Consider the following 230686-nt stretch of genomic DNA (forward strand, 5'->3'; position numbering starts at 1 on the left):
CTGGGGGCGACCGGCAAGATCCTCAAGCGGGAACTGCGGGAGCAGTACGCGCAGCAACTGTCGACGCCGTAGCCACCCGCACCGCCGAGCCGCAAAAGGTCAGGCACGTGCTGAATGTGCCTTCCGCGGCTTAGCGGCTGCGGAGACAAACCCGACGGTCGTCAAGGCAATCTCCACATACTTGCGCGCCACGAGCTCAGGGGTCAGCTTTCCCTCGGCGTGATACCAGCGCGGGATCGACTGACACATCGCCAACACCGCACGGGTCGACTCCGCAGGATCCGATGTGTAGAATAGACCCCGCCGGTTGCCGTCCTCGATGATCTCGAGAACAAGGTCTTCGATCCCCTTCCGGACAACCCGGTAGCGCAATCGAATGTCCGGGCTGAGATACCTGACCTCACCCTCGAGAGCCGCCAGCCGCGCGCGGGTGGTCATACGCAGGACGATCGCCTCGATGACGTTGGACAACCGTTGCACCGGGTCATCCCCGCCGTCCGCGCTGGCCGAATGAGCACGAGCCAACACGTCGCTAGTGGAGTATTCGAGGAGAGCCAGCAGAATGCCCTCCTTGTTTCCATGGTGGTAATACAAGGACGGGATTGTCACCCCCACCCGTTGGGCGATATCTCGCACCGAGGTTCCGTGAAACCCGTTCTCGTAGAACGCGTCGAGTGCATGCGTCAAAATCGGCGACAGTTCCGGCGGGTCCATGCGCCGCCACCCGAGATTGCCGACGACGGGCGACCCTGTCGCATTCTTCGCAGAACGAGCCATCAGCACGCCCCTAACTATCGATAACTACAACGGTCGGATCTCAGTCTAGGACCTCCGGTACACGCAAATCCATCGTGACCGCGTTCGACGTCCCGTTGAGCTTGACATTCAATCTGCATGACTGGCTCCTGCGCTTCGGTTCTGGAGTGCTTTCCCACGTGGTGGTTCGGTGCGGGGCGGGCATTCTTCGACTGCCGGGGACAATCGTTGCGAGGTGAGCGTTCTCCCACGGACGGCGTAGATCCTCAGGCAGAGCCGAGCGAGCTGAGGCTAGGGCGTGTTTCAAAAGGTCTCTGCCTCATAGCCACTGACGATCGCGGCGATCTGGACGGTGGCCAGATACCGCACCGCGAGTTTGTCGTAGCGGGTCGCCACCGCCCGGAACTGCTCGAGTTGGTTGATGCCGAATTCGACCGCGTGCCGCTGTCCCCGTGCTGACCGGCGGTCAACAGCAACGCGAGCGGGCGCCGATGCTGCTCGCACGCCAGATGCAACTTCGTCGTCCACCCACCCCGCGAGCGACCCATTGCGTGGGCGCGATCACGACGCCACCAGGTGGTTCGACTTGCTCGTGCCCGTGGTGACCGGCGCCGGCCGCGTGCTGATGCGCCCGCATGATCGTCGAGTCGACGCTGACGTGCCAGGCGATCCCGCCGACGGCGTCGGCCATCGTCTGCAACCGGGTCAGCACCTGTGCCCAGGTTCCGTCACCCTGCCAGCGACGGAACAACCCGTACACCGTTTGCCAGGGGCCGTAGCGGTCCGGCACATCCCGCCCCGGGGCGCCGACGCGGATGCGCCAGCGGATACCGTCGATGAGCTGACGTTTCGGCCACTTCGGTGGACGGCCGGTCTTCTTGACGCCGGGCAGCAGCGGAGCCAGACGCGCCCACTACGCGTCGGTGAGGTCCGCTCGCCCCGCTACCGCTACGCTGGGCACGAGGTCTCCGAGATATCCAGGTTTGCTTGGTCGCTAAACCCAGATACCGGAGGCCTCACTCATTCGACGACTGCGACACTCCTTCTGACGGAACGCGGTTCAAAATCACTCTTGAAACATGCCCTAGATGCGCGACAAGCACAAGCCACGTCCACCGCCGACGATGCACACGACCAGCGCGCTCATCTAATTGTGGGAGCCAGACAGTGCCGCAATCAATCCGACGGGAAGCCTGCGCCGCCCACCGGTTGCTGGGCGAGGATGTCCCGCATCGGGTCGACGAGCGCGGTCATCGGTTGATTCCCGGCGAACCATCGCACCGGTGCGGCATCGTCTCGGTGGGTACGAACGCAGAGCTGACGAACAGCAGGAAGATCGGCGCCTGAATTGGCTGTCCTGTAGGGACCGGGCGACCGATGAGCAGCCTCCCGACCGACGCCGATGTCGACACCGATCGCACACCTGCCTCATCTATTGTTCATCGATCCACTTCTGCAGATTCCGCCCCAGCGATACCAGCGACGTGTCGAGCACGGACAGCAGATCGCCGCCGAACGCGGGAACCTCCACACTGTCGCGCAGAGCAGCAAGCACAGCGCCCTGCACCGCACCCCCGATACTGGCCGGCACCACCGCCGTCGGACGAACACCGATACGGGACGCAACGAACCTCGCCACGACCTCGGCCCACGCCAACCACCGTTGCGCACCCTCGGCCTGCAACTCCGGCGAGGTATCCAGGATCCGAAACTGGGCCCTCCACAGACCCTCGTCGTCGAGTCGGGGCACCACCGAATCGAACACCCCGGCCCGGATCGCCTCCATCACCGGCACATCATCATCGACCGTGTCCAACGCGGATTGCAGATCGCGGGTGCCCTCCTCGAAAGGAGACCACACCAGCGCCGCCTTGTTGGGGAAGTACCGGAAGAAGGTGGTCCTGCTGATCCCCGCGGCCGCAACGATATCCATGATCGACGTCTCGGTATAGCCCCGTTCGAGGAACAACTCGAACGCAGCCGCCTCGACCTGTGCGCGAGAAGACACCTGCGGACGTCCGCGCCTGCCGACGACCATCCTGTTCCCCCTTTTTTCTACCCAACTCTTGATTTTAGGTACCGAGTACCGTAAACATAGACGAGAAGCGCCGCGACCGACAATGCGACCTCCCATCCGATGCCACGACCCGTCATCCCCCCTGTAGGCGGATCGTGGATCCCGGGTCGACGACTCGACCCCGCCCGGATGCCCTGCCTCCTCCATCCCCCCTGCAGGCAGGGCATCCGGGCCTCCCACCCCGGCAGGCGCAGGGTGTCAGCTGTCCTACCCGCTCGATCGAAAGCCCCGCCATGGTCCACCGACACCGATCGCCGCTACCGCGTACCGGCGGCCACCTTCCCGCACTGCCTCCGTCCCGTGGTCACGCCCACAAGCCGACCATCCGGTTCGGAAAGCTCGTCATCTGGAAATGCCGAGGCTGCGCCACGGTGCTGGCACCGTCGACGACCACCTGCCACGGGTGCGGCTCCGACATTCTCGAGCCGATCGATTCGGCCGGCGCGGGGGTGATCGTCTCGTGCCGGGTCGTCGACGGCGCCCCCGACCCCCTGCGGGGTACACCCTGTCCGTCGGTCCTGGCCATCATCGAACTCGACGAGGGCCCCTGGGTCTATTCCTGGATCGACGGTGAGATTCCGTTCCGGCCCGATTGCCCGGTGCGGGTGTCGTACCGATCCACGCAGCCAGGCCAGCGTTTCCCGAGCTTCGAACTACGCGACTGACGACACAGTCCGCTCCCGCTCGATCGGAAGAACAGCGCCGGTATACCAGCACCCGAGACCGACGCCGACAGGTCCTCCGCGTCCCCATCGACACCGTGAACGCTACGCAGGCGGCATGGCGGAACGAGAACCGAAAAGCTCGAGTAAGCAGGAGAACCCCGGAATTCGTTGAATCTGGACGGACCGGATCCGGCCGTCCCCTTTCACCCGTGTTCGTTGTTACCGAGCAGAACGCCCCTGCCCGGTAATTCCGCGTCAGCTCGCAACACTGCACAGCCGCCCAGTTTCGCTCCGCGTCCAAAGACGCGGCACTTTGCAGCGGTCGATCCGACCGCCGATGAGCACAGCAGAAACGGACTGCAATAATCCGAAAGGCACTGCCGCAGAAGACCTCGGACAATCAGTCTGCAGCTTTCATTTCGACACGGCGACGCCGCACGTGAGCGACAGCAAGATCTTCAGGTTGGCGGCCACGAAGCCGGCACCGCTCACCCGGGACGCCTCGAGATAGGTGTCGCCGAGCGCAAACATCGACGATAACTGCATGCGGGTCGCGAACGGCAACATGAGCGTCACGTATACCAAGATGATCACCGCCACACGGAGTGGCATCGAGACGAGCACGTCGACGACGACCCGCAGCATCGGATATCTCGTGCCGTCACGAAGCATCGACGAGCAGCACGGCAACAACTCGCCACGGCTGTCGCGGCGAACATGGCAGCTACGGGGGTGTCCCCCCCGACTCCATGCGCGCCCTCGGGCCGAATCCAAGGTGCATGCATCATCGTCTTTCACCAATCGGACGACGTCACATACGTCCGCTCACCGAGTCCCAAGGTGAATCATTGTTCACCCCGTGGTAGACCAAGAAGACAAAGACTCGACTCGATACTCGTTGATGAGGAACTCTATGAATCCCGTAGTCACACAATGCGAATTTCGCGGCAACGGCCTGACCCTGGCCGCCGACCGATGGGACCCCCCGACCGACGCGCCCCGCGGAGCGGGCGACATGAGCAAGGGCGTGGTGCTGTTACTCCACGGCGGCGGGCAGACCCGCCACTCCTGGCGCCACACCGGAGCCCGCCTCGCCGCCGACGGCTGGACCACCCTCGCCCTCGACGCACGCGGCCACGGCGACAGCCACTGGGCCCCCGACGGCAACTACGGCATCGACGCCCTCGTCGCCGACCTGACCTGCGTCATCGACGCCCTCGGTGAGAAACCGGTCCTCGTCGGCGCTTCCATGGGCGGAATGACCTCGCTGATCGGGCAGGGCGAAAATCCCGACCTCGCACGCGCGGTGGTGCTGGTCGATATCGCCCCCAAGGTCGAAACCGCCGGCACCGCGCAGATCGGTGCATTCATGCGCAGCGGCCTCGACGGATTCGTCAGTCTCGACGACGCGGCCGCCGCGATCGCCGCCTACACCCCCAATCGGGTCCGCACCCCCAACCCCGACGGGCTGCGCAAGAATCTTCGCCTGCGGGAGGGTCGCTGGTACTGGCATTGGGATCCGGCGTTCCTGCGCGCCGGCGACGAACCCACCCGCCAAACCGACGCGATCGTGCAATACCAGCGTGCCCGGGCCGCCGCGGCCGCGATCACCGTGCCGACGATGCTCGTGCGTGGTGCGCAATCGAATGTGGTCAGCGCAGATGGTGTCAAGGAACTTCTCGAACTGATCCCGCACGCCAGCGTCATCGATGTCGCCGGGGCCGGCCACATGGTCGCCGGCGACGACAACGACGTGTTCAGCGGCGGGTTGAAGAACTTCCTCGACGACCACGTCGCCACACGAGACTGAGCAAACCTTTCGAGATCCACCGAACGTACCGATGTTGCTCGGTGCGGAGGGGCTTCCACTCGGACCATCGTCACACCGATGCGCGCACCCTCCCTCAACGCCCATCGCGGTAGCGCGCCGACGTCCCCACCGGTTCGACGTGCTTGGGACTGATGTAGGAACAGGTGACGTTGATGATGGAAGGGCCTTCGTCGTCGATCACGTGAGTCAAGAAGCTCGTTATCGCTGCCGAAATGCAGAACGACCAGTTCCAGGAGTCGGCCTTTCGGATCAGATCGAGTCGGAATTCTCGCGCGGGATGGTCGTCACCGAGGGCGGCTGCACGAGAATCGACATCGGGGCAGGAGCCCAGCCCAGCGGAGACACTGCTTCACACCGACCACCGGTGCACTCCCGGTGCCGGAGGTCGAACACGTCTACGGAGCGGAACCCTGGGTCGGCGGAGAATGAAACCGGACGCAGGTGGCGCGGCGAAGAATCAGGTACACGCAATGAGCCAGCCGAACGGAATAAGCCGCGCAGAGACCGTGGTGCGCCGCATCGACCGTTTCCAGCAACGGCACGCCGTGCTCGGACTGCCGTTCGCCGTCGTCCAGAAGTTCGGCAACGACCAGGCCGGCGGCAAAGCCACCATCATCGCCTTCTACGGACTGTTCGCGGTGTTCCCTCTGCTGCTGTTGTTCTCGACGATCCTCGGGTTCGTCCTCGGCAGCCATCCCGACCTCGAGCAACAAATGATCAACTCCGCGCTTGCCGACTTTCCAATCCTCGGCACCCAACTGCGCAGCTCCACCCATCCGCTGCGTGGCAACGGCGTCGCCCTCGTCCTCGGGATACTCGGTGCCTTGTACGGGGCGCAGGGCATCGGGCAGGCCGCACAAAACGCCATGAACACCGTGTGGAACGTACCGTTCAAGGACTGGCCCGGATTCGTCGGCCGCCGGGTCCGCGGATTGACGATCCTGGTGCTGCTCGGCGTCGGGATCCTGGTCTCGACCACCCTGATCGGATTCGCCTCCCGCTTCGGTCCCCTCTCGGGCGCCTGGGCCACGGCCGCCGGCGCGGTGGTCAACTTCGCGGTCTTCCTGGTCAGTTTCACCGTCCTGACGTCGAAAACGGTGCGGGTACGCGATGTCGCTGTGGGCGCGGTCATCGCCACCGTGTTCTGGGAGATCCTGCAACGCATCGGTGACTGGTTCGTCCGCTACACCCTTGCCCACACCACCGATGTGTACGGCTTCTTCGCGATCGTCCTGGGCTTGTTGTCGTGGCTGTATCTCGGTGCCCGCCTCACCCTGCTCGCCGCCGAGATCAACGTCGTCCTGCGTTACCGCCTCTGGCCCCGTTCGTTGACCCAGCCCCCGTTCACCCCACAGGACAAGACCGCCATGACAATGCTGGCGAAGATGGAAGAACGCCGCCCCGAGGAAACCGTCGAGGTCGCCTTCAGCGCGGAGGCCGACCGCCAACCGCTCGACGCCCCTGTCCCACGCCCACGGCCGGACCCGGCCGAACGCACCGACCCGAACTCCCCGTCAGTGTCTGACGACACCGACTGAAGACGCGACGCTCCCTACGCGTCCTCACCGCTCCGCCCCCGCACCACCGCTGGACCCTCAGCCGATCCCACACCCAGCCACACGCGCCACGAACAAGGAACTTCCCGTGAACGGCCGCCCGTGCCGGCAGGCCCCCACTCGGACTCGGGGACCGTCACCACCTCGACAGGGCGTCCGAGCACACACCAGCTGTGAGCCGACGGACGCCCCTACCCCTGCACACCCAACAGCGGGGAACCCACCGTGAACTTCGCACCGAACGGATCGGTAACCTCCGCGGTCCGCCCGTACGGCATGTCCGTCGGATCGTCCGCGATACCCCCGCCGGCCCGAGCCGCGGCGACCGCCACGTCGGCATCGACGACCTGGAAGAGCGTGCCCCACGAGGACGCCGAGGCGGTCGGGTCACCCACGATGCCACCGACCTCGTGCCCATCCGGTCTGCGCAGAAAAGTGAAGTCCACGCCGGGCAGGTCGTCGTTCCCGTCCAGGGTGAAGTCGAACACCGCCGCGTAGAACTCCCGCGCCGGGCCAGGATTCGGGGTCACCAAGTCGTTGCGTAACAAGGTGTTCGGCTCGTTCACCAGCTCGCAACCGACGTGTGCCCACCCCTGCCACAAGCCGAACTGCGCACCGGACGGATCCCGCACCATCGCCAGCCGACCCTGGTCGGCGATGTCCATCGGCCCCATCAGCAACGTGCCACCCGCGTCTGTGGACCGAGCGACGGTCGCGTCGAGATCGTCGGTCGCCAGATAGACGTTCCACCAGAACTTGCCGGCACTCTCGTCGGGATTCGGCATCAACGCGGCGACCTTCTTGCCGCCGAGCAGACACATCGTGTACCTGCCGTACTCCTCGGAACCGACATCGAACTCCCAACCGAAAACCGACCCGTAGAAGGCCATCGCCCGGTCCAGATCCGGAATGCCCAGGTCGATCCAGGTGGGAGTGCCGAGTGGTTGATTCCTCGTGACCACGCTCATCGCTACTCCTCCCTCTGGCGGATATCCACTCGACGCTAACCCCCGGCACCGACATTCGACGGCAGAGCCACCAGATTCGCTGTCGCGCTCCGCGAACCAGCGACACCCCCGTTCCGGTCCGCGTTTCTCCACAAGCGCACCACTGGATGGCACCCTGCGTTCATGACCGCTGCCGGCCGTTCGCGACTGTCTGGGACGTCGAAGCCAACGAATCGCAGATCGTTGCCCGGCCACGGTTCGGCAGACAGATCCGCGGCCTCATCCTCCAGGGCGTCCCACAGGTCCTGGCGAGCGAGCAGGTTCTCTGTACCGAGCACCATGAAGTCGGTGGGCTCGCGCACGGTGCCGGTGCGCTCACCGCTGCCTGCGAACACCGCGATGCACCCACTCCGAACCGGATCGCCTGGTTCGAGGTCGCGTCGGCGGGGTAACAGGTCCCCTCGGGTGGAAAGATCGAAACGGCCCCCACCGTTGCTGCTGAACCACCACGGTCCCCGCTGTGCCATGGCTGCGGTGTCGATGCCGCTCAGGTGCGCGAGGTGCGGATCTCCACCACATGCGCCCATTCGGGCGGCCTGTCCGGAACGAAGTCGGGGTTCGATTCGCTGCGGGCCACAACGCGGGGGAATAGGCCGACGACCGTTCGGCAGCCCGGACGGCTGCTGGGCCAGGGTGTCTGCCCGTCGGTGAGGACAACCACCACATCGGGACGGAGCCGCCCGCGCAACGCCCTGTCGAACCCGGCGCGCAGATCCGTGCCACCGCCACCGACCAGAGGAATGTCCTCGGCCTTGCACAGCGGGTGCACAATCCGCGCGGCCGCGTCGCAGGACAGCACCGTGACCAGGTCACGACGTCCGCCGACAGCCCGACCGATCGCAGCGACCTCGATCAGTGCGCTTCCCAGGTCCGCATCGCTCACCGAACCCGACGTGTCGACGATGACACTGACCCGCGGTGGGGTCCGCCGCAGACTCGGCAGTACCGCTCCGGGCACAGCCGCGGAGCGTCGCGCAGGCCTACGGTACGTGTAGTCGTCGCCGGCGCCGGACGCGGAAGTGGCCGAGCGGATCGCCGCGCCCAACAGGGTTCGCCACGGCTGCGGCGGGTGCAGAGCCTCCTCCGCCCACCGCCGCCACCCGCGAGGTGCACTGCCCGGCTGCCCCATGATGCTGTGCGCCACCCGGAAACGCACAGCGTCCCGTTGCTCGTCGCTGAGGGCGTTCGCCCCCTCCGGTCCCCACTCCCACTCCCTGCTCAGACCGTCGGCACCGCTGCCGCAGTCGAGCCAGGCCAGCCTGTCGGTGCACGGACCGAGGCCGAACTGCTGCAGATAGTCCTCCATGAGCCGACCGGCGGGCAACTGCAGGGTCGACGGCAGAACGGCGTCGTCGGGTAGTGGCAATCCGTCACCGAATGCATCGTCGTTGATCTCCGCATCGGCGGCGATGTTCATGCGTAGTCGATCGGCGCGACCGGCCAGGTCGTGCGCGCGGGCGTAACGGTCGCTGCGCCCGTGGTGGTCGCGCAGCAGATGCGAGACTTCGTGAACAAGGATCGACGCCAGCTCCTCGATCGGCCGCTGGGCGACGAAGACGGGTGAGATGTAGCAGCGCCAGTGCCGGTCGACACCGATGGTCGGTACGCGCGGCGACGCGACGATGTGCAGCGCGTACAAGGCCGTCGCGAGATAAGGCCGGACGCGAACGGCATACAACCGTGCGGCGTAGATCTTGTCCGCGTCGAATACCGGTGACGTCGTCATCGGCCGGCCTGCGCAGCGGCGTCGTCCGCTGACCGAGCGACCGAGACGACACCGGCAAGTTCGTCGATCGATGCGGGCACCTCCCAGTCGTCGCGGCGCAGGGTGGCCAGTGTGGTCGCCGGAACGACCACGAGATCGGGCGGCCCGGATTCTGCGGCGGTGACCAGGAGGGTCCACGCCGCGTCCCAGCGCGACTTCCCCGGCTGTCGGCGGACCGCGGCGACGACCGCATCGAGAACGGCCTGGCGCAGATCGCCGCGCTCGGGGAGGTCGGCAGCCGCCGGGTCGGCGAGCAGCGCCTCCGGATCCGGAAGGTCCATACGCTCGATGGCTGCCAGTAGCTCGAAACCGGGTCCGTCGCCGACACTCCCCCGGACCAACAAGGACAACACGTCCTTCGACGACGAGGTGGCGGTCGCGAACGCGATCAGCCGCACGGTCATGTCCCAGCTCCGCGGCGACGGCCAGGCACTGCCGCGTCGGGTCTGGCTGCTGGGGAGTTGATGCACAAGGGCGGGTCGCGCGCTGAGCAGCTCACAGACCGCGCGGCGGGCGAACGTCACCGCATCGGAGAACTTCTCCGGGTCGAGGCGCGGCAGTGTCGCGCGCGGCCAGGTCCCGCCGAGACCTCGGACGACCACGTCGTGGTCGTAGGTCCAGTGCAGGTGAACGAATCGGTTCGCCAACGGTGGACTCAGTTCCCAGCCGTCCGCTGCCGACGACGGCGGGTTGGCGGCAGCCACGATGCGGACACCGGGTGGGAGTTGCAGTGCCCCGATTCGTCTTTCGAGGACGAGACGGAGGAGGGCCGCCTGCACGGCAGGCGGAGCCGTCGACAGTTCGTCCAGGAACAGCAGTCCCCGCCCGGCCTGCACGAGTCGGACGGCCCAGTCGGGTGGTGCCATCGGGACGCCGTGAGTTGCGGGGTCGTCTCCGAGAACCGGAAGACCCGAGAAGTCCGACGGCTCATGCACACTCGCGATGACAGTGGTCAGTGGTAGGTCGACAGCCTCGGCGAGTTGGGTCAGGGCGGCGGTCTTGCCGATTCCCGGTTCACCCCACAGCAGTACCGGTAGATCGGCGGCGACCGCCAGGGTCAGGGCTTCGAGTCGGTCGTTGGGGCGAGGCTCGGTGGTCACCGCGCCGAGCATCGTCAACAGTGCTGCGGCACTGTCGAGTTCGTTGTTCAGAGAACGGCCGGGAAGGAGTGTGGAAGACATGTGCATCACCTGGGATGTCAGAAGGGACAGCAGGACACGACCGGTTGGTCAGGCTGCGGACAGTGAGTTTCGGTGAGGTAGGAGGTTCAGCGTGATCGGGTGCGGCGCGACCGTCCGAGTGTACGGGGTCGCGCTGGGGGCGGTGGTTCCACTGGTTCGGCAATGTACCGCTCGTAGGTGCTGCGGCGGTCCACGGATGCCCTGAGTTCGTCCAGCAGAGGGCCGTCGCGGAAGACCGCGTCGGGTCCGAGGAGCCCTTCGACGATTGCCAGCGCCCCGGCGGCATCTCCGTGGTCCAAGCGTTCACGAACGCCCGGCAGACAGTCCGGACGGCGATGCACCTGGTCGATGACGTGAAGGCACGACAATGGGGTGCCGCCCAGTTGGGCGAGCAATTTCTCGCGTCGAATCTCGGCGGGATCATGGTCGAGCGCGGTCAGTACGCCGTCGACCAGTCCGAGCCGGTGCCGTCCACCACAGCAGTCGACCAGGTGAATCCGGTTCTCCTTCTTCTGCATCCGGGGTGTTTTCGACGGTGGTCGGCCCGGATCCAAGGCGGCGGCAACCAGCGGGTGCAGTCGGTCGGCGGTAATTGCTCCGGACCGAATCAACTCCAGGTCGGGCGGCACCCAGGTCGCGGCATAGGGCAGCACCGGGAGCGCGGCGAGCCGGCCGCGCGGGTAGTCGTCCACAATCCGTAACGCGGCAGAGTCCGGACCGAAGGTCACCATCTCCACCACCACGTCGCACCGGCGCCCGCATCGCACCCGTACGGGACCGTCGCGCTGACCGTGTGCGCGGAGCAGGATGTCGCATTCGGCCGCCCAGCAGTCGACGGCGCAGTTCTCCGGAATCACTGCGGCCCAGTCGGGTTCGAGGAGGCACCCGTCTGGCACCTGCCCTGTCCCACCGCGTGTCCGCAGCTCGCCGGACCTGCGCGCGTCCCACAGGTGACGGTGGAGGTCGAATCGGAACCGTCTGTTGGGGCGCGGATGCGGATGGTTCGTGGAATCCGAGCCGTCCCACAACGCCAGCACGATCCGCTGTCCGGCGTCCGCCCAGGTCGGAGCGGTGCAGACCACCAGATGCACGGAACCTGTTCCACTGCCACGTTTCACAGGTTCAATGTCCCCGTATCGGGCCAACGTGATGGTCAGCCCGGGGCGCAGAAGTCCGTCGGGGGCCACGCGTGGCAGGTGCCAGCGCAGCAGGTCGGGTGCGAGGTGACGGAGGTCGTCCGAGACCTGCGAGGCGACGTCGACGCCGTATGCGTCGGCCACTACGGACAGATCGATGTCGACATCGAATCCGGCTGCGGCACAGGCACCGCGCCAGTCACCTGCAAGACGCAGGTCGGTTGAGGACTCGATCATGGACTCCGGCACGGCGAACTCGCGCACGCGCAGCCAGAAGGACAGTCGGGGGTCGATCCTGTTCGCGGTCGGAGGGTGCATCAGCACTCACCGTGCACGAACTGGGCCCCCAATCTTTGATCAGAGAAGGTTGTCATCGGCGCAATCGTAGCGTGTTGCGGCGATTGCGGCCAGTGCACGTACTCCCCCGTGCGTGCTATCGGTAGTACGGGCGACCATATTCGCGCACAAGGCGCACCGTGGCCTCTACGACCGGCAGTTGCAGCGGGAGAGGCAGAAGATTCTCGGGTTCATCGACGACCTCGACAGCAACCGCCTCACGATCCTGCGGTCGCTGACACTGCTGCAGCAGATGAGTCTCGATTCGGCGCTGATCGACGCCGCGCACGGCACAGTCGACTCCGCGAAGATCGATGCGCTGCTCGAACAGCTCGACGCTGCCGGAATCGACTACCCGTATCTGGACGGCAGGACCCGTGATCGTGGAAAAGTACTCGAGGACTTCAAGTCCGGGGCGGCGCCGGTGTTTCTCATCAGCCTCGAGTCCGGCGGGTTCGGCGTGAATCCGGTGGAAGCGGACTACTGTTGGCGTAACCGCCCCGTGCGTGGTTGTGGTAACGCCTGCTACCACAACCACGCACGGGCGCGTCAGCGCAACGGCACACCGAGCAGTGCGTCGACGGCGTCCGCGAACAGGCCTGGCGCCGCAGCGTCGTCACCACCGCGCTCGACGGCGAACTTCGCCCACCCGTCGAGGGCATCGAGGGCCTTCGGGGTGTCGAGGTCGTCGGCGAGATGCTGACGCAGGCGCGCGATCGTGTCCTCGACCGACGACGCGGACGACAACGCCGCCGCCTCGCGCCACAGCGCCAGTCGTGCCTGCGCTGTGGAGAGCACCTCATCCGTCCACGGCCGGTCGACACGATAGTGGCCGGACAGCAGACCGAGGCGGATCGCGGCCGGATCGACGCCTTCGCCGCGCAGCTTGGAGACGAACACCAGGTTGCCGCGCGATTTCGACATCTTCTCGCCGTCGAGGCCGATCATGCCCGTGTGCACGTAGTGCCGGGCGAAACGCCGGTCGCCGGTCACGGCTTCGGCATGCGCGGCGGAGTACTCGTGGTGCGGGAAGATCAGGTCGCTGCCACCGCCCTGCACGTCGAAACCCGAGCCGATGCGGTTGAGGGCGATGGCCGCGCACTCGATGTGCCAGCCGGGGCGTCCGTCACCGAAAGGCGACGGCCAGGCGGGTTCGCCGGGACGCTGCGCGCGCCACAACAGGGCGTCGAGCGGGTCGCGCTTGCCGGGACGCTCCGGGTCGCCGCCGCGCTCGGCGAAGAACTGCATCATCGTGTCGTGGTCGTAGCCGGACTCGTAGCCGAACTGCTCGGTGGCATCGGTCCGGAAGTAGACGTCGGGGTACTCGGCATCGTCGACGATGTACGCCGCACCGGAGGCGACGAGCTTCTCGACGAGCTCGACGACCTCGTTCACCGACTCGACCGCGCCGATGTAGTCGCGGGGGGGCAGTACCCGCAGCGCCTCCATATCCTCACGGAACAGGGCGGTCTCGCGCATGCCGAGGACGACCCAGTCCTCACCGTCGCGCTCGGCGCGTTCGAACAGCGGGTCGTCGACGTCGGTGACGTTCTGCACATAGTGCACGTCGAGGCCCGCGTCGCGCCAGATGCGGTTGACCAGATCGAAGGTCAGGTAGGTGGCGGCGTGGCCGAGGTGCGTGGCGTCGTAGGGGGTGATGCCACACACGTACATCGTCGCGGTGCCGCCCGGGGTGACCGGACGCACCGCTCGGTCCGCGGTGTCGAACAACCGCAGCGGAGGCCCCTGGCCGGGGACGGACGGGATCGCGACGTCGGACCAAGATTGCATGACTACGAGCCTAATGGAGTCGCGGGAGCGCTCCGCGCGGGCACCCGGGCGTACGGCAGGCGAACGGCCGAGGCCTCAGAAGGCGGGCCAGGGAATGCGCCGGTCGCCGCGCGGATGCGGCATCACGGGATGCTCGAGCAGGCGGGTGATCCGGCGCTGCAACGCCCGGACCTCGGCGCCGGTGATGTGCTCGTGCAACTCCTCGGCGAACCCGCCGTCGAACCGGCGCAGCAGCTTGTCGAGATCGGCGAGCAGGACCGGATCGACCACCTCGCCGCTCCATCCCCACAGCACGGTGCGCAGCTTGTCGTCCTGGTGCAGGCAGATGCCGTGATCGACGCCGTAGACGTGGCCGTCGAGACCTTCGAGGACGTGACCGCCCTTGCGGTCGGCGTTGTTGAGGACGACGTCGAGCACCGCCATGCGCTGCAGCCGCGGATCGTCGGCGTGCACGAGCACCACCTCGTCGCCGTCCAGATCCCGAGCGCGCAGGATCGGCAGCCAACCCTTCACCACCGCTCCGGCCGGGCACAGATCCACCAGATCCAGTCGTTCCGTGGCGCCCTGCGCCGAGTCGACCGTGTCGATCCAACGCTGCACCATGCCGGGCCCGTACGGCCCGTCGCGCAGCACCGTGAGCGGAACGACGTCCCAGCCGAGCGCCTCGGAGATCACGTACGAGGCGACCTCGCGTCCGGCGAGGGTACCGTCGGGGAAATCCCACAGCGGCCGCTCCCCTCGGACGGGTTTGTAGACGCACCGCACGACGGTGTCGCCGTGCTGCGCGTCGCACACGAGGGTGGCGTTGCTCGCGTGCACGATCTGCCCGACGACGGTGAGGTCGCCGTCGGTCAGCACGGTCCGCACGTCCGGCGTCGTCACGTGGTCAGCTTTCTTCCTCGCCGAACCACGAGGCCGGATCGAATCCGGGGGTGCGCAGATAGCCGTTGGTGCGGATGCAGATGTGCCCGTCGGCGCCGATCGGTTCGCCGCACAGCGGGCACGGGGTGCGACCGGCAGAGACGACGAGTTCGGAGCGGGCCGCGAACTCGCGGGCCTGCACCGGGGTGAGGAACACCCGCACGGCGTCGGGGCCTTCCTCGGTGTCGTCGAGCACCACCGATTCGTCGAGTTCGGTGTCGGTGACCGCGAGCAGTTCGACCACCACCGAGCCGGCATCGGCGTCCCAGCCCAGACCCATCGTGCCGACGCGGAACTCCGCTTCGATCGGTGTCACCAGCGGGCTGACGTCGACTGCGGGGTCGTCGGGGATCACGGTGCCGAACCGGCGCTGCACCTCTTCGAGGAGCAGGCCCATCCGGTCCGCCAGGATCTGCACCTGCTGCTTCTCCAGAAGCACGCTCACGACACGGGACTCGTGCACGGCCTGCAGATAGAACACCCGGTCGCCCGGTTCACCGACGGTGCCGGCGATGAACCGATCCGGGGTTCGAAACACGTGTATTGCGCGGGCCATCACACCTCCTCGAGTCCCCACACTCTGCCATGACGGTCACTGCCATTATCCGCGCGCCGTCTCCTGTCGGTGCCCCTGAGGTGGGTCGCCGGGTTCCTCGACCGCGCCGGGGACTTCCCCACCGGGCACGGACTTGGGTTCGGACGGGCCGGCGAGCCCGGACAGGTCCGAACCGGTGTCGTTCACGCGCAGCACGAACGGCCGGGTGTCGGTGTACCGGACGATGCTGATCGACGCCGGTTCGGCGACGATCCGCTGGAACGCGTCGAGGTGGGTCGCGAGCGCGTCGGCGAGGATCGACTTGATGACGTCGCCGTGACTGCACGCGATCCACACGACGTCCTTGCCGTGCGTCTCGCGCAGGCGCCGGTCGTGCTCGCGGATCGCGGCGACCGCCCGGGACTGCACCTGCGCGAGCCCTTCGCCGTCCGGGAAGACCGCCGCGGACGCGTGCTGCTGCACGACCGCCCACAGCGGTTCCTTCACCAGTTCCTTCAGTTCACGTCCGGTCCACTGCCCGTAGTCGACCTCGGCGAGTCGTTCGTCGACGACCGGTTCGAGTCCGCGATCGGTCGCGAGCGGCTGCACCGTCTGCCGGCAGCGCAGCAGGGGCGACCGCACGATCTCGGTGATCTCGAGCCCGGCGAAGCGGGTGACGAGATTCTTCGCCTGGACGTGGCCGACCTCGTCGAGTTCGACACCGGGCGATCGACCTGCCAACACGTGCGAGGTGTTCGCGGTCGAGCGTCCGTGCCGCAGCAGGATGACCGTCATGCGCCCAGCCTAGAGGCACTGCCTGCCGGCAGCCGGTCAGGTGGCGGAGACCACGCCCGTGGCGAGCAGCGCCAGCACGACCGCACCGAGGATCACCCGGTAACCGACGAACCAGTACATCGAGTGGTTGACGACGAAGCGCAGCAACCACGCGATCGCCGCGTAGCCGACGGCGAACGCGATCAGGGTCGCGACGAGCAGCTGCGCCCCCGAGGCGTTGAGTCCCTCGCCGGCCGGTTCGAAGGCGTCGGGCAGGCTGAACAGACCGGAGGCGACGACAGCGGGGATGGCGAGCAGGAACGAGTACCGGGCCGCGGCCTCGCGGGTGAGCCCGAGGAACAGGCCCGCGGAGATGGTTCCGCCGGAGCGGGACACGCCGGGGATCAGGGCCAGCGCCTGCGCCGAGCCCATGATCAGACCGTCCTTGAGCGTGAGTTCACTCACGTCGCGCCGCTGCTTGCCGAAGTACTCGGCGGCGGCGATGACGATCGAGAACACGATGAGCATCGTCGCCACGAGCCACAGATTGCGAGCGACGGTGCGGATGTCGTCCTTGAACAGCACACCGAGGATGCCGATCGGGATGGTGCCGAGGATGACGTACCAACCCATCTTGTAGTCGTGGTCGGCACGGTGCTCGCGATGGAACAGACCACGGAACCAGGCCTTCAGGATCCGCCCGATGTCGCCGGCGAAGAAGACCAGCACGGCCGCCTCGGTGCCCAGCTGAGTGACCGCGGTGAAGGACGCGCCGGCGTCCTCACCGAAGAAGATCTCCGAGACGATCCGCATGTGGCCGGACGAGGAGATCGGCAGGAACTCTGTGAGCCCCTGCACGATGCCGAGCACGATCGTCTGCAGCCAGGTCATGGATTCGCCGATCATGCGGCGACTCCCGGCACGGAGGCTGCGGTGGGGACGGGTCGACGGTCTCGGATGCAGGGAGCAATTCTCACTCGGCGAAGGGTACGTGGTGCCCGATCGGTCGGCGCGCCGGACGCTGCGCGGCGGGTCGCGCGCATTAGGGTGCAGTACCGGGGTCGTGGCCGAGCGCGGCGACGTCCCGTCGTGTCGGGAGGAAACGCGGACGGTTATGGAATACAGGACAGTCGGTGCGAGCGGCCTGCGGGTTTCACGGCTCGGCCTGGGCACCTTGACATGGGGTCGCGGAACGGACGGCGACGAGGCTGCGGCCCAGCTGTCGGCCTTCGTCGATGTGGGAGGCACGCTCGTCGACACCTCCCCCGCCTACGGAGACGGGGTCGCGCAGCGGATCCTCGCCGAACTGCTCGACGACGTGGTGCCCCGCGACCAGCTCGTGCTCTCGGGCAGCTCCGGCATCGACACCACCACCCTCGGTTCCGGCCGGGTGGACTGCTCCCGATCGGGGCTGCTCAACCAGCTCGACGCGACCCTTCGTGAACTCGGCACCGACCACCTCGACGTGTGGCAGGTCGCGACGTGGGATCCGCACACACCCGTCGACGAGGTGATGGACGCCCTCGAGTTCGCGGTGACCAGCGGACGTGTGCGCTACGTCGGGGTGCGCGGCTATCTCGGCTGGCAACTCGCCACCGCGGCAGCCGCGGCTCGGCGCCCGGCTCCGCTGATCAGCACGCAGGTCGAGTACTCCCTCCTCGCTCGCGGCGTCGAGGAGGAACTGATCCCCGCCGCCGCGCATCACGGAGTGGGCGTCTTCGCAGCGGTCCCGCTCGCAGGCGGTGTGCTCACCGGTAAGTACCGGTCGGGTGTGCCGGCGGATTCGCGGGGCGCCGACGACGTGCACACCGAGGAGGTGCGCCGCTATCTCACCGAATCCGCGGTGCGGGTGGTCGACGCGGTGGCCACGGCCGCCGACGGACTCGGCACATCGCCGCTCGCGGTGGCCCTGGCGTGGGTGCGCGACCGGCCGCACGTAGCGTCGACGCTCGTGGGCGCACGGGATCTCGCACAGCTGACCGGAGTGCTGGTCGCGGAGGAGTTGGCGTTGCCGCCGGCGATCGCCGCGGCGCTCGACGACGTGAGCGCGTGATCTCGGCGACACTGCCCGCACCCCGCTCCGATCCCGAAGGTTAGGCTAGCCTGCCGAGTACATTCGGTACAGGCAACATGAGGGAGGTCGGTCGATGGCCACGACCGAAGTCGTCGGATTCGCCGAACGCATCCGGCTCGAGACCCAGCAGGCGCACAGCGACACCGAGAACTCCGTGTTCGTCTCGGAACTCCTCGGGGGCACGCTGTCGACCGACGCCCACGCCGCGCTCATCGCGCAGACCTGGTTCGTCTACGACAGCCTCGAACGGATCGGCCGCAACTATGCCGACGACCCGATCGCCGGCCCCTTCCTCAGCGACGAACTGCTCCGCACCGCCGCGCTCGAAGCCGATCTCGACTTCCTCATCGGCTCCGACTGGCGCGACCGCATCGCGCCGCTGCCCGCAACCGTCGCCTACGTCGACCGGCTCGAGCAGGTCGCGGCGGTGTCCCCGGAAGCCTTCCTCGCGCACCACTACCTGCGATATCTCGGCGACCTGTCCGGTGGTCAGATCATCCGCCGCATGCTCGGACGCGCGTACGGCTACGAGCGCGACGGGCTTCGCTTCTACATCTTCGACGAGATCCCGAAGATCAAACCGTTCAAGGACACCTACCGCGCGAAGCTCGACGCCGCCCCGCTCGACGGCGACCAGCAGCAGGCCGTGATCGACGAGGCGAACCTGGTGTACGGGCTCAACGGTGCCCTGTTCGCCGACCTCGCGCGCGACATCGACCGCTACCGGGTGCGTGCCTGAGCGATGTTCCGTTCTCCGCTCCGCTTCCCGGTCGCGCTGATCGCGGTACTGGGCGTGTTCTTCGTCGCCGCGTGCAGCGCTCCCACCACCGACGATGCGACCGCCACCGACATCGCCCCCGGTCCGCGCACCGCGGTCGTCGACTCCGAACCCGAGCCGATCACCACCGACCCGGCACCCGTGCTGCCGGCCACGGTGCGCGGCGTCGACGGTGTCGAGACCACGATCACCGACATCTCCCGGATCGTGGTGGCCGATCGCTCCGGCACCCTCGCCCAGACCGTCTACTCCCTCGGTCTCGGCGACAGGCTCGTCGGCCGCTCCACCCCGTCGTTCCCCGCGATCGAGGACGTCCCCAACGTCACGCCCGGCGGGCACGGTCTCAACGCCGAGGCAATCCTCGCGCTGAACCCGACTGTCGTGCTCACCGACACCTCCATCGGACCGCCGGCCGTTCAGGAGCAGATCCGCGCGACCGGTGTGCCCGTGGTGTTCGTCGACCCGGAACGATCCCTCGACACGGTCGCCGGCGACATCGAGGTGGTCGCCGCCGCGCTCGGTGTCGCCGAGGCCGGGGCCGCACTCGCGCAACGGACGCTGGACGAGATCGCCGCGGCGAAGGACTCGATCCCCGCCGACCATCCCGAACCCACCGTCGCCTTCCTCTACCTGCGCGGCTCGGCGATCAAGATGCTCGGCGGTCCCGGCTCCGGTGCCGACACGCTCGTCGCGGCCGCCGGTGGTCGCGACGCCGGCGTCCTCGCCGGCCTGGACGCGCAGTTCGTGCCGATCACCAGCGAGGCGATGATCGCCTCGGCGCCCGACATCATCCTGGTGATGACCCGCAGTCTCGACTCCGTGGGCGGACCGGACGGGCTCGCGCAGCTCCCGGGGGTCGCGCAGACCCCGGCCGGGAAGACGGGCACCATCGTGGACATGGACGATTCGACCCTGCTCAGCTTCGGTCCGCAGACCGGCAAGGTCCTGGCCGCACTCGTCGAGGCGTTCTACCCGTCGGACCGGTCGTGATCGCCGCATGTCCGTGAGCGAAGAAGTCACCGAGGCCACCGGTCTGCCCGATCGAGCACTGCGGAAGGCCGGGTGGGGTCGCACCACCGTCGTCCTCGCCGGACTCGTCGTCGCCCTGCTCGCGCTGGCCGTGGTCTCGGCGTGTCTCGGGCAGGTGCCCACGAGCCCCGCCGAGGTGGTCGGCAGTCTGCTGCACCGGATCGGGCTGGACCTCGGGCCGCTGCCCGCCCACCCGGCCGGGGAGGTGACGCTGTGGGAGGTGCGCTTCCCCCGGGTGGTGCTGGCGATGCTCGTCGGTGCTGCCCTCGGCTGTTCCGGCGCGCTGTTGCAGGGCATCTTCGCCAATCCCCTCGCCGAACCCGGCGTGATCGGTGTGTCCTCCGGTGCCGCCGTCGGCGCGTCCGCGGTGATCGTGCTCGGCGGTGTGTTCACCGCCGGCTGGGCACTGGCCGGCGCCGCCCTCGTCTCCGGCCTGATCACCACCGTGCTGGTCTACGTGCTGTCCCGGTCCAACGGGCGCACCGAGGTCGTCACCGTGATCCTCACGGGCGTCGCCGTCAACGCCGTCGCCGGCGGCCTCATCGCGTTCTTCACCTTCGTGGCCAGTCCTGCCGCCCGCGACCAGATCGTGTTCTGGCAGCTCGGCAGTCTCGGCGGCGCCACCTGGGAGATCGTCGCGGTGGTCGCCCCGCTCACCCTCGCCGGTGTGCTCGTCGCCGGGCTGCTCGCCCCGAAACTCGACCTGCTTGCGCTCGGCGAGAGCGTCGCCCGGCATCTGGGCGTGGACGTCGAACGCATCCGGCAGCTGTCGATCGTGGCGGTCGCCGTGCTGGTCAGCGCCGCCACAGCCTTCACCGGCATCATCATGTTCGTCGGCCTGGTCGTGCCGCATCTGATGCGCCTCGTGCTCGGCCCCGCCCACCGGGTGCTGGTCGCGGCGAGCGTACTCGCCGGGGCGGTCGTCCTGCTCGCCGCCGATCTCGGGGCGCGCACCCTCGTCGAGAACGCCGACCTGCCCCTCGGCATGATCACCGCGCTCATCGGCGGCCCGGTCTTCTTCCTGATGCTGCGCCGCACCCGCGCGAAGCAGGGCGGATGGGCATGAGGCTGCTCCCCCGCTCCTTCGGGTCTCCCGCGACTGCCGTCCCCGCCCGCTCGGCGCCGGGCACCGCGACGATGCGCGCGGTCGACGTGCGACTGCGGCGCGGAGAACGTGAGATCCTGCACGGCGTCGACTTCGAGGTCCGCACCGGGGAGGTCGTCGCGCTCGTCGGGCCGAACGGGGCGGGCAAGTCGACTCTGCTCGCGGCGCTGTCCGGCGACCATCCGATCAGCGGTGGCAGGGTCGAGATCGAGGGCCGTCCCCTCGAGCGGTGGTCGTCGATCGCGCTGGCGCGCCGCCGCGCCGTGCTGCCCCAGCAGCACACCGTCGGCTTCCCGTTCACCGCTCGGCAGGTCGTGCGGATGGGCCGTGCCGCGTGGGCGCGCACACCACGGCAGGACGACGACGATCGCATCGTCGCCGACGCGTTCGCGACCTGCGATGTCACCCACCTGGCCGATCGTCCGTTCCCGGCGCTGTCCGGCGGGGAACGCGCCCGGGTGGCGCTCGCGCGGGTCCTCGCCCAGAACACCGAGACGCTGCTGCTCGACGAACCCACCGCGGCGCTGGATCTCGGCCATCAGGAGGCGGTCATGCAGGTCGTGCGGGCCCGCGCCGACGACGGACACGCCGTCGTGGTGGTGCTGCACGATCTCGGCCTCGCCGCGGCCTATGCCGACCGCGTGTGCGTGCTCGAACAGGGCCGCATCGTCGCCGACGGCGCACCCGACGAGGTCCTCACCGAGGAGTTGCTCGGACGCGTCTACCAGTACCCGGTGGCGATCGGCCGCCACCCCGAGACCGGCACCCCACTCGTGCTGCCCCGCCGTCCGGGCCGCGACCGGTCCGCCTCGACGCAGAGCTGAGCAGCAGGTCACATCCGGCCCGGTGGGCGGTGTCCTGATTTCTTTCCCGCGACCGGCATCAGGAACACTGAGGGTCGGTGCGCCGGTCGCCGGGAAGCGTCCGGCAGGTGCGAGTCGAATCCGAGGACGAGGAGCAGCAACGATGGGCAGAGCGGGCATCCGGGCGGTCACGATGGTGGGTGCGATCGCGCTGGTCGCGCTTGCGGGTTGCTCGTCGGAGAGCACCCCGGACGTACTGCAGACCATCGAACCCGCCACTCCGGCAGCCGCGCCCGAGGTCGGCCCGTCCCCCGCCGGCGACGTCCACCCCCTCGACCTGCAGGTCGACGCCCTGGTCGTCGAACCGTCCACCGGTACCTTCGCCGCACTCGTCGACGACGGTGCTCGGGTGGCGTTGTTCGACGACGCCGAGTCCGAACCGCGTCTGGTGGACCTGCCGTCGTCCGCGGCGACTGTCGTGGCCGGACCGGACGGCAGTGTGCTCGCCCCCGCATCCGGCGCCGTGCTGCGTATCGACGTCGCCGACGGCACGCTCACCGAGGTTCCGGTCGACGGCACCGCAGCGTCGGCGGCCGTACTGTCCGACGGTCGCTGGGTCGTCGGGACCGACAACGGCCGCGTGCTGGTCGTCGACCCCGACTCCGGTGAGGTGGGCACCACCGTCGGTGGCCTCGCGTCGGTCGACGCCCTCGCCGTCACCGGCGACGCCGTCGCGGCGCTCGATCGCCGACAGACCTCGCTCACCGAACTCGACCTCGCCGACGCCCATCTCGGTCCCGCGCTGCGCGCCGGTGAAGGAGCGACACAACTGGCCACCGACCCGTTCGGGCGCGTGATGGTCACCGACACCACCGGCGACGAGCTGCTCGTCTACACCCTCGACGCGATCGTCCTGCGCCAGCGTTATCCCGTCGGTCCCGCCCCGTACGCTGTCACCTACGACGAAACGCGGGATCTGGTCTGGGTAACTCTGACCGGCAGCAACGAGGTCGTGGGCTACGATCTTTCGACCGGGATCCCGCGAGAACGCCACCGCTTCGCAACGGTGCGGCAACCGAACTCGATCGCCGTCGATCCGGTCGACGCGGCTCTGGTGATCGCATCGGCGACCGGTGACGGTCTGCAACGGATCCCGATCGAAGGACAGTGATGGCGAACGAGCGACTCGGCCGGTTCACCCGGTTACCTGTCGGCTGGGACACCAGCAACGACGACTACGAGTACGTGCCGCTGAAGCTCCCCCGGGACGTCTCCCGGGTGAGCGCGTCGATGCGGCTGGCGATTTCCGCGGAGTTCCACGGCTGGGAACTCACCCGGGTGCGTCTGTACCCGGACGGTAGCCGCCGCGTGCTGCTCCGGCGCCGCAAGACGCCTCATCACGTCCCCGAACCCACCGTCCGCTGATCACCACCCCGGGCCATGCCCGGGCCTGCAGGGAGTTGTCCGTGTACCGCTTGCTTCTTCGGCTCATGTTCCTGTTGTCGCCGGAACGAGCCCATCATTTCGCCTTCCTGGCGATGCGCTGGGCGACCAGGTTCGAGCCGTTGCGGACCCTCGTGTCGAAGATCCTCGTCGTCGACGACCCGGTGCTGCGCAACTCGGTGTTCGGCGTCGAGTTCCCCAACCCGGTGGGCCTGGCCGCGGGCTTCGACAAGGACGCCACCGGTGTGAACGTCTGGGGTCCGCTCGGCTTCGGGTTCGCCGAGATCGGCACCGTGACCGCGCAGGCACAGCCGGGTAACCCGCAGCCACGTCTGTTCCGCCTGCCCGAGGATCGGGCGATCGTGAACCGGATGGGGTTCAACAACCACGGGGCCGGCGAGGCCGCCAACCGGCTGCGGCAGCGGCGCCGCACCGTGCCGATCGGCGCGAACATCGGCAAGACGAAGGTCGTGCCGGCCGAGCAGGCCGCCGAGGACTACACCGAGAGCGCTCGGCTCCTCGGCCCGCTCGCCGATTTCGTGGTCGTCAATGTCTCATCCCCCAACACCCCGGGTCTGCGGGATCTGCAGGCCGTCGAGTCGCTGCGCCCGATCCTCGCCGCGGTCCTGGACACCGTCACCGTGCCGGTGCTCGTCAAGATCGCCCCGGATCTGTCCGACGAGGACGTCGACGCGGTGGCCGACCTGGCGCTCGAACTCGGCCTCGCCGGTATCGTCGCCACCAACACCACCATCCGCCGCGACGGATTGAACACCCCGCACAGCCGGATCGAGGAGATCGGCGCGGGTGGTCTGTCGGGTGCGCCGGTGGCCGAGCGATCACTCGAGGTGCTGCGCCGGTTGCGCGGCCGAGTCGGTGACGGGTTCACGCTGGTCTCGGTCGGCGGCATCGAGACACCCGAGCAGGCCTTCGAACGCATCCTCGCGGGTGCGTCCCTGGTCCAGGGCTATACCGGATTCATCTACGGCGGCCCGTTCTGGGCGCGCCGCATCAACAAGGGCATCGCCCGCAAACTCCGCGCGCACGGTTACCGGTCCGTCGCCGACGCGGTGGGTGCCGCCGCACGAGTCTGATCGTCACACGGATCGGGGGCCCGGGACGCAGTGGTCCCGGGCCCCCGATCCGTGGTGTCAGCGCACCTCGTAGGTGCCGGTCAGCAGACCGCGGGCGATGGCGTGCCCGAAGACGTTGAAACCGAGGAAGGCCGGGCTCGACTCGGGCGTGACGCCGTCGAGCGCCTCGACGTCGAGCGCGTGCACCGCGACGATGTAGCGGTGATGGCCGTGACCGGCCGGCGGAGCGGCGCCGATGAAGCCGTGGGCACCGCCGTCGTGGCGCAGTGTCACGGCCTGCTCCGGAAGAGCGTCCGAGTCGGCGCTACCCGCGCCCGCCGGCAACTCCGTGACCGAAGCCGGGATGTTCGCGACGGCCCAGTGCCAGAAACCGGAGCCTGTCGGGGCATCCGGATCGAACACCGTGACGACGAAACTCTTCGTCTCGGCGGGGAAACCCGACCAGGACAGCTGCGGGGAAACGTCGCCGCCCCCGGGGATTCCGAACGCACCGCTGGCCTGCGGGAGTTTCCATTCCTCGCCCTCGGCGAAGTCCGCGCTGGTCACCTCGAAGGTGGGCAGCTCGGGCAGGAACGTGTACGGGTCGTAATCGAAAGCCATTCCGGTCCTTTCGTGACGGTTTCGAGTGTTCTAGGCGTGCATGAGGAAGTGTTCCATGACACGGGTGCCGAAGCGCAGTGCCTCGACGGGGACACGCTCGTCGACACCGTGGAACAGCGCGGCGAAGTCCAGATCGGGCGGCAATTGCAGCGGCGCGAAACCGAAGCAGCGGATGCCGAGCTTGGCGAACGCCTTCGCGTCCGTCCCGCCGGAGAGCATGTAGGGCACGGTGCGCCCGATCGGGTCGTGCGCGAGGATCGCGGCGTTCATCGCATCGACGAGATCGCCGTCGAAGGTGGTTTCGTAGGAGTCCAGGCTGGTGATCCACTCGCGAGTGACGTCCGGGCCGATCAGCTCGTCCACGGTGCGTTCGAACTCGGCGCGACGGCCCGGCAGGATGCGGCAGTCGACGACGGCGTGGGCGGTCTGCGGGATGACATTGGCTTTGTATCCGGCGTCGAGCATGGTGGGGTTCGCGGTGTCGCGCAGTGTGGCCCCGACGATCCGTGCGATCGACCCGAGTTTGGCCAGGGTGCCGTCCAGATCCGGCGACGCGGGATCGAAATCGAGGCCGGTCTCCTCCCCCACCGCGGCGAGGAATTCGGCGACCGAATCGCTCACCACCAGCGGGAAGGTGTGGGTGCCCAGCCGGGCGACGGCCTGGGCAAGGATCGTCACGGCGTTGTCCTCGTGGAGGAACGAGCCGTGCCCGGCGCGGGCCTTGGCGGTCAGCCGCATCCACGCCATCCCCTTCTCGGCGGTCTCGACCATGTACAGGCGCCGCTCGGTGCCGTCCGGTCGCGGAACCGTCAGCGAGAAGCCACCCACCTCCCCCACCGCTTCGGTGACGCCGTCGAACAGATCGGGTCGGTGCTCGACGAGCCACTGCGATCCGAATTTGCCACCGGCCTCCTCGTCGGCGACGAAGGCGAAGACCAGATCGCGCGGCGGCACGATGTTCTCGGCCTTGAAGTAGCGTGCGACCGCGATCATCATGCCGACCATGTCCTTCATGTCGATCGCCCCACGTCCCCACACGTAGCCGTTCTCCACGGCCCCGGAGAAGGGATGCACGCTCCAGTCCGCAGCCTCGGCGGGCACCACGTCGAGATGGCCGTGAAGCATCAGCGCACTGCGGTTCGGGTCTTCGCCCGCCAGACGGGCGAAGACGTTGCCGCGGCCCGCAGCGCCGGATTCGACGTAGGTCGTCTCGTAGCCGACCTCCTCGAGCACGGAGGCCACCCACTCGGCGCACTCACGTTCGCCGCGGGTGGTGGTGGGTTCGCCGGTATTCGAGGTGTCGAACCGGATGAGACGGGAGACGAGGTCGACGACCTCCTCCTCCGCTCGGGACGGCTGGTGGGCACTCGTGTCAATGGCCATGGCCGTATGTCTACCACCGCCTGCCCACCATCACGACAGTTCGAATCAGTGCAGGTGAAGACGGCGATTTGGGACCGTCGGCGCGGTGGGTTACTCTTTCACAGCGCCCACGACGAGCGGGCGCGAGCATCAGGTCCGAGTGGCGGAATGGCAGACGCGCTAGCTTGAGGTGCTAGTGTCCTATTAACGGACGTGGGGGTTCAAGTCCCCCCTCGGACACTCTGAGTCGAGACAGACGACGAAGGCCCCGAACATCACGTTCGGGGCCTTCGTCGTTGCCGGGAGAAGATCGAGCGGGCGACAACCGCTACCGTTCTCGTCATCCGCTGCGGCAACTTGCTGCAGCGGATGACGAACAAGCGAGCGGATACCCGTGAGGCCCCGACCCGTCGAGCACCGCGAGCGCACCTGAAGTGCCGTTTTGGGATTCGACCGCCCCATGCGCTACTGTTTCTTCAGCGCCCGCGGGAGCGGGTTCTACCGACATGCCCCGTGTGGGCGTCGGTCCGAGTGGCGGAATGGCAGACGCGCTAGCTTGAGGTGCTAGTGTCCTATTAACGGACGTGGGGGTTCAAGTCCCCCCTCGGACACTCCGAAACCCGAAGGCCCCGAACCGATATCGGTTCGGGGCCTTCGGCTCGTCCGGGGTCGGGCGGGCGGACCGCTCAGTCCCGCCGGCCCTTGCGGAAGTAGCGGATCGGCCCGAAGAAGTTCACCGCGATCGTCAGCGCCCAACGCAGCTTGCTGCCGTTGACCTTCTCGGCCGGCCGGGTCGCCAGATCGGCCCAGGCCGCGACGGCGAGCGACAACTGCACCGCCGCGAGCAGGATCACCAGCACCTGCTGGGGGCGGCTCAGTTCCGCGAACTTCTTCTTGGACAGGAACGAGTTCGGACTCATCTTTCCTCCGGTACCTCCGTGGGGAATGGGGACACGATCATCCTGCCCGATACGATCGGGACCACAGCAGCACACGGAAAAGGCAGATGAACCTCCACAGCGACACCACGGCCGAACCCGAGACGGACGGCTTCACCCGCATCGACCCCGCCGATCTGGCCACCTGTCTGCGGGTGCTCGACCAGGCGTCCGGTCTCGACGCCGAGCATCCCGACGCGATCACCGTGCAACGCGCCGTGGGGCACATGTTCAAGAAGTTCAAGCGGCTGCGTCGCAACGAGGCCCGCAAGCAACGCGTCGACGCCGACCGTCAGGTGCTGTCCGCGACCGCCACGGCCTCCCCCACCCGCATCGACGACGAGACCGCGGGTCTGCCGTTGGCCTCGGCGACTCCCGGTTCGAGCGCGGGCACCCTGCTGCGTCCGCGGCACTGCTACATCTGCAAGGACAAGTACACCCGGGTGGACGCCTTCTACCACCAGCTGTGCCCGACCTGCGCGGAGGAGAACCACGCCAAGCGGGACGCCCGCACCGATCTGCGGGGCCGACGCGCCCTGCTCACCGGCGGACGGGCCAAGATCGGCATGTACATCGCGCTGCGGTTGCTCCGCGACGGGGCGCACACCACCGTCACCACGCGGTTCCCCAACGACGCCATCCGCCGCTTCAGCGCGATGGAGGACAGCGGCGACTGGCTGCACCGGCTCCGCATCGTCGGCATCGACCTGCGTGATCCCGCCCAGGTGGTCGCCCTCGCCGACGACGTCGCCGCGCAGGGTCCGCTGGACATCCTCATCAACAACGCCGCGCAGACGGTGCGCCGCTCCCCCGGCGCCTACTCGGCGCTGGCCGAGGCGGAGGCCGATCCCCTGCCCGCCGGGCCGCGTCCCGAGGTCCTGACCTTCGGCAAGCCGTCGGACGCCCACCCGGCCGCCCTGGCCGGGTCGCTGCCGGCCGAGCTGTCGGCGCACTCGCTGACCTCGCTGGCGCTGGTGGCCGGTTCGGCGACACCCGAGCGGGTCGCGGCCGGAGTCGCCGTCGACGCCGGTGGGTTGCTGCCGGATCTCGTGCACACCAACAGCTGGGTGCAGACCGTCGGCGAGGTCGAACCGCTGGAACTGCTCGAGGTCCAGCTGTGCAACTCGGTGGCACCGTTCATCCTGGTCAACCGCCTACGTCCCGCACTCGCGGCGTCGTCGGCCCGCCGCAAGTACGTCGTGAACGTCTCCGCGATGGAAGGGCAGTTCGGCGGGCGCCGCTACAAGGGCGCCGGGCACCCGCACACCAACATGGCCAAAGCGGCACTGAACATGCTCACCCGCACCAGCGCCGAGGAGATGCTCGCCGACGGCATCCTCATGACCGCCGTCGACACCGGGTGGATCACCGACGAGCGACCGCACCACACCAAGATGCGCCTCGCCGAGGAGGGTTTCCACGCCCCGCTCGATCTCGTGGACGGCGCGGCACGCGTATACGACCCGATCGTGCAGGGCGAGGCCGGTACGGATCTGTACGGATGCTTCCTCAAGGACTTCCGCCCGGCTCCCTGGTGATCCGGGGAGATCGGCGCGACACGACCGGTGCGGTGGAGACCGGTTCCACACCGGGCCTCGTGGCCCGGCGTCCGCGCCGCGGCGATAATGGAGAGCGTCGCCAGGTGCCCGCACGAGGAGAGTCATGACTGTCGCTGTCGTTCACGCCGATACCCCCGAAGGCCGGATCGCTCTCGAGGCCGCGGTGCGGGAGGCCGCCGACCGGCAGCAGTCGCTGGTGGTACTCCACCCCCTCGACGAACCCGACGAGGTGGAGGACGTACGGGCACAGGTGAGCGAGGTGGCGGGAGCCGACGGCTGGGAGCTGCTCTCGGCCGTCCATGACGGTGATCCCGTCGGCACGACCGTCGAGTTGCTCGCGCGCAGCGGCGCGGAGCGCGTGGTCATCGGCAGCCGCGGGCGCACCGCGACCGGCAAGTTCCTCGTCGAGCGGGCGGTGCAGCGTCTGATCACCGAGTCGTCGGTGCCGGTGCTCGTCATCAAGGCGGGTTAGCGCTCTTCCCCTCGACGTGCAGCGGCCCTGTCCGTTCCACGGCCGATCGTTCTACGCTGGGCACATGGCGTTCCGAGCGGTCGCCGACCTCACGGCCTTCGTGCATCTGCTGTTCGTGCTCTACGTCGCGTTCGGTGGTTTCCTCGCGTGGCGATGGCCCCGCACGATCGTCGCGCACGTCGTCGCGGTGGCGTGGGGGGCCGCGTCGGTGGCGGTGGGCTTCGACTGCCCGCTCACCGCAGTGGAGAACTGGGCACGCCGCAGTGCCGGCGAGGAAGGTCTGCCGCCGAGCGGGTTCATCGATCACTATCTGACCGGGGTGATCTATCCGGAGTCCGCGCTCGGAGCGGTCCGCGTCCTCGCCGCGAGCGCCGTGGTGCTGTCGTGGGCGGTGCTGTGGCGCCGGATTCGTGTGACGAAGGTCGCCTCCGGGACTTACTCCTGAGTAGGGTGGGGGCATGACTGTCTCCCGGGATCTCGACATCGTCGTCTACGGCGCCACCGGCTTCGTCGGGCGCCTCACCGCCGCCTATCTCGCCGAGAACCTCCCCACCGGCGTCGCCGTCGGACTCGCGGGGCGCTCACGCACCAAACTCGAGAAGCTCGCCTCCGACCTCGGAACCGATTGGCGGCTGATCGAGGCGAATGCCGACGATCCCGACTCGTTGACAGCGCTCGCCGAATCCACGCGCGTGGTGATCACCACCGTCGGCCCCTACGCCGTCTACGGCCTGCCGCTCGTGCAGGCGTGCGCCGAGGCGGGCACCGACTACGTCGACCTCACCGGCGAGGTCCTCTTCCACCGCGAGAGCATCGACCGGTTCGACGACGTGGCCCGGCGCACCGGCGCCCGCATCGTCCACTCGTGCGGTTTCGACTCCGTGCCCTCCGACCTCGGAGTGCACGCGCTCTACCGCGCCGCGGAGGCCGACGGCAACCTGCCCCTCACCGACACGACGTTCGTGCTCGGCTCCTTCCGCGGCGGGGTGAGCGGTGGAACCATCGATTCGCTCCGCAGGCAGATCGATGCGGTCCGCAAGGATTCCACCGCCCGGAAGATCGCCGCGCGACCGTACTCGCTGTCCCCCGACCCGACGCGGGAACCCGATCTCGGACGCCAGAACGATTTCGCGTTCGTCGACGGCAAATCCGTCGCCCCCGAGCTCTCGGGCAGGCTGGCCCCGTTCGTCATGGCCTCCTACAACACCCGGATCGTGCGCCGCAGCAACGCACTGCGCGATTGGTCCTACGGGCGCCGGTTCCGTTACCGGGAGGTCATGAGCGTCGGCTCGTCACCGCTGTCCCCCGTCCTCGCCGGGCTCGTCGGGCTCGGTACGGGGGCCCTCGCCGCCGGCCTGTCGTTCCCACCCACGCGGTTCGTCCTCGACAAGCTCCTGCCCGCGCCCGGGGAGGGACCGTCGGAAAAGACACGGGAGAACGGCTACTTCACCGTCGACCTGTACGCCTCGACCGAGTCGGGTGCCCGCTACACCGCTCGTTTCGGAGCGCAGGGAGACCCGGGTTACAAGGCCACGGCGGTGATGCTCGCCGAATCGGCCCTGTCACTCGCGCTCGGCGGTGACGCCCTGCACGCCGGCGGCGGCGTCCTCACCCCTGCGGTGGCGTTCGGGGATGTGCTCGTCGAACGGCTCCGAGCAGCTGGTTTCGAAATCACAGCCCGCCGTCTCGGCTGACACTCGGCCCGCCCGCGCCCCAGGGGTGCGGGCGGCGCGCCGAGTGTGGCCTCGTCGCGGTTACGGGCTATGCTCGACCGGACCGAACGATCCGCGCGCGGAACAGAAGCTGAGGACGAGAACATGGCTGCGACGAGTACCGAGACGGCTCCGGCCGCTCGTCTCGCGCTCATGGCGTTCTGGCCCACCCGTCGCGGCGCCTGCTTCGATTGTCTGTGTTGTACCCGGGAGTGTTGCTGAGCGCTTCGCCGCTCGTCCAGCTATTCGGGTTCTTCCAGCTTTCGGAGCCAACGCATGTTCAATCTGCTCATCTTCACGCTCGTCGGTGTCGGCGCACAGCTCGTCGACGGCGCACTCGGCATGGCCTTCGGCGTCACCGCCACGACTCTTCTGCTGTTCAGCGGTGTTGGTCCGGCGCACGCGAGCGCCGCGGTCCACCTCGCCGAGGTGGGCACCACGCTCGTGTCCGGCGCGTCGCACTGGCGTTTCCGCAACATCGACTGGAAGGTCGTGTTGCGGCTCGGCGTCCCCGGAGCCATCGGCGCCTTCCTCGGCGCAACGGTCCTGTCGGGACTGTCGACCGAGGCCGCCGAACCGGTGACCGCCGGCATTCTGCTGGCCATCGGCGTGTACGTCGCGCTGCGCTTCTCGGTGCGGCCCCCGGCGGTCGCGCATGCCCGCACCTCTCCGCACACCGCGAAGTTCCTGTCGCCGCTGGGTTTCTTCGGCGGGTTCATCGACGCCAGCGGCGGTGGCGGATGGGGACCGATCACCACCAGCACCTTGCTCTCCCGCGGCAAGACGGCACCGCGCACCGTGATCGGATCGGTGAGCGCATCGGAGTTCCTTGTCGCGGTCGCAGCGAGCCTGGGCTTCCTGTTCGGGCTCGGCCGCGACTCGCTCGGCAATCTCGTGATCGTCGCCGGCCTCGCACTCGGCGGTGCCCTCGCGGCGCCGATCGCGGCCTGGCTGGTCAGTCGCGTTCCCGCGACCCTGCTCGGTACCGGCGTCGGCGGTGTCATCGTGCTGACCAACGCGCACAAACTCGCCGGGACGTTCGGACTTTCCGGCGCGGCGTTGGCCGCGCTCTATCTCGTGATCGTCGCCGCGTGGCTCACGCTGCTGATCGTGTCCTGGAAGCGTTCGCGCCTCACTCCTGCGGAGAAGCGCGGATCGCTCGAACCGTTGGCGCAACCGACCCCGGTGGCGCTGCTCGAAGGCGCCGAGGCCACGTCTGTCGCGGGTGACCGTTCGGAGCCTCGGGACGTGCCCGGGCACAACGAATCTCGCTTGAATTCCACCTCGTCACCGCGGTCTCCCGACGGGGCATGATAATCGCTATTATGCCCGCGTGCGACAAAAGCGAATACATACGAGTACCTTGATTCTCCTCACCGTCGGCGTGGCCCTGACGGCCTGTTCCTCCGAGGATTCGACGGTCGGAATCCGCGCTGCAGCCGATATCGGTTCGTCGACGTCCGCCGCCGCCGAATCGCCGTATCTGGTGAGGATCGCACAGAGCTTCCCCAGTTGCGAGGCCATCGGTGCGACCCTCGAGCGCTACATCGAGGGGCTGACCCCCGCCGCCGGCGGCATCGTGAGCACCCGACGGGTGAACTGTGTGTGGGAGGCCGGGGCCGGTGAGCCGCCCTCCGGACTGCGTTCCGTCGAGGTCGTCGTCGAACCCGAGACCGTCACCCCTGCCACCGCCGCGAAGACCGGCCTCGTGGTGCTTCCCGACACCGCGATCGAGGCGGCCGGTGGATTCGCGCACAGCATGCCGATCAACATGGCCGGCACCGCTTTCACCGCGACCGGCGTCGAACTTCCGCAGGCCTCGGTGTCGATCACCGTCGGCGGCCGCGACGCCGCGGCGGTCCTCGATCCCGCGGGCGGCGTGGCAGTCGCCAAGCAGCTTCTCGGGCTGTAGCGCACGGTGTCGCGGCCGTCGGCCGCCCCTGCGGAACCAAGATCACATACAGGTCGTACGGACGCTACGATGCGCCGTGTGAATCCCACCCGTTACGCGGTCGCATCCGCGACCCTGGCCGGCGCCCTGCTCGTCGGCGCCTGTTCCTCCGGCGACGACGTTTCGTCCGACACTGCCTCGGATACTGCAGCCACCGACACCGCGACCTTCGACGGCGACGCCGTCGGCGAACCGACCGGACTCGGCAGCGACATCCTCGCCCGCTTCGGCTCGTGCGACGATGTCGCGCCCGCCGTCGCCCCCTACATCGAGGGCCTGACCCTGCGTTCGTCGAGCGGTGTGGACGAGTACAGCGTCTACTGCTCGTGGGAGACCTCGGACAGCGCGACGAGCCTCGACGAGATCCGATCGGTGGAGATCGTCCTGGCTCCGGGTTCGGGCACCGTCCCGTCGGCGAGCGACCTCGAAACCGGTGGTCTCGAACTGATTCCCGACGCCGATATCGAGGCCGCCGGGGGCATCGCCTACACCATGGGAGAGGCCGTCTCGGTCGCCGCCGTCTCGGTCACCCAGATCCAGCTCCCCGAGGTGGAGGTGTCGATCACCGGCGGCCAGTGGGGCGACTATCCGTCGCTCGACGCCCCGACATCGGTGACCGTCGCCAAGGAACTGCTCGACCTGTAGGCCCATCCGCGCCGATCGTGCGCGGTGAGCACACCGCGCACGATCAGGGCCTGGGCCGCGATGTAGGTGGCCATGATCCACAGGCCGAGACCGGGCAGCTCGAGGCCGTCGACGAAGGCACGGACGGCGATGAGGGCATCGGAGACGACGAACAGCACCGCCCCGACCGCCGCCGGCCGGTTCACCCCGGTGGCGAGCACCGCCATCGCGGCGAGACACGACGCGTAGATCGCCATCGGGACGAGAAGGGCCCCTGCCGCCGACGCGCACACGGCGATCATCGCGAGCACCGCGGCGATGTAGAGACCGACCACCCACGGCCTGGTCCGCAGCACACTCTCCTGCCGGTACGGCAGGAAGGCCGCGATGTAGGTGAGCTGGGCACACAGGAAGAAACCCACGAGGACGAGGAACGACGCGTCGCCGTCGACGACATCGGGTGTGGTGTCCCCCAGCCACGAGAATCCCAGTGCGACAAGCGTTCCCACGACGAGCCGGCTGCGCGGCGAGGACGTGAGCAGGACGAGCCCGAGCGCGAGCAGGGGCATGAGGAACCACTGCGAGACATCGGTGAACGCCGAGTCCGGCGCGACGACCTGGAAGACGAGATGAGCCGCCGCGACGATCGCGAACGCACCGAGGACGGCGACGGCGATCACGCGGCGGCTCATGGGATCAGGAGTCCTCGCCGGAGGTTCCGGGGTCGTCCACCCCGTCGAACGCGTCGAGCAGTTGCCGGGCGGCGAGCGCGGCGGTGAGCGATCCGTCGCGCACCCCGGCCTCGACGACCTTGCGGATCGCCCGCACCCGCGGCGACGTCTCGAGTCGACGCAACAGCTGGTCGTGCACCATCGTCCATGTCCAGTCCACCTGCTGCCGACGGCGGTTCTCGTCGAACATACCCGCCTCGGTGAGCACCTTCTTGTGGTCGAGGACCGTGTTCCAGAAGGTGTCCAGACCGTTGCCGGTCATGCCGCTCATGGTGATCACCGGCGGCTTCCAGATCGCGTCGTGCGGATGCACCATCCGCATCGCGCCGGCGAGTTCGCGGGCGGCGACCCGCGCGTCGCGTTCGAATTCCCCGTCGGCCTTGTTGACGGCCACCAGGTCGGCGAGTTCGAGCACGCCCTTCTTGATGCCCTGCAGCTGGTCGCCGGTGCGGGCCAGGGTCAGGAAACAGAAGGTGTCGACCATGTTCGCCACGGTCACCTCGGACTGCCCGACACCGACGGTCTCGACGAGGATCACGTCGAACCCGGCGGCTTCGAGCAGCACCATCGTCTCGCGGGTGGCCTTCGCGACCCCACCGAGCGTGCCGGCCGAGGGCGACGGCCGGATGTAGGCGTCCCGCTGCACCGCGAGACGCGCCATGCGGGTCTTGTCGCCGAGGATCGAACCACCCGTGCGGGTCGACGACGGGTCGACGGCCAGTACCGCGACGCGATGTCCCTGCTCGAGCAGATGCATGCCCAGAGCGTCGATGAAGGTCGACTTACCGACCCCGGGCACCCCCGTGATACCGACACGAATCGCGTTGCCCGCCTGCGGGAGCAGGCGCAACAGCAGCTGCTGCGCCTGCTCCCGATGGTCGTCGCGGTTCGACTCGATCAAGGTGATCGCCCGGGCGAGGCCGGCCCGCTCGTTGGCGAGCACAGCTTCGGCCAGGGCGTCGACGTCGACCTGCCGTCGGCGGGTCTGCGCGGCGTCGACCGAGGTGTCGCTCATGCCGACGTCAACCCCCGAGGTGGTGGCCGAGCTGTGCGGCGAGCTTGGTCAGCAGACCGCTCGCCGCATCCGCGATCACGGTGCCGGGCGGGAAGATCGCCGCCGCACCCGCCGCGTAGAGCTCGTCGAAGTCACCCGGCGGGATGACACCACCGACGACGATCATGATGTCTTCGCGTCCCACCTCGGCCAGTGCCTGCTTCAGGGCAGGGACCAGCGTCAGGTGACCCGCGGCCAACGACGACACGCCGATGACGTGCACGTCGTTGTCGGCCGCCTGCTGGGCGACCTCTTCGGGGGTCTGGAACAGCGGTCCCACATCGACGTCGAATCCGAGGTCGGCGAAGGCCGTAGCGATCACCTTCTGGCCGCGGTCGTGGCCGTCCTGGCCCATCTTCGCGACGAGGATGCGCGGGCGGCGGCCCTCCTCCTCGGCGAACTTCTCGACCAGCTCGGTCGCGGCGGTGATGTTGGTGGCCTTGCCGGCCTCGTCGCGGTACACGCCGCTGATCGTACGGATCTCGGCCTGGTGGCGGCCGAAGACCTTCTCCAGGGCATCGGAGATCTCGCCGACCGTGGCCTTTGCGCGCGCCGCGTCGATCGCCAGCGCGAGCAGGTTGTTGTCGAGACCCTGGCTCTGCGCACCGGCGGCGCGGGTGAGCGCCTCGAGTGCGGCGCGGGTGGCGTCCTCGTCGCGATCCGCGCGCAGCTGCTCGAGCTTGGCGAGCTGCTCCGCCCGCACACGCGAGTTCTCGACCTTGAGGACCTCGATCTCATGGTCTTCGGTCACCTGGTACTTGTTGACGCCGATGACCGGCTGGCGACCCGAGTCGATGCGCGCCTGGGTGCGCGCGGCCGCCTCCTCGATGCGCAGTTTCGGGATGCCCTCCGAGATGGCCTGTGCCATACCGCCGGCGGCTTCGACCTCGGCGATGTGGGCCCGCGCCTTGTTGGCGAGCTCGTGGGTGAGCCACTCGACGTAGTGCGAGCCACCCCACGGATCGATCGGCCGCGTGGTGCCCGACTCCTGCTGCAGCAGCAGCTGGGTGTTACGGGCGATGCGCGCCGAGAAGTCGGTGGGCAGTGCCAGCGCCTCGTCGAGCGCGTTGGTGTGCAGCGACTGGGTGTGACCCTGGGTCGCGGCCATCGCCTCGACGCACGTACGCGCGACGTTGTTGAAGACGTCCTGCGCGGTGAGCGACCAGCCCGAGGTCTGCGAGTGGGTACGCAGCGACTTCGACTTCGGGTTCTTCGCACCGAACTTCTCGACGAGCTCGCTCCACAGCAACCGGCCCGCGCGGAGCTTCGCGACCTCCATGAAGAAGTTCATGCCGATCGCCCAGAAGAACGACAGGCGCGGCGCGAACTTGTCGACGTCCATACCCGCATCGAGTCCGGCGCGGATGTACTCCATGCCGTCCGCGAGGGTGTAGGCGAGCTCGAGGTCGGCCGTCGCACCGGCTTCCTGGATGTGGTAGCCGGAGATCGAGATCGAGTTGAAGCGCGGCATCTTCGTCGAGGTGTACGCGAAGATGTCGGAGATGATCCGCATCGACGGCTTCGGCGGGTAGATGTAGGTGTTGCGGACCATGAACTCCTTCAGAATGTCGTTCTGAATGGTTCCGGCCAGCTGCTCGGGCTTGACGCCCTGCTCCTCCGCCGCCACGACGTACAGCGCCAGGATCGGCAGCACCGCGCCGTTCATGGTCATCGACACCGACACCTGCGACAGATCGATGCCGTCGAACAGCTGACGCATGTCGAGGATCGAGTCGATCGCGACACCGGCCATACCGACGTCACCCTGCACACGCGGGTGATCGGAGTCGTAGCCGCGGTGCGTGGCCAGGTCGAAGGCCACCGACAGGCCCTTCTGACCGGCCGCGAGGTTACGCCGGTAGAAGGCGTTGGACTCGGCGGCGGTGGAGAAGCCGGCGTACTGGCGGATGGTCCACGGCTGGTTCACGTACATCGTCGGGTACGGCCCCCGCACGAACGGCGCCAGACCCGGGTAGCTGCCGAGCGGATAGCCCTCGGCGACGACGGCGTCACGGTCGGCCTTGGTGTAGACCGGCTTGACGTCGATGCCCTCGGGCGTCGACCACACGACGTCCTCGGTGGTGTAGTTGTTCGCCTCGGCGACGGACTCGACGAGCGCGGCGGCCTGCTCCGCGGTGGGAGCGGCGGGCGCCGGCACGGCCGGGTCCGTCAACGGGACGTCGGCGAAGCTGCCGATTTCGTGTTCGATGCTCACTTACGCTCCCAGGGTGTTCAGCAGGTCGGTGAGGGCGGCGACGGCGTCGATGCGCGCCGTGAGGAAGCCGTCCGGACGATCGTCGCCCTGCGCATCCCCCACGGCCTTCTCCGGTCCGGCCAGCAGCACGGTCGTGATACCCGCCGTACGCAGCGCAGCGGTGGCCGTGCCGGCCTGCTCGCCGTAGCGGGCGTCGGTGCCGCACAGCACGGCGACGGACGTTCCGGTATCGCTCACCAGCGACGACAGATCGGCGTCGAGATCCAGCGGTCCGGGATTGACCGCTTCGATGCCACCGGCGGCGAGCAGGTTCGCCGCGAAGGTCGCACGCACGTTGTGCTCGGCGATCGGTCCGAGCGGGGCGAGCAGCACCCGCGGCCGGGCACCGTGCGAGGCCAGGTAGGTGTCCGAACGATCCCGCAGTGCCTCGAACGGCGCGGCGTAGCGCGCAGCGGACGCGCCGGCCTCGGCGACACCGACCGGCAGCGGCTTCTCGGCCAGGTTCGGGAACTCGTTGACACCGGTCACCGAGAACTTGCGGTGCGCGATGTCGGACTCGCGACGGGCACGCGTCTGCGCGACACGCTCGGCGATCAGCCCGGCGTCGAGAGCGGCACGGTATCCGCCGGCCGCCTCGATCTGCTGGAAGAAACTCCACGCCTTCTCCGCGAGCGTCGTGGTCAGATCCTCGACGTACCAGGAACCGGCAGCGGGATCGAGCACGCGACCGAGGTTGGACTCCTCGAGCAGCAGCAACTGGGTGTTGCGGGCGATCCGGGCGGAGAATGCCTCGGACACCCCGAGCACACCGGCCGGCAGTGCAGCGTCGAACGGCAGGACCGTGACGGCGTCGGCGCCACCGACACCCGCGCCGAAGGCGGCGAGGGTGGTGCGCAGCATGTTCACCCACGGATCGCGCTGGGCCATCATCGCGGCCGAGGTCACCGCGTGCTGCGGGGCGTTGCCGGCTTCGGGGGCACCGGCGACCTGGGCAACCCGCGCCCACACCTGGCGGCCGGCGCGGAACTTGGCGATGGTCTGGAACTGGTCGTCGGTCGCGGCGAGGCGGAATTCGAGCTGTCCGAGCGCGGTCGCGACCGGGATCCCGGCACCGACGAGTTCCCGCACGTAGGCGAGTCCGGCGGCGATCGCGGCACCGATTTCCTCGGCGTCGGACGAACCGGCGTTGTGGAAGGCCGTGCCGTCCACGGTGAGGGCGCGCACCGCCTCGGTGCGGTCGGCGGCGGCCCGGGCCAGCTCGACGGCCTCGGCCAGGGTGACGTCGGGACGCTCGGAGAACGCGCTGGTGAGCGGCGCTGCACCGAGGGAGATGCGCACGGCGGCACGATCCTCGATGTCGGTGCGGTTGTCGAGCACGCCGTATACGGCCGTGCTTGCCGCGACCACGTCGGCACCCGCATCGAGACGGACCGGCGCGAGATCGAGAAGTACACCGTTCAGCGCGGTGTCGAGTGCGTCCACGGGGACGGCGCCGGCGCCGACTCCGAGCCACACCGAGCTGACACCGTTGTTCAGGGCGTCGAGGATGCGCTCGTTGACCGAGGCGGCATCGGTGCCGGTGAACCGGACGTCGACGAGCCATCCGCTGTTGACGTCGCGGGTGGTCGAGCCGCCGCGGACGAACGGGAACTCACCGGGCAGCGGCGCTTCGTCACGCTCGTCGCGGACGCCGTACAGCGGCGCGACGGTGATGTCGTCGTAGGTCGTGGTCTCGAGCAGACGCTGCGGCTCGGGTCCGAGTTCGGCCGGGTCGACGCGTCGGGACTTGGCCAACACCCCCGCCACCGCGTCCTGCCACTGCGCATATGCGCGCGCGGCATCCTCGGCTTCTGCAGCTAATGACACGGGCGATTCCTCCTACTGCGGGTTTGCAGGCTTTGTACGGACGGCGTTGTCGGCCGGAGGTGGACAACCTCGAAAAGGGTAGGTTGCCGTCGGTGTGATGCTATCCCCACACACCGCGCGGTCGTTGTGGGGATCACCACAGTTTTTCTAGCGCTCGATAATGACGTCCGCGAGGGAGACGGTATCGTGCCGTCTTCCCGGCCCTGCTCGGGGGGAGCGGACGCATCACGCGCGGTAGTGTGGACGTCCGTGACGAGGCTTGCCGCAGACCGCAGAGTGCTCGGCATCCTGATCCTGGTGGCGGCCCTCGTCGTTGCAGCTCTCGTGGTGCCGCATCCGTCGATCGCCCAGATCCGGGAGTGGTCCGAATCGGTACATGGCCCCGCACTGGTCCTGGCGTTCTTCGCCGTCCACGCCCTGGTGACGATCGCACCGGTGCCGCGCACGGTGTTCACGCTCAGCGCCGGCGTGCTGTTCGGCAGCGCCGTCGGCATCGGCGTAACGGTCGCTGCGAGCACGGTCAGCGCTGTCCTGGCGTTCCTGCTCGTGCGCGCGGTCGGACGCAAGGTCGTAGAGTCGCGGCTCACGCACTCGGCGGCGAGGGCGATCGATCTACGTCTCGCGCGTCGCGGATGGCTCGCGGTCGGCTCGCTGAGGTTGATCGCCGCCGCCCCGTTCTTCGTCGTGAATTGTTGTTGCGCCGTCTCGGCGGTGCGTCTCGTGCCCTATACGCTCGCGACGGTGGTCGGCATCCTGCCCGGCACCGTGGCGGTCGTGCTCCTCGGCGACGCTCTCACCGGACAGACCGATCCGCGTTTGATGGTCATCACGGGCGTGTGCATCGCGCTCGGTCTCGCCGGGCTGTTGCTGGAGGCCCGACTCCCGGAGCCCGCCGGTTCGGCGCTCGACGCCGTCGTCGATAGGGATCAGGACTCGACATCGAGATAGTCGGCCAGGATCGGGCCGATGACGGTGAGCACCTCCGGGGTCATCATCTCCAGATGGTCGCAGTCGATCGTGTGCTCGGTGACAGTGCCGGACACCCACGGCCGCCACAGGGCCGGTGACGCACCGTCACCCCTGCCGAGTGAGCGTGCCGCAGCGAAGAACAACAGGTCGCCGTCGAAACATTCGAGGTCGAGCGTCGGCGCGGTTCGGTGGACCTGCGCGTAGGCCGTCAGGATCCGCTCCAGGTCGACGGTGGACAATCCCGTCTCGTGGCCGAGGGCGCGAGTCACCGCGTCGAGCAGCTGCTCGGAGGACAACCCACCCGCAGCCCCACCGGGCAGTTCGATACCCAGACCCGCCAGCAGCTCCGAGTGAGTGAGGGCACGCCGTTCTCGTTCGAGCGGGTAGTAATCGAGGACGACCAATTCGACGGTCTCTCCCGCGGCGCGGAGTTCGACACCCATGTGATGGGTGATCAGTCCCCCCTGCGACCAGCCGAGCACGGTGTAAGGACCCTCCGGTTGCACGGTCCGCAACTCCTCGACATAGCGGTGCGCCAGTTCGGTGGGCGTCGCGTCGAGGGATCCGCCCGAGAGGTACGGGAGCTGCAACCCGTACAACGGCCGATCCGGCAGGTAGCGCAGTAATCCCGCGTACACCCAGGACAGTCCGATCGCGGGATGCACGCAGAACACCGGTCGGCGACGACCGTGTGCGCGCAGTGGGATCAGCACATCGAACATCCCGATCGCCGGGGAATCGGGGGCCGAAGACCTATCGAGGGAACCCGCGAGCCCGGCCGGTGTGGGGTCGAGGAAGACCAGGGACGATGGAACCTCCCGGCCCAGCTCGCTGCGCAGCTTCGACGCCACGGCAGTCGCGCCGAGGGAGTTGCCGCCGAGGTCGAAGAAGTTGTCGTCGACACCGACCCGGCCGCGTTCGAGGACGGACGCGAACGCGCGGACGACGACATCTTCGGTCGGTGTGCGCGGCGCTCGGTAGGCGGTCCCTACGGGCGCGGCCGCAGGCAACGCCGACCTGTCCACCTTCCCGCTCGGGGTGACCGGCAGCCCCGGCAGGACGACGATCACGGACGGGACCATGTACCGCGGCAGCCGCATGGCCGCGAAGTGCAGGATCTCGGGGGCCTCGACCGGAACGATCCCGGTGGGCACCACATATCCGACGAGCCGGTCACCGCCGCCGTCGTCACGCACCACCACCACGGCCTGGGCGACGGCCGGATGCCGGAGCAGTGCCGCCTCGACCTCCTCGAGTTCGATGCGCAGACCGCGCAGCTGGATCTGGAAGTCACTGCGCCCGACGTACTCGGGCTCCGCACCCTGCGAGGTGCGTATCCAGCGCATCAGGTCCCCGGTGCGGTACATCCGGCGCCCCGGAGGGCCGAGGGGGTCGGCGACGAATCGTGTCGCGGTCAGGCCGGGTTGTCCCGCATATCCTCGCGCCAGACCCGGTCCCGCAAGGTACAACTCCCCTACCGCACCGACGGCCACGGGCTGCAGGTGCGAGTCCAGCAAGTACTCGTCGAAACCCGGCATCGGGGGCCCGACGGTGAGGCTCTCGCCCGGGACGAGTGGATCGCGCAGGTTCGACATCACCGTGGCCTCGCTCGGGCCGTAACCGTTGACCATGTGACGGCCCCGGGCCCACGTCTCCACCAGGGACGGCGGGCATGACTCCCCGCCGACGCTCACGAAGGTCAGAGCCGGCAGGGCGTCCCGATCCAGCGTCGCCAGTACCGCTGGGGTGGTGTACAGATGCGTGATCGCTCCGTCGGCGAGGAAACGCTCGAGGTCGTCACCGGCGGCGACACCGGGCGGCACCACGACGAGCCGTGCCCCGGCCGCGAACGCCACGATCGTTTCCAGCAGCGAGGCGTCGAAGACCGGCAACATCGACTGCGCGACACGGGAATCGCTGTCGGCGACGGCCGACAGCCGCTCGACGAGCTCGGCGATACCGCGATGCGTCACGGTCACCCCCTTCGGCCTGCCCGTCGATCCGGAGGTGAAGACCACATACGCCGCGTCGTCGGCACGTACGGGCGCGCGGTGGTGGCCGTCCGTCGCCGGAGCCGTAGGGGCGCCGTCGAGGCCGGTGTCCCGTACGGACACGACGGATACGTCGTCGGGCACCGCCGGTTCGGGTCCTTCCGCGAGCACGCAGAGCGGCGCGACCGTCCGGATCATCGCGGTGACACGGTCACGGGGTTGGTCGGGGTCGACCGGCACGTATACGGCACCGGCGCGGACGACGGCGAGCATCGCAACGACCCGCAGGAACGACCGCCGCATCGCCACGACGACGGTGGTTTCCGGTGCGGCTCCGCGGGAGACGAGCAGATGCGCGAGCCGATCCACCCGCTCGTCCAGTTCCGCGTAGGTCCACTGCCTGCCGGCGTCGACCACCGCGACGGCGTCCTGGTCGCGCGCCATCCACGCATCGAGGATCTCCGTCCACGTCCGCGGACCGGCGGAGCCGGGAGCCGAGACCACCGGCACATCACCCCCGAACAGGCGGAGGCGGCCGAGCGGCGCCTCCGGCCGGGTGACGACGACCCCGAGGACCCGCGCCACCTGCGACAGGATCGTGTCTGCGGCCGACCGAGCGAACAGGTCCGGCCGGTAGCTCAGTCGCAGCTTCAGCGCGTCGTCGACATGAGCGATCAGGGTCAGCGGATAGTGGCCGGCGTCGTGTCCGGTGACGTCGCGCACCTGCATACCTGCGATGTCGACTGCATCGGACAGCGCCGCCCGGTCGACGGGATACGACTCGAACACAGTCAGGGTGTCGAATCCGGCAGCGGGCCCGGCGACCTGCTGGATCTCCGTCAGGCCGAGATGGTGCCCGTCGAGAAGTGCGGTCTGTTCGGCACGGATCCGCTCCACCAGCGCGGCGAGAGTCTCGTACGGGTCGAGCCGGACCCGCACGGGAACCGTGTTGACGAACAGGCCGATCATCTCCTCGACACCCTCGACCTGCGCGGGCCGTCCCGAGACGGTCGAGCCGAACACGACATCGCCCTGCGAGGTGAGTTTCGCCAGCACGATGCCCCAGGCGACCTGCACCACCGTGCCGACGGTGAGTCCGTGGTCCCGCACAAAACCCTGCAGACGCCGGGTGTCTGCGGGATCGAGCACCCAGGTGGTCTCCTCGGACAGGACCTGCACGGACGTCTGTTCGGCATCCGGAGCGACCAGTGTGGGGCGATCCAGACCGGTCAGGTACCGCGACCAGGCGTCGCGGGCGGGCGCCGGATCTTGCTGCACGAGCCACCGCACATAGTCCCGGTAGGGGCGTACCGGAGGGAGGACCCCGGTGTCCGCGTCGGTTCCGTACAGCACGAGCAGTTCCTTCAGCAGCAACGGTGCCGACCAGCCGTCGAGCAGGATGTGGTGATTGGTGAACACCAGCCGGTGATCGTCCGGTCCCAGCCTGATCAGACTCAGGCGCACCAGCGGTCCGTGAACGGTGTCGAAACGCTGCGTGCGGTCCTCGGTCTGCAACCGGGCCAGTTCCGCCGCACGGAGTTCGGTGTCCAGATCGCTCAGATCCCGTTCACGGAGCGGCAGTTCGACCGACGCCTGCACGACCTGCACGGGCGGGGACTCCCCGTCGAAGGCGAAGTTCACCCGCAGGTTCGCGTGTCGTGCCGACAGGGCGGCCACCGATCCCCGGAGACGTCGCGGGTCGACGACACCACCGAGGTGCAGGGTCAGTTGCACCGTATACGCGTCGATCGAGTCGTTCCGGAGGGCATGGAACAGGAAACCGGTCTGCAACGGGGTGAGGGGCCACACGTCCTCGAGACCCGGGTAGCGGCGCTCGAGATCGTCGAGACGTTCCTGACTCATCGGGATCAGAGGCAGGTCCGACGGGGTATGCCCTCCCGCTCCGGGCTCTGCGACGTGCCGGGCGAGTCCGCCGAGCATGCGTCGCCACCGTTCCGCCAGGTCCGACACCTCAGGGCGGGAGATCACCCCGGTCGGGTAGGCGAGATCCGCGCGCAGCACCGGCCCGCCGGGAGTGTCGACGACCATGGCGTTGACGGAGATCACCGCCGGTACCGGCTGTGCGGGATCGAGGCCACCGCCGAACTCCATCCCCGTGACGGCTTCCGGCGTCGTGCTCCGCCCGTGGAAGTTGAAGGCGATCCGGGGGGCCGGCAGGTGCTCGAGCGCGGCGCGGCCCTCGTCGTCGAGATAGCGCAGCATGCCGTACCCGATCCCGCGATCGGGAACGGCACGCAGTTGCTCCTTGACGGTCTTGATCGCAGTCCCCGCTGCAGTACCGCCGCGGGCCACGGACTCCATGTCGAGGCCGGTCAGATCCAGCCGCACCGGATAGGTCGCGGTGAACCATCCGATCGTCCGGGACAGATCGGCCCCCGGCACGACCTGCTCTTCCCGTCCGTGCCCTTCCAGCCCCACCAGCACCTGTGTGCTGTCGACACCGCGATCGACGCGCTGGGCGACGACGGCTCCGGCCAAGGCCACGAGAAGACCGTCCACGACGGCTGCGTGGAAGGCCGCCGGGAGAATCGCCAGCAACGCGGAGGTCGTGGGGGCCGGCAACTCGACGGTGACGGTGTCGACGGTGGCCCCGACGTCGACTGCGGGGTCCAACTCTCTGGTGCCGAGGAGTGGATCAGGACCGGACAGCGTCGACACCCAGAACTGCAGTTCGGCGGCGCGCGTGCCGCGGCGGGTCGCATCGACGAGACCGTGCGCCCATCTGCGCATCGAGGTACCCGTGGGTGCAAGATCCGGATCGAGTCCGTCTTCGAGGTGAGCCGCTGCAGCAGCCAGGTCGCCCAGCAGTATCCGCCAGGAGACACCGTCGATCACGGCATGATGTGCCACGAGAAACAGTCGCGAGGCGGGTCCCGCTTCGAAGCGGACCGCCTGCAGCATCACTCCGCTGCCGGGATCCAACCGTCCCGTCGCGGCAGCATGTTCGGCGGTCGCGACCGCGGTGAATTCCGGTCCTGTCAGGTCGTGCACCCGGACGCGGCGCAAGATCGACGATGCCGAGACGGAACCGATCGGCTGCGTCTCGAGACGCAGGCCGTCGGCGGCCCCGCGCCCTGCATCATGCGGGTGCCGATGAGCACCGGTCCCCGCGTGGAGGCGCGCCCGCAGCATGTCGTGCCGATCCACGACCACCTGCAATGCCGCGACAAGGTGATCCTCGCCGAGTCGGTCCGGCAGCGGGACCGACACCGATTGGCAGAAACCGGGGTACGTTCTGCCGCTCTCGACCAGCCACCGCAGTATCGGAGTGAGTGGCACGTCGCCGACGCCGCCGCCCGGCAGTTCCTCGAGCGTCGACACGGCCGGGCCGGACCCGGCGACCGCCGCGGCGAGCGCCGCGACCGTCTTGTGTTCGAACACATCTCGTGGGGAGAACACCAGTCCGGCCGCCTTCGCGCGGGCAACCAACTGGATCGACATGATCGAATCGCCGCCGAGGGCGAAGAACGAATCCTGCGTTCCCACCCGGTCGATGCCGAGCACGTCGGCGAACACCCGGGCCAGGACACCTTCGGTGTCGGTGATCGGTGGGACGTAGCTGTCGCTCCGCGTCGCGACCTCCGGTGCGGGCAACGCGCGGCGGTCGAGTTTCCCGTGCACCGTCACCGGCAGGTCGGCCATGTGGACGAAAGCGGCAGGCACCATGTAGTCGGGCAGCTGTTCCCGGACGAAGCGCCGGACGTCGTCGAGTCGTTCCTCTGCTGCGGGGTCGTTGACGTATCGCGCGAGACCGCCGATCTCGTCGACAGGGCGGAAGACGTCGGTCAGTGCTGCGTCGGTGGTGCTGTCGGCCGGGCCGTCGCGGAGGACGATCACCTCCATCGACCCAGGCTCCGGCGACCAGGTCACCGCGACCCGGTATCCGAGTTCTGCACCGAGCAGATCGAAGTCCGCCGGACCGATGCCGTCGGGTTGCGGACAGGCGTCCGGCTTCGGCACGAGTGCGTGGCCGGGCATCGCGCCGAGGGATGCCGCCGAGACGATCACCGACCGCAGGGCGGTGTGCGGCACGTCCGTCACGCGCAGGGCAGCAGGGTGGTCGGTCCGTAAGTGATCGGCGAGTGCGGTGAGCGTTCCGGACCGCGCCCAGGACCGGCACGGAACATCGGCGAGCGACCTGAGTCCGGTGCCGGTGTGCAGAACGACGCTGTAGCGGTACAGACCGAGCTCGTTGGCCGACCGCATCCGGCCGAGCTCGATGTCGACCCCGGTGATACCTGGCAGACGACCCGGCAGGCCGGCGAAGAACTCGGGGGCGAGCAACAGCTCCCGCTCGGAGAGGGTGGCACGGCGGACGCGTTCACGGACCGTGTCCGCGGTCTCGGTGCCGTCCGCACGGGCCAGTTCCACAGCGGCGGCGAAGTACGGCAGCAGCGCATGGTTCCGGACATCGCCGAGATGGATCGATCCGCCGGGTGCGAGCAGCGGCAGGATCTTCCGGAGAACGTCGAGCAGATATGCCGCGTCCGGGAAGTACTGGATCACCGAATTGAGCACGACGGTGTCGAAATACCGCTGCGGTAACCCGTCGGTCGTGTGCGCCGGCTGCGTCCTCAACCTCACTCGATCCGCCCACGGCTGTGACCGCACCGCGGAGTGGAGCGTCTCGATCGTCGGCGCTGAAAAGTCCGTGGCCCAGTACTCGGCGCAGTCGGGAGCAAGTTCGGTGAGCAGCAGGCCGGAGCCCACCCCGATCTCGAGCAGACGCCGCGGCCTCAGCCGACGGACGGCCCGCACGGCGGCGTCGCGCCAGTCCCGCATCTCGTCGAGCGGAATCGGCTGCCCGGTGTCGGTGGCGTTCCAGCCCGCGAAGTTGCCGGTGCCCGTGGTGGCGGTGTCCGCCGTGCCGATGTCCGGCCTGCCGATGTCCGTCGTGCCGATGTCCTTGCGTGGCGGCGCCGAGTACACGTCGTCGTACAGGGCACGCCACCGATCCACGGTGCCGGTCGCGCGGCTCGGGTCGGCGAGCAAGGCCTGTTCCCGGTCCAGCACCACATACGCGACCAGTTGTCCGGTCTCGTGGTCGCCGGGAGTGTCCCGAACGACCACGGCCGCCCGGGCCACAGCCGGGTGCGTCCCCAGTACCGCTTCGATCTCGCCCGGCTCGACCCGGAAACCACGGACTTTCACCTGCTCGTCGCAGCGGCCCACGAATTCCAGGTGGCCGCCCGGATTCTCGGAGTCGGCGCCGATCTCTCGGCGCATCCACCGCACGATGTCACCGGTTCGGTACATCCGCTCCCCCGGCGCACCGAACGGACATGCCACGAATCGTGCAGCGGTCGTGACCGGACGACCGGGATATCCGCGGGAGACCCCCTCCCCGGCGATGTACAGCTCGCCGGGAACACCGGGTGGAACCGGCAGCAGCCCGGCGTCGAGGACGAAGACCGCAACCCCCGGGATCGGTGTGCCGATCGGAACCGAGCCGCGAGTCCCCCGAGCGAACGCGCCCCCGACGAGATACATCGTGGCGCACACCGTCGTTTCCGTCGGCCCGTACGCGTTGACCAGCAACGTCGAGGGGTGCACCCTCTGGAAGCGGCGTGCCACCTCCGGGGACAGCACGTCGCCCGCCGTGACCACCTGGTCCACACCGTCCCACACCCGCGTGGGCACGACGGCGGGGTCGACCAGTGCATGGAACAACGGTGTCGGGACGAACATCGTCGTCACGCCGTGTTCGGAGATCATCCGTGCGACGGCCGAAGGATCGAGCAGGCCGGGCGGCGCGAGCACGAGTTCGGTACCGCCGATCAGGGCGGGCCAGATCTCGTACACCGACGCATCGAAGCCGGGCGAGGACACCAGCGACATCCGGCGTCGCGGTCGCGAGTCGGTCCATCCGTGCTCGACAAGGTGCACGAGGTTCCGATGAGTGACAGCCACGCCCTTCGGGGTGCCGGTGGAGCCTGAGGTGTAGATCGTGTACGCGGTGTTCGCCGGGTACAGGGGCGCGATCCGGTCGGCGTCGGTGAGCGGTCGGGCGTCGTCGGGCAGGTCGTGGGACGAGGGCAGTCCCGTCTCGTCGAGGACCACCACGACGGCAGTGCCCCCACGGGAGGTGAGTCGACCGTCGGTGACCAGCACTCGGGGCGCAGCATCGGTGAGGATGAAGGCGGTCCGTTCGCTCGGATAGCCGGGATCCAACGGAAGATAGGCACCTCCCGCCGCCGACACCGCAAGGAGGGCGACGATCGACGCCGGGGATCGGTCGAGCGCGACGACCACCACGGACTCGGGCCCGACGCCGAATTCGACGAGCAGACGCGCCAGCCGGTTCGCCCGGGCATCGAGGTCGCGGTAGGTCCACCGGTCGTCGCCGCAGGTCAGAGCCGGTGCATCCGGGGTCGCGCCGATCCGCTCGGCGAACACGGCGGCCACCGTCCGATCCGGAACGGGGGCATCCGGACTGCTCCACGAGTCGAGGAGCAGGTCGCGCTCGGACCGATCGAGCAGGTCGACAGCATCAACCCGTTCGTGCGGCGACCTCACCATGGATTCCAGGACGCGGAGATAACGACCGGCGAATCGTTCGACGGTGTCGCGCTCGAACAGATCGCTCGCGTACTCGATGCTGCCGAGCATCCCGCCATCCCCGGTGGACGTGCGCTCCGACAGGCTGATGTACAGGTCGAATCGAGCGATGCCGGTCGCGACGGGCAGCACCTCGACGTCGATGCCCGGGTGATCCAGGCTCGGCACCGGATTGTTCTGCAACGCGAAGGCGACCTGGAACAGCGGGTGATGGGCGGTCGAGCGCGCCGGGGCGAGCAGTTCCACCAGCCGCTCGAAGGGCGCATCCTGGTTCTCGTACGCGGCCAGCGCCCCGGCCCGTACCCGGTCGAGGACGTCCGCGAGCGTCCAGCGTCCGGCAATGTCGTTCACGCGCAACACCCAGGTGTTGACGAAGAATCCGACGAGATCCGTCAGGGCCTCATCGGTCCGCCCGGCCACCGGACCGCCGAGCGTGATGTCGTCTCCCGCACCGAGCTTGTGCAGGAGCACCACGAGTGCCGACTGGAAGACCATCGATGCGGTGGCCCCGTGCTCTCCGGCCAGCTCGTCCACCGCCGTGCGTAGTTGCGCAGGGACCGTGAAATCCACCCGACCACCTCGGAAGGACTGCACCGCAGGACGGGGGTGGTCGAGCGGAAGCGGTAGGCATTCGGGAATTCCGGCCAGTTCCTCTCGCCAATAGTCGAACTGTCTCTGCAGGATGCTTCCCGTCTCGTCCTCGTCCCCCAGCACTTCCCGTTGCCACAGCGTGTAGTCGGCGTACTGCACCGGCAGCGGATCCCACTCGGGTTCGGTCCCCGCCGCACGGGCCGTGTATGCGAGCAGCATGTCGCGCACCAGCGGCACCATCGATGCGCCGTCACCGGCGATGTGGTGGAGCACCAGCACCAGCACGTGCTCGTCGGAACCGACCCGCAGCAGCGTGGCGCGCACGGGGATATCGGTGGACAAATCGAAGGGACGCCGTGCCTCCGCGCGCACGGCCGCCTGCCCCTCGTCGGCCGTCACCATTCTCACCGGCAACGACGAGGGTGTCCGCTCCACCGGCAGGATTCGTTGGAAGGCGACTCCGTCCGATTCCTCGAACACCGTGCGCAGAGACTCGTGGCGTGCCACGACATCGGCGAACGCCGCCCTCATCGCGCCGATGTCCAACCGTCCGGTCAGTCTCGCCGCCATGGGGATGTTGTAGGTCGGTGAAGGACCTTCGTAGCGGTGGATGAACCACAACCGGGACTGCGCGTACGACAGCGGAATCCGATCCGGCCGACGGCGACGCGTCAGTGGCGCCCGAGCGACACCGCATTCCGCGAGTCGCGGAACCAACTCGGCGACCGTCGGCGCCTCGAAGAGCATCCTGATGGGAGCTTCGACGCGCAGCGCGGACCGGATGCCCGCCACGACACCGGTCGCCGACAGGGAATCACCTCCGAGCTCGAAGAAGTTGTCGTCGATGCCGACACGATCCAGGGGCAGATGCAGCACGTCCGCAAAGACCCCCAGGACGGTTCGCTCCAACCCCGTGCGCGGAGGGCGACGGAGCGCACCCTGTCGGTCGGGGGCCGGCAGCGCGGTGCGGTCCAGTTTGCCGTTGGCCGTGATCGGCATCGCTGCCAGCGGCACCACCACGGCAGGAACCATGAAATCCGGGAGCTCCGCCGCGAGCGAGTCACGAAGTACTCCGGCGTCCGGAACCGTTCCGGTGCGCGGCACCACATACGCCACCACCCGGTCGGATCCCGTCTCGCGCCGGACCACCGCCGCGGCCTGCTCGACGTCGGGGTACCGGAGCAGTGCTGCTTCCACTTCACCGAGTTCGATCCGTCGCCCCCGCACCTTGACCTGCAGGTCGGCGCGCCCCGAATAGATGAGCCGCAGATTCGAGGCGACCTTCGCGGTGCCCGCGTCGCTCGTCGACCAGCGCACGAGATCACCGGAGTGGTACATCCTCGACCCCGGCGGCCCGAAGGGGTTTGCGACGAACCGCGTCGCCGTCGTTCCCGGTCGCCGGTGGTATCCCCGCGCCAGGGCAGGTCCTGCCGCGTACAGCTCGCCGATCACCCCGGGCGGCACCGGATGCAGCCGAGCGTCGAGCACGACGGCCCGGAATCCGGGCCCGAGAACGCCTGCAGTGACCGGTTTGCCGGGCTCGAGGTCTTCCGAGGCCATCTGCACGGTGATCTCACTGGGTCCGTATCCGTTGACCATGCGACGGCCCGGAGCCCATCGCTCCACGAGCCAGGCCGGGCAGTCCTCACCGCCGACGCTCACGAAGGACAGGTTCTCGGGGATCGCCGGATCGACCGTGGCCAGGACCGCAGGAGTGGTGCAGAAGTGGGTGATCCGCTCCGCGCGCAACGCGTGGGCGAGATCGTCCCCGGCGGATGCGTCCGCCGGGCCGATCACCAGATGCGCAGCGGACCCGAACGCGACCAGCAATTCCAGTACCGCCAAGTCGAAGCTCGGGGACGTCCCGTGCCAGACCCGCGCGTCGCTGCCGGCCAGAGTGCGGGTGTGCGCGACGAGGTTCGACAGGCCACGGTGCGTGACGAGCACGCCCTTCGGCCGTCCCGTCGAGCCGGAGGTGTAGATGAGATAGGCGGGTTGATCTACATGCGCGGTCGCGCACCGGTCCGCGTCGGTCACCCGGGACGAGCTGTACCGGTTCGATGCTGCGACCACCTCCTGATCATCGACCACCGTCCACGGCACGGTGTCGGGAAGCAGGGACCGTTCGCCGACTGCGGTAAGTCCGAGCACGGCACCACAGTCGCGCAACATGTACTCGATCCGGGCCGGCGGGTAGGCAGGGTCGATCGGGACGAAGGCCGCACCTGCCTTCGCGACGGCCCAGATCGAGACCACCGAGTCGACGGACCGGGACATGCCGATCGCGACGAACCGTTCCGGTCCTGCACCCGACTCGACGAGCATGCGGGCCAGCCGATTCGACCGTTCGTCGAGTTCTCGGTAGCTCGAGCGGGTGTCGCCGCTGGACACTGCTGTGGCCTCGGGGGCACGGAGTGCGGCGTCGACGAGGATCTCCGGCAGCAGACGCTCGGGGGCCGGCGGCGAGCCGACCGCGGGTACGAGCGCGCTCCTTTCGGTTGCATCGAGCAGATCGATATCGCCGACCCGTATCGTCGGATCCGCTTCGACCGTCGTGAGGATCCGCTCCAGCCGACGGGCGATGTGCTCGATCGCGGGCCCGGTGTGGACGTCCGCGGCGTACCGGATCCGGAGCATGGCGCCGGACGTCGGCGCACCGCCCTCACCGGCGTCGAGCTGTGGAAGGACGAGACCGATGCGAAGGTCGACGTCGCCGAGGGCCGCATGCTCGACCTCTGCGTTCGCGTCGGTGGCCGCGTCGCCGAACTCTTCGACGGTGACGCGGAAGAGTGGGGCATGCGATCCGTTCCGTGTCGGTGCCAGCACGTCGAGCAGTGCCGCCGCAGGTACGTCGGCATGTGCGAGGGCGTCCCGGGTCCCCCGGGAGATGTCCTCGAGGATTTCTCGGAAGCGCATGCCGAGGGACACACGGGTCCGTAAGGGCAGCACCGCGCGAGCAGGGGTGCGATGTGGCCCCGCAGGGCGCAGAGTGCCGGTCCTGTGTCCTCCGGTCCCGGCCGGGACCGGGACCCCGAGGACGACGTCGTCGGTACCACTCGACCTGGCGACGAGGATTGCGGTCGCGGCGTGCAGCATCGTGAATCGATCTGCGGTGCGCTCGGCGCCCACCCGATGCAGGTCGCTCCCGAGGGGGTGAACGAACCGTTCCCACGAGGAGGGAGCGCCTGCGGTGCCGGTTCGAGCCCCGGTGGGCGACAGGGTTGGCGGTGTCGGTGCACCGGCCAGGATGTACCGCCAGTGGTCGAGCACGGTGTTTCTTCGGTAGCGAGGTGCAGCCGCTCCGGCGCTCGGCGGGTGGATCGATCCGACCGGCGTTCGGGGATCCACTGCGACGAACCGCTCGAGGATCTCCATGAAACAGATGCACTGCGCACGTACCTCGTTCTCCGCGTACCGGTTCGGGTTCGCACGGAACTCGATCACGGTACCGGAAGGTGCACTGCGGCGGTGGACGGTGATCAACCGGTCTCCGACGGGCCCCCGGGACAGGACATGCGGTATCCCCACGACCTCTCCCAGCACGGGTTGCTGATCGAACAGCATGACGTTGACCAGTGGTACCGAGAATCGGGATACAGGTTCGGAGGTGGCTCGGTGGATGTCGTCGAGGCCGCACGCCTGGTGTCGGAGCGCGCCGACCAGTTCGATCTGCATTCGGCGGACGAGATCCTCGACGGGTTCGTCCGGATCCACCCGGATCCGCAGCGGAACGACATTGACGAGCATTCCGGCGGACCGTCGCAGCTCCGCCGTTGTTCGCGCGGAGACCGGAATGTTCACGAGTACCTCGTACCGTCCCGACCGCCGCGAGAAGAAACAAGCGGCGGCCGCGAGTACCACTGCGGCCGAGGAAGCGTCCCGCAGCGCCGACGAACCCGACAGGTACGCGTCCGCAGCGTCCGACAGGTCCGTCTCTGCCGTAATGGTCCGTGTTGCAGGGGGAACCTCCGTGGCATCGACGAGAACAGGCATGTCGCGAACTCGGTCGCTCCAGTACTCCCGGTCCGCAACGAACCGGCGCGAGGCGCGATAGTGCAGGTCCTTCTCGTACAGCGTGCGGAGCTCCGAGGGCGGCTTGTCCTGCGCCGTCGTCTCGTCCGAGTCGGCGCTCCGGGAGGCGAGCGCCCGGGAATACAATTCGGCGCCGCGGCGAACGATGATCATCGCGCCGAATCCGTCGAGTACGACGTGATGGGCTTTGACGTATACGAAGTAGTGGGCATCACCGATTCGCAGGACCACGATGCGACACAACCGGTCCGCCATCAGGTCGACCGGCGATTCCACGTCCCGTCGGAGCCACTCCTCTGCCACCCTCCGTGGATCGCGCTCACCACGGAGATCGACCACTTCGGTGGGGACATCGAGATCTCGGTCGACGACCTGGTACGGACGGCCGTCCACATCGACGAGGCGTAGGAGGACGGTCTCGAATTCCCGCCCGGCGGTCGTCGACGCCCACCTCAGCAGATCGAGGTCGAGGTCTCCGCGGAATTCCACGTATTGAGCGATGACGAAAGGGACTTCGGGTACGAGTTGCTGGGCGAGCCAGATGCCGTACTGTGCCGGAGTCAGCGGGAATGCACCCGCGTGCTCGTCGCCGGATTGCTTCTCGAGGCCTACGACGGGAGTGGCCACAGGGGCCCCCTTCACGAGAATGCTGTGGCACGTCACTTCGAAATGTATGCGTCAGCGTAGGAGCCAGGATAGTTGCGCTGCAATGCTGTGCAGCATAACGAGATCGAGATGCGACCAGGTCACGCCGCGGAGAACGGCATCTGTATATCCGCGACATTCGGCACATTCGTTTCATATACCGAAGGTTTGTTTGAAGGGATGGATAGAGACCTTGCGTCCGCGCTATGCTCATTTTAGAAACTTAGAATGCAAAACTTTCGGTAAACTCCGCATGAAGGAGAATTCATATCACTCCGGCGGCCGCGTGAGCGCAAGATGCGCGCGAGCGGACGATACACCGTCCGAATCAGGTGCGCACATTCGGGATCGTCTACCCTGTTGCACTGCAACACTTTCCGCAGTATCTGCACCAGCGCTTCGGAGGGCGTGATCCCACGGGAATCCCGGACGTGCGCACGGGGTCGATCCCTCTCGCTCGCAACGACCTTCCGGCGATCTCGTCCGAGCGGCTTCCGCAATTCCCGCCGAAGCCGCGATATCCATCTCCCGGGAGGGAGGAAGCGCAGATGCCGATCCAGAGACGAGTCGGACCTCGCTCGGGCACGGTCTGGGTGGATCTGTTCGGTGAAACCTCCGAGTACGCAGGCGAAACGAGTGCGCATCTATTGAGGAGCTGGGCGAGCGGGTACCTGACCGAACCCCACCCGGAACTCGGGCGGGACGGACCCGTCTGCCCGTTCGTTCGCCCATCGATCGGCAAGCAACTCTTCGGAGCAGCGTTCGTCCACGGCTCCGGCATCGACCCCGCAACCCTCGGCACCATCGTGGAGGACCAATTCGAGCTGTATACGAAGCTCACCCGCGAGGACGACAGCGATCGAAGCCTGAAGACGCTGGTGACCGTACTGCCCGACCTCACCGGGTTCGAAGTGATCGACGTCGTCCATGCGGACTTCAAGTCGCGGTTCGTCGAACACGGTTTCATGCTCGGCCAGTTCTACCCGGGCTGCACCCAGCCGGGACTGTGGAACCACGACTTCCATCCCCTCGACGCCCCGTTGCCGATGCTCGTCGCCCGCAACATGATGACGACCGATTTCCCGTTCCTCGTCGGACGCCAGGAATGGCTGTGCGCTTACTTCAAGAAGTTCGCCCCTGCCCTACCTTCGCCACTCCGTCTGACCATCGCGAAGCGGATGAGGTACGAGGGCGATGCGGTGGACGCGATCACCGCACACCATGAGCTGACCGGGAACGAGCCGGCCAGATAACGGGGCGCCCTGCCAGGCTGGTTCGTTCTGCAGCAGAGGCTGCAGTCAAGCGCTCAGGCTTGATTATCAAGAATCAAGCCTTCACACTTGACCCATGTTCGTGTTGACGGTCGATCAGCGGGGCAGTCGCCGAGACATCGACCGCGTAGCGGATCTTCTCGCCGAATTGCGGAGCGTTCCCCTGGTCCGTCCTTTCGACCGCACCGCAGGCGACGAGGTTCAGGCCGTCACGGACGATCCCGCCCTCGTTGTCGACCTCGTGCTCGAGCTGCTCCGTCGGGAGCACTGGAGCACCGGGGTAGGGATCGGCCCGGTGGAGACCCCTCTGCCCGAGCAGACCCGAGCGGGTCGCGGGCGCGCCTTCGAACATGCCCGCACCGCCGTCGAGCGTGCCAAGAACGCGTCCGGGCAGGTCGCGGCGGAGGGTGACGACACCGAGGCCGGCGCCGACGTCGACGCCGCGCTCACCCTGCTCGCCACCGTCGTGCTGCGCCGGACCGAACAGGGACATCAGGCGGTCGACCTCGCCCGCGAGGGCCTTTCGCAGGCGCGGATAGCCGAGCGCCTCGGCATCAGCAAGCAAGCGGTATCCCAGCGCCTCGCCACCGCCGGATGGCAGGCCGAACTGGCCGGACGCGAACTCGTGCGGCGACTCCTGGAAAGGGCCGACCGTTGACCGTCCTCTCACTGGTGTGCCTGGCCGTCGCCGTCCTCGCGCCTGCGCTCGCCCTGCGTCCGAGCCTGCCGGTGTGGCCGTCCGCGTCGCTGAGCATCGCGGGTCTTGCCGGTGCCGCCCTCGCCGCCACCGCCACCACACCCGTTCAGGGCGTTGCGCTCGCGGCCACGCTCGTTCTCACAGCGACGGCCGCGATCACCGGAGGCGGGCCCGCGGTCCTCGTCGCATTCCGGATCGCCCGTCGGCAGCCCGACGCCGGGCCCGCTCCCACCCCTGCCCCGGGCCCGCTCCGCGGTGGTCGCGTCATCGGAGTTCTCGAACGCGGAGCCGTCACTGCCTCGATCCTCGCCGGCTGGCCCGAGGGGATCGCCGTCATCATGGCCGTCAAAGGCCTCGCCCGCTATCCCGAACTGCGCGAGCCGAACGCCTCGGAACAGTTCATCATCGGCACGTCCACCTCGGTGCTGTGGGCGGTCGCGGTATGCGGCGTCGGCCAGGCCCTGATCACCTGACCCATCAGATCTTCTTCAGCGCACTCCCCTTGTGCATCGCGACGTGATCCGTCTTGTCGCTCCGGATCTCGTACTGCGGCTCGTCCTCGCTGCAACGTCGCCTGCGTCCCTTGAACTCCACGTCCTCTGTGTGCTTGTCGATGATCACACCTTCGACGTATCCGGCTTCCGAGTTCCATCTGACGTGGTCACCGACGGAGAAATGGGTTGCCATGTCTTCGTCCTTCCGATCGGCCGGCTCCTGTGCCGTACGGATAGCCGTCGCCCGCCGGTCCTACACCGTGGGCCGGTCAGGCGGGTCGATGTTCGGCGGGATCCGCCGATCCCTCCGCGACGGCCCGAAAACGTTCCAGGTCGTCCGGATGGAACTCCGGACGGGCGACGACCGCATCGATGAGCAGACGCAGCTGGTGTCGCAGCGCCGGCACGTACTCCGTGCGCCCCCGTTCCGAGACGTGGTCCATGAGCATGCGCAGCACCCGGGCGATCGCCGTGGCCACATGCAACTGCGCCGAACCTGCCTGTCGGATCTGTTCGAAGGCATGCTCGATGTACTCCTCCGGAGACAGGACCCACGGACGCAACAGGATCCGGCCCTCCGCACCCGTGATCGCCGGTGCCGGACTGTCGGTGACCAGCAATGTGCGCAGGAGACTTCCGAGCCGCAGCACCACTTCGGTCGCAGTCGTCGGATCGTTGATCGCCTGACTCAACGCGCGCAGCGCGATGTCGACGAGTTGCCGCAGCGCGAAATCCACGTCCTGCTGCATGGTGCGCATATTCGAGATCTCCACGGCCGCTTCGAGCCGCCGTAGGATCGCAGCCCGCTCCGGTTTCGGATGGATCCGCAGAAGGGGTTCCCCCCGGTGGATGTACGCGCCGGGACGCGTCTCCATCCGCACCACGGCCCCCGGCGGCGCCACGGCGAGGACGAGTTCGGCCGGCGCCTGGGTCACCCAACCGTCGCGTGGAGCGTACACCGTCGTCCCCTCGGCGAAATCCGGCTCCGGCACCCGGTCGGCGTGGATCTCGCCGTGCGCAGTCCGACTCGTGCTCGAGATGACGTTCTCGGCCTCCGACGCGATGCTGCGCACGACCTCGCCGACCTGAAGACCGTGGGCCAGCCGGTTCAGATAGGCGATGATGAGCACCACGGTGGACACCGCGAGGATCACCGCGAGGGTGGTCGACAATGTGGGGGCAGGGGCAGCCTCGTCCGCGCCGATATGACGTAGCGTCAGTACGCAATAGACGAAGGTCGCCACCAGCATCCCGATGACCGTCTGGCTCCCCCGGTCCCGAATGAAGGACCGCATCACCCGCGGTGAGAATTGACTGCTGGCCAACTGCAGGCTCACGACGGTCAACGAGAAGACGACACCGGCGGTGGTGATGGTGGCACCCGCCACGGTGCTCAGCAGCCAGATCGCCGCGTTGCTGTTCATCTTCATGCCCCACGAGAAGGGACCGACGCTCCGATCGATGTAGCCGCTCACCTCCGCGAGCACAGCTCCCGCGACGACGATCAGGGCGGGCAGGGCGAACAGGCTCTCCCGAAACCGGTATACGCCCGCCGCGATCCGTAGTTGCATCCATGATCTCGGCAGAGCGCTCATGGCGACCAAGCTAGCCATCGGGTACCGGTACTGCACGTACTCACGTGGAATGCCCCTAAGGCTCGGCCGTTGCCGATCCATGAGATACTCGACGGACAACTGAACAGCCACCGAACCGCGGCGGGAGAGTCCCGCATGTGCGGGCGCCGAAGGAGCAACCTCCCCGGGAATCTCTCAGGCACCCCAGACCGCCACGGCGAGGCTCCTCTGGAAAGCAACTCTTCCGGGTTCACCGAAGGTGTAAGCGGCTCCGTCCGCGAAAGCTCTCAGGTCCGATGACAGAGCGGGGAACGACAACACCCGCTGGTGCTCGTTTCGTGCACCCTGGACCCGAGGTAGACGTGTGACCGTTTCCCTGGGCGCGCCTTCGCGCGCCGATGATGCGCTGTCCGATCAGCGCGCCGATGTCGCGCCGACCGAGTCGCGTGGCCTTGTTCTCCCTCCCTCCCCCGCCCCGAAGTCGCCGCCGCGTGCGAACCGGCGACTTGGGATCGCCGCGATCGTGCTGTCCGCGACCGCGATGGGCGCCGCAGGACTGTTCGGCCGGAAGGCCACACCCGACGGCGCAGTTCTCGGTGAGGCGCTCACCCTCGGACGGATGGCGGTCGGCGCGATCGGCATGCTCGTCCTGATCGCGCTGTCCCGCCGCCTCGGGCAGTTGCGCCGGACCCGCCTGTCCTGGTCGGTCGTCGGTGGAGGTGTCTTTCTCGGACTGTCCCTCGCGACCTATCTGTCCGCCACGGTGCTGACCGACCTGTCCCGGGCCGTGGCCCTCCACTATCTCGGTCCCGTGGTCGCGACGATCCTCGCGCGGGTGTTCCTGAAGGAGCGGATCGGTCGCCTCGACGCGTTGTCGATCGGGACCGCGTTCGCCGGGATGCTCCTTGCTGCGGGTCTGGTGGGCAGTGATCGTTCCGGGGGTGAGCACGAGACGCTGGGCACGGTACTGGGCGTCGCCTCGGGTCTCTTCTACGGTGCGGCTCTGCTGTGCTACCGATATCGCACCGACATGCCGTCCGACGTCCGGTGCCTGTGGAACTTCGTCTTCGGTGCCGTCGCGACGGGTGCGATGGTCGTGGTGACCCGACCCGACATGTCGGGGATGACCGTGACGCATTGGTTGTGGGCCGGCGGGTTCTTCGTCGTCTGCGGTCTGTTCGCCCTCGGTCTGCTCGTGGTCGCGGGGAAGCATCTTCGCGCCGCGGAGCTGTCCGGACTGTCCTACCTCGAAGTCGTGGTCGCACTGATGATCGGCATGGCGGTGTTCGGAGAGTCCGTGACGGTGCTCGCCGCGGCAGGCGCCGGGCTGATCATGATGGCCATGGCGCTACCGATGCTCGGACGCCGATGACGAGTTGGGAGGGTGCGCCACTCGGCGCGCCCTCCCACTCGGATCCGTTGCGCTACTGCTGTTGTCGCGGCGGTTCGGCCGTCTCTTCGGCCGCATCGTCCGCAATCCAACGTTGTGCCGGTGGCGGGGTGGGCAAAGCCGACCGGCCGCCGCCGGCGCCCTGCGCATCCTCTGTTGCGAGACCCGTCCGGACCGCGGGATCGACCGGCTTGCGCGCGACCGCCTCGGCTTCGGCGACGGCCTGGGCCACCTCGGGGTCGCGCTTGGTCGCGAACCAGTCCTCGACCTCGGCACTGTCGTCCTCGGGTCGCTGCAACGCCTCTTCGACGGGACTCGGCTCGAACCGGAAGACGCCGTCCTCACCGGGTGCGCCGAGGGTTCGCGCGAAACCTTCGAGCGCCTTACCGAAGTCGCTGGGCACCACCCACATCTTGTTGGCGTCGCCCTGCGCCATCTGCGGCAGCGTCTGCAGGTACTGGTAGGCGAGCAGTTCCGGAGTGGGCTTGCCGGCCTTGATCGCTGCGAACACCTTCTCGATGGACTTCGCCTCGCCCTGGGCCTCGAGGTACCGCGCCGCGCGATCACCCTGGGCGCGCAGGATCCGCGACTGCCGGTCGGCCTCGGCTTCGAGGATCGCGGCCTGCTTGGCGCCTTCGGCGGAGAGGATGCGCGACTGCTTGTCGCCCTCGGCGGTCTTGATCGCCGATTCGCGGTTGCCCTCGGCCGTGAGGATCATGGCGCGCTTCTCACGATCGGCCTTCATCTGCTTCTCCATCGATTCCTGGATCGACGGCGGCGGATCGATGCTCTTGAGTTCGACTCGGGCCACGCGCAGTCCCCACCGCCCGGTGGCCTCGTCGAGCACACCCCGGAGCTGACCGTTGATCGAATCGCGGGAGGTGAGGGTCTCTTCGAGGGTCATTCCTCCCACGACGTTGCGCAGGGTGGTGACGGTGAGCTGCTCGACGGCGGCGATGTAGTTGCTGATCTCGTAGACGGCGGCCTGCGGGTTCGTGACCTGGAAGTACACGACTGTATCGATGCTCAGCGTGAGGTTGTCCTGGGTGATGACCGGCTGCGGCGGGAACGAGACGACACGTTCGCGCAGATCGACCTTCGCCCGGATGCGATCGACGAACGGCACCAGGAAGGTGAGCTGCCCCGACGCGGTCCGGTAGTACCGGCCGAGACGTTCGATGACCGCGGCCTCCGCTTGCGGTACCAGCGATACCGATTTCGCCACGACTACGACGACCAGTGCCACCACCACGGCGAGCACGATCAATGCTTCCATCCTCAGACACCCCTCCACACGACGGCTGTAGCGCCGTCTATCTGCATCACTGTCACTGTCGTGCCCGGCTCGTACACCTCGGTGGCATCCAGCGGTCTGGCGGTCCACACGTCACCGTCGATCTTCACGCGCCCGGAATGCTCCCCCACCTGCTCCAGGACGAGGGCGTGCTTTCCGGGGAGAGCGTCGATACCGGTCGGCAGAGCAGGCGGCAGGGAGTACCTCCGCCTCAGCATCGGCCGGACACCGAGCAGCAGGACCAGCGAGGTCACGGCGAAGATCACCGCGTCGATCCAGACCGGAAAATCGGTCGCCGCGGAGACACCACCGGTGACGAGCGCTGCGCCGCCGAGCATCAGCAGCGCGAAATCGCCCGTGAGCGCTTCGCCGGCCGCCAACGCCACTCCGGCGATCAACCAAATCAATGCGGCCACGGTCACCATCGAACCACAAATCGGACATCCTGGCAGATGCCCTGGTGGAGGAAGCGATCTCGATTCGTCGGCCTTGAGGCTTGCTCCGGAGGGCAGATCCGAAGGTTCGAACTTCTGTATTTCCATTTATTCCGTCCCGACCGGACTCCCAGCCATCCTTCATAAGTGAAGTTAGCCGAAACACATCCTTTTGCCGATGTGAGATCGGTGATACCGTCCCCGAACTATGGGTATCACCCCCGTGCGTTCGCTCCTCGTGGGAGCGTTGATCGGCCAGAGCGCCGACGCCGATCCGACCGACACCGCAATCCTTGCGGCCACCATCCGCTGCCTGAGCCATCACGGACTCGAGCGGACGACGGTGGCCGACGTCGCGGCGGAGGCCGGCGTCGGTCGTGCCACGGTCTTCCGGCGGTTCGACACCAAGGAAGAACTGCTCGGTCGCGCGTTCGCGTGGGAGCTCGATCAGCTCGTCACGCGGTTCCACGCGGCCATCGACGACATCGAGGACCCGTACGAGCGCGCAGTCGAATGGATCGTCGAAGCGGTCCGTACCGTTCGCAACCACCCGGTCGCACGACGATTCGTCGACGACGGAGCCGCTCTCCCGCTCCTGCACGATCCGCAGATCACCGCCGCGCTGCTCACGTCGGTCCGCCACGAACTCGACCTCACCGCACAACGGGCGGGGATCACGTTCGATACGGCCACCGCCGCGGAGATCGTCTCGCGATTCTTCGCGAGTGTTTGGCTCGCACCCGATCTGGGCAGCGCCACCGCGACCGACGACGGGGTACGACGGGTGGCCCGGACCATGCTGTCCTTCCTCGTCGTGCCCTCGACACCCTCCACCGACAGCTGATCTCCGCATCCGTTCCCAGCCATCGAACCCGAGGAGTCCGGCAATGGAAGTCACTCCCGCACAGCGCGTTCGCACAGACATCGAGGACGACGTACCCGTCGCCGACCGTACCTTCGTCCGGCTGCTGGCAGACCGCCGCATCTGGCCCATGTTCCTGTTCCGGGCACTGTCGCTCCAGGGCACCCACCCCACCGTCATGGTTGCGCTCGAACAGCATTCGAAGTCGTTCACCGAGCCGTCGGTACGCGCGGAGAACACCCTCGCGTACACCTACCGCATCTACTTCGGCGAGAACGTCGCCGACTCTGCCCGGGAACTGCGGGAGATGCACCGCCCCATCACCGGACTCGACTACGAGGGCCGCAGATACCACGCGTGGAACCGCGACGTGTGGACGTGGGTCCACCTCACCACCATCGAATCGCTCATCTACGCGATCGAGGTCTGCTTCGGTCCGCAACCCGCACCGGAAGTGGAGGCCTTCTACCAGGAGAGTTGCCGGCTCGGCAGGTTGTTCGGTGTCCGGGAACACGACATGCCCGACGACGTGGCGGGTCTTCGCAGCTACGTCGACCGGGGTGTCGCAGACACGCTCGCGATGTCGCCCGGAACCCGGCGGATGCAGCAACTCGTCGACGAGCAGGACGTCATCGCGACCCTCGAGCCGAGACTCGCCGCACTCCCCCGGCCACTTCCCGTCGTGCTGGAGAAGTTGACGGGCCGGCCGGTGAAGACGCTGATGTTCGGGGCATTTCCCGAGTCCGTCCGGCGGATCTGGGGAGTGCCGTGGAGCGCGGCACGCGAACGTGAGTTCCGAGCGATCCCCGCATTCATGCGCGTCGGCACGCGACTGGTTCCCGAGCGTATGCGCATGATCCCGGAAGCCCGCGCGGCGCTGGGGGTCTGACCCACCGGCCGTCACGCCCGTACCCGCGTCCACTCGCGCGGACGCGAGCCGGCGCCGCAGCCGCCGTCCTGCAGGACCCGGATCCCGGTATCCGGTTGCCTCCGGCGGGATTCGTTCAGTACCGATCATTTCAGTGTCAGTTCATCAGGGGGCTCGATGAAGACCTCGCGACCCGCGGACGCAGATGTCCGGGGCGAGCGGCCGTTCGGGGGTGCCGTCGTCACACGCACCGCCGACTCCACACGCACATTCGGACGTACGCTCCGATTGGCCTTCCGCTCCACCGCATATCTGATCGTCGACATCGCACGCGGACGTTTCCCGATGCGGGAGGCGATCGTTCAGGGATGGTTCTTCATCTCCGTTTCGGCCGTGCCCGCCGTCCTGGTCGCACTCCCGCTCGGGGTGGTCATCGCCGTGCAGGTCGGCAGCATGACGGACAACGTGGGTGCCAACTCCATGGCCGGCGCGGTCGGCGGCATGGGGGTCATGCAGCAGATCGCGCCCCTGGCCGCGGCCCTGCTCATCGGTGGAGCCGGCGGATCGGCGATCTCCGCCGACCTCGCCTCGCGCACCATCCGGGAGGAGATCGACGCGTTACGCACCCTGGGCATCGACCCACAGCGCAGACTGGTCTCCCCCCGCATCCTGGCGATGGTCGTCGTCGCGCCCATGCTGTCGGTGCTGATCATCCTGATGAGCATCCTCGCCAGCTTCGCGGTGGCCTCGCTCGGCCAGGGGGTCGCCCCCGGCTCGTACTGGTTGTCGTTCGGCAGCTTCGCCTCCACCACCGACCTGATCGTGTGCCTGTTCAAGGCGGCGGTCTTCGGTTACGTGGTGGCGATCATCTCCAGCCAGCGCGGCCTCGAAGCCAAGGGTGGCCCGAAGGGCGTGGCCGACAGCGTCAATGCGGCCGTGGTGCTCAGCATCATCGCCTGCATGGTCGTCAACCTCTTCATCACCCAGGTCGTCCTGATGTTCGTCCCCATGAGGTTCCTCTGATGAGCACCGCGCGCAACGGATCCGTTGCAACGCCCTCCCCCTATCGCCCCCGTGGTCTGCGGTGGACCCGCCACGCGAGCCGGGCATGGAACCCCCTCGAATCCCTCGGGCTCTATCTGCACTTCGTCGTCGTCTCCTTCCGCGGCATCGGACATGCCCTGCGCCGCAACCGGCGACAGACCGTCGCCATCTTCACCGACCTGACGTGGGGCAACGGCCGCGCGGTCATCGTCGGCGGTGGCGTCGCCCCGGTGCTGGCCATCCTCGGCATCGTCGCCGGGGCGATGGTCGGCCTCGTCGGATTCTCGGCCCTGGACATGCTCGGGATGGGACCGCTGACCGGGGCCATGTCGGCCCTGGCGAATCCGCGCGAGCTTGCTCCGCTGATCGCGGCGATCGGGTTCGCCGCGCAGGCCGGCTGCCGCATCACCGCCGAGGTCGGCGCCATGCGGATCTCGGAGGAGATCGATGCACTCGAGGCGCAGGCCATCGACTCGATTCCGTACGTCGTGTCCACCCGTCTCATCGCGGCGGTCGGCGCCGTCGTCCCCTCCTACCTGATAGCCCTCGCGCTCGGATTCGCTGCCACCGGCGCGACGGTCACCGTGGTGCAGGGCCAGGGTTCGGGCGCCTACGACCACTACTTCCACATGTTCACCGAGCCGATCGACCTGGTCTATTCGCTGATCAAAGTCGTGGTGTTCGTCCTGGTCGTGACGCTCGTGCACGCCTACCAGGGTTATCACGCGAGCGGTGGGCCCGAGGGAGTCGGGATCGCCTCGGGACGGGCCATCCGGGCGAGCCTCGTGCTGATCGTGACCACCGACATGGTGCTCACGCTCGTCATGTGGGGCCTCGACGCGACGATCAGCTTCTCGGGGTGAGGAACACATGAGCACAGCACAGTATTCGGGCTTCGGGCCGAGTCGTCGCGGACTACGCATCCGCGGGCTCGCGGTCGTCGTCGCCGCCGCACTCGTCGTCACCGCCGCGTGGTGGGCATCGCAACCGGACCGTTCCGGCGAAGTGCAGTTCGCCGTCACCGCATCGAATCTCGGCGACGGAGTCTCCACCGACACGTCGGTGCGCCTACGGGGCATGTCGATCGGATCGGTGGTCGAGGTCGAACCGCAGGGTCCGCAGCAACAGATCGTCACGCTCAGCGTCGACGAGAACCACCTCGACGAGTTGTCGACGGCGATACACACCCGCTTCGTCTCGTCGAACATCTTCGGTTCCACCGCACTGGAACTGATCCCGATGCCGGGCGGGCAGCCCATCGAACCGGGCAGTACCCTCACGCTCGGCGATGTCGGCGATTTCACCGTGACCACGGTGCTGCGTGATTCCGGCCGACTCCTGCTCGACGTGGTGACCCCGCAACTGTCGGACTCGATCGACAGCGCCGCCGAGCTCACTCGACAGATGGCGCCCCTGCTCGCCTCGTCACTGCTCGTCATGCGCAACATCGCCCGCACCCAGAACGAGCCGCTCAGCGAGCTGCTGCCCAAGTTTGCGGACGTCTCCGAAGGCATCGCGGCGTTCACTCCGTCGGCCTTGAACACTCTGTCGGCGATCGCGTCCGTCGAGGAACTCGAGGACGACTTCCGCACCAGGCAGGCGAGCGAGACGATCACCGAGGTCTCGCATCTCGTCCTCGCGCTGTCCGGTGAGATCGTCGGCGCGCTCGGCCCGACCTCGGATGCCGTGGACATGCTGCTCGACATCCTGATCCCGATGAACCAGAGCCTGACCACGGTCACGCCCGACCAGGTCGACAGGTTGATCGAGGGCGCCGACGGCGCCCTGCAGCACCAGGGCGACCGGGTGGTGCTGGGGGTCGACGTACTGGTGGACACCTTCCCGGCCTTCCGGGTCCCGCTCGAGACCACCGGGCGTACCCGATGAGAACTCCACGCCAGGCAGCCGTCCGGCTGGCGCTGCTCGCGACCGTCGTCGCCCTGATCATCGTGCTGATCGTCCAGGCGATCGAACGACCCGTCGGCGGATCGACCGTCGCGTACAAGGCCGAGTTCGGTGACGTCTTCGGTCTCAAGGAGAACGCCGACGTGCGCCTGCGCGGTGTGCAGATCGGCAAGGTCACCGACATCTCGGTGTCCGACGGTAACCGCGCGCTCGTCGATTTCACGGTGCTCGACGAGTACCGGCTGCGCGAGTCGGATCGACTGCTCGTCAAGTTCCAGAATCTCACGGGTCAGCGCTATCTCGAACTCGACCGCGGCGAGGAGGGCGGCCAGGAGATCGACCCGTCCGGTCTCGTCGTGAACACCGTCGACTCGTTCGACATCACCACGGTCTTCAACGGACTCAAACCGCTTCTCCGCGAAGCCGATCCGGCCGTATACAACCGTCTCGCCACGAATGTGGCCGCGTTGATCGAGGGCAGCGAGTCCAGCCCGACTCCCGTCATGCGCGACATCGCCGAGCTCGCGAGCTACGCCGAGGATCGCAGCGCATTGATGAGCACCCTCCTCGACAACTTCAGCGCTCTCAACGAGCAACTCGAAGGACGCTCCCAGAACCTCGAGAACATCCTCGAGGTCTTCCATTCGATCTTCACCCCCTTGGTGACACGTATGACCGAGTTCCTGTCGCTCACCAAGCTCGGCGCGACCGAGATGGCGGAGGTCGACCGCACCGTGAACCTGCTCTCCCGGCTCGGTCTCGGTGCCCCCGCCGAGCACGACGGCTTTCTCGAACGCAACGACGACTTCATCGTCCGTGTGGACGAGGTGATCCCGGACCCGGAGACGGCCATCGACACCCTGTCGGTGCTCCCGGGGATCTTCGAGGGAGTCAATTCCCTCGTGCCGCGCGTGGACGAGTCCCGGCAGTGCAGCAACGGCGCGGTGCAGTTGCCGATCGAGGCCGACGTGCTGCTCCAGGGACGTCCGCTGACCATCTGCAACGGAGGTGCCTGATGCGCACCCGCCTGTTCGGACGACTCGACTTCGGCTCCGAGGACGCCGATTCCCGCACCCAGATGTGGTGGGCGCTGTCGGGTCTGCTCGTCCTCGTGCTCGTCGCGGGCGTCGTGTTCGCGCTCTATCTGCGACCCGTCGGTTCGACGACCTACCGCCTGGAGTTGCCGGAATCCGCGGGACTCGCCGCCGGCGACGACGTACGCATCGCGGGTGTCCCGGTCGGTTCGGTCACCGGGCTGAACCTGGACGACGATCACGTCGACGTCGAGTTCACCGTCGACTCCGAACATTTCGTCGGCGATCAGACCTCGGTATCGGTGCGGATGCTCACGCCCATCGGGGGCCTGTATCTCGCGGTGCACCCGGCCGGCCGGCAACCGCTCACCGACCCGATCCCGGCGAATCGCGCGGCCCTGCCGTTCCTGGTGAACGACATGTTCGAGGAGGCCACCGCGGTGGTGGAGGAACTCGACACCGAGGCTCTGCGCACGGCCCTGGACAAGACCGCCGCGCTGCTCGGCGAATCCCCGGATGCGGTGCGCATCACGGTCACCGATCTCGAAGCGGTCATGGACGTCATCGCGAATCAGAAGGACCAGATCGAGAGTCTGCTCGAACTGTCCAACGAGTACCTCCGCACGGCGAACGACAACAAGGAACTCGCGCTCGAGATCATCCGGGGTTACGCGATCCTCGGACCGAAGATCGTCGAGGCCCATCAGGACGTGAAAGTCTTCGCCGACGGGCTCTCCGGCCTCGCCGGTCTGCTGTTCGATTTCCTCAGCGGCCCGTACCAGGAGAAGGTCGAACCGATCATCCCGCACCTCGTGGAGGCCGCCGACAGCAGTGCGGAACTGTCGGCGTCCGTCGAGGAGATGACGAACTCCATCCGTGCCACCCTCACGGGACTCGCGTCCGTCGCCGGTCCCGAAGGCCAGGCCCTTGTCGACCAGAGCGGACTGACGGTCCAGCGACCCGACGTCTGTCTCCCGATGCCGGGAACACGGTGCTGACGTGCGAACACTGACGACGACTTCACGACGACTCGTTCCCGCGGTGACGGTCGTGGCGCTGGCCGTGGCCGGCGCGACCGCCTTCGCCGCGACCACCCGCGACGACGCTTCGATCTGCGCGTACTTCGAGGACTCCTACGGGCTGTACCCCGGCTCGCCGGTCACCATCCGAGGGATCTCGGTCGGGACCGTGGACCGGGTCGAACCCGACGGGGCGCGCGTGCGCGTCGACATGACAGTCGGCGACCGCGACCTGCCCGCCGAAACCGGTGCGGTGATCACCAATGCGTCGATCCTCACCGATCGCCGCGTCGAACTCGTCGACGCCGATCCCCGACCCGGACCGCTCTTGGCGTCGGAGACGTGCATCGACACGGCGCGCACCCGTACCCCGGTCAGCGTGTCGGACGCACTCGGATCGTTCTCCGAACTCGTACGGCAGATGACCGAGCGTGGACCGGACGGAAGGGCACCGCTCGAAACGGCCTTGAAGGACGCCGGACGCGAATTCGAGGACCTGGGACCGACGCTGAACCGAGAACTGCGCGACCTGGCGGACCTGCTGTCGTCGCCCGACAACTTCATGGACCAGCTGGGGCAGATCCTCGACAACTCGGCCGAGATGACGACCCTGCTCACCGGCGATTGGGAAAACGTCAAGTCCACCATCCAGACGTTCGCTCCGGGTCTGGCGGGCATCGAACAAATGCTCGTCGTGGCGAAGATCCTCGTCGAGAAGTTGTCGCTGGCAGTCGGTCCGCTCGACCGGTTGTTCAACGAGCACTTCCCCTACCTGATGAACGCCCTGAACTCCACGTTGCCCACGCTGACGATGCTGCGCACCCAGGCGGAGAGCTCGAGCGAGTTGCTCGCGACCATCCCCGGCACGATCACGATGCTCGAGACGATGGTGCAGACCCATCCCGGGTCTGTCGCCGTCGAACTCGACCCGGCCCGCGCCGAGGTGCCGACCCCCGACGCCGCACTGACCTGCACAGCGCTCGAGCAGATCGCACCGGACAGCTGCACCGTGGTGTCCTCCCGTTCGGTCTCCGTGCCGCTGCCGCAGCTGGTCCTGTCGACGATCGGAGCAACGCCGTGACCCGTTCGTTCCCCCGCTCGCGCCGACTCGTCGGCGTGGTGCTCGCCGCTCTGGTGGTGTTGTGCGGATGCAGTTTCGACCCCAGTGACCATGCGCTGCCCGGGTCCGGAGTGCGAGGACCGACCTACCGGCTGAACCTCGAGTTCGAATCGCTGCTGAGCCTGCCGGCAGGTGCCGATGTCCGCAGCGAGGGCATCTCGGTCGGCACCCTGCGAGCGATCGATCTCGAAGCACACAGCGCCGTCGCCCGGATCGACGTGCGCGAATCGGTCGTCGTGCCGGAGGGCACCCACGCCGAACTGCGACAGAACACCGTGCTCGGCGACATCTACATCGCCCTGTTGCCGCCGAAGGACGGCAACGGCGCACCGTTGCAGGACGGCGACACCATCGGGCTGCAGGACACCGATCCGGGCCCGCAGATCGAGGACATGCTCGAGCGGATCGCGATGTTCGTCAACGGCGGAAGCCTGACCCGGCTGCAGGATTCGCTCGCGCGCGTGAACGAGGTCCTACCCGAGGACTCGGAGGAGACCCGCGAACTGTCGGCGGTCATCTCCACCGACCTGAGCGAGGCCGCCGCGAACATCGATCAGATCGATCGCATCGTCGTCGCGACGGAGGACCTGTCCCAGCGTCTCGACGCCGCCCGGGACGACGTCGGGTTCCTGTTCTCCGATACCGCGCGCCGACGTCTCGACCGGGTGCCCTACTTCATGGAGGCCGTGCTCAACATCGTCATCGATGTGAACACCATGGTCACGGGACTCGAGTGGCTGATTCCCCGCCTCCCGCACATCAACGACAACCTCGAACTCCTCACACCGCTGCTGCGCGAACCTTCGCCGAGCGCCACCGAGTTGCGCGGCAACGCGGCCGAACTCGTCGAGCTCGTCGACGAGAAGCTGGTCCCTTTCCTGCTCGAACCCGGCATCGACATCCGTGAGGTGACCATCGCCGGCAACGAGGGGAACCCGGCGGCCGACGGACTGGTTCTCCTGCGCATGATCGGAGCTCTGCCGTGACCCGGATTCCCGCCTGGATGTCCGCCCTCGCTCTGGCCCTCGTGATGATCCTGGGCACCTGGTATCTCGTGGTCGGCGTGCTGCAGATCGACCCGACGCAACGCCGCGCGCACGCGGTGGTGGACATGCGCGACGCGGCGGGACTGCGCACCGGATCGAGCGTGGTCTACCGCGGGGTGGACATCGGGCGCGTCGACGGCATGGAGAACCTCGACGGGTTCGTCCGTATGAACATCACCTACGAGGCCGAACACCGCATCCCCGTGGACAGCACGATGCGCGTCGAGAACCTGTCGTCGCTGGGCGAGCCGGTGTTCTCGTTCCTCCCCGCCTCGACACAGGGTCCCTATCTCGAGGACGGCGCCCATCTGACGGAGGTCGTCGAACTTCCCACCTCGGTGCCCGATCTCCTCGCGACCACCTCGGAACTGCTCGAACAGACCGACGCCGAGTCGCTGAACGAACTCGTCGCCACGTTCACCGAATCGGTGGCGGGACTGGAGGAGACGATGCCGGCGGCGGGTCGCGGCGCCGAACTCCTCCTGGCCACCCTCACCCGGCACGAGGGGTCGCTGGAAACCGTACTGAGCGATCTGATGTGGATGATGGGCGATGTGGAGTGGGTGCGGCCCGCGATGATCGCCGCGCCTCCTATGCTGGACCAGTTCGGTGAGACCCTCGGTATCTCGTACGAGTACCTGTTCGAGGGCTCTTCGGTGCTCAAGGGCGAGGAGATCCTCGGCTCGTGGCGTCAGCAGGAGATCGAACTCGCAGATTTCCTCAGGAAGTTCGCACCCGAACTCGGCGCGATCGGTGTCGCGCTGCGACCCGTCACCCAGGCCACCGGTTCCGTGGTGGGTCGGATGGATCTCGGTACCCTGCTCGAACAGGCCATCGCGACCATGCCGGGCGACAGCGTCCGGTTCACCGTGAGCGTGCCCCGATGAAGAAGGAAGACAGCGTCATGTCGAACACCGGCCCGATGTCGAACACCGATGTCACCGAACAGGATCCGGCTATGTCCGCGCCGACGACGGCGGATACCGGAAGCCGCGGCCCGTGGTGGTCGTCGGTCCGCACCCTCGCGCTCGTCACCGTGCTCGCCGTCGTCGCCGCGGTGACCTTCGGGGTTCTGTGGGCGACCGACGACTCGTCCGACCGACTGCAGGCCCTGCAGAGCCGGCTCGACACCGAGGCCGAGGCCGAGGCCGTCGCCTCCGACTACGCGCTGAGCGTCTCCGAGGTCGACTTCCGTGATCTCGACGCCTGGCGGGCAGCACTCACCGACGGTGTCAGCGAACAGCTCGTGCCGAAACTCGGCGGAGCCGTGGACGTCGTGGCTCCGTGGCTGACGCAGATGGAGTACACCGCGGACGCACGGCTGCTCGCCGCCGAGGTCGCTCGCAACGACGGCGACACCTTCGTCGTGCAGGTCTTCGTCGACATGGTGTCGAAGAGCAAGCAGACGCCCGACGGGGTCGCGGCCACCGCGACCTACACCGTGACGATGGACCGCGCCTCCGACTGGACCATCACCGACGTCGGCGGCGTGGGCACCGGCCTGCCGGGCGGCGGCGCAGACGCGGAACCCACCCCGGCCACCGGGGGTCGCTGAGAGTCCCGGCGCCCGGGGGTCGCCGCGGTGCCCTGCGGGACGGATCGGTGATCAGCCCTCGTCGGGTTCGGTGACGAAGTCGACGAGGCGCTCGACCGCGCCGATGAGGTGCGATTCGAGATCCCGGAACGAGTTCACGGCGTTGTACACCCGTCGCCACCCGTCCTGCGGGGTGCCCCAGCCGAGTTCTCGGCACACCCCGGCCTTCCAGTCCTCGCCGCGCGGGATGGTGGGCCAGGCGTCGATGCCCACGGCCTTCGGCTTCACCGCCTGCCACACGTCGATGTAGGGATGGCCGGTGACCATGACGTGCGGGCCGAGGTTCGCGGTGAGGCGTTCCTCCTTGGACCCGGTGACCAGGTGGTCGGCGAGGACACCGACACGCCGGCCCCGCCCGGGCTCGAACTCGGCGAGGCGGGCACCGAGATTGTCGAGGCCCTCGAGCTGCTCGACCACCACTCCCTCGACCCGCAGATCGTGTCCCCACACGCGTTCGACGAGGGCGGCGTCGTGCACGCCCTCCACCCAGATCCGGCTGCCCCGCGCCACTCGCGCCCGCGCACCTTCGACGCGGGTCGATCCCGAGGCCGACCGGGTCGGCTGTGCCGCGGGACGGGCCTTCGGCTTGACGAGGGTGACGGGCGCTCCGTCGACGAGGAACGCCGCGGGCCGCATCGCGAACAGCCGGGTACGCCGCTGCGCGTCCTCGAGTCGCACGAAGTCGCCGTCGTAGGTCTTCTCGATGCCCACGATCGCGCCGCACCAGCCGGATGCGGCGTCCTCGACGACGACGCCGCGCTCCGCCGCGAGTTCGGGAACGGCCTTCTTCTTCGTGCGGGCGTGACCGGCATAGATGTCGCCGCCGTAATTGTCGCGTGGGCTCACGCCAGTCGACCCTAGGACATCGCGCGGGATGGCTCGCGCTGCCACGCCGGACCACCGTGCCGGACCGCCGTATGCTTTCGGGGTGAGTTCTCCGAGCCTGACGCTGACCGTGTGGGCGGGGTCGTGGCTGTCCGGTCACACCTCCCCCGACGCCGTGATCGACGCGCTGCACGAGTGGGCGCCGATGCATCTTCTGGGTGCCCACGATGCGGTGGCGGCCTCCGCGGCCGATCTCCCCGACCAGGGTGTCGCCGACGGTGCTGCCCTGCTCCTCACCCTGATCCGCCGCGTCGACACCGCTGCCGGCGCGGGACTGCACCTCGTCCTTCCCGCCCCGGGCGCCGTACACGCCCTGCCCGCCGGTACCGCGTTCGCATCGGCGGCACTCGCGGCAGGTGAAGGTGTCGTCGTGGGAGCGCCCGGTACCCCGGGACTGGGTCTGGTACCCGTGATCGAGGGCCCGGACGTCCTGCGGTGGAATGTCTTCACGCTGCCCGCCGTCCCCGAGATCGCTCTCGACGGAGGTCTCGGTGCGGCCGAGTTCGCGATCCGCGAGGCAGTACGCGATGCCGCCTCCGCGCTGAGCCGTATCCCGACGGTCGGCACCGACGGTCGCCGTACCGACCCGCGCGCGGAGATCGCCGAGGAGGTCGCCGAACTCGCCCGGCACCGGTATCCCCCGTCATTGCCCGCACGTGCCGTGCGCATCCTCGACACCGCCGACCAGGTGGCGGCGATCCTCACCGTGGCGGGCCGCGGTGGGGGCCTGCGCGCCGGTTCGGTCTCGGGCACCGCCGGTCGCGAAGGCGCGCTGCAGCCGCTGTGGGCCGCGGTGCGCGAGGCCCGTGTCGGCGCGGTCGCGGCTGCTCTGCGGGCCGAGCATCATCGTTGACCGTTCCCGGGCCGCCCGGTGACCGATCGGTGAATTGCGCCCTCCCCTGTCGGTGACGCGGGGATGAACGGTGACCACCCGACGACCGATCGGCCCGGAGCGTCGCTAACCTGACGATCCTGAGCTCGCCGGAGTCCGCCGGCGTGGGGACGAACAGGACAGTTTCCGCCATGTCGCATCCTTCCGACCGATCCTGGCGTTCGAGCGCCACCCTCGCCCGTCTGCGCTCCGGACTCGCGACACTCGGACCCGGCGAACAGCGCGTCGTACGCACCGTGTTGACCGAGCCCGCCGCGGCGGTGGAGTTGTCCACCGCCGAGCTGGCGGCAGCATCGGGCACCTCTCCGGCGACCGTCGTACGCGCCTGCCAGAGTCTCGGTTTCCGCGGTTTCCAACATCTTCGTCTCGAACTGGCGCGGGCCGCACCGGATCCCGAGCACCCTCCTGTCACTCCTTTGGATTCGGCGTTCTCGGCCGCGACGGAAGCACTCACCGCGACCCGCGCAACCGTCGACGAGGCCGGTTTCGCACAGGTCGTCGACCTCGTCGTGAGAGCTCGTCGGATCTTGTTGGTAGGGAATGGTTTCTCGTCGCCGCCGATCCAGGACGCGGCCTTGCGCCTCACCACGGCCGGTCGCAGTGTCGAGGCTCCGGTCGACATTCTCGGTCAGCAGTTCTCCGCCCGGCTCCTGACCGCCGACGACCTGTGTCTCGCGGTCAGCTATTCGGGCGCGAATACACACACCCTCCGGGCGTGTACCGCCGCACACGAACGCGGTGCGACGATCGTGTCGGTGACGAGCTACCCCAGCACACCACTGACACGCATCTCGGATCACGTGCTGATCGCCGGTGCAGGTGCCCACGAGAACGAAGCGGACTCGTTCTCGGCTCGCGTGTCCCAGAGCACGATCCTGTATGCGCTGCAACGAGCCGTGCTCGCCCACCCGGAGCATCCGGAGATTCACACCGGCGCCCACGACGTGGTGGCGGCAGCGCTGACCGACACACTCCCCGATTGTTAACCCGTTCGACAGCAACCGTTTCGGACGAAGGGGTCGAACGTTCGATCGGACCGCCCACGATATGCCTTGCCGGAACGGTGTTCCGGAGCCAGTGGAACGGTGAGAGAGGCGAATCGTGGAGTCCATCGAGGTCGACGGTGTGTTCAATGTGCGCTCGGTATCGGGGCCGTACCTGACCCCCGGGCGACTGTTCCGTTCCGCCACACTCGACCACATGACGGACGAAGGACGGAAGACGCTCGAGCAGAACGGGATTCGAACGGTCATCGATCTGCGCGACAACCGCGAGCGGCCGGGGAACACGGCCACCGCATCGTGGAACGTCCTGCACCATCCGCTCTACGACCCGGTGACCGGCCCGCCCCGAAGCGGTGAGATCACCGCGATCTATCGCGCCCTGCTCGACGAGCGCGGATCTGCTCTCACCGACGCCGTCCGGGCCCTCGCATACTCTCCGGCCCCGGCGCTCGTGCATTGCACCGCAGGCAAGGACCGCACCGGACTCGTCGTCGCAGTGGCGGCGGCCGCGGTCGGAGTACCCGACTCGGCAATCCTCGACGACTACTCGCGCTCGGGGCCTCGGCTGCGACCGTACCGCGAGGATGCGGTGCGGGTTCTGCTCTCCGATCTGGCGCTCGACCCGGCACAGTACGCGGAATCCGTGGAACTGCACCTGGATTCCCCGGCATCGGCCCTGCAGTCGGCGCTGGACCACATTCGCCGGCGACACGGGTCGGTGACGGGATATCTCGAGGCCCACGGCTTCACCACGGACGATCTCGCGGCTCTGCGGACACTTCTGCTCGGCGAACCGGAACTGACGGTGTTGCACCTGAGCGACGTCCATGCACGCGGTACCGAGAACCCCTACTCCGGGCTCGGTACCGAGGACCTCTTCTCCGGTGTCGACGGCGTGGGACGCCTCCGCGCGGCGGTCGAGGGAGCCTCGACGTCGCGTCTACGGCCGGACATCGTGGTCGTCACAGGTGATCTCGCACATCGTCGGGCGGTCTCCACCTACCCGCGACTCGCTGCGGTCTTCGACGAGATCCGCACGCATCTGGGGTGCCCGGCACTCACGGTGCCGGGCAACCACGACGATCCGGTCGCCTTCGCGTCGGTGTTCGGCACGAATCCTGAGGAACACGTTCGAGGTTTCCGGGTGCTCGGTGTCGACACGAGTCCGGGAATGCTCTCATCGGACGAGCTCGCGCGGTTGTCGCACGAACTCGCGAGTCCGGCTCCGTACGGGACGGTGATCGTGATGCACCATCCGCCGGTTCCGTCGCCTGCCGCCACGTTGACGGGCCGTGAACTCACCCGTGCCGACGAACTCGCCGCGGTACTGCGCGGTTCCGATGTCACCGCGATCCTCGCGGGCCATTTCCACCATCCGATGGCCGGCGTCTTCGCGGGGGTCCCCGTCTGGGTCGGCGGCTCTCTGGCCTACCTGCAGGACATCGGAACGCCGGCCGACTCCCTCGTCGCCTTCGACGACCCCGCCTACTCGCTCGTGCAGTGTTCCCGTTCCGGCGTCCGCGCCCTACCCGTCGCATTGCGCACCCCCGAGGTGCTGTTCCGGTCGAGCCCTACGCTCACCGTCGCCTCCTGATCCTCATCTCCCTCCCCGTCGTCCCATCACAGGAGCACAAGTGACATCCCTTCCCCGTCTCGTGTCGGTTGCCGCGCTCGGCACGGTCGCCGCATTCACCCTCGCGGCCTGCTCGGAGCCGGCCGCATCCGATTCGGAGCAGGCCGGTTCGTCCTCCGGCGACGCGCAGGCCATCACGGTCTACACCTCCGAACCGCAGGCCAAGATCGACGAGATCGCCGCAGCATTCACCGATGAGACAGGCATCGGTGTCGAGGTCTTCCGGGCCGGCACCGGTGACCTGACGGCTCGGATCGAGGCCGAGCGCACCACCGGTGAGATCGGCGCGGACGTGCTGCTCGCCGCTGATGCGCCGACCTTCGAAGGCTACAAATCCGAAGGGCTCCTGCAGCAGTACACGCCCGCCGAGGCGAACGCACTGAATCCCGATGTCGTCGACCCGGAGGGCTATTACGTCGGCACGCGGATCATCCCGACCGTCATCGCCTACAACACGACAGCCATCGAGACGCCCCCGACCTCGTGGAAGGAGCTCACCGATCCGGGCTATCTCGGACGCATCACTCTGCCGAACCCGAACGTCTCGGGTGCCGCGGCGTTCAACACCGCTGTCTGGCTCGACACCTCCGAGCTCGGCGAGCAGTGGCTCGCCGGTCTTGCCGCGAACGAGCCCGTCGTCGCCGAGAGCAACGGCCCGGTCGGCCAGGCGGTCGCGGCCGGGACACAACCGGTCGGCATCGTCGTCGACTATCTCGTCCGCGAACTCGCCGCGAAGGGATCGCCGATCGCGGTGTCCTATCCCACCGACGGCGTCCCGTACATCACCCAGCCCGCCGGGATCTTCACCGACTCCGACCGGACCGAAGCCGCGCAGAAGTTCGTCGACTTCCTCGTGAGCAGGAAGGGGCAGGAAATCGCGGTCTCGCAGCAGTATCTGCCGGTGCGGGACGACGTGGGCACACCTGCCGGTGCTCCCGCCCTGTCCGAACTCACGCTGTTGACACCGGACCTGCAGACGATCACGGACACCCAGGACGAGGCGGTCCGGAAGTTCGATGACCTCGTCGGCTGACCTCCGCACTCGGCCCGCCGCCCGGATGCCCTCCGGGCGGCGGGCCGATCCCGTCCTCGGAGTACGAATCGCTTTGTGGGTGTTCGTCGCCGCCGCGATCATCGCCCCACTCGCGACCGTGGTCTCGCTCGGCGCGAACGGGCGGCACATCGGGCAACTCCTCGACGACGATATCGCCGGGGCCGCGATCAACAGTGTCGTCTCGGCGGGATGCTCGGCGTTGTTCGCCGTCGTCCTGGCCACCGCGATGGCGTTGCTCCTCGACCGTACCGATCTCCCCGGCCGAGGCTCCCTCCGCCTGATCCTGCTGTCCCCCCTGTTGATTCCGCCGTTCGTCGGTGCCATCGCCTGGACGGGGCTGCTCGGCCCAAGCGGAATGGTCAACCGCTTCTGGACCGACCACTTCGGAGGCCCGCTCTGGAACATCTACGGGGGCGATGGGGTGGTGTTTCTCCTGACGGTGCATTCCTATCCGATGGCATATCTCATCGTCTCGACCGCGCTGCGCAGGATCCCCGGGGACCTCGAGCAGGTGGCGCGCATCGGCGGGGCCTCGCCGTGGCAGACGATGCGAACCGTGACGATCCCCTTGCTGCGACCGGCACTTCTCGCCGCGTTCACCCTCACTGCGGTGGGCAATCTCGCCGACTTCGGCATTCCGGCCCTCATCGGGCTGCCCGAGCGATACACGACCCTGTCGACGATGGTTTACCGATACATCCAGTCGGGGACGGTCGACCGTCCCCTCGAAGTGGTGTCCACCATCGGCGTCGCCCTGCTGGTGCTCGCAGTGCTCGCGGTCGTGACGGACCGCGGATTGTCCCGCAGGCACCGGCAACTCGACGGAGCCGTCACCGCACCCCAACAGATCCGCCTCGGGCGTGCCCGCGTCCCGGCCGGTGTCGCCGCGTGGGTCGCCGGTCTCGGCCTGACCGTCCTGCCGATCCTGGCTCTCGCGACACAGGCGCTGCTACCCGCGCCGGGCGTTCCGCTGACCTGGGACAACCTGACCCTGGACAGCATGGTTGCGGCCGTGACCGCGCCGGGAACCATGGTCGGAGTGAAGAATTCACTGATTCTGGCCGTCGGTGCAGGCGTCGTGTGCGCGGTGGCCGGCCTGGCGATCGGCGTGCTCACCACGCGCACCCGATCCCGCGATAACGCGGGGCTCGACCTGACGGTGATGCTCCCGCAGGCGGTGCCCGGTCTCGTCATCGCGGTCGGATGGCTCATTCTGGGCCGGTACACCGGACTGTTCGACACGCGATGGGTGATCCTCTGTGCCTATGTGACGGCCTTCCTCGCAATCGTCGTCCAGGCCGTACGCGCCCCGCTGTCGACCACGTCCGGGTCGCTGGAAGAGGTGGCCCGCACATCCGGCGCGTCGCGTCTTCGAGCACTGCGGGACGTGCCGTGGGCGATGACCGTACCGGCCGCCGTGACCGGAGGCGTGCTGGTCGCCGTGACCGCGGTACGCGAACTGACGATGTCGGTGCTGCTCGTCGCGCCGGGCACCCAGACGCTGGGTGTGTCGATCTTCAATCTGCAGCAGGCCGGCGACTACAACGCCGCGTCGGCGCTGTCCCTGCTCGTCGCGCTCGTGGGAATCGCCGGCCTCGGTGCGGTCACGGCTTCCCGTGCGGGTCGCTGAACTACTCACAGATCGGATAACTTTCATGTCCGCGATCACCCTGACCGGTGTCGACCTGCGCTTCCCCGACGGCACCGCAGGACTGACCGGAATCGACCTCGATGTTCGGGACGGCGAATTCGTAGCCCTAGTCGGTCCGTCCGGATCGGGGAAGACGACTCTGCTACGCACTGTGGCCGGCTTTCTCGACCCCACCGACGGCACGGTCCGACTCGGTGAAGACGTCGTTGCCGACGGCACTCGGAGTGTCCCCCCGGAGAAGCGTCGTCTGGGCATGGTGTTCCAGAACCACGCCATCTGGCCGCACCGGAATGTGGGCCGCAATGTCGCGTACCCGCTGGAGATCGCGAAGATCCCGCGTGCCCACCGCGCGTCGCGGGTCGCGGAGGTGCTCGAGCTGGTGGGGCTTCCGGGCCTGGAGAAGCGGGATCCTGCGACCCTGTCCGGCGGGCAGCGACAACGGGTGGCGCTCGCGCGCGCACTCGCCGGCCGGCCCCGTGCTCTGTTGCTCGACGAGGCATTGTCCGCCCTCGACGAGCCGCTCCGCGACCGATTGCGTCTCGAATTGCGCACCCTCACCCGCGCTCAGCAACTCACGGTCGTTCACGTGACACACGATCGTGCCGAGGCGCTGGCGCTCGCCGACCGCGTCGTGGTGCTCGACCACGGCCGGATCCGGCAGATCGGCACGCCCGAGGATCTCGTGCTCCGCCCGCGGTCCGCCTTCGTCGCCTCGTTCTTGTCGGATGCGAATCTGCTGACCGGAGATGTGTCGACAGACGGCTTCGTCAGCGACGACGGTGCCGTCCGGCTGCGACCGGATGTGATTTCGGACGATGCCTCCGGGCCGGGCACCCTCGCAGTTCTTCCCGGCGACATCACGCTGACGGCACCACAGGACGCACCGAGGCAGGGCATCGTGATGACGTCGCTGTTCGGACGCGACGCCAGCGACGTCGTCGTCTCGTGCCGCGGAATCGAATTCCGTTGTGCCGTCACCGGGTTACGCCCGACGGTCGGCGATCGCGTGGGAGTGTCCGTACACCGCGCGCTGTTCTACCCGTCGGTCGACGGGGTGACGACCGACGAGGACGCGAACGTGTTGTCCGGGGTGGGTCGATGAGCACCACCCGACTGGCTCTCGTACGGCACGGGCGCACCGACTGGAATCGGCGCGGTCTGCTGCAGGGCAGCACCGACGTCCCACTCGACGAGGTCGGCCGGGAACAGGCACGGGGCGCCGCGCGCCTACTCGATCTCCTCGACCCCATCGGCTGGGACACCGTGGTGTCCTCGCCGCTGTCACGCGCGTACACCACCGGCCGTATCGTGGCCGCTCATCTGTGCATCGGGATGTCCGGAACGATTCAGGACCTGGCCGAACGTACCTACGGCGACGCCGAGGGCTCGACCCGGGAGGACGCCGAGCTGCGCTGGCCCGGAGGGGATTTCCCCGGGCTCGAACCCCTCGAGGAAGTTGCCGCAAGAGGCGTGCGGGCACTCGACGTCACTGCCGCGATGCACCCCGGCTGCCGGATCGTGGTGGTCTCGCACGGCGCACTGATCCGCGCCGTACTGGACCAGCTGTCACCAGAGCCCGCGCCGCGCATCGTCAACGGCGCCGTAAGTGAGCTCGAGTGGTCGGACCGGTGGGTGGTGCGATCGGTCAACCGCACGGTGGCACCGGACCCGAACACCCGGGCAGTGCGGGTCAGCTCCGCCGAGCGGTGACCAGCAGGTATTCCCAGTTCATCGCTCCGCCACCGAGATCGTGCCGCTGGGCGAGTTCGAGGAGCTCACGATCGAGGGACGCGACCCGCTCGTGATCGTCGGCGATGTTGCGGTACACCGCGATCGTGGGACCGTATGCGGCCTTGAAGAAGTCCCGGAAGTCCGCTCCGGTCGCGAAGCACTCGACACGGAGATTCTCGGTGCGTGCCTGCAGGTCGGTGACGCGATCGCCGATCAGCTCTCGTACGTGCACCTCGTCGCCCCACAGCGGTGGCGGCTGCGCGCCCGGAGGAGGCGGCGGCGCATAGGGTTTCATGGTCGCGAACATCTGCCCGATGAAACCGCCGGGTGTCCAGCTCAGCAGGCCGATTCGGCCGCCCGGCCGCGTGACCCGGAGCAGCTCGTCGGCGGCGACCCGGTGGTAGGGCGCGAACATCACTCCGACGCAGGAGATCACGGCGTCGAAGCTCGCATCGTCGAACGGAAGCGCTTCGGCGTCCGCCTCCTGCCAGTCGAGATTCGCGCCGGCCGCCTCGGCGTCACGGCGACCGACCTCGAACAATTCCGGTGTCAGGTCGGTGGCGACGACGGTCGCTCCGGTGAGCGCAGCCGGAATCGAGGCGTTGCCGGACCCCGCGGCGATGTCCAGGACGCGGTCGTCCGGACCGATTCCGGTTGCGGACACGAGTGCGGGTCCGAGTTCGGCGATGACCTGTGTCGCCACCGCCGGATAGTTGCCGAGTGCCCACATCGCCCGGTGCTTGGCCTTGAGGGCGCGATCGGCGTCGTGTGTCGTGGAGATATCGGTCATCAGAGGATTCCTCCTGTCGAGGGACCCGGCTTCGGCACCGTCGGGCGGCGGGCCCGGGTCACAGATCGACTGTAGGAAGGCCGGGGCGGTGTCCTCCAGTACACAATCTGTACCGCACTGCAGTCCGTTCGTGCTGGTCGTGGGGGTCCGACCGGCCTACCATCCGATCATGGGCCCGCCCTACCAGCAGTTCTGTCCCGTCGCCAAGGCGATGGAACTGTTCGACGAGAGGTGGACGCTGCTCGTGGTGCGTGAGCTCGTACTCGGCAGCGAACGGTTCAACGACCTCCGACGGGGCCTGCCCCGCATGTCGCCGACGCTGTTGTCGAAGCGGTTGCACCAGCTCGCGGCGGCGGGCATCGTGCAGCGCCTCGAGGACGGAACCGACGTCCGGTACGTGCTCACGCCGGCGGGACGCGACCTCGAGACCGTCGTCGACGCGCTCGGCGCCTGGGGGACGCGCTGGACCGGCGAGCTCGGCGACGCCGATCTCGACCCGAAATTGCTGATGTGGGACATGCACCGGCATGTCGACCGTGCCGCTGTCCCGGGGTCTCGGACGGTCGTCGAGTTCGTCTTCCCAGCGGTCACCCACGCGCCGCGCCGGTGGTGGCTCGTCATCGGTCCCTACGACGTCGACGTGTGCGACGAGGACCCGGGATTCGAGGTCTCGGTTCGGGTGACGGCCGGGCTGCGGGAGCTGACCGAGATCTGGCGCGGCGACGCCACCTGGTCGGACGCCCTGCGTTCGGGCGCCGTGGTCGTCGACGGGCCGAGCGTCCTGCGCCGCTCTCTGCCGCGCTGGTTCGACTCTCCCCTCGCCGCGCCGGCCGGACACCCCGCCGGATGAGGCGGCTGAGACCGATCAGTCGGCGGCGGGCCGGGACGGGCGTTTCGGCGGCTCGCAACACCCGACGGCGCACAGGCTCCCGTTGCACCCGGCTCCGAGCAGCGGTTCGGTGCCGCAGCGGCGGGCGGTGAGCCCGTCGCGTTGTTCCTCGACGAGTTCGCGGACGAGTTGCGCGAAGCGCGGGTCGGTTCCGGCCGTCGCCGCGCGCGAGAAGCCCATGCCCAGCTCGACTGCGCGATCGCGGGCTTCGGTGTCGAGATCCCACACGACCTCGAGGTGGTCGGAGACGAATCCGACCGGTACGACCACGATCGCATCGACGCGGCGTTCGTGCAGGGCGTCGATGTGGTCGACGATGTCGGGTTCGAGCCACGGCACCTGCGGCGGACCCGACCGCGACTGCCACACCAGGTCGTAGTCGTCCTCGCCGAGCGCCTCGGTCACCAGCCGCGCAGCCTCGGCGACCTGACGACTGTAGAGATGTCCGCCTTCCTCCGGCGGACCGCCCGTCGCGTCGAAGGAGGTCGGGACGGAGTGGGCCGTGAAGACCAGGCGCGCGGAGTCGCGCACCTCGTCTGCGAGTTCGACGCGCGCTGCGCGCACCGCGTCGGTGACGACGTCGACGAACAACGGGTGATCGTAGAAGTGCCGCAGCTTCGTCAGCTGCGGAGCGTTCTCGACGGCGTCCCGCGCCCGGGCGATGTCCTCGTGGTACTGCCGGCATCCCGAGTAACCGCCCCACGCGGACGTCGCGAACACCAGGGCGTTGCGGATCCCGTCGTCGCGCATCTGCGCGACGGTGTCCTCGACCATCGGATGCCAGTTGCGGTTGCCGAAGTAGATCGGCAGGTCGATGCCGTGCGCATCGAACTCGGCACGGACGGCGTCGATGATCGCCCGATTCAGGGCGTTGATCGGCGAGACACCCCCGAAGTGCAGATAGTGCTGTGCGACCTCGTCGAGCCGTTCCGGGGGGATACCTCGTCCGCGGGTGACGTTCTCGAGAAAGGGCCGCACGTCGTCGGGACCTTCCGGTCCGCCGAACGACAACAGCATCAGCGCGTCGTACGCCTCGGGGGTGTTCGTCATCGAAGTGCCTTCCGTGGTGCGGTCAGCCGCCGAAGCCGACCTGGGAGTGGAACCCGCCGTCGACGTAGACGATGGATCCCGTCGTCCCGGGTAACCAGTCGGAGAGCACCGCACACACGGTCTTCGCCACAGGCGTCGGATCGTCGACGTCCCAGCCGATCGGGGACGCGGCCGACCAGCCCTCGTTGAGTCGGTTCATCTCGGCGCCCGGACCGGTCGCGTCGCCGGCGATGGCCTTCGCGGCGAGCGTCTTGATCGGGCCGGCAGCGACGAGATTGGACCGGATACCGCGCGGGCCGACCTCCTTGGCCACATAGCGGTTCACCGACTCGAGCGTCGCCTTGGACACACCCATCCAGTTGTAGAACGGCACGGCCCGGGACGGATCGAAGTCCATTCCCACGATCGAACCGCCCTCGTTCATGACGGGCAGGACGGCCTTGGCGAGCGCGCCGTAGGAGTAGGCCGACACCTCGAGTGCCACCGCGACGTCCGTCCACGGCGCGTCGAGGAAGGGGCTGCCCAGGCACGACCGGGGGGCGAAGCCGATGGAATGGACGACACCGTCGATCCCCTCCGGTGCGAGTTCGCGGATCTTGTCGGCGAGACCGTCGAGATCCTCCTGGTTCTGCACGTCGAGGCTGATCGCCGGCGGCACCGGCTGCGGGAGACGCTGCGCGATCCGGTCGATCAACCGGAGTCGTTCGAAGCCGGTGATGATCACCTTCGCGCCCTGTTCCTGCGCGACCTTCGCGGTGTGGAAGGCGATGGAGGCATCGGTGATGATGCCGGTGACGAGAATGGTCTTGCCCTCGAGCAGTCCGCCCATGAGTGTGTCGGTCCTCCAGTGAGATTCGGATGTGGTCGGTGCGACCGCGGTGTGGTCCGCCGGACCGTCAGTGGCCCATGCCCATGCCGCCGTCGACCGGGATCACGGCGCCGGAGACGTAGGCAGAGTCGTCGGAGGCGAGGAAGCTGACGACGGCTGCGACGTCCTCGGGCCTGCCCAGGCGCTGCAGCGGGATGAACTTCTTCGCTGTCTCGCGCAGGTCGTCGGACAGATCCGCGGTCATGTCCGTCTCGATGAAGCCGGGAGCGACGACGTTGGCCGTGATCGAGCGCGAACCGAGTTCGCGGGTGACGGAGCGGGCGAGACCGATGACGCCGGCCTTCGAGGATGCGTAGTTGATCTGACCGGCCTGGCCCGCGAGGCCGACCACCGAGCCGAGGAAGATCATGCGGCCCCAGCGGCCACGCAGCATCGCGCGGTTCGCGCGCTTGGCGCATCGGAAGGCGCCGGTGAGATTCGCGTCGATCACCGAAGTGAACTGGTCCTCGCTCATGCGCATCAGCAGGGTGTCGTCGGTGATGCCGGCGTTCGCCACGAGCACCTCGACGGGACCCTGATGATCCTCGACCTCTGTGAACGCGGCATCGACCGAATCGGCGTCGGTGACGTCGCACCGCACACCGAACAGGCCGTCGGGTGCACCCGAACCGCGATGGGTGACGGCGACCTTGTGGCCGTCCGCCTGCAGTCGACGGGCGACGGCGAGGCCGATCCCGCGGTTTCCACCCGTGACGAGCACGGATCGGGGGGTGGCACCCGCGCGCGTGGACGCTGCGGCACTTTCTGCGTCAGTCATGCGTTCCAACCTATCTGGTGGCCGGTCCAGGACGGAAAACGCTCCGTGAGGGGGCACAAGCCGGATCAGGGCAGCCGCTGGCGCAACACCATCGCCGCGCCGAGCCCCGCGATCACCGCCAGAGCTCCGAGCATGAGCCAGGGACGACTGGCGTCGCCGCGGGTCGTCTCGAAGCCGATCTGCTCTTCGAGCGTGTTGTAGGCGTCCTCGAGTTCCTCGAGGCTCGCCGCGGTGAAGAAGCTGCCGCCCGAGAGAGTGGCGATCTCCTTGAGCGACGGGTCGTCGACGGGCACGGGGATCCGGTCGTCCTCGATGGTGACGGTTCCCGTCTGCGTACCGAACGAGATCGTCGAGACCGGGATGCCCTTCTCCGCCGCCTGCCGCGCCGCGGTGAACCCGCCGCGTGGATCGTCGGGACTCTCGGGGACGGTCTGCTTGCCGTCGGACAGCAACACGATCCGCGCGGGCGGCGCCTGGTCGCTGCCGCCGAGTACCGCGGCGAGCGTGTCGATGGACTGCATCGCCGTGAAGATCGCCTCGCCGGTCGCGGTGCGTTCGCTCAGCTGCAGGTTGTCGATCGCGGACTTGGTCGCCTCCCGGTTGGTGGTCGGTGAGACCAGGACCGAGGCGGTGCCCGAGAACGCGACGAGCCCGAGGTTGATGCCGGGCGTCAGGTCGTCGGCGAACTGTTTGGCGGCTTCCTGGGCCGCAGCGAGGCGGGTGGGCGCGACGTCCGTGGCCTCCATCGACAGCGACACATCGATGACGAGCACGACCGTGGCCCGGTTGCGGGGCACCCGCTGCTCGGCGGTCGGGCCGGCGAGTGCCACCGTGAGGAAGACGAGGCCGACGAGCAACAACGCGACGGGAATGTGGCGGGCGCGTCCCGGACGGGCGGGAGCGACCTTCTCGAGCAGTTCGAGATTCGTGAAACGCAGCGTGTTCGTCTGGCGTCGACGCTGGACCAGCACGTACGCGCCGCCGAGGGCGGCGACGACGAACAACAGCAGCAACCACCACGGTGACGTGAAACCGGACAGGCTCATCGTCCCCCCTGCCGTGCGGGTGCGCCGTAACTGTGCCGACGCGCCGCGACGAACCGCACGACATCGCCGATCCAGTCGCGGTCGGTGTGCAGAGTCAGGACGGGCGCACCACAACTGCGCAGCGCCTGGTGCACGGCCGCCCGATGCTCGGCGGCCGCCTGCGCGTAGTCGGCCCGCAGTTCCGGAGTGGTCGTGAATTCGCGGGTGCGGCCCGTCTCCGGATCATGGAGGACCACGTCGCCCAGATCGGGCAGTTCGAGGTCGCGGCGGTCGAGGATTTCCACGGCCAGCAGTTCGTGACGGCCGGACAGTGCCCGCAGGGACCTCTCCCAGTCGAGCGGACCGAGGAAGTCGCTCACCACCACGGCGAGACCCCGGCGGCGCTGAGGGCGTCGCAGTGCCTCGACGACGCCCCGGAGATCACCGCGGGTCCCGTCCGGCGGGTGCGGGGTGGTCGCGACCGTCCGCAGCAGCGACTGGGCGTGCAGCCGTCCACCGCGCGCGGGGACGCGGACCGTCTCGCTGCCGGTGGAGACCACGGCCCCGATCCGGTTTCCGCCGCCGGTGGTGAGGTGCGCCAGCGCGGCCACCGCCGCGACCACCAGATCGCGCTTCTCGCACATGCCGGTACCGAAGTCCAGGCTGGCCGACAGGTCGATCGCGAGCCACGTCTCGAGTTCGCGGTCGGCGACGGTCTGACGCACGTGTGGATGCGTGGTGCGCGCGGTGACCGACCAGTCCATCTGCCGGACGTCGTCGCCCGGCTGGTACTCCCGGGCGTCGCCCGGTTCGGAACCCGGCCCCGGGATCAGACCGAGGTGGTCGCCGTGCAGGACACCGTCGAGACGGCGTCGCACAGTCAGCTCGAGGGTGCGGAGCGCGGCGGTGAGCGCGGGATCGCGCAGTTCACCGGACCGGAACCGCGGTGGCGACCCGTCGTGAGGACGTGTGCTCACCGCGCGCCCGCACCTCCCTGCGGACCGGGCGCACCGACGGGTGCCTGCGGGTCGGGCGCGGGCCGCGGATCGACGGGCGCCGGTGTCGCCGACGGCACGGGTGCGTTCGCCTGCGGCGCGACCTGCGGAAGGCCGACCGTCTGCAGGATGCGGGTGATGATCTGATCCGCGGAGACATCGTCCGCGAGCGCGTCGTAGGACAGCACCAGGCGGTGGCGGAGCACATCGGGGATGACGTCGACGATGTCCTGCGGCACCACATAATCGCGGCCCCGCACGAGTGCGAGGGCACGGGCCGAGGAGATGATGCCCAGCGTCGCTCGGGGCGATGCGCCGTAGGCGATCCAACCCTGCACGTCGTGCAGTCCGAGTTCGGCGGGCTGCCGCGTCGCGAAGATGACACGCACGACGTAGTCGACCAGCGCGTGATGCACGAAGACGCGTCCGGCGATCTTCTGCAGGCGCAGGAGCTGCTCGTTGTCGAGCACCTGCTTCGGCTCCGGAGCGGCGACGCCCATCCGGTAGACGATCTCGCGCTCCTCCTCCACCGTCGGATAGTCGACGAGGACCTTGAACAGGAAGCGGTCGCGCTGCGCTTCCGGCAGCGGATAGACACCCTCGTTCTCGATGGGGTTCTGTGTCGCCATCACGAGGAACGGCTCGGGCATGGGGAAGGTCTTCCCGCCGATGGTGACGTGCCGTTCGGCCATCACCTCGAGCAGGGCCGACTGCACCTTCGCCGGGGCGCGGTTGATCTCGTCCGCGAGCACGAAGTTCGCGACGACAGGGCCGAGTTCGGTGTCGAACTCCTCGCGTCCCTGGCGGTAGATACGAGTACCGACAAGATCGGTCGGAACGAGGTCCGGAGTGAACTGCACGCGGGAGAAGGACCCGCCGACGACCTTCGCGAAGGTCTCGACGGCCAGCGTCTTCGCCACGCCCGGCACACCTTCGAGCAGCACGTGTCCGCGGGCGAGGACACCGACGAGCATCCGCTCGACCAGCAGGTCCTGGCCCACGATCACACGCTTGACCTCGTAGACGGCCCGTTCGAGGAGGCGGACGTCGTCGGCCGGATCGTACGCCTTCGCAGGGGCGTCGCCGCCGGGCTTACGGGTATTCACGCCGGATGCCTGCGGAGCCGGTGAGGTGTTCACGCCGGCAGTCTTCGGCGCCGGCGCCGGCGCAGCACTCGCCGCAGCCTGGTTGTTCTTCCGTCCGTCGTTGCCGCCCTGGTTGCCCGGCGTTGCCGAACCGGACGTTCCACCCTCGCGTGAGGTCACCAACAATCCACCGCTTTCGCCTACGTCGCTCCGCTGGAAACACCTGCTGCACCACTATTGCAGGTGCCGGCTCGGTGTGTCGTCACCCCTGCACCGACCGGGAGAAAGCACCCGGGATCGACCGGATGAGCACCACTCCTGAGCGGTACGAGGGCCGCGGCAAACCTCGCCCTCACGACACCATGCGCACCACGTACGGTGTCATGCCGCCCCAGCGTACCGGCGAGATCTTCACGTACGACCCCGACTGCGGCGCCTCGAGCATCTGCCCGTCACCGAGGTACAGCGCGACGTGCTGACTGGCGTTGGGTCCGTAGAAGATCATGTCGCCCCGTCTCATCTGCGACGACGGGATCTGTGAGCCTGCCGTGTACTGATATCCGGTGTAATGCGGGAGCGAGATGCCGATACCCGCGAACGCGTAGATCATCAGTCCGGAACAGTCGAAGCCGACCTTGGCGTAGTCACCGTGGACATCGGCGACACCGCCGTCGCGGATGCCACGGGTCGGGCCGTTCTCGTTTCCGCCGCCCCACGCGTAGGGCACCCCGATCTGGGACATCGCGCGGTCGATGACGACCTCCACCGCCGCAGGACCGGTGACGCTCGGACGGGACGGAGTGCGAGGCGTCGAGTTCGGCGCGGAGGGGCGGGAGCCCGTTCCGCCGGTGCCGGATCCCGGAGTCTCCACGACGGGATCGCTCGGATCCGGGTTCTCCCAGTCGATCCCACCGTCGTCACTACCGGCGTCGTCGCCCTCGTCGGGAACGGTCCCGCCGTCCGTCTCGTCCGGGACGGTTCCGCTGTCGGTGTCCTCGTCCGTGTAGTCCGGGACGGTGCCACCGTCGGTGTCGTCCGGGACGGTGCCACCGTCGGTGTCGTCCGGGACGGTGCCACCGTCGGTGTCGTCCGGGACGGTTCCCCCGTCGGTGCCGTCCGGGACGGTTCCACCATCGGTGTAGCCCGGCGTACCCGTATCGGTTCCGTCGTCCTGCGGGGCCCCGGACTCGGTGGTGACCTCTCCTGGTGATGCGACGTCGCCGTCGGTCGCGGCGGGTGAGTCCTCGATCAGGGTGTGGGGGCGGCGACCGTTGGCGAGTTCCGCCGCACGTGCCCGGGCTGCGGCGTCGGCCGCGACACGCTCGGTCGCCTCCGCAGCCGCGACCCGCGCTGCCTCGGCCGCCGCCGCCGCAGCAGCTTCCTCGGCTGCCCGGCGACGATCCCAGTCGAGATACTGCGCGCGTTGCCCCTCGAGTCCGGCGACGTTCACACGGGCCTTGTCCAGCTCGCTCTGTGCGCCCGCGCGTTCCTGCTCGATCCGCGACTTCTCGGCGGCCTGCCGGCCGAGTTCCACACGCGCGACGGCGATCGCGGCCTCCGCTTCGGCCTTGCGTTGTTCGGCCGCGTCCGCAGCCGCGTCGGCCTCGAGCTTGGCCGCCCGCGCCCGCGAGTGGGAGTTGGCCTCCGTGGCCCGGGCGCGCTGGAGCGCGTCGAGCACCGCGGTGCGCCCGGCGGAGAGCACCCGCATCACCTGGGCACGGTCGAGCAGGTCGTCCGGACCGTCGACATCGAGGAAGGCGGCGAGGGACACAGAATTGGCGCCGCGCGTGTAGCTGTCGCGGACGAACGCGTCGAAGTTCTGCTGCGCGGCGGCGATCCGATCGGCGGCGTCGTCGAGTGCACGACGGGAATCCGCGACCACCCGCTCGGCGAGATCCGCCGCATCGCGCGCGCTCTGCAGGTCGACGAGAGCCCGGTTGACGTCCTCACGTCGGATCGCGACCTGCGCGTCGAGCTCGGCGAGTTGCTGATCGGCGTCGGCGATCCGGACGATCAGTTGCCCGACCCGATCGATAGTGGCCGCGACGGTGGCACCTGCGCGGTCGATCTCCGCGTCGGAGGGATTCGGCGGCGGGGGCGGCGCCGCGGAGGCCGTCGTGGAGACGGTGAGGAGTACGGCTGTGACCAGTCCCAAACCGGCGAGCAGCGTGCCGGTGCGCGCCCGCGGGGCACGACGGGGCGTCGGACTGTCGGGTCGGCGACCTGCAGTGAGCGTCGTGCCGGCGCCGTCCGGCCCCGACCGTCGCGGAATCCCTCCGTGGATACCGAACCGTCTCACTTGCGTCTCCCTCGGTCGCACCTGGTGGCCGAGACATCCGGCCGGACGATCCGAGGAAGGCAAGCAGCATCCGCCGGCCGTGGGTACCCCACGGCTCACACGCTGCAGTCGTACACCGGCTGTGGGCAGCGCCCCCACGAGCCGGGTTGTGACACACCTTCCCCAAGAGCGTCATGAGAACCGTACGACACCACAGGGGTATGTCGCATGACAGTCACGAAGATCGCTCGAAGAACACCGTGAGGACACCGAACGGCTTCACCCGCGGGGTCGCAACGGGACCGTCGCAGGGACGGCCCGGAAAACGCTTCGGCAGTGACGGGAAAGAGACCTCAGGAAGCCTCGGACGATGACGGTCCGTTACCGCCGGCAACGGTTGGGTCACCGTCCACCCGGCGCCGCTTCGCCAGGAAGGTCGCGCCGGCTGCAAGGGCGACGACCGCGATGATGAGCAACGTCATCAGCGTCCAGGGGGGCGACGGCTCGAGCACCGAATCGACGAAGTTGCGCGTGGACACCACCGGATCTCCGGTGTACGTGCGGTCCTGGGCCGCCTCGAGAGTAACCCGGTCGAGATCCGCGCTGAACGTCCCGACCCATCCTGGGCTCAGGACCAGTACGGTCCCGCCGTCCTCGGCTCCCACCTCCGTCGCGAGGTCGCGCAGCTGCGAATCGATACGGGGGTCCCGGTCGAGCACGACCACACTCAGATCGATCCCGTTCTCCTGGGCGCGCTGCACCTCGGCGACGAGATCGTCGACGTACTGCGACGGCGCCGCCACCTGATCGTCGGCGAGATCGACGAGCACCTTGTCGATCGAGACCCCGGCAGGCAGATCCGTGAGCGCAGGGCCCGGTATGCGAAGCAGTGGCGCAGACATCTCTCTCCGGTGGTGCTGAACAAAATCCGGGCGATCCGGCGGTCCGGCCGCTCGGAAACGACACGAAGCGCCACACCCGTGCGGCAGTGCAGAACACTACGCGATCGCGCGACGGGGGCTCGCAGCACTCGTCGCGAACAGCATCGATACCCGCGCCGCCTCGCATCGGGACGACAACCCCGACTTCGGTTCAATACAGGACAAGCGTACTGTTAGAATCGAGTGCGAGACGCCACGACATTCTGCATCCGGGCCACGGGCCGCGGGTGAACGTCGTGTGCCTCGCTTCAGCCGTCGACACAGCCCCGTCGGCGGCCAGCCGAAACGACGAGTGGAGCTGACGTGAGCACCAGTAGTGATTCGTTCGGCGCCAAGGGTTCGCTGCAGGTCGGAGACAACTCGTACGAGATCTTCCGCCTGTCGGCCGTCCCCGGCACCGAGAAACTTCCTTACTCTTTGAAGGTCCTGGCCGAGAACCTGCTGCGCACCGAGGACGGTGCCAACATCACGGCCGATCACATCCGGGCCATCGCCGACTGGGATCCCTCCGCCGACCCGAGCATCGAGATCCAGTTCACGCCTGCCCGCGTGATCATGCAGGACTTCACGGGCGTCCCCTGCGTCGTCGACCTCGCCACCATGCGTGAGGCCGTCACCACCCTGGGCGGCGACCCCAACAAGGTCAACCCCCTCTCCCCCGCCGACATGGTCATCGACCACTCGGTGATCCTCGACTACTTCGGTCGCGCCGACGCCCTCGAGCGCAACGTCGACCTCGAGTACGAGCGCAACGGCGAGCGCTACCAGTTCCTCCGCTGGGGCCAGGGCGCCTTCGACGACTTCCGCGTCGTCCCGCCCGGAATGGGCATCGTCCACCAGGTCAACATCGAGTACCTCGCCCCGACCGTCATGGTCCGTAACGGTCAGGCGTACCCGGACACCTGCGTCGGCACCGACTCGCACACCACCATGGTCAACGGCCTCGGTGTGCTGGGCTGGGGCGTCGGCGGCATCGAGGCAGAGGCCGCGATGCTCGGCCAGCCCGTCTCGATGCTCATCCCGCGCGTGGTGGGCTTCAAGCTCACCGGTGAGATCAATCCGGGCGTGACCGCCACGGACGTCGTGCTCACCGTGACCGACATGCTGCGCAAGCACGGCGTCGTCGGCAAGTTCGTCGAGTTCTACGGCGCCGGCGTGGCCGAGGTTCCCCTCGCCAACCGCGCGACCCTCGGCAACATGAGCCCCGAATTCGGTTCCACCGCAGCGATCTTCCCGATCGACGGCGAGACCATCAACTACCTGCGCCTGACCGGCCGCAGCGACGAGCAGCTCGCTCTCGTCGAGGCGTACGCCAAGGAGCAGGGCCTGTGGCACGACCCGAGCCGCGAGCCCGAGTTCTCCGAGTACCTCGAGCTCGACCTGTCGACGGTCGTCCCGTCGATCGCCGGCCCGAAGCGCCCGCAGGACCGCATCCTGCTGTCGGAGTCGAAGGTCGCGTTCCGCAAGGACATCCACAACTACGTGGAGGAGAACCTTCCGGCCGAGCACACCAAGCTCGACGAGGCCGTCGAGGAGACCTTCCCGGCGTCCGACCCGGCCGTGCTGTCCTTCGCGGACGACGGTGCCGTCGACGTCCATTCGGCTGCCAACGGCTCCCACGGCCGTCCGTCGAAGCCGGTCAAGGTCGTCTCGGAAGAGCGCGGCGAGTTCGTCCTCGACCACGGCGCCGTCGTGGTCGCAGGCATCACCTCCTGCACCAATACCTCCAACCCGTCGGTCATGCTCGGCGCCGCGCTGCTCGCCCGCAACGCCGTCGAGAAGGGCCTGTCCACCAAGCCGTGGGTCAAGACCAACATGGCTCCGGGTTCGCAGGTCGTCAACGACTACTACGAGAAGGCCGGCCTGTGGCCGTACCTCGAGAAGCTCGGCTTCTACCTCGGTGGCTTCGGTTGCACCACCTGCATCGGTAACACCGGCCCGCTGCCCGAGGAGATCTCGAAGGCCGTCAACGACAACGACCTGTCGGTCACCGCGGTGCTCTCGGGCAACCGCAACTTCGAGGGTCGCATCTCCCCCGACGTGAAGATGAACTACCTGGCCTCGCCGCCGCTGGTCATCGCGTACGCGCTCGCGGGCACGATGGACTTCGATTTCGAGACCGACGCGCTGGGCAAGGACACCGACGGCAACGACGTCTTCCTGAAGGACATCTGGCCCTCCGCCCAGGAGATCGACGACACCATCAAGTCGGCGATCAGCCAGGACATGTTCCGCAAGTCCTACGCCGACGTCTTCAAGGGCGACGAGCGCTGGCAGAACCTCTCCACCCCGGAGGGCGACACCTTCGCCTGGGACGAGAACTCGACGTACGTCCGCAAGGCTCCGTACTTCGACGGCATGACGATGGATCCGGATGCGGTCTCCGACATCAAGGGTGCGCGTGTGCTCGCGCTGCTCGGCGATTCGGTGACCACCGACCACATCAGCCCGGCCGGCCCCATCAAGCCGGGTACCCCCGCCGCGCAGTACCTCGACGCCCACGGTGTCGAGCGCAAGGACTACAACTCGCTCGGTTCGCGTCGCGGCAACCACGAGGTGATGGTCCGCGGTACCTTCGCGAACATCCGTCTGCAGAACCAGCTGCTCGACGGTGTCTCCGGTGGCTACACCCGCGACTTCACCCAGGACGGTGCTCCGCAGGCGTTCATCTACGACGCCTCGCAGAACTACCAGGAGGCCGGAATCCCGCTGGTCGTCCTCGGTGGCAAGGAGTACGGTTCGGGCTCCTCGCGTGACTGGGCCGCCAAGGGCACCCGCCTGCTCGGCGTCAAGGCCGTCATCACCGAGTCGTTCGAGCGCATCCACCGCTCGAACCTCATCGGCATGGGCGTCATCCCGCTGCAGTTCCCCGCGGGCGAGTCGGCCCGGTCGCTCGGCCTGACCGGCACCGAGGTCTTCGACATCGAGGGCATCGAGAAGCTCAACGAGGGTGTCACGCCGAAGACCGTCAAGGTCACGGCGACCAAGGAAGACGGCGAGAAGGTCACCTTCGACGCCGTGGTCCGTATCGATACCCCCGGTGAGGCGGATTACTACCGCAACGGCGGCATCCTGCAGTACGTGCTGCGGAACATGATCCGCGGCTGAGAGCACTGCACGTGACTCGAACGGTCACATCTGTGTGAAGCGGCGGGCCCGGGACGAGACTCGTCTCGGGCCCGCCGTCTCCCTCGAGCGGAAAGGAAGTGGCGCGTGCCCAAGGTCAGTGAGGACCATCTCGCCGCGCGGCGCAGGCAGATCCTCGACGGTGCCCGTCGGTGCTTCGCCGAATACGGCTACGAAGGCGCGACCGTGCGACTGCTCGAAGAGGCCACGGGCCTGTCCCGGGGCGCGATCTTCCACCATTTCAAGGACAAGGACGGCCTGTTCCTCGCGCTCGCGCAGGAGGACGCGCGGCGCATGGCGGACGTCGCCGCCAACGAGGGTCTCGTGCAGGTCATGCGCGACATGCTGTCCACGCCCGATCAGTTCGACTGGCTCGGGACCCGACTCGAGATCACCCGCCGCCTGCGTACCGACCCCGAGTTCGCGAAGGCATGGACACAGCACTCCGCGGAATTGACCGAGGCCACCGTGGGTCGTCTCGAACGGCAGCGCGAAGCGGGCCGGCTCCGCGACGACGTGCCGACCGAAGTTCTCCTCGGCTATCTCGACCTCGTCCTCGACGGACTCGTCGCCCGCCTTGCCTCGGGGCACGCCGAACAGGATCTTGTCGCGGTGCTCGACCTCGTCGAGGAGTCGGTGCGCCGACGCGACTGACGCGCGCTGCCCCTCCTCAGGCCTTCTCGTCGCTCGCCGCCGCCCTTCGACGGTTCGGCCCGCCGCGGCCCCGCAGCCGTACCTGCGACTCCACGAGAACGTTGTGCACGAAACCGTAGGATCGACCGGTTTCCTGCGCGAGCGTCCGAATGCTCGCACCCTCCTCGTAGCGGCGCTTCAGACTTTCCTGCAAACGGTCCCGAGATTCCCCCGTAACCCGGGCTCCCTTCGCGTAGGTCGTCTCTCCACCACCGGAATTTCGCGCCATCGGATCCTCCCTGCGCCCTCGCCAAAGGTCCCTTTCCCAGGCTAGAGGACCGCCCGGTTGCGCGGACGAAGATCGGGTCAGCGGAGCCGATCGGGGTGCAGATCCCGTCAGGCGAGCTGGATGAGCTCGAGATATTCCTGGGACCAGTGATCCTCGGTTCCGTCGGGAAGCAGGATCACGCGTTCCGGATCGAGGGCCTCCGCCGCGCCCGGATCGTGGGTGACCAGCACGACGGCACCCTCGTAGCTGCGCAGCGCGTCGAGCACCTGCTCGCGCGAGACCGGATCGAGGTTGTTGGTCGGTTCGTCGAGGAGGAGCACGTTCGCCGCCGACGACACGAGCCCGGCCAGCGCCAGCCGGGTCTTCTCACCGCCGGAGAGCGTTCCCGCGGGCTGTTCGAGCTGCGGACCGGTGAACATGAACGCGCCGAGCAGTCCCCGAAGATCCTGTTCGCCGGCGTCGGGCGCGGCGTGCCGGATGTTCTCCCACACCGAGGCCGAGTCGTCGATGGTGTCGTGTTCCTGGGCGAAGTACCCGATCTTCAGACCGTGACCCGGGACGAGCTCGCCGAGATCGGGTGTTTCCACTCCGGCGAGAAGACGCAACAGTGTCGTCTTGCCGGCACCGTTGAGGCCGAGGATGACCACTCGACTGCCACGGTCGATCGCGAGGTCGACACCTGTGAAGATCTCGAGCGAACCGTAGACCTTGGTCAGTTCCTTCGCCATCAGCGGCGTCTTGCCGCATGCAGCAGGCGTCGGGAATCGGATCTTGGCGACCTTGTCGGCCACCCGCACGTCGTCGAGATCGTCGAGAAGCTTCTCGGCGCGCTTGGCCATGTTCTGTGCCGCGGTTGCCTTCGTCGCCTTGGCCCCGAGCTTCGCGGCCTGCTTCTGCAACGCCGACGCCTTCTTCTCCGCGTTCGCACGCTCGCGGCGACGACGCTGCTCGTCGGTGGCACGCGCGTCGAGATACTTCTTCCAGCCCATGTTGTAGACGTCGGCCTCACCGCGCACCGCGTCGAGGAACCACACCTTGTTGACGACATCGGCGAGCAGGTCGACGTCGTGGCTGATCACGATCAGGCCACCGTCGTGGTTCTGCAGGAACCCGCGGAGCCACGTGATGGAGTCGGCGTCGAGGTGGTTGGTCGGTTCGTCGAGCAGCAAGGTGGTGTCGGACTTGCCGCCCGAACCGTCGGAGGCGGCGAACAGGATGCGCGCGAGCTCCACGCGTCGGCGCTGACCACCGGAGAGGGTGTGCAGGGGCTGAGCGAGCACACGGTCCGGCAGACCGAGGCTGTGGCAGATACTGGCGGCCTCCGATTCGGCGACATACCCGCCGAGCATCGCGAAACGCTCTTCGAGAGTGCCGTACTTGCGCACGGCGCGGTCGCGGATCTTCTCGTCCACTGATTCCGCCATGAGCGCCTGCTGCTTCTCCATGCTGCGCAGGATCTCGTCGAGTCCTCGCGCCGACAGCACCCGGTCCTTCGCGAGGACGTCGAGATTGCCCTCCTTGGGATCCTGCGGAAGGTAGCCGATGTCTCCGGAGCGGATCACGGTGCCGGCGTAGGGTTCGCCCTCACCCGCGAGGATCCGCAGGGTCGTGGTCTTGCCGGCACCGTTGCGTCCCACGAGGCCGATCCGGTCCCCGGCCTGCACCCGCAGCCCCGAGCCGGGGGCGGTGAGCAGCGTCCGCACGCCGGCGCGGACTTCGAGGTCGGTAGCGGTGATCACGCACGGGCTCCTAGACAGAAAGACGACGGGATGGGTGTCATGGTGACAAATGCCGGGCACACGAACCACTCATTTTACCGTGGAACGGCGCCGTTCCCACGGTGAGATGCGCTACCCCTCGATGCGCACCACCCGGCTCCCCCCGCCGGGCGACCTAGGCTGGCGCCCGTGAGCCACCTTCCCCCCACCGACCTCGTCGTGGCCGGACTCGGGCCCGCCGGCCGGGCGCTGGCGTTCCGTGCGGCCGCGGCCGGGCTGTCCGTGACGGCCGTCGATGTACGCCCGCAGCGCCGGTGGACCGCGACCTACGCCGCATGGGCCGACGAGTTGCCGGCCTGGCTCCCCCACGAGGTGGTGGCGTCGCACATAGGCAGGCCCGCTGCGTGGACGACCCGACCCCGCCTCGTCGATCGCGCCTACCGGGTGCTGGACACGGCGCGGCTGCAGGACGTCCTCGACCTCGGCGCGGTCACGGTGGTCACGGGTCGCGTGCGCGACGTCGACGCGGAGGGCGTCGTCCTCGAGGACGGGCGCCGAGTACGTGCGCGCACTGTCGTCGACGCCCGCGGGGTTCCCGCCGATCCGCAGCGCGCCCAGCAGACGGCGTTCGGCGTGATCGTGGACGACGCGACCGCCGCGCCGGTCCTCGACGGGCACGACGCCTGGTTCATGGACTGGCGTCGCGACAACGGGACCGCCCCCGACGATGTCCCGTCCTTCCTGTACGCGGTGCCGGTCGGTGACGGCCGCACGATCCTCGAGGAGACCTGTCTCGTCGGGCGCCCGGCACTCGGCCTCGGCGAACTCGAACGGCGCCTCCGTGTCCGGCTCGCGGCACGAGGGGTTCGCACGACCGGCGACGAGCGGGTCGAACGGGTGCGATTCGCGGTGGAGGGCTCACCGACGTCGCCCGGGGTGATCGGTTTCGGTGCCCGCGGTGGTCTCATGCATCCGGCCACGGGATACGCGGTGGCCACGGCGCTGTCGACTGCGGACGCGGCGGTCGACGCGATGCGCCGCGGCGACGACCCGCGACGGGTCCTGTGGCCGGTCCGCGCCCGTTCGGTGGCGGCGATGCGGCAGATGGGACTGCGGGTCCTGCTGCGGCTCGACGCGCACGGAGCGACCGAGTTCTTCGACGCGTTCTTCGCTCTGCCGGTCGCGCAGCAACGCGCGTATCTATCGGGTCGCGACGACGCGTCAGGCGTGGCGGCCACGATGTGGAGCCTGTTCCGGGCGCTGCCCCCGTCCCAGCGCGTCACGATCCTGCGTTCGCTCCGCTGATCTCCCGACTACAGCGGTGTGGCGAAGGTCTCGACCACCCGCCCCGTTGAGTTTCGCAGCTTTCCAGCGTGCTCCCGCGGTGTCGATCATGATGGACACATGCGGTCGATCTGGAAAGGCTCACTCGCGTTCGGCCTCGTCAACGTGCCGGTGAAGGTGTACTCGGCCACCGAGTCGCACGACATCACCTTCCACCAGGTGCACGCGAAGGACGGCGGGCGGATCAAGTACCAGCGCGTGTGCACCGAGTGCGGTGAGGTCGTCCCCTACCAGGAGATCGACAAGGCCTACGACTCCGAGGACGGCGAGCGGGTCGTGCTCACCGACGAGGACTTCGAGAAGCTTCCTGCGGCCGAGAAGCACGAGATCCCGGTCCTGCAGTTCGTGCCCACAGAGCAGATCGATCCGATCCTGTTCGAGAAGTCCTATTATCTCGAGCCCGATTCGTCGTCGCCGAAGGCCTACGGCCTGCTCGCCGCGACCCTCGAGCAGAGCGACCGGACTGCGCTGGTGCACTTCACACTTCGCCAGCGCACGCGACTGGCGGCGCTGCGCACCCGCGACGGGCTGCTCATCCTGCAGACCCTGTTGTGGCCCGACGAGGTGCGCGCGGCCGAGTTCGAATCGCTCGACGACATCGAGAAGCCGAAGCAACGCGAACTCGCGATGGCCGAGACCCTCGTCGAATCCATGTCCGACGATTTCGACCCCACCGAGTTCACCGACGAGTACCAGGTGGAGCTGCGCACGCTGATCGACGAGGCCCTTGCGCGCGGAGGCGAGAAGGTATTCCAGGTCGCCGAACCCGACACCGGCGAGGAGGACGCCGAGGTGCTCGACCTCGTCGCGGCCCTGCAGCGCAGCGTCGACGCGGCGGGCAAGAAGGTCCCGTCCGGTTCGTCCTCGGGTGGGAAGAAGTCCTCGAACGAGGACGAGGACGAGGACGCGAAGAAGAAGGCCCCGGCGAAGAAGACCGCGTCGAAGAGCTCGGCAACCAAGAAGAGTCCCGCAAAGAAGAGCACGGCGAAGAAGACCGCGTCGAAGAGCTCGGCAACCAAGAAGAGTCCCGCGAAGAAGACCGCCGCCAAGAAGACCTCCGGCGAACGCAAAGGCGCCTGATCTCCGACCAGAAGTCGGAGATCAGGCGCCGAGGCCGAAGATAGGGCTCAGACGGTGAATCCGAGTGCGCGCAGCTGCTCGCGTCCGTCGTCGGTGATCTTGTCGGGACCCCACGGCGGCATCCACACCCAGTTGATGCGCAGTTCGTCGCACAGGCCGCTGCGCACGAGCGCGCCCTGGGCCTGGTCCTCGATGACGTCGGTGAGCGGGCATGCAGCGGAGGTGAGCGTCATGTCGACGGTCACCGTCTCGTCCGATTCGGAGATGCCGTAGACGAGGCCGAGATCGACGACGTTGATGCCGAGTTCGGGGTCGACGACGTCGCGGAGCGCCTCCTCGAGTTCGTCGAGGCGGCCGGGGTCCAGCGGCGGGGCCGTGGCCGCGACCAGCGTGGCAGTCTCGTCCGACCCGTCGACGACTGCCTCGTCGGTGTTGCCGGTGCCCGGTGCGGGTTCGGTCATCAGTTCTGTCCTCCGCTCGAAACGGTGTGGGTGGCGTCCGCCTCGCCGGCGGACGCACTGTCGACGGTCTGTGCGACCGCATCCTTGAAAGCCATCCAGCCCAGCAGCGCACATTTCACGCGCGCCGGGTACTTCGCCACGCCGGCGAACGCGATGCCGTCGCCGATCAACTCCTCGTCGCCGTCGACGGTGCCGCGACTGCTCACCATCTCGACGAACCCGTCGACCATCTTCAGTGCGTCGCCCAGCGGAACCCCGATCACCTGGTCGGTGAGCACGGACGTCGACGCCTGGCTGATCGAGCAGCCCTGCCCGTCGTAGGAGACGTCGGCGACGGTGTCGCCGTCGAGATGCACACGCAGCGTCACCTCGTCGCCGCAGGTGGGGTTGACGTGGTGCACTTCGGCGCCGAACGGTTCGCGCAGCCCGCGATGATGCGGGTGCTTGTAGTGGTCCAGGATCACTTCCTGGTACATCTGCTCCATCCGCATCGGATCACGCCTCCCCGAAGAACTTCTGGGCGCGCCGGATCGCCGCGCCGAGTGCCTGCACCTCGTCCGGCGTGTTGTACACGGCGAACGATGCGCGGGCGGTCGCGGCCACCCCGAAGCGACGGTGCAGCGGCCAGGCGCAGTGGTGTCCGACCCGGATCTCCACACCCTCGTCGTCGAGGATCTGACCGAGATCGTGGGCGTGGATGCCGTCCACGACGAACGACACGGCCCCGCCGCGCTGTTCGGCGGTGGTGGGTCCGATGATGCGCACCCCGTCGATGCCGGCCAGTTCGGCGAGCGCTGCGGCGGTGAGTTCGTGTTCGTGCGCGGCCACCGCGTCCATCCCGATGTCCTGCAGATACCGCACGGCCGCACCGAGACCGACGGCCTGCGAGGTCATCGGCGAACCGGCCTCGAAGCGCTGCGGCGGGGCGGCGAAGGTCGTCGCCTCCATCGTGACCGTCTCGATCATCGAGCCACCGGTGATGAACGGCGGCACGTCGGCGAGCAGGTCGCGACGACCGTAGAGGACACCGACGCCGGACGGCCCGAACATCTTGTGTCCGGAGAACGCCGCGAAGTCCACACCGAGGGAACGGAAGTCGACCGCCATGTGCGGCACCGACTGGCAGGCGTCGAGCACGACGATCGCGCCGACCTCCTTCGCGCGCCGCACGATCTCCTCGACGGGGGCGACCGCGCCGGTCACGTTCGACTGGTGCGTGAACGCCACGACCTTGACGGCCTCGGTCAGCGTCAGCGAGTCGAGGTCGATGCGGCCGTCGTCGGTGACGCCGTACCAACGCAGTGTGGCACCCGTGCGCCGCGCGAGCTCCTGCCACGGAACGAGATTCGCGTGGTGCTCGAGTTCGGTGACGACGATCTCGTCACCGGGTCCGAGCCGGTGCGGGAACCGGTCGTCGGCGAAGGCGTACGAGACGAGGTTGAGCGACTCGGTGGCGTTCTTGGTGAACACCACCTCGTCGACGTCGACCCCGACGAAGGCCGCGATGACGGCGCGGGCGTCCTCGTACGAGTCGGTCGCCTCCTCCGACAACGCATGCGCACCGCGGTGCACGGCCGCGTTCCGCGTCGCGAGGAACTCGCGCTCGGCGTCCAGCACCTGTACCGGGCGCTGGGAGGTTGCTCCCGAGTCGAGGTAGACCAGGGGTTTGCCGTCGCGCACCGTGCGCGCGAGGATCGGGAAATCGGCCCTGATCCGGGCGATGTCCAAGGTCCGCACCGGCACCGTCATCCGATCACGCTCCTTGCGTTGCTGCCTGGGTGAAACGAACGTAGCCGTTGGTCTCGAGCTCGTCGGCGAGCTCGGGACCACCGGACTCGACGACGCGGCCACCCACGAAGACATGTACGAACTGCGGCTTGATGTAGCGCAGGATGCGGGTGTAGTGGGTGATGAGCAGGACGCCGCCGTGCTCGTTCTCCTGGTAGCGGTTCACGCCCTCCGAGACGACGCGCAGTGCGTCCACGTCGAGGCCCGAGTCGGTCTCGTCGAGGATGGCGATCTTCGGCTTCAGCAGGCCGAGCTGCAGGATCTCGTGGCGCTTCTTCTCGCCACCGGAGAAGCCCTCGTTGACGCTGCGCTCGCCGAAGGCCGGATCGATGTCCAGCTCGGACATCGCCTGCTTGACCTCCTTGACCCAGTGACGCAGCTTGGGGGCCTCGCCGCGCACGGCGGTCGCGGCGGTGCGGAGGAAGTTCGACATCGACACGCCGGGCACCTCGACCGGGTACTGCATGGCGAGGAACAGGCCGGCGCGGGCACGCTCGTCGACGCTCATCTCGAGCACGTCCTCACCGTTGAGGGTGATGCTGCCCGAGGTGATCTCGTACTTGGGGTGGCCGGCGATCGCGTACGACAGGGTGGACTTGCCGGAGCCGTTGGGACCCATGATGGCGTGCGTCTCACCCGAGCGGACCGTGAGGTCGACGCCCTTGAGGATGTCGATGGGTTCGGCGTTCTCGTCGGTCTGTGCGACGCGGACGTGCAGGTCCTTGATCTCGAGGACGTTCGAAGGTGTGGACATCGAAATGCGTTTCCTTAGTGGAGAAGTATCGGGAGTACAGGGAGGCGGCCGGTCAGGCCCCGACGGCGGCGAGTTCCGCTTCGATGGCGGCCTCGAGCCGTTCGCGGACCTCGGTCACCGTGATGCGCTCGAGCAGTTCGTGGAAGAAGCCGCGGACGACGAGGCGACGCGCTTCCTCCTCGGGAATGCCGCGAGCACGCAGGTAGAACAGCTGCTCGTCGTCGAAGCGGCCGGTCGCCGACGCGTGACCGGCACCGACGATCTCGCCGGTCTCGATCTCGAGGTTCGGTACCGAGTCGGCGCGCGCCCCGTCGGTGAGCACCAGGTTGCGGTTGAGCTCGAAGGTGTCGGTGCCCTCGGCCTCGGCGCGGATGAGCACGTCGCCGATCCACACGGTGTGCGCGTCGGGCTTGCCGGAGGCCGGATCGCCCTGCAGCGCACCCTTGTACACCACGTTCGACTTGCAGTTCGGCTGCGAGTGATCGACGAGCAGGCGCTGTTCGAAGTGCTGGCCGGCGTCGGCGAAGTACAGGCCGAGCAGTTCGGCGTCGCCGCCGGGGCCGTCGTACTTGGTGGTCGCCGATACACGCACGAGATCGCCGCCGAGCGCCACCGTGAAGTGGCGCAGCACGGCATCGCGGCCGAGACGGACGTGGTGCGCGGCGACGTGCACGGCGTCGTCGGCCCAGTCCTGGACCGCGACGACCTTCAGCTGCGCACTGTCGCCGAGCACGAACTCGATGTTCTCGGCGTAGGTGCCGCTACCGCGCTGGTCGATGACGAGCGTGAGGTTGGCGAACGCCTCGAGCCGGATCTGCACGTGGCCGTAGGCGACGTCGCCCTCACCCGGTCCCGTGATCGTCACGGTGACGGGGTCGGCGACCTCGACCTCGCGGCCGACGGTGAGGACGGTCGCGCTCCCGAACGACGAGTAGGCCTGCGCCGCGATCCGGTCGAACGGCACACCGGCCTGTCCGAGCCGCGCGTCGTCGCGCCCGACGGTCTCGACCTGCACGCCGTCGACCGGAGTGACCTCGATGGTCGCGGTGCCGGTCGCGGTGGCGGTGCCGTCGTGCAGACCGCGCAGGCGGCGCAGCGGGGTGAACCGCCACGCCTCGTCGCGTCCCGAGGGGATCTCGAAGGCGTTCACGTCGAACGACGTGAAGACCTCACCCTTGTTGACGGCCGGCTTGCCGGCGGTGTTGACGGCCGGGGCACGGTTCTCGGCACGCACGGCTTCCTGCACTCCGGTAGCCGGAGTGTTCTTCGCTTCCGCAGTCATTTAGCCGACTGCCCCTTCCATCTGCAGTTCGATCAGGCGGTTGAGTTCGAGGGCGTACTCCATCGGCAGTTCCTTGGCGATGGGCTCGACGAATCCACGCACCACCATCGCCATGGCCTCGTCCTCGTCGAGTCCGCGGCTCATGAGGTAGAACAGCTGGTCGTCGCTGACCTTCGAGACAGTCGCCTCGTGACCCATCGTGACGTCGTCCTCGCGGATGTCGACGTACGGGTAGGTGTCGGAACGGCTGATCTGGTCGACGAGCAGCGCGTCGCACTTGACCGTCGACTTCGAGCCGTGGGCTCCCTTGTTGACCTGCACGAGACCGCGGTAGGAGGCACGTCCACCGCCGCGCGCCACCGACTTCGACACGATGGTCGAGGAGGTGTGCGGAGCCAGGTGCAACATTTTCGCGCCGGTGTCCTGGTGCTGGCCCTCGCCGGCGAAGGCCACGGAGAGCACCTCACCGCGAGCGTGCTCGCCCATCATCCACACGGCCGGGTACTTCATCGTCACCTTGGAACCGATGTTGCCGTCGATCCATTCCATCGAGCCGCCGGCCTCGACCTTGGTGCGCTTGGTCACCAGGTTGTAGACGTTGTTCGACCAGTTCTGGATCGTCGTGTAGCGGCAGTGACCGCCCTTCTTGACGATGATCTCGACGACCGCGGAGTGCAGCGAGTCGGACTTGTAGATCGGCGCGGTGCAGCCCTCGACGTAGTGCACCGAGGCGCCCTCGTCGACGATGATCAGGGTCCGCTCGAACTGGCCCATGTTCTCGGTGTTGATGCGGAAATAGGCCTGCAGCGGAATGTCGACGTGCACACCCGGCGGGACGTAGATGAACGAGCCACCCGACCACACCGCGGTATTCAGGGCGGAGAACTTGTTGTCGCCGGCCGGGATGACCGTGCCGAAGTACTCCTTGAACAGCTCGGGGTGCTCACGCAGACCGGAGTCGGTGTCGAGGAAGATCACGCCCTGGCTCTCGAGGTCCTCGCGGATCTGGTGGTAGACCACCTCGGACTCGTACTGGGCGGCGACACCGGCGATCAGGCGCTGCTTCTCCGCTTCCGGAATGCCCAGCCTGTCGTAGGTGTTCTTGATGTCCTCGGGGAGCTCGTCCCAGCTCGCGGCCTGCTTCTCCGTCGAGCGCACGAAGTACTTGATGTTGTCGAAGTCGATCCCGTCGAGGTTCGAACCCCACACCGGCATCGGCTTCTTGTCGAAGGTGCGCAGCGCCTTGAGGCGGATGTCGAGCATCCACTCGGGTTCGTTCTTCTTGGACGAGATGTCCCGCACGACGTCTTCGGACAGGCCGCGCTGCGCCGTGGCGCCGGCGGTGTCGGGGTCCGCCCAGCCGTATTCGTAGTGTCCGAGAGAATCGATCGTCTCTTCCTGCGTCAGCGGCGCGGTGCCGGACGTCTGATCCGATGCGACGGTCATGCGAGCTCCTTCCGGAGTCTGGTGGGGTCGGCGGGGGCTGTACGCCGACGGTCAACAAGTGGATGTTTCGAGGCCGAACAACGGCGGGCGGGGCGGCTCACCGTGACGGCGGCTCCCGCTGAGGTTTGTCCTGACGGGGCAGGACCGGCACGTGTGTGGTGCAGAACGCGTCGCCGTTCGCGATCGTGGCGAGCCGCTGGACGTGCGTGCCGAGGATCTTCACGAATGCGTCCTGCTCCGCTTCGCACAGCTCCGGGAACTGTTCGGCGACGTGCGAGACGGGGCAATGATGCTGACAGATCTGGACACCCGCGCCGACCTTGCGCGTGGACGCGGCAAATCCGGACGAGGTGAATGCATCGGCGATCTCTTCCGCGAGTTCTTCGACGTCCGGTTCCTCGTCGGGATCGGCGGCGGCGATGTTGCCGAGGATGGAATCGACGCGCCGACGAGCGAAATCCTCGATGGCGGCCTCGCCACCGAGTTCGCGGAGGTGACGCATCGCGGCGGTGGCGAGATCGTCGTAGGAATGCCCGAGGCGAGCGCGCCCGACGGCCGTGAGCTGGAAGCGGCGGGCGGGTCGGCCGCGACCGCGGCCCTGCCTCCGAGGAGGTGCCGCGGCCTGCGCCTCGCCGGACTCGATGAGCGCGTCGAGATGGCGTCGCACACCGGCGGCGCTCAGCCCGAGGCGGTCGCCGATCTCCGGCGCGGTGATCGGGCCTTCTTCGAGCAACAGCTGCACGACCGCGGCGCGCGTCTGTCCCTCCGGGACCTCGCGACCCGTCGAGGCGGGATTCCTGCGTGCGTCCTCGACGTGCGACGCCGCCGCGGCAGGTACGTGACCTGCGCGTTCTGCGGTGTCGGTGGTGTCGGACGGGTATTTCACAACACCAGTGTGACGGAATTCGGAAGTACGGTCCACCAAGGGTGCCCTTTGTTACACCTCATCACGGAGCCCACAGAGACCGCATTCTCCCTCCCGTTACGCTTCTGACGTGCCGTCGACTCCTTCCCTGTCCGCCCCGCGCACGACGCCTCCGTCGTCGGGGCGATCCGGAGTCCGCCACCGTCTGCGCACGTGGGTCCGACGCGCCCTGGGCCTCGACGCTCCCGGCCCCCGGGCCGATGTCTCCGTTGTGTTGCACGGCGACGAGGCCGAAGGTCGCGGACTCGACGCGGCGGAGAACACATATCTGCACCGGATCCGGCTGCTCGGCGCCACCGGTGCCGTCCTCATGGCGGTCGGGGCGCTCGGCGCCGGGGCGCAACCGGTCCTGCAGAACCCCGTGCAGGGCGTACGCGCTCTCGGGTTGGCAGCGCGCATGCCGAGCGCCGCCCTCACCACAACCATGATCGGCACGGCGCTGGTGATCCTCGCCTGGCTGCTGCTCGGACGATTCGCTATCGGCCGGAGCGCGCCGGACGGTCCCGTGCGCCGGCTGTCCCGGTCGCAACTCGACCGCACCCTGCTGCTGTGGATCCTTCCGCTCGTCGTTGCGCCGCCGATGTTCAGCAAGGACGTGTACTCGTATCTCGCGCAGAGCGAGATCGCGGCACGCGGGCTCGATCCCTACGCGATCGGGCCGGCGGGAGCGCTGGGCGTGGACCACGTCCTGACCCGGACGGTGCCGAACATCTGGCGCGACACCTCGGCCCCCTACGGTCCGGCCTTCCTGTGGCTGGGTGAGAAGATCACCTACGTCACAGGCGAGAACATCGTGGCCGGCATCTTCGTCCACCGGTTGCTCGCGCTCGTCGGTGTGGCCCTGATCGTGTGGGCGCTGCCGCGGCTGGCCCGTCGGTGCGGCGTGGCGTCGGTGAGCGCGTTGTGGCTGGGCGCGGCCAACCCGCTGTTGCTGTTCCACCTGGTCGCGGGCATCCACAACGAAGCCCTGATGCTCGGTCTCATGCTCGCCGGTGTGGAGCTCGCCCTGCGGGCGGTCCACCCGGCCGACGAGTCCGCGTCGCATCTGCGTCTCGCGGGATGGCTCGCTGCCGGCACGGCGCTGATCGCCCTGTCGTCGATGATCAAGGTGCCCTCGCTGCTCGCGCTCGGATTCGTGGGCATGGCCCTGGCCCGCAAGTGGGGTGCCACGCTCCGCGCCGTGATCGTCGCCGCCGCGATCCTCGGCGTCGGGACCGGCGTCGTCATCGCGGCCGTCAGCTGGGGCAGCGGCCTGGGATTCGGCTGGACGAAGACTTTGGGGACCGCCACGGAGGTCCGCAGCTGGATGTCGATTCCGACCCTCCTCGGTATGGGCACGGGTCTCGGGGGTGTGCTGCTCGGCCTCGGCGACCACACCACGGCCGTGCTGTCCATCACGCGTCCCATCGCCGCGCTGGTGGCCGCCTTCATCACCGTGCGCATGCTGCTCGCGGTGCTCACCGGCCGGATCCATCCCGTGGGTGCGCTGGGCGTGTCGCTGGGCGCGATCGTGCTGCTCTTCCCAGTCGTGCAGCCCTGGTACCTGCTGTGGGCAGTGATCCCGCTCGCGGCCTGGGCGACCCGGCCGGTGTTCCGGATCCCCACCATCGCGTTCTCCTCGGTGGTCGGCATGATCCTCATGCCCAACGGCAGCGAGTACCAACCGTTCATCATCGTCCAGGCCTCGATAGCGACCATCGTCGTGGTCGGTCTGATCATCGTCGCGACACGCTCCCGGTTGCCGTGGCGCCTGCAGGAGCGCACACCACCGCGTCCGGCGGAAACAACGGACGCCTAGGCTGGAACCCTGTGATCCCGAGTTCTCCCGCCGGTGCGGTACCGGCCGTGCGCCTGGACGGCGTCGTCAAGACCTACGGGGGCGTCACCGCCGTGAACGGTCTCGACCTGACCGTCGAACGCGCCCAGGTGCTCGCCCTTCTCGGTCCGAACGGCGCCGGTAAGACCACCACCGTGGAAATGTGTGAGGGGTTCGTCACCCCTGACGCCGGTACCGTCCGCGTCCTGGGGCTCGACCCCGTCGCCGATTCCGACGCCCTCCGCCCCCGGATCGGGGTGATGCTGCAGGGCGGAGGTGCCTATCCGGGTTCACGGGCCGGCGAGATGCTCGATCTGGTCGCGGCGTACTCGGCCGACCCCCTCGATCCGGACTGGCTGCTCCAGCGGCTCGGACTCACGGACGCCCGCCGCACCCCGTACCGCCGGTTGTCGGGCGGGCAACAGCAGCGTCTCGCGCTCGCGTGCGCTCTGGTCGGGCGCCCCGAACTCGTGTTTCTCGACGAACCGACGGCCGGCCTCGACGCTCAGGCGCGGCTGCTCGTCTGGGAACTGATCGACGCATTGCGCCGCGACGGTGTGAGTGTGCTGCTCACCACCCATCTCATGGACGAGGCCGAAGAACTCGCCGACGAGATCGTCATCATCGATCACGGACGGGTGGTCGCCGCGGGCACGCCCGACGAGGTCACCCGCGACGGCGCCGAGGGTCAGCTGTGGCTGACCGCGCCTCCCGGCCTCGACCTGAGCGCACTGCAATCGAGCCTCGCCGGCACCCACCGGGTCCGCGAGGACAATCCAGGTCGGTATCTCGTCGAGGGCACGATCGAACCGTCGGTCGTGGCGGCGGCAGCGACCTGGTGCGCGAGCCTGGGAGCACTGGCAACCGAGATCCGGGTGGATCAGCGCAGCCTCGAGGACGTCTTCCTCGAGTTGACCGGACGGGAGTTGAGAGGGTGAGCGTGACCCACGATCGTCTGGCGAACAACCGGTTCGCGGAGGGGACCTTCACCCCGCGACCGCAGCCCAACGCGCCGGCGAAAATGCTCGCGGCGCAGACAGTCATGGAACTCAAGTTGTTGCTGCGCAACGGCGAGCAGCTCCTGCTGACCATGTTCATCCCCATCACGCTGCTGATCGGACTGTCCCTGCTGCCGATCGGCGATCTCGGCGACTCGCGGGTCGATCGCGTGTTGCCTGCGGTGATGATGGTGGCGGTGATGTCGACGGCGTTCACCGGTCAGGCGATCGCCGTGGGCTTCGACCGGCGCTACGGCGCCCTCAAGCGGATCGGCGCGACAGCGCTTCCCAAGTGGGGAATCATCGCCGGGAAGAGCGCGGCGGTGGGGCTCGTCGTCGTCCTGCAGTCCGTGCTGCTCGGAGCGATCGGACTTGCGCTGGGCTGGCGCCCCTCCCCCGTCGACCTGCTCATCGGAGCGGTCGTCATCGCCCTCGGCACGGTGATGTTCGCGACACTGGGTCTGCTCCTCGGTGGAACGCTGCGCGCCGAGATCGTGCTCGCCCTCGCGAACATCGTGTGGTTCGTGCTGCTCGGGATCGGCAGCGTCGTGGTGCTCGGCGACGTGATCCCGGAAGCGGTGGCCCACCTGCTGCGGATCGTCCCGTCCGGGGCGCTGACCCTCGCGCTCGAGAGCGCCACGACAGGTGTGTTCGACTGGCTGTCGATCGTCGCACTCGTGGTGTGGGCGGTGATCGGCGGCACCGCCGCGGCCCGATGGTTCCGGTTCACCTGAGCCGTGGACTACCCGCTCCGGCGCGACCCAACTACAGCGTGTAGTGGTTCACGCCGTACCATCGAATCGTGTTGTATCGCGGCTACCTGAGCCTTGTGGACCGTCTCCCCCTGCCTTCGTTGCGGACGCAGAAGATCATCGCGTTCCTCACGATTCTCACCCAGGGTGGCATCGCCGTGACCGGCTCGGTCGTCCGCGTCACCGCCTCCGGACTGGGCTGCCCCACCTGGCCGCAGTGCTTCCCCGGCTCGATGGTCCCGGTGGGTGTGTCGAGCGGAGTGGACACGCTGCACCAGGTCGTCGAGTTCGGCAACCGGCTGCTTACCTTCGTGGTCGTGGCCGTGGCCGCAGCGATCGTGCTGGCCGTCACCCGGGCCCGTCGCCGCAAGGAGGTCATCGCCTGGGCATGGGTGATGCCCGCGGGCACCGTGCTGCAGGCGATCATCGGCGGGATCACCGTGCTGGCCGGGCTCGCATGGTGGACGGTCGCGATCCACCTGCTCGTGTCGATGCTCATGGTGTGGCTGGCAACGGTGCTCTACGCGAAGGTGAGCGAACCCGACGACGGCACGGTGGTGCAGGTGCTGCCCCAGCCGCTGCGATGGCTCACCGCACTGTCGGGCGTCGCCCTCGGCGTGGTCCTCACTCTCGGCACGATGGTCACCGGCGCCGGCCCGCACGCCGGCGACAAGAGCATCGACGATCCTGTCCCGCGTCTCGCACTCGACATCACGAATCTCGTCCATCTGCACGCGGAAGCGCTCGTCGGCTATCTCGCGCTGCTGATCGGTCTGACCTTCGCCGTCTACGCGGTCCACGCCCCGCGTGCCGTCACGCTCCGCCTGAAGGTCGTGCTCGCCCTGGTGGTCGCGCAGGCCGGCATCGGCCTCGTCCAATTCTGGACGGACGTGCCCGCCGTGCTGGTCGTCTTCCACGTCGCCGGGGCCGGACTGTGCACGGCGGCCACCGCCGCGGTCTGGGCCGCCGGACGAACACGCACGACCACACCGGACCGCGAGCCCGTTCCGGTCTGATCGATAGTGGACGCGGCCCCCTTCCCGGATCCGGGAAGGGGGCCGACGATCGTCGTACGGGTCGGGCCGGTCAGCGCTCGTTGCGAGCCTTCGGGAACTTGGTCTGACGCGCCACCCAGCCGGCCATCTTCGCCCAATGACCCTTCTGCGGGTTCGCGATGCTGGTGACCTCGCGGTCCCACTCCGAGACGGTGACGTCGGGGATCTCCTCGACGATGGCGCGCGCCGTCGGCAGATCCTTCGCGACACGGTCGCCGAGAGTGCCGTCGGCGGCGACGACGGTGATCCGGACGCCCGACAGACCGATGGGCTGCAGCACGGCCTTGCCGGAACCGCCGTGGTCGGCGACGAAGCTGCGGATGGACGAGACGATGTCGGCCGGCGCGGCCACGACCTGTGTTTCGACGCTCATGTCTGCAGAATACTGTGAGCGCTATGCACGCAATCGAAGTGGCACAGCACGGAGGCCCCGACGTCCTCGTTCCCGTCGAACGACCCGACCCCTCACCCGGCCCGGGTGAGCTGCTGGTCCGCACCGACGCGATCGGCGTCAACTTCATCGACACCTACTTCCGCAGCGGGCTCTACAGGACGGAACTCCCCTACATTCCGGGTTCCGAGGGCACCGGCACGGTCGTCGCCGTCGGCGAGGGTGTGCGGGACACCGCGGTCGGCGACCGGGTGTCCTGGTCCGAGGCGCCCGGTTCGTACGCCGAGCTGGTCCGCGTCCGCGAGGCAGTCGCGGTTCCGGTCCCGGAGTCCGTCCCCGCAGACCAGGCCGCCTCGGTCCTGCTGCAGGGGATGACGGCGCACTACCTGCTGAACTCCGTCTATGCGGCACAGCCCGGTGAGACGGTGCTCGTCCACGCCGGCGCGGGCGGTGTGGGGCTGATCCTCACTCAGCTCGCCGTCGCCAAGGGTGTGCGGGTGATCACCACCGTGTCGTCCGACGAGAAAGAGGCCCTTTCCCGCGACGCAGGTGCCGCCCACGTGCTGCGCTACGGCGACGACCTCGCCGAACGCGTGCGCGAACTGACCGGCGGCGAAGGCGTGGCCGCGGCGTACGACGGTGTCGGTGCCGCGACCTTCGAGGCCTCGCTGGCGTCCGTCCGGGTGCGCGGCACGGTCGCCCTGTTCGGTGCCGCGAGCGGGCCCGTCCCGCCCTTCGACCTGCAGCGCCTCAACCCGGCGGGATCGCTGTTCGTCACCCGCCCGACCCTCGTGCACTACACCCGCGACCGTGACGAGCTGCTGTGGCGTGCGGGCGACGTGCTCGCGGCGCTCGCCGACGGGTCACTGAAACTCCGTGTCGGTGCGCGCTACCCCCTGGCCGAGGCCGCCCGGGCCCACACCGATCTCGAGGGGCGCCGGACAACCGGATCGATCGTCCTGATCCCATGATCGCCCGAGTCCACGGACGACGACGCCCCGGCCGTTCGGCCGGGGCGTCGTCGTGGGAGCAGTCGTCGTGTGGAGCGACGATCAGAAATACGAGCCGATCGTGGGCAGCGCGAGCACGGAGTCGATCGCCAGCCCCAGACACACCACTGCGAGGTAGTTGTTGGACTGCAGAAACAGCTTGAGCGGCTTGACCGACGCTCCTCCGCGCACGCTGTTGTACAGCTGGTGGGCGACGATCAGGAACCAGGCGCCCGCGAGCAGCGCGACCGCCGCGTAGACCACACCGGCAGCGGGGACGATCACCAGCGTCGCGATCACCGTCGCCCAGGTGTAGATCAGGATCTGCTTGGTGACGTGCTGTTCGGTGGCGATCACCGGCAGCATCGGCACACCCGCGGCCTTGTAGTCCTCCTTGTAGCGCATCGCGAGCGCCCAGGTGTGCGGCGGCGTCCAGAAGAAGATGACCAGGAACAGCACGATCGGTTCCCAGCTCAGCGAACCCGTCACGGCGGCCCAGCCGACCATCACGGGCATACACCCGGCTGCACCGCCCCAGACGACGTTCTGCCAGGTCCGGCGCTTCAGCACCATCGTGTACACGAGGACGTAGAACGCGATGGTCGCCACGACCAGCAACCCGGCCAGCAGGTTGGCCCGCCACCACAGCCACGCGAACGACGCGACACCGAGCACCATGCCGAAGACGAAGGCGTTGCGCGTCGGCACCGTCTGCCGGGCGAGCGGACGCAACGCCGTGCGTTTCATCACCTTGTCGATGTCGGCGTCGACGACACAGTTGAGCGAGTTGGCGCTCGCCGCGCCCATCCATCCGCCGAACAGTGTGCTCAGGATGAGCACGATGTCGACGTTCCCGCGGTCGGCGAACAGCATCGCGGGGATGGTCGCGACCAGCAGAAGTTCGATCACGCGCGGCTTGGTCAACGCGATGTAGGCGAGGACGGTGCCGGAGATCCGGCCCCACGCGGTGTCGGGGCGCGGGGTGCTCGGCGCTTCGGGGGCGCCGAAGCCGTGTCCTCCCGGCCGTCGCCCTGCCCGCACACTGTCTCCTTGTCCCACGCGGATCCGCACCTTCGTTTCGCCCGTTCACGGTCGCCCGGTTCCGGACGCTCCCTCTACTACGAACGATGGTAGACCGGACCGTTGCCCGGACCGAATCGACCCGTTCGGAGCAGCGCACTAGTCTGAAGTAGCGCGCGGGCCGACTTCCACCCGCCGGGACCCCGTACACCCATGTCAGGAGACTTCACGCTCGTGTCGATCACAGACGAGATCCGCACCCTCACCCAGCCTGCGCATCCTGCCGACTGGACCGACCTGGACACCAAGGCGGTCGACACCGCGCGCGTGCTCGCCGCCGACGCCGTGCAGAAGGTCGGAAACGGGCATCCCGGTACCGCGATGAGCCTCGCTCCCCTCGCGTACACCCTCTACCAGCGTGTGATGCGCCACGATCCCACCGACCACGAGTGGGTCGGTCGCGACCGCTTCGTGCTCTCGTGCGGACATTCGAGCCTGACGCTGTACGTCCAGCTGTACCTGTCCGGCTACGGCCTCGAGCTCGCCGACCTGGAGGCACTGCGCACGTGGGGTTCGCTCACCCCGGGCCACCCCGAGTACGGGCACACCGCCGGGGTCGAGATGACCACCGGTCCGCTCGGCCAGGGTCTCGCCTCCGCGGTCGGCATGGCGATGGCCGCCCGCCGCGAGCGCGGCCTGTTCGATCCCGAGGCTCCCGCAGGCAAGAGCCCGTTCGACCACTACGTCTACGTCATCGCCTCCGACGGCGACATCGAAGAGGGTGTGACCTCCGAGGCGTCGTCGCTCGCCGGCGTCCAGCAGCTCGGCAACCTCATCGTCTTCTACGACGACAACAAGATTTCCATCGAGCACGACACAGCGATCGCTCTCGGTGAAGACGTCGCCAAGCGTTACGAGGCGTACGGCTGGCATGTGCAGACCGTCGAGGGCGGCGAGAACGTCACCGCACTGCTCGAGGCCGTCGAGGCAGCCAAGGCCGTCACCGACCGTCCGTCCTTCATCTCCGTCCGCACGATCATCGGCTACCCGGCCCCGACGAAGATGAACAGCGGCGATGCGCACGGTGCCGCGCTCGGCGCCGACGAGGTCGCCGAGATCAAGAAGATCCTCGGCTTCGACCCCGAGAAGAACTTCGACGTCGATCCGGCGGTGATCGAGCACACCCGGCAGGTCGTGGCGCGGGGCGCCGAGGCGCGCGCCGCGTGGCAGGCCGACTTCGACGCGTGGGCCACCCGGGAACCGCAGCGCAAGGAACTGTTCGATCGCCTGCACGCCGGTGAGTTCCCGGAAGGCTGGGTCGACGCCCTGCCGACCTACGAGCCCACCGAGAGCGGTCCCGCGACCCGCTCGGCGTCCGGCAAGGCCCTCGCCGCGCTCGGACCGATGCTGCCCGAGCTGTGGGGCGGATCCGCCGACCTCGCCGGCAGCAACAACACCACGATCCCCGGTTCCGACTCCTTCGGTCCCGAGTCGATCTCGACGAAGGACTGGAACGCACAGCCCTACGGACGCACCCTGCACTTCGGTGTGCGCGAGCATGCCATGGGGTCGATCCTCAACGGCATCGCCCTGCACGGCCCGACCCGCCCCTACGGCGGCACCTTCCTCGTCTTCTCCGACTACATGCGGCCCGCAGTGCGTCTCGCGGCTCTCATGCAGACGCCGTCGATCTACGTGTGGACGCACGATTCGATCGGTCTCGGCGAGGACGGTCCGACGCACCAGCCGATCGAGCACCTCGCGGCGCTGCGCGCGATCCCGAATCTCGCCGTGATCCGTCCGGCCGACGCCAACGAGACGTCGTTCGCGTGGAAGGCCGCGCTGGAGAACCGCACCGGCCCGACCGCGCTCGCGCTGACCCGCCAGAACGTCCCCGTGCTCGAGGGCACGCGGGAGAAGGCTGCCGAAGGTGTCGCCCGCGGTGCCTACGTCCTGGCCGAGGCGTCCTCGGACACCCCGGAGGTCGTGATCCTCGCGACCGGCTCCGAGGTCCAGCTCGCCGTCGCTGCGCGCGAGACCCTCGAGGCCGACGGTGTGCCCACCCGCGTCGTCTCCGTGCCGGTGCTCGACCGCTTCCTCGAGCAGGACCAGGCCTACCGCGACGAGGTCCTGCCCCCGTCGGTGCGTGCCCGGGTGTCCGTCGAGGCCGGGCTCGCCATGCCCTGGTACCGCCTGATCGGCGACGCCGGTGAGCCGGTCTCGCTCGAGCACTACGGCGCCTCCGCCGACTACAAGACCCTGTACCGCGAGTTCGGCATCACCGCCGAGGCCGTCGTCGACGCTGCGCGCCGCTCGCTGACCCGAGTGAAGGGATGATCCGATGACCCAGCAGACTTCCACGCAGAACGCTGCACTGGCCGAACTGTCCGCCCAGGGTGTGTCGGTGTGGCTGGACGACCTGTCCCGCGACCTCATCGACTCCGGCAAGCTCGCCGAGCTCGTCGCAACCCGCAGTGTCGTGGGTGTGACGACCAACCCGTCGATCTTCCAGGCCGCCCTGTCGAAGGGCCACGCCTACGACTCGCAGATCCGCGACCTCGCCGGAGCCGGCGCCGACGCCACCGAGGCGATCCGCACCGTCACCACCGACGACGTCCGGTCGGCCTGCGATGTCCTCGCGCCGGTGTTCGAGGCGACGAACGGCCTCGACGGACGGGTGTCGATCGAGGTCGACCCGCGTCTGGCGCACAAGACGGACGACACCGTCCAGCAGGCCCTCGATCTGTGGCGCATCGTCGACCGCCCGAACCTGTTCATCAAGATCCCCGCGACGGTGGCGGGTTTGCCGGCCATCGCCCGGGTGATCGGTGAGGGCGTCAGCGTCAACGTCACCCTGATCTTCTCGGTCGAGCGTTACGAGCGGGTCATCGAGGCCTACCTCGACGGTCTCACCGCGGCGAAGGCCGCCGGTCACGACCTGTCGACGATCCGCTCGGTGGCATCGTTCTTCGTCTCGCGTGTCGACACCGAGATCGACCCGCGCCTCGAGGAGATCGGCACCGATCAGGCGCTGGCCCTGCGCGGCAAGGCCGGCCTGGCCAACGCGCGACTCGCGTACGCCGCCTACCAGCGGGCGTTCGAGGGCGGAACGCGCTTCGAGCAGCTCGCCGAGGCGGGTGCCGTTCCCCAGCGTGCGCTGTGGGCGTCGACGGGTGTGAAGAACCCCGATTACCCCGACACCCTCTACGTCACCGAGCTGGTCGCGCCGAACACCGTCAACACGATGCCGGAGAAGACCCTCGAGGCCGTCGCCGACCACGGCGAGGTCACGGGCGACACCGTGACCCGCACCATCACCGCCTCCCAGCAGGTGTTCGACGCGCTGACGTCGGTCGGTGTGGATCTTCCCGACGTCTTCCGCAAGCTCGAGGACGAGGGCGTGGAGAAGTTCGTCGTGTCCTGGAAGGACCTGCTCGGGGCGACGGCGGAACAGCTCGCGGCTCACGCGCCGGGCGCGGAGGGCTGAACGTGCCCGAATCCGGTGCGGCGGAGTGGGTGAATCCGCTCCGGGACAACAGAGATCGCAGACTGCCCCGTATCGCCGGCCCGTGTGCGCTGGTGATCTTCGGCGTGACCGGTGATCTCGCCCGGCGCAAGTTGATGCCCGCCGTCTACGATCTCGCCAATCGCGGCCTCCTGCCGCCCGGATTCGCGCTCGTCGGTTTCGCCCGGAGGGACTGGGCCGACGAGGATTTCGGTCAGGTGGTTCACGACGCGGTGCGTGAGCATTCGCGTACCCCCTTCCGTGAGGAGGTCTGGCAGCGCCTCGCGGAAGGGATCCGCTTCGTGCAGGGCACCTTCGACGACGACGCGGCATTCGCGGAACTCGCGACGACCCTCGAGAAGCTCGACCGCGAACGGGGTACGGGCGGCAACCACGCCTTCTATCTGTCGGTCCCGCCGGATGCCTTCCCCGTGGTGTGCGGGCAGCTGTCGCGTTCGGGTCTGGCCGCGGCACGCGACGGGTCGTGGAGTCGCGTCGTGATCGAGAAGCCTTTCGGGCACGATCTCGAAAGCGCACGCACGCTCAATTCCGTTGTCGGTGAGGTGTTCTCCGAGGAATCCGTCTTCCGCATCGATCACTATCTCGGCAAGGAGACGGTGCAGAACATCCTCGCCTTGCGTTTCGCGAACCAGATGTTCGAGCCGGTGTGGAACGCCCACTACGTCGACCACGTGCAGATCACGATGGCCGAGGACATCGGTCTCGGTGGACGGGCGGGCTACTACGACGGAATCGGAGCAGCCCGCGACGTCATCCAGAACCACCTGCTTCAACTCCTCGCCTTCACCGCGATGGAGGAGCCGGTGAGCTTCGCGGCGTCGGAGCTGCACGCCGAGAAGATCAAGGTGCTCTCGGCGACGCGGCCGGCGGAGCCGTTCGACGAGACCACCGCGCGCGGCCAGTACGCATCCGGCTGGCAGGGCGGCGAGAAGGTCGTCGGCCTGCTCGAGGAGAAGGGTTTCGCGGCGGACTCGACCACCGAGACGTACGCGGCCATCACCCTCGAGGTCGACACCCGCCGCTGGGCGGGTGTGCCGTTCTATCTGCGCACCGGCAAGCGGCTCGGACGCCGGGTCACCGAGATCGCGGTGGTCTTCAAACGGGCTCCGCACCTGCCGTTCGACAAGACCATGACCGAGGAACTCGGTCAGAACGCGCTGGTCGTCAGGGTGCAGCCCGACGAGGGTGTCACGATGCGATTCGGTTCGAAGGTGCCCGGCTCCGAGATGGAGGTCCGGGACGTGAACATGGACTTCAGTTACGGCCAGGCGTTCACGGTCTCCTCCCCGGAGGCGTACGAGCGGCTGATCCTGGACGTTCTTCTCGGTGTCCCGTCGTTGTTCCCGGTGGACGAGGAAGTCGAGTTGTCCTGGAAGATCCTCGATCCGGTGCTCGAGCACTGGGCGGCGAACGGACGACCGGAGCCCTACGAATCCGGTACCTGGGGTCCGCATTCGGCCGACGAGATGCTGCGGCGTACGGGCCGGGAATGGAGGCGTCCGTGAGGCTGCAGTTGCGCAACACCTCCGCCAACGCGATCAGCCGCAAGCTGGTGGAGTTGCGACGGTCGAGCGGAATGGTCACGCAGGGCCGTGTTCTCACGTTCATCGTGTGTGCCGGCGACGCCCGGGGTCTCGACGCCGCGATCACCGCGGCCACCGAGGCGTCGAAGGAACATCCCTGTCGCGTGATCGTCGTCGGTCGTGGTCGCCAGGACGGCCCGTCGCGGCTCGATGCGGAGATCCGGGTCGCCGGTGAGGCCGGCGCCTCCGAGGCGTTGATCCTCGCCCTGCACGGAGAACTCGGTGAGCACCAGGAATCGGTCGTGGTGCCGTTCCTGTTGCCGGACACACCGGTCGTCGCGTGGTGGCCCAACCAGGCCCCCGCGGTACCTGCCGAGGATCCGGTGGGGCGTCTGGCCGTCCGCCGTATCACGGACGTGACCAACTCGGACGATCCACGCTCCGATCTCGCGACCCGCCTGTCCGGTTACCGACCGGGCGACACGGATCTGGCCTGGGCACGGATCACCTACTGGCGGGCGCTGCTGGTCTCGGCGCTCGACCAGCCACCGCACGAACCGGTGCTCTCGGCCCGCGTCTCGGGGCTGCGGACCGAGCCCGCGGTCGACCTGATCGCAGGCTGGCTCGCGAGCCGTCTCGACTGTCCCGTCGAGCGATCGATCGGCGAACTGCGGGTGGAACTGCGCACGACCTCGCAGACGATCGCGCTGGAACGGCCGCAGGAAGGTCGCGTGGCGACCCTCGAGCGCACCCACAAGCCCGATTCGCTGATCAGTCTGGCACGCCGGAACTCGGCGGAATGTCTGGCCGAGGAACTGCGCCGACTCGATCCCGACGAAGTCTACGAAGCCGCATTGTCGGCCCTGCCGAAGGTGGAATATGTCTGACCCCGCCCGGAACCCATCCGAAATCCTGCGTTTCGCCGATGCCGACGAGGTCGCGCGCGCCGCGGCGTCCGCCTTCGTCGACGCGGTCGTCGCCGCGCAGCGCGAGCGGGTGCAGGCCCATGTCGTGCTCACCGGCGGCGGCACCGGTATCGCGATGCTCGAACATGTGCGCCGAGACCAGGGTGGTATCGACTGGTCGGCAGTGAACGTCTACTTCGGCGACGAACGTTTCCTCCCGCCCGGAGACCCGGAGCGTAACGAGGTGCAGGCCCGGGAAGCGCTGCTCGACCACGTGCCGATCGACCCGGCCCGCATCCACACCATGCCGGCGCTCGGCGAGGACGGGTGCAGCACGCCGCAGGCATCGGCGCAGCGGTACGCCGAACTCCTCGCAGCGCACTCCCCCGACGGCACCGCGCCGGTGTTCGACGTGCACCTGCTCGGCATGGGCGGTGAGGGACACATCAATTCGCTGTTCCCCCACACCGACGCGGTGCGTGAGTCGGAACGGTTCGTGGTGGGTGTCGACGATTCCCCGAAGCCCCCGTCGGCGCGGGTGACGCTGACGCTGCCCGCCGTGCAGCGGGCGCGGCAGGTGTGGCTGCTGGTCACCGGCGCTGCCAAGGCCGAGGCCGTCGCGGCGGCCGTGGGCGGTGCCGCGCCCGAGGACTTCCCCTCGGCGGGCGCCCGTGGCACCGAACGCACCGTGTGGTTCCTCGATCCGGCGGCCGCCGCGCAACTCCCGCAATCGTGACCGGCGCCCCGACGGTCACGTGCCGGCGCCGTCGAAGTCGGGATCGTCGGCCTCGTCCGTCGTGCGGGGTTCTCCTGAGGATCTTCCCTGCTCGCTTCCGTCACAGTCGTCGAGACTGATTCGTACGCAACGTATCCGGAGAGCCGAACGCGGACCTGCCGTCGACCGGAGGGTACGTAGTCGTGATCGGCCCGGGACACATCGCACCGTTCGTGGGTCCATGCCGGTGAACTCCTCCCGTCGTGGACCGTTGTCGTCACGGCCCTCTGTCTCGTTCGACGCGCCGGAACGCCCGATGGTTCCATTCGGGACGAAATCACCTGCTCGCACGGGGACTCGCGGTCAGATACCGCGCTCGATCACCGCCGCCGTGACGCGGTCGGCGATCGACGAAACGGGGTTCTCGTGCGTCACCCACGCACTGCCGCCGAAATACTTCGCGAAGATCCGCTCGGCAGTCCGGGTGGCGATCGCCTGCGTCGTCAACGTCGGGTTCGGACCTCCGAGGCTGTTGGCCAGCGCCGAATTGTCGGCGATGAACAGCCTTTTCACCCATCGGGCTTCGGCGTCGGCGTCGAGCACCGAATCCTGATCGCTCACGCCCATCCTCATGCTGGACTGGGAATGCAGGATCAGCGGGGGCCAGTCGCAGCGATGCACCCTCTTCGCCCCCGCGGCCCGCATCAATTCGACGGCCTTACGAGTCGCATGATCGCGATTGCGGCGGGTGCGGGCGGAACGACGGCGATGGTGCACGGTCACCCGCGGTGCCGGACCTCCCTCGTCCGGATAGAGGATCGGTGACAGCGTCACCCGGTTGTCCGGTTCGACGTCGTCGTCGGAGATGACCAGCGCCGCGAGAACCCGGTCGGCATCCGACATCGTGTCGAGCAGGTCGCGGCCGACAAGTCGCCCCACACTGTCGGCACCCGCGGAGTCGACGACGCTCCCGGCGCGTCCGTATCCGTGAATCCCGGAGTCGCTGAAGTTCAGTGCGTACGCGATCAACGCCGGAGGCAGGCCGACCTGTTCGATACCGCCGTATCCCGGCAGGTCGACACGCGCATTGGATCCGGGTCCGCGCGTCTGCCCCGTGTACTCGTCGAAGACGCCGAAGACCGCGTCCATGTGGTGATCGGTGAGGCCGCGGCCGACCCATCCGTTCGGATTCGGCAGCGTCGAGTTCAGCCACAGCCGCGGGCTCTCGATGCACCCGGCCGCGAGCACCACCACCGGGGCGGTCGCCTCGTGCTCCTCCCCTGCCGTCGTGAGCCGCACCCCGCGCGCGGTGGTCTCCCCGTGGACCTGCTCGACGAGGATTTCGGAGACCACCGCGTCGGCGATCAGCGTGACGGGTCGTCCCTGCGGGGACCACGCGTCGGCGGTGAGCATCATCGGGACGTACGAGTTGTCGGTGGAACGCTTGGCCTTCAGATTCCGCGGCGCGCCCAGCGGGAGGAAACATCCCTGATAGCAGTGCCCGCACATCGTGCATCCCCGGGCTTCGGGATGGTGCAGACGCGAGCGGTCGTGGGTGCGACCGGCAGTGCCGGCGGGTTGCAGGATCGCGTTCTGCTGGGCGCGGTGAGCGGCCCGCGTGGTATCGAGCGAGGTCTGGTGCGGAAGACCCATCGCGGCTGCACCGCGCAGGAACAGTTGTTCCTTGGCGCCCATCGGCGCGGTCTGCACCGGAAGAGTGGCCTCTACCCACTCGTAGTAGGGACGCAGCTCGTCGTAGCCGAAGGGGAACAGGTGCGCCGTATCGTACATGTCGCGATCGGCACCGTCGTATCCGGAGAATGCCCCGGGTGCCGCCCGGGGCGAGTTCCCGAAGAAGTGCAGCGTGGTGCCACCGACGCCGGACACCTGCCACACGAACGAATTCTGGGGCAGATCGCGCAGCCACGGAGGGCGCGATCGGTCTCCCGGTCCGTGGCGGAACAGCCCGGTGATCGGATTGTTGACGTCGTCCTCGAAGTGGGTCCATTCGTTCTCGGGATCGGCGAACCGAGGTCCCGCTTCGAGGACGAGCACGTCGAGACCGCGTGCTGCGAGCTCCTTGGCCACGACAGGTCCGCCGCCGCCTGCCCCGATCACGATGACGTCGGTCATCTATCCCTCCACCTCGTCGATTCCGCCGTAGTAGCCCAGGAACTCGTCCCATCCGTCGCTCGGCCCGGCGTAGCGGCTCAACTCCCAGCCGACCGGACGCCCCGCGATCTCCCGCCGCGTGCGGTCGTAGGCGGAGACCTCCGAGAATGCCGCGAAGGCAGCCAGCGTGGGGATCGCGTTGACCACGAACTTCAGCACCAGCCCCTCGAAACGCGGGTCGGTGTCGAGCCATTCGAAGACCTGTGCCTTGGCTGCATGACTCAGGTTCGCGAACGGCGCCGCGAACGGTCCGCTCACCGCACGCGGGTCCGCGGTGACACCGAAGGTGTTGAGCAGCAGAGCGATCGCCGCGGCACCGGGCAGATTGCCCGCCGCGGGCCCGAGCAGAGGCATCGGAGACGCCTGATCCAGGGTGCGTTCCAGAGATTCCGCCGTGCCGGCGGTGACGCCACCGGGACGGTCGGTCCACATGCCCTGCTGGTGCGAATACGGGTCGTTGCCGGGCACGACGAACGCGAGCACCCCGTTGATCGTGTCGCGCACCGCAGGCGTCTCGCTCAGCGGACTCGCGTTCGACTCCCGTGCGAACACCCCTGCGGTGCCGACGAGCGCCGCCATGGTCGTGGCCATCCCGGCGAGAAAACGCCGCCTGTTCCAATACCCTTGCTGCGCATCGTCCACGTCGCCCCCTCGTCGCTTCCGTGGTGCAGCGTACGAGATGTAACGAAACGGTCGCGGCGTTTCGTCCGAATCACCCCTCGACTGCATGGCCCGACGGTGAGCGCAAGGGAAGCAGGTAGCGCACTACCCGTGCCGCTCGCACACAGGACGCGCAGGATGCACATCACAGCCGATCGAGGCAGCGGGGTGGGAATCATGTTGCAGAAGCGGGAAAGCAGTCGGTTCACGACGATTCGGAAACGGCGCCGCAACCGGAACGGTACCCCTTGCGAAGGAGACGATCACCCCGCTCGAAGCATCGATTCTCGAATCCGATGCGGGACGGACCCGACCTGATCCGAGACAGGAAGACGCATGCACCCCGCGCGCAACATTCCGCGTCGTTCCCCCGAACCACGCCGACGACAACAGACGGTACGGTTGCAACCCACGACACGGCATCCGGCACCTTCGTCGTCACCACAACCGTGGTGGCTGCGGATCAGACATCGCGGCAGTCGTATCCTCGGTTGGCACGGATGGCCCAAGGTGGCGTCGCTTGCCACCACTGTTGCAGCCGTCGGTGCCCTCTGGTTCTCCGGCCAGTCGTTACGCGCCAACGAAAACCAGTACAAGCTCTCCGAACAAGGCCTCCTCACCGAGCGTTTCAGCAAAGCCATCGAACAGCTCGGCTCGTCGACGCTCGACGTCCGCTTGGGCGCGGTCTACTCCCTCGAACGCTTGTCCAGGGACTCGATCCCCGACCATCCGACGATATTCGAGATCCTGGGTGCCTTCATCCGAACCCATGCCCCGGTCACGCCGGAGTGCACCGAATCACCGGCTCCTCTCACCGAGCCCCGCCCCCCTGTCGATGTGCAAGCAGCCCTCACCGCCATCGGACGACGGGACGCCGCTCACGATGGGGCCAACGCGATAGATCTCTCGTCGTCCTGCCTTGCCGGCGCCTCCCTGACCGACGCAGACCTCTACGGCGCCGATCTGACCGAGAGTGTGCTGGCGTACGCCGATCTCCGAGGAACCGATTTCACCGACGCTCACCTGACCGGCGTCGACCTCTACGGTGCCGACCTCACAGGCGCGACGTTGATCGGTATCGAGTTTCACGACGCAGACCTGACCGACATCGTGTACGACGACAGCACGACGTGGAGCGAGGGAGCTGCACCACTGCCACCTACGTCCCCCCGGTGAGGCTGGTACTCGGCATCTACGTTCTCGACCGATCCGGTCCGGAGGAGATCGAGTAGCGCACTACTCGTGTTCCCGCCCGCCGATGGCGCACACTGGGAATACCTATTCGGTGGACACGGAAGCGTCCACCCGCCCGAGGAGATGTCATGCGAATGCAGAACATGGAGCGACGAGTATCGCAGTGGTGATCCCGCCTTCCGGCGGTCCGATCCCGGCGTGCCTTCGCATCATGTTGCCTTCGCTTCCCACCCGCGTACTCGACGCTGTCGAGCGCCGACTTCTTCCAAGGACCCCGTCATGTCCTCGCACAATGCTGCGAATCCGCAGCCCTCGTCACCGACGTCCGTGGTTCCACCACCCACACATCACGACATTCTCGCGGTGCTGCTGCCCCTGCTCGCCGCACTGTTCGCCGCGTTGCTCTCGGGCACCGTGGCGATCCCCGCCCTGCCCGCCGTCACGGCAGAACTCGGTGGCGGCTCCGTAGGCCTGACCTGGATCATCACGGTTGCACTGTTGGCCAACGCGTCGTCCACCCCGGTCTGGGGATCGATCTCCGACCGCTACGACACCAAGATCCTCGTCCAGATCGCACTGCTGACGCTGACGGTCGGGTCCGTGATCTCGGCCTGTGCTCCGACGCTGCCCGTCCTTCTCGCCGGCCGTGTGGTGCAAGGGGTCGGCCTCGGCGGCGTCGTGGCCGTCACCGTCGCGGTGCTCGGCGCACTCATCCCACCGCGGGAGCAGGGCCGTTATTCCGGATACGGCGCCGTGGTCATGGCTGTGTCGATGGCAGGCGGTCCGCTCCTCGGCGGAGCACTCGTCGATACTCCTCTGAGCTGGCGTGCCTGCTTCCTCCTCCCTGCGGCACCGGCCGTGCTCGCACTGGTCGCGCTGCGACGCAGGTTGACGCCTCGACCGCGTCGCTCGTCGGACACGCGGACAGATTGGCTCGGCGCCGTCCTGCTCACCGCAGGAGTGACGCTGGTGCTGGTGTGGGTCACCGGCAGCGGCGAGTTCGACGACGGCCTGCTGTCCTGGCCACAGATCGGATATCCGGCCGTGGGGGCCGGCCTGCTCGTTGGTGCGATCGCCGTCGAACGTCGCGCTCCTACACCGGTGGTGCCGATCGACCTGTTCGGGCAGCGCACCGTCGCATGCACCCTCGTCGCGTCGATGTCGTCCGGGTTCGCCTTCTACGCGGCGCTGTCCTTCCTCAGCGAGTTCTTCCAGGCGGCGCGCCATCACTCAGCCACTGCCACAGGGATCCTGCTGACCCCACTGGTTTTCGGACTCGCCCTGTCGTCCTTCGCATCGGGTCGTCTCATCACGCGCTTCGGCAAGTGGAAGGCATTGCTCGTGGCCGGGGCCCTCCTCCAACTCGCCGGATGCACGATGCTCGTGTTCACCGACCGAAGTGCGCCGATCTGGTGGATCGAACTCGCCGTCCTGCTTCTCGGTCTGGGAATCGGAGTTCTGCTGCAGAACCTCGTATCGCTGGTTCAGAACGCTGTGGCCCCGGAGCGTTTCGGAGCGGCCGGGGCCGCGGTGTTCTTCTTCCGCCTGATCGGTGCGGCGGTGGGCCTTCCCCTCCTCGCCGCGACGGTGCCGCCTCACGGCGAGGGCATCGGCCGGGTCTTTCTCCTGTTGTCGGTGCTGTCCGTCGTCGGGCTCGTCACAGTTGCGCTGCTACCGAACCAACGGTTGCGTACCTCCTTCGACGCGGTGGAGGAACCATCCCGGTGAAACCGGATCGTGCCGGCAATCGGATGCAGGACAATTCCGGTAAGGGCGAGCGCGAATCGAGAGGAGTGGTGATGAGCACGCCGAGGACGGTCACCGGTGAAGTGAGCCCGGAACGTGATTGCCCGAACGATTCGTCGTTGGTCCGGCTGACCTACCACCGCAATTTTCTGCTTCCGATCGGTGAGGTCTGGGCTGCACTCACCGACTCCGAGAAGCTGGGTCGCTGGTACGGCACGTATACGGGCGACCCGGCGTCAGGGCGTATCCGGCTGACGATGACCGACGACCACGACTCGGCCACCACCTATGTGGACATACTCCGGTGTTCTCCTCCGAACGGATTCGCCGTCGAGGTGGATGGGTGGCTGCTCGAGGTGGCGCTGCGTCAGGTCGGCCGGGTCACCACCCTGGAGTTCACGCACCGTCATGTCCCCCGCTCGGAAGCCGGTGAGATCGGGCCGGGATGGCAGTACTACCTCGATCGCCTGGACGCGGCGCTGACCGACACCCCCACTCCGCTGTGGGACGACTACCTGGACCTGGTGGACGAATATCGCTGAGTACAGACGGGCACTTCGGGCGCCGTGCAACCGGCACGTGCGATTCGAAGTCGCACAGCCGAAGACCGCGATGCCCCGAAATCGTTCACCGGTCCTGTCGATTCACCAACTCTGCCAACCGCATTCGGAGGTGCCGCAGCTCGGGTTCGGTACCGGCGAGTTCGAGTGCGCGCCGATACGCTTCGGCCGCTTCGCCTTTCCGTCCGACCCGGCCCAGCAGCTCGGCCCGCGCCACCATGTACGGCCCGTAGTCGCGCAGACTCGGTTCCTCGACGAGACCGTCGAGGAGTTCGAGCCCGGCCGCGGGTCCATCGCGCATCGCGACCGCCACGGCCCTATTCAGCGCAACCACCGGCGACGGGCTCAGCGCGATCAGCACGTCGTAGAGCGCGACGATCTGCGGCCAATCGGTGCTCTCGACATCGCTCGCCTCGTCGTGCAGCGCGGCGATCGCGGCCTGCACTCCGTACGGGCCGGGTGGTCCCCCGGTAAGAGCGGTGACCACCAGTGCACTGCCCTCGTCGATCATCGCGCGGTCCCAGCGGGTGCGGTCCTGCACGTCGAGCAGCATCACGGCGCCGGATGGGTCGGTGCGCGCGTCCCGGCGGGCATGGACGAGCAACATGAGCGCGAGCAGGCCGCTCACCTCCCGTTCCGACGGCATCAGCCGATGCAGGATGCGCGTGAGGCGGAGCGCTTCGTCGGCGAGATCGATGCGTTGGAGATCTTCGCCGCTGCTGGCGGCATAGCCCTCGGTGAATATCGAGTACAACGCGGCGAGCACCACGGGTAGCCGCTCGGGCAGTTCGTCGGGACGCGGCACTCGGAACGGTATCCGAGCACCTCGAATCTTCTTCTTGGCCCGCACGATTCGCTGCGCCATCGTCGGCGGCGGAACGAGAAAGGCGCGGGCCACCTCGTTCGTCGTGAGCCCGCCGAGACAGCGCAGGATCAGCGCGACGCGGTCGTCGGCGGCGAGGGCGGGGTGGGCGCACGTGAAGAACAATTCGAGGCGGTCGTCCGGTAGCTCACCGGTCTCGGGTATCTCCTGCGACGCACGACGTTCGGTGTCGATGGCGAGTTCGGCGAGCCGCGTCGCATACACGCGGTCGCGGCGTACCCGGTCCAGCGCTCGGCGCCTGGCGGTGGTGAGCAGCCAGGCGCCCGGGCGCTCGGGTACGCCGTCGACGGGCCAACGCACGAGTGCCGCCTCCAGCGCGTCCGATGCGACCTCCTCCGCGAGGTCGAGATCGCCGAATCGATGGACGAGCGCCGCGAGGAGCCGGCCGTGTTCCTCCCGGAACACCGCCTCGACGGCCGCGGCCGGCTCCCCCATCGCTCAGTCCCCGAAGTCGGCGATCGGGCGCACGACGACTGTGCCGCCGTCCCTCGAACCAGGGCAGCGAGCCGCCCAGTCGAGTGCCTCGTCGAGGCTGCCGACGTCGATCACGTCGTATCCGCCGAGCACCTCGCGGCTCTCGCCGAACGGTCCGTCGGTCACCGTGCGGCGCCCGTCCGCGTCGACCTGCACGGACGTCGCGGTGACGAGGTCCTGCAGGGCGTGGCCCGACACGAGGACTCCCGCATCGCGCATCGACTTCTCGTAGTCCTGCCAGTCCTCGAATGTGCATGTGGGTTCGTCGGTCGTGGATGCGTAGATCAGCAGCATGTACTTCATGGCGGTCGCTCCTGTCGGTGTGGTCTTCGTCCTACACCATCACGACGAACGGGCAGGGGCCGGATCGACAGCCCGGCGAGAAAATTCTCTAACCGCTGTTGCGCAACGCTGTGGCGAGACCGTTCATGGTGATCTGGATGCCCCGCCGGACCCGCTCGGTGTCCTCGCCGGCGCGGAACCGGCGCAGCAGCTCGACCTGCAGGTGGTTGAGCGGTTCGAGGTACGGGAACCGGTTGTGCAGCGACCGTTCGAGGGCGGGATTGTCGGCGACGAGCGAGTCGTACCCGGTGATCTGCTTGTAGGCGTCGACCGTGCGGGCGTGTTCGTCGACGATGCTGCCGAACACCCGCTCGCGCAGTTCGACGTCGTCGACGAGTTCGGAATAGCGGGCAGCAAGGCCGAGATCGGACTTGGCGAGCACCTGCGCCATGTTCGACAGCACCGAGCGGAAGAACGGCCAGCGACGGTAGAGATCCTGCAGGATCGCCCACCGGTCCGGATCGCCGGCCACCCAGTCGTGCACGGCCGTTCCGGTGCCGTACCAGCCCGGAAGCATCACCCGGCTCTGCGTCCACGAGAGCACCCACGGGATGGCCCGGAGGTCGCTGATCGCCTTCGTCTGCTTGCGGGAGGCGGGGCGGCTGCCGATGTTGAGGGCACCGATCTCCGAGACCGGGGTCGCCGTGGTGAAGTACTCGACGAAGCCCGGGGTCTCGTGCACGAGGCGGCTGTACGCGACGCGGGCCCGCTCGGCGAGATCGTCGAGGACCCCATAGGCCTCCGGCGCGTCCTTCCCGAGCCCTTCCACGTCCAGCAGGCTCGACTCGAGGGTCGCCGAGACGAGCGCTTCCAGGTTGCGGCGGGCGAGCACCGGTTCGCGGTACTTCGCGGCGATGATCTCTCCTTGTTCGGTCAGGCGCAGCGATCCCTGTACGGCCCCGGGCGGCTGCGCGAGGATCGCGTCGTAACTCGGTCCGCCGCCGCGGCCGACGGTGCCGCCTCGTCCGTGGAACAGACGCAGCCGGATCCCGGCGGTGCGGGCGCTCTCGACGAGGTCCAGTTCCGCGCGGTAGAGGGCCCAGTTGGCGGCGAGATAGCCGCCGTCCTTGTTGGAGTCGGAGTATCCGAGCATGATCTCCTGCAGTCCGTCGTGCCCGTCGACGAGACTGCGGAACTCGGGTACGGCGAGTGCAGCGGTCAACGTGGCCGCTCCGCCGCGCAGGTCGTCGATGGTTTCGAAGAGCGGGATGACCTGGACGGTGCTGCGCGGATAGCCGCGGTCGAGGTCGAGGAGCCCGACCTCCTTGAGCAGCACCTCGACCTCGAGCAGGTCGGACACCGAGGTGCACATGCTGATGATGTAGTGCTCGATGGCGGCCGGTCCGATGCGACGGACCACTTCGGCGGCGGCACGCAGGATGCCGAGTTCCTTCGCCGTCTCGTCCGACAGGTGCGCGTCGGCGGCGGTGAGCGGGCGGCGGATCCGCAGTTCCGCAGTGAGGAGCGCGACCTTGTCGTCCTCCGGGAGGTCGCGGTAGCGGTCGGTGACCCCCGCCCAGGAGAGCAGTTCGGCGACGACGTTCTCGTGGACCTCGGAGTTCTGCCGCAGGTCGAGCGGGGCGAGGTGGAACCCGAAGACCTCGACGGCGCTGCGCAGGTGGGCGAGCCGGTCGTCGGCGATCACCGCGGCACCGCCCGCGCGCAAGGAGGCATCGACGATGTTCAGATCGGCGTGGAGCCGGGCCGGTGAGGGATACGGCTCGCACGGCAGGCCGACGACGTGGGGCAGGTCGACGACGTGGGGCAGGTCGACGCCGGGCAGCAACCGGTCCGCGGTAGCGGTGAGACGAGCGCGGATGCCGTGCACGGCGCGCCGGTACGGCTCGTCACTGTGCGCGGGATCGTCGTCACCCGAGTCGTCGGCGAGTTTCCTCAGGGCGCTGCTGATCGTCGCGGTGCGTTCGGACATCGACAGTTCGCGTTCGAGCGCCGCGAGTTCGGTGAGGTGATGACGCAGTGCGGTCTCGCAGGCGCGATTCGCGGCGGTGGTGACGACCTGCCCATCGACGTTGGGGTTGCCGTCGCGGTCGCCACCGATCCAGGTGCCGGGCCTCACCAGTGGCTCGGTGAGCACCGCGGCGTCGGGCCAGCGTCGCCGGAGTTCGCGGCGCACTTCGGCGTTGAGAGCGGGAACGACGTCGAACAGCGCGAGGTCGTAGTAGCGCAGACCGTTGTCGACCTCGTCGCTGATCCGCAGCCGCGCGAGCCTGATGAGCGCGGTGTCCCAGAGGGTGAGGATGTGCCGGTAGAGCGCACGGTCGATCTCCTCGAGCGCGCCGGGATCATCGGTCTTCTCCCGGCGCCGCATGAGCTCGGTGACGGCGGTCTGCACGTCGAAGACGGTCCGTCGGCGGGTCTCGGTGGGATGAGCGGTGATGACGGGAGCGACGAGGGCGGAGGCCAGCGCCTCGGTCACGGTGTCGGCGTCCAGGCTCGGGCCGACCGCATCGAGTTTGGCGTAGGTGGCGGCGAGACTGCTGTCCTGCGGAGGGTCACCTGCCCGCACGTGCAGGGCGCGTCGTCGTTCGCGGTGCAGATCCTCGGCGAGATTGGCGAGCAGACCGAAATGGCTGAACGCGCGGGCGACGGGAAGCAGGTCGTCGGTGGCGACACCGGCGAAACGGTCGGCGAGTTCGGTGCGGTCGATCTCGGAGCGCCGGATCCGGAAACTCTCCACCCGAGCGGATTCGACCAGGTCGAAGGTGCCGGGTCCCGCCTGCTCACGGATGACGTTGCCGAGGATGCCGCCGAGCAGGCGGATGTCCTCGCGGAGGGGTTCGGTCGCAGAGGCAGGCACTGTGTCCGTCATACGGACAGTATCTGCGGCCGGGGGCCGGGGCGCGACCGCGGCCGTGCGGCCGCCGGGATCAGCTGAACTTGATCTGCAGTCCGATGCCGAGGATCGAGATCACCCAGATGATGCCGGTGAAGACGGTGAGACGATCGAGATTCTTCTCCGCCACCGTCGAGCCCGAGAGATTGGACTGGACTCCGCCACCGAACAGGCTGGACAGACCACCGCCCTTACCGCGGTGCAGCAGCACCAGCAGGATGAGCAGCAGGCTCGTGACGATCAGGAGGATGTCCAGGAACAGTTCCATGTCGGTGTTCGATGTCCTTCGGATGGTGGGCGACGTCGGCGTCAGCTTACCCGCTCGTCGTGGGAGGACGGCGTGGGTGTGCCGGTGAGGGTCGCTGCGAGCACGATGCCGCGCGGGAAATCGGTGCACAGAGGCGAAAAGCGGTGGGGTGCAGGATCTCGTCGAGATCCTGCACCCCACCGCAGTGCTCGTCGCTCCTAGAGCAGCGGACCGCCTGCAGCGATCGCCGACAACTGGGCGAACTCGTCGGCCTTGAGGGAGGCGCCTCCCACGAGACCACCGTCGACATCGGATTGAGCGATGAGCTCACCGACGTTCTTGGCGTTGACCGACCCGCCGTACAGGACACGGACCGATGCCGCGACCTCGGACGAGGCCGATTCGGCGAGGGTGGTGCGCACCGCGGCACACACCTCTTGGGCGTCGGCCGCCGAAGCGACCTTGCCCGTGCCGATGGCCCAGACCGGCTCGTACGCGACGACGATCTTCGCGATCTCGTCGGCGGACAGACCGGCGAGCGAGTTCTTCAACTGCTCGACGTTGTACTCGACGTGGTTGCCCGCTTCGCGGACGTCGAGACCTTCGCCGATGCAGACGATCGGCGTGAGGCCGTGCCGAAGCGCGGCCTTGGTCTTGTCGCGGACGATCTCGTCGGTCTCACCGTGCAGAGTGCGACGCTCCGAGTGCCCGACCACCACGTAGGTGCAGCCGAGCTTCGCGAGCATCGCTCCGGAGATCTCGCCGGTAAAGGCGCCGGAGTCGTGGACCGACAGGTCCTGCGCCCCGTAGGTGATGCCGAGCTTGTCGCCCTCGACGAGGGTCTGCACCGAGCGGATGTCGGTGAACGGCGGGATGACCGTCACGTCGACCTTCTCGAGGTACTTCTCGGGAAGGGTGAACGCGATCTTCTGTACCAGAGCGATGGCCTCGAGGTGGTTGAGGTTCATCTTCCAGTTGCCCGCGATGAGCGGTGTCCGTGCCATTCCCGTCAGCCCTCCAGAACCGAGATGCCGGGCAGTTCCTTGCCCTCGAGGTATTCGAGGGAGGCGCCGCCACCGGTGGAGATGTGCGAGAAGCGCTCCTCACCGAGTCCGAGCGACCGCACGGCCGCAGCGGAGTCGCCGCCGCCGACGACACTGAACGCGCCCTTGCCGGTGGCCTCGATGATCGCCTCCGCGACACCCTTCGTGCCGGCCGCGAAGTTCTCGAACTCGAACACGCCCATCGGGCCGTTCCAGAACACCGTCTTCGCGGAGCCGAGGAGCGAGGCGAAGCGCTGCACGGATTCGGGTCCGATGTCGAGGCCCATCCATCCCTCGGGGATGGAGTCGGCCGCGACGGTCTGCGATTGTGCATCGGCCGCGAACTTGTCGGCCACCACCACGTCCTGCGGGATGTGGATGACGTCGCCGAACCGCTCGAGCAGCTGCTTGCAGGTGTCGATCATCGACTCCTCGAGAAGCGACGTACCGACCGGATACCCCTGTGCCGCAAGGAAGGTGAAGCACATGCCGCCACCGATGACGAGCGTGTCGACCTTGGGTGCAAGTGCCTCGATGACCCCGAGCTTGTCGGAGACCTTCGAGCCGCCGAGCACCACGGCGTAAGGACGCTCGGTGTCGGTGGTGAGCTTGGCGAGCACCTCGACCTCGGCTGCGACGAGACCACCCGCGTAGTGCGGGAGCAGCGTCGCGACGTCGTAGACCGACGCCTGCTTGCGGTGTACGACACCGAAGCCGTCGGAGACGAACGCGCCGTCGTCGCCGACGAGCTCGACGAGCTCACGGGCGAAGGCGAGGCGCTCGGCGTCGTCCTTGCTGGTCTCGCGAGCGTCGAACCGGACGTTCTCGAGCAGGAGGATGTCGCCGTCGGTCAGGCCTTCGGAGCGCGCGAGCGCATCCTGCCCGACGACGTCGCCGGCGAGCTGGACGTTGCGCCCGAGCACCTCGCCGAGCTTCGCTGCGACAGGCGCGAGCGAATACTTCGGATCCGGCTCGCCCTTGGGGCGGCCGAGGTGCGCGGTCACGACGACCTTCGCCCCGGCCTCCGCCAGCGTGCGGATGGTGGGCGCGGACGCGAGGATGCGGCCGGCGTCGGTGATCGTCTCGCCGTCGAGCGGGACGTTGAGGTCGGAGCGCACGAGCACGCCCCGGCCCTCGACACCGGCGTCGAGCAGATCCTTCAGGGTCTGAACTGCCACTGTTCGGGTGTCCTGTTCTGCGAGTATCAGAGGGACTTGCCGACGAGACCGATGAGGTCGGCCAGGCGGTTGGAGTAGCCCCACTCGTTGTCGTACCAGGACACGATCTTGACCTGGTCGTCGATGACCTTGGTCAGCGGCGCGTCGAAGATCGACGAGTGCGGGTCGGTGACGATGTCCGAGGACACGATCGGGTCGGTGTTGTACTTCAGGATGCCCTTCAGCGGTCCCTCGGCGGCGGCCTTCATGGCGGCGTTGATCTCCTCGACCGACGCCTTGGTGCGCAGGTTGGCGGTGAGGTCGGTGACCGAGCCCGTCGGGATCGGCACACGCAGCGCGTAACCGTCGAGCTTGCCCAGCAGCTGCGGGAGAACCAGGCCGATAGCCTTGGCGGCACCCGTGCCGGTGGGGACGACGTTCAGGGCGGCGGCGCGGGCGCGACGCAGATCGGAGTGCGGGCCGTCCTGCAGGTTCTGGTCCTGCGTGTAGGCGTGCACCGTCGTCATCAGGCCCTTCTCGATGCCGAAGCTGTCGTCGAGGACCTTGGCGATCGGACCGAGGCAGTTCGTGGTGCACGAGGCGTTGGAGATGATGTTCTGGCTGCCGTCGTACTTGTCGTCGTTGACGCCCATCACGATGGTGATGTCCTCGCCCTTGGCCGGCGCGGAGATGATGACCTTCTTGGCGCCGGCGTCGATGTGGCCCTTGGCCTTGGCGGCGTCGGTGAAGATACCGGTGGACTCGACGACGACATCGACACCCAGGTCGCCCCACGGAAGCGCGGAGGGGCCTTCCTTGATCTCGAGTGCCTTGATCTTCTGGTCGCCGACGATGATGAAGTCGCCCTCGACACGCACGTCCTTGTCGAGGCGACCCAGGATCGAGTCGTACTTCAGGAGCGTCGCGAGAGTGTCGTTGTCGGTGAGGTCGTTGACGGCGACGATCTCGATGTCGGTGGTGCCGAGCGCCTTCTGCGCCTCGACCGCACGGAAGAAGTTACGCCCGATGCGTCCGAAGCCGTTCACGCCTACGCGGACAGTCACAGTGAAGCTCCTTTGCCCAGAAATTTCGATGATTGTGCTGGTGTGACCCCTACCCTAGTGGGCCGTGGTCGTCCGAGGGGAGCCGCCCTGTCGTGGCGCGAACTCCGTTGCAAGCCTGCCCCGCTATGCCTCGTCCAGCAACTCAGCGGTGACGGCCGACTCCGTGTCTGGTATCCCGAGTTCCTTCGCGCGACGATCCGCCATCGACAGCAGGCGGCGGATCCGCCCTGCCACGGCGTCCTTGGTCATCGGGGGATCGGCGAGCTGACCGAGTTCCTCGAGGGACGCCTGGCGGTGCTGCACGCGCAGCGACCCGGCGGCCGCGAGGTGGTCGGGCACGTCCTCTCCCAAGATCGCCAGCGCCCGTTCGACCCGCGCGGCGGCCGCCACTGCGGCGCGTGCGGACCGGCGCAGATTCGCGTCGTCGAAGTTGGCGAGGCGGTTCGCGGTCGCGCGCACCTCCCGGCGCATGCGGCGTTCCTCCCAGACCAGCCGGGTGTCCTGCGCGCCCATGTGGGTGAGCAACGCGCCGATGGCCTCGCCGTCGCGGATCACGACGCGGTCGGCGCCGCGCACCTCGCGGGCCTTGGCGGTGACGCCGAGCCGGCGGGCCGCACCGACGAGCGCGAGGGCGGCCTCCGGGCCGGGGCAGCTGACTTCGAGTGCCGAGGACCGGCCCGGTTCGGTGAGCGACCCGTGCGCAAGGAAGGCCCCTCGCCAGGCCGCGGCAGAGTCGGAGACGCTGCCACCGACCACCTGTGCCGGCAGGCCACGTACGGGTCGTCCCCGGCCGTCGAGCAGGCCGGTGCGGCGGGCCAGCGCCTCGCCGTCCTTGCCGACCCGGACGACGTACCGGGAGCTCTTGCGAAGTCCACCCGCACCGAGCACCTGGATCTCGGCGGGATAGCTGTAGAGCTCGAAGATCTCGCGGCGGAGACGGCGGGCGATCGATCCGAGGTCCACTTCGGCCTCGACGACCACCCGTCCGGCGACGATGTGCAATCCCCCGGCGAAACGCAGAAGGGCGGACACCTCGGCCTTGCGGTTGCTGATCCTGGTGACCGACAACCTGCTCAGCTCGTCCTTGACCTCCGCTGTCATTGCCACGAGACGCTCTCCCTCCCGTCCCCGCGTGCGGCGCGGTTTCCACCGCGCGAGGACAGACATGTTTCCAGTGCCCCGGCCAACTTGGCGGGGTCGTGTCGATGCGTACCGGTCTCCGCGACCTCGACGAACGAGACGTCCGCTCCGAATCGGGCCGCGGACCGGCTCAGGTGCTCGCGCTCGCGTCCTTCCGGTACCGAGGCAGCATCCACGACGACGTGGTCGACACGGAAATCGGGTGCGTGCTGGGCGAGAACGTGCAGGTGACGCTCGGCCGAGAATCCCGCGGTCTCCCCCGGTTCCGCCGCGAGGTTGAGCACGAGGACCTTGAGCGCCTTCGTGTGGACGAGCGCCTCGTGCAGATCCGGGACGAGCACATGCGGGATGACGCTCGAGAACCAGGATCCGGGGCCGAGCACCACGAGGTCGGCCTCGCACACCGCGTCGAGCGCAGGAGCGCAGGCCGGCGGGTCGGCGGGGATCAGGCGGACCCTGCGCACCTTGCCCGGGGTGGTCGCCACCGCGACCTGCCCGCGGATGCACCGGCTCACCCGGGGATCGGATTCGAGTCCCGACACGTCGGCCTCGATGTCGAGCGGTATCGGTGACATGGGCAGGACACGGCCGCGCACGTCGAGGACGCGGGCGAGCATCTCGAGCGCGGTGACGGTGTCGCCCGCCACCTCGGCGAGCCCGGCGAGGATCAGGTTGCCGACGGAGTGCCCGGCGAGTGCACCCGTCCCCCCGAAACGGTGCTGCACGGTCTCGGTCCACACCCGGACCTCGTCGTCCGGGCCGGCGAGGGCGGCGAGGGCCATGCGCAGATCACCGGGTGGGACGACGCCGAGTTCGGCGCGCAGCCGCCCGGAGGAGCCCCCGTCGTCGGCGACGGTCACCACGGCGGTGACCCGCTCGGTGAGGCGCCGTACGGCGCTGAGGGTGGCGTACAGGCCGTGGCCGCCACCGAGAGCCGTGATCGCAGGTCCGGGCATCGCCTCCTGGGAATTCGGCGCCTCGTCGGAGTTCACTCGCGCCCCAGATCCCGGTGCACCACGTTCACCGTGAGATCCGGTGCCTGCTCCAGGCGTGCGGCGAGGGCCTCGGCCATCGCCACGCTCCGGTGTTTCCCTCCCGTGCAGCCCACTGCAATCGTCATGTAGCGCTTCCCCTCCCGACGGTAACCGGCCGTCGTCAGATCGAGCAGCCGGTGGTAGGTGGCGAGATAATCCTCGGCACCGTCGCGGGAGAGTACATAGTCGCGCACCGCCGCGTCCTGCCCGGTGTGCGGACGCAGTTCGGCGATCCAGTGGGGGTTCGGCAGGAACCGCACGTCGCACACGACATCGGAGTCCATGGGCAGGCCGTACTTGAAGCCGAACGACTCCACCGTCACTCGAATGGTGTCGGATGCGGCGTCGCCGAAGGCCGCCTCGATCTTGCGGCGCAGATCGGGCCCCGACAGCGCGGAGGTGTCGATCACGAGGTCGGCGGCGGCCTTGACGGGAGCGAGCTGCTCGCGTTCGACGGCGATGCCGTCGGTGAGTGTGCGGTCGGCCGTATCGGACTGCAGCGGATGACTGCGGCGCACCTGTTCGAATCGCCGGACGAGCACCGAGTCGGCCGCTTCGAGGAACAGCACACGGGTGTTGACCGGGCGGGCGGCGAGGTCGGTGACGACGCGTTCGAGGTCGCCGGTGAACAGCCGGCTGCGCACATCCATCACCACGGCGAGACGTTGCAGTGGAGGCTCGGCCTGCACCGCGAGATCGATCATGGACAGCATCAACTGGGGCGGAAGGTTCTCCGCCACGTACCATCCGAGATCCTCGAGGGCGGTCGCCGCCGTACTCAGCCCTGCCCCGGACAGGCCGGTGACGACGATGACTTCGGCCTGTGCCGGCCGCTCACCGTCGACTCCCGACTCCGCACCGTCCGCCGTTCCCGGGATCCGACCCACTTCGGTCACTGTTCCGACTCCGCTCGTACTCCCGACACGCCGACGGAGCCATCATCGCCTACCGGCGTGTCGCCCGCATCCGCGACCGCCGGCGCGTCGGTACCGTCCTGCGGTGGGGCGGCCGGTGGCGACGTGTCGTCCCGCAACGCCTCGAGCACGGCACGTGCGGTGGCCTGCCCGATCCCGGGCACCGCGGTGATCTCCTCGACGCTCGCCTCCCGCAACCGTGCGACCGACCCGAAATGGGTGACGAGCGCCTTGCGCCGGGTGTCGCCGAGACCGCGGACCCCGTCGAGAGCGGACGCCGTCATCCGCTTGGACCGCTTGCTCCGGTGGTAACCGATGGCGAAACGGTGCGCTTCGTCGCGGATGCGCTGCAACAGGAACAGCGACTCGCTGGTGCGCGGAAGGATCACCGGATCCTCCTCCCCCGGCACCCACACCTCCTCGAGGCGCTTCGCGAGTCCGACGACAGCGACATCCGTGATGCCGAGTTCGTCGAGGACCTCCGCCGCGGCCGCGACCTGCGGTGCACCGCCGTCGACGACGAACAGGTTCGGTGGGTACGCGAACCGGCGCGGTCGGCCCGTCGCCGGGTCCAATGCCGCCTCGGGCGCAAGATCCCCGCCGTCACCTCCGTCGGACCCCGGTTCGGCCGCATCCGTCTGCCGCGCCACGTCGCGGTTGTGCCGGAGGAAGCGTCGACGCGTCACCTCCGCGATCGAGGCGACGTCGTCGCTGCGTCCGTCTCCGGCGGCCTCCTTGATCGCGTAGTGCCGGTAGTCGGACTTGCGCGGCAGCCCGTCCTCGAACACCACGAGCGATGCGACGACGTCGGTGCCTTGCACGTGGCTGATGTCGACACATTCGATGCGCAGCGGCGCCGAGTCGAGGTCGAGGGCGTCCTGGATGCCCTGCAAGGCCGCCGAGCGCGCGTTGAAGTCGCCCGCGCGCCGCAGCTTGTGCTGGGCCAGTGCTTCCTTGGCGTTGCGCTCGACTGTATCGGCCAGGGCCTTCTTGTCGCCGCGCTGCGGGATGCGCAGGCGCACGGGGCCGCCCCGCAGGCGTCCGAGCCAGCGGCTCATCTCGTCCGGATCCGGCGGCAGGGCGGGGACGAGCACCTCGCGCGGCACGGCGCTGGTCGTGTCGGTGTCGCCGCTGTCGAGCGCGGCCTCCTCACCGTAGAACTGGGTGAGGAACTGCTCGACGAGCAGGGAGAGTTCTTCGGCGTCGTCCGTTCCCTCGGCGGCCTCGACGCCGGTGACGTCGCGGTCCTCGGGACGGTCGAGCACGTCACCGGACTTCTCGACGACCCAGCCACGCTGACCCCGTACGCGACCGCCACGCACGTGGAAGACCTGCACGGCCACCTCAAGGTCGTCGCCCGCGAAGGCCACGAGGTCGGCGTCGGTGCCGTCGCCGAGCACGACCGCCTGCTTCTCGAGCGCCTTGCGCAGCGCACCGAGATCGTCGCGCAGGCGGGCGGCGGTCTCGAAGTCGAGCTCCTCCGCCGCAGCCTGCATCCGCTTCTCGACATCGCGCACGAGTTTGTCGGTGCGTCCGGCGAGAAAGTCGCAGAAGTCCTCGACGATGCGACGGTGCTCGTCTGCGGACACGCGCCCGACGCAGGGCGCGGAGCACTTGTCTATGTAGCCGAGCAGGCACGGACGGCCGATCTGCGCATGCCGCTTGAAGACCCCCGCCGAGCACGTGCGCGACGGGAACACCCGCAGCAGCAGATCGAGGGTCTCGCGGATTGCCCAGGCATGCGAGTAGGGACCGAAATAGCGCACACCCTTGCGGCGCGGCCCGCGGTAGACGAACAGCCGAGGATATTCCTCGTTCAACGTGACCGCGAGCATCGGATAGGTCTTGTCGTCGCGGTAGCGGACGTTGAAGCGCGGGTCGAACTCCTTGATCCAGTTGTATTCGAGCTGGAGTGCCTCGACCTCGGTGCGCACCACCGTCCACTCGACCCGGCCCGCGGTGGTCACCATCTGGCGGGTGCGCGGATGCAACGAAGCGATGTCGGCGAAGTACGAGTTCAGGCGCGAGCGAAGGTTCTTCGCCTTGCCGACGTAGACGACCCGGCCGTGCGGGTCGCGGAACTTGTAGACCCCCGGCTCCGTGGGAATGGAGCCGGGGGCAGGGCGATATGTCGAGGGGTCGGGCACAGGTCCAGGCTAGTCGTCACCCCTGACGGCTCCGCCGTCGTTGTTGTCGCTGACGGCTCCGCCGTCGTTGTTGTCGCTGACGGCTCCGCCGGTGTAGCGGGACTCGAGTTCGCGGAAACGCTCGAGCGCGTTCACGGCGAGTTCCCCGTCGCGCGCCTGGATGGCGACGACGGGCACGTACTCGTCGAACGGCAACTCGAGCCGTGCCCAGGGCGCACCGTGGTCGAAGAACAGTCCGCGCACGTCGGTCCACGGGATGTGTCGTTCCGCCACGACGTTGCGGACGGTCACTCCACCCGCCCCGGCACGCAACCGCGGCCGGGTGAACAGCAGGACGCCCCCGGTGAGCACGATGCCGATGGCGAGGATCGCGATCTGGTCGACGAACCGCAGGTTCACCCCGGTGTCACCGCCCCCGCGGAGTACGAGCGCGGCGAAGATGTGCACGGCCAGGACGACGACGGCCGCCACGACGACCCAGCGCCGCATCTTCTCCGGGCGTACCTCGAGATCCCAGCCGGTCTCGTCGCGGGTCAACGCGTCGCCTTCCGCAGCCGCCGCAGCGTCACGGCGGTGTCGAGCGCAGCCGCGCAGGCCTGTCCGCCCTTGTCCTCCACGGAGCCGGGCAGACCGGAGCGGTCGCGAGCCTGTTGTTCGGTGTCGGTGGTGAGAACACCGTTGCCCACCGGGGTGCCCTCGTCGAGCGCGATCCGGGTCAGGCCGTAGGTCACGGCGTCGCACACGTACTCGAAGTGCGGCGTGCCGCCGCGGATCACCACGCCGAGCGCGACGACCGCGTCGTGGGTGCGCGCCAGTTGCTGTGCGACGACAGGGAGCTCGATCGCTCCCGCGACGCGCTCGAGCGTGACGTCGGTGACGCCTGCCTGCTCGGCGACCCGCTGTGCGCCGGCGATGAGGGCGTCGGAGATCTCGGTGTGCCAGCGACCCGCGACGATCGCGAGGCTCAGGCCCGCGGCGTCGGCGAGCTGCAGGTCGGGCAGGCCCTCGCCGCTCATCAGGCGTCTCCCTCGTCGAATTCGTCGAGACCGATCAGGTCGTGGCCCATACGGTCGCGCTTGGTGCGCAGGTACGAGATGTTCTCGCGGTTCGCGCGCAGCGGCATCGGGACACGTTCGGTGATCTGCAGGCCGTAGCCGTCGAGACCGACACGCTTGGCCGGGTTGTTGGTCAGCAGCCGCATCGACGAGATGCCGAGGTCGACGAGAATCTGTGCACCGATGCCGTAGTCGCGGGCGTCGGCGGGCAGGCCGAGCTGCAGGTTGGCGTCGACGGTGTCGGAGCCGGAGTCCTGCAGCTGGTAGGCCTGCAGCTTGTGCATCAGGCCGATGCCGCGTCCCTCGTGGCCGCGCATGTAGAGGACGACGCCACGGCCTTCCTCGGCGACCATCTCGAGGGCGGCGTCGAGCTGCGGACCGCAGTCGCAACGCAGCGACCCGAAGACGTCGCCGGTCAGGCATTCGGAGTGCACGCGGACGAGCACGTCGGAGCCGTCGCCGTCCGGACCGGCGATATCGCCGCGGACGAGCGCGACGTGTTCGACCTCGTCGTAGATGCTCTGGTAGCCGACAGCAGTGAAATCGCCGTGCCGGGTGGGGATGCGGGCCTCCGCGACGCGCACGACGTGCTTCTCGTGCTTGCGGCGCCACGCGATGAGATCGGCGATCGAGATCAGCGCGAGCTCGTGTTCGTCGGCGAAGACCCGCAGCTCGTCGGTGCGGGCCATCTCGCCTTCGTCTTTCTGCGAGACGATCTCGCAGATGACGCCGGCCGGTCGCAGGTCTGCCATGCGGGCGAGGTCGACGGCCGCCTCGGTGTGGCCGGGCCGGCGCAGGACGCCGCCCTCCTTGGCCCGCAGCGGCACCACGTGGCCGGGACGCGTGAAGTCCTGGGCGGTGGTGTTCGGGTCGGCGAGCAGCCGCATGGTGGCGGCGCGGTCGGACGCGGAGATGCCCGTGCCGATGCCTTCCTTCGCGTCGACGGTGACCGTGTAGGCGGTGCCGTGCTTGTCCTGGTTGACGCTGTACATGGGAGGAAGACCGAGACGGTCGCAGTCCTCTCCGTCCAGAGGCACGCACAGGTACCCGGATGTGTACCGGACCATGAACGCCACGAGTTCGGGCGTCGCCTTCTCCGCAGCGAAGATGAGGTCGCCCTCGTTTTCACGGTCCTCGTCGTCGACCACGACGACCGCCTTACCGGCGGCGATGTCGGCGACCGCGCGCTCGATGGTGTCGAACCTCGTCACTTCCCTGGACTCCAACTCTCGTATCCGGACGACTCGTGCTCCGCGTCCATTGTCGATCTCCACACTACGACCCGTCAGCGCGCGTTCTGCAGGCGCTCCACGTACTTGGCGATCACGTCGACCTCGAGGTTGACGAGGGTGCCCGGTTCCGCGGCGCCGAGGGTGGTCAGCGACAGGGTGGTGGGGATGAGCGAGATCTCGAACCACTCCTCGCCCCGTTTCCCACCGAGACCCGAGACCGTCAGCGAGACGCCGTCGACGGTGATCGAGCCCTTTTCGACGACGTAGCGGGAGATCTCGGCCGGGAGGGAGATGCGCACGACCGTCCAGTTCTCCGAAGGCGCCCGGGAGACGACGGCACCCGTGGCGTCGACGTGGCCTTGCACCAGGTGACCGCCGAGCCGGCTGTTCAGAGCGGCGGCGCGTTCGAGGTTGACGGAGCTGCCGAGTGTGAGCTGCCCGAGCGACGAACGGTCGAGCGTCTCCTGCATCACATCTGCGGTGAAGGAGTCTCCGTCGAGGACGTCGACGACCGTCAGGCACACACCGTTGACCGCGATCGAATCGCCGTGCTTGGCGTCGGAGGTCACCAACGGTCCGCGCACGGTGAAGCGCGCCGCGTCGGCGAGGTCCTCCTTCGCCACGATCTCACCGAGTTCCTCGACGATGCCCGTGAACATGTTCCGCTCCTTAGCTCCCGATCCGTGACCGGGTCCGATTCAGTTGTCCCGGTCCGGGACGAGTGTCAAGAGAATGTCCGAGCCGACCGTCTCGACGCGTTCTCGGCGAAACCGTAGCGCGTCCGCGATCGTGCCCACTCCGGCGTCCTCGACGGCGGCTTCGCCGGCCCCGAGCACGACGGGTGCCAGGTACGCCTGGATGCGGTCGACACAACCCGCCGCGAGGAACGCACCCGCGAGTCGGGGTCCGCCCTCGACCAGCACGTCGGGCCGGTCGTCGAGCGCGGCGAGTACCTCACCGAGATCGTGGGTACGCAGCACCAGCGTCGGCGCGGAGTCGTCGAGAACCCTTGCAGATGTTGGGATCTCACGCATACCGACGACCACTCGCAGGGGCTGGTGCGGCGCGAGTTCCCCGTCGGGTAGACGGGCGGTGAGCCACGGATCGTCGGCGAGCACGGTGCCGGTGCCGACGATGATGGCGTCGAGCCGGCTGCGCTGATCGTGCACCCGGGCCCGCGATTCGGGGCCGGAGATCCACTTGCTCGTGCCGTCGGCGGCTGCGCTGCGGCCGTCCATCGAGGCGGCGTACTTCCACGTCACGTGCGGCCGGCCGGTGTGCTGCCGATGCAGCCACGCCCGCAACGGTCCGCGGGTGACGGCCTCGGCACCGAGACCGGGATGCACGGTGAGACCCGCGGCACGGAGAGTGCCGGCACCCCCACCGGCGACGGGATTCGGGTCGGCGACCGAGTAGTAGACCGTGGCGATCCCCGCATCGATGAGAGCCTGCGCGCACGGGCCGGTGCGGCCGGTGTGATTGCACGGCTCGAGAGTGACCACCGCGGTGCCACCGCGGGCACGCTCCCCCGCTGCAACGAGTGCCCGCACCTCGGCGTGCGGGCCGCCGGGAGGGGCGGTGGCGCCGATACCCGCCACCGCACCGTCCGCGTCGAGGATCACCGCACCGACCGGCGGGTTGGGGCTGGTCGTGCCCCGTACGGCCTCCGAGGCGTCGAGCGCGAACTGGAAGGCTTCGGCGATCTCGGGTGCGGTCACGGCGCGAGCGTCAGGTGCGGGGACGAAGCCCCGGCCTGCGCCCGCAACTTGCGGACCGCCTCGCCGGGATCGGCGGCGCCGTAGACGGCGGACCCGGCGACGAAGCAGTCCACACCGGCTTCGGCGGCGGCTTCGATGGTGTCGGCGTTGATGCCTCCGTCGATCTCCACGAGCAGACGGAGCTCACCCGAATCGACGAGACGACGGACCTGACGGGCCTTGTCGAGGACGTCGGGAATGAAGGATTGACCACCGAAGCCCGGTTCGACGCTCATCACGAGCAGCGTGTCGAATTCCTTCAGGATCTCGAGATACGGCTCGATCGGGGTACCGGGCTTGACCGACAGTCCGGCCTTGCCGCCGGCCGCGCGGATGTCGCGGGCCACGGCGACCGGATCGTCGGTGGCCTCGGCGTGGAAGGTGACGTTGTGCGCACCCGCTTCGGCGTAGGGCGGCGCCCACCGCCCGGGGTTCTCGATCATCAGGTGACAGTCGAGCGGGATGTCGGTCGCCTTCAGCAGCGACTCGACGACCGGGAGACCGAGTGTGAGGTTCGGAACGAAATGAGCGTCCATGACGTCGACGTGGAGCCAGTCGGCACCGGCGACGGCCTGCGCCTCGTCGGCGAGACGAGCGAAATCCGCGGACAGGATGGACGGAGCGATCATCGGGTGGGCCACAACCGACGAGTCTAATCGGCGCGTTCCGCCGGATCGGACCTGCGTCGGACCCGCCGCCCGCAGCCGAACCCACCGGGAATCTCCGCTCTCGGGCGTATTGGTGCCATCGCGTGGCCGTTATGCCCGGAAGGCTGGCAGTCACCCGACCGAAAGGATCATCGTGACCGCTCTCCATCACCGCGAATCCCTCCCTCCCCGGCCGGATGGATCGAACACCGTCGACACTTTCCTGATCTCCGACCGCGCAGCCGCACTCGTCGACTTCCTCGTCGCCGTCTTCGAGTCCGAGGAAGTGCCCGAAGCGCGCACCCTCGACCACGACGGACTGCTCCTCCACGCCGAGGTGCGGGTCGGCGACTCCGTGCTCGTGGTCGCCGACCGGAAACCGGACTGGCCGTTCACACCCGCCTTCGTGCGGGTCCACGTGCACGACGTCGATGCCGTCCTCGAACGCGCAACGCAGCACGGCGCGGAGATCGTCACACGGCCGACGGACTTCTTCGGCGATGTCCTCGCCCGGTTCTCGGATCCGTCCGGCAATCTCTGGTGGATCCAGCGGTACGATCCCGGCGCCGACACATCGGCGTGGACGGACGACGCAGCGGCAGACGAGTCGGCGGATTGGTCGGACGTTGCGAGCCCGGAGCTCGAGTACATCCACTCGACGCTTACCGAAGCCGTTCGCACCCTGCGGGACCCACACTCACGCGCGGTGTGGACGGCGGTCGTCGAACCGGTGCGACCGGCGGGTCGTCAGACCGCACGGGCGAGGGCATCGAAGCGGTCGATGTCCTCACGGCGGCAGACGTGACTTCCAGCGGTGAGCAAGGCCGCTGTGCCGCAAGCGATCCCGAGGGCGAGCGCATCCCGCAGCGATCGTTCCTGCAACAGTCCGACGACGAGTCCGGCGACCATGCTGTCACCGGCTCCGACGGCGCTGCGCACCTTGGCCGCCAGGGCCGGCACCCGCACAGCCTCGTCGGCGGTCACCATGATCGCCCCGTCTGCGCCGAGCGAGACGACCACGATCTCCGTGACACCGGAGGTGACGAGTTCGCGCGCGGCCGCGATCTGCTCGTCGTCGGTGGCCAACTCCCGCCCGGTCCACTCGCACAACTCGTCCAGACTTGGTTTGACGAGGTAGACACCCGAATCGATGCTGGTCAGCGCATCGCCCGACGAGTCGAGGACGAACCGCGCGCCGGCCTCGTGCGCCGCCGCGGCGATGTGTCGGACGAAGGTGCCGGGTACACCGGGTGGGAAGCTGCCGCTCGCCACCACGTACCTCGCGCCTTCGGCGGCCTTTTCCAGCGTCGCGAGGCAGCGTTCCTGTTCCTCGTCCGTCAGCTCGGGACCGGGAGTGACGAAACGGTATTCCTGACCGCTGCGGCGGTCGATCGCCGTGAAGCACTCGCGGGTGGACCCGGCGATGGGGACGATGTGCTCCTCGACATCGTCGTCGTCGAGCAGACCACTCATCTGTTCACCCCGCGCACCGCCGGCCGGATAGACGGCGGCGGCCGAGGCACCGAGCACGCGCGCGACCTTCGCGACGTTCACTCCTCCCCCGCCGGCGTCGTAGAACGGCTCGTCGCAGCGGAGTTTGCGGGTGGGCACCACCGCGTCGGTGAAGGTCGTGACGTCGAGTGCCGGGTTCATGGTCAGGGTGACGATCTCGGGCATGAGCGGAACCCTATTCGGCCCCGCCCGCCGGCGGGCGGAACTGCTGGTCACGCCGCCGAGGCCCGGTGCTTGCGCTTTTTCGCGCGGCCCTTGCTGCGACTCGCAACGGCGGAGCCGAGCATCAGCAAGCGCATGGACCGCGCCGCGGCGTCGACGAGCAGGTCGTGACCATTGGCGACGGCGTCCTCGAGTCGCATCGGGACAGGGATGATCGACGCGATCGCTCCGATTCCGACGTCGTGCACGTCGGGTGCGCCCTCGCCGAGCGACCCGGCGATGGCGAGGACCGGCACTCCCGCGCGCTGCGCACGGCGGGCGATCTCCGCCGGCACCTTCCCGCGCGGAGTCTGGAAGTCGATGCTGCCCTCGGCGGTGATGATGAGGTCGGCGCGCGCGATCAGCGAATCGAGATCGATACCGGACAAACCGCTGTCGAGCAGCACGTCGAACCGGGAGGCGATCCGGGCGCCGATGCCGGCGGCCAGACCGGCACCGAGTCCGCCGGAGGCACCGGTACCCGCCCCGAGCCGCACGTCCAGGTCATGAGCCCGTCCGTCCCGCTCGAGGACCTCCGCCCAGCGCTCGAGCGAGGCGGACAGCTCCTCCACCTGCGCAGGCGTCGCGCCCTTCTGCGGACCGAAGACCCGCGCGACGCCGACCGGCCCGCACAGAACGTTGTGGACGTTGCAGGCGAGGACGATCTCGGTGTCGGCGAGCGCGGGGTGGAGACCGTCGAGATCGAGTCGCGCGGCGCGCGCGAGGTGTCGACCCCCGTCGGGTAGCTCGACGCCGTCCTCATCGAGGATCCGGGCGCCGAGTGCTCGCAGGGCCCCGGCTCCGCCGTCGCTGGTTCCCGAGTCGCCGCAGCCGATCACGATGCGGCGGATGCCGTCGTCGAGCGCAGCAGCGATGAGCTCACCGACTCCTCGGGTCGTGGTGGCACCGGGATCGCGACGATCGGCGGGCACGAGACGAAGACCGGCGGCCGAGGCCATCTCGACGACTGCCGTACCCCTGGTGGAACCGCCGAGCCGTGCCCAGCTCGCCCGTACCGGCTCGCCGACCGGACCGGTCACGGTGACCGGGACGAGGGTGCCGCCCGTCGCGTGCGCGAGGATCTCGGCGGTGCCCTCCCCGCCGTCGGGAACGGGCACGAGATCGACGACCGCGCACGGCAGGGCCCGGCGGACGCCCGCAGCGATCGCGGCGGCGACGCCGGGTGCGTCGAGACTCTCCTTGAATCCACTGGGTGCGACGAGCACGCGATGGGGAACCTTCAAGGCCATGACGACTCCGATCGTGGGAGGGAACAACAGGGACGGGAGATGGATCAGCGGAACAGCGACAGACCGAGTAACGGCCAGACGAACCACGCGAACAGCAGAACCAGCGTGGCGATGAGCGGACCGAGCCATACCGCCAGGCGCAGCAGGTCCGCAGTCGAATAGGTGGGTGTTCCGGGCACCGTCGCGAACAACGTCACCGGTTTGGCCGACGACGGCAGGGTATGACAGAAGCCCGCCGCGGCCGTCGAGACGAACGCTGCGGCGAGCGGATCGACGCCGACGGACGGTGCCAGTGCCACCACGACGGGAACGAGGACGGCCGAGCGGGCAGAGCGCGACTGGATCACCAGGTGCGCCGCGGTCGAGATCACGACCACGACGATCACGAACAGCGGGCCGGCGCCTTCTCCCCGCGAGGTGAGCGGACCGAAGGCCGTCGATGCCAGCCAGTCGGCCGCACCGCTCGTCGTCAGCGCGGTACCGATCGACAGTGTCGCCGCCATGAACAGCAGCAGGGGCCACGGGACGGTCTTCAGAGCGGGCGCGAGGCGCACCGAACCGTAGCGCGGTGAGGTGGCGACGAGCGCACCGAGCAGGGCGACCACCGCCGGATGGATGCCGTGCACAGGTTCGGTGCACCACAGCACCATCACCACGACCAGCAGTAGGGCGGCGCGGGATTCGGCGGCGGAGAACGGTCCGGAGACCGGGGTCTCGGTCTGCGCGCCGATGTCGGCGGCGGTGACCGCGAGGCGTCCGCGCCGGTCGTCGGCCGAGGTGAACAACAGCAGCACCAGCTCGGCTGCGGCGTGCGACGAGGCGATCGCGAGCGGGAGCCCGAGGATCATCCAGGTCGCGAAGTCGAATCCGGTGCCGGTCGCAGTGAGGAGGATCTGCGAGGTGATCAGGTGTGCGCCGGCGCCGAGTAACGACGCCACCGCCGACAGCAGGATCACTGTGGGAAAGAGCAGGGCCAATGCACGCACGAGGCGTGGCCGGTCGGCCAGGACCGTCGCGAGCGCGACGAACACCGGGAGCACCAGCGCTGCACGACCGGAGGTCGACGGAACGGCAAAGGCGGTGACGATCAGCGCCGCCGTCACCAGGTGCACGAGCGCCCGCGGGCTGCGCGCTCCCGTGACCAGGAAGGCCGCACCACGCGTCGCCAGACCCGACGACGCCACCCCCGAGGCGATCACGAAGGCGGACAACAGAAGCCACACGACGTCGTCACCGAGCGTCGCGAAGAGCGCCTCGGCGTCGATCACACCGACGACCGTGAGGGCCGCTGCTGCGCCGAGCGCCACATAGGTGTCGTCGATCTTGGTGAACACCCACAGCCAGACGGCCATGGCGAAGACGATCATGGTGACGGCGGCCGGGGGCGCCAGGTCGGGATCGGTGCGGGTGAGATACGCGAGCAGACCGATCGTGCCCAGGAGCACCCCGACGGCCGCGATCCGGCCGGGGCCCGGGGCCGAGTATCTGCGAGGCGGACGGGCCTGTGGCGCAGCGGAGATCGGCGGGACGGTGGCATGGAAGGTCATCGCAATCGGTATCCCGCCCCGCGGATCGTCTCGACCCGGTCACCACCGATCTTGTTGCGCAGCGCGCGCACGTAGACGTCCACCACGTTGGACGCGGGGTCGAAGTCGTATCCCCACACGTGCCCGAGGATCTGTTCGCGGGAGAGCACCTGACCGCGGTGACGCAGGAACACCTCGAACAGGGCGAATTCGCGACTGGTGAGATCGATGCTTTCCCCGGCGATCTCGGCGCGCCTGGCCCGCAGGTCGAGGGCCATGTCGCCGTCGCGGATCACTGCGGCCGGATCGGCCGCCGAACTGTTGTCGCCGATGCGCAACCGGATGCGGGCGAGCAGTTCGGCGAACTGGAACGGCTTGCTCACGTAGTCGTTGGCGCCACCTTCGAGCCCTGCGACGGTGTCGGTGACGCTGTCCCGCGCGGTCAGGACGATCACCGGCGTCCGCACCCCTTCTCCTCGCAGCCGCTCGAGTACGGTGAAGCCGTCCATGCGGGGCAACCCGATGTCCAGGATCACCAGGTCGAAGGCACCGCTGCGGGCGAGCATCAAAGCGGTCTCGCCGTCGGTGGCGTCGGTGGTCGTGTATCCCACTGCGCGCAGTCCCTTCTCGAGGAAGGCGATGATGCGGGTGTCGTCTTCGGCGATGAGGATTCGGCTCACTGCGATGGTGTCCTTCGGGTGTCGACTGTGTCGGCGGTGACGACCCTGCGGGCGGGGCCGGCGGTGCCGACCCTGTCGGCGGGGCCGGCGGGATCTCGTACGGGGAGGTCGATGCCGAAGGTCGCGCCGTGCCCGACCGTGCTCTCGACCCAGGCCGAGCCGTGGTGCGCATCGGCGATCGCGCGGACGATGGCAAGCCCGAGACCTGCCCCTCCGCGTTCGGCGACGGGTCCGTGGCGGTCGCCGGGAATGGTGCGTCCACGGCGGAAACGTTCGAAGATGCGTGCGGCGTCGTCCGGCGCGACACCGGGCCCGGTGTCGCGAACCCAGAGCCGGAGATACTCGGCACCGCCGTGTTCGACGAACGCGGATCCGAGTTGGACGACGTCCCCGGGGCGGGTATGGCTGACGGCGTTGGTCGCGTACTGCAGCACCGCCTGGGTGACGCGTTGGGCATCGATGTCGGCCGTACCTTCGGCGATCTCCATGAGCTGCCAGACACGGTTGCCGAGCATCTGCGCCTTGGCCTCGACGTCGAGCATGAGGTCGGTGACGTCCACGGGTCGGCGCTGCACGAAGTCGGGACGTTCGGCCTTGGCGAGAACGAGCAGGTCGGTGACGATCCTCGCCATTCGGTCGAGTTCGTCCTCGACGAGCCGGATCGTCTCCTCTCGCGTCGCACTGTCGGCGTCGTAACCGAGATCCATGAGTTCGAGGTGCCCGCGGATCACCGTGATCGGCGTCCGCAGTTCGTGGCCGGCGTCGTCCACGAACTGCTGCTGGGTGGTGTAGGCCTGTTCCAGGCGGTCCAGCATCGAGTTGAAGGTCTCGGCGAGGGCGGCGATATCGTCGCGTCCGTGCACAGGCACACGGCTCGCCAGATCCTTCTCCCCGATCGCGGCGGCCACCTCGCGTACCTGGCGGATCGGGGCCAGGATCTGTCCTGCGACCAACCAGCCGATGATCGCGGTGAGCCCGAGTCCGCCGATCGCGACCAGTCCGATGGTGCGCGCGGTGTCGGCCACCTTCGCGCGCTGTTCGGCGGTGAATACGGCGACGATGAGCGCGCCCCGGTCGTCGCCGGAGGTGACGTCGGCGCGGGCCCAGCGCATCTGTCCGCCTTCCACCTCGTATACCCCCGAGCCGGTGGGGGCGGTCAGGATGCGCTCGAAAAACACACCGTCCTCGGTGAGGTTCGCGGGCAGGTCGGGTCGATCCACCGCGATGCGGCGGTCGAACAGCAGCGAACCGTCGACGACACCGACGATCACCTCGCCCTCGGAGGTGTGCTGACGGTTGAGATATACCTCGAGCATCCGTTCCACCGAGGTGAACGGGTACGTGGTGGTGGGATCGACGCCCTCGGCGGCGAACGCGCGGAACTCGTCGATCTCCTGAGCGATGTCGGCGTTCGCATCGCGGTCGACGTGGTTCAGGAGCAGTACGCGCGCGGTGACGACCACCGCGACGAGCGCCACGGCCGTCGTGAGCAGGATCCAGCTGAGGATGCGCCACCGGGCGGGAAGGGCGGATCCCCGGCCGAGTCGAGCGACGCGGGCCTCGCCGGCGGGATACTTCCCGGCCGGCTCACGGGGCTCAGTCGTCATCGTCGTCCCCGTCCCAGTCGTCGTCCCCGTCCCAGTCGTCATCGTCGTCCCACTCGACCTGCGGGGTCGGCAAGGGCTGACGCTGGACATCCGACCAGCCAGGATCCGGTGCCGGCGCCGGAACGACGGACTGCGGTGCCGACACCTCTGGTGCCGCCATGTCGGGGACCGACGGGACAGGCGCAGGTTCCTGCTCCGGTGCGGGCCGGGGTTCCGGCCCCGTCTCGAGAGACGGCGTCGTGGTCGGCACGACGGAGACGGTGACCGCCGCGTCACCGACGTCGGGCGAGCCCGCGGGTCGCGTCAGGACCTGACTCCCCCACGCGAGGGTCGCCGGGATCAGCAGAAGCGCTGCGATCACGAGCATCCGTTTCATCACCGGCATGGAGAACAGCATCCTGCACCGGAGTGAATCGATCGTGAAGACGAGATGAGAAGACTTTCATTCTTCCGGAGCCGGACACGACGGCCCGTGTCCGGCCTCCACGATCAGCGCCCGGGTTTACGCAACGCCGCCATGAACATGGCGTCGGTGCCGTGCCGATGCGGCCACAGCTGGACCCCCGGCCCCTCCCCGATCCGTGGCACGCCGGGGACGAGTTCGCGTGTGTCGAGCTGTTCGACGCCGTGGCGGCGCACCGCGTCGGACACGACGGCGACCGTCTCCGACACGTGTGGTGAGCACGTCGAGTAGAGCACCACGCCGCCGGGGCGCAACAGCCCGATCGCCGACGCGAGCAACTCCTTCTGCAGCCGCACGAGTTCGGCGACATCGCCGGGTTGCCGCCGCCATCGCGCCTCGGGACGCCGCCGCAGGGCACCGAGACCCGTGCAGGGAGCGTCGACGAGGATGCGGTCGTATCCCGGTTCGAGGCCGGGCTCGCGCCCATCGGCGACATGCACCCTGACCGGCAGGTCGCGGGCGGTCTTGCGGACCAGTTCGGCGCGGTGCTCGACCGGTTCGACGGCATCGACGGCGAATCCGTCGATCGCCGCGACGGCGCCGAGCAGAGCCGCCTTTCCACCCGGCCCCGCGCACAGGTCGAGCCAGCGGCCCCGATCCTCGCCTTCGAGAGGAGCGAGGGTGAGGGCGCGAGCGACGAGCTGGCTTCCCTCGTCCTGGACGGCGGCCATTCCTTCCCGAACGGGTTCGAGGCGGCCGGGGTCGCCGTGGTCGAGGTGCACCGCGTACGGCGACCACGGACCGATCTCACCGCCGGTGACGAGTGCGAGTTCCTCGGCGGTGATGACACCGGGTCGGGCGACGAGATGGACGATCGGGCGCGCGTCGTCGGCGGCGAGGACGTCGGCGAGCTCGGACGCGTCCGCGCCGAGCGCGTGGGCGAACGCCTGGGCGATCCACAGGGGGTGGGCGTATCGGAATGCCAAGTGCCCCACCGGGTCCCGCTCCTGATCGGGAGCAAGCAGTGCGATCCACTCGTCCTCGGAACGCTCCCCCACACGACGCAACACGGCGTTGACGAATCCGGCACGGCCGGAACCGAATTCCGCTCGCACCAGGTCGACGCTCGTGGCGACGGCAGCGTGCGGCGCGACGCGCGTGCGCAGTAGCTGGTAAGCGCCCAGCCGCAACACGTCGAGCAGCGCACCGTCGATCTCGTCGACGGGACGGTTGGCGGCGTCGGCGATCACTGCGTCGAGCAGACCCCGTGCACGAGCCGCGCCGTAGGTGAGTTCGGTGGCCAGGGCGGCGTCGCGCGCATCCAGATGCCGCTCGCGCAGCAGCGCGGGGAGAACGAGATTCGCGTACGCGTCGCGTTCACGCACCGCGCGCAGCACGTCCCGCGCGGCGACGCGGGCGGGGTCGGCGAGCGGCTTCGACGGTCGGCGGGTGTGCTCGGACCCCGGGTGGCGACCCGGCTTGCCTCCACTGTTGCGCCCACCGCGCCCGGCGGGAGTGCGTCCCCCCGGATTGCGCTTGCCCCGCGGGGGTCTACCGGACTCGCTCATCGCGCACGCACCTTCGGGTCGAGACGGGCGCCGCGCGCCCAGTCCGTGGCTGCCATCGTCTTCTTTCCGGGCGGCTGTACCGTCCCGAGCCGCACAGCCGTGGTAGCGGTTCCGACGAGCACACCGTCCTTGCGGATCTCGAGCTCACCGGGTTCGAGGGACTCGTCCGTCACCGTCACAGGTCCGATCTTCACTCGCAGGTCGCCGATCATCGTCCACGCGCCCGGCGCGGGGGTGACCGCGCGGATCCGCCGGTCGACGACGTGCGCGGGAAGGGTCCACTGCACCTGGGCCGCCTCGACGGTGACCTTCGGAGCGTGCGAGATACCGTCGGTCGGCTGGGGTGCGGGCGTGAGGATGCCGTCCTCGAGTCCGTCGAGGGTGGACTCGAGCAGCGTGGCCCCCGCCTCGGCGAGTCGGCCGAGCAGGTCTCCGGCGGTGTCGGTGGGACGGACCGTCTCCGTGACGACGCCGTAGACCGGTCCGGTGTCGAGTCCGGCTTCGAGCCGGAAAGTGCTCGCACCGGTGATCTCGTCGCCGGCGGCGATCGCCGCTTGTACCGGCGCTGCGCCACGCCAGGCGGGCAGCAGCGAGAAGTGCAGGTTCACCCATCCGTGTGCAGGGATGTCCAGGACCGGCTGCGGAATCAGGGCGCCGTAGGCGACCACAGGGCAACAGTCGGGCGCGAGCTCGGTCAGCCGAGCGACGAACTCGGGGTCGCGCGGCGTGCGCGGAGTGAGCACCTCGATACCGTGCTCGTCGGCGATCTGTCCCACGGCCGATCGCACGACCTTCCGGCCGCGACCGGCGGTCGTGTCGGGGCGGGTGACCACCGCGACGACTTCGTGGCGCGACGACTCGATGAGGCGGAGCAACGACGGGACGGCGGGTTCCGGTGTTCCCGCGAAGACCACGCGCATGTCAGAGCACCGCCAGGGAGGACATGGGGTGCGCTGCGTGTGGACTGTGGGGGGATGTCACGGATGTTGCTCCAGTTTTCGATGGCGATGACCTCCCACAGTCTAGGGAGTCGTCGTCGTGCGACCTGCATCACCGCGCCGGTGAGGCCTCACGGCGGTCAGGTGTTGGACTGGAGGATCAGTTCGGGGATACCGGTACCGAGCGCGACGGGGTTGCACTCACCGAGCGCGTACCGGTCCGGATCGAGCACGTGCCGGGCAAGTTGCAGCGAGAACGGGTCGTAGACCATGTTGAAGTGACCGGTCAGATCCTGCGGGCACAGGTCCTGGATCACGTAGTCGACGGCCCCCTCCCCCCGCAGTGCGACGTTGCCGGCGGGCTGGATGACTTCGTCGACCTCGGTACCGATGGTCGTGTAACGCACGCCGGGAACGGTGTCGGTGGGCGTGTTGAGTTCGGTGAGCAGTTCCGATCCCTCGAGCTGCTGCACGAGCGCGACGGAGAATTCACCCTCGACGATGTCGGTCGCTCCGGGCAGTGCGGCGACGGCGGCACCGATTCCGTAGAAGGTGCCCCCGTAGCTCGGGGATGCGATCCCCACCCATCGGTCGACGACCTCGGCACCACCGAGTTCGTTGATGTAGTACCGGGCGACGGTGGCTCCCTGCGAATAGCCGACGACGTCCACCTCCTCCGCGCCGGTGGCGTCCTGCACCTCGGTGACGAAGTCGCCGAATTGTGCTGCGGAGACCCGGATGTCGCCCGTTCCGTAGTCGTCGGCGCCCTCGGCGAATCCGTAGTTCAGGACGAACACGCACCAGCCGGATGCGGCGAGCAGCGGTGAGAGCGCGGCGAAGTCGGAGTACGCGTTGGAATCGGTGCCGTGCGCGAGCACCACCGGACGCGGGTGTTCCTCGGAAGGCACGCACGAGAAGTCGTTACTGCCCGCAGGTGCGATATCGGGATTGTTCTCGGCGTACTCCGCCGCTTCGGCATGGCCGGTGGCCACCGGTCCCGCCGGGACCGGCACGCTGCTGACGGAACCCTCCCCGAGACCGAGGATCGGCCCGTCACCGGGCGAGAGCGGCTGCGCCGCCGCTGTACCCGCAGTCAGCAGCGCGACGACGCATGCGCCGACGACGCCGCCGAAACTCCGCCCGGCTCCCATTCGTCCGCCCTCTCCTTCTGTGCGCCTCCCCGGCACCTACGAAAGAGATCGGTCACAATCACCAGCTTCGTTACTGTGACGAATAGTATCTCCCGCACGGCGTGTCAGCCGATGCGCGGCGGATCCACCTGCACCCGCAACGGTCCGTCCGCGCGACGTGCCGTGCGGGTGGCCTGCGCGTCGCGCAGGGACCGGCCGAGTGCGCGACCGCGCTCCCGTGCGACCCGCACGATCATCCGGTGCACGTCTTCCGGTTCGGGTCCGTCGGATCCGAACGGCAGTCGCTGTCCCGGCGGTAGCGGCACGGGTCCGAGTACTTCGGCCCCCTCGGGCAGGTGTGTCGCCTCGAGCAGTTCGGCGACCGCCGCCGACGACCCGTCGATCGCGGCCATGTGAACCGCGGGCGGGAATCCGACCTCGGCTCGTTCGGAGACCTCGGATTGCGCGTGTCCCACGGGATCCCAGCGCACCAGTGCCTGCACGGTGGGGATCCCGGAATCCGCGACGACCACGACCTGTCCTCCGTCGGCGAACGAGCGCACGAGCGCGGACGCCGTGAGCCAGCGCCGCATCGTCTCCTCGGCAGCACGCAGGTCGGCCCTACCGAGCAACGCCCACCCGTCGAGGAGGAGCGCCGCTCCGTAACCACCCTCGGCGACCGGTTCGGCTCCCACGGTGGAGACAACGAGCGCTGCCGCACCGGGCACCGCGTGTTTGACCTCGTTTCCGCCCGAGGTCACGACGGGCACACCGGGAAAGGCCCGCCCCAGTTCTTCTGCGGTGCGAGCCGCCCCGACGACCACGGCCCGCAACGAACGTGCACCGCACGCGTGGCACCGGTGCCGCGCGTCGGCGACACCGCACCACCGGCACGCCGGGATCGCGGCCCCGTCGGGACCGGCCGCGGTGGGCAGCGCGAGCGGACCGTTGCAGTGCCGGCACCGAGCGGGTGCCCGGCACTTGCCGCACGCCAGCGCGGGGACGTAACCGCGCCGCGGTACCTGCACGAGGACCGGGCGTTCTGCCGCGAGAGCGGACCGCGCGGCGGCGAATGCGATGGCCGGCAGCCTCGCGGCACGCGCCGCCGGGTCCCGCGCGAGTGCCTGCTCGCTGTCGGCGAGGGCCGTGACCTTGGGAGCGCACGCCCTCACAACCTCGCGGGGTGCCACGAGATCGTGTGCCCATCCGGCGTCGACGAGCGCCTGGGTCTCCGCGGTGCGCGCGTGCCCGGCGATCACGATCGCGGCACCGACCGCGTGGGCCCGCAGAGCGGCCACTTCGCGGGCGTGTGGATACGGCGACCGCGGCTCGCAGTGCAGGTCGTCGCCGTCGTCCCACACCACGAGGAGCCCGAGGTCGGGTGTCGGTGCGAAGACCGCGGCACGGGTTCCGACCACGATGCGCGCGGATCCTCTCAATGCCGCGAGCCACCGCCGATAGCGTTCGGCCGGCCCGAGACCCGCGGCGAGACCGACGACGTGATCGGCCCCGGCGACGTCGACGCATGCCGACACGAGGCGATCGAGGTCGCGCTGGTCGGGGACGACGAGCACGGCCGCCTTCTGCGAGCCGAGGGTCAGTGCGGCGAGTTCGGCGAGCCGGCGTGGCCAGTCCTCGCCGGGCAGCGCCTGCCAGGCCGCACGCGGGGCGCGGCCGCCCCCGAGCGCTTCGAGGAAGTTCTCGCCGTGCCGGTACCGGCCCCACGCCGCATGATCGATCTCCGGCACCGGCGCGGGTTGCGACGTGCGCGGCGCCTCGGCCTCGACGCGTGCGTGTCGTGGCGGCACCGCGAGACGCAGCACGTCCGCCCTGGTCCCGGCGTAACGGGTCGCCACTTCCTCTGCCAGGGCAGCAATCTCGGGCGTGAGGACCTGCTCGGACGAGACCACCCGGTCGAGGCGGCCCAGCTTGCCGGTGTGATCGCTCGACGCTGCACGCGCGAGCAGGAAACCGTCGACGAGACGTCCGGCGAAGCGGACGCGGACACGGACGCCCGGGCGGGCATCCGCGTCCAGGTCGCGCGGGATCAGGTAGTCGAACTCCCGGTCGAGGTGCGGAACCGGCAGCAACGGGAGAACCCGCGCGACCGGATCGACCTCGGCGGCGTCGAAATCAGCAGCCACCCGGGCCCGATCGGAATCTACAGACCGGCGGCCGCGCGCAGCTTGTCGGCGCGGTCGGTGTTCTCCCACGGCAGGTCGATGTCGCTACGGCCGAAGTGACCGTACGCAGCGGTCTGCGCGTAGATCGGGCGCAGCAGGTCGAGGTCGCGAATGATCGCGCCCGGACGCAGGTCGAAGACCTCGCCGATCGCCTGCTGGATACGGGCCGGATCGGTCTTCTCGGTGCCGAAGGTCTCGACGAACAGACCGACCGGGGCGGCCTTGCCGATCGCGTAGGCGACCTGTACCTCGATGCGCTCGGCGAGGCCGGCGGCGACGGCAGTCTTGGCGACCCAGCGCATCGCATAGGCGGCCGAACGGTCGACCTTCGACGGGTCCTTGCCGGAGAACGCACCGCCACCGTGACGGGCCATACCGCCGTAGGTATCGACGATGATCTTGCGGCCGGTCAGGCCGGCATCGCCCATGGGACCGCCGAGGACGAACGATCCGGACGGGTTGACCAGCAGGCGCACGTCAGCGGTGTCGAGATCGGCCAGATTCGGATCGGCGAGCACCGCGTCGACGACGTGGGTGCGCAGATCCGGCGTGAGCAGGTTGTTCAGGTCGATATCGGCAGCGTGCTGCGTCGAGATGACGATCGTGTCGAGGCGGACGGGCTTGTCGCCCTCGTACTCGATCGTGACCTGGGTCTTGCCGTCGGGGCGCAGGTACGGCAGGACCGCCGACTTGCGGACCTCGGTGAGGCGCCGCGACAGGCGGTGGGCGAGGGAGATCGGCAGCGGCATCAGCTCGGGCGTGTCGGAGCACGCGTATCCGAACATCAGTCCCTGGTCGCCGGCGCCCTGCAGCGCGACCTCGTCGTCGGTGAGTACACCGCTGCGCGCTTCGAGGGCGACGTCGACGCCACCGGCGATCTCCGGGGACTGGGCGCCGATGGCGATGTTGACGCCGCAGGAGTTGCCGTCGAAGCCCTTCGACGACGAGTCGTAGCCGATCTCGAGCACGCGATCGCGCACGATCTTGGGGATGTCGGCGTACGCAGAGGTGGTGACCTCACCCACCACGTGCACCTGTCCCGTGGTCACAAGGGTTTCCACCGCTACCCGGGCACGAGGATCCTCGGTGAGGAGCGCGTCGAGAACCGAGTCGCTGATCGCGTCACAGATCTTGTCCGGATGCCCTTCCGTCACGGACTCACTGGTGAAAAGACGACCGCCGGTCTTGCTCACGAAACTCCCTCTCGACTGTGCGCCAGGCGCTGGACGGACAAACCGTGTGGAGCGTGCGCTCCCCGAACGGGTCGAAAAGACCCGATCGCAGTGCCGACGCTACATCCCGCGCAGGCGTCGGCGCGAGTATTGAAATCACCCGATTCTGCTGCGTTCCGCCAGCAGAGGTCCGAGCGCGTCGAGTACGCGACTGGCCATGAGAGCCTTCGATCCGTGAGCGAGGGCGGTCTCCGAACCATCCGCGGACAGCAACCAGCCGTTGTTGTCGTCGACCTCGAACGCCTTGCCTTCTCCGACGGCGTTGACGACGAGAAGATCGCATCCCTTGCGGGCGAGCTTCTCCCGGGCGTATGTGAGCACGTCACCGTGTTCGTCGCCGGTCTCCGCCGCGAACCCGACGATGACCGTCTCCGCGGAGAGGCCCCCTTCGGTACGTGCCCGGACGAGCCCGGCGAGGATGTCGTCGTTCTTCGTCAGCGCGATGGAGTCGGGTTCGCCCGCCCCCTTCTTGATCTTGCTGGTCACGAAGGTGGACGGCCGGAAATCGGCGACGGCCGCGGACATGATCACCGCGTCGGCGCCGGAGGCGTGCTTGGCGACGGCGTCCTGCATCTGCGCGGCCGTCTGCACCCGGACGACGTCGACCGCGGCCGGATCGTCGAGACCCGCGACACTGCCGGCGACGAGGGTCACGTCGGCGCCGCGTTGCGCGGCGAGGCGTGCGAGTGCGTAGCCCTGCTTGCCGGACGACCGGTTGCCGAGGAAGCGCACCGGATCGAGGGGCTCGCGGGTACCTCCGGCGGACACGACGATGCGGCGTCCGGCCAGGTCGCGGGGCAGTGCGTCGGCGCGTTCGAGCACCAACGAAGCCAGAGTGAAGATCTCGTCGGGTTCGGGCATCCGCCCGGCGCCGGTGTCCTTACCGGTCAGTCGACCGGACGCGGGCTCGACGACGACCACACCGCGGCGACGCAGGGTCGCGACGTTGTCGACGGTGGCGGGATGCTCCCACATCTCGGTGTGCATCGCAGGCACGAACATCACGGGGCACCGCGCGGTGAGCAGGGTCGCCGTGAGCAGGTCGTCGGCGCGACCTGCAACCGCCCGCGCCATCAGGTCGGCGGTCGCCGGCGCAATGACGACGAGGTCGGCTTCCTGACCGAGCCGCACGTGCGGAACCTGCGGCACGTCCGCGAACACACCGGTCTGCACGGGATTGCCGGACAACGCCTCGAAGGTGGCGCGCCCGACGAATTCGAGAGCGGACTCCGTCGGGACGACCCGCACGTGATGTCCGCTCTCGGCGAAGGCGCGGATCAGTGCGCACGACTTGTAGGCGGCGATGCCGCCGGCGACACCGACGACGATGCGGCGGCGCTGCACGGATCCGGCCTCGCCGCTCGAAGCGGGGTTGTTCACTCGCCTTCGGTGTGCTCGAGCAGATCCGAGTGGATCTCGCGCATGGCGATCGACAGCGGCTTCTCCTGCAGACCCGGCTCCACGAGGGGGCCGACGTACTCGAGGATGCCGTCGCCGAGCTGGTTGTAGTAATCGTTGATCTGGCGTGCGCGCTTGGCGGCGTAGATCACCAGCGCGTACTTCGAGGAGGCGCGCTCGAGCAGCTCGTCGATAGGCGGGTTGGTGATACCCGAGGGGGTGTCGTAGACCGGGAGGGCGTTGCCCTCGAGGTCGGTCGCGGCTGCCTGGATGCTGCTCACTCGGTGTTCTCCTGAGATGTCGCGGGATGGGAGGGCGCCGAAACCGGCAGCCGAACGCGCACGAGGCGCGGACGGTCAGTCGGTTCCGGGTCCAACCAACAAGGATACCAATTCATCGCAGGCCCGGTCGACATCGTCGTTGACGATCACGACATCGAACTCGTCCTGCGCGGCCAGTTCGCTGCGGGCGGTATCGAGCCTGCGAGCAACGACCTCGTCGGTTTCGGTGCCTCGGCCGGTGAGGCGCTCGACGAGCACCTCCCAACTGGGCGGGGCGAGAAATGCCAGTACTGCGTCCGGCATCGCGGCCCGGACGGCCCGTGCTCCCGCGAGGTCGACCTCCACGAGCACCGGATGCCCCTCGGCGAGTGCGTCGCGCACCGGTTCGGCCGGGGTGCCCGATCTCTGCAGACCGCCATGGATGTCGGCCCATTCGAGCAGTTCACCGGCGTCGATCATCCGGTCGAACTCGGCGCGGCCGACGAAGTGGTAGTCCACCCCGTCCACCTCGCCCGGTCGCGGCTCCCGGGTGGTGGCCGAGACGCTGAAGTGCAGATCCGGGATCCGGCTCCGCAGCAGGCGTACGACGGTCGACTTACCCACCGCGGAGGGCCCGGCCAGTACCACCAGCCGGCCCCTCCGCGTCGCGGGTGCGCTGTCCGTCACGGTTCGTGCGTCAGCTACCACGTGCTCAGGCGTCGAAATCGAACCTGGCGAGCAGGGCCTTGCGCTGACGGTCGCCGAGGCCGCGCAGACGGCGGGTCGGGGCGATCTCCAGCTCGGTCATGATTTCCTGCGCCTTGACCTTGCCGACCTTCGGCAGGGCCTCGAGCAGAGCCGACACCTTCATCTTGCCGAGGATCTCGTCGTTCTCGGCGTCCTTGAGCACCTGCTTGAGGTCGGTGCCGCCGCGCTTGAGGCGCTCCTTGAGCTCAGCCCGGGCACGACGGGCAGCAGCCGCCTTCTCCAGAGCAGCGGCGCGCTGCTCATCGGTCAGCTGGGGAAGGGCCACGGTTCCTCCGTCTCATCGTTGGCTTTCGAGTCTTCACCGCTGCAACCAGCGGCGATAGCGACCGTACTCACGACCACCGACGAATGCGAACCCACCCCCCGGCGATCCGCTCGAAAATCCGTGCGGTAGTGCACGCCGATTCCGCAGCGGATTCTGCGCGTTCCGACGGCCGTCCATGAACGGTCCCGACCTGCTCGAACATCGGAAAACCGCAGGTGAACGGGCATCCGGCGCATCTGAGAGTTCCGCAGCGCGCAGCGCGACTCCCGTGGCCGGCGACCTGCTGTTCGGGCACTTCGGCGGCCCGAGAAATTTTTCTTCCCATTCCGCGTGTCGCGCCGCTTCGAGCGCAGGTCAGAGTGCATACCAGCGGTATGTACGACTCGTGCCCGGACCGCGCGTGGCGATCCGGGCACGAGAGTCGAACGTCTCAGTTCGTCAGGAAGGCGAAGCCGTCCAGGGTGCGGGCCACGGCGGCCCGCAGCTCCGCTACGGACGGACCCGCCCGCAGCACGTCCCGCGAGACGTTGGGCACGACGGCCCGCAGGTGGTCGCCCGCAAGTCGGCGCACGTCGTCGGCGGTGCCACCCTGGGCGCCCACTCCGGGCATCAGGATGGGCCCGTGGAGGGCGGACAGGTCGGGAGCCTCGGTGAGGGTCGCCCCGACCACGACACCCACGGATCCGAGCTCTGCGGCCCCGCCGTCCGGGACAGCGCAGTTGCGGGCGGCGCACTCGTCCACCACGACCTGCGCGACGGTGCGTCCGTCGGCGACCCGGGCCCGCTGGACCTGCGCACCCTCGGGATTGGAGGTGGCCGCGAGCACGAACACCCCGCGGCCCGTTCCGGCGGCCAGATCCAACGCCGGGGCGAGCGAACCGAAACCCAGGTACGGAGAGACGGTCACGGCATCCGAACACAGCGGAGAGCCGTCCGACAGCCAGGTACGGGCGTAGGCGTCCATCGTGGAGCCGATGTCGCCGCGCTTGGCGTCGGCGAGCACGAGCACGCCCGCCTCCCCCAGCTCGGCGATGGACCGTTCGAGCACCGCGAGACCGGCGGAGCCGTAGGCCTCGAAGAACGCCACCTGGGGCTTGACGACCGCGACGGTGTCGGCGAAGGCCTCGACGCACAGTTCACTGAACCGGGCCAGGCCGTCGACGTCGTCGCCGAGACCCCATGCCGCGAGGAGACCCGGGTGCGGATCGATGCCCACGCACAGCGGCCCGCGGCGCCCGAGAGCGTCCGCGAGTCGCTGCCCGAAGGGCCTCACGCCTGTTCGGCGGGTACGCCGCGCAGTCGCGCGTGCATCCGCTGGATCGAGCTGACGCCGATCTCGCCGCGCAACGCCGCCTCGATGCCCTGCACCGCGGCGGAGGCACCCTGCACCGTGGTGACGCACGGGATGTTCGCAGCGACCGCAGCGCTGCGGATCTCGTAGCCGTCCACGCGCGGACCGGCGTTGCCCCACGGGGTGTTGATGACCATGTCGACGTCGCCGGCACGGATGCGATCGACGATGTCGAGAGCACCCTCGGGCTTGTCCTCGCCCGAGACCTTGAAGACCTGCTCGCACGGAACACCGTTGCGGCGCAGCACTTCTGCCGTACCGACGGTCGCCATGATATGGAAGCCAAGGTCGGCGAGGTGCTTGACCGGGAAGATCATCGACCGCTTGTCCTTGTTCGCGAGCGAGACGAAGACCGTGCCCGAGGTGGGCAGCGAACCGTAGGCGGCGGTCTGGCTCTTCGCGAAGGCGGTGCCGAAGTCGTCGTCGAGTCCCATGACCTCGCCGGTGGACTTCATCTCCGGGCTGAGCAGGGTGTCGATGCCCGTGCCGTCGGCACGCCGGAACCGGTTGAACGGCAGCACCGCTTCCTTCACCGCGACCGGCGCGTCGAGCGGGATGTCGCTGCCGTCACCCTCGGCAGGGAGGATGCCCGCGGCACGCAGATCCGCGATGGACTCGCCGAGCATCACCCGGGCGCAGGCCTTGGCGAGCTGCACCGCCGTGGCCTTGGAGACGAACGGCACCGTGCGCGAGGCGCGGGGGTTCGCCTCGAGGACGTACAGGATGTCGTCCTTGAGCGCGTACTGGACGTTGAGCAGGCCCTTGACGCCGATACCCTTCGCGAGCGCCGCCGTCGAACGGCGCACGTTCTCGATGTCGGCACGGCCGAGGGTGATCGGCGGCAGCGCGCACGCCGAGTCGCCGGAGTGGATACCGGCCTCCTCGATGTGCTCCATGATCCCGCCGATGTACACGTCGGTGCCGTCGCACAGCGCGTCGACGTCGATCTCGACCGCGTCGTCGAGGAAGCGGTCGACGAGCACCGGGCGATCGTCGGAGATCTCGGTCGCATTGGAGATGTACGTCTCGAGAGCCTTCTCGTCGTACACGATCTCCATGCCGCGACCACCGAGGACGTAGGACGGGCGCACCAGCACGGGGTAGCCGATGCCTGCGGCGATCTCGCGCGCACCCTCGAAAGTGGTGGCGGTGCCGTACTTCGCGGCCGGCAGGTCGGCCTCGTCGAGCACGCGACCGAACTCGCCGCGATCCTCCGCGAGGTCGATCGCCTCGGGCGAGGTACCGACGATCGGCACACCGGCGGCCTTCAGGCGGCGCGCCAGGCCGAGCGGGGTCTGACCGCCGAGCTGGACGATGACGCCCGCGACGGTGCCGGACTCGCACTCGGCGCGGTAGACCTCGAGGACATCCTCGAAGGTCAGTGGCTCGAAATACAGGCGATCGGCGGTGTCGTAGTCGGTGGAGACCGTCTCGGGGTTGCAGTTGACCATCACGGTCTCGTAGCCCGCCTCGGACAGCGTCAGCGCGGCGTGGACGCACGAGTAGTCGAACTCGATGCCCTGGCCGATGCGGTTCGGACCGGAGCCGAGGATGAGCACCTTGGGCTTGTCGCGCTGCTCGACGACCTCCGTCTCGGCCGCGGGGTCGAGCTCGTAGGTCGAGTAGTGGTACGGCGTCTTCGCCTCGAACTCGGCCGCGCAGGTGTCCACGGTCTTGTAGACCGGGTGGATGCCCAGCTCCCGACGCAGGGCGCGGACGTCGTCCTCGGAGGCGAACTGCCCCGGACGCAGCGCCGCGATCTGGCGGTCGGAGAAGCCGTGGTGCTTGGCGAAGCGCAACTCGGTGGCACCGAACTGCTCGGCCGTGCGGACATCCTCGCCCAGCTCGACGATGTACGCGAACTGCTCGAGGAACCACGGGTCGATCTTCGTGGCGTCGAAGAGCTGCTCGACGGTCGCACCGAGCTCGAGCGCCCGGGCGATCCGGTAGAACCGGCCGTCCGTGGGGGTACGGATCTCCTCGAGGATCTGTTCGAGCGTGCCCTCGACCTCGGGACCGGTCCAGAAACCGGCGGACTTGGTCTCGAGCGAGCGCAGCACCTTGCCGAAGGCCTCGGTGAAGTTGCGGCCGATCGACATGGCCTCACCGACCGACTTCATGGTGGTGGTGAGAGTGCCGTCGGCACCGGGGAACTTCTCGAACGCGAACCGCGGGGCCTTGACCACGACGTAGTCGAGGCTGGGTTCGAAGCAGGCCGGGGTCTCCTTGGTGATGTCGTTGACGATCTCGTCGAGCGTGTAGCCGATTGCGAGCTTGGCGGCCATCTTCGCGATCGGGTAGCCGGTGGCCTTCGATGCGAGCGCCGACGACCGCGACACGCGCGGGTTCATCTCGATGACGACGAGCCGGCCGTCGCGCGGATCCATCGCGAACTGGATGTTGCAGCCGCCGGTGTCGACACCGACCTCGCGCAGGATGGCGATCGAGAGGTCGCGCATCTGCTGGTACTCACGGTCGGTGAGCGTCATCGCGGGGGCGACGGTCACCGAGTCGCCGGTATGCACACCGACCGGGTCGACGTTCTCGATCGAGCAGACGATGACGACGTTGTCGGCGCCGTCGCGCATGAGCTCGAGCTCGTATTCCTTCCAGCCGAGGATGGATTCCTCGATGAGTACGTTCGCGGTGGGCGAGGCCGCGAGGCCACCGCCGGCGATGCGCTCGAGGTCGGCGTCGTCGTAGGCCATGCCGGAGCCGAGGCCGCCCATCGTGAAGGACGGACGCACCACGACGGGGAAGCCGAGCTCGGCGACGGTCGCACGGACCTCGTCCATCGTGTAGCAGACGGCCGAGCGGGCGGATTCGCCGCCGCACTTGGTGACGATGTCCTTGAACTTCTGCCGGTCCTCGCCGCGCTGGATGGCGTCGAAGTCGGCGCCGATCAGTTCGACGCCGTACTTGTCGAGGATGCCGCGCTCGGACAGCGCGACGGCGGTGTTGAGCGCGGTCTGGCCGCCGAGCGTCGCGAGCACCGCGTCGATGGGCGTGCCGTTGGCCTGCTCGGTCGCGATGACCTTCTCGACGTAGTCGGCGGTGATCGGTTCGATGTAGGTCGCATCGGCGAACTCGGGATCGGTCATGATCGTGGCCGGGTTCGAGTTCACGAGGGAGACCCGCAGGCCCTCCTCGCGGAGCACCCGGCACGCCTGGGTGCCCGAGTAGTCGAACTCGCAGGCCTGCCCGATGACGATCGGACCGGAGCCGATGACCAGGACGTGGGAGAGATCGGTACGGCGTGGCATTTAGTTCTTCTCTCCCTCGAGCAGGCGGGTGAAACGATCGAACAGGTCGACGGCGTCGTGGGGACCGGCCGCCGCCTCGGGGTGGTACTGCACGGAGAACGCCGAACCGTCGAGCAGTCGGACGCCCTCGACGACACCGTCGTTGGCGCAGGTGTGGGTGACCTTCGCACGGCCGAACGGGGTGTCGAACTCCTGGCCCGCCTCACCTTCGAGCGCGAAGCCGTGGTTCTGGGAGGTGATCGCGATCTGCCCGGTCTCGTGGTCGATGACCGGGATGTTCAGGCCGCGGTGGCCGAACTTCATCTTGTAGGTGTTCAAGCCGAGCGCGCGGCCGAGGATCTGGTTGCCGAAGCAGATACCGAACAACGGCAGACCCTGGCCGAGGATCTCCTTCGTCAGGTGCACCACGTCGCCGACGGCGGCGGGGTCGCCGGGACCGTTGGACAGGAACACGCCGTCGGCCTTCAGGTCGAGGATGTCGTGCAGGGTCGTGGTGGCGGGCAGCACGTGGACGCGGATCCCGCGCGCAGCCAGCAGTCGCGGGGTGTTGCTCTTGATCCCCAGGTCGAGGGCTGCGACGTCGAAGCGCGCCTCACCCTCGGGTTCGACGACGTAGCCGCTGGTGGTCGTGACCTCGCGTGCGAGGTTCGCGCCGAGCATCGGAGGCTGCGCCTTGACGCGGTCGAGGAGTGCGTCGAGGTCGAGGTCGTCGCCCTTCCAGGCGAGTGCATCGCCCGAGAAGATTCCCGCGCGCATCGAGCCGAGGGTGCGCAGGTGCCGCACGAGCGCGCGGGTGTCGATGCCCGCGATCCCGACGACCTTCTGCCGTTCGAGTTCGTCCTGCAGGGAACCGGTGGCGCGCCAACTCGAGGTGGTGCGCGACGGATCGCGCACCACGTAGCCGGCCACCCAGATCTTCGAGTCGGCCGCGTTGCCGTCGGGGCCGACCGATTCGTTGTCCTCGTCGTTCCAGCCGGTGTTGCCGATCTGCGGTGCGGTGGCAACCACGATCTGGCGGTGGTAGCTCGGATCGGTGAGGGTTTCCTGGTAGCCGGTCATCGCTGTGGTGAACACGGCCTCGCCGAGCGTCTGGCCGACCGCGCCGAAAGTGGTGCCGCGGAAGGCACGCCCGTCCTCGAGGACCAGCACCGCGGTGCCGCCGCCGAATGTTCTGCCGCTCATGCGTTGTCTCCGTTCTTATCGACCGCACCAGAGCCGGCCGCACAGGCTGAGATCTCGCGTGTCGTGATCGTCGTGTTGTTCGTCGTGATCGTCATCGTCGTTGTGATCGTCACCGTCTCAAGATTTTTCGTCGTTCCCGTTCGTCCAGAGCGGGTAGATCGACTTGTCGTCGCCGCGGAAGCCCGTGTCGATCTCGGTCCCCGAGGGCAGCTCCCAGCGGATGACCAGCACCCCGTCCTTGGACATGACTTTGCCTGCCAGCCCGCGCTCGGTGCGGATCGCCCGGATCGAGTCCTGCGGGATCCAGATCGGGGATGCACCGTCGCGTTCGAGCAGGGCACCGGATCGGTAGCGCGACAGTTCCGCGTTCGCGCGGTGTCCGAGATCGCCGACCGCGACGCGGTCCTGCCAGCTCGGGGCGAGGGTGCTGCCGACGTACAGGCCCGTGCTCGGCTCGACGAGCCGCTCCCCCAGCTCCGCGGGCACGGTCGGCAGTTCGCCGACGACGTCCTGCTGCCGTCGGACGCGTCCCTTCCATCCCTTCCACATCAGCAGGACGAGCACGACCCACAGCGCGAGGAAACCGACGGTGAGAAGAAAGCGATCCATGTCGGGTCCTACCTTTCGCCCGTGCGCGGGAACACCTCACCGTCGCGGGCGGTGATCCGCCCGCGCAACACGGTGGTGGTGACCCGGCCCGGAAGGGTCATGTCTTCGTAGGGCGTGTTGTGGGAGATGCTCGCGAGGTCGGGGCCGCGCACCGTCCACTCGGAGTCCGGATCGACGAGCACGACGTTCGCGGGCTCGCCCACGTCGAGGGGCCGGCCCTGATCGTCGAGACCCACGATCTCCGCGGGACGCTCGCTCATCACCTTCGCGACGCCGCGCCAGTCCAGCAGCCCGGGCCGGACCATCGTCTCGATCACGACGGACAACGCCGTCTCCAGTCCGAGCATTCCCGGACGTGCCTGCGAGAACTCGCAGCACTTGTCCTGCTCGGCGTGCGGGGCGTGGTCGGTGGCCACACAATCGATGGTCCCGTCGGCCAGTCCGCGTCGCAATGCCTCGACGTCGCTCCGCTCCCGCAGGGGCGGGTTGACCCGGTTGATGCCGTCGTAGCTCTCGAGACGCGAGTCGTCGAGAAGCAGGTGATGAGGCGTGACCTCGGCGCTGATCGCGATGCCCTGCGAACGTGCCCAGCGGACGAGCTCGACCGTCCCGGCCGTGGAGGCGTGGCAGATGTGCACGCGCGCCCCGGCGTCGCGGGCGAGCAGCGCGTCGCGGGCGACGATGGACTCCTCGGCGGCGCGCGGCCAGCCGGCCAGGCCGAGTCGTGCCGCGGTCGGTCCCTCGTGGGCGACGGCACCGACGGTCAGACGCGGTTCCTCGGCGTGCTGGGCGATGAGCACCCCGAGCGAGGCGGAGTACTCGAGCGCGCGACGCATGAGCAGCGGGTCGTAGACGCACTTGCCGTCGTCGGAGAACATCCGCACTCCGCCGACACCGGCGGCCATGGTGCCCATCTCGGCGAGCTGCTTGCCCTCGAGCCCGACGGTGACGGCACCCACGGGGTGGACGTCGACGAGCCCGACCTCGCGGCCGCGGCGCCACACGTGATCGGTGACGACCACCGAGTCGGCCACCGGATCGGTGTTGGCCATGGCGAAGACCGCGGTGTACCCGCCGCGCGCTGCGGCGGCCGAGCCGGAGTCGACGGTCTCGGTGTCCTCGCGGCCGGGTTCTCGCAGGTGCGTGTGCAGGTCGACGAAGCCCGGGAGCATGATCTGCCCCGTGCCGTCGACGATCTCCGCGTCGTCGACGGCATCGAGGTCGGTTCCGACGGCGAGGATCTGCTCGTCGCCGAGCAGCACGTCGACCGGGTCGCCCTCGCCGTAGAGGCGGACGTTGCGGATGAGCACCTGCGGCGTCACCTGTGTGTCTCCTGTTCTTGTATCTCCCGGGCGGGAAGTGTGGGTCACGACAGGTTCCCTTCCGTCCCCACGAGCAGGCGGAAGAGCACCGCCATCCGCACGTGGACACCGTTGCTCACCTGTTGCAGCACCGCGCTCTGCGGGGCGTCGGCGACGGGGAAACCGATCTCCATGCCCCGGAGCATCGGGCCGGGATGCAGGATCACGGCATGGTCCGGCAGCAGGGCCGCGCGCGTGGCGTTGAGCCCGTACCGGATCGAGTACTCGCGTGCGGACGGGAAGAACCCGCCGTTCATCCGTTCGGCCTGCACCCGCAGCATCATCACTGCGTCGAGGGTGGGGAGTTCCGCCTCGAGCGAATCGGCGACCGTCACCGGCCAGGTCTCCACGCCCACCGGAAGCAGGGTGCGGGGCGCGACGAGAACGACCTCGGCGCCGAGCATGCTCAGCAGCAGCGCATTCGACCGGGCCACCCGGCTGTGCAGCACGTCGCCGACGATGCCGATGCGGCGGCCCTCGATCGATCCGAGGCGCTGACGCAGGGTGAGCGCGTCGAGCAGCGCCTGCGTGGGATGTTCGTGGGTGCCGTCACCGGCGTTGACCACGGCCGGACCGGAGCCGGATTCGTTGGTCCACTGCGCGATCCGGTGTGCGGCACCGGAAGCGGAGTGGCGGACCACGAGGGCGTCGGCGCCGGCGGCGTGCAGGGTCAGCGCGGTGTCGCGCAGAGATTCGCCCTTCTTCACCGACGAACTCGACGCCGAGACGTTGATGACGTCGGCGCTCATCCACTTGCCGGCGACCTCGAAGGACACACGGGTGCGGGTGGAGTTCTCGTAGAAGACGGTCATGATGGTGCGGCCGCGCAGCGTGGGGAGCTTGCGGACCTCACGCCCGAGCAGTGCCTGCTCGAACCGCTCGGCTTCGTCGAGAAGCCCCGTCGCGGAGTCCTTCGTCAGATCCGCGATGGTGAGCAGGTGTTTCACTGAGCCTTGCCTCCGGAGATCTCGACGGCGTCGCGCCCGTCGTGTTCGGTGAGCAGTACGCGGACGTCCTCGGTGCGTGCGGTAGGCACGTTCTTCCCGACGTAATCGGCCCGCAACGGAAGTTCGCGATGGCCGCGGTCGACGAGCACCGCGAGCTGGACGGCGCGGGGGCGTCCGAGATCGCGCAGGGCATCGAGCGCGGCGCGGACGGAGCGTCCCGAGAACAGGACGTCGTCGACGAGCACGACGAGGGTGTTGTCGACCCCACCCTCGGGGACCGAGGTGCGCTCGAGCGGTCGATGCGGCTTCGTGCGGAGGTCGTCGCGATAGAGCGTGATGTCGAGCGAACCCACCGGGACCCGGACACCGGCGAATTCCTCGATACGCTCGGCGAGTCGCTGGGCGAGGGTGATCCCGCGGGTGGGGATTCCGAGGAGCACGACACGCGGCGCGTCGTCGGGAGTGTCGAGCGCGGTCTTCTCGATGATCTGGTGTGCGATCCGGGCGATCGTCCGATGGACGTCGGCGGCGGAGAGCAGCTCGCGGGCCGGCACGGCGGTACCGGACGACGCAGCAGAAGTGGAGGAAGATTCGGTGGGGGTAGAAGCTGTGGACCCGTCCTCGGACACGGCCATGCAGCGACCTCCTTCTCCGCCTCACTGGACGGATCGTTAAAGGATGCCTGACGGTTGTCGAGCCTATCAGCGTCGACGTCCGACTCGGCACGGATGGCGGGTGAAGCGCAACACAGAACTCCCGGACACCGGAATGGGCCCGGCGGGAACATTCCCGCCGGGCCCACTCACGGTGCCTCGTGTCGCCGCTCGCCCCGAAAGGGTGACGAACTCAGGGCTCGTCCGACTCCCGGTCCTGCGTCACCTGCGCCGGCCGGACGAGGGTGGCAGCGGCAGCTGCGCGCACCTGGTCGGCGACGGCGACGATCTGCCCGAGCACTCCGTTGACGAAGGCGGGCGAGTCGTCGGTGGACAGCTGCTTGGCCAGCTCGACCGCCTCGTCGACCGCCACCACGGGCGGCACGTCGGTCGCGTGGAAGAGCTCCCAGACCGCGATGCGCAGGATCGCGCGGTCGACGGCGGGAAGCCGGTCCAGGGTCCATTCGTGCAAGTGGTCGGCGATCACCCGATCGGTCTCGTCGAGGTTCTCGGCGACACCGCGGATGATGGTCTGCGCGTATGCCGGCACCGGTGCGACCTGGTCGTCGTCGATCGCGAGTTCGACGCGATCGGCGGCGAGGTCGACGGGGTGCACGTCGCGGGCCTCGGCCTCGAAGAGCAGATCCACGGCGCGCTTGCGGGCCTTGTGGCGGGCCCCGAGCTTCTTCTGGTTACCGGACACTCAGGAATTCACTCGCCCGAGGTAGTTGCCGTCGCGGGAATCGACCTTGAGCTTGTCGCCGGTGTTGATGAACAGCGGGACCTGGATCTCGGCGCCGGTTTCGAGGGTGGCGGGCTTGGTGCCGCCGGTGGAGCGGTCGCCCTGCAGGCCGGGATCGGTGTGCTGGACGACGAGCTCGACCGTGACCGGGAGCTCCACGAACAGCGGGACGTCCTCGTGCGTCGCGACCTGGACGGGCATGTTCTCGAGCAGGAAGTCGGCGCTGTTACCGAGCAGCTCGGGCGAGATGGTGATCTGGTCGTAGGTCTCGCCGTCCATGAAGACGTAGTCGGTACCGTCGTTGTAGAGGTAGGTCATATCGCGGCGATCGACGGTGGCGGTCTCGACCTTGACACCGGCATTCCAGGTCTTGTCGACAGTCTTTCCCGACGTCACATTCTTGAGCTTCGTACGCACGAAGGCAGGGCCCTTGCCCGGCTTGACGTGCTGGAACTCGATGATCTGCCAGAGCTGTCCGTCGATTTTCAGAACGAGGCCGTTCTTGAAGTCACTGGTATCAGCCACTTGGTTCGTGTCTCCTAGGGTCGAGGAACCGCCCTCAAACGACGGTCAATGTCTTGTCGGTGAGCGTGAGCAACTCCGGAGTATGCTCCCGCACCACGAGCGTGTCTTCGATCCGCACGCCTCCGCGCCCCGAGAAGTACACACCCGGCTCGACGGTCACCGCCGCACCGGCGACAAGTGTACCGGTCGCCGCCGCACCGATTCCGGGCGCTTCGTGGATCTCGAGCCCGACTCCGTGGCCGAGGCCGTGCAGAAACAGCTCGCCGTAACCGGCCTCGGCGATCACCGTGCGCGCGGCGGCGTCCACCGCGGAACAGTCGGCACCGGGGGCGAGCGCCTCGCGTCCGGCTTGCTGCGCCCGTAGGACCAGCTCGTACAGGTCGCGCTGCCAGTCCGTCACCCGGCCGAGCACGTAGGTTCGCGTCATGTCGGAGTGATACCCCCCGATCTGGGCGCCGAAGTCGAGTTTGACGAAGTCGCCCTCCGCGAGAACCGCGGAAGTGGGCCGGTGGTGGGGCACGGCGGAGTTGGCACCCGCAGCGACGATCGTCTCGAAGGAGATGCCGTCCGCCCCGTGACCGAACATCCGCCACTCGAGGTCGCGGGCGACCTCCTTCTCGGTACGTCCGGGACGCAGACCGCCCGCCGCGATCAGATCCGCCAAGGCGCGGTCGGCCACGCCGCACGCCTCGCGCAGCAACCCGATCTCGTGTTCGTCCTTGACGGCGCGTAGCTGCTCGATCAACCCCGGGGTGGGCACGAACCGGACGGAGACGTCGAGGCCGCCCCACCGCGCCCGCTCGTCGACCGTGACGATATGACTTTCGAAACCCCAACGTGCAGAAGTGGTTCCGAATTCGAGGATGAGCTGAGTGGCCGATGATCGGGCGATCACGGCCCGCAGATCGGGGACCTGCTCCCCCACCTGTGTCACATAACGGCCGTCGGTGCAGATCACCGTGCGCTCCTCGTCGTCGTCGGCGGAGACGACGAGCGCCGCGTTGGAACCCGTGAAGCCCGTGAGATAGCGGATGTTCAGCAGATCCGTCACCAGCAGCGCATCGAATTCACGTTCGGCGAGCAGCGCACGCAGCGCGCGGCGGCGGGAAGCGTGGTCGGCAGGCATGTCGCTCAACCTACCGCCATCACGGTTGTGGGACGGGACACACTGTCGACTTCGCCACCCGTTACGCTGAGGTACATGAAACCCTGGTTGCTTCGCGGACTCGGGCTCGCCCTCGTCCACGTTGTCGTGCGCGTCCTGCTCGGTGCCGCTCTCATCCAGTGGCCGTTGCAGGGATCGGTACTGCGCTGGCTGGGCTTCACCGTCGTGGTGATCGCAGCGTTCGTCTGGGCCGGCCTCGACGGCATTCGCGACCACCGCGCGCATCCCGATCCCGACGAGGGCGCCGACCTGACGATGCGCTGGCTCGCCGTCGGCGCGGTCACCGGCATCGTCGGTGGAGTCCTCACCTGGCTCGTCGATACGGTCACCCCGGTACCGGTGGGTGTGACGTCCCTGTTCTTCGAGATCACCTCCGGGGCCGCGTTCACCGTGCTGCTGGTGTTCCTGCCGGCGATGGCCGCGGTCACCGTGGGCCGGTTCTTCGCGCGCCGGAGCGAGCGCAAGGCCGCGCGTGACGACGACTGGTCGGTCCACCGGGAGCATCACGCGCCCGCAGGTGTAGGCGCGGCGGCACCCGCGGGTTCGGCGCAGGCCGACCCTGCCTGGCGCAACGACGACTCCCCCACCGAGGTGTTCCCGAGGGTCGATCCGAAGCAGTAGGCCTCTCGGCAGGCGGGCGGGTGCTCAGTTTTTCGGGTGGTGACAGTCAGTACGGACAGCCGACCTCGAGGAGCTTCCCATGACCGACACCACCGAGATGCTCGACCTGATTCCCGCCACCCGCCGCATGGAGCGCATCCTCGCGGGCATCGACGACGCGCAGCTGCCGGGACCGACACCGTGTTCCGGCACCTCCGTCGGCGTGCTCGTCGACCACGTGCTCGGACTGTCGCTCGCGTTCACGGCGGCAGCGCGCAAGGACCACGGCCCGTACACCGACACCCCACCGCAGCTCACGAGCGAACTGCCGCCGGACTGGCGTCGCCTCGCGCCCGATCGGCTCGCCGACCTCGGCCGGGCGTGGAAGGAGCCCACGGCCTGGGAGGGCATGACCCGAGCGGGCGGACTCGACCTTCCGGCGCCGGTCGCCGGACTCGTCGCTCTCGACGAACTCGTCGTCCACGGCTGGGATCTCGCCGTCGCCACGGGACAGCCGTACATCTGCGAGCCCGACGAGATCGCAGCGTGCACCGCCTTCGCGGAGAGCATCGCCGAGGAGGAACGCGTCGGCGACGGGGGCGGTCTGTTCGGTCCTGCCGTCCGGGTGGGTGACGACGCGTCGCCACTGGACCGCCTGATCGGACTCACCGGACGCGACCCGTCGTGGAGTCCGCCCGAGTCGACGAGCTGACTGCTAGAGCAGCACGGTTCCCGCGTCGGCCTTGCCCTGTCGCGCGACCTCGGAGTAGGCCGCCGCGAGCAGGGTGGGATCGGGTCCTTCGAGCCTGCCGGGCTTCGCGAGTCCGTCGAGGACGACGAATCGCAACATGCCGGCACGGTTCTTCTTGTCGGTCTGCATACCCTCGAGCAGATCGCCGAAGGCATCGGGATCGTAGGTCGTGGGCAGGCCGACGGATTCGAGGATCGCGCGGTGCCGGTCGGCGGTGGCGTCGTCGAGGCGCCCGGCAAGCCGGCCGAGTTCGGCTGCGAACACCAGGCCCACCGACACGGCGGCGCCGTGACGCCAGCGGTACCGCTCGCGACGCTCGATGGCGTGGCCGAGTGTGTGGCCGTAGTTGAGGATCTCGCGCAGGCTCGACTCCTTGAGGTCGGCCGCGACCACCTTCGCCTTGACCTCGACCGAACGCCGGATCAGCTCGGGCAGCACCGTACCGGCGGGATCGAGCGCGGCCTCGGGGTTCTCCTCGATCAGGTCGAGGATGACCGGATCGGCGATGAACCCGGTCTTGATGACCTCGGCCAGACCGGCCACGATCTCGTTGCGCGGAACCGTCTCGAGGGTGGCGAGATCGACGAACACCGCGGACGGTTCGTGGAACGATCCGACGAGGTTCTTCCCCGCCTCGGTGTTGATGCCGGTCTTGCCGCCCACGGCGGCGTCGACCATCGCCAGCAGGGTGGTGGGGATGTGGTAGACGCGAACACCGCGCATCCACGTCGCGGCGACGAATCCGGCCAGGTCGGTGGCGGCGCCGCCACCGAGGCTGACGACGGCGTCCGAGCGGGTCAGCCCGATGCGGCCGAGAACCTCCCAGCAGAAGCCGGCGACGGCGAGTTCCTTGCCGTCCTCGGCGTCGGGAATCTCGATGCGGTGCGCGTCGATTCCGGTCTCGGCCAGCGCCTCCCGCACGGCCTCCGCCGTTGCGGTGAGCGTCGGCTGGTGGAAGATCGCGACGGTCCGCGTGCCGGACAGTTCTTCGACGACGTCGCCGAGCAGTCCCCGGCCGATGATCACCGGATAGGGCTGGGCGGTCTCGACGTCGATGCGTACCGGTTCGGTCACGGTGTGGGGCTCCGATCCTCGCTGATGGTCTGGCTGGTAGCGGTGTCCGCGGCTTCGAGTTTGGCAAGCACCTGCTGGACGACCCGCCCTGGGCTGCGGCCGTCGGTGCGTACCCGGATGGTCGACGCCTGCCGGTACAACGGACGACGACGACGCATGAGGTCGCGGTACTTCTGGGCCGGGTCGCCGCCGGCCAGCAACGGCCGGGTTCCGGCGGCTCCGACCGCGCCGGTGCGACGCAATCCTTCCGACACGCTGATCTCGAGATAGACGACGGTGTGTCCGGCGAGTCGCGCACGGGTGCGTTCCGACAGGATCGCTCCACCGCCGAGGGACACCACCCCGTCATGGCTGTCGATGGCCCGGGCGACCACCTCTTCCTCGATCTCCCGGAAGGCGGGTTCGCCGTCTTGCGAGAAGATCTCGGGGATCGTCCGGCCGGTCACACGCTCGATCTCGGCGTCGGTGTCGAGCAACGGCAGGTCGAGTGCGTTCGCGACCCGACGGCCGATCGTCGACTTGCCCGCTCCCGGCGGGCCGATGAGTACCAGGCGAGGCGACATGAGATCACCGCGGCGGCCGCGCCGCAATGCCCTTCAGGTAGTGGTCGATGTTGCTCACGGTCTCGGCGAGCGAGTCGCCGCCGAACTTCTCGAGAGCGGCCTGCGCGACGACGAGCGCGACCATCGCCTCGGCGACGACACCCGCCGCGGGCACCGCGCACACGTCGGAGCGCTGGTGGATCGCGACGGCCTCGTCGCCGGTGGTCATGTCGATCGTCGACAGGGCACGCGGCACCGTGGAGATCGGCTTCATCGCCGCGCGCACGCGCAGGGCCTCGCCGTTGGTCATGCCGCCTTCGAGGCCACCGGCGCGGTTGCTCGAGCGGAGCACGCCGTCGGGGCCGGGCTTCATCTCGTCGTGGGCGGCACTGCCGCGTCGGCGTGCTGTCTCGAAGCCGTCGCCGACCTCGACACCCTTGATGGCCTGGATCCCCATGAGGGCGGCGGCCAGCCGCGCGTCGAGACGATCGGCGCCACTGACGAACGAGCCGAGGCCCACGGGCAGCCCGTGCACCACAACCTCGACGATCCCGCCGAGGGTGTCGCCGTCGCGCTTGGCGGCCTCGATCTCCGCGATCATGGACTCCTCGGCGGCCTTGTCGTAGGCGCGCACGGGGCTCGCGTCGATCGCAGCGAGATCGTCGGCGCCGGGTTCGGGGCCGGTGTAGGGCTCGGATGCACCGATGGAGATGACGTGCGAGACGACTTCCGCTCCGAACGCCTGGCGCAGGAAGTTCCGGGCGACGGTGCCGGCCGCCACGCGTGCTGCGGTCTCCCGGGCACTGGCGCGCTCCAGGACGGGACGGGCGTCGTCGAAGCCGTACTTGAGCATGCCCGCGAAGTCGGCGTGGCCGGGCCGCGGACGGGTCAGCGGCGCGTTGCGCGCCTGTCCCGCGAGCAGTTCGGGATCGACCGGGTCGGAGGCCATGATGGTCTCCCACTTGGGCCATTCGGTGTTGCCGATCTCGATCGCGATCGGGCCGCCCAGGGTGTGTCCGTGCCGGACGCCGCCGAGGATGGTGAGCTTGTCGGCCTCGAACTTCATGCGTGCGCCGCGGCCGTAGCCCAGTCGCCGTCGCGCGAGTTGCTCCGAGATGTCGTTCGACGTCACCTCGACTCCGGCGACCATTCCCTCGAGCATCGCGACGAGGGCGGGACCATGGGATTCTCCAGCAGTTATCCAACGCAGCACGGGTCCATCCTTCCATGTTCGTCCGCCACCTCGACATGCCGCCCCTGGTCAACCCATCGGGATCGACGCCAGTACTGCGGCAGCGCACATCGACGGTCCGTGCGGAAGCACCTGCGGCGTGGCCTCCCCTCCCCCGCGGACGATCGCCCGGAGCCGCAGAAACAAGGCCGCACCTGCGGTGAGGACGGGTGGGAGCAGGGCGACGAGGATGACCGCCCCAGGCCCGGCGAGTCCGGTGACGGCACCGAGTCCGAGGGCGAGTTTGACGTCTCCCGCGCCGAGCGACCGGGGCACGACCAGGTGAGTGATCAGCAATGGCGCCGCGAGCAGAAGGGCGCCGGCGAACGCCGCCCGGCCGTGTCCGGTCGCCGCGGCCACGCCGAGGATCGCTCCTGCTCCCCCGAGGGTCAGCACGTTCGGCAGTCGCCGCACGAGCACGTCCACCGTGCTCAAGCACACACACCACCATCCGAACACCGCGGCTCCGATCGTCGTGGCACCAGCAGTCGCCGAGACCGCGACGAGGGCGACTCCCGCGCAGGCCAGCTCGCACAGGGCCGGTGGCGGTCGACGCCGGGCGAGCCGCCCTGCCGAGATCCGCACGATCACTCCCGCGCCCGACCCGAGGACCATCACGAGCGCACCTGTCGCCTCCCCTGTCACGCTTCGGAGCGTCCCTCACGCGCCCACCCTGCAGTGGGTTCGCGCAGTGTCCGGCCCTGCGCCTGTGGATACGACAGGACCCTGTGGACAAAGCCGCACGGGACGGCGATCGTCCTGCGAGGATTGCCGGAGTCTGTCGGATCCGGTCGGAAGGTTCTGGTCGAATGGAGATTTCGTCGCTGCTCGAACACGTGGGCACGGTCATCGACGTCGTCGGAGTCGGCGTCATGGTGATTGGCGCGCTGGCAGCGACGTGGCTCGCGGCGACAGCGCGGCGGCGCACCCCGGGGGCGGAGATCTACGAACCGTACCGGCGCAATCTCGGGCGATCGATCCTGCTCGGCCTCGAATTCCTGGTCGCCGCCGACATCATCAAGACCGTCGCCGTCACGCCGACGTTCACGTCGGTGGGGGTGCTGGCGGTCATCGTGCTCATCCGCACCTTCCTGAGCTGGTCGCTGCAACTGGAGATCGACGGCCGGTGGCCATGGCAGCGTTCGGTGCCCGACGGCGAGAGCGCGACCGGTACGACGCCTGTCAGCTGAGTTCCTCCCGGAGCTCGTCGCGCCGCCGCAGCAGATGTGCGCGTTCGATGGTGTTCTCCGTCCGCTCGGCAGCGGTGTCGTACGCGGCGCTCGCCTCGCTGGTCCTTCCGAGGCGTCTCAGCAGATCGGCCCTCGCCGCATGGAAGACGTGATAGCGGTCGAGGTCGAGACGGTCGACGATGTCGAGAGCCGCGGCGGGACCGTCCACTTCGGCGAGTGCCACGGCCCGGTGCAACGCGACGACCGGGGTGGGTATCGAGGCCGACAACAGGTCGTAGAGCGCGACGATCTGCGCCCAGTCGGTGTCGGCGATCGTGGCCGCGTCGGCGTGCACGGCAGCGATGGCGGCCTGGATCTGATAGGGCCCCGGCCTGTTCCAGCGCAGGGTGCGTCGCACGAGCGCCTGCCCCTGCTCGATCAGCGTTCGATCCCACAGCGATCGGTCCTGGTCGGCAAGCAGCACGAGCCCGCCACCCGGTCCCGTCCGCGCCGCGCGCCGGGACTCACCGAGGAGCATGAGGGCGAGCAACCCCGTGGTCTCGGGATCGTCCGGTACCAGCCCGGCCAGCAATCGGCCCAGCCTGACGGCCTCCGCACACAAGTCCGCGTCGGCGAGTTCGGACCCGCCGCTCGTGGTGTGGCCTTCCGTGTACACGAGATAGAGCACGGATCGGACGGCGTCGAGGCGTTCGGGCAGGTCGTTCGGGGACGGAACGCGGAACGGGATGCGCGCGTCGCGAATCTTCCGCTTGGCACGTGATATCCGTTGCCCCATAGTAGATTCCGGAACAATGAAGGCGCGGGCGATCTGCGTCGTGGTCAATCCGCAGAGCAGGCGCAGTGTCAGGGCGACACGCGACTCCGGTGCGAGCGCCGGATGGCAGCAGGTGAAGATCAGCCGGAGACGGTCGTCGGGAATCTCGGGAGAGACCACGGCCTCGGGGTCGAGCACGGCGCCGGACGCCGGGTGGAGCAGGTCCGCCTCGGCATACTTGACCGAACGTGCCGCCTCCCGTCGTGCCCTGTCGATCGCCCGGCGACGGGCGGTGGTGATGATCCATCCGGCCGGACTCGGTGGGATCCCCTCCGCCGGCCACCGCTCGACGGCGCTCGAGAAGGCATCCTGCACCGCGTCTTCGGCGACATCGATGTCACCGAAGACACGAGTGAGGACGGCGACCGCCCGACCGTACTCGTCGCGGAAGACGCGCTCGATGTCGGCCGTGGACGGATCCGTCATCGTGGTACGCACACTCATCCGGCGCAGGAACCGAAAGCCAACGGCCGCACCTCGATGGGAAGCGTGGTGGCCTCGGCGAGACCGCGTGCCCACTTCAATGCCTCGTCGAGGTCGGGCACGTCGAGGATGTCGAAGCCCCCGAGGTGCTCCTTCCCCTCGATGTACGGGCCGTCGGTCGTCACCGCACGACCCTCGTCCGTGCGAACGACCGTGGCGGTGTCCGGTGGGTGCAATCCGCCGGAGAACACCCAGATGCCCGCCTCCCGGATCTCGTTCTGCCAGGCCTGTACCTTCTTCATGATCGGTTCGAGGAACTCCGGTGACGGCGGCTCACCGTCCGGTTGGTAGATACTCAGCAGGTACTGCGCCATGTCGGCGTCCTTCCCTCGACGGCCGGCGGATCCGGCCTCTCACCTTCTATACGAACGGTAAAGCGCGGATTCGACACCCGGCACGGAAAATCAACTGCCCACCCGCGCAGGGACGCGGGTGGGCAGCGGAAGGTGTCGGGTGCGGCTACTGCGCGTCGACGAGTTCCAGGATGGTGGCGTCGGCCTGTCCACCGCACTCACACATGGTCTGCAGGCCGTACCGGAGATTGGTACGGCGCATGTGGGGCCGCGCGGGTCCTCACGCCGGATGCGGCGAATTCAGGTCCAGCCCGACGGCACGGGCCATCGCCGCGCGCGGGGCGGGCAGTCCGGTGAACTGTTCGACCTGCCCGAAGGCCTGGTTCAAGAGCATGTGCAGACCGCTGACGACGCGACCCCCACGCGCCTCGGCTGCTGTCGCCAAGGGTGTGGGCCAGGGATCGTAGATCGCATCGAGGATGCAGGGCGCGTGCGCGAGGGTCTCCGCGTACGGTGCTGCCGCGGGCGCGGGCACGGTGCTCACGAGCGCACCGGCCTCGGCACAGACCCGCGCGAGTTCCGGCGCGTCGAACGACAGCCACCGGGTCTCGACGTCACCCCCGAGGCAGTCGAACGTCGCTCGGGCTTTCTCCTCGGAACGCGCGACCACGGTCACCGAGCGCACACCGAGGTCGGTGAGACCGACCAGCGCCGGTCGCGCGGTGCCACCCGATCCGACGACGACCGCCGACGCATCGGACAGATCGCCGACCCCGGCCGACCGCAATGCCCCCGACACGCCGTCGACATCGGTGCAGTCGGCCCGCCACCCGTTCTCGATACGGACGAGGGTGTTCGCCGAACCGATCGTCACGGCCCGGTCGGTGCGTTCGGTCGCGAAACCGAGTGCCGCGAACTTGCCCGGCATGGTCACCGACAGGCCGACCCACTCGTCGCCGAGTCCGGAGACGAGCGCCGGCAACTGTTCGCCGGTGCACTCGATGCGCTCGTAGGTCCACTCGGTCAACCCGAGTGCCCGGTACGCCGCGAGGTGCAACAGGGGCGACTTCGAATGTGCGATGGGTTTGCCGAGGACCGCCGCCCTCCGGACACCCCGGGTCGGATCAGCGGCCACTGTCGAGTATTCCGCTCGCGAGTGCCAGTTCGGTGTTCTGCAGGTGCTCTTCGTAGGAGTTCGCGAACAGGGTGGTGCCCTTGTCGTCGATCGTCACGAAGTAGATCCATTCCCCCGGTTCCGGATTTTCCATCGCCTGCAGCGCGCCGATACTCGGTGAGGAGATGGGCGTCGCCGGCAGACCGACCTTCGCGTAGGTGTTCCAGGGGGTCACCCGGCCGCGGTCGGCGTCGGTGGTCGCGAGTTCGGTCTCGTCGAGTTCGTAGTTGACCGTCGAGTCGAACTGGAGCATCTGATCGATCTCGAGCCTGTTGAGGATCACGCGGGCGACCTTCGCGAAATCCTGTGGCAGTGCCTCGCGTTCGACGAGCGACGCGGAGATGAGCATCTCGTAGGGGGTCAGGCCCACCCGCGCGGCCGCGTCGGTGATGCCGGTGGAGTCGTAGCTCGCAGCACTCTCCGAGACCAGACGGGCAAGGATCTCGACGGGTTCGGCAGTGGGATCGAAATCCCAGCTGCCCGCGGCGATGAGACCCTCGAGCTGGCGTCGGCGGTCGGGCACGTTCGCCACCGCGTCGCGCGCCCACTCGGGAACTCCGAGCGCCTGCAGATCCGGGGTGGATCCGGCCGCGTCGAGTTCCTCGTAGGTGACGCAGTTCTCGGCGGCGGCGTCGCCGTGGCAGCTCGCCTCGGCGATGAGTGTGTAGATGCCCTTGCGGACGGCGCCCGTGTTGACGTCGCGGATGTCGTGCAGCTGACGTCCTTCGGAGATGACGAGCGCCCCGACCCGGCTGGCCGGGTCGACGAGTGCCGCCACGGCGTCGACGGCGGGAATGTTGGTGGGCACCTGGTAGAAGCCGGGGTGCAGGGAGTTCATCCCCGAGTTCTGCACGGCCGCTTCGTAGAAGGCGGCGGAACTCGCCACGACGCCCTTGTCGACGAATTCGCTGCCGATCTCCCCGGCGGTGTCGCCCGGGTTGACCTGGACGACGACGGCGGGTCCGGCAGGTCCGGTGAAGTCCGGAGGGAGGTCGGGACCGAGAAGGCGATCGTAGGCGAGGTAACCGCCGCCCACGACGACGAGCAAGAGGATCGCCGCCGCGAGCGCCCCCACGACCCGTCCACGCCTCTTGCGCTTGCGCGCGTTCGGGTCGCGGCGCCCGGCGTGATCCGAACCGCCGACCGCGGCAGGGACCGCGCGCTGTTCGGCGGTGTCGTCCTCCGCCACGTCCGCATCGTCGGCGTAATCGTCATAGTCGTCATAGTCGTCGTGCCGGTCGGCATCCCGGTACTCGTCGCGTGCGGCGTAGGAGTATCCGCCCGGATACTCGTCGTCGAGGTGTCCGCCGTCGCCGTAACCCTGCTCGCCGTAACCCTGGTCCGCGTAGCCCCCCTCGGCGTATCCCTGTTCGGGACGACCGGCCGTGTCATGGGAGTCGTAGCCGGGAGCTCCCGCCGGCGGGCCGGCGAATGCACCCGGCGGGGGACCGTCGAATGCACCGGGACCGAAGTTCAGGACCGTGGTCTCGTGATCGTCCGGAGCGGGACCACCCGCGTGCGGCGCCGCACCGGGATAACCCTCACGGTACGGATCGCTGCCGTAGGGATCTCTGCCGTACGCGCCGCTCGCAGAGGGGTCGGGTGTGTACGGGTCGTCGTACCGGTAACCCGGGTCGGACCGCTGCGGATCAGCGGGCCCGGCGCGATCGACCGGAGGTTGCGTGTACCCACCGGCGTACGGATCTGCGAACAGATCATCCCGCGCGTTCTCCGAATGGTCGTCGTGTCGTCCGTGCCGGCTCACCGACTGCCCCCCGCGTCACGCCCCGACTCGTTCACTACCGAACTCCGCTCGTCCAACCAACCTTGCAAGATGGCCACGGCGGCAGCCTGATCGATGACCGGCCGCGCGCCTCGCGCGCTCACTCCGCTCTCGCGGAGGGCGCGCGCCGCAGTGACCGTCGTGAAACGTTCGTCGGCCAGGCGCACGGGAACGTCGGGTAGGGCACGGCGAAGCCGACGCGCGAAGTCGCTCGCCAGTTTCGCAGCCTTGCCGGGCTCACCGCGCAGTGTCTGCGGCAGCCCGACGATAACCTCCACTGCCTCGTATTCCCTAACGATCTGGACAATGCGCCGGATATCGGGCGCTTCCGGGCCGCGATCCTTGGCACGCGGCACAGTCTCGACCGGAGTGGCGAGGATGCCGTCGGGGTCGCTCGATGCCACCCCGATCCGAACGCTGCCGACGTCGACAGCGATGCGGCGACCACGGCCGGGATCGTCCGCGCCGGGGCGATCGGGGCGCGGCAGTTCGGCCACGCTCAGCCGGCCAGCTCGCTCAGGCGGACACGGAAGGCATCGAGTGCGGCGGGGATGCCCGCCGGATCCGACCCTGCGCCCTGGGCCATGTCGGGCTTGCCGCCACCGCGACCTCCGATCGCGGGCCCGAAGCTCGCGACGAGTTCGCCGGCCTTGACGCCCTTCTCCTGGGCGGCCTTCGTGGTAGCGACGACGAACGGCACCTTGCCGCCGGCATTGCCGAGCAGCAACACGACGGCGGGCTCGGCGCCGAGGCGGCCGCGGACGTCCGCCGCGAGCGTGCGCAGATCGTTGCCGGCGACACCTTCCGGGGCGGCCTCGGCCACGACGAGTACGTCGCCGACGCGCTGCGCCTTGCCCGCATACGTTCCGGCTGCGGCGGCGACGTTCGCGGCGCGGGTCTTCTCGAGTTCCTTCTCCGCGGCCTTGAGCCGGTCGAGCAGGGCCTCGACGCGTCCGGGCACCTCCTCGGAAGGGACCTTGAGGGTCGAGGACAGACCCGCGAGAAGCGCGCGTTCCTTCGCCAAGTGTCGGTAGGAGTCGAGACCGACGTATGCCTCCACTCGGCGGATGCCGGAGCCGACGGACTGCTCACCGAGGAGGGTCACGGTGCCGACGTGCGAGGAGTGCTGCACATGCGTGCCACCGCACAGCTCCATCGAGAACGGACCGCCGATCTCGACGACGCGGACCTCGTCGCCGTAGTTCTCGCCGAACAGGGCCATCGCGCCCATCTTCTTGGCTTTGTCGAGGTCGGTGACGAACGTGTTGACCGGGTAGTTCGCCGCAACGGCCTCGTTGGTGACACCTTCGATGTCCTGCTTCTGCTGCTCGGACAGCGCGCCGGGCCACGAGAAGTCGAACCGCAGGTAGCCGGGCTTGTTGAGCGAACCCGCCTGCACGGCGTTGGGGCCGAGCACCTCGCGCAGCGCGGCGTGGACGAGGTGGGTGCCGGAGTGCCCCTGGGTGGCGCCCTTGCGCCACTCGGGATCGACCTGCACGAGGACGGCGTCGCCTTCGACGACCTGACCCTCGAGCACGGTGACCTTGTGTGTCCACAGCTGCTTGGCGATCTTCTGGACGTCGTCGACCTTGATCTTCAGACCCGGGCCGGTGATGCTGCCGATGTCGGCGATCTGGCCGCCGGACTCCGCGTAGAGGGGGCTGCGGTCGAGGATCAGCTCGACCTGCTGTCCCGCGCTCGCGGCGTGCAACCGCTCGCCGCCGGTGATGACGGCGAGCACGTGCGCCTCGCTCACCAGTTCGCTGAAGCCGGTGAACTCGGTGGGACCGCGGTCGAGGAGTTCCTTGTAGACCGTCAGGTCGGCGTGGGCGTGCTTGCGGGCGCGGGCATCGTCCTTGGCGCGCTGCCGCTGCTCGGCCATGAGCGAGCGGAAGCCCTCCTCGTCGACGGTGAGGCCGGCCTCGGACGCCATCTCGAGGGTGAGGTCGATCGGGAAACCGTAGGTGTCGTGGAGGGTGAACGCCTCGGTGCCGCCGAGCACGTTCTTGCCCTGCGACTTCACGGTCTCGACGGCGCCTTCGAAGAGCTTGCTGCCGGTGCCCAGGGTCTTGAGGAAGGCGGTCTCCTCCCCCACCGCGACGGTCTCGACGCGGGAGAAGTCGGTGGCGAGTTCGGGATAGGACGGGGCCATGGTGTCGCGCACGACCGCCATGAACTCGCGCATCGTGGGCTTGTCGGCGCCGAGCAGGCGCGCCGAGCGCACGATGCGGCGGAGCAGGCGGCGCAGCACGTAGCCGCGGCCGTCGTTGCCGGGATTGACGCCGTCGACGATGAGCATCGCGGCGGTGCGGGCGTGGTCGGCGATGACGCGGAAGCGCACGTCGTCGTCGTGCGTCGCACCGTAGACGGCGCCGGTGAGTTCGGTGGCCTTCTCGATCACCGGGCGCAGCAGGTCGGTTTCGTAGACGTTCTCGACGCCCTGCAGCAGGAAGGCGACGCGCTCGACACCCATGCCGGTGTCGATGTTCTTCTTCGGCAGCGGGCCGAGGATCGGGTAGTCGTCCTTGGCGCCGCCCTCGCCGCGCTCGTTCTGCATGAACACGAGATTCCAGATCTCGATGTAGCGGTCCTCGTCGGCCTCGGGACCACCTTCGACGCCGTAGTCGGGTCCGCGGTCGTAGAAGATCTCGGAGCACGGACCGCACGGGCCGGGGATGCCCATCGACCAGTAGTTGTCCTTCATGCCGCGACGCTGGATGCGCTCCTCGGGCACGCCGACCTTGTCGCGCCAAATCGCGTACGCCTCGTCGTCGTCGAGATAGACCGTCGCCCAGAGCTTCTCGGGGTCGATACCATAACCGCCCTCGTCGACGGAGCCGGTGAGCAGCGTCCACGCGAAGGTGATCGCCTCCTCCTTGAAGTAGTCGCCGAAGGAGAAGTTTCCGGCCATCTGGAAGAAGGTGTTGTGGCGGGTGGTCTTGCCGACCTCCTCGATGTCGAGGGTGCGCACGCACTTCTGCACCGAGGTGGCGCGCGTGTACGGCGGGGTCTGCTGACCGAGGAAGTAGGGCACGAACGGGACCATGCCGGCATTGACGAACAGCAGGTTGGGATCGGCGAGGATCAGCGACGCGCTGGGCACCTCGGTGTGTCCCGCCTTCACGAAGTGATCGAGAAAGCGCCTGCGGATCTCGTGGGTCTGCACGTCGATGGTCCTTTTGTGGTCTGGCGATGGTGTGAACTGCCCGGGACGGGCGGTCGATCCTGTCGATCGGCCGTTCTTCAGCTTATCGCGCCGCGCGAAGTGCTTTCTGTACGGCGGCGCCGTGACTGCCTCCGAGAGGCGGTCACCGCTCGCCGCGCACGATGCGGCGCAGCTTGGGCAGCCGGGCCGACAGTTCCCGCTCCACGCCGCGGCCGGTGGGCTCGTAGTAGTCGACACCGACCAGCTCGTCCGGGGTGTACTGCTGCGCGAGCACACCGTCCGGATGGGCGTGCGGGAACTTGTAGCCGATCGCGTTGCCGAGCTTCTGCGCGCCCTGATAGTGACCGTCGCGCAGATGCGCGGGTACCGGCCCCGCCTTGCCCGCTTTCACGTCGGCGATGGCGGCGCCGAGCGCGGCGGTGACGGCTCCGGATTTCGGTGCGGTCGCGATATGGATGGTGGCCTGGGCGAGCGCGAGCTGGGCTTCGGGCATGCCGACCTGCTGCACGACCTGCGCCGCGGCGACCGCCGTCTGCAGAGCGGTGGGATCTGCCATACCCACCTCCTCGCTGGCCTGGATCATCAGGCGACGGGCGATGAAGCGCGGGTCCTCGCCCGCGACGATCATGCGCGCCAGATAGTGCAGAGCCGCGTCGACGTCGGAGCCGCGCAGCGACTTGATGAAGGCACTCGCGACGTCGAAGTGCTGATCGCCGTCGCGGTCGTAGCGGACGGCTGCCTCGTCGATGCTCGACTCCACCGTCGCGAGGTCGATGACGGCGCCGGCGTCGCCGGCCACGGCGAGGGCGGTGTCGGCGGACGCCTCGAGCGCCGTCAGGGCCCGCCGGGCGTCGCCTCCGGCGAGCCGCACGAGGTGGTCGAGCGCGTCGTCGGCGATCTCCACCGCGCCGGCGAGTCCGCGAGCGTCGGTGCGGGCACGTTCGAGCAGCGCCCGGATGTCGTCGGGTCCGAGTGGCTGCAACTGCAGCACGAGCGACCGGGACAGCAGTGGGGCGACCACGGAGAACGACGGGTTCTCGGTGGTCGCCGCGACCAGCAGCACGATGCGGTTCTCGACGGCGGCCAGCAGTGCGTCCTGCTGGGTCTTCGAGAAGCGGTGGACTTCGTCGATGAACAGCACCGTCTGCTCACCGTGGGTGAGCCGCCGGCGCGCCAGATCGATGACGGCGCGCACGTCCTTGACGCCCGCCGACAGTGCGGACAGCGCTTCGAACCGGCGTCCCGTGGCGCCGGAGATCAGCGACGCCAGGGTCGTCTTGCCGGTGCCGGGCGGACCGTAGAGCACCACGGAGGCGGCGCCCGATCCCTCGACGAGTCGCCGCAGCGGCGCCCCGGGTTCGAGCAGGTGCTGTTGTCCGACCACCTCGTCGAGACTCGCGGGCCGCATTCGCGCGGCGAGCGGTGCATTCGCGCCGCTGGGTGCGACCGAGGTCCGGCGGACCTGCGGTTCGATGTCCGGTTCCGGTTCGCGTGGCGCCTCGAACAGGGCGTCCGGTTCGGCAGACGGGTCGTTCGCCCCGAAAAGATCACTCACGCATCCGACGCTACAAGCTCGCGCCGACGCCCGGTCGACGACCGTATGTGACGTTCGCGTGGACGGATGTCCGACTGTGTGGTCGGATCGTGACCGTGGCCACGACACCGTTCGCCGATCATGTGTCCCGCCGCGCCGTGCTCCGGTCGTCGATCCTCGCCGCCGGTGCTGCGGCGTTCGCGACGACCTCGCAGCCGGCGCACGCCTCCCCGGCGGTCTTCGCGCACGGTGTGGCATCGGGAGATCCACTGCCCGACGCGGTGATCCTGTGGACGCGGGTGACGCCGTCGCCGGAGGCCGCACCCGGTTCGGGTGCGGGGCCCGACGTCCCCGTGACCTGGGAACTGGCCCGCAGCAGCAATTTCGATGCGGTCGTCTCGAGCGGCACGGTGACGGCGAGTGCGGTCTCCGACCACACCGTGAAGGTCGATGTCCGCGGACTCGCACCCGGCTCGACCTACTTCTACCGTTTCCGTGCCGCCGGAGCCGTCTCCCCGATCGGCAGGACGTTCACGGCACCTGCTCACGACGCCGCAGTCGGACGTCTCCGGCTCGGGGTGGTGTCGTGCTCGGATTGGGAAGGCGGGTTCTTCTCCTCCTACCGCCATCTCGCCGCACGCGAGGATCTCGACGCCGTGGTGCACCTCGGCGACTATCTGTACGAGTACGCGGCGGGGAAGTTTCCCGTCGCCGGCGGCCGGGCCGTCCGCGCTCACCTGCCGGCGCACGAGATCGTGAGCCTCGCCGACTATCGGATACGACACGCGCAGTACAAGACCGATCCGGACCTGCAGGCACTGCACGCGAAGGTCCCGTGGATCGTGGTGTGGGACGACCACGAATCCGCCAACGACGCGTGGGCAGGGGGAGCGGAGAACCACGATCCGCTCGTCGAGGGCGACTGGGCGGCCCGCAAGGCGGCATCCGTGCAGGCCTACGACGAGTGGATGCCGGTCCGCACGAATGCCGGACGTCTGTATCGCCGTCTGCGCTTCGGGCGGCTCGCCGAACTGTCCATGCTGGACCTGCGGAGTTATCGATCCGAACAGGTTCGCGGCGGCGGACGGCAGGTCGACGATCCGGCGCGCACTATGACCGGGCGGGACCAGATGGAATGGCTCACCGCCGGCCTGACCACCTCCCCCACCCGGTGGCAACTGATCGGCAATTCGGTGATGTTCTCCCCGATCCTGCTGCCACCCCTCGATCCACGGACCACCGGCGCGCTGACCGAGCTCATCGGAGCCCCGGCCGGAGGCGTGCCCTTCAACACCGACCAGTGGGACGGTTACACGGCCGACCGCCGACGGCTGCTCGACACGATCACGACGGCGGGTCTGCGGAACGTCGTCTTCCTCACGGGCGACATCCACACCTCGTGGGCGATGGACGTCCCCGTCGACGCCGCCGACTATCCGGGGGCGGGCACCGCCGCCACGGAGTTCGTGGTTCCTTCGGTGACGTCGGCGAACATCGACGAGCTGCTCGGTGTGCCACCGAGGAGCACGTCGCCCGCGCTGGAGGCGACGGCAACTGCGACCAACCGTCACGTGCGGTTCGTCGAACTCGACTCGCACGGCTACGGAGTACTCGACGTAACGCCCGATGCGACGCAGATGGAGTGGTTCTTCATCGGCGAGCGAACGGATCCGAACACCGCAGCGCGGCGCGTCGCGGGATACCGGGTGGCCGACGGTGCGACGAGGATCGAGCCGGCTCCTCCCCTGCTCTAGGCGCCGGCCCGGAGTGACCGGTCTAACCGGCGGCGCGGTCGTCGAGGTGGGCGAGCACGTCGCGGGCGTGCGCGGCGACGTCGTCGTGGCCCGTCTCCGAGGCGAATTCCGCGAGCAGCGACCAGCGAGCCCGGAGCGCGGGGATGCGGGGTACCGACAGTCCGTGCTCGCGCACCGATGCGATGCGCGCGTGGTCCTCGGGCAGGAACAGATGCGTGCTCAACCAGATGCACGCGAGCAAGGCGTCGAGCAGGCGTTCTTCGAGCACCTCGTCGTAGGCCAGCTGCGGCCACATGGCTACGACCTCGGCGCGCCAGGCGTCGGCCATCGCTCGGATGCGGTCGACGGAGAGCGGCACCGAGCACAGGCACAGCGGGAAGGAGCTGAGGGCATACGCGATGTCGAGCGTCGCGTCGCGGAAGCCACCCCATTCATAGTCCAGGAACTGCACGCCCTCGTCGCCGACCACGATGTTGTCGGGGCACAGATCGGACGGGCTGAAGGCCCGGAAACGTCCGCCGGTGAACAACTTGGACGCACGCTCGGCACGCTCGCGCACCGACTCGGGTACGGCCAGACCGAAATCCGCCTCGAGAAGTTCGGGGACACCCCGCACCGCGTCGAGGGCCTGCTGGGAGACCGCGTCGGCGACACGCGCGACGTCGGCGCGGCGCAACAGGGCCGCGAAGTCCTCCTCACGACCGACGGTCGCAGCATGCATGCGCCCGAGCGCCTGTGCCAGGGCCATCAGGGTGTTCCCGGCGGTCTCGGAGCTGTTGCGCAGCACCTCCGCCAGGGTGGTCGCGTCACCGAGGTCGCTGAGCACGAGCAGACGGGCGTCGAAGTCGTAGGCGAGCAGTTCGGCACCCGGACGATGATCCTTCGCGAGGGCCGTCGTGAACTGGTAGGACACCGCCTCGCGGAGGAAGGCGATCTGCTCGTCGGTCTCGGAACCGCGGAAGTCGACGTGACCGGCGCCCCGGGAAGGCGGCACCTGCTTGAGGACCAGAGTGCGCGGAAGCGAGAAGGGATTGGCGGCTACTCGTACCCGAACGACCACCGAACGACCACTGCCACCGAGATCCACTGGATCGGTGAGGGTCACCGTGGCGCCGGTACGACGCGTGAGCAGCGCTTCGGCGGCGTGTACCACCTCGGACACGGGGTCTGCCAATGTTGCGGTCATCACTGCCCAATCTACAGGTTCTCGGTCACGACGAGGTCGTCCACAAGGCTCGGATCGAACGGGACCTTGTTCACGCACGTCCGTTTCACCACGTCGCTTTTGACTGTTTTGCGAGGCAGAACTCGCTGATCACCCGGGCGTGTCCACGTCCGCCGCCACCCGACGCGGACCTGCACGCGTCGGTCACGATAGGGACACGTCCCCACTATTCCGGTGAAACGTGTGTCACCTTCTGAAATCCACGGGCGGTGCCGCGGTCCACGGCAGCCTTCACGACACCGAAGATCAAACCCTGGAGGGCGGCCGCGACGAGCACATCCCGGGTGCGCTGCGACAGATCCTGAGGTTCGGGCCGTTCTTCACTGTCGCCGACTTTCTTCCACACCTGGTTGAACACTGCGCCGGCGAGAATGCCGCCTCCCACACTTGCTGCGAGAGCGAGCGGCTTGTAGAAGATCACACGTGCGTCGGCCATCGATACCTCCTCGATCCGCCGCCCCCGTTGGCGCCGGACCGACGGAGTACCCGGACAGGATTCTCACAAACCTCATCGAACCCACGAACCCCGCCGGGGACCCCGCACACGATGGCGCGGTGTCGCCGCCCGGAGACGAACGGCACCGCGCCATCGGAAGTGCACGAAATCAGGAGTTGTCGGCGCCCTCGGCCTCCGGCACGAAGTCGATGCCCGACTCCTTGCGCTGCTCCGGCGTGATCGGTCCGGGAGCGTCGGTCAGCGGATCGACACCGCCGCCGGACTTGGGGAACGCGATGACCTCGCGGATCGAGTCGACCCCGGCGAGCAGCGCGGTGATGCGGTCCCAGCCGAAGGCGATACCGCCGTGCGGCGGCGCACCGTACTTGAACGCCTCGAGCAGGAAGCCGAACTTCTCGTTCGCCTCCTCCTCCGGGATGCCCATCACCTTGAAGACCCGCTCCTGGATGTCGGGGCGGTGGATACGGATCGAGCCGCCACCGATCTCATTGCCGTTGCACACGATGTCGTAGGCGTATGCCAACGCCGAACCAGGATCGGTGTCGAAGGTGTCGAGATACTCGGGCTTGGGCGAGGTGAACGCGTGGTGCACCGCAGTCCACCCCGAGTGGCCGAGGGCCACGTCGCCACTGGCAGTCGCGTCGGCCGCGGGCTCGAACAGCGGGGCGTCGACGACCCACACGAACGCCCAGGCGCTCGGATCGATCAGATCGAGCTTGCGGGCGATCTCGCCGCGCGCGGCGCCGAGCAGCGCACGCATCGGCTTGGTGGGGCCGGCGGCGAAGAAGATGCAGTCGCCGGGCTTCGCACCCACGTGCGCGGCGAGCCCGTCGCGTTCGGCGTCGGTGAGGTTCTTGGCGACCGGGCCGCTCAGCGTGCCGTCCTCGCCGACGAGCACGTACGCGAGGCCCTTGGCGCCGCGCTGCTTGGCCCACTCCTGCCACGCGTCGAGCTGACGGCGCGGCTGGCTCGCACCACCGGGCATGACGACGGCACCGACGTACTCGGCCTGGAAGACGCGGAAGGTGGTGTCCTTGAAGAACTCCTTGCACTCCACGAGCTCGACGCCGAAGCGCAGATCCGGCTTGTCGGTGCCGAAGCGGCGCATGGCCTCGGCGTAGGTCATGCGCGGGATCGGGGTCTCGAGTTCGTAGCCCACCAGACGCCACAGCGCGTGCAGCACCTCCTCGGCCAGAAGGATCACGTCGTCCTGGTTCACGAACGCCATCTCGATGTCGAGCTGGGTGAACTCGGGCTGACGGTCGGCGCGGAAGTCCTCGTCGCGGTAGCAGCGCGCGATCTGGTAATAGCGCTCGATGCCTCCGACCATGAGCAACTGCTTGAACAGCTGCGGGGACTGCGGCAGGGCATAGAAGTTGCCGGGCTGCAGGCGTGCGGGCACCAGGAAGTCGCGGGCGCCTTCCGGTGTCGAGCGGGTGAGGGTCGGGGTTTCGACCTCGACGAACTCGTGGTGGGCGAGGACGGCGCGGGCCGCTGCGTTGACCTTGCTGCGCAGCCGGATGGTCTTGCCCGGCTTCTCACGGCGCAGGTCCAGATAGCGGTACTTCAGGCGGGCTTCCTCACCGGCCTGGTCGTCGAGCTGGAACGGCAGCGGGGCCGCCTCGTTGAGAACGACGAGCTCGGAGGCGTCGACCTCGATCGCACCGGTCGGGATCTCGAAATTCTGGTTGCCCTCGGGGCGGACCTCCACCTTGCCGGTGATCCGGACGCAGTACTCGGCGCGAAGTCGGTGCGCCTGTTCGAGGACCCCGGCACTACGGAAGACCACCTGCGAGACACCCGAGGCGTCGCGCAGGTCGATGAAGATGACCCCGCCGTGATCGCGTCGCCGGGCAACCCAACCGGTGAGGGTGACAGTCTGCTCGGCGTGCTCGGCTCGCAACGAGCCGGCGAGATGGGTGCGCAGCACGGAATTCCTTTCGAAACGATCAACGACGGGTTCGTCGGCTGTAATCCTACGAAAGACACGATCGGCCCGAGCGCCCCCGTACCGAATAGTTCGTGCCAAGCTTGTCCGAATCCGACGAACACAGGAGAAAGCGGCGGCGATGACGTTCAGAGAAGGTGCGCGCATGGATGCGGGCCGCGTCCGTACCGGCGGCGGTGGGCGCGGCGGAAAGCTCGCTCTCGGTGGCGGGGCCGGCGGCCTGATCGTCATCATCCTGGCATTGCTGTTCGGTGGGGATCCTTCCTCGCTGCTCGGATCGGGAGTGCCCGACACGTCCGGCAATGCGCAGGCCGAGAGCGCCCTCGAGGAGTGCGAGGTCGGTGGCGCCACCGCCAACGAGAACGTCGACTGCCGGGTCCTCTACACCGTCGGGTCGCTGGATTCGGTGTGGGAGCAGCAGTTCGCGACCCAGACCGGAGTGGCCTACGTCCAGCCGGGCGTCGAGATCTTCACGTCGGCCACGTCGACGGGTTGCGGCAACGCCACCAGCGACATCGGGCCGTTCTACTGCCCGGCGGATCAGACCGCCTACTTCGACACCAGCTTCTTCGACGAACTCGAGACCCGGTTCGGCGCCAGCGGCGGTCCGCTCGCGCAGGAATATGTCGTCGCGCACGAATTCGGCCACCATCTGCAGAACCAGCTCGGCGATCTCGGACGCGCGCAGGCCGATCCGCGCGGTCCCGAATCCGGTGCCGTCCGTACCGAACTGCAGGCCGACTGCTACGCCGGAGTGTGGGCCTACCACGCCGACAAGTTGCCCGAACCGACCACCGGCGAGCCTTTCCTCGTACCCCTCACCGACACCGACATCCGCGACGCGCTGTCGGCCGCATCCGCCGTCGGCGACGACCGGATCCAACGGGCCGCCACCGGTCGGGTGAACCCGGAGGGCTGGACTCACGGCTCGTCGGAGCAGCGCCAGGCCTGGTTCCTGGCGGGATACCGCACCGGCCGGGTCGACGCGTGCGACACCTACTCGGCGCGCGATCTCGACAACCCGCCGGCGCTGCGCTGACCCCGCGCATCGGGTGCGGCACCGTCGGCGTACCGAGGAATCCCTACGTCACGTGACCGTGACCGTCCTGCTCCGTCACGCGACCGTGACCGTGACCGTCCTGCTCCGTCATGCGACCGTGACTGTCATGTTCGCGCGATCGGCGACGAGGTCGGTGTGCTTCCGCATGCGCAGGGAGATGGGCCAGGTACCGGCGCGGCGCGCCTTGAAACTGAAGACCCGTTCGCCGGCACCTCCCGGCAGCGGGTTCTTCGACGGCAGGAATCGGATGTCACGCAGGACGAGTCCTTCTCCGATCCTCGACGTCGACCAGCAGTAGTCCCGGGAGGTGTTCTCGGGAAGGTGCAGCTCGATCGTGTCCCCGACACCGACCGTGACGTCCTTCGGACCAGTGGCGATGTGCTTCATGACCTCAGAATAGCTCTCGAATGTGATTCTCCTCACCAGTGCGACTGCGAGGGCCGCACACCCTCGGCCACGCCGATGTGTGATGAGACACAGAACGGGGCATCCGTTGCCCATGCACGAGGAACGAGCCGGAATCACACGCAGCGACGCGGTGATGGGAGGGCGCCTTCTCGCTCTCGCCCATGAGAACGGTTACAGCGAACTGACCGAAGAGGTTGCGGCGCTGGTGTCGAGCGCCGGTTCGGACTCGCCGTCACAGATCACTCCCCCGCTGTACGGCGGAGTATTGAGGTGGACGGTCTCGACGATCGCCGACGTCGTGGTCGACAAGATCGGCCCGCAGGTACGCGGCGACGAATCCTTCGAACTGACCATCCGGACCGAGAGCGGCCGTCACGTCCGACCGGAGGAACTCCCGCAACCGGAGAGCACCGTGATGAAGGCGGTCGTCGATGCACTCGCCGGCGACTCCGTCGCGGCTCGCAGCGATCTCGACGAAGTGGTCTTCGCGATGGACTGGGCATCGCAGATGGAAGCACTGGTCGAGGCGGTGCTCTGGCTCGACCGGCTTCTCGACACACCGGTACCGGACGGGAACGACACACCACCCTGGTGACCGCCGCACACGGAAGGGCGTAAACGACCGATGCCCTCGTTCACGCCCCTGACCCCCGAGGCCCTCGCGGTCTCTGTCGCCGACCGTGCCGAGGCGCTCACCGGAACCGTGTGCGTCGCCGTGAGTGCGCCCGACGCGGCGGACCCGGTGGAACTCGCGCGGCGAATCGCGGCGGAACTGCGAACACGGGGGCGTGCCGCCGACGTCGTCGAACTCCACGACTTCGTCCGGCCCGCGTCGCTCCGGCTCGAGCACGGGCGGACCGATCCGTACAGCTACCGGCACGACTGGTTCGACTACACAGCACTCGACCGGGAGGTGGTGCGAGCGCTTCGCGAACAGCACCGATGGCTTCCTCGGCTGTGGGACGAGGACACCGACCGCTCGGCACGCGAACTCCCGCGGGGAGCGGCACACGACCAGGTTCTCGTCGTCGCCGGTCCGATGCTCCTCGGCCGCGGCCTCGACTTCGACGTCACCGTCTCCCTGACGATGTCCCGTGGGGCGCTCGAAAGACGAACGCGCACCGAGGATCACTGGACGATCACCGCGTTGCTCGAGCACGGCGAGACGGATGCGGACGTGCTGGTGCGCTACGACCATCCCACCCGCCCGGCAGCGCAGACCAGATCCGCCTGACCGGGTGCTCTCGTCGCGGGGTCAACTCCTCGATCGCGGCTTCGCCAGGACCCGGTGGACGGCCGAGGTCACGACGTCGGGCGCCACCGTACCGAAGGCCGCCATGGATTTGGCGAGGAGGGAACCGGGCACCACGTTCCGCTCGCCGCGCATCAACGCGGCATATCCGTCCCGGGCCACATGAGCCGGGTCGTCCTTGGGGGACTTCCCCAGCAGGGTGTCGAGCATCCCGGCACGCGCGAAGAAATGAGTGTCGGTGGCACCGGGCAACATCGACGTGAGCGTGACCCCGCTGCCGTCCAACTCCTTCCGGACACCGTCGGCGAAGGACTGCACGAAGGCCTTGGACGCGTTGTACACGGCTTGGTAGGGGCCCGGCATCTTCGACACGACCGACGACGTGATCAGCATGCGGCCCGATCCCGACCGCAGCATGTCGTTCAGCAGCAGGTGCGCCAGATGCACCGTCGAGCGCACGTTGACGTCGACGATCGAGAGCACGTCCTCGAGCTCTGCATCGACGAATGCGCCGCCGGTCCCGACACCGGCGTTGAGCGCGGCAGCGGCCGGCACGCGACCGTCGGTCGTGGCGGCTTCGTGGACCGCCCTTACGCCGTCCGGCGTCCGCAGGTCGGCGTGGACCACCACCACATTCACGCCCGTCTTCTCCAGGTCGGCCGCGACCGAGTCCAGCGCGTCCGATCTCGCTCCCAGGACGAGGTCGTAGCCGTCGGCCGCGAACAGGGCCGCCAACTCCCGGCCGATGCCTCGCGAGGCTCCGGTCACCAGAGCACGGGGTCGGGCATCGTTCATATCTCCTCCTCGGCACGTATCGAGCCTCGACACGCATGGAGCTCGGGTACCCACACCTTGCCGGGCCGACACGACAGGCACCGGACCCGCGAGTCGTTTGGGTGGGGCGCGTCCCCGGGTATGCGGCAGGCATCCTGCGCTCGCCCCCCTCGGGCAATCCATACGGAATTTGGAGTTCACTTGCAGCACAAGACGTATCAATCCTCGCCCGAACGAGCGTGGGACGACGCACGCGAGGAACTCTGTGCGACCGCGCAGACGGTCTTCGGCTGGAGCACTCTGCGCCCCGAGCAGCTGGACGCCATGGTGCCGCTGCTCGACGGACGCGATGTCCTTGCCGTCATGGCCACCGGATCCGGGAAATCCGCGATCTATCAGGTGCCCTCGTTGCTGCTACCGGGGGTGACCGTGGTCGTCTCCCCTTTGATCGCGCTGCAGAACGATCAGATCGCCGGTCTCGACCACTCGGAGGCGCCCGACGCGGTCGCCATCAATTCGCGCCAGCGGGAGTCCGAGAACGAGGCGAACTGGCGTGCCGTGCTCGAACACGACGCCGACTACGTCTTCCTCGCCCCGGAACAACTCGTCAAGGACGAGGTCCTGGACCGTCTGCGCGACGTGCAGGTCTCGCTCCTCGTCGTCGACGAGGCGCACTGCGTCTCGATGTGGGGTCACGACTTCAGACCGGAATACCTGCGCCTGGGCGACGTGGTCGAGACTCTCGGCCGACCACCCGTCGTGGCCCTCACCGCCACAGCTTCACCGCCGGTCCGCGAGGACATCGTCGCGGCGCTGGGCATGCGGGATCCACTCGTCGTCGCCGGCCGATTCGACCGGCCGAATCTCGACATCGAGGTGCGCAGGCACACCGACGACGGAGAGAAGCGGCGCGCCGTCGTCGAGGCCGTGACATCGATGCCCGGACCGGGGATCGTGTACGCCGCGACCCGCAAGGACACCGAGCGCTACGCCGATGCCCTGCGCGAACGCGGGATCGAGGCGTGCCCCTATCACGCCGGGATGCGCGCCGGTGAGCGCGAGGACGTCCACCTCGGATTCCTCGACGGCCGCTGCGACGTGGTGGTGGCGACCTCCGCTTTCGGCATGGGCATCGACAAGCCGGACGTGCGTTTCGTCGTCCACGCCTCGATACCCGATTCGGTCGATTCCTACTACCAGCAGATCGGGCGCGCGGGACGGGACGGGGAACCGGCCACCGTCCTGATGTTCTACCGGCCCGAGGATCTTTCCCTCGCGACCTTCTTCACCACCCACAATCCCGACGAGGAGTTGATCGCCCGGGTGTTCTCGGCGGTTCGAGCCGGGTCACCGATGCGGCTCGGACAGTTACGTGCCGAACTCGACGTGCGGGGGCGCAGGTTGTCCAACGCGGTGAACCTGCTCGAACGGTGCGGAGCTCTCGTCTCCGGCCCACGAGGGCTCTCCGCCACCGACATCTCGAGCCGGAAGGCTGTCGAGCGCGCACGGGAGACGGCGGCGGCGGGTGAGCGCCTGGACCGCTCCCGCGTCGACATGATGCGTGGCTACGCCGAGACCCGCGGGTGCCGGCGCCGGTTCCTGCTCGGATACTTCGGCGAGGCGCTCCCCGAGCCGTGCGGCCGGTGCGACACCTGCCGGGACGGCGCCGCCGACGAGGCCGGGACGGTTACTGCGCTTCCGTCCACCAGCGGATGCTCCTCCGTGCTCGCACCGAACACTCGCGTCGTGCACGCCGAGTGGGGACCGGGAATGGTCATGACGGGCGAGCACGATCGTGTCACCGTCCTGTTCGACGACGAGGGTTATCGGACGCTGTCGCTCGAGGCGGTCGCCGAATCGGGTGTACTCACGGTCGACGACGACGACGTCCCCACGGAATTCGGACCTGCCCATACCGAAGAACCCGTGGAATGAGCCACGGGTTCTTCGGTTTCCGTCATCACGACGGGCGGGGTACAGGTCAGGGGCGAACCGTGCCCGGGGTGGTCCGCGTCCGCGTCAGGAGCACACCGAGGGCGATCATGCCCACGCCCAGAACGAAGTGCAGCCAGTCGTCCGCCGAGTTCACGGGCACGAAGTTGGCGCTGCTGTCCTTGTCGATGATCAGGCCGTAGATCCAGAGCACCAGGTAGATCGCACCGCCGATGATCAGGAAACTGCGAGCGGTGGCTGCGGCGCGGGCCGCAGCAAGTCCCAGGACACCGAACAAGAGGTGCACGATGTTGTGCAGGATGGAGACCTGGAAGATCCCCAGGAGCATTGCCTCGGAATGGTGGCCTGCGCCCGAGAGTTGGTCGTAGTCCGTCGTGACCCCCGGGATGAAACCGAGGATGCCGACCAGAAGGAACACCGCGCCTACTACGAGCGCGGCCGTCTGCACCGGGGTTGCCGTCATCGAGCCCCGGGTGGGTCGTGGGGATTGGGATGTCATGATTCGCGTCCTCTCACCGAACGTCCGTCTGCGTCGAGTGGTCCGAATTACGCTGAGTGGTCCGAATTGCACCCACCGGGTAGCCCTGCCGAATCGAACCCAAACGTCGGTTTTCCGCGTACCGCACCGCGGGCGACCGCCGAGCCCGAGGTCGCCCGCCGCCATATCCGCCCGCCCCTGTCGTCTCCCCCCGGACACGACGAAGGCCCGCGGGCGTACCCACGGGCCTTCTGGTCGGCGAGGCTCAGGCCTGGCTGCTGCCGAACGCATCGCCGGCAGCGTCAGCGGAACCGGTGAAGAAGTTCAGCACGTCGAACAGGTCGGAAAGGTTACCGAAGAGGTCGACAAGGAACTCGAGTGCAGGCACGGGCTTCTCCCATCAATGGAACAACATCGAAGTTGTGACGACTCGCGTCGACACGCGATCCAATTGTTACCTGCATTCGACACCCGCGCAGCACAAAGAATTGTAATCCCGAACACAAAGCGGCCCTAGCAGGGAAAACATCGAGAATCCGATGGAAATCGGCCTGATATGTCGTATTTCTCAGGGAATTTCCGGTCGGGACAATACGGTCTATTCGGGGGAATCCACATATTACAAGATCGCCTTGTGACCATACCTCCACCCGACGGTGGGAACTTCCGCCGGTGTCCGTTCGTCCTATCCTGTGAGTGCACCTGCCCGTCCGACCCCCGAGAGAGTCATGAAACGCCCCAAGCGAAAACCTCGAAGACCCGTCCCGCCCAGACGTGACGATCTCCTCGTCACCCGAGCCCGGTCCCTGCAGTGCTGACCGCCCTCGGAATCGCGGCGGGCATTCTTGTCGTTCTCGCCATCACTGCTCTGACCGGCTATTTCGTCGCGCAGGAATTCGCGTATATGGCCGTCGACCGCTCCCGCCTGAAGGCCCGCGCCGAAGGCGGTGACACGGCTGCGGCCCGCGCACTGACGGTCACCCGCCGCACCTCCTTCATGCTCTCGGGCGCTCAGCTCGGCATCACCGTCACCGGCCTGCTCGTCGGCTATGTCGCGGAACCATTGATCGGTAGCGGCCTCGGCGAGTTGCTCGGCGGTGTGGGCATCCCCACCGCCGTGGGTGTCGCGGTCGGCACCGTGCTGGCCGTGCTCTTCTCGACGGTGGTCCAGATGGTCTTCGGAGAGTTGGTACCGAAGAACCTGGCCATCGCCCGCCCCGAACCGGTCGCCCGCCGACTCGCCCTGTCGACGAGTGCGTATCTCGCCGTCTTCGGCTGGTTGATCAAACTGTTCGACGCGTCGTCGAACCTCCTGCTGCGAGCCCTGCGCATCGAGCCGGTACACGATGTCGAGCACTCCGCCACCCCGCGCGACCTCGAACACATCGTGGCCGCGTCCCGGGAGACCGGCGAGCTACCTCCGGAACTGTCCACCCTGCTCGACCGGATCCTCGAGTTCCCCACGCGCACAGCCGAACACGCGATGATCCCGCGTTCGCGTGTCGACGTCGTCGACCTGGAGGAGCCGGTGACCACGATCCTCGACAAGATGAGCGAAGGTCACACCCGCTACCCCGTGGTGGGCACCTCGTCCGACGATCTGCGCGGTGTCGTGCACCTCCACGACCTTCTCGGCCTCGACACTCCGTCGGGCACGGCCGCGACGGTCTGCCGACCGCCGGTGATCGTGCCGGCGACGCTGGCACTTCCGGAGGTTCTCACCGAGCTGGCCCGGGCCGAGGACGAGATGGCCCTGGTGATCGACGAGTACGGCGGTTTCGCCGGCGTCGTCACGCTCGAGGACATCGCGGAGGAGTTGGTCGGCGAGATCGCCGACGAGCACGATCCCGCGGTCGCCGTCGAGGTCATCCGTCCCGAGGGCGACGGTTGGCTGGTCCGAGGCGACGCGCACATCGACGAGGTGGCCCGCACCCTCGACCACGATCTGCCCGAGGGCGACTACGAGACACTCGCGGGTCTGGTCATCACCGAGTTCGGCGGCCTTCCCGAGGTCGGCGACACCGTCCGGATCACGCTCGATCCCGATCCGGCCGAACTCGTGCACGAGGAGGGTCCGACTCACCGGACCCTCGTGGCCGAGGTACGCGATATCGACAAACACGTGCCGTCGTCCGTGCACGTGACCGTTCTGACGGACGAGGTGACCGGCGATGAGTAACCCTGTGGTCGTCGCGGCGGTGACGATCGGCCTGATCGCCGCCAGCGCGTTCTTCGTCGCGGTCGAGTTCGCACTCATTGCGGCGCGGCGACACCGACTGGAGGACGCAGCAGCGTCGAGTCGCTCGGCACGGGCTGCTCTGCGCAGCGCCTCCGAGCTGTCGGTGCTGCTCGCAGGATCCCAGCTCGGCATCACGGTATGCACGCTCGCGCTCGGCGCGACGACGAAGCCTGCCGTGCACCACTGGCTCACCCCGTTGTTCGAGAACTGGGGCGCACCGCTGTGGCTCGCGGACGTGGCCGGTTTCGTCCTCGCCCTGATCATCGTGACGTTCCTCCACCTCGTCGTCGGTGAGATGGCGCCGAAGTCGTGGGCGATCGCCCATCCGGAGAAGTCCGCCACGATGCTGGCACTGCCGATGCGCGCGTTCATGTGGGTGACCCGGCCGTTGATCGTCCGGTTGAACCATATGGCGAACTGGTGTCTGCGGAAGGTCGGTGTGGACCCGGTGGATCAGGTCGCCGAAGGACAGGATCCCGATGCGCTGCGGCACCTGGTCGAGCATTCGGCCACGGTCGGCACGCTCGACGAGCGTTATCACGGACACCTGAGCAGCGCGCTCGAACTCGAGACGCTGACACTCGGCGACATCGTCACGCCGCAAGCGCAGCCGAGCAGCGTGAAGCCGACCTCGACCGGCGCCGAGATCCGTGAGACGGCCTATCGCACAGGACATCTTCGACTGCTCGTGCGGGCCAACGGTCACGTGGACGGTGTGGTGCACGTGCGCGACAGTCTCCAGGCCGCTCCCGGAACCACCGCGGCCGAACTGATGCGTCCGGCGCTGACGATCGACGCGGGGACGCCGGTCTACGAGGCCCTGACGACGATGCGGGAGACCAGGAACCATCTGGTCACCGTCACCGAGAGCGGCCGGATCGTCGGTTTGATCACCCTGTCGGACGTGCTGGCCCGACTGCTGCCGATGAGCGGCGCCACGAACTGACGTACTGCCGCGACAGGCCCGTCCCGGATCTCCGGGACGGGCCTGTCGTCGTTCCTGTCCCGATCGGGACCGTTCAGGATTGTCCTAGTGCGGCGTGCATCTCCCAGACGATGACCTCCGCGCCGGTCGCGGTGCTGAGCTGGCGGCCACCGCCGCCGGCGATCCGCACGGCGTCTCCTTCGGCGAGATGCCCGGCTCCTTCGAGCGCCGCTTCCCCTCGCGCGACGAACACGTGCAGGAGGGGCGCGTCGGGGAGCATCACGGGACGGTCCGGATGCATCCGCGCGACGTGCATGGCTGCGTACTTGTTACGGATGCGGATCGCGGAATGGTCGGCGTAGGCTTCCATTCCCGATGCGACCGGCACGAGACCGCCGGAGAGCAGTTCGTCGTCGATCTCGAGCTGTTCGTATCCGGGCTCGATGCCCGCTTCGTCCGGCAGCACCCACATCTGTACGAAACGCACCGGCTCGTCGTGCTCGGCGGCGTAGGAGCCGGTGGCGCCGGTATAACGCCACGAGTCGTTCTTCTCGGAGTGGAGGATCCCGGAACCTGCACTCATGCGCTGCGCGAGCCCCGGGTAGATCACCCCGGAGTGTCCCGTCGAATCCTGGTGCACGAGCGACCCGCGAAGCACCCACGTGACGATTTCCATGTCGCGGTGCGGGTGGGTGTCGAAACCGGCTCCGGGACGGACGATGTCGTCGTTGTTGACCATGAGTACGCCGAAATGGGTGTTCTCCGGGTCGTAGTGGTGGCCGAACGAGAAGGAATGTCTCGAATCGAGCCAGTCGATCTTCGTGTGGAGGCGGTCGTCCGCGCGGCGGACGTCGAGTATCGGTGCGGTGCTCATGCGGGGTCCTGTGTCGGGCAGTTCGGATCTGCGGTGGGCGGATTGCGGCGGGGGCGGATACGCGCCTGAGGCAAGGGTGGCGCCGGAAGGCGATCGACCCGGCCGGTATAGCCGGAGACGCTGCCGAAGCGATCGGATTCGCGCTCCCACGCCTCCCGGTACGCGACGATCTCGTCGTGGTCGCGCCCGACGAAGTTCCACCACATCACGATCTCCTCGCCGAGGGGTGTTCCTCCGAGGAGGACGACACGTGCAGGTTCGTCCGTCGTGTTGGTCAATTCGAGGGCAGGCACGCCGGTTCCGGTGTATCCGAGGGCGGCTCGCGTGAGCACGGTGCCGAACAGCGCGACCGTACCGGTGTCGACGAGCACGCCGTGTTCGAACGACGGATCGACGTCGAGGGTGATGCTCGCCGCGGGATCCAGAACGATCTCGGCCCCGAGCAGCGGCGTGAACGTCGTCACGGGCGACTCCTGGCCGGCGAGCGACCCGAGGAAGACCTTCACGGCGGCACCGGGCGCCCGGACGATCGGAGGCACGTGATGCTGGAAGTCGCGGGGAGCGTCGCGGTGCGCATCGGGCAGGGCCACCCACAATTGCACGCCGTGCAGGATGGTGGTCGCGGTTGTGGAGACCTCGGAGTGGCAGATCCCGTGGCCTCCGGTCATGAGGTTCATCTCCCCCGGCCTCACCATCGCATGCACGCCGTGACTGTCGCGGTGTTCGATCTCTCCGGTGAACAGCCACGACACCGTCTGCAGTCCGGTATGAGGGTGTGGTGCGACGTCCATGCCCCCGGTGCGGGAGACGTCGTCGGGGCCGTAGTGGTCGACGAAGCACCACGCGCCGATGAGCGAGCGCTGCCGTTGCGGAAGGGTGCGGCGGACGGCCATCGCCCGGGGGCCGCCGAGCGGGACCTCCCGCGAGGTGATGATCTCCACCCGGGGACGGCGTGCGTCCCGGATCGGAAGATCCTCCGTCCGGCAGTGGATCTCCTCGGGGCGGGTGTCGGTGTTGCTCATGCCGCTCGACTCCTCTCGGTGGTCTGTCGCTCGACCCTTCCAGTGTGTCACATTTGATTGCGCAGTCAACTAACACGGGTACACTGGACTTCATGGGAGAAACGACGTGGCTCAACGACGACGAACAGCGATTGTGGCGCGCCTATCTGGATGCGACCCGCCTGTTGTTCCAGAGTCTCGACAGGCAACTACTGCGCGATTCCGACATCTCCTTCACCGATTTCGAGATCCTCGTCCTGCTGTCCGAGGCGCCCGAGCGGAGGATGCGTATGCGCGACATCGCGGATGCCAGCACCACGACCCGCAGTGGCATCACCCGGGCGGTCTCCCGCATGGAGAATGCAGGATGGGTGCGGCGCGTGGAGTGCGAATCCGACCGGCGGGGGGCCTGGGCGGAACTCACGGACGCCGGCTACGCGCGACTCGCCGCAGCGGGGCCGGGCCACGTGGACGCGGTCCGCGAGAACATGTTCGACCTGCTCTCCTCCGACGACATCACGTCCATGACCGAGACCTTCACCCGAATGCGTGATCGCATGATCGACGGTAAGCGGTCGGCCGCCACCTCCTAGCGGGCACACCCCTGCCGCCGGGACAGCGACACCGACCGTCTCACGGATATGTTGACCGGGTCACAGTCACGACCCCGAAGGCGGTACCCCCGATGCGGTACGACCCGCGACGCACCTCGCTCGACCTCTATCCCGTCCAGCGCACGATCACCCCGCTGTTCGGCGACACCGACGCGCTCGGGCACATCAACAACGTCTCCATCGCCCGCTACTTCGAGCAGGCCCGGGTCCTCGTCATGGAAGCCGTCTCGTCGGCGCTGGGCGGCACACACCCCTTCGAACGGGCGGTACTCGCGAAGATCGAGATCAATTTCCTCGCCGAGGTCTTCTATCCGCACGACATCGTCATCGCCACCGGCGTACACCACATCGGGACATCGTCGGTCGTGATCGGGTCGGCACTGTTCCAGCACGACCGGTGCGTCGCGCTCGCCGATTCGGTGGACGTCGGCACCGCCGCCGAAGGCGGATCACGACCGATCCCCGAAGCATCGCGCCTCGCGTTCGAGAAGTTCCGGCTCGCCTACGACGACTGACACACCGATTCCTCGCGGGAGATGTGTCAGAACAAGGTGAGCGCTGCCTCGGACTCGGGGACGCGCGTATCTGCGCGCAGCACATCTCCCGCACCGCGACGAGCCGATTCCCGCGCCCCGAAACGGTGACGTTCGAGCAGGGGCGCGATCCGTTCGTCCAACCACTGCGAGTACTCGGGCGCGACGTACGCGCCCCGGCCGTAGAGGCGGCGATAGCGGCGCATCAGAGCGGGATGCTCCTGGGCGAGCCACGACAGGAACCACCCACGCGTCGAGCCGCGCAGATGCAACGGAATCACGGTGACGCCCGACGCGCCGGCCGCAGCCACGGAGTCGAACAGAGTGTCGAGGTGCTGCCGCGAATCGGTGAGGAAGGGCAGCACCGGCGCGACCATCACACGGCACGACAACCCGGCGTCGACGATGGCCTCGACGAGATCGAGACGGGCCTTCGGTGACGGCGTACCCGGTTCGATGCGCGCGGCGAGTTCGGGATCTCCGATCGGGAGCGACACCGCGACCGACACGTCGACCTGACCCGCCGTGAGCGACAGCAGCGGGAGATCCCGGCGCAGCAGCGTGCCCTCGGTGAGGATGGAGAAGGGGGTACCGGATTCGGCGAACGCCCGGATGACACCGGGCATGAGCCGATACCGGCCTTCCGCACGCTGATAGGGATCGGTGTTGGTGCCGAGCGCCACGTGCTCCCGATTCCAGGATCTCCGCGCGAGTTCGCGACGCAGGACGGCGGCGACGTTGGTCTTGACGACCACCTGCGAATCGAAATCGTGCCCGGCATCGAGGTCGAGGTACTCGTGCGTGGGCCGGGCGAAGCAGTACCGGCAGGCGTGGGTACACCCGCGGAAGGTGTTGACGGTGTACCGGAACGGCAGCCGGGTCGCTTCCGGGGTCCTGTTGAGTGCACTCTTGCACAACACCTCGTGGAAGGTGACGCCCTCGAACTCCGGGGTGCGGACACTGCGGACGAGGCCGGCCCGTTCGAGGCCCGGCAGAGCTCCGTCGTCCGCATCCACAGTCTGACCCGCCCACCGCATGACTCCAGTCGAACATGTGTGCTATTCGCTGTCAACAGATCGCCGGCATCAGGTGCGATCGAATGTCGCGCACCCGGTCTGCAACGAATTCATCGCCCATGACGTGGGTTCATCCACAGGCCGGCCAGGACCCGGTGGCTCCCCCGGTTCCCTCGAGTTACAGTGCTCGCCACACTGATCTTCGATGGGGGGTTCGATGAGCGGTCTGTTTCCCGGTGCCGAAATCCGGGTGGTGCCCGACGGAATTCGAGCGTTCGGGACCACGAGTCTTCGTGCGGCCGAGCACGTCGCGCAGGCAGGGGCGTTCGATCTGCAGGCCAACATCTCCGCGTTGAGTCCCGCCCTGGGACTCATCGGAGGCGAGTTCCTCGCCGTGTTCGCCGCAGCGCAGTCCGAGCACACCCGCGCCGTCGCACAGCTGTCGTGGGCCTATGCGTCCAACGGCATCGCGGCGCACGAGGCCGCCACCGGTTACGAAACCGCCGACACCGGAACGGCTTCTGCCCTCTCCGACGCCGCGGGAGGACTGTGATGCAGGGATCGGCCGCAGACGCCGCAGCAGCACCCGTCACGTCACCGACCGTCCTCGACGCACTCCGCGCATCACCGATCGGACCGGTCCTCGACGCCCCGCTTCCCGCGCTACGGCAACCCGTTCTCCCGGAGCCGGGTCTACCCCTCCTCGAAGCGAACTCGATCGTCGAGCTGCTCGAATCGATTCCCGTGCCCGTGCTGCCCGATCTCGAGGCGATCGTGCGGCCGCTCACCGAACTCGGGTCGACGTTCGGCACCGGCATCCTCGACTCGCTCGATCCAACGGCGATCCTGCACCAGGGGTCGCGCCTGCTCGAGACCGCGACCACTCTCGGGCGCAGTGCGCTGCACGCGCTTCCCGAGTCGTGGGAGGGCGCGACGGCCGACGAGGCCGCCGGTCACGGCGTTCGGGCTCAGCAGTCCGCGCTCGAACTGGCGGACCGCGGCGACCGGATCGGCGACGTCACCCGCGCCGCCACGGCGAGCGTCGAACGCGGCAACATCGAATTGACCGGCATCGCACAGTCGTTCGTGGCCACGGCGGTTGCGGCCGCCCCCGCTCTGGCGACACCGCCGGGCCAGGCCGCCTTGCTGGCGTCGGCCGCACAGCATCTCCAGGCGGCACTGGCCGTCGTCGCGCGTACGCGAGGCGAACTGGCGGTTCACACCGCCACGATGGCCGCGTTGACCGCGCCGATTCCGGTGCCCGCGCCGGTCGCGGTGGCGGGGGTTCACGAGATGCGCACGATCGCTACCGCCGCAGCCGATGTCGCATCGAGTGCCGCTGCGCCGTTCGGCGCGGCCGCCGCTCACGCCGCGACCGCCCCCACCACCTACGCATCGACGGTGCCCACCGCGCACGCGGCGGTCCCGACCGTCGGTGCGTCCGTCACGGGTTCGGCCGGAACGGTGGCGGCGGGAGTCCTCGCCGGTCACGGCACCGCGGGGGCCGCGTTCGGGACTGCGGGTGTGCCTGCCTCCGCTCCGATCCCGACCGTGGCGGGTACGGGCGGAGGGTCACCGGCGTCCACCGGCACGACCCCGGTCGGACGTACTCCTGCCACCGGCGGGATGGTTCCCGCGACGTCCGGCCGTGGGTCCGAGGACGAGGAGCACCGTTCCCCTCCTCGTCTCCTGAGAGCCGCCGCGATGAGCACCGAGGTGGTCGGTGAGTTGCCGTTGGTCGTTCCCGCGGTGATCGGTTCGTACGACGACCGGTGAGCACCGGCCGTCAGTCGACGAGGGAGGCCACCTCGTGGTCGGTCAACGTGGTCTGCGGCACCCGTCCGGCGCCGCGCGCGAGTTCGATCGCCCGGTAGAGCGGGCGTTCACCGAGCGCGGCGTCGCGGGCCTCGGCCCGCAACTGTTCGACGAGCACCGACGAGATCGCCGCCGCCGGTGCGATCTCGCTGGTGGCCAGCGCATCTGCGAGCTTGCGCAGAGCGAGCACCTCGAGTTCGCGACCTCCGCCGTTCGCGTACAGCGCCAACGGAACCGACACGAGGTTGTGCTCACCGTCGTTGACGCGCAGGACCGCCTGCGACACACCGCCCACCCGCACCAGCAGTTCGACGCCGGCGAGCCGTGCCAGATCGACACTGCGCGACCGGAACGCACCCGAGAGGGTGACGACGGTGCCGCGCAGTAGCAGGTGCCGACGCGTGGCCAGGAATGCCCCGAGGGCCGGTGGCACCGCGAGGACGGCACCGACGAGCAGGGCGACCCAGCCGGGCGCGACGATCCAGACGAGGACGCCGAGGACGACGCCGACGGCGAGCGCGAGCAGCGCGATCCTGCGCGCTCGCGGACGGAGCAGTCGGCTCGGGATCAGATCGAGCGGGACGGCGCCACCGTCCCGGTCGTCATGCGCCGGCAACGACCTCACCGACACGGGCGACGACGTCCGTGAGTGCAACGCTGTGCTGTTCGCCGTTGCGTAGATCCTTGACGACGATCTCGCCCGCCTCGAGTTCGCGGTCGCCGAGGACGAGCGCGACGACGGCGCCGGACTTGTCGGCCGCCTTCATCGCACCCTTCAGTCCACGTCCGCCGTAGGCGAGGTCGACGCGAACCCCTGCTGCGCGCAGCTTGTGCGCGATGGGCACGAGCGCGGCCTTGGCAGCATCACCCATGGGAACGCCGTACACCTCGCATCGCGCGGGGCTGCCCGCCGACTTGCCCTCGGCGGCGAGCGCGAGAACCGTGCGGTCGACGCCGATCCCGAAACCGATGCCCGAGAGCGGCTGGCCGCCCAGCTGTTCCATGAGTCCGTCGTAGCGGCCGCCGCCTCCGATGCCGGACTGGGCTCCGAGTCCGTCGTGGACGAATTCGAAGGTGGTCTTCGTGTAGTAATCGAGGCCGCGCACCATTCGCGGGTTGACGACGTACGGGACGCCGATCGCGTCGAGGTGGGCGAGGACCTCGTCGAAGTGCGCACGCGCGGTGTCCGAGAGGTGGTCCAGCATCAGCGGTGCGTCGGCGGTCATCTCGCGGACCTCGGGACGCTTGTCGTCGAGCACGCGCAGCGGGTTGATCTCGGCGCGGCGGCGGGTCTCCTCGTCGAGCGGGAGCGCGAACAGGAACTGCTGCAACTTCTCCCGGTACTGCGGGCGGCAGGTGTCGTCGCCGAGCGAGGTGATCTCGAGTCGGAAGCCGTCGAGTCCGAGCGACCGGAATCCGGCGTCGGCGATCGCGATGACCTCGGCATCGAGTGCGGGATCGTCGATGCCGATCGCCTCGACACCGACCTGCTGCAGCTGACGGTAGCGACCGGCCTGAGGGCGCTCGTAGCGGAAGAACGGTCCGGAATACGACAGCTTCACGGGAAGCTGACCGCGATCGAGGCCGTGCTCGATCACCGCGCGCATCACGCCCGCGGTGCCCTCGGGACGCAGCGTGACCGAGCGCTCACCGCGATCGGCGAAGGTGTACATCTCCTTCGTCACGACGTCGGTGGATTCGCCGACGCCCCGAGCGAACAGGCCGGTGTCTTCGAAGATGGGCAGTTCGACGTGCCCATACCCCGCCAGGCGTGCTGCACGGGTCAGACCGTCCCGTACCGCCACGAACTCCGCCGACTGCGGGGGAACGTAATCGGGCACACCCTTCGGCGCCGAAAACGTGGAGGCCTTGCTCACTGGTACTGCCTTCTCTCGGAATTCTCTCGATTGGTCACCGCCGGATCGCGGTGTTCGTGCGTCAGCGGGATTCTGCCAGGCCTGTGAGGAAGGGATTCGAGACCCGTTCCTGCCCGATCGTGCTCGACCCGCCGTGACCGGGAAGGATGTTGGTTCCGTCGTCGAGCACGAGCAGCTTGCGCGTGATCGAGTCGAGCAGTTGCGCATGGTCGCCGCCCGGCAGATCGGTGCGGCCGATCGAGCCCTGGAACAGGGTGTCGCCGGTGAGCGCGACGTTCAGAGCGGCCCCGTCGGGGGTGGTGGTGCGCGTGCGCAGGACGACCGAGCCGCGGGTGTGGCCGGGTGTGTGGTCGACGACGAACTCGATTCCGGCGTGTTCGATCTCGTCTCCGTCGCCGAACTCCACGACCTGCTGCGGCTCGACGAATTCGACTCCGTCGAGGAAGGGAGCGAGACTCGATCCCATGCCCTGCAGCGGGTCGGTGAGCATCGCTCGATCGTCGGGATGGATGTAGACGGGGATTCCGTAGCGGTCGGCGACGGGCTGCGCGGACCACATGTGGTCGAGGTGACCGTGCGTGAGCAGCACCGCCCGGGGGGTGAGATCGGATCCGGTCAGGAACTCCACGAGCGGCTCGGCGGCGTCCTGGCCGGGATCGACGACGACGCACTCCTTCGCGTTGTCCTGCGCGAGGATGTAGCAGTTGGTCTGGAACATCCCGGCAGGGAATCCGGTCACGAGCACGAGCATCGCTCCTACGGGTGGAAGCCTTCGAGGTCTCCTACAGACTATGCGTTGCGCCCTGTCCACGGGTTCCCGGTCCCGGGTGGCAGACTCGAATCGGCTTCGAAGTCGGTTGGAGCACATCGATCGTTCACGGGAGGACTACTGCAGTGCCGAGCAACGCACAACGGCGCCAGGCCGCGAAACGCAAACTCGAACGGCAACTCGAGCGACGAGCCGAACGCGAGCGCAAGCGGCGCCGCACGACGATCGCGCTGTCCGCGCTCGGGGTGATCGTGGTCGTCGGCGCAGGTGTTGCACTGTGGGCGGTGAACCGGGGCGACGACACGGCCACCGAGGCAGCGTCGAACGACACTTCCGCTTCCGAGTACGTGGCGCTGCCCGAGGGCCGGTCCGAGCCGTTGCCCGAGACTGTGAACTGCTCGTACCCCGCCGACGGTCGCGAGCCGTCGAAGCCGGCGCAGCCGCCGCGCACCGAGGGCATCCGCACCACCGGTGAGGGCAACACGGATGTCAGCGTCAGCGTGGAGACGAGTCAGGGCAACATCGGCCTGATCCTGCACAACGACGACTCGCCGTGCACGGTCAACAGCTTCCTGTCGCTCGCCTCGCAGAACTACTTCGACGAGACGACCTGCCACCGTCTGACCACCTCGCCGTCCCTGCAGGTCCTGCAGTGCGGCGACCCGTCCGGTAGCGGCTCCGGCGGACCGGGCTACCAGTTCGCGAACGAGTTCCCCACCGACCAGTTCGCCGCCGACGATCCCGCCGCGCAGGAACCGATGACCTATCCGCGCGGCACCCTCGCGATGGCCAACGCCGGTCCGGGCACCAACGGCAGCCAGTTCTTCCTGGTGTACGGCGATTCGGTGCTGCCCCCGCAGTACACCGTGTTCGGCACGATCGACGAGACCGGTCTCGCGACCCTCGACAAGATCGCCGCGGCCGGTGTCGCGGGTGGGGCCGCCGACGGCGCCCCCGCGCTGGAGACCACCCTCACGTCGGTCAGGATGGACTGATGATCCGATTGCGCACCACCCTCGCCGCCGGCGTCGGGCTCGCACTCCTCCTCACGGGGTGCTCCGACGATTCGTCCACCGATACCGCCGCGACCTCGTCGGCGCCGGCGTCCGCCACCGACCGGCAGTCCCCCGCCTACACGGGCGAACTGCCGGAGCGACCGGTCGGCAGCGACTCCGTCTCGTGCACCTACGACGCCTCGGGTGACGCCGCGCGGGACGTGACCGCACCCGCCGCGGACGACGTCTCCGCCACCGGCGCTGCTGCCGCGCAGATCACCACCAACGTCGGCGCCATCGGCGTCGAACTCGACCGGGCCGCAGCCCCCTGCACGGTCAACAGCTTCGTGTCCCTCGCGGAGCAGGGCTACTTCGACGACACCCCCTGCCACCGGCTCGTGACCTCCCCCGGTCTACAGGTGCTGCAGTGCGGCGACCCGACGGGTACCGGAACGGGCGGGCCGGGTTACGGGTTCGACACCGAGTACCCGGAGAACGTGTACGCGCCCGGCGACGCCCAGCTGCGGCAGCCGGTGATCTACCCGCGCGGCACGGTCGCGATGGCGAACACCGGTCGTCCCGGCAGCAACGGCAGCCAGTTCTTCCTGGTGTACGAGGATTCGCAGCTTCCCCCCACCTACACGGTCTTCGGGGCGGTCGACGAGGCCGGGCTCGCCGTGATCGAGGAGGTCGCGGCGGAAGGCGACGACGGCTCGATGGCGGCCGGCGGCGGTGCGCCCAACCGCGCGGTGCAGATCGAGTCGGTGACCGTGGGGTCCTGACACCCCTGTTCACACGGAACGCACGAACGTCCCGCCCCGGATATTCCGGGGCGGGACGTCGTACGGGACGAAATCGACTGGACGGCACCACGTCACGGGGTGATCTCGGGGGTGATTGTTCACCGATCCGTCTTCCGCCTCTATCCGACCGTGCTTCGTTCCGATAGCGTCCCGATGCTGTGATCCACACCACTGGGCGACGGTTCGCGGTCCGGCTCCGCACCGTTGTTCCGCTCTGTCTCGTAGCCGTCGCATCGTTGCTCGGCGGCTGTGCGCAGGATGCCGGTTCCGCGACCACGAAGGTCACCGAGGTCGCGCAGCCGCGCTCCGCTCCCCCACGGGACCTGTCCATCTACCGCGGACTCCCCGAGGTCCCGGCCCAGGCGGGACCGACCGTCACGTGCGACTACGTCGATCGGGGCGGAACGCTTCCGCCGTCCAGCGCCTCGACGGTAGGTATCGTCGAATCGACCCTCGACACGTCGATCGGTCCGGTTCCGCTGGTGCTCGATCGCACCCAGGCACCGTGCACCGTCAACAGCTTCGTCGATCTGGCGCATCGTGGCTTCTACGACGGCACGTCCTGCCATCGTCTCGCGACGGATCCGGGCGGTCAGCTGTACCAGTGCGGCGACCCGACCGGGACGGGATCCGGCGGGCCGGGCTACACCTTCGCCGACGAGTACCCGGTGCCGCAGTTCACGGCGGAAGCCGCGACGTCATATCTCCCACCGGCGGTGCTCTATCCGCGCGGCACGATCGCGATGGCCAATACCGGGGTGGAGAACAGCAACGGGAGCCAGTTCTTCCTCCTGCTCGGCGATTCCCTGCTGCGACCGGATTTCACGGCCTTCGGCCGTATCGGCGATGCCGGGATGTCGGTGCTGGAGGCGGCCGCCGCGCACGGACACGATGGTTCGAGCCCTCTCGGTGGCGGCGTGCCCACGAAACCTGTCGTGATCGGGGCGGTCCGGTGACGGAGCGAACAGGGACAGACCGATCCGGGCGACCCCCGTCGCCCGGATCCGCACCCGGTCAGGCGGCCGAGGTCACCCGATACACGTCGTAGACGCCTTCGACATTGCGGACGACGTTCAGCACGTGCCCGAGATGTTTCGGGTCGCCCATCTCGAAAGTGAAGCGGCTCACCGCAACCCGGTCGCCCGTGGTCGTCACCGAGGCCGACAGGATGTTGACCTTCTCGTCGGCGAGTGCCTTCGTCACGTCCGACAGCAGGCGGTGCCGGTCGAGAGCCTCGATCTGGATCGCGACGAGGAACACCGACGACGGCGAGGGCGCCCACTGCACCTCGATGATCCGCTCCGACTGTTCCCGCAGCGACCCGGCATTCGTGCAGTCGGTTCGGTGCACGCTCACCGCACCGGTGCGGGTCACGAAGCCCATGATCTCGTCGCCGGGGACGGGCGTGCAGCACTTCGCGAGCTTCGAGACCGTGCCCGGCGCGCCCGGCACGAGGACACCGGAGTCGCCGCTGTTCCGCGAGCGGGTCGGGATGGTCGACGGTGTGGACCGCTCGGCCAGTTCCTCCTCGACGCCACCGACGCCGCCGAGCAGCGCGACCAGCCGTTGCACGACGTGGTGCGCCGAGACGTGGTGCTCACCGACCGCGGTGTACAGCGCCGAGACGTCGGTATAGCGCAATTCCTTGGCGACCGCGACCATCAGGTCGGCGTTCATCAGGCGCTGCAGCGGCAGACCGACGCGGCGCACTTCCTTCGCGATGGCGTCCTTGCCGGATTCGAGGGCTTCCTCGCGGCGTTCCTTGGCGAACCACTGCCGGATCTTCGCCTTGGCGCGGGGGGACACGACGAACGACTGCCAGTCGCGGCTCGGGCCGGCGTTGGGGTCCTTGGAGGTGAACACCTCCACGACCTCACCGTTCTCGAGCTTGCGTTCGAGTGCCACGAGCCGCCCGTTGACCCGCGCGCCGATGCAGCGGTGCCCGACCTCGGTGTGCACGGCGTACGCGAAGTCCACGGGGGTCGAACCCGACGGCAGAGTGATCACATCGCCCTTGGGCGTGAAGACGAAGATCTCCTTGACTGCCAGGTCGTAGCGGAGCGATTCGAGGAATTCGCCCGGGTCCGCGGCTTCCCGCTGCCAGTCGAGGAGTTGACGCATCCAGGCCATGTCGTCGAGTTCGGCGACATCGCCGGAGTGGCGTCCCTTCGTCTCCTTGTAACGCCAGTGCGCGGCGATCCCGAATTCGGCGGTGCGGTGCATCTCGTGCGTGCGGATCTGGACCTCGAGCGGCTTGCCCTCGGGGCCGATGACGGTGGTGTGCAGCGACTGGTAGACGCCGTAACGGGGCTGCGCGATGTAGTCCTTGAAACGCCCCGCCATGGGCTGCCACAACGAATGCACGACCCCGACGGCCGCGTAGCAGTCGCGGATCTCGTTGCACAGGATACGCACGCCCACCAGGTCGTGGATATCGTCGAAATCGCGGCCCTTGACGATCATCTTCTGGTAGATCGACCAGTAGTGCTTGGGTCTGCCCTCGACGACCGCGTCGATCCGGGACGCCGAGAGCGTCCGACCGATCTCGGCGCGGACGGTGGCCAGGTAGGTGTCGCGCGACGGCGCGCGGGTTGCGACGAGGCGGACGATCTCCTCGTACTTCTTCGGGTGGAGGATCGCGAACGCCAGATCCTCGAGTTCCCACTTGACCGTCGCCATGCCGAGGCGATGCGCGAGCGGGGCGATCACTTCGAGGGTTTCGCGCGCCTTGCGGGCCTGCTTCTCGGGAGGCAGGAAGCGCATGGTCCGCATGTTGTGCAGGCGATCGGCGACCTTGATGACGAGCACGCGGGGATCGCGCGCCATCGCGATGATCATCTTGCGGATGGTCTCGCCCTCGGCGGCCGAGCCGAGCACGACCTTGTCCAGTTTGGTGACGCCGTCGACGAGATGCGCGACCTCCTCGCCGAACTCGGCGGTGAGCTGCTCGAGCGTGTAACCGGTGTCCTCGACGGTGTCGTGGAGCAGCGCCGCGACGAGGGTCGTGGTGTCCATACCGAGTTCGGCCAGGATCGTCGCGACCGCCAGGGGGTGGGTGATGTAGGGATCGCCGGACTTGCGCTTCTGGGTGGCGTGCCGCTCCTCGGCGACGTCGTATGCCCGCTGAAGCTGCGAGAGGTCGGCTTTCGGGTACAGCTCCCGATGAATGGTGACCAGCGGCTCGAGGACCGGCTTGAGGCTGGTGCCGCGCTGGCCGGTGATGCGCCGGGCCAGGCGGGCACGCACCCGTCTCGACGCGGAGGTCGACGCCGCGGTGGGCGTCGGATTCTGACCGGAATTCTGAGACCGATCGAGATTCTGGGTCATCCCTCCACCTCCCGTCGCGGCTGCGAACCCGGTTCGTCACCGATGCGCATGTCCGGACCGTACAGGCCCGGCGGGTTCACCGGCACCTGTGGCAACTCTAACTCTCAGATCCGCACGAGCGACGTCAGCGGGTACTTCTGCAGTCGTGCCCGGCCACCGAGAGCTTCGATCTCGGTGACGACGGCGATACCGACGACCTCCGCGCCGACACGTTCGAGCAGTTCGACGGTCGCGGACAGGGTTCCGCCGGTCGCGAGCACGTCATCCACCACGAGAACCTTCCGGCCTCGCAGAGCGAGCCAGTCGCCCGGGATCTCGATTGCTGCCGTGCCGTATTCGAGACGGTATTCGCAGGTCTGCACGGGCGGCGGGAGCTTGCCGGCCTTCCGGACGGCGAGAACACCCACACCGAGGGTCCGGGCGATGCCACCCCCGAGGAGGAAGCCACGCGCATCGATCCCCGCGACCAATTCGGCGTCGGGTGCCACGGACGACAGGGCCGCGATGATCGCCGAGAAGGACGGGCCGTCGGCGAAGACCGGCGTCAGGTCGGCGAACCGGACACCCGCGGCCGGGAAATCCTCGACCCATCGGGTGTGTTCGACGACGGCTACGGCAGCTTCCTCGACGAGCTGCGGTTCGCCGATCCGTTGAGCGTTCATCCTCTGAGTATCCACCGATCCATGTTCCAGCCCGCACCCGCGGTCGTCGGGTTCGGTAACCCGGCGTGCATTCCCGCCGCGAACCCGATCGTGCGGGGCTGCGCGAACAGCGGCAGGGTGGGGACATCGCTCCACAGGATGCGCTCGGCCTCGGTCGCGAGCCCGGCGACCGCAGCGTTGTCGCGGGCGACGAGCAGCCCGTCGAGGAGTTCGTCGACGCGCCCGATCGAGTAACCGCCCACGTTGCTGCCGGCGTCGGAGTGCAGCGCATCGCGCGCGTCCTCCATGTCGGCGGTGCCACCGGCACCCGCTGCGGTGGCGGTACCCACGAGGATCGCGTCCACCTCCCCGGCCGTCAGCTGTGACGGGGCGAAGGTGTCGGAGCCGGCGTCGACGATGTCGATGCCCGCCTCACGGCAGGACTCACCGATCAGCTCGAGGGTGCGTGCGCGACGGTCGTCCGGCCCGAGATATCCGATACGGACCTGCATCCGGTCCTGACCGGATGCCTCGCGCTCCGAACGGGCAGCATCGATATCCACCTCGGCGTAGCGTTCGGCCGTCTGCGCGGTCTGCGGGTACAACGGCGAATCGGGCGCCAGGAGCCGCGAGGTGATCGGACCGGTGACGCCGTTCGACTCGTCGGCGGCGCCGAGTTCGTCGAACAACTGCGTTCGCGGCACGCACAGCGCGACGGCGCGACGAGCCGCCGGGTTCTGGAACACCCCGCTCGTGGCGAACACCAGCTGTTCGAGATTGCGAGAGACGACCGTGGAGACCTCGGCACCGTCGCCGAGAGTGCTGTAGCCGACGGATCCCTCGGCCACGTCGGCGACGTGGATGCGACCGTCCTCCGCCGCCGCGGACGCGTCGGTGCCGCGCGGCCACACGACGATGCGATCGGTGCCCGGGGCATTCCCCCACCACCGTTCGTTCGCGACGAGCGTCAGGCCCTCCTCGGCCGTGTACGACTCGATTCGGTACGGGCCTGCGGACGGGAAGAGGGCCGGGTCGATCTCACCCGGAGTGAGAGACCAGCCGGTGTTCCAGAACTCCGCGATGCGCCGAACGGCGTCGGTGTTGTTCGTCGTGATCGCCCCGACCAGATCGGCCACGCCCGACCTGCCTGCCGCCACGTGGGCCGGCATCAGCTCTGTGGCGGCGAACAGCGACCGCCAGTTCGTGTCCTCGCGGCCCGGCCGGAAGACGACGGTGGCCTCCTTCGAACCGGACTGGCAGTCGACCCGGTCGATGTCGGCGTAGCCCCCGCGATGGGCGGCGTCGAAGAGCGGGACCTGCTCCCCCGCCTCGTCCGGGGCGGTGAACCGGCCGCTCGACGCCGCCCAGGCGAGGACGAGATCGTCGCAGGACATGGGCACGCCGTCGGAGTAGACCGCGTCCGGGGACAAGCGGTACTGGACGGTGAGCCCCTCACCCGGCACGACCGACGCCGTCCCGATGTCGGTGTCCGCGACCATCCGGCCGGAGGGGCCGACGTAGCCGAAGCCGGGCAGCACCCGGGCGAAGGCCTGGCGAGCGCCGGAGGCGGCACCGTCGACGGTGTTGGCGTTGTAGGTCGTCACCGTGTTGTCGATCGCGTACCCGATCGAGTGCAGCGGTTCCTCCTCCGTGCCGCACGCCACGGTGGAGAGCGCGAGCGTCGAGGCCACCGCAGCACACGCGAGCAGCGTGCCGCGGCGCCTCGGCGGCCGGCTCGTCGTCGGATCGTTCCGCTCGGTCACCGCCATGTCAGGACCTTCTCTTGGCGCGCTTTCCGGTAGGGCGCGCTCCGGGGGCCGGTCCGCGACGGATCGTCGCCCGGTCGGGCACCGAACCGGAGACCGGGACCGACGGAACGACCTCGGAGTTGCGCGTGCCGGCCGCCTGCGACCCGGCCGTCGTCCGGGCATTCGCTGCGCGGGCGGCGGCCTCCTCCCGCTTGGCGAGCACCTTGCGGGTGTGCTTCGCGACCGGACCACGCCATTCCTCGAGGGTAACCAGCAACGGGGTCGCGAAGAAGATCGAGGAGAAGGTACCGACGACGATGCCGACCAGCTGGACGAGCGCGAGGTCCTTGAGCGTGCCCACACCGAGGAGCCACACCGCGACCACCATGAGTGCGAGCACCGGCAGCACCGAGATGATGGTGGTGTTGATCGAGCGCATGAGCGTCTGGTTGACGGCCAGGTTGGCCTGCTCCGCGTAGGTGCGGCGGTGCAGGTGCAGGATGCCCCGGGTGTTCTCCTCGACCTTGTCGAAGACGACGACCGTGTCGTACAGCGAGAAACCGAGGATCGTGAGCAGACCGATGACGGTCGCCGGGGTGACCTCGAAGCCGACGAGCGCGTACACGCCCGCCGTCACGATGATGTCGAAGAACAGCGCCGCGATCGCCGCCATCGCCATGTTCCGCTGGTATCGGATCGTGATGTAGATGCTCACGATGACGAGGAAGACCACCAGCGCGATGAGCGCCTTGCTGGTGATCTGGCTTCCCCACGTCTCACTGACATCGGCGACGCTGATCGAGTTGCGGGACGGCTCTCCGTCCGGACCGGCCGGCTGGAACTCCTCGAACAATGCGGTCTGCAGTTCGGCGACCTGCTGCCCGTCGAGGGTCTCCGACCGAATCTGCACCGTCGCGCCGTCGCCGGCGCCGACGGTCTGCACCGCTTCCGGTTCGAAGCCGATGGTGTCGCTGAAGACGGTTTCGACCTCGTCGACGGAGACGCCCGCCACGACCGGCATCTGGACACGGGTGCCGCCCTCGAAGTCGATGCCCCAGCTGAATCCGCGCAGCAGCATGCTGAGCAGGGCGATCAGCACGATCACCGCGGTGACGATGTACCACCGCTTGCGCCGGCCGACGATCTCGAAGGCACCCGTTCCGGTGTACAGACGAGACAGCAGGCTGTGCTGCGGTACCGCCGTCGTCGTGGTCGTGTCGGTCATCGTCACGCCTCCTTCGCAGCGGTCGCGGCAACGAGACGACGCTCGTCGGCCACCTGCTGGATTGCGCCCAGACCGTTCACGCTCGGCTTGGACCAGAACTTCGACTTCGAGGCCAGGAACACCAGCGGCCACGTCACGAGGAACACCACGACGACGTCGAGGATCGTGGTCAGGCCGAGGGTGAACGCGAAGCCGCGGACCTGACCGACGGCCAGGACGTAGAGCACGGCGGCTGCGATGAAGCTGACCGCGTTACCGGAGAGAATCGTGCGGCGGGCCCGTGCCCAGCCGCGCGGCACCGCGGAACGGAAACTCCGCCCTTCGCGGATCTCGTCCTTGATCCGTTCGAAGAACACGACGAACGAGTCGGCGGTCATGCCGATACCGATGATCAGACCGGCGACGCCGGCGAGGTCGAGCGTGAACCCGATGTATCTGCCGAGCAGCACCATGACCGCGTAGACCGCCATTCCCGAGAGAACGAGCGACAGCGCGGTGAGCAGTCCGAGCATCCGGTAGTACGCGAGGCAGAACAGGAGCACCAGCGCCAGACCCACCGCACCGGCGATCAGCCCGGCCTCGAGCGAAGCCAGACCCAGAGTGGCGGAGACGGTCTCGGCTTCGGATGCCACGAACGACAGCGGCAACGACCCGTACTTGAGGGTGTTCGCCAGCTCTGCGGCCTGCGTGTTCGTGAACTGGCCGGTGATCGAGGTGGCGCTGCCGGCGGGGGTGGCGCCCTGGATCACGGGCGCGCTGACGACCTTCGAGTCGAGCACGAACGCGGCCTGCTGACCGATGTTCGCGGCGGTGAACTGCGCCCACGTATTGCTGCCCTCGCTGTCGAAGGTCAGGCTGACCTCGTAGCGCGACTGCTGCTGATTGAAACCGCTCGTCGCGTCCTCGATCTGCTGGCCGTCGATGATGCTCGGGCCGAGCAGGTAGATCGCGGTGCCGTCGGTCGAGCACGCGACGAGCGGAAGCGCCGGGTCGTCGTTGCCGGCGAGCGGGTCGGCCGCGGAGCAGTCGAGGGCGAGAGCCGCCGCCTGCTGGACGGCGGGGTCCTCGCTCTGGCGGGTGGCCTTGGCTGCGGCGATGTCGGCGGCCGCCTGTTCCTGCGGAGTCAGCGAGCCGTCGTTCGGCTGGGTGGGAGCGGGCGTCTCGGGTGCCTCGGCCGGAGTCTCGGGCGGTTCCGGGGCATCGGTCGGCGCGGTGGGATCCTGCGCCGGGAACGGGCGTCCCTGCGGTTCGGGGGCTTCGGCCGGCGGGGCCTGGTCGGCGGGAGCCGGTTCGGCCGGAGCGGGTTCGGCGGGCAGCCCGCCATCGGGGGCACCGGCACCGGGCTGCTCGGTGAGACCCTCTGCGGTCATGTTCGCGTCGATCGGTCCCCCGATCACCGGCCTGATGTACAGACGGGCGGTCTGGCCCAGTGTCCTGGCCTGCGCGCTGTCCTCACCCGGAACGGTGATCACGAGGTTGTCGCCTTCGACGATCACTTCCGAACCCGACACACCGAGACCGTTGACGCGGGTCTCGATGATCTGCTGGGCCTGGCTGAGGCTCTCCGGACTCGGGCTGCTCCCGTCGGGGGTTCGCGCGGTGAGGGTGACGCGGGTGCCACCCTGCAGGTCGATGCCCAGCTTCGGGGTGGGCGACTTGTCCCCGGTGAAGAAGACCAGTGCATACAACGCGGCGAGAATCACCCCGAACAGGGCGAGAGCGCGCACGGGATGCACCGATCCGTTGGAAGGTGCCACGGTCTGTCAGTCTCCTCGATACGAGTGAGTGGTGGTCGGATGCAGTCGCGCGGCGCTCGGCCTCGACACCGGGAGATCCGGTGCCGACACCGTGGGGCGCGGCGCTGCCGTCAGTACTCGGTGGGACGTCCCTCCGGCGGGTTCGCATCGTCGTCCTTGCGGAGCAGGTCCGGATCCTGCGGGGTCGTGGTCTCGACGCGTTCCCGGATGACCAGGCGCGACCAGGTCGTCACGACCCCCGGCGCGATCTCGAGATCGACAGTGTCGTCGGCGAGCGCCGCCACCGTGGCGTGCAGGCCCGCAGTGGTCATGACGCGGTCGCCGATGCGCAGGGAGTCCTGCAACGCCGACACCTTCTGCATCTCCTTCTTCTGACGCCGCACGCCCAGGAAGGTCGGGACGAGCAGTGCCAGGATCAGGAGAGGGAAGAGCAGTTCCATCGTTGAAGTCAGTCCTCGGTCGTTGTCGGTGGGTGGTGACGCAGGCGACACCAGCGTGTCGTGGTGGCGCGGGTGGCACCACGACGTCGGGATCGGCCTCCACGGACCGACGCAGTAGACCAGTGTGCCATTCCCCGGCCGAGCGTCCTACCGCCGTACGTCCGGATCGTCCGGGTCGGACGGATCGGCGCCGCCTTCGAGGGCGGTGCCGGAGCCGTCCTCGAACAGGTCGAGCTGGGGTTCGCGTGCGCGCACCTCGATGCCACCGGTGGCCGCCTCCGGCGGCGGGGTGAGCCCGAGTTGCAGCCAGGCGGCCTGCGTGGCCACACGTCCACGCGGGGTGCGGGCCACCATTCCGGCACGGACCAGGAACGGTTCACACACCTCCTCGACCGTGGCGGGCTCCTCCCCCACGGCCACGGCAAGTGTGGACACCCCGACCGGGCCGCCGCCGAAACTGCGTACGAGAGCGCCGAGCACCGCGCGGTCGAGACGGTCGAGGCCGATCGGATCGACGTCGTACACCTCGAGCGCGGCCTGAGCGACGGCACGGGTCACGACACCGTCGGCCCGCACCTCGGCGTAGTCGCGGACGCGCCGCAGCAACCGGTTCGCGATACGTGGGGTGCCCCGCGAGCGTCCGGCGATCTCCGCGGCGGCGTCGTCGCGCAGATCGATCCCGAGGATCGACGCGGACCGGTGCAGGATCCGCTGCAGTTCGGGAGGCTCGTAGAAGTCCATGTGCGCGGTGAAACCGAATCGGTCGCGCAGGGGGCCGGTGAGGGCACCGGAACGGGTGGTCGCGCCGACGAGGGTGAACGGAGCGACCTCGAGCGGGATGGACGTCGCACCCGGCCCCTTGCCCACCACGACATCGACGCGGAAGTCCTCCATCGCGAGATACAGCATCTCCTCGGCCGGACGGGCGATGCGGTGGATCTCGTCGATGAACAGCACGTCGCCCTCGGCGAGATTCGACAGCATAGCGGCGAGATCGCCGGCGCGTTCGAGTGCGGGACCGGAGGTGAGTCGTAGCGACGTGCCGAGTTCGGCGGCGATGATCATCGCCATCGACGTCTTGCCGAGACCGGGCGGGCCCGACAGGAGGATGTGATCGGGGGTGCCGCCGCGGAGCTTCGCACCGCGCAGGACGAGCTGTAGCTGCTCGCGGACCCGCGGTTGCCCGATGAAGTCGTCGAGGCTGGTCGGTCGCAGACTCGTCTCGATGTCGTTGTCGGAGGGCAGATGCTCGGCCGTCACCGGCGACCGTTCGCGGTCGGCCGCAGCCGCGTCGAACTCGCGGTACTCGTCGGTCACCGCGACCTACCCAGCAGCTTCAGTGCCGACCGGAGTGCCGTCGAGACGTCGGCGCCCGGATCCTCGGTGAGCACCTTGTCGGCGGCCGGCTCCGCCTGTCGCGGAGTGAAGCCGAGCCCGACCAACGCCTCGACGATCTGGTCGCGCAGCGGCGAAGCACCGGCCACGACGGACGACGATCCGGCCGCGCCGAATGCCGCGACCTTGTCGCGCAATTCGACGATCATGCGCTCGGCACCGCGCTTGCCGATCCCCGGTACCCGCGTCAGTGCTGCGGTGTTGCCGTCGGCCAGGGCCGCACGAAGCGCATCGGGTTCGAGGACGGCCAAGGTGGCCATGGCGAGCCGGGGGCCCACACCGCTGACCGTCTGCAACAGGCCGAACAACTCGCGCGCCTCCGAGTCGACGAAGCCGTACAGCGTCATCGAATCCTCGCGGACGATCATCGCGGTGGCGAGTCTGGTCTGCTCGCCGCGCCGGAGCCCGGCGAGGGTCGCAGGTGTGGTGTTGATCCGATAGCCGATCCCACCCGCCTCGATCACCACGTGGTCGAGGGCTATGTCGAGTACCTCGCCGTGTACCGAGGCGATCACCGGCTACCTGCCTTCCGTGAGGCCGACTGTTCGCGCAGTCGCTCCTCGTAGCGTTTCTTCTGCTGGGCGGCCGCAGCTTCGGCGGCCGCGAGTCTGGCGATCAGCGGAGCTCGCCAACAGTGTGCGACGGCCAGCGCGAGCGCATCGGCGGCATCTGCGGGCTTCGGCGCGGAATCGAGCTTGAGGATGCGGGTGATCATCGTGGTCACCTGCTTCTTGTCGGCTGTGCCGCTGCCGGTGACCGCGGCCTTCACCTCGCTCGGCGTGTGGAACATGACCGGGATCGCGCGACGCGCCGCGGCCAGGGCCACGACGCCACCGGCCTGCGCGGTGCCCATCGCGCTACGCACGTTGTGCTGGGAGAACACGCGCTCGATCGCAACGACGTCGGGCTTGTAGCGGTCCATCCACTCCTCGACCGAATCGGACACCTTGAGCAGCCGATGTTCCAGGTCGAGGTCGGGCGACGTGCGGATGACACCGACGGCGACGGGAATGACGTCGCGTCCGCGTCCGGTGTCGACCATCCCGAGGCCGCAGCGGGTCAGACCGGGGTCGACACCCATCACGCGCACCCGACTCACCTCTCGACACCCGAATACGGCCGGTTCCGACGCCTCTCGACGAATCCCGACCCGCTCCGCACGATTGCGAACGCCTGTTCGAGAGCATAGCGGCCGGGGCCGGGCGCCGGGAGACCGACACGCGACCCCGGCCGCTACGGACGAGTACGACGCGAGCGTCGTTCAGGCGTCGAGTTCTGCGAGCACGTCGTCGGAGATGTCGACGTTCGTGTAGACGTTCTGCACGTCGTCGCAATCCTCGAGCGCGTCGACCAGCTTCATGACCTTGCGCGCGCCCTCGGCGTCGACGGGCACCTCGACCGAGGCCCGGAAATCCGGATCGGCCGAGTCGTAGTCGATGCCGGCATCGACGAGTGCAGTGCGCACGGCGATCAGGTCGCTCGCCTCGGAAACGATCTCGAAGGAGTCGCCGAGATCGTTGATCTCCTCGGCGCCCGCTTCGAGAACGACCTCGAGGATCTCGTCCTCGGAGCGGTCGTTCTTCTCGAGCACCACCACGCCCTTGCGGGTGAACAGGTAGGCGACCGAGCCCGGGTCGGCCATGTTCCCGCCGTTACGGGTCATTGCCGTGCGGACCTCGCCGGCGGCGCGGTTGCGGTTGTCTGTCAAGCACTCGATGAGCAGCGCGACACCGTTGGGGCCGTAACCCTCGTAGGTGATGGTCTGCCAGTCGGCACCGCCGGCTTCCTCACCGCCGCCACGCTTGCGCGCACGCTCGATGTTGTCGTTCGGAACCGAGCTCTTCTTCGCCTTCTGGATGGCGTCGAACAGGGTCGGGTTACCCGCCGGGTCGCCACCGCCGGTCCGGGCCGCCACCTCGATGTTCTTGATGAGCTTCGCGAACATCTTGCCGCGCTTGGCGTCGATGACCGCCTTCTTGTGCTTGGTGGTGGCCCATTTGGAGTGGCCGCTCATTCGCTTCGAGCCCCTTCCGGCGAAGTGTGGTCGGCGTCAACCGACAGGTCGGAGCGTCGATTCTACCCGCCCCGGCTGTGGGATACCGCACGGCCGCTGGGTCGTCGAGCGCACGGTCTCCACGAACAGCCGGTGCACCCGATGGTCACCGGTGATCTCGGGATGGAAGGACGTCGCGATCACGGCGCCCTGACGTACCGCCACGACCCGTCCCATCGCCGGTCCGTCCGGCACCGTGGCGAGGACCTCGACGCCGGAACCGACCTCCTCCACCCAGGGCGCGCGGATGAACACCGCGCGCACCGGACCGTCGTCGAGACCCGTCATGGGCAGGTTGGTCTCGAACGAGGCCACCTGGCGGCCGAACGCGTTGCGGCGCACCACGATGTCGAGTGCGTCGAGGTGCTCGGCATCGTCGGTGGTGTCGAGCACGCGGGAGGCGAGCAGGATCATGCCGGCGCACGAACCGTAGGCGGGCAGCCCGGCTTTCAACCGGGCCCGCAGCGGCTCGAGCAGGTCGAACACGCGCAGCAGACGGCTGACAGTAGTGGATTCACCACCCGGAAGGACGAGGCCGTCGATCTCGTCGAGTTCGCGCTCGCGACGCACCGCGATCGTCCGCGCTCCCGCAGCCTCGAGGGCGCTGCGGTGTTCACGTACGTCGCCCTGCAGTGCCAGGACGCCGATCGTGGGGGAAGAAGTGGTCACCGTTGCCTGCCTGTCCGTTCGGGGTCGCCGGTGTGCAACGTCGGAACGCCGGACCCACGACGGATCCGAACGGCGCCCCGTCGGGACGTCCCGTTCAGGAATCGCGCAGGTACCGCGTGAGTCCTTCCTGCACCACCGCCGCGACCATGTTGCCGTTGCGATCGAAGATCCGCCCCTGGGTCAGTGCCCGTCCCAGCCCGGCGGAGGGTGACGTCTGGTCGTAGAGCAGCCAGTCGTCGGCGCGGAACGGCCGCAGGAACCACATCGCGTGGTCCAGCGACGCGCCCTGCGTCCGTTCGTCGTCGTGACCGACACTCGCCGAGCCGAGCAACGTCATGTCGCTCATGTACGCGAGGGTGCACACGTGGAAGACCGGGTCGTCGGGAAGGATCTCGCGGGACTTGAACCACACCTGCTGCTGCGCGGCCATCCTGCTCGACGAATCCATCCGGTCGCGGGGAACGAACCGGAAGTCCCACTCGGCCCACTCCTTCTTGGCCCACAGCAGGGTCGCGTCGTCGATCACGGTCTCCGGATCGGGCAGTTCCTCGGGAGCCGGCACCCGAGGCATCGTGTCCTGGTGTCCGATCCCCTCGTCGCGCACGTGGAACGACGCCGACATGGTGAAGATGGCCTTGCCGTCCTGGACGGCCGTCACACGCCGGGTGCAGAAGGAGCGGCCGTCGCGGATCCGGTCGACGAGGTAGACGATCTGCATCGTGGGATTGCCGGGGCGCAGAAAGTAGCCGTGCAGGGAATGCACCAGATAGTCGGGTTCGACGGTGCGTACCGCCGACACGAGTGCCTGCCCGGCGACCTGGCCACCGAACGTCCGCGGCAGCAGCGTCTCCGTCGCTATGCCCCGGAAGATGTCGTTCTCGATCTGTTCGAGCGCCAGGATCTGCTCGATCTTCGCCATGCGGTCTCCTTCTGTGCACTGTACGCAAGAAGGCTAGCTGCACAGACGTGTGCCGAACGCCACGTCCCCGGGAAGTCGTGGAGCGACCGGGATCGCCTTCGAGTACCGAATGTGACACCCTCGGGAAAACGGAGGGGGTGCGATGCAACACGTCATCGATGTGGTGCGCAGGAACAACGTGACCATCACGGGAAACCGATCGGGCCCGGTCGTCGTCCTCGCCCACGGTTTCGGCTGCGACCAGCATTTGTGGCGCCTGGTGATCCCGCGTCTCGAACCCGACTTCACCGTGGTGCGGTTCGACCATGTCGGTTCCGGCCGTTCCGATGCGACGGCCTGGGATCCCCGGCGTTATTCGCAGATGGACACCTACGCCGAGGACGTCGTCGACCTGTGCCGGGGTCTGGACCTCGGTCCGGTGGTCTTCGTCGGCCACTCGGTGAGCGCCTCGATCGGCGTCCTCGCCGCCGCTGCTGCCCCGGACGTCTTCGCCGGCCTCGTGCTCCTCGCGCCGTCCCCGTGTTTCATCGACGATCCCGCCACCGGTTACCGCGGCGGGTTCAGCGCAGCCGACATCGACGAGTTGCTCGAGTCCCTCGAGGCGAACTATCTGGGCTGGACCGAGTCGATGGCCCCGGTCATCATGGGCAATCCGGACCGGCCGGAGCTCGGTGACGAGCTCGCCGAGATCTTCTGCCGCACCGATCCCGCGGTGGCGCGGGTCTTCGCCCGGGTGACCTTCCTGTCCGACAACCGTGCCGACTTGGCGGCGGTGTCGGTGCCCACACTCGTCGCCCAGTGCGCGCACGATGCGATCGCTCCGCGCGCGGTCGGTACATTCGTTCACGAGCAGATCCCCGGGAGCGAGCTCATGACCCTGAACGCGACCGGCCACTGCCCACAGCTCAGCGCACCCGAAGAGACCGCCGCCGTGATCGCGGCGTTCGCACGCAGATCGGGGTGACGGCGACGACCGACCAGATTCTCGATCCCTGCCTGCGCCACAGCGACATGCTCTTCGAGAACGCGCCGTGCGGATTCCTGACGACGCTGCCCGACGGCCGGATCACCGACGTCAACCGGACGCTGACGGACTGGCTCGGATACCCGAGCGACGAGCTGGTGGGCAGGCGGTACTTCTCCGACCTGCTCAGCGTGGGCGGCCGCATCTACCACGAGACCCACTACGCTCCTCTCCTGCTCATGCAGGGGCAGATCAACGGGATCGCTCTCGAACTCGTCCGAGCCGACCGGACCCGGCTGCCCGTCCTGGCCGCGTCCGTCGTGGAGTCCGATGCCGAGGGCAGGCCGGCACTGATCCGCACCATGCTCTTCGACGCCCGCGAGCGCCGGGCCTACGAGTCGGAGCTGCTGCGCGCCCGCCGGGAGGCGGAACTCGAGCGCGAACGGCTCCGCACGGTCAACACCACTCTCCAGGCGACGCTTCTTCCGCCGAACCTGCCCGAGGTACCGGGACTCGAGGTCGACGCGTACTACCACATCGCGTCTGCCGACGAGGTCGGCGGCGACTTCTACGACCTGTTCCCCGCGCGTACCGGCACATGGGGGCTGTTCCTCGGCGACGTGTGCGGAAAGGGCGCCCGCGCAGCAGCGGTGACGTCGATCGTCCGGTACACCTTGCGTGCCGCGGCGGTCTACGAGACGGACCCGTCGGCGGCGCTCAGGACGCTCAACACGACCCTGCTCGACGAACGCAACAGCGACGCGCGAGCACCCTTCTGCACGCTCGCCTTCGGCACGGTCGCGCCCGACCCGGCGTCGGGAAGGAGCGCCATCCGCCTCGCTTCGGGTGGGCATCCGCCGCCGATCCTCGTGCGCGCGGACGGCAGCGTCGGTTATCTGCCCACGGTCGGCGGACAACTGATCGGGATGCTGCCTGCCCCACGGCTCGTCGAGCACGCCTTCGCGTTGTGCCCCGGCGACACGCTGCTGCTGTACACCGACGGCGTGAGCGAGGCACTCGTCTCCGGCGGCACCCGTGAGCGCTTCGGGGAGGAACGGCTGCTCGACCACGTCCGCGCGTCGAAGCCGACAACCGCCGCCGGGGCCGTCGGGGCCGTGCGCGAGGTGCTCGCGACGCTCGGGGAGGGCGTGCAGGACGACGTCGCCCTGCTCGCCCTGCACGCACCCCGGTAGAACGATCACCAACCGCGTTCGGCGAGCCGGTGGGGCTGCGGGATCTCGTCGACGTTGATGCCGACCATTGCCTCGCCGAGACCACGCGAGACCTTCGCGAGCACGTCCGGATCGTCGTGGAAGGTGGTGGCCTTGACGATCGCGGCCGCGCGCTGGGCGGGGTTGCCCGACTTGAAGATCCCGGATCCGACGAACACGCCCTCGGCGCCGAGCTGCATCATCATCGCCGCGTCGGCGGGGGTGGCGATGCCACCGGCGGTGAAGAGCGTGACGGGCAATTTGCCCGCCCGCGCGACCTCCACGACGAGATCGTACGGCGCCTGGAGTTCCTTCGCGGCGACGTAGAGCTCGTCCTCGGGAAGCGAGGTCAGGCGCCGGATCTCCTGGCGGATCCGGCGCATGTGGGTCGTGGCGTTCGAGACATCGCCTGTACCGGCCTCGCCCTTCGAACGGATCATCGCCGCGCCCTCGTTGATACGGCGCAATGCTTCACCGAGATTCGTGGCACCGCACACGAACGGCACGGTGAACGCGAACTTGTCGATGTGGTTCTCGTAGTCGGCGGGGGTGAGCACCTCCGACTCGTCGATGTAGTCGACGCCGAGGGCCTGCAGGATCTGGGCCTCCACGAAGTGGCCGATGCGCGCCTTGGCCATGACGGGGATCGAGACGGCCTCGATGATGCCGTCGATCATGTCGGGATCGCTCATGCGCGACACGCCGCCCTGCGCGCGGATGTCGGCGGGAACGCGTTCGAGGGCCATGACCGCCACCGCGCCGGCGTCCTCGGCGATCTTCGCCTGATCGGCGGTCACCACGTCCATGATCACCCCGCCCTTGAGCATTTCGGCCATGCCGCGCTTGACGCGGGCGGTGCCGGTGACGGGGGCGGTGTCGGGGCTGGTCACGATGGGGGTTCCTCCTCGGTGGACGGATCGGCGAATGCCGCCGGCGCACGAGCGACGGACAGCGGTCCCCAGCCTAGGACCGCATCCAGGCCGTACCCATAGCCAGTTGAAAACAACTGGACTGCATACTGCCGGTCCACTCCCCCATCCGGAACACGGGACGTTCCGATCATGCCGATCCGAACCGTCCAGTTCCGCGGACTGGCCCGCACTCGCACGCGCCTGGCTCAGTGGATCGCGCGGATCTCCGGTTCGCGTCGCCGCGTCGCGACCTGCCGCGCCTCGTCGAGTAGCTCCGGCAGATCCTGTGGGTAGACCGCGTTCCCGGCTCGCACCAGCGCCTGCAGTTCCTCGTCGTCGAACCAGCGGTGTTCGAGGCGCATGCTGCGCTCGAGATCGGTGAAACCGTCGGCCGCGGGTTCGAACGACGGCACCCGCACCGCGAAGAACAGCTCCTCCGAATGCAGGACCTCACCGTTGAACGGGAAGACCGCCACGCGCCGCCACATCGGCCCGCACAGGCGGTCGCGATCGACGCGGAGGCCCGTCTCCTCCGCGATCTCCCGGAGCGCGGCCGTCGCCAGGTCCTCGCCACCCTCGACCGCGCCGCCGACCGTGAACCAGAAGTGCCGCTCGGGCTCCGCCGGGTCGTGTCCGCGCAGGAGCAGGACCCGACCGTCCTCGTCGAGCAGCACGACCCTGGCCGACGTGCGTGCCCGATC

At 68.5% G+C, this 230686-nt stretch carries 209 protein-coding genes, 2 tRNA genes, 2 pseudogenes and 1 riboswitch (2 of these 214 only partly in view); of the genes and pseudogenes, 83 read left to right on the forward strand and 130 right to left on the reverse strand.

Going from position 1 to position 230686, the window contains the following annotated elements:
* Positions 1-72 carry the 3' end of a long-chain-fatty-acid--CoA ligase gene (locus GON09_RS06420; RefSeq protein WP_060654494.1) on the forward strand. It extends 1476 nt beyond the left edge of the window, so only the last 72 of its 1548 coding nucleotides appear in the window; its start codon lies beyond the left edge, outside the window; it ends in the stop codon at positions 70-72.
* Between the two features lie 27 nt (positions 73-99).
* Here GON09_RS06420 and GON09_RS06425 read toward each other — a convergent pair whose 3' ends face one another.
* The 4 genes from GON09_RS06425 to GON09_RS06435 all read right to left on the reverse strand — a co-directional run bounded on the left by GON09_RS06425 (position 100) and on the right by GON09_RS06435 (position 2764).
* On the reverse strand, positions 100-777 hold the full coding sequence (locus GON09_RS06425; RefSeq protein WP_213934319.1) for a TetR/AcrR family transcriptional regulator: 678 nt from the start codon (positions 775-777) through the stop codon (positions 100-102).
* Between the two features lie 282 nt (positions 778-1059).
* Positions 1060-1284 (reverse strand): hypothetical protein, encoded by a 225-nt coding sequence (locus tag GON09_RS28975; RefSeq protein WP_374195285.1) that lies wholly within the window; start codon positions 1282-1284, stop codon positions 1060-1062.
* Positions 1223-1660, reverse strand: a complete 438-nt coding sequence (locus GON09_RS06430) for a transposase (RefSeq protein ID WP_374195389.1) — start codon at positions 1658-1660, stop codon at positions 1223-1225. Before GON09_RS06430 ends, GON09_RS28975 begins: the two co-directional genes overlap by 62 nt.
* A 528-nt stretch (positions 1661-2188) precedes the next feature.
* Complete coding sequence (locus tag GON09_RS06435; protein ID WP_307854331.1) at positions 2189-2764, reverse strand: acyl-CoA-like ligand-binding transcription factor; 576 nt, start codon at positions 2762-2764, stop codon at positions 2189-2191.
* A gap of 440 nt (positions 2765-3204) precedes the next feature.
* On the opposite strand from GON09_RS06435, the gene GON09_RS06440 reads away from it, so the two are divergent.
* Positions 3205-3498, forward strand: coding sequence for a Zn-ribbon domain-containing OB-fold protein (locus GON09_RS06440; RefSeq protein ID WP_244865411.1), 294 nt, complete (start codon positions 3205-3207; stop codon positions 3496-3498).
* Between the two features lie 414 nt (positions 3499-3912).
* On the opposite strand, the gene GON09_RS06445 is transcribed toward GON09_RS06440, so the two are convergent.
* Complete coding sequence (locus GON09_RS06445; protein WP_213931084.1) at positions 3913-4143, reverse strand: hypothetical protein; 231 nt, start codon at positions 4141-4143, stop codon at positions 3913-3915.
* A 268-nt stretch (positions 4144-4411) separates the two neighbouring features.
* On the opposite strand from GON09_RS06445, the gene GON09_RS06450 reads away from it, so the two are divergent.
* On the forward strand, positions 4412-5308 hold the full coding sequence (locus GON09_RS06450) for an alpha/beta fold hydrolase (protein WP_060654488.1): 897 nt from the start codon (positions 4412-4414) through the stop codon (positions 5306-5308).
* 491 nt (positions 5309-5799) lie between these two features.
* A complete protein-coding gene (locus GON09_RS06455; RefSeq protein ID WP_244865412.1) occupies positions 5800-6867 on the forward strand; it encodes a YihY/virulence factor BrkB family protein in 1068 nt (355 codons plus the stop codon).
* 209 nt (positions 6868-7076) lie between these two features.
* Here the strand turns inward: GON09_RS06455 and GON09_RS06460 are convergent, their stop codons facing one another.
* The 4 genes from GON09_RS06460 to GON09_RS06475 all read right to left on the reverse strand — a co-directional run bounded on the left by GON09_RS06460 (position 7077) and on the right by GON09_RS06475 (position 12298).
* A complete protein-coding gene (locus GON09_RS06460; protein ID WP_213931085.1) occupies positions 7077-7853 on the reverse strand; it encodes a VOC family protein in 777 nt (258 codons plus the stop codon).
* A gap of 526 nt (positions 7854-8379) precedes the next feature.
* Positions 8380-9618 carry a vWA domain-containing protein gene (locus tag GON09_RS06465; protein ID WP_213931086.1) on the reverse strand — a complete coding sequence of 413 codons (1239 nt, stop codon included), beginning with the start codon at positions 9616-9618 and terminating at the stop codon, positions 8380-8382.
* Positions 9615-10844 carry an AAA family ATPase gene (locus GON09_RS06470; protein ID WP_213931087.1) on the reverse strand — a complete coding sequence of 410 codons (1230 nt, stop codon included), beginning with the start codon at positions 10842-10844 and terminating at the stop codon, positions 9615-9617. The genes GON09_RS06465 and GON09_RS06470 overlap by 4 nt, the downstream gene beginning before the upstream one ends.
* A gap of 80 nt (positions 10845-10924) precedes the next feature.
* Entirely contained in the window at positions 10925-12298 is a 1374-nt protein-coding gene (locus tag GON09_RS06475) for a hypothetical protein (protein WP_374195286.1), read from the reverse strand.
* A gap of 139 nt (positions 12299-12437) precedes the next feature.
* Between GON09_RS06475 and GON09_RS28300 the strand changes: the two are divergent.
* Positions 12438-12800: pseudogene (locus GON09_RS28300) on the forward strand (helicase); the annotation flags it as partial.
* Between the two features lie 59 nt (positions 12801-12859).
* Here the strand turns inward: GON09_RS28300 and mshC are convergent.
* The 5 genes from mshC to GON09_RS06505 all read right to left on the reverse strand — a co-directional run bounded on the left by mshC (position 12860) and on the right by GON09_RS06505 (position 17234).
* Positions 12860-14101, reverse strand: coding sequence for a cysteine--1-D-myo-inosityl 2-amino-2-deoxy-alpha-D-glucopyranoside ligase (gene mshC, locus GON09_RS06485; RefSeq protein WP_213931090.1), 1242 nt, complete (start codon positions 14099-14101; stop codon positions 12860-12862).
* A gap of 75 nt (positions 14102-14176) precedes the next feature.
* Complete coding sequence (locus GON09_RS06490) at positions 14177-14983, reverse strand: SCO1664 family protein (protein ID WP_213931091.1); 807 nt, start codon at positions 14981-14983, stop codon at positions 14177-14179.
* Positions 14984-14987: 4 nt separating this feature from the next.
* Positions 14988-15578, reverse strand: a complete 591-nt coding sequence (locus GON09_RS06495) for a DUF3090 domain-containing protein (protein WP_213931092.1) — start codon at positions 15576-15578, stop codon at positions 14988-14990.
* Positions 15579-15623: 45 nt separating this feature from the next.
* Entirely contained in the window at positions 15624-16352 is a 729-nt protein-coding gene (locus GON09_RS06500) for a histidine phosphatase family protein (protein ID WP_213931093.1), read from the reverse strand.
* Positions 16353-16388: 36 nt separating this feature from the next.
* The gene (locus tag GON09_RS06505; RefSeq protein WP_213934321.1) at positions 16389-17234 is read right to left on the reverse strand and encodes an undecaprenyl-diphosphate phosphatase; all 846 of its coding nucleotides are present in this window, start codon (positions 17232-17234) and stop codon (positions 16389-16391) included.
* Positions 17235-17445: 211 nt separating this feature from the next.
* Between GON09_RS06505 and GON09_RS06510 the strand changes: the two genes are divergently transcribed.
* The 8 genes from GON09_RS06510 to GON09_RS06545 all read left to right on the forward strand — a co-directional run bounded on the left by GON09_RS06510 (position 17446) and on the right by GON09_RS06545 (position 24657).
* Positions 17446-18384, forward strand: a complete 939-nt coding sequence (locus GON09_RS06510; RefSeq protein WP_059383563.1) for an aldo/keto reductase — start codon at positions 17446-17448, stop codon at positions 18382-18384.
* A gap of 94 nt (positions 18385-18478) precedes the next feature.
* Positions 18479-19144, forward strand: coding sequence for a biliverdin-producing heme oxygenase (locus tag GON09_RS06515; protein ID WP_213931094.1), 666 nt, complete (start codon positions 18479-18481; stop codon positions 19142-19144).
* Positions 19145-19147: 3 nt separating this feature from the next.
* A complete protein-coding gene (locus GON09_RS06520) occupies positions 19148-20173 on the forward strand; it encodes a heme/hemin ABC transporter substrate-binding protein (RefSeq protein ID WP_213931095.1) in 1026 nt (341 codons plus the stop codon).
* A 7-nt stretch (positions 20174-20180) separates the two neighbouring features.
* Positions 20181-21278 carry a FecCD family ABC transporter permease gene (locus tag GON09_RS06525; protein WP_244865414.1) on the forward strand — a complete coding sequence of 366 codons (1098 nt, stop codon included), beginning with the start codon at positions 20181-20183 and terminating at the stop codon, positions 21276-21278.
* A complete protein-coding gene (locus tag GON09_RS06530) occupies positions 21269-22141 on the forward strand; it encodes a heme ABC transporter ATP-binding protein (protein WP_213931096.1) in 873 nt (290 codons plus the stop codon). Before GON09_RS06525 ends, GON09_RS06530 begins: the two co-directional genes overlap by 10 nt.
* A gap of 142 nt (positions 22142-22283) precedes the next feature.
* Positions 22284-23291, forward strand: a complete 1008-nt coding sequence (locus tag GON09_RS06535) for a hypothetical protein (protein ID WP_213931097.1) — start codon at positions 22284-22286, stop codon at positions 23289-23291.
* Positions 23291-23545, forward strand: a complete 255-nt coding sequence (locus GON09_RS06540) for a DUF5703 family protein (protein WP_213931098.1) — start codon at positions 23291-23293, stop codon at positions 23543-23545. The genes GON09_RS06535 and GON09_RS06540 overlap by 1 nt, the downstream gene beginning before the upstream one ends.
* Positions 23546-23586: 41 nt before the next feature.
* The gene (locus tag GON09_RS06545; protein ID WP_213931099.1) at positions 23587-24657 is read left to right on the forward strand and encodes a quinone-dependent dihydroorotate dehydrogenase; all 1071 of its coding nucleotides are present in this window, start codon (positions 23587-23589) and stop codon (positions 24655-24657) included.
* 57 nt (positions 24658-24714) lie between these two features.
* Here the strand turns inward: GON09_RS06545 and GON09_RS06550 are convergent, their stop codons facing one another.
* On the reverse strand, positions 24715-25257 hold the full coding sequence (locus tag GON09_RS06550) for a YbhB/YbcL family Raf kinase inhibitor-like protein (protein ID WP_213931100.1): 543 nt from the start codon (positions 25255-25257) through the stop codon (positions 24715-24717).
* Between the two features lie 30 nt (positions 25258-25287).
* Positions 25288-26640, reverse strand: a complete 1353-nt coding sequence (locus tag GON09_RS06555) for a M20/M25/M40 family metallo-hydrolase (protein WP_213931101.1) — start codon at positions 26638-26640, stop codon at positions 25288-25290.
* A gap of 133 nt (positions 26641-26773) precedes the next feature.
* On the opposite strand from GON09_RS06555, the gene GON09_RS06560 reads away from it, so the two are divergent.
* Both GON09_RS06560 and GON09_RS06565 read left to right on the forward strand, forming a co-directional pair.
* A tRNA-Leu gene (locus GON09_RS06560) sits at positions 26774-26859 on the forward strand.
* A 285-nt stretch (positions 26860-27144) separates the two neighbouring features.
* Positions 27145-27230 (forward strand) — tRNA-Leu (locus tag GON09_RS06565).
* Between the two features lie 75 nt (positions 27231-27305).
* Here the strand turns inward: GON09_RS06565 and GON09_RS06570 are convergent.
* Positions 27306-27539 (reverse strand): PLDc N-terminal domain-containing protein, encoded by a 234-nt coding sequence (locus GON09_RS06570; RefSeq protein ID WP_213931102.1) that lies wholly within the window; start codon positions 27537-27539, stop codon positions 27306-27308.
* Positions 27540-27625: 86 nt separating this feature from the next.
* Between GON09_RS06570 and GON09_RS06575 the strand changes: the two genes are divergently transcribed.
* From GON09_RS06575 to GON09_RS06605, 7 genes are all read left to right on the forward strand, one after another.
* Entirely contained in the window at positions 27626-29095 is a 1470-nt protein-coding gene (locus tag GON09_RS06575) for an SDR family NAD(P)-dependent oxidoreductase (RefSeq protein WP_213931103.1), read from the forward strand.
* Between the two features lie 124 nt (positions 29096-29219).
* The gene (locus tag GON09_RS06580) at positions 29220-29588 is read left to right on the forward strand and encodes a universal stress protein (protein ID WP_064064861.1); all 369 of its coding nucleotides are present in this window, start codon (positions 29220-29222) and stop codon (positions 29586-29588) included.
* 64 nt (positions 29589-29652) lie between these two features.
* The gene (locus GON09_RS06585) at positions 29653-30033 is read left to right on the forward strand and encodes a DUF2784 domain-containing protein (protein ID WP_213931104.1); all 381 of its coding nucleotides are present in this window, start codon (positions 29653-29655) and stop codon (positions 30031-30033) included.
* A gap of 13 nt (positions 30034-30046) precedes the next feature.
* A complete protein-coding gene (locus GON09_RS06590) occupies positions 30047-31282 on the forward strand; it encodes a saccharopine dehydrogenase family protein (protein ID WP_213931105.1) in 1236 nt (411 codons plus the stop codon).
* A 294-nt stretch (positions 31283-31576) separates the two neighbouring features.
* Positions 31577-32614 carry a sulfite exporter TauE/SafE family protein gene (locus tag GON09_RS06595; protein WP_213931106.1) on the forward strand — a complete coding sequence of 346 codons (1038 nt, stop codon included), beginning with the start codon at positions 31577-31579 and terminating at the stop codon, positions 32612-32614.
* Between the two features lie 19 nt (positions 32615-32633).
* On the forward strand, positions 32634-33212 hold the full coding sequence (locus GON09_RS06600) for a hypothetical protein (RefSeq protein WP_213931107.1): 579 nt from the start codon (positions 32634-32636) through the stop codon (positions 33210-33212).
* Positions 33213-33281: 69 nt separating this feature from the next.
* On the forward strand, positions 33282-33896 hold the full coding sequence (locus GON09_RS06605; RefSeq protein ID WP_213931108.1) for a hypothetical protein: 615 nt from the start codon (positions 33282-33284) through the stop codon (positions 33894-33896).
* On the opposite strand, the gene GON09_RS06610 is transcribed toward GON09_RS06605, so the two are convergent.
* Genes GON09_RS06610 through mutA form a run of 4 tightly spaced genes read right to left on the reverse strand, consistent with a single transcriptional unit; the run spans position 33836 to position 39741 of the window.
* Positions 33836-34567, reverse strand: coding sequence for a lysoplasmalogenase (locus GON09_RS06610; protein WP_213931109.1), 732 nt, complete (start codon positions 34565-34567; stop codon positions 33836-33838). The genes GON09_RS06605 and GON09_RS06610 overlap by 61 nt on opposite strands.
* Positions 34568-34571: 4 nt before the next feature.
* Positions 34572-35621, reverse strand: a complete 1050-nt coding sequence (meaB, locus tag GON09_RS06615; protein ID WP_213931110.1) for a methylmalonyl Co-A mutase-associated GTPase MeaB — start codon at positions 35619-35621, stop codon at positions 34572-34574.
* A 7-nt stretch (positions 35622-35628) separates the two neighbouring features.
* On the reverse strand, positions 35629-37875 hold the full coding sequence (gene scpA / locus GON09_RS06620) for a methylmalonyl-CoA mutase (protein ID WP_213931111.1): 2247 nt from the start codon (positions 37873-37875) through the stop codon (positions 35629-35631).
* The gene (gene mutA / locus GON09_RS06625) at positions 37876-39741 is read right to left on the reverse strand and encodes a methylmalonyl-CoA mutase small subunit (RefSeq protein ID WP_213931112.1); all 1866 of its coding nucleotides are present in this window, start codon (positions 39739-39741) and stop codon (positions 37876-37878) included. It lies immediately after the preceding gene.
* A 276-nt stretch (positions 39742-40017) separates the two neighbouring features.
* Here mutA and GON09_RS06630 point away from each other — a divergent pair, with 276 nt between their 5' ends.
* Positions 40018-40689: a TVP38/TMEM64 family protein gene (locus GON09_RS06630; protein ID WP_213934324.1), complete on the forward strand. Its 672-nt coding sequence runs from the start codon at positions 40018-40020 to the stop codon at positions 40687-40689.
* On the opposite strand, the gene GON09_RS06635 is transcribed toward GON09_RS06630, so the two are convergent.
* A complete protein-coding gene (locus GON09_RS06635) occupies positions 40668-54530 on the reverse strand; it encodes a non-ribosomal peptide synthetase (RefSeq protein ID WP_307854332.1) in 13863 nt (4620 codons plus the stop codon). The two genes, GON09_RS06630 and GON09_RS06635, sit on opposite strands and share 22 nt — an antisense overlap.
* A gap of 566 nt (positions 54531-55096) precedes the next feature.
* Here GON09_RS06635 and GON09_RS06640 point away from each other — a divergent pair.
* From GON09_RS06640 to GON09_RS06650, 3 genes are all read left to right on the forward strand, one after another.
* Entirely contained in the window at positions 55097-55801 is a 705-nt protein-coding gene (locus GON09_RS06640) for a DUF6875 domain-containing protein (RefSeq protein ID WP_213931113.1), read from the forward strand.
* A gap of 94 nt (positions 55802-55895) precedes the next feature.
* Positions 55896-56477 carry a SatD family protein gene (locus GON09_RS06645; protein WP_213931114.1) on the forward strand — a complete coding sequence of 194 codons (582 nt, stop codon included), beginning with the start codon at positions 55896-55898 and terminating at the stop codon, positions 56475-56477.
* Positions 56474-56989 (forward strand): hypothetical protein, encoded by a 516-nt coding sequence (locus GON09_RS06650; RefSeq protein WP_213931115.1) that lies wholly within the window; start codon positions 56474-56476, stop codon positions 56987-56989. Before GON09_RS06645 ends, GON09_RS06650 begins: the two co-directional genes overlap by 4 nt.
* Positions 56990-56993: 4 nt before the next feature.
* Here the strand turns inward: GON09_RS06650 and GON09_RS06655 are convergent, their stop codons facing one another.
* Positions 56994-57203, reverse strand: a complete 210-nt coding sequence (locus tag GON09_RS06655; protein ID WP_213931116.1) for a DUF2945 domain-containing protein — start codon at positions 57201-57203, stop codon at positions 56994-56996.
* A gap of 76 nt (positions 57204-57279) precedes the next feature.
* Positions 57280-58605: a DUF2254 domain-containing protein gene (locus tag GON09_RS06660; RefSeq protein ID WP_244865416.1), complete on the reverse strand. Its 1326-nt coding sequence runs from the start codon at positions 58603-58605 to the stop codon at positions 57280-57282.
* A gap of 111 nt (positions 58606-58716) precedes the next feature.
* Positions 58717-58806, forward strand: a riboswitch (glycine riboswitch).
* 142 nt (positions 58807-58948) lie between these two features.
* On the opposite strand from GON09_RS06660, the gene GON09_RS06665 reads away from it, so the two are divergent.
* A complete protein-coding gene (locus GON09_RS06665; RefSeq protein ID WP_213931117.1) occupies positions 58949-59956 on the forward strand; it encodes a DMT family transporter in 1008 nt (335 codons plus the stop codon).
* 52 nt (positions 59957-60008) lie between these two features.
* Here the strand turns inward: GON09_RS06665 and GON09_RS06670 are convergent, their stop codons facing one another.
* Both GON09_RS06670 and GON09_RS06675 read right to left on the reverse strand, forming a co-directional pair.
* Positions 60009-61250 carry an SPFH domain-containing protein gene (locus GON09_RS06670; protein ID WP_213931118.1) on the reverse strand — a complete coding sequence of 414 codons (1242 nt, stop codon included), beginning with the start codon at positions 61248-61250 and terminating at the stop codon, positions 60009-60011.
* Positions 61251-61252: 2 nt separating this feature from the next.
* Positions 61253-61693 carry an NfeD family protein gene (locus GON09_RS06675; RefSeq protein ID WP_213931119.1) on the reverse strand — a complete coding sequence of 147 codons (441 nt, stop codon included), beginning with the start codon at positions 61691-61693 and terminating at the stop codon, positions 61253-61255.
* A gap of 217 nt (positions 61694-61910) precedes the next feature.
* On the opposite strand from GON09_RS06675, the gene GON09_RS06680 reads away from it, so the two are divergent.
* The 11 genes from GON09_RS06680 to GON09_RS06730 all read left to right on the forward strand — a co-directional run bounded on the left by GON09_RS06680 (position 61911) and on the right by GON09_RS06730 (position 72155).
* Positions 61911-62546, forward strand: a complete 636-nt coding sequence (locus GON09_RS06680) for a TetR/AcrR family transcriptional regulator (protein WP_213931120.1) — start codon at positions 61911-61913, stop codon at positions 62544-62546.
* Positions 62547-62589: 43 nt separating this feature from the next.
* Complete coding sequence (locus GON09_RS06685; RefSeq protein ID WP_213931121.1) at positions 62590-63453, forward strand: oxygenase MpaB family protein; 864 nt, start codon at positions 62590-62592, stop codon at positions 63451-63453.
* 156 nt (positions 63454-63609) lie between these two features.
* Entirely contained in the window at positions 63610-64455 is an 846-nt protein-coding gene (locus GON09_RS06690) for an MlaE family ABC transporter permease (protein WP_202399687.1), read from the forward strand.
* Positions 64455-65339 carry an ABC transporter permease gene (locus GON09_RS06695; RefSeq protein WP_213931122.1) on the forward strand — a complete coding sequence of 295 codons (885 nt, stop codon included), beginning with the start codon at positions 64455-64457 and terminating at the stop codon, positions 65337-65339. The genes GON09_RS06690 and GON09_RS06695 overlap by 1 nt, the downstream gene beginning before the upstream one ends.
* A gap of 7 nt (positions 65340-65346) precedes the next feature.
* A complete protein-coding gene (locus GON09_RS06700) occupies positions 65347-66363 on the forward strand; it encodes an MlaD family protein (RefSeq protein WP_213931123.1) in 1017 nt (338 codons plus the stop codon).
* A complete protein-coding gene (locus tag GON09_RS06705; RefSeq protein WP_213931124.1) occupies positions 66360-67397 on the forward strand; it encodes an MlaD family protein in 1038 nt (345 codons plus the stop codon). Before GON09_RS06700 ends, GON09_RS06705 begins: the two co-directional genes overlap by 4 nt.
* Complete coding sequence (locus GON09_RS06710; RefSeq protein ID WP_213931125.1) at positions 67397-68413, forward strand: MlaD family protein; 1017 nt, start codon at positions 67397-67399, stop codon at positions 68411-68413. The genes GON09_RS06705 and GON09_RS06710 overlap by 1 nt, the downstream gene beginning before the upstream one ends.
* 1 nt (position 68414) lies before the next feature.
* The gene (locus GON09_RS06715) at positions 68415-69515 is read left to right on the forward strand and encodes an MCE family protein (RefSeq protein ID WP_213931126.1); all 1101 of its coding nucleotides are present in this window, start codon (positions 68415-68417) and stop codon (positions 69513-69515) included.
* Positions 69512-70540: an MlaD family protein gene (locus tag GON09_RS06720; RefSeq protein ID WP_213931127.1), complete on the forward strand. Its 1029-nt coding sequence runs from the start codon at positions 69512-69514 to the stop codon at positions 70538-70540. The genes GON09_RS06715 and GON09_RS06720 overlap by 4 nt, the downstream gene beginning before the upstream one ends.
* Positions 70537-71487 (forward strand): MlaD family protein, encoded by a 951-nt coding sequence (locus GON09_RS06725; protein ID WP_213931128.1) that lies wholly within the window; start codon positions 70537-70539, stop codon positions 71485-71487. The genes GON09_RS06720 and GON09_RS06725 overlap by 4 nt, the downstream gene beginning before the upstream one ends.
* Positions 71484-72155, forward strand: a complete 672-nt coding sequence (locus GON09_RS06730) for a hypothetical protein (RefSeq protein WP_213931129.1) — start codon at positions 71484-71486, stop codon at positions 72153-72155. Before GON09_RS06725 ends, GON09_RS06730 begins: the two co-directional genes overlap by 4 nt.
* Positions 72156-72206: 51 nt before the next feature.
* On the opposite strand, the gene GON09_RS06735 is transcribed toward GON09_RS06730, so the two are convergent.
* Positions 72207-73040, reverse strand: coding sequence for a DUF3097 domain-containing protein (locus GON09_RS06735; protein WP_213931130.1), 834 nt, complete (start codon positions 73038-73040; stop codon positions 72207-72209).
* Between the two features lie 82 nt (positions 73041-73122).
* Here GON09_RS06735 and GON09_RS06740 point away from each other — a divergent pair, with 82 nt between their 5' ends.
* The 7 genes from GON09_RS06740 (at position 73123) to GON09_RS06770 (ending at position 81023) form a co-directional block, all read left to right on the forward strand.
* The gene (locus GON09_RS06740) at positions 73123-73932 is read left to right on the forward strand and encodes a hypothetical protein (protein WP_213931131.1); all 810 of its coding nucleotides are present in this window, start codon (positions 73123-73125) and stop codon (positions 73930-73932) included.
* 170 nt (positions 73933-74102) lie between these two features.
* Positions 74103-74957, forward strand: a complete 855-nt coding sequence (locus GON09_RS06745; RefSeq protein ID WP_213931132.1) for a MurR/RpiR family transcriptional regulator — start codon at positions 74103-74105, stop codon at positions 74955-74957.
* A gap of 115 nt (positions 74958-75072) precedes the next feature.
* Positions 75073-76569: a tyrosine-protein phosphatase gene (locus GON09_RS28855; protein WP_213931133.1), complete on the forward strand. Its 1497-nt coding sequence runs from the start codon at positions 75073-75075 to the stop codon at positions 76567-76569.
* 40 nt (positions 76570-76609) lie between these two features.
* Positions 76610-77641: an ABC transporter substrate-binding protein gene (locus tag GON09_RS06755; protein WP_213931134.1), complete on the forward strand. Its 1032-nt coding sequence runs from the start codon at positions 76610-76612 to the stop codon at positions 77639-77641.
* A gap of 25 nt (positions 77642-77666) precedes the next feature.
* Positions 77667-79292 (forward strand): ABC transporter permease, encoded by a 1626-nt coding sequence (locus GON09_RS06760; RefSeq protein WP_244865927.1) that lies wholly within the window; start codon positions 77667-77669, stop codon positions 79290-79292.
* Between the two features lie 25 nt (positions 79293-79317).
* On the forward strand, positions 79318-80415 hold the full coding sequence (locus tag GON09_RS06765) for an ABC transporter ATP-binding protein (RefSeq protein ID WP_213931136.1): 1098 nt from the start codon (positions 79318-79320) through the stop codon (positions 80413-80415).
* Positions 80412-81023 (forward strand): histidine phosphatase family protein, encoded by a 612-nt coding sequence (locus tag GON09_RS06770; RefSeq protein WP_213931137.1) that lies wholly within the window; start codon positions 80412-80414, stop codon positions 81021-81023. Before GON09_RS06765 ends, GON09_RS06770 begins: the two co-directional genes overlap by 4 nt.
* On the opposite strand, the gene GON09_RS06775 is transcribed toward GON09_RS06770, so the two are convergent.
* Entirely contained in the window at positions 81004-81834 is an 831-nt protein-coding gene (locus tag GON09_RS06775; protein ID WP_213931138.1) for a class I SAM-dependent methyltransferase, read from the reverse strand. The two genes, GON09_RS06770 and GON09_RS06775, sit on opposite strands and share 20 nt — an antisense overlap.
* Positions 81835-82003: 169 nt before the next feature.
* On the opposite strand from GON09_RS06775, the gene GON09_RS06780 reads away from it, so the two are divergent.
* The gene (locus GON09_RS06780) at positions 82004-82684 is read left to right on the forward strand and encodes a winged helix-turn-helix transcriptional regulator (RefSeq protein WP_213931139.1); all 681 of its coding nucleotides are present in this window, start codon (positions 82004-82006) and stop codon (positions 82682-82684) included.
* 15 nt (positions 82685-82699) lie between these two features.
* On the opposite strand, the gene GON09_RS06785 is transcribed toward GON09_RS06780, so the two are convergent.
* From GON09_RS06785 to GON09_RS06820, 8 genes are all read right to left on the reverse strand, one after another.
* Positions 82700-83773, reverse strand: coding sequence for a ferrochelatase (locus tag GON09_RS06785; RefSeq protein ID WP_213931140.1), 1074 nt, complete (start codon positions 83771-83773; stop codon positions 82700-82702).
* A 22-nt stretch (positions 83774-83795) separates the two neighbouring features.
* On the reverse strand, positions 83796-84602 hold the full coding sequence (gene inhA, locus GON09_RS06790) for an NADH-dependent enoyl-ACP reductase InhA (protein WP_016935267.1): 807 nt from the start codon (positions 84600-84602) through the stop codon (positions 83796-83798).
* Positions 84603-84669: 67 nt separating this feature from the next.
* A complete protein-coding gene (gene fabG1 / locus GON09_RS06795; RefSeq protein WP_213931141.1) occupies positions 84670-85419 on the reverse strand; it encodes a 3-oxoacyl-ACP reductase FabG1 in 750 nt (249 codons plus the stop codon).
* Positions 85420-85484: 65 nt separating this feature from the next.
* Positions 85485-86465 (reverse strand): VWA domain-containing protein, encoded by a 981-nt coding sequence (locus GON09_RS06800; protein WP_213931142.1) that lies wholly within the window; start codon positions 86463-86465, stop codon positions 85485-85487.
* On the reverse strand, positions 86462-87421 hold the full coding sequence (locus tag GON09_RS06805; protein WP_213931143.1) for a DUF58 domain-containing protein: 960 nt from the start codon (positions 87419-87421) through the stop codon (positions 86462-86464). The genes GON09_RS06800 and GON09_RS06805 overlap by 4 nt, the downstream gene beginning before the upstream one ends.
* Positions 87418-88704 carry an AAA family ATPase gene (locus GON09_RS06810; RefSeq protein WP_213931144.1) on the reverse strand — a complete coding sequence of 429 codons (1287 nt, stop codon included), beginning with the start codon at positions 88702-88704 and terminating at the stop codon, positions 87418-87420. Before GON09_RS06810 ends, GON09_RS06805 begins: the two co-directional genes overlap by 4 nt.
* A 172-nt stretch (positions 88705-88876) precedes the next feature.
* Positions 88877-90823, reverse strand: coding sequence for an NlpC/P60 family protein (locus GON09_RS28710; protein WP_307854333.1), 1947 nt, complete (start codon positions 90821-90823; stop codon positions 88877-88879).
* A 332-nt stretch (positions 90824-91155) separates the two neighbouring features.
* On the reverse strand, positions 91156-91704 hold the full coding sequence (locus GON09_RS06820; protein ID WP_244865419.1) for an Rv1476 family membrane protein: 549 nt from the start codon (positions 91702-91704) through the stop codon (positions 91156-91158).
* A gap of 342 nt (positions 91705-92046) precedes the next feature.
* On the opposite strand from GON09_RS06820, the gene acnA reads away from it, so the two are divergent.
* A complete protein-coding gene (gene acnA, locus GON09_RS06825; protein ID WP_213931145.1) occupies positions 92047-94851 on the forward strand; it encodes an aconitate hydratase AcnA in 2805 nt (934 codons plus the stop codon).
* Between the two features lie 105 nt (positions 94852-94956).
* A complete protein-coding gene (locus GON09_RS06830) occupies positions 94957-95523 on the forward strand; it encodes a TetR/AcrR family transcriptional regulator (RefSeq protein WP_213931146.1) in 567 nt (188 codons plus the stop codon).
* A gap of 16 nt (positions 95524-95539) precedes the next feature.
* Here GON09_RS06830 and GON09_RS28305 read toward each other — a convergent pair whose 3' ends face one another.
* Together GON09_RS28305 and GON09_RS06835 are read right to left on the reverse strand one after the other, a co-directional pair.
* Entirely contained in the window at positions 95540-95791 is a 252-nt protein-coding gene (locus tag GON09_RS28305) for a helix-turn-helix domain-containing protein (protein WP_244865420.1), read from the reverse strand.
* A gap of 107 nt (positions 95792-95898) precedes the next feature.
* Positions 95899-97530, reverse strand: coding sequence for an ABC-F family ATP-binding cassette domain-containing protein (locus tag GON09_RS06835; protein WP_213931147.1), 1632 nt, complete (start codon positions 97528-97530; stop codon positions 95899-95901).
* 168 nt (positions 97531-97698) lie between these two features.
* Here GON09_RS06835 and GON09_RS06840 point away from each other — a divergent pair, with 168 nt between their 5' ends.
* On the forward strand, positions 97699-98814 hold the full coding sequence (locus GON09_RS06840; protein WP_213931148.1) for a lycopene cyclase family protein: 1116 nt from the start codon (positions 97699-97701) through the stop codon (positions 98812-98814).
* Positions 98815-98913: 99 nt separating this feature from the next.
* The gene (ku, locus tag GON09_RS06845; RefSeq protein WP_213931149.1) at positions 98914-99933 is read left to right on the forward strand and encodes a non-homologous end joining protein Ku; all 1020 of its coding nucleotides are present in this window, start codon (positions 98914-98916) and stop codon (positions 99931-99933) included.
* 47 nt (positions 99934-99980) lie between these two features.
* Here the strand turns inward: ku and GON09_RS06850 are convergent, their stop codons facing one another.
* The 7 genes from GON09_RS06850 to GON09_RS06880 form a co-directional block, all read right to left on the reverse strand.
* Complete coding sequence (locus tag GON09_RS06850) at positions 99981-100394, reverse strand: metal-sulfur cluster assembly factor (RefSeq protein WP_213931150.1); 414 nt, start codon at positions 100392-100394, stop codon at positions 99981-99983.
* On the reverse strand, positions 100394-100885 hold the full coding sequence (sufU, locus tag GON09_RS06855; protein WP_213931151.1) for a Fe-S cluster assembly sulfur transfer protein SufU: 492 nt from the start codon (positions 100883-100885) through the stop codon (positions 100394-100396). Before sufU ends, GON09_RS06850 begins: the two co-directional genes overlap by 1 nt.
* Before the next feature lie 4 nt (positions 100886-100889).
* A complete protein-coding gene (locus tag GON09_RS06860) occupies positions 100890-102143 on the reverse strand; it encodes a cysteine desulfurase (RefSeq protein WP_213931152.1) in 1254 nt (417 codons plus the stop codon).
* 4 nt (positions 102144-102147) lie between these two features.
* Positions 102148-102936, reverse strand: coding sequence for a Fe-S cluster assembly ATPase SufC (gene sufC / locus GON09_RS06865; RefSeq protein WP_213931153.1), 789 nt, complete (start codon positions 102934-102936; stop codon positions 102148-102150).
* Between the two features lie 52 nt (positions 102937-102988).
* Positions 102989-104218, reverse strand: a complete 1230-nt coding sequence (gene sufD, locus GON09_RS06870; protein WP_213931154.1) for a Fe-S cluster assembly protein SufD — start codon at positions 104216-104218, stop codon at positions 102989-102991.
* Positions 104219-105664, reverse strand: a complete 1446-nt coding sequence (gene sufB, locus GON09_RS06875) for a Fe-S cluster assembly protein SufB (protein ID WP_213931155.1) — start codon at positions 105662-105664, stop codon at positions 104219-104221.
* 97 nt (positions 105665-105761) lie between these two features.
* Entirely contained in the window at positions 105762-106586 is an 825-nt protein-coding gene (locus GON09_RS06880) for a helix-turn-helix transcriptional regulator (protein WP_213931156.1), read from the reverse strand.
* A 73-nt stretch (positions 106587-106659) separates the two neighbouring features.
* Here GON09_RS06880 and mptB point away from each other — a divergent pair, with 73 nt between their 5' ends.
* From mptB to GON09_RS06900, 4 genes are all read left to right on the forward strand, one after another.
* A complete protein-coding gene (gene mptB, locus GON09_RS06885) occupies positions 106660-108387 on the forward strand; it encodes a polyprenol phosphomannose-dependent alpha 1,6 mannosyltransferase MptB (protein WP_374195287.1) in 1728 nt (575 codons plus the stop codon).
* Between the two features lie 11 nt (positions 108388-108398).
* Entirely contained in the window at positions 108399-109343 is a 945-nt protein-coding gene (locus tag GON09_RS06890) for an ABC transporter ATP-binding protein (RefSeq protein ID WP_213931157.1), read from the forward strand.
* Entirely contained in the window at positions 109340-110137 is a 798-nt protein-coding gene (locus GON09_RS06895; RefSeq protein ID WP_213931158.1) for an ABC transporter permease, read from the forward strand. The genes GON09_RS06890 and GON09_RS06895 overlap by 4 nt, the downstream gene beginning before the upstream one ends.
* Before the next feature lie 68 nt (positions 110138-110205).
* Complete coding sequence (locus GON09_RS06900) at positions 110206-111171, forward strand: COX15/CtaA family protein (protein WP_213931159.1); 966 nt, start codon at positions 110206-110208, stop codon at positions 111169-111171.
* 70 nt (positions 111172-111241) lie between these two features.
* On the opposite strand, the gene GON09_RS06905 is transcribed toward GON09_RS06900, so the two are convergent.
* Complete coding sequence (locus GON09_RS06905) at positions 111242-111583, reverse strand: hypothetical protein (protein WP_213931160.1); 342 nt, start codon at positions 111581-111583, stop codon at positions 111242-111244.
* 23 nt (positions 111584-111606) lie between these two features.
* On the opposite strand from GON09_RS06905, the gene GON09_RS06910 reads away from it, so the two are divergent.
* Positions 111607-112572 carry a quinone oxidoreductase family protein gene (locus tag GON09_RS06910; RefSeq protein ID WP_213931161.1) on the forward strand — a complete coding sequence of 322 codons (966 nt, stop codon included), beginning with the start codon at positions 111607-111609 and terminating at the stop codon, positions 112570-112572.
* 81 nt (positions 112573-112653) lie between these two features.
* Here GON09_RS06910 and GON09_RS06915 read toward each other — a convergent pair whose 3' ends face one another.
* Positions 112654-113631, reverse strand: coding sequence for a heme o synthase (locus GON09_RS06915; RefSeq protein ID WP_213931162.1), 978 nt, complete (start codon positions 113629-113631; stop codon positions 112654-112656).
* Between the two features lie 213 nt (positions 113632-113844).
* Between GON09_RS06915 and tkt the strand changes: the two genes are divergently transcribed.
* From tkt to pgl, 5 genes are read left to right on the forward strand one after another with little or no spacing between them, the layout of a single operon-like run.
* On the forward strand, positions 113845-115947 hold the full coding sequence (gene tkt, locus GON09_RS06920; RefSeq protein WP_213931163.1) for a transketolase: 2103 nt from the start codon (positions 113845-113847) through the stop codon (positions 115945-115947).
* 4 nt (positions 115948-115951) lie between these two features.
* Positions 115952-117097, forward strand: coding sequence for a transaldolase (tal, locus tag GON09_RS06925; protein ID WP_213931164.1), 1146 nt, complete (start codon positions 115952-115954; stop codon positions 117095-117097).
* 2 nt (positions 117098-117099) lie between these two features.
* Positions 117100-118641, forward strand: coding sequence for a glucose-6-phosphate dehydrogenase (gene zwf, locus GON09_RS06930; protein ID WP_213931165.1), 1542 nt, complete (start codon positions 117100-117102; stop codon positions 118639-118641).
* On the forward strand, positions 118638-119546 hold the full coding sequence (gene opcA, locus GON09_RS06935; protein WP_374195288.1) for a glucose-6-phosphate dehydrogenase assembly protein OpcA: 909 nt from the start codon (positions 118638-118640) through the stop codon (positions 119544-119546). The genes zwf and opcA overlap by 4 nt, the downstream gene beginning before the upstream one ends.
* Entirely contained in the window at positions 119539-120300 is a 762-nt protein-coding gene (gene pgl, locus GON09_RS06940) for a 6-phosphogluconolactonase (RefSeq protein WP_213931167.1), read from the forward strand. Before opcA ends, pgl begins: the two co-directional genes overlap by 8 nt.
* Positions 120301-120642: 342 nt before the next feature.
* On the opposite strand, the gene GON09_RS06945 is transcribed toward pgl, so the two are convergent.
* Both GON09_RS06945 and GON09_RS06950 read right to left on the reverse strand, forming a co-directional pair.
* Complete coding sequence (locus GON09_RS06945) at positions 120643-122412, reverse strand: GMC family oxidoreductase N-terminal domain-containing protein (RefSeq protein WP_213931168.1); 1770 nt, start codon at positions 122410-122412, stop codon at positions 120643-120645.
* Positions 122413-123042, reverse strand: a complete 630-nt coding sequence (locus tag GON09_RS06950; RefSeq protein ID WP_244865423.1) for a hypothetical protein — start codon at positions 123040-123042, stop codon at positions 122413-122415.
* A 579-nt stretch (positions 123043-123621) separates the two neighbouring features.
* Here GON09_RS06950 and GON09_RS06955 point away from each other — a divergent pair.
* The 3 genes from GON09_RS06955 to GON09_RS06965 all read left to right on the forward strand — a co-directional run bounded on the left by GON09_RS06955 (position 123622) and on the right by GON09_RS06965 (position 126593).
* A complete protein-coding gene (locus GON09_RS06955; RefSeq protein ID WP_213931170.1) occupies positions 123622-124287 on the forward strand; it encodes a pentapeptide repeat-containing protein in 666 nt (221 codons plus the stop codon).
* 297 nt (positions 124288-124584) lie between these two features.
* Complete coding sequence (locus GON09_RS06960; protein WP_213931171.1) at positions 124585-126033, forward strand: MFS transporter; 1449 nt, start codon at positions 124585-124587, stop codon at positions 126031-126033.
* Positions 126034-126104: 71 nt separating this feature from the next.
* The gene (locus tag GON09_RS06965; protein ID WP_213931172.1) at positions 126105-126593 is read left to right on the forward strand and encodes an SRPBCC domain-containing protein; all 489 of its coding nucleotides are present in this window, start codon (positions 126105-126107) and stop codon (positions 126591-126593) included.
* Between the two features lie 85 nt (positions 126594-126678).
* On the opposite strand, the gene GON09_RS06970 is transcribed toward GON09_RS06965, so the two are convergent.
* From GON09_RS06970 to rpe, 17 genes are all read right to left on the reverse strand, one after another.
* A complete protein-coding gene (locus GON09_RS06970; RefSeq protein WP_213931173.1) occupies positions 126679-127929 on the reverse strand; it encodes an RNA polymerase sigma factor in 1251 nt (416 codons plus the stop codon).
* Positions 127930-127932: 3 nt separating this feature from the next.
* Positions 127933-128271: a YciI family protein gene (locus GON09_RS06975; protein ID WP_213931174.1), complete on the reverse strand. Its 339-nt coding sequence runs from the start codon at positions 128269-128271 to the stop codon at positions 127933-127935.
* An 88-nt stretch (positions 128272-128359) separates the two neighbouring features.
* Positions 128360-131140, reverse strand: a complete 2781-nt coding sequence (ppc, locus tag GON09_RS06980) for a phosphoenolpyruvate carboxylase (RefSeq protein WP_213931175.1) — start codon at positions 131138-131140, stop codon at positions 128360-128362.
* A 58-nt stretch (positions 131141-131198) separates the two neighbouring features.
* On the reverse strand, positions 131199-131432 hold the full coding sequence (gene secG, locus GON09_RS06985) for a preprotein translocase subunit SecG (RefSeq protein ID WP_006551479.1): 234 nt from the start codon (positions 131430-131432) through the stop codon (positions 131199-131201).
* A 197-nt stretch (positions 131433-131629) separates the two neighbouring features.
* Positions 131630-132415, reverse strand: coding sequence for a triose-phosphate isomerase (gene tpiA / locus GON09_RS06990; RefSeq protein ID WP_213931176.1), 786 nt, complete (start codon positions 132413-132415; stop codon positions 131630-131632).
* A 5-nt stretch (positions 132416-132420) separates the two neighbouring features.
* The gene (locus tag GON09_RS06995) at positions 132421-133632 is read right to left on the reverse strand and encodes a phosphoglycerate kinase (protein WP_213931177.1); all 1212 of its coding nucleotides are present in this window, start codon (positions 133630-133632) and stop codon (positions 132421-132423) included.
* A gap of 26 nt (positions 133633-133658) precedes the next feature.
* Positions 133659-134675, reverse strand: coding sequence for a type I glyceraldehyde-3-phosphate dehydrogenase (gene gap, locus GON09_RS07000; RefSeq protein ID WP_213931178.1), 1017 nt, complete (start codon positions 134673-134675; stop codon positions 133659-133661).
* 123 nt (positions 134676-134798) lie between these two features.
* Positions 134799-135782 (reverse strand): DNA-binding protein WhiA, encoded by a 984-nt coding sequence (gene whiA, locus GON09_RS07005; RefSeq protein ID WP_213931179.1) that lies wholly within the window; start codon positions 135780-135782, stop codon positions 134799-134801.
* Positions 135773-136771, reverse strand: a complete 999-nt coding sequence (locus GON09_RS07010) for a gluconeogenesis factor YvcK family protein (protein WP_213931180.1) — start codon at positions 136769-136771, stop codon at positions 135773-135775. Before GON09_RS07010 ends, whiA begins: the two co-directional genes overlap by 10 nt.
* A 32-nt stretch (positions 136772-136803) precedes the next feature.
* On the reverse strand, positions 136804-137727 hold the full coding sequence (gene rapZ / locus GON09_RS07015) for an RNase adapter RapZ (protein ID WP_213934328.1): 924 nt from the start codon (positions 137725-137727) through the stop codon (positions 136804-136806).
* A 14-nt stretch (positions 137728-137741) separates the two neighbouring features.
* Positions 137742-139910 carry an excinuclease ABC subunit UvrC gene (uvrC, locus tag GON09_RS07020; RefSeq protein ID WP_213931181.1) on the reverse strand — a complete coding sequence of 723 codons (2169 nt, stop codon included), beginning with the start codon at positions 139908-139910 and terminating at the stop codon, positions 137742-137744.
* 9 nt (positions 139911-139919) lie between these two features.
* Entirely contained in the window at positions 139920-140447 is a 528-nt protein-coding gene (locus GON09_RS07025) for a PH domain-containing protein (RefSeq protein ID WP_213931182.1), read from the reverse strand.
* Entirely contained in the window at positions 140444-140926 is a 483-nt protein-coding gene (gene ribH, locus GON09_RS07030) for a 6,7-dimethyl-8-ribityllumazine synthase (protein WP_213931183.1), read from the reverse strand. Before ribH ends, GON09_RS07025 begins: the two co-directional genes overlap by 4 nt.
* Entirely contained in the window at positions 140926-142176 is a 1251-nt protein-coding gene (locus tag GON09_RS07035; protein WP_213931184.1) for a bifunctional 3,4-dihydroxy-2-butanone-4-phosphate synthase/GTP cyclohydrolase II, read from the reverse strand. The genes ribH and GON09_RS07035 overlap by 1 nt, the downstream gene beginning before the upstream one ends.
* Positions 142177-142250: 74 nt before the next feature.
* Entirely contained in the window at positions 142251-142856 is a 606-nt protein-coding gene (locus GON09_RS07040) for a riboflavin synthase (RefSeq protein WP_213931185.1), read from the reverse strand.
* A 39-nt stretch (positions 142857-142895) separates the two neighbouring features.
* A complete protein-coding gene (gene ribD, locus GON09_RS07045; protein WP_213931186.1) occupies positions 142896-143915 on the reverse strand; it encodes a bifunctional diaminohydroxyphosphoribosylaminopyrimidine deaminase/5-amino-6-(5-phosphoribosylamino)uracil reductase RibD in 1020 nt (339 codons plus the stop codon).
* On the reverse strand, positions 143912-144595 hold the full coding sequence (rpe, locus tag GON09_RS07050) for a ribulose-phosphate 3-epimerase (RefSeq protein WP_129976702.1): 684 nt from the start codon (positions 144593-144595) through the stop codon (positions 143912-143914). The genes ribD and rpe overlap by 4 nt, the downstream gene beginning before the upstream one ends.
* A 160-nt stretch (positions 144596-144755) precedes the next feature.
* Here rpe and GON09_RS07055 point away from each other — a divergent pair, with 160 nt between their 5' ends.
* Complete coding sequence (locus GON09_RS07055; protein WP_307854335.1) at positions 144756-145406, forward strand: VOC family protein; 651 nt, start codon at positions 144756-144758, stop codon at positions 145404-145406.
* On the opposite strand, the gene GON09_RS07060 is transcribed toward GON09_RS07055, so the two are convergent.
* The 25 genes from GON09_RS07060 to GON09_RS07180 all read right to left on the reverse strand — a co-directional run bounded on the left by GON09_RS07060 (position 145349) and on the right by GON09_RS07180 (position 173281).
* Positions 145349-146278 carry a 1-phosphofructokinase family hexose kinase gene (locus GON09_RS07060; RefSeq protein WP_213931187.1) on the reverse strand — a complete coding sequence of 310 codons (930 nt, stop codon included), beginning with the start codon at positions 146276-146278 and terminating at the stop codon, positions 145349-145351. The two genes, GON09_RS07055 and GON09_RS07060, sit on opposite strands and share 58 nt — an antisense overlap.
* A 47-nt stretch (positions 146279-146325) precedes the next feature.
* Positions 146326-147564, reverse strand: coding sequence for a glycerate kinase family protein (locus tag GON09_RS07065; protein ID WP_213931188.1), 1239 nt, complete (start codon positions 147562-147564; stop codon positions 146326-146328).
* A 44-nt stretch (positions 147565-147608) separates the two neighbouring features.
* Positions 147609-149111 carry an SLC13 family permease gene (locus GON09_RS07070; RefSeq protein WP_213931189.1) on the reverse strand — a complete coding sequence of 501 codons (1503 nt, stop codon included), beginning with the start codon at positions 149109-149111 and terminating at the stop codon, positions 147609-147611.
* Positions 149108-149770, reverse strand: coding sequence for a response regulator transcription factor (locus tag GON09_RS07075; RefSeq protein ID WP_213931190.1), 663 nt, complete (start codon positions 149768-149770; stop codon positions 149108-149110). The genes GON09_RS07070 and GON09_RS07075 overlap by 4 nt, the downstream gene beginning before the upstream one ends.
* Positions 149767-151377, reverse strand: a complete 1611-nt coding sequence (locus GON09_RS07080) for a sensor histidine kinase (RefSeq protein WP_244865428.1) — start codon at positions 151375-151377, stop codon at positions 149767-149769. The genes GON09_RS07075 and GON09_RS07080 overlap by 4 nt, the downstream gene beginning before the upstream one ends.
* The gene (locus GON09_RS07085) at positions 151367-151762 is read right to left on the reverse strand and encodes a hypothetical protein (protein ID WP_244867003.1); all 396 of its coding nucleotides are present in this window, start codon (positions 151760-151762) and stop codon (positions 151367-151369) included. The genes GON09_RS07080 and GON09_RS07085 overlap by 11 nt, the downstream gene beginning before the upstream one ends.
* A gap of 104 nt (positions 151763-151866) precedes the next feature.
* A complete protein-coding gene (locus GON09_RS07090) occupies positions 151867-153348 on the reverse strand; it encodes an RsmB/NOP family class I SAM-dependent RNA methyltransferase (RefSeq protein WP_213931192.1) in 1482 nt (493 codons plus the stop codon).
* The gene (gene fmt, locus GON09_RS07095; RefSeq protein WP_213931193.1) at positions 153345-154268 is read right to left on the reverse strand and encodes a methionyl-tRNA formyltransferase; all 924 of its coding nucleotides are present in this window, start codon (positions 154266-154268) and stop codon (positions 153345-153347) included. Before fmt ends, GON09_RS07090 begins: the two co-directional genes overlap by 4 nt.
* A 158-nt stretch (positions 154269-154426) precedes the next feature.
* Positions 154427-155437, reverse strand: coding sequence for an esterase/lipase family protein (locus GON09_RS07100; RefSeq protein WP_213931194.1), 1011 nt, complete (start codon positions 155435-155437; stop codon positions 154427-154429).
* Between the two features lie 104 nt (positions 155438-155541).
* Positions 155542-157560, reverse strand: a complete 2019-nt coding sequence (locus tag GON09_RS07105; RefSeq protein ID WP_213931195.1) for a primosomal protein N' — start codon at positions 157558-157560, stop codon at positions 155542-155544.
* A gap of 17 nt (positions 157561-157577) precedes the next feature.
* Positions 157578-158792 (reverse strand): methionine adenosyltransferase, encoded by a 1215-nt coding sequence (gene metK, locus GON09_RS07110; protein ID WP_213931196.1) that lies wholly within the window; start codon positions 158790-158792, stop codon positions 157578-157580.
* A 135-nt stretch (positions 158793-158927) separates the two neighbouring features.
* Positions 158928-160211: a bifunctional phosphopantothenoylcysteine decarboxylase/phosphopantothenate--cysteine ligase CoaBC gene (gene coaBC / locus GON09_RS07115; RefSeq protein WP_213931197.1), complete on the reverse strand. Its 1284-nt coding sequence runs from the start codon at positions 160209-160211 to the stop codon at positions 158928-158930.
* The gene (gene rpoZ / locus GON09_RS07120; RefSeq protein WP_371053292.1) at positions 160208-160528 is read right to left on the reverse strand and encodes a DNA-directed RNA polymerase subunit omega; all 321 of its coding nucleotides are present in this window, start codon (positions 160526-160528) and stop codon (positions 160208-160210) included. The genes coaBC and rpoZ overlap by 4 nt, the downstream gene beginning before the upstream one ends.
* Before the next feature lie 57 nt (positions 160529-160585).
* A complete protein-coding gene (gmk, locus tag GON09_RS07125) occupies positions 160586-161137 on the reverse strand; it encodes a guanylate kinase (protein WP_307854503.1) in 552 nt (183 codons plus the stop codon).
* A 64-nt stretch (positions 161138-161201) separates the two neighbouring features.
* Positions 161202-161522 carry an integration host factor, actinobacterial type gene (mihF, locus tag GON09_RS07130; protein ID WP_006551450.1) on the reverse strand — a complete coding sequence of 107 codons (321 nt, stop codon included), beginning with the start codon at positions 161520-161522 and terminating at the stop codon, positions 161202-161204.
* Positions 161523-161952: 430 nt separating this feature from the next.
* Positions 161953-162795: an orotidine-5'-phosphate decarboxylase gene (gene pyrF, locus GON09_RS07135; protein ID WP_213931199.1), complete on the reverse strand. Its 843-nt coding sequence runs from the start codon at positions 162793-162795 to the stop codon at positions 161953-161955.
* Positions 162792-166136, reverse strand: a complete 3345-nt coding sequence (gene carB, locus GON09_RS07140) for a carbamoyl-phosphate synthase large subunit (RefSeq protein WP_213931200.1) — start codon at positions 166134-166136, stop codon at positions 162792-162794. Before carB ends, pyrF begins: the two co-directional genes overlap by 4 nt.
* Positions 166137-167318 carry a glutamine-hydrolyzing carbamoyl-phosphate synthase small subunit gene (gene carA / locus GON09_RS07145; RefSeq protein WP_213931201.1) on the reverse strand — a complete coding sequence of 394 codons (1182 nt, stop codon included), beginning with the start codon at positions 167316-167318 and terminating at the stop codon, positions 166137-166139. It lies immediately after the preceding gene.
* A 117-nt stretch (positions 167319-167435) separates the two neighbouring features.
* A complete protein-coding gene (locus GON09_RS07150; RefSeq protein WP_213931202.1) occupies positions 167436-167927 on the reverse strand; it encodes a PH-like domain-containing protein in 492 nt (163 codons plus the stop codon).
* A gap of 8 nt (positions 167928-167935) precedes the next feature.
* Positions 167936-169249 (reverse strand): dihydroorotase, encoded by a 1314-nt coding sequence (locus GON09_RS07155; RefSeq protein ID WP_213931203.1) that lies wholly within the window; start codon positions 169247-169249, stop codon positions 167936-167938.
* Between the two features lie 44 nt (positions 169250-169293).
* Complete coding sequence (locus tag GON09_RS07160) at positions 169294-170235, reverse strand: aspartate carbamoyltransferase catalytic subunit (RefSeq protein WP_213931204.1); 942 nt, start codon at positions 170233-170235, stop codon at positions 169294-169296.
* Positions 170232-170870, reverse strand: coding sequence for a bifunctional pyr operon transcriptional regulator/uracil phosphoribosyltransferase PyrR (gene pyrR, locus GON09_RS07165; RefSeq protein WP_244865429.1), 639 nt, complete (start codon positions 170868-170870; stop codon positions 170232-170234). Before pyrR ends, GON09_RS07160 begins: the two co-directional genes overlap by 4 nt.
* Before the next feature lie 211 nt (positions 170871-171081).
* Positions 171082-171591 carry a transcription antitermination factor NusB gene (nusB, locus tag GON09_RS07170; RefSeq protein WP_213931205.1) on the reverse strand — a complete coding sequence of 170 codons (510 nt, stop codon included), beginning with the start codon at positions 171589-171591 and terminating at the stop codon, positions 171082-171084.
* Entirely contained in the window at positions 171592-172155 is a 564-nt protein-coding gene (gene efp, locus GON09_RS07175; RefSeq protein ID WP_213931206.1) for an elongation factor P, read from the reverse strand.
* Positions 172156-172189: 34 nt separating this feature from the next.
* A complete protein-coding gene (locus tag GON09_RS07180; RefSeq protein ID WP_213931207.1) occupies positions 172190-173281 on the reverse strand; it encodes a M24 family metallopeptidase in 1092 nt (363 codons plus the stop codon).
* 75 nt (positions 173282-173356) lie between these two features.
* Here GON09_RS07180 and GON09_RS07185 point away from each other — a divergent pair, with 75 nt between their 5' ends.
* Positions 173357-173941: a B-4DMT family transporter gene (locus tag GON09_RS07185; RefSeq protein ID WP_213931208.1), complete on the forward strand. Its 585-nt coding sequence runs from the start codon at positions 173357-173359 to the stop codon at positions 173939-173941.
* 79 nt (positions 173942-174020) lie between these two features.
* Entirely contained in the window at positions 174021-174632 is a 612-nt protein-coding gene (locus GON09_RS07190; protein WP_213931209.1) for a TIGR03086 family metal-binding protein, read from the forward strand.
* 3 nt (positions 174633-174635) lie between these two features.
* On the opposite strand, the gene aroB is transcribed toward GON09_RS07190, so the two are convergent.
* Genes aroB through GON09_RS07210 form a run of 4 tightly spaced genes read right to left on the reverse strand, consistent with a single transcriptional unit; the run spans position 174636 to position 178133 of the window.
* Positions 174636-175745, reverse strand: coding sequence for a 3-dehydroquinate synthase (aroB, locus tag GON09_RS07195; protein ID WP_213931210.1), 1110 nt, complete (start codon positions 175743-175745; stop codon positions 174636-174638).
* Complete coding sequence (locus GON09_RS07200; protein ID WP_213931211.1) at positions 175742-176308, reverse strand: shikimate kinase; 567 nt, start codon at positions 176306-176308, stop codon at positions 175742-175744. The genes aroB and GON09_RS07200 overlap by 4 nt, the downstream gene beginning before the upstream one ends.
* Positions 176309-176312: 4 nt before the next feature.
* On the reverse strand, positions 176313-177500 hold the full coding sequence (gene aroC / locus GON09_RS07205) for a chorismate synthase (protein WP_213931212.1): 1188 nt from the start codon (positions 177498-177500) through the stop codon (positions 176313-176315).
* A gap of 48 nt (positions 177501-177548) precedes the next feature.
* Positions 177549-178133, reverse strand: a complete 585-nt coding sequence (locus GON09_RS07210) for a prepilin peptidase (protein ID WP_213934329.1) — start codon at positions 178131-178133, stop codon at positions 177549-177551.
* A 194-nt stretch (positions 178134-178327) separates the two neighbouring features.
* On the opposite strand from GON09_RS07210, the gene GON09_RS07215 reads away from it, so the two are divergent.
* On the forward strand, positions 178328-178708 hold the full coding sequence (locus tag GON09_RS07215; protein ID WP_213931213.1) for a DUF1622 domain-containing protein: 381 nt from the start codon (positions 178328-178330) through the stop codon (positions 178706-178708).
* Here GON09_RS07215 and GON09_RS07220 read toward each other — a convergent pair.
* The 8 genes and pseudogenes from GON09_RS07220 to GON09_RS07255 all read right to left on the reverse strand — a co-directional run bounded on the left by GON09_RS07220 (position 178701) and on the right by GON09_RS07255 (position 187976).
* Positions 178701-179948 carry an RNA polymerase sigma factor gene (locus GON09_RS07220; protein WP_213934330.1) on the reverse strand — a complete coding sequence of 416 codons (1248 nt, stop codon included), beginning with the start codon at positions 179946-179948 and terminating at the stop codon, positions 178701-178703. The two genes, GON09_RS07215 and GON09_RS07220, sit on opposite strands and share 8 nt — an antisense overlap.
* Positions 179949-179962: 14 nt before the next feature.
* The gene (locus tag GON09_RS07225; RefSeq protein WP_213931214.1) at positions 179963-180319 is read right to left on the reverse strand and encodes a YciI family protein; all 357 of its coding nucleotides are present in this window, start codon (positions 180317-180319) and stop codon (positions 179963-179965) included.
* Between the two features lie 145 nt (positions 180320-180464).
* Positions 180465-180563: pseudogene (locus tag GON09_RS07230) on the reverse strand (3-ketoacyl-CoA thiolase); the annotation flags it as partial.
* A 15-nt stretch (positions 180564-180578) separates the two neighbouring features.
* On the reverse strand, positions 180579-181433 hold the full coding sequence (locus GON09_RS07235) for a shikimate dehydrogenase (RefSeq protein ID WP_213931215.1): 855 nt from the start codon (positions 181431-181433) through the stop codon (positions 180579-180581).
* Positions 181423-183237 (reverse strand): endolytic transglycosylase MltG, encoded by a 1815-nt coding sequence (locus GON09_RS07240; RefSeq protein WP_213931216.1) that lies wholly within the window; start codon positions 183235-183237, stop codon positions 181423-181425. Before GON09_RS07240 ends, GON09_RS07235 begins: the two co-directional genes overlap by 11 nt.
* Positions 183234-183752: a Holliday junction resolvase RuvX gene (gene ruvX, locus GON09_RS07245; protein ID WP_213931217.1), complete on the reverse strand. Its 519-nt coding sequence runs from the start codon at positions 183750-183752 to the stop codon at positions 183234-183236. Before ruvX ends, GON09_RS07240 begins: the two co-directional genes overlap by 4 nt.
* Before the next feature lie 2 nt (positions 183753-183754).
* Positions 183755-186421 (reverse strand): alanine--tRNA ligase, encoded by a 2667-nt coding sequence (gene alaS, locus GON09_RS07250; protein ID WP_213931218.1) that lies wholly within the window; start codon positions 186419-186421, stop codon positions 183755-183757.
* 142 nt (positions 186422-186563) lie between these two features.
* The gene (locus GON09_RS07255; RefSeq protein WP_213931219.1) at positions 186564-187976 is read right to left on the reverse strand and encodes a replication-associated recombination protein A; all 1413 of its coding nucleotides are present in this window, start codon (positions 187974-187976) and stop codon (positions 186564-186566) included.
* Positions 187977-188071: 95 nt separating this feature from the next.
* Between GON09_RS07255 and GON09_RS07260 the strand changes: the two genes are divergently transcribed.
* Entirely contained in the window at positions 188072-189709 is a 1638-nt protein-coding gene (locus GON09_RS07260) for an alkaline phosphatase D family protein (protein ID WP_213934331.1), read from the forward strand.
* 22 nt (positions 189710-189731) lie between these two features.
* Here GON09_RS07260 and GON09_RS07265 read toward each other — a convergent pair whose 3' ends face one another.
* From GON09_RS07265 to aspS, 3 genes are all read right to left on the reverse strand, one after another.
* The gene (locus GON09_RS07265) at positions 189732-190895 is read right to left on the reverse strand and encodes a kinase (protein WP_213931220.1); all 1164 of its coding nucleotides are present in this window, start codon (positions 190893-190895) and stop codon (positions 189732-189734) included.
* A 205-nt stretch (positions 190896-191100) separates the two neighbouring features.
* Positions 191101-191370 carry a DUF4235 domain-containing protein gene (locus GON09_RS07270; protein ID WP_213931221.1) on the reverse strand — a complete coding sequence of 90 codons (270 nt, stop codon included), beginning with the start codon at positions 191368-191370 and terminating at the stop codon, positions 191101-191103.
* A gap of 169 nt (positions 191371-191539) precedes the next feature.
* Positions 191540-193321 carry an aspartate--tRNA ligase gene (aspS, locus tag GON09_RS07275; RefSeq protein WP_213931222.1) on the reverse strand — a complete coding sequence of 594 codons (1782 nt, stop codon included), beginning with the start codon at positions 193319-193321 and terminating at the stop codon, positions 191540-191542.
* A 139-nt stretch (positions 193322-193460) separates the two neighbouring features.
* Between aspS and ypfJ the strand changes: the two genes are divergently transcribed.
* Positions 193461-194378, forward strand: coding sequence for a KPN_02809 family neutral zinc metallopeptidase (ypfJ, locus tag GON09_RS07280; RefSeq protein WP_213931223.1), 918 nt, complete (start codon positions 193461-193463; stop codon positions 194376-194378).
* Between the two features lie 108 nt (positions 194379-194486).
* On the opposite strand, the gene GON09_RS07285 is transcribed toward ypfJ, so the two are convergent.
* Complete coding sequence (locus GON09_RS07285) at positions 194487-194786, reverse strand: protease inhibitor I42 family protein (RefSeq protein WP_213931224.1); 300 nt, start codon at positions 194784-194786, stop codon at positions 194487-194489.
* A 112-nt stretch (positions 194787-194898) separates the two neighbouring features.
* Between GON09_RS07285 and GON09_RS07290 the strand changes: the two genes are divergently transcribed.
* Both GON09_RS07290 and GON09_RS07295 read left to right on the forward strand, forming a co-directional pair.
* Positions 194899-195402, forward strand: coding sequence for a hypothetical protein (locus GON09_RS07290; protein ID WP_120282400.1), 504 nt, complete (start codon positions 194899-194901; stop codon positions 195400-195402).
* 30 nt (positions 195403-195432) lie between these two features.
* Positions 195433-196041, forward strand: a complete 609-nt coding sequence (locus GON09_RS07295; RefSeq protein WP_213931225.1) for a hypothetical protein — start codon at positions 195433-195435, stop codon at positions 196039-196041.
* Between the two features lie 21 nt (positions 196042-196062).
* Here GON09_RS07295 and GON09_RS07300 read toward each other — a convergent pair whose 3' ends face one another.
* On the reverse strand, positions 196063-196854 hold the full coding sequence (locus tag GON09_RS07300) for an SDR family NAD(P)-dependent oxidoreductase (RefSeq protein ID WP_213931226.1): 792 nt from the start codon (positions 196852-196854) through the stop codon (positions 196063-196065).
* Positions 196855-197034: 180 nt separating this feature from the next.
* On the opposite strand from GON09_RS07300, the gene GON09_RS07305 reads away from it, so the two are divergent.
* Positions 197035-198768: a RecQ family ATP-dependent DNA helicase gene (locus tag GON09_RS07305; RefSeq protein ID WP_244865430.1), complete on the forward strand. Its 1734-nt coding sequence runs from the start codon at positions 197035-197037 to the stop codon at positions 198766-198768.
* 46 nt (positions 198769-198814) lie between these two features.
* Here the strand turns inward: GON09_RS07305 and GON09_RS07310 are convergent, their stop codons facing one another.
* A complete protein-coding gene (locus GON09_RS07310) occupies positions 198815-199249 on the reverse strand; it encodes a DUF4383 domain-containing protein (RefSeq protein ID WP_213934332.1) in 435 nt (144 codons plus the stop codon).
* Positions 199250-199529: 280 nt separating this feature from the next.
* Entirely contained in the window at positions 199530-199652 is a 123-nt protein-coding gene (locus GON09_RS28715) for a hypothetical protein (protein ID WP_016933989.1), read from the reverse strand.
* Positions 199653-200075: 423 nt separating this feature from the next.
* Between GON09_RS28715 and GON09_RS07315 the strand changes: the two genes are divergently transcribed.
* Positions 200076-201443 carry a hemolysin family protein gene (locus tag GON09_RS07315; RefSeq protein ID WP_213931228.1) on the forward strand — a complete coding sequence of 456 codons (1368 nt, stop codon included), beginning with the start codon at positions 200076-200078 and terminating at the stop codon, positions 201441-201443.
* Positions 201436-202449, forward strand: coding sequence for a hemolysin family protein (locus GON09_RS07320; RefSeq protein WP_213931229.1), 1014 nt, complete (start codon positions 201436-201438; stop codon positions 202447-202449). The genes GON09_RS07315 and GON09_RS07320 overlap by 8 nt, the downstream gene beginning before the upstream one ends.
* Positions 202450-202522: 73 nt before the next feature.
* Here GON09_RS07320 and GON09_RS07325 read toward each other — a convergent pair whose 3' ends face one another.
* Together GON09_RS07325 and GON09_RS07330 are read right to left on the reverse strand one after the other, a co-directional pair.
* Entirely contained in the window at positions 202523-203302 is a 780-nt protein-coding gene (locus GON09_RS07325; protein WP_213931230.1) for a pirin family protein, read from the reverse strand.
* The gene (locus tag GON09_RS07330; protein WP_213931231.1) at positions 203299-204324 is read right to left on the reverse strand and encodes a pirin family protein; all 1026 of its coding nucleotides are present in this window, start codon (positions 204322-204324) and stop codon (positions 203299-203301) included. The genes GON09_RS07325 and GON09_RS07330 overlap by 4 nt, the downstream gene beginning before the upstream one ends.
* A gap of 92 nt (positions 204325-204416) precedes the next feature.
* Between GON09_RS07330 and GON09_RS07335 the strand changes: the two genes are divergently transcribed.
* A complete protein-coding gene (locus GON09_RS07335) occupies positions 204417-204896 on the forward strand; it encodes a MarR family winged helix-turn-helix transcriptional regulator (RefSeq protein ID WP_213931232.1) in 480 nt (159 codons plus the stop codon).
* A gap of 92 nt (positions 204897-204988) precedes the next feature.
* Entirely contained in the window at positions 204989-205432 is a 444-nt protein-coding gene (locus GON09_RS07340; protein WP_213931233.1) for an acyl-CoA thioesterase, read from the forward strand.
* 26 nt (positions 205433-205458) lie between these two features.
* Here the strand turns inward: GON09_RS07340 and GON09_RS07345 are convergent, their stop codons facing one another.
* Positions 205459-206487, reverse strand: coding sequence for an Rv2578c family radical SAM protein (locus tag GON09_RS07345; protein WP_213931234.1), 1029 nt, complete (start codon positions 206485-206487; stop codon positions 205459-205461).
* A gap of 196 nt (positions 206488-206683) precedes the next feature.
* Here GON09_RS07345 and GON09_RS07350 point away from each other — a divergent pair, with 196 nt between their 5' ends.
* Both GON09_RS07350 and GON09_RS07355 read left to right on the forward strand, forming a co-directional pair.
* A complete protein-coding gene (locus GON09_RS07350; protein WP_213931235.1) occupies positions 206684-207019 on the forward strand; it encodes a type VII secretion target in 336 nt (111 codons plus the stop codon).
* Positions 207019-208242 (forward strand): hypothetical protein, encoded by a 1224-nt coding sequence (locus GON09_RS07355; protein ID WP_213931236.1) that lies wholly within the window; start codon positions 207019-207021, stop codon positions 208240-208242. The genes GON09_RS07350 and GON09_RS07355 overlap by 1 nt, the downstream gene beginning before the upstream one ends.
* Before the next feature lie 10 nt (positions 208243-208252).
* On the opposite strand, the gene GON09_RS07360 is transcribed toward GON09_RS07355, so the two are convergent.
* The 3 genes from GON09_RS07360 to GON09_RS07370 all read right to left on the reverse strand — a co-directional run bounded on the left by GON09_RS07360 (position 208253) and on the right by GON09_RS07370 (position 210903).
* Positions 208253-208897, reverse strand: a complete 645-nt coding sequence (locus tag GON09_RS07360; RefSeq protein ID WP_213931237.1) for a hypothetical protein — start codon at positions 208895-208897, stop codon at positions 208253-208255.
* Complete coding sequence (hisS, locus tag GON09_RS07365; protein WP_213931238.1) at positions 208884-210158, reverse strand: histidine--tRNA ligase; 1275 nt, start codon at positions 210156-210158, stop codon at positions 208884-208886. Before hisS ends, GON09_RS07360 begins: the two co-directional genes overlap by 14 nt.
* Positions 210159-210219: 61 nt before the next feature.
* Positions 210220-210903, reverse strand: a complete 684-nt coding sequence (locus GON09_RS07370; RefSeq protein ID WP_213934333.1) for an MBL fold metallo-hydrolase — start codon at positions 210901-210903, stop codon at positions 210220-210222.
* 149 nt (positions 210904-211052) lie between these two features.
* On the opposite strand from GON09_RS07370, the gene GON09_RS07375 reads away from it, so the two are divergent.
* The 3 genes from GON09_RS07375 to GON09_RS07385 all read left to right on the forward strand — a co-directional run bounded on the left by GON09_RS07375 (position 211053) and on the right by GON09_RS07385 (position 213681).
* Positions 211053-211922, forward strand: coding sequence for a peptidylprolyl isomerase (locus tag GON09_RS07375; RefSeq protein ID WP_213931239.1), 870 nt, complete (start codon positions 211053-211055; stop codon positions 211920-211922).
* Positions 211922-212704, forward strand: coding sequence for a peptidylprolyl isomerase (locus GON09_RS07380; RefSeq protein ID WP_213931240.1), 783 nt, complete (start codon positions 211922-211924; stop codon positions 212702-212704). The genes GON09_RS07375 and GON09_RS07380 overlap by 1 nt, the downstream gene beginning before the upstream one ends.
* 179 nt (positions 212705-212883) lie before the next feature.
* Positions 212884-213681, forward strand: coding sequence for a peptidylprolyl isomerase (locus GON09_RS07385; protein ID WP_213931241.1), 798 nt, complete (start codon positions 212884-212886; stop codon positions 213679-213681).
* Positions 213682-213739: 58 nt separating this feature from the next.
* Here GON09_RS07385 and GON09_RS07390 read toward each other — a convergent pair whose 3' ends face one another.
* The 12 genes from GON09_RS07390 to tesB form a co-directional block, all read right to left on the reverse strand.
* Positions 213740-216052, reverse strand: a complete 2313-nt coding sequence (locus GON09_RS07390) for a RelA/SpoT family protein (protein WP_213931242.1) — start codon at positions 216050-216052, stop codon at positions 213740-213742.
* A gap of 104 nt (positions 216053-216156) precedes the next feature.
* Entirely contained in the window at positions 216157-216714 is a 558-nt protein-coding gene (locus GON09_RS07395; RefSeq protein ID WP_213931243.1) for an adenine phosphoribosyltransferase, read from the reverse strand.
* On the reverse strand, positions 216711-218462 hold the full coding sequence (locus tag GON09_RS07400) for an ABC transporter substrate-binding protein (protein WP_213931244.1): 1752 nt from the start codon (positions 218460-218462) through the stop codon (positions 216711-216713). Before GON09_RS07400 ends, GON09_RS07395 begins: the two co-directional genes overlap by 4 nt.
* A gap of 1 nt (position 218463) precedes the next feature.
* On the reverse strand, positions 218464-219666 hold the full coding sequence (secF, locus tag GON09_RS07405; protein ID WP_244865432.1) for a protein translocase subunit SecF: 1203 nt from the start codon (positions 219664-219666) through the stop codon (positions 218464-218466).
* Positions 219667-219668: 2 nt separating this feature from the next.
* A complete protein-coding gene (gene secD / locus GON09_RS07410) occupies positions 219669-221423 on the reverse strand; it encodes a protein translocase subunit SecD (RefSeq protein WP_213931246.1) in 1755 nt (584 codons plus the stop codon).
* A gap of 110 nt (positions 221424-221533) precedes the next feature.
* Positions 221534-221863: a preprotein translocase subunit YajC gene (yajC, locus tag GON09_RS07415; protein WP_213931247.1), complete on the reverse strand. Its 330-nt coding sequence runs from the start codon at positions 221861-221863 to the stop codon at positions 221534-221536.
* A 147-nt stretch (positions 221864-222010) separates the two neighbouring features.
* Positions 222011-223180 (reverse strand): Holliday junction branch migration DNA helicase RuvB, encoded by a 1170-nt coding sequence (gene ruvB, locus GON09_RS07420; protein WP_213931248.1) that lies wholly within the window; start codon positions 223178-223180, stop codon positions 222011-222013.
* Positions 223177-223773: a Holliday junction branch migration protein RuvA gene (ruvA, locus tag GON09_RS07425; protein ID WP_213931249.1), complete on the reverse strand. Its 597-nt coding sequence runs from the start codon at positions 223771-223773 to the stop codon at positions 223177-223179. Before ruvA ends, ruvB begins: the two co-directional genes overlap by 4 nt.
* Complete coding sequence (gene ruvC, locus GON09_RS07430) at positions 223770-224348, reverse strand: crossover junction endodeoxyribonuclease RuvC (RefSeq protein ID WP_213934334.1); 579 nt, start codon at positions 224346-224348, stop codon at positions 223770-223772. Before ruvC ends, ruvA begins: the two co-directional genes overlap by 4 nt.
* A 171-nt stretch (positions 224349-224519) precedes the next feature.
* Positions 224520-225272 (reverse strand): YebC/PmpR family DNA-binding transcriptional regulator, encoded by a 753-nt coding sequence (locus GON09_RS07435; RefSeq protein WP_016933013.1) that lies wholly within the window; start codon positions 225270-225272, stop codon positions 224520-224522.
* A gap of 36 nt (positions 225273-225308) precedes the next feature.
* Entirely contained in the window at positions 225309-225980 is a 672-nt protein-coding gene (gene pdxT / locus GON09_RS07440) for a pyridoxal 5'-phosphate synthase glutaminase subunit PdxT (RefSeq protein WP_213931250.1), read from the reverse strand.
* A gap of 94 nt (positions 225981-226074) precedes the next feature.
* A complete protein-coding gene (tesB, locus tag GON09_RS07445) occupies positions 226075-226899 on the reverse strand; it encodes an acyl-CoA thioesterase II (protein WP_213931251.1) in 825 nt (274 codons plus the stop codon).
* A gap of 142 nt (positions 226900-227041) precedes the next feature.
* Between tesB and GON09_RS07450 the strand changes: the two genes are divergently transcribed.
* Positions 227042-227863: an alpha/beta fold hydrolase gene (locus GON09_RS07450; protein ID WP_213931252.1), complete on the forward strand. Its 822-nt coding sequence runs from the start codon at positions 227042-227044 to the stop codon at positions 227861-227863.
* Positions 227860-229056: a SpoIIE family protein phosphatase gene (locus tag GON09_RS07455; protein WP_213931253.1), complete on the forward strand. Its 1197-nt coding sequence runs from the start codon at positions 227860-227862 to the stop codon at positions 229054-229056. The genes GON09_RS07450 and GON09_RS07455 overlap by 4 nt, the downstream gene beginning before the upstream one ends.
* Before the next feature lie 5 nt (positions 229057-229061).
* On the opposite strand, the gene pdxS is transcribed toward GON09_RS07455, so the two are convergent.
* Positions 229062-229964, reverse strand: a complete 903-nt coding sequence (gene pdxS / locus GON09_RS07460) for a pyridoxal 5'-phosphate synthase lyase subunit PdxS (RefSeq protein ID WP_213931254.1) — start codon at positions 229962-229964, stop codon at positions 229062-229064.
* 227 nt (positions 229965-230191) lie between these two features.
* Positions 230192-230686: the 3' end of an NUDIX hydrolase gene (locus tag GON09_RS07465; protein ID WP_213931255.1), read on the reverse strand. Its footprint extends 564 nt past the window's final position; 495 of the gene's 1059 nt are visible here — the last part of the coding sequence; the start codon falls outside the window, past its right edge — the gene reads right to left on this strand; its stop codon occupies positions 230192-230194.

The organism is Rhodococcus sp. B50 (assembly GCF_013602415.1).
Lineage (GTDB): Bacteria > Actinomycetota > Actinomycetes > Mycobacteriales > Mycobacteriaceae > Rhodococcus.

What these genes read in the sequence shown, in the direction of transcription:
- GON09_RS06700 (WP_213931123.1), top strand. Translation starts at nt 65,347, where the DNA reads ATGAGCACAGCACAGTATTCGGGCTTCGGGCCGAGTCGTCGCGGACTA.
- GON09_RS07080 (WP_244865428.1), bottom strand. Translation starts at nt 151,377, where the DNA reads ATGACGACTGAGCCCCGTGAGCCGGCCGGGAAGTATCCCGCCGGCGAG.
- GON09_RS06945 (WP_213931168.1), bottom strand. Translation starts at nt 122,412, where the DNA reads ATGACCGACGTCATCGTGATCGGGGCAGGCGGCGGCGGACCTGTCGTG.
- GON09_RS06850 (WP_213931150.1), bottom strand. Translation starts at nt 100,394, where the DNA reads ATGACCGAACCCGCACCGGGCACCGGCAACACCGACGAGGCAGTCGTC.
- GON09_RS07335 (WP_213931232.1), top strand. Translation starts at nt 204,417, where the DNA reads ATGGGAGAAACGACGTGGCTCAACGACGACGAACAGCGATTGTGGCGC.
- GON09_RS07350 (WP_213931235.1), top strand. Translation starts at nt 206,684, where the DNA reads ATGAGCGGTCTGTTTCCCGGTGCCGAAATCCGGGTGGTGCCCGACGGA.
- GON09_RS06550 (WP_213931100.1), bottom strand. Translation starts at nt 25,257, where the DNA reads ATGGCTTTCGATTACGACCCGTACACGTTCCTGCCCGAGCTGCCCACC.
- GON09_RS07185 (WP_213931208.1), top strand. Translation starts at nt 173,357, where the DNA reads ATGAAACCCTGGTTGCTTCGCGGACTCGGGCTCGCCCTCGTCCACGTT.
- GON09_RS07310 (WP_213934332.1), bottom strand. Translation starts at nt 199,249, where the DNA reads ATGACGGCAACCCCGGTGCAGACGGCCGCGCTCGTAGTAGGCGCGGTG.
- GON09_RS06710 (WP_213931125.1), top strand. Translation starts at nt 67,397, where the DNA reads ATGCGCACCCGCCTGTTCGGACGACTCGACTTCGGCTCCGAGGACGCC.
- GON09_RS07395 (WP_213931243.1), bottom strand. Translation starts at nt 216,714, where the DNA reads ATGAACGCTCAACGGATCGGCGAACCGCAGCTCGTCGAGGAAGCTGCC.
- GON09_RS06605 (WP_213931108.1), top strand. Translation starts at nt 33,282, where the DNA reads ATGCGCCGTGTGAATCCCACCCGTTACGCGGTCGCATCCGCGACCCTG.
- GON09_RS06975 (WP_213931174.1), bottom strand. Translation starts at nt 128,271, where the DNA reads ATGAAGTACATGCTGCTGATCTACGCATCCACGACCGACGAACCCACA.
- GON09_RS06640 (WP_213931113.1), top strand. Translation starts at nt 55,097, where the DNA reads ATGCCGATCCAGAGACGAGTCGGACCTCGCTCGGGCACGGTCTGGGTG.
- GON09_RS06970 (WP_213931173.1), bottom strand. Translation starts at nt 127,929, where the DNA reads ATGGGGGAGCCGGCCGCGGCCGTCGAGGCGGTGTTCCGGGAGGAACAC.
- GON09_RS06595 (WP_213931106.1), top strand. Translation starts at nt 31,577, where the DNA reads ATGTTCAATCTGCTCATCTTCACGCTCGTCGGTGTCGGCGCACAGCTC.
- GON09_RS07070 (WP_213931189.1), bottom strand. Translation starts at nt 149,111, where the DNA reads ATGACCTTCCATGCCACCGTCCCGCCGATCTCCGCTGCGCCACAGGCC.
- GON09_RS07090 (WP_213931192.1), bottom strand. Translation starts at nt 153,348, where the DNA reads ATGAGCGAGTCCGGTAGACCCCCGCGGGGCAAGCGCAATCCGGGGGGA.
- sufC (WP_213931153.1), bottom strand. Translation starts at nt 102,936, where the DNA reads ATGTCCACACCTTCGAACGTCCTCGAGATCAAGGACCTGCACGTCCGC.
- GON09_RS06470 (WP_213931087.1), bottom strand. Translation starts at nt 10,844, where the DNA reads ATGCACATGTCTTCCACACTCCTTCCCGGCCGTTCTCTGAACAACGAA.
- GON09_RS06645 (WP_213931114.1), top strand. Translation starts at nt 55,896, where the DNA reads ATGTTCGTGTTGACGGTCGATCAGCGGGGCAGTCGCCGAGACATCGAC.
- GON09_RS06905 (WP_213931160.1), bottom strand. Translation starts at nt 111,583, where the DNA reads ATGAGCGTCGAAACACAGGTCGTGGCCGCGCCGGCCGACATCGTCTCG.
- GON09_RS07265 (WP_213931220.1), bottom strand. Translation starts at nt 190,895, where the DNA reads ATGACCGCAACATTGGCAGACCCCGTGTCCGAGGTGGTACACGCCGCC.
- GON09_RS06460 (WP_213931085.1), bottom strand. Translation starts at nt 7,853, where the DNA reads ATGAGCGTGGTCACGAGGAATCAACCACTCGGCACTCCCACCTGGATC.
- sufU (WP_213931151.1), bottom strand. Translation starts at nt 100,885, where the DNA reads ATGCGGATGGAGCAGATGTACCAGGAAGTGATCCTGGACCACTACAAG.
- GON09_RS07435 (WP_016933013.1), bottom strand. Translation starts at nt 225,272, where the DNA reads ATGAGCGGCCACTCCAAATGGGCCACCACCAAGCACAAGAAGGCGGTC.
- GON09_RS07040 (WP_213931185.1), bottom strand. Translation starts at nt 142,856, where the DNA reads ATGTTCACGGGCATCGTCGAGGAACTCGGTGAGATCGTGGCGAAGGAG.
- carA (WP_213931201.1), bottom strand. Translation starts at nt 167,318, where the DNA reads ATGAGCGGCAGAACATTCGGCGGCGGCACCGCGGTGCTGGTCCTCGAG.
- GON09_RS06680 (WP_213931120.1), top strand. Translation starts at nt 61,911, where the DNA reads ATGGGTATCACCCCCGTGCGTTCGCTCCTCGTGGGAGCGTTGATCGGC.
- GON09_RS07085 (WP_244867003.1), bottom strand. Translation starts at nt 151,762, where the DNA reads ATGCCGGTGATGAAACGGATGCTCGTGATCGCAGCGCTTCTGCTGATC.
- GON09_RS07210 (WP_213934329.1), bottom strand. Translation starts at nt 178,133, where the DNA reads ATGGTCCTCGGGTCGGGCGCGGGAGTGATCGTGCGGATCTCGGCAGGG.
- GON09_RS06525 (WP_244865414.1), top strand. Translation starts at nt 20,181, where the DNA reads ATGTCCGTGAGCGAAGAAGTCACCGAGGCCACCGGTCTGCCCGATCGA.
- GON09_RS07300 (WP_213931226.1), bottom strand. Translation starts at nt 196,854, where the DNA reads ATGAACGATGCCCGACCCCGTGCTCTGGTGACCGGAGCCTCGCGAGGC.
- fabG1 (WP_213931141.1), bottom strand. Translation starts at nt 85,419, where the DNA reads ATGACTGACGCAGAAAGTGCCGCAGCGTCCACGCGCGCGGGTGCCACC.
- GON09_RS07200 (WP_213931211.1), bottom strand. Translation starts at nt 176,308, where the DNA reads ATGTCGCCTCGCCTGGTACTCATCGGCCCGCCGGGAGCGGGCAAGTCG.
- GON09_RS06520 (WP_213931095.1), top strand. Translation starts at nt 19,148, where the DNA reads ATGTTCCGTTCTCCGCTCCGCTTCCCGGTCGCGCTGATCGCGGTACTG.
- GON09_RS06960 (WP_213931171.1), top strand. Translation starts at nt 124,585, where the DNA reads ATGTCCTCGCACAATGCTGCGAATCCGCAGCCCTCGTCACCGACGTCC.
- GON09_RS06555 (WP_213931101.1), bottom strand. Translation starts at nt 26,640, where the DNA reads ATGGCCATTGACACGAGTGCCCACCAGCCGTCCCGAGCGGAGGAGGAG.
- ypfJ (WP_213931223.1), top strand. Translation starts at nt 193,461, where the DNA reads ATGACGTTCAGAGAAGGTGCGCGCATGGATGCGGGCCGCGTCCGTACC.
- GON09_RS06455 (WP_244865412.1), top strand. Translation starts at nt 5,800, where the DNA reads ATGAGCCAGCCGAACGGAATAAGCCGCGCAGAGACCGTGGTGCGCCGC.
- GON09_RS07100 (WP_213931194.1), bottom strand. Translation starts at nt 155,437, where the DNA reads ATGGGAGCCGGGCGGAGTTTCGGCGGCGTCGTCGGCGCATGCGTCGTC.
- GON09_RS07285 (WP_213931224.1), bottom strand. Translation starts at nt 194,786, where the DNA reads ATGAAGCACATCGCCACTGGTCCGAAGGACGTCACGGTCGGTGTCGGG.
- GON09_RS06820 (WP_244865419.1), bottom strand. Translation starts at nt 91,704, where the DNA reads ATGTCTGCGCCACTGCTTCGCATACCGGGCCCTGCGCTCACGGATCTG.
- GON09_RS06950 (WP_244865423.1), bottom strand. Translation starts at nt 123,042, where the DNA reads ATGGCCACGACCATGGCGGCGCTCGTCGGCACCGCAGGGGTGTTCGCA.
- GON09_RS07220 (WP_213934330.1), bottom strand. Translation starts at nt 179,948, where the DNA reads ATGACGGATCCGTCCACGGCCGACATCGAGCGCGTCTTCCGCGACGAG.
- GON09_RS06540 (WP_213931098.1), top strand. Translation starts at nt 23,291, where the DNA reads ATGGCGAACGAGCGACTCGGCCGGTTCACCCGGTTACCTGTCGGCTGG.
- GON09_RS06785 (WP_213931140.1), bottom strand. Translation starts at nt 83,773, where the DNA reads ATGACGAACACCCCCGAGGCGTACGACGCGCTGATGCTGTTGTCGTTC.
- GON09_RS07380 (WP_213931240.1), top strand. Translation starts at nt 211,922, where the DNA reads ATGATCCGATTGCGCACCACCCTCGCCGCCGGCGTCGGGCTCGCACTC.
- GON09_RS07065 (WP_213931188.1), bottom strand. Translation starts at nt 147,564, where the DNA reads ATGGCCTTGAAGGTTCCCCATCGCGTGCTCGTCGCACCCAGTGGATTC.
- secF (WP_244865432.1), bottom strand. Translation starts at nt 219,666, where the DNA reads ATGACCGACACGACCACGACGACGGCGGTACCGCAGCACAGCCTGCTG.
- inhA (WP_016935267.1), bottom strand. Translation starts at nt 84,602, where the DNA reads ATGGGCGGACTGCTCGAGGGCAAGACCATTCTCGTCACCGGCATCATC.
- GON09_RS06425 (WP_213934319.1), bottom strand. Translation starts at nt 777, where the DNA reads ATGGCTCGTTCTGCGAAGAATGCGACAGGGTCGCCCGTCGTCGGCAAT.
- GON09_RS07010 (WP_213931180.1), bottom strand. Translation starts at nt 136,771, where the DNA reads ATGCCCGGACCTGCGATCACGGCTCTCGGTGGCGGCCACGGCCTGTAC.
- ku (WP_213931149.1), top strand. Translation starts at nt 98,914, where the DNA reads ATGCGGTCGATCTGGAAAGGCTCACTCGCGTTCGGCCTCGTCAACGTG.
- GON09_RS06965 (WP_213931172.1), top strand. Translation starts at nt 126,105, where the DNA reads ATGAGCACGCCGAGGACGGTCACCGGTGAAGTGAGCCCGGAACGTGAT.
- GON09_RS07180 (WP_213931207.1), bottom strand. Translation starts at nt 173,281, where the DNA reads ATGCCTGCCGACCACGCTTCCCGCCGCCGCGCGCTGCGTGCGCTGCTC.
- pyrR (WP_244865429.1), bottom strand. Translation starts at nt 170,870, where the DNA reads ATGGCCGTGTCCGAGGACGGGTCCACAGCTTCTACCCCCACCGAATCT.
- sufD (WP_213931154.1), bottom strand. Translation starts at nt 104,218, where the DNA reads ATGACTGCGGAAGCGAAGAACACTCCGGCTACCGGAGTGCAGGAAGCC.
- GON09_RS06910 (WP_213931161.1), top strand. Translation starts at nt 111,607, where the DNA reads ATGCACGCAATCGAAGTGGCACAGCACGGAGGCCCCGACGTCCTCGTT.
- fmt (WP_213931193.1), bottom strand. Translation starts at nt 154,268, where the DNA reads ATGCGCGTGGTCTTCGCGGGAACACCGGAACCCGCCGTCCCGTCGTTG.
- yajC (WP_213931247.1), bottom strand. Translation starts at nt 221,863, where the DNA reads ATGGAACTGCTCTTCCCTCTCCTGATCCTGGCACTGCTCGTCCCGACC.
- GON09_RS06690 (WP_202399687.1), top strand. Translation starts at nt 63,610, where the DNA reads ATGAAGACCTCGCGACCCGCGGACGCAGATGTCCGGGGCGAGCGGCCG.
- GON09_RS06765 (WP_213931136.1), top strand. Translation starts at nt 79,318, where the DNA reads ATGTCCGCGATCACCCTGACCGGTGTCGACCTGCGCTTCCCCGACGGC.
- GON09_RS07330 (WP_213931231.1), bottom strand. Translation starts at nt 204,324, where the DNA reads ATGAGCAACACCGACACCCGCCCCGAGGAGATCCACTGCCGGACGGAG.
- GON09_RS06450 (WP_060654488.1), top strand. Translation starts at nt 4,412, where the DNA reads ATGAATCCCGTAGTCACACAATGCGAATTTCGCGGCAACGGCCTGACC.
- tpiA (WP_213931176.1), bottom strand. Translation starts at nt 132,415, where the DNA reads ATGGCACGGACACCGCTCATCGCGGGCAACTGGAAGATGAACCTCAAC.
- GON09_RS07150 (WP_213931202.1), bottom strand. Translation starts at nt 167,927, where the DNA reads ATGGATCGCTTTCTTCTCACCGTCGGTTTCCTCGCGCTGTGGGTCGTG.
- GON09_RS06495 (WP_213931092.1), bottom strand. Translation starts at nt 15,578, where the DNA reads ATGGCCCGCGCAATACACGTGTTTCGAACCCCGGATCGGTTCATCGCC.
- GON09_RS06695 (WP_213931122.1), top strand. Translation starts at nt 64,455, where the DNA reads ATGAGCACCGCGCGCAACGGATCCGTTGCAACGCCCTCCCCCTATCGC.
- sufB (WP_213931155.1), bottom strand. Translation starts at nt 105,664, where the DNA reads ATGACCGTCGCATCGGATCAGACGTCCGGCACCGCGCCGCTGACGCAG.
- GON09_RS07270 (WP_213931221.1), bottom strand. Translation starts at nt 191,370, where the DNA reads ATGGCCGACGCACGTGTGATCTTCTACAAGCCGCTCGCTCTCGCAGCA.
- GON09_RS07340 (WP_213931233.1), top strand. Translation starts at nt 204,989, where the DNA reads ATGCGGTACGACCCGCGACGCACCTCGCTCGACCTCTATCCCGTCCAG.
- GON09_RS06530 (WP_213931096.1), top strand. Translation starts at nt 21,269, where the DNA reads ATGGGCATGAGGCTGCTCCCCCGCTCCTTCGGGTCTCCCGCGACTGCC.
- GON09_RS06670 (WP_213931118.1), bottom strand. Translation starts at nt 61,250, where the DNA reads ATGGAAGCATTGATCGTGCTCGCCGTGGTGGTGGCACTGGTCGTCGTA.
- ppc (WP_213931175.1), bottom strand. Translation starts at nt 131,140, where the DNA reads ATGACGGACACAGTGCCTGCCTCTGCGACCGAACCCCTCCGCGAGGAC.
- GON09_RS07450 (WP_213931252.1), top strand. Translation starts at nt 227,042, where the DNA reads ATGCAACACGTCATCGATGTGGTGCGCAGGAACAACGTGACCATCACG.
- GON09_RS07400 (WP_213931244.1), bottom strand. Translation starts at nt 218,462, where the DNA reads ATGGCGGTGACCGAGCGGAACGATCCGACGACGAGCCGGCCGCCGAGG.
- GON09_RS06685 (WP_213931121.1), top strand. Translation starts at nt 62,590, where the DNA reads ATGGAAGTCACTCCCGCACAGCGCGTTCGCACAGACATCGAGGACGAC.
- GON09_RS07290 (WP_120282400.1), top strand. Translation starts at nt 194,899, where the DNA reads ATGCACGAGGAACGAGCCGGAATCACACGCAGCGACGCGGTGATGGGA.
- pgl (WP_213931167.1), top strand. Translation starts at nt 119,539, where the DNA reads ATGTCTGACCCCGCCCGGAACCCATCCGAAATCCTGCGTTTCGCCGAT.
- GON09_RS07355 (WP_213931236.1), top strand. Translation starts at nt 207,019, where the DNA reads ATGCAGGGATCGGCCGCAGACGCCGCAGCAGCACCCGTCACGTCACCG.
- GON09_RS06775 (WP_213931138.1), bottom strand. Translation starts at nt 81,834, where the DNA reads ATGACCGATATCTCCACGACACACGACGCCGATCGCGCCCTCAAGGCC.
- GON09_RS28305 (WP_244865420.1), bottom strand. Translation starts at nt 95,791, where the DNA reads ATGGCGCGAAATTCCGGTGGTGGAGAGACGACCTACGCGAAGGGAGCC.
- GON09_RS06800 (WP_213931142.1), bottom strand. Translation starts at nt 86,465, where the DNA reads ATGAGCCTGTCCGGTTTCACGTCACCGTGGTGGTTGCTGCTGTTGTTC.
- GON09_RS06535 (WP_213931097.1), top strand. Translation starts at nt 22,284, where the DNA reads ATGGGCAGAGCGGGCATCCGGGCGGTCACGATGGTGGGTGCGATCGCG.
- GON09_RS07295 (WP_213931225.1), top strand. Translation starts at nt 195,433, where the DNA reads ATGCCCTCGTTCACGCCCCTGACCCCCGAGGCCCTCGCGGTCTCTGTC.
- GON09_RS06860 (WP_213931152.1), bottom strand. Translation starts at nt 102,143, where the DNA reads ATGACGGTGCCGGTGCGGACCTTGGACATCGCCCGGATCAGGGCCGAT.
- GON09_RS06760 (WP_244865927.1), top strand. Translation starts at nt 77,667, where the DNA reads ATGCCCTCCGGGCGGCGGGCCGATCCCGTCCTCGGAGTACGAATCGCT.
- GON09_RS06655 (WP_213931116.1), bottom strand. Translation starts at nt 57,203, where the DNA reads ATGGCAACCCATTTCTCCGTCGGTGACCACGTCAGATGGAACTCGGAA.
- tesB (WP_213931251.1), bottom strand. Translation starts at nt 226,899, where the DNA reads ATGGCGAAGATCGAGCAGATCCTGGCGCTCGAACAGATCGAGAACGAC.
- meaB (WP_213931110.1), bottom strand. Translation starts at nt 35,621, where the DNA reads ATGAGCGACACCTCGGTCGACGCCGCGCAGACCCGCCGACGGCAGGTC.
- GON09_RS07345 (WP_213931234.1), bottom strand. Translation starts at nt 206,487, where the DNA reads ATGCGGTGGGCGGGTCAGACTGTGGATGCGGACGACGGAGCTCTGCCG.
- GON09_RS06745 (WP_213931132.1), top strand. Translation starts at nt 74,103, where the DNA reads ATGTCGCATCCTTCCGACCGATCCTGGCGTTCGAGCGCCACCCTCGCC.
- GON09_RS07225 (WP_213931214.1), bottom strand. Translation starts at nt 180,319, where the DNA reads ATGGCGCAGTACCTGCTGAGTATCTACCAACCGGACGGTGAGCCGCCG.
- GON09_RS06500 (WP_213931093.1), bottom strand. Translation starts at nt 16,352, where the DNA reads ATGACGGTCATCCTGCTGCGGCACGGACGCTCGACCGCGAACACCTCG.
- secG (WP_006551479.1), bottom strand. Translation starts at nt 131,432, where the DNA reads ATGGAACTGTTCCTGGACATCCTCCTGATCGTCACGAGCCTGCTGCTC.
- tal (WP_213931164.1), top strand. Translation starts at nt 115,952, where the DNA reads ATGACCCAGCAGACTTCCACGCAGAACGCTGCACTGGCCGAACTGTCC.
- GON09_RS07215 (WP_213931213.1), top strand. Translation starts at nt 178,328, where the DNA reads ATGGAGATTTCGTCGCTGCTCGAACACGTGGGCACGGTCATCGACGTC.
- GON09_RS06580 (WP_064064861.1), top strand. Translation starts at nt 29,220, where the DNA reads ATGACTGTCGCTGTCGTTCACGCCGATACCCCCGAAGGCCGGATCGCT.
- mshC (WP_213931090.1), bottom strand. Translation starts at nt 14,101, where the DNA reads ATGCAATCTTGGTCCGACGTCGCGATCCCGTCCGTCCCCGGCCAGGGG.
- GON09_RS06575 (WP_213931103.1), top strand. Translation starts at nt 27,626, where the DNA reads ATGAACCTCCACAGCGACACCACGGCCGAACCCGAGACGGACGGCTTC.
- GON09_RS06610 (WP_213931109.1), bottom strand. Translation starts at nt 34,567, where the DNA reads ATGAGCCGCCGCGTGATCGCCGTCGCCGTCCTCGGTGCGTTCGCGATC.
- GON09_RS06510 (WP_059383563.1), top strand. Translation starts at nt 17,446, where the DNA reads ATGGAATACAGGACAGTCGGTGCGAGCGGCCTGCGGGTTTCACGGCTC.
- GON09_RS07390 (WP_213931242.1), bottom strand. Translation starts at nt 216,052, where the DNA reads ATGACCCAGAATCTCGATCGGTCTCAGAATTCCGGTCAGAATCCGACG.
- carB (WP_213931200.1), bottom strand. Translation starts at nt 166,136, where the DNA reads ATGCCACGCCGTACCGATCTCTCCCACGTCCTGGTCATCGGCTCCGGT.
- GON09_RS06515 (WP_213931094.1), top strand. Translation starts at nt 18,479, where the DNA reads ATGGCCACGACCGAAGTCGTCGGATTCGCCGAACGCATCCGGCTCGAG.
- GON09_RS07190 (WP_213931209.1), top strand. Translation starts at nt 174,021, where the DNA reads ATGACCGACACCACCGAGATGCTCGACCTGATTCCCGCCACCCGCCGC.
- GON09_RS06590 (WP_213931105.1), top strand. Translation starts at nt 30,047, where the DNA reads ATGACTGTCTCCCGGGATCTCGACATCGTCGTCTACGGCGCCACCGGC.
- GON09_RS06445 (WP_213931084.1), bottom strand. Translation starts at nt 4,143, where the DNA reads ATGCTGCGGGTCGTCGTCGACGTGCTCGTCTCGATGCCACTCCGTGTG.
- GON09_RS06675 (WP_213931119.1), bottom strand. Translation starts at nt 61,693, where the DNA reads ATGGTGACCGTGGCCGCATTGATTTGGTTGATCGCCGGAGTGGCGTTG.
- GON09_RS06660 (WP_244865416.1), bottom strand. Translation starts at nt 58,605, where the DNA reads ATGAGCGCTCTGCCGAGATCATGGATGCAACTACGGATCGCGGCGGGC.
- GON09_RS06570 (WP_213931102.1), bottom strand. Translation starts at nt 27,539, where the DNA reads ATGAGTCCGAACTCGTTCCTGTCCAAGAAGAAGTTCGCGGAACTGAGC.
- GON09_RS07060 (WP_213931187.1), bottom strand. Translation starts at nt 146,278, where the DNA reads ATGCCCGAGATCGTCACCCTGACCATGAACCCGGCACTCGACGTCACG.
- GON09_RS06780 (WP_213931139.1), top strand. Translation starts at nt 82,004, where the DNA reads ATGGGCCCGCCCTACCAGCAGTTCTGTCCCGTCGCCAAGGCGATGGAA.
- GON09_RS06705 (WP_213931124.1), top strand. Translation starts at nt 66,360, where the DNA reads ATGAGAACTCCACGCCAGGCAGCCGTCCGGCTGGCGCTGCTCGCGACC.
- GON09_RS06770 (WP_213931137.1), top strand. Translation starts at nt 80,412, where the DNA reads ATGAGCACCACCCGACTGGCTCTCGTACGGCACGGGCGCACCGACTGG.
- ribH (WP_213931183.1), bottom strand. Translation starts at nt 140,926, where the DNA reads ATGAGCGGCGAGGGCCTGCCCGACCTGCAGCTCGCCGACGCCGCGGGC.
- GON09_RS06730 (WP_213931129.1), top strand. Translation starts at nt 71,484, where the DNA reads ATGAAGAAGGAAGACAGCGTCATGTCGAACACCGGCCCGATGTCGAAC.
- GON09_RS07325 (WP_213931230.1), bottom strand. Translation starts at nt 203,302, where the DNA reads ATGAGCACCGCACCGATACTCGACGTCCGCCGCGCGGACGACCGCCTC.
- GON09_RS06465 (WP_213931086.1), bottom strand. Translation starts at nt 9,618, where the DNA reads ATGACGACGTCACCGGTATTCGACGCGGACAAGATCTACGCCGCACGG.
- GON09_RS06585 (WP_213931104.1), top strand. Translation starts at nt 29,653, where the DNA reads ATGGCGTTCCGAGCGGTCGCCGACCTCACGGCCTTCGTGCATCTGCTG.
- GON09_RS07320 (WP_213931229.1), top strand. Translation starts at nt 201,436, where the DNA reads ATGAGTAACCCTGTGGTCGTCGCGGCGGTGACGATCGGCCTGATCGCC.